183 protein-coding genes, 1 tRNA gene, 15 pseudogenes and 1 riboswitch (1 of these 200 cut by a window edge) are annotated in these 230686 nt (G+C 71.2%); of the genes and pseudogenes, 92 read left to right on the top strand and 107 right to left on the bottom strand.

Annotated elements, in window-relative coordinates; all coding sequences use genetic code 11:
- Positions 1–334, bottom strand: a 334-nt coding sequence (locus tag SSP29_RS30870) for a DUF3885 domain-containing protein (RefSeq protein WP_438363820.1), incomplete at its 3' end; no start/stop codon positions are given.
- Between the two features lie 8 nt (positions 335–342).
- Positions 343–512: pseudogene (locus SSP29_RS56685) on the bottom strand (peptide-methionine (S)-S-oxide reductase); the annotation flags it as partial.
- A gap of 205 nt (positions 513–717) precedes the next feature.
- On the opposite strand from SSP29_RS56685, the gene SSP29_RS52815 reads away from it, so the two are divergent.
- A tRNA-Met gene (locus SSP29_RS52815) sits at positions 718–824 on the top strand.
- 103 nt (positions 825–927) lie between these two features.
- A complete protein-coding gene (locus tag SSP29_RS30880; RefSeq protein WP_089104152.1) occupies positions 928–1398 on the top strand; it encodes a GNAT family N-acetyltransferase in 471 nt (156 codons plus the stop codon).
- A 23-nt stretch (positions 1399–1421) separates the two neighbouring features.
- Here the strand turns inward: SSP29_RS30880 and SSP29_RS30885 are convergent, their stop codons facing one another.
- A complete protein-coding gene (locus SSP29_RS30885; RefSeq protein ID WP_089104153.1) occupies positions 1422–2189 on the bottom strand; it encodes a transposase in 768 nt (255 codons plus the stop codon).
- A 104-nt stretch (positions 2190–2293) separates the two neighbouring features.
- Here SSP29_RS30885 and SSP29_RS30890 point away from each other — a divergent pair, with 104 nt between their 5' ends.
- The 3 genes from SSP29_RS30890 (at position 2294) to SSP29_RS30900 (ending at position 4046) form a co-directional block, all read left to right on the top strand.
- Entirely contained in the window at positions 2294–2809 is a 516-nt protein-coding gene (locus SSP29_RS30890; protein WP_089104154.1) for a winged helix-turn-helix domain-containing protein, read from the top strand.
- On the top strand, positions 2806–3396 hold the full coding sequence (locus tag SSP29_RS30895; protein WP_089104155.1) for a transposase: 591 nt from the start codon (positions 2806–2808) through the stop codon (positions 3394–3396). The genes SSP29_RS30890 and SSP29_RS30895 overlap by 4 nt, the downstream gene beginning before the upstream one ends.
- Before the next feature lie 113 nt (positions 3397–3509).
- The gene (locus SSP29_RS30900) at positions 3510–4046 is read left to right on the top strand and encodes a hypothetical protein (protein WP_150135228.1); all 537 of its coding nucleotides are present in this window, start codon (positions 3510–3512) and stop codon (positions 4044–4046) included.
- A gap of 6 nt (positions 4047–4052) precedes the next feature.
- Here SSP29_RS30900 and SSP29_RS30905 read toward each other — a convergent pair whose 3' ends face one another.
- The 3 genes and pseudogenes from SSP29_RS30905 to SSP29_RS30915 form a co-directional block, all read right to left on the bottom strand.
- Complete coding sequence (locus SSP29_RS30905; RefSeq protein WP_089104157.1) at positions 4053–4334, bottom strand: hypothetical protein; 282 nt, start codon at positions 4332–4334, stop codon at positions 4053–4055.
- Positions 4324–6027, bottom strand: a pseudogene (locus SSP29_RS60130) (DUF4158 domain-containing protein); the annotation flags it as partial. The gene SSP29_RS30905 and the pseudogene SSP29_RS60130, both read right to left, overlap by 11 nt.
- 121 nt (positions 6028–6148) lie before the next feature.
- The gene (locus SSP29_RS30915) at positions 6149–6592 is read right to left on the bottom strand and encodes a nuclear transport factor 2 family protein (RefSeq protein WP_150135230.1); all 444 of its coding nucleotides are present in this window, start codon (positions 6590–6592) and stop codon (positions 6149–6151) included.
- A 416-nt stretch (positions 6593–7008) separates the two neighbouring features.
- Here SSP29_RS30915 and SSP29_RS30920 point away from each other — a divergent pair, with 416 nt between their 5' ends.
- Positions 7009–7587 (top strand): TIGR03086 family metal-binding protein, encoded by a 579-nt coding sequence (locus SSP29_RS30920; protein WP_089104160.1) that lies wholly within the window; start codon positions 7009–7011, stop codon positions 7585–7587.
- Positions 7588–7675: 88 nt separating this feature from the next.
- On the opposite strand, the gene SSP29_RS30925 is transcribed toward SSP29_RS30920, so the two are convergent.
- From SSP29_RS30925 to acnA, 4 genes are all read right to left on the bottom strand, one after another.
- Positions 7676–8710, bottom strand: a complete 1035-nt coding sequence (locus tag SSP29_RS30925) for a site-specific integrase (protein WP_150135231.1) — start codon at positions 8708–8710, stop codon at positions 7676–7678.
- Positions 8711–8947: 237 nt separating this feature from the next.
- On the bottom strand, positions 8948–9271 hold the full coding sequence (locus SSP29_RS30930) for a helix-turn-helix domain-containing protein (RefSeq protein ID WP_089104162.1): 324 nt from the start codon (positions 9269–9271) through the stop codon (positions 8948–8950).
- Positions 9268–10299 carry a tyrosine-type recombinase/integrase gene (locus tag SSP29_RS30935; RefSeq protein WP_150135233.1) on the bottom strand — a complete coding sequence of 344 codons (1032 nt, stop codon included), beginning with the start codon at positions 10297–10299 and terminating at the stop codon, positions 9268–9270. The genes SSP29_RS30930 and SSP29_RS30935 overlap by 4 nt, the downstream gene beginning before the upstream one ends.
- 412 nt (positions 10300–10711) lie before the next feature.
- The gene (gene acnA / locus SSP29_RS30940; RefSeq protein WP_089104164.1) at positions 10712–13426 is read right to left on the bottom strand and encodes an aconitate hydratase AcnA; all 2715 of its coding nucleotides are present in this window, start codon (positions 13424–13426) and stop codon (positions 10712–10714) included.
- Positions 13427–13784: 358 nt separating this feature from the next.
- On the opposite strand from acnA, the gene SSP29_RS30945 reads away from it, so the two are divergent.
- The 9 genes and pseudogenes from SSP29_RS30945 to SSP29_RS56700 all read left to right on the top strand — a co-directional run.
- Entirely contained in the window at positions 13785–14555 is a 771-nt protein-coding gene (locus SSP29_RS30945) for a TnsA-like heteromeric transposase endonuclease subunit (RefSeq protein WP_089104441.1), read from the top strand.
- Positions 14521–14823, top strand: a complete 303-nt coding sequence (locus tag SSP29_RS61310; protein ID WP_150135236.1) for a hypothetical protein — start codon at positions 14521–14523, stop codon at positions 14821–14823. Before SSP29_RS30945 ends, SSP29_RS61310 begins: the two co-directional genes overlap by 35 nt.
- 100 nt (positions 14824–14923) lie before the next feature.
- Entirely contained in the window at positions 14924–15286 is a 363-nt protein-coding gene (locus SSP29_RS61315; protein WP_368669268.1) for a helix-turn-helix domain-containing protein, read from the top strand.
- Entirely contained in the window at positions 15271–16611 is a 1341-nt protein-coding gene (locus SSP29_RS61320) for a TnsB C-terminal domain-containing protein (protein ID WP_150135237.1), read from the top strand. Before SSP29_RS61315 ends, SSP29_RS61320 begins: the two co-directional genes overlap by 16 nt.
- Positions 16608–17657, top strand: a complete 1050-nt coding sequence (locus tag SSP29_RS30955) for a TniB family NTP-binding protein (RefSeq protein WP_089104165.1) — start codon at positions 16608–16610, stop codon at positions 17655–17657. The genes SSP29_RS61320 and SSP29_RS30955 overlap by 4 nt, the downstream gene beginning before the upstream one ends.
- Before the next feature lie 337 nt (positions 17658–17994).
- Positions 17995–18240, top strand: a complete 246-nt coding sequence (locus SSP29_RS56695; RefSeq protein WP_089104166.1) for a hypothetical protein — start codon at positions 17995–17997, stop codon at positions 18238–18240.
- A complete protein-coding gene (locus SSP29_RS30965; RefSeq protein WP_107436277.1) occupies positions 18240–19223 on the top strand; it encodes a TniQ family protein in 984 nt (327 codons plus the stop codon). The genes SSP29_RS56695 and SSP29_RS30965 overlap by 1 nt, the downstream gene beginning before the upstream one ends.
- 237 nt (positions 19224–19460) lie before the next feature.
- Positions 19461–20384, top strand: a complete 924-nt coding sequence (locus tag SSP29_RS30970; RefSeq protein WP_174856028.1) for a GNAT family N-acetyltransferase — start codon at positions 19461–19463, stop codon at positions 20382–20384.
- A 189-nt stretch (positions 20385–20573) separates the two neighbouring features.
- A pseudogene (locus SSP29_RS56700) lies at positions 20574–20693 on the top strand (CGNR zinc finger domain-containing protein); the annotation flags it as partial.
- Positions 20694–20775: 82 nt separating this feature from the next.
- Here the strand turns inward: SSP29_RS56700 and SSP29_RS30980 are convergent.
- Positions 20776–21684, bottom strand: a complete 909-nt coding sequence (locus tag SSP29_RS30980; protein WP_089104169.1) for a hypothetical protein — start codon at positions 21682–21684, stop codon at positions 20776–20778.
- Positions 21681–22844, bottom strand: a complete 1164-nt coding sequence (locus tag SSP29_RS30985; RefSeq protein WP_089104170.1) for a hypothetical protein — start codon at positions 22842–22844, stop codon at positions 21681–21683. Before SSP29_RS30985 ends, SSP29_RS30980 begins: the two co-directional genes overlap by 4 nt.
- A gap of 148 nt (positions 22845–22992) precedes the next feature.
- On the opposite strand from SSP29_RS30985, the gene SSP29_RS30990 reads away from it, so the two are divergent.
- Positions 22993–24285: a helix-turn-helix domain-containing protein gene (locus SSP29_RS30990; protein WP_145968972.1), complete on the top strand. Its 1293-nt coding sequence runs from the start codon at positions 22993–22995 to the stop codon at positions 24283–24285.
- A 138-nt stretch (positions 24286–24423) separates the two neighbouring features.
- Here the strand turns inward: SSP29_RS30990 and SSP29_RS61700 are convergent.
- Positions 24424–24654, bottom strand: a pseudogene (locus SSP29_RS61700) (CgnE/CgnB domain-containing protein); the annotation flags it as partial.
- A gap of 1230 nt (positions 24655–25884) precedes the next feature.
- Here SSP29_RS61700 and SSP29_RS30995 point away from each other — a divergent pair.
- The 4 genes and pseudogenes from SSP29_RS30995 to SSP29_RS31010 all read left to right on the top strand — a co-directional run bounded on the left by SSP29_RS30995 (position 25885) and on the right by SSP29_RS31010 (position 29577).
- Positions 25885–27414, top strand: coding sequence for a helix-turn-helix domain-containing protein (locus tag SSP29_RS30995; protein ID WP_089104172.1), 1530 nt, complete (start codon positions 25885–25887; stop codon positions 27412–27414).
- A gap of 375 nt (positions 27415–27789) precedes the next feature.
- Entirely contained in the window at positions 27790–28335 is a 546-nt protein-coding gene (locus SSP29_RS56705; RefSeq protein WP_089104173.1) for a hypothetical protein, read from the top strand.
- 44 nt (positions 28336–28379) lie between these two features.
- Positions 28380–28751 (top strand): annotated as a pseudogene (locus SSP29_RS56710) (transposase family protein); the annotation flags it as partial.
- Between the two features lie 97 nt (positions 28752–28848).
- Positions 28849–29577 (top strand): SMI1/KNR4 family protein, encoded by a 729-nt coding sequence (locus tag SSP29_RS31010; protein WP_089104442.1) that lies wholly within the window; start codon positions 28849–28851, stop codon positions 29575–29577.
- A gap of 56 nt (positions 29578–29633) precedes the next feature.
- Here the strand turns inward: SSP29_RS31010 and SSP29_RS60135 are convergent.
- Positions 29634–29786, bottom strand: a pseudogene (locus tag SSP29_RS60135) (IS110 family transposase); the annotation flags it as partial.
- A gap of 444 nt (positions 29787–30230) precedes the next feature.
- Here SSP29_RS60135 and SSP29_RS31025 point away from each other — a divergent pair.
- The 8 genes from SSP29_RS31025 (at position 30231) to SSP29_RS31060 (ending at position 44743) form a co-directional block, all read left to right on the top strand.
- The gene (locus SSP29_RS31025) at positions 30231–31094 is read left to right on the top strand and encodes a hypothetical protein (protein WP_150135241.1); all 864 of its coding nucleotides are present in this window, start codon (positions 30231–30233) and stop codon (positions 31092–31094) included.
- Positions 31095–31098: 4 nt separating this feature from the next.
- Positions 31099–36279, top strand: a complete 5181-nt coding sequence (locus SSP29_RS31030) for a caspase family protein (RefSeq protein ID WP_089104175.1) — start codon at positions 31099–31101, stop codon at positions 36277–36279.
- Positions 36272–37111 carry a PHP domain-containing protein gene (locus SSP29_RS60140; protein ID WP_107436279.1) on the top strand — a complete coding sequence of 280 codons (840 nt, stop codon included), beginning with the start codon at positions 36272–36274 and terminating at the stop codon, positions 37109–37111. Before SSP29_RS31030 ends, SSP29_RS60140 begins: the two co-directional genes overlap by 8 nt.
- A gap of 16 nt (positions 37112–37127) precedes the next feature.
- Positions 37128–37505: a dihydroneopterin aldolase gene (gene folB, locus SSP29_RS31035; RefSeq protein ID WP_167450040.1), complete on the top strand. Its 378-nt coding sequence runs from the start codon at positions 37128–37130 to the stop codon at positions 37503–37505.
- A 1484-nt stretch (positions 37506–38989) separates the two neighbouring features.
- On the top strand, positions 38990–39835 hold the full coding sequence (locus SSP29_RS31045; protein WP_089104178.1) for a fumarylacetoacetate hydrolase family protein: 846 nt from the start codon (positions 38990–38992) through the stop codon (positions 39833–39835).
- Positions 39836–39934: 99 nt separating this feature from the next.
- On the top strand, positions 39935–40726 hold the full coding sequence (locus tag SSP29_RS31050; RefSeq protein WP_218036936.1) for an enoyl-CoA hydratase/isomerase family protein: 792 nt from the start codon (positions 39935–39937) through the stop codon (positions 40724–40726).
- A 71-nt stretch (positions 40727–40797) separates the two neighbouring features.
- Positions 40798–43722 (top strand): FAD-binding and (Fe-S)-binding domain-containing protein, encoded by a 2925-nt coding sequence (locus SSP29_RS31055; protein ID WP_089104180.1) that lies wholly within the window; start codon positions 40798–40800, stop codon positions 43720–43722.
- Positions 43723–43780: 58 nt separating this feature from the next.
- The gene (locus SSP29_RS31060; RefSeq protein WP_089104181.1) at positions 43781–44743 is read left to right on the top strand and encodes a phosphotriesterase family protein; all 963 of its coding nucleotides are present in this window, start codon (positions 43781–43783) and stop codon (positions 44741–44743) included.
- Between the two features lie 102 nt (positions 44744–44845).
- On the opposite strand, the gene SSP29_RS31065 is transcribed toward SSP29_RS31060, so the two are convergent.
- Positions 44846–45856 carry a LacI family DNA-binding transcriptional regulator gene (locus SSP29_RS31065; RefSeq protein ID WP_089104182.1) on the bottom strand — a complete coding sequence of 337 codons (1011 nt, stop codon included), beginning with the start codon at positions 45854–45856 and terminating at the stop codon, positions 44846–44848.
- Between the two features lie 214 nt (positions 45857–46070).
- Here SSP29_RS31065 and SSP29_RS31070 point away from each other — a divergent pair.
- Positions 46071–46517: pseudogene (locus tag SSP29_RS31070) on the top strand (Gfo/Idh/MocA family protein); the annotation flags it as partial.
- 884 nt (positions 46518–47401) lie between these two features.
- Here the strand turns inward: SSP29_RS31070 and SSP29_RS61325 are convergent.
- Positions 47402–48943 (bottom strand): annotated as a pseudogene (locus SSP29_RS61325) (AfsR/SARP family transcriptional regulator); the annotation flags it as partial.
- A gap of 63 nt (positions 48944–49006) precedes the next feature.
- On the opposite strand from SSP29_RS61325, the gene SSP29_RS31080 reads away from it, so the two are divergent.
- Positions 49007–49879, top strand: a complete 873-nt coding sequence (locus SSP29_RS31080; RefSeq protein ID WP_089104183.1) for an alpha/beta fold hydrolase — start codon at positions 49007–49009, stop codon at positions 49877–49879.
- A gap of 57 nt (positions 49880–49936) precedes the next feature.
- Here the strand turns inward: SSP29_RS31080 and SSP29_RS31085 are convergent, their stop codons facing one another.
- The gene (locus tag SSP29_RS31085; protein WP_150135247.1) at positions 49937–50182 is read right to left on the bottom strand and encodes a DUF6299 family protein; all 246 of its coding nucleotides are present in this window, start codon (positions 50180–50182) and stop codon (positions 49937–49939) included.
- Between the two features lie 222 nt (positions 50183–50404).
- Positions 50405–50560, bottom strand: coding sequence for a hypothetical protein (locus tag SSP29_RS58695; RefSeq protein WP_167450038.1), 156 nt, complete (start codon positions 50558–50560; stop codon positions 50405–50407).
- A gap of 256 nt (positions 50561–50816) precedes the next feature.
- On the opposite strand from SSP29_RS58695, the gene SSP29_RS31095 reads away from it, so the two are divergent.
- The 6 genes from SSP29_RS31095 to SSP29_RS31120 all read left to right on the top strand — a co-directional run bounded on the left by SSP29_RS31095 (position 50817) and on the right by SSP29_RS31120 (position 55520).
- Positions 50817–51017 (top strand): DUF5999 family protein, encoded by a 201-nt coding sequence (locus SSP29_RS31095; RefSeq protein ID WP_089104184.1) that lies wholly within the window; start codon positions 50817–50819, stop codon positions 51015–51017.
- A gap of 114 nt (positions 51018–51131) precedes the next feature.
- Positions 51132–51944, top strand: coding sequence for a PaaX family transcriptional regulator (locus SSP29_RS31100; RefSeq protein ID WP_089104185.1), 813 nt, complete (start codon positions 51132–51134; stop codon positions 51942–51944).
- A gap of 209 nt (positions 51945–52153) precedes the next feature.
- Positions 52154–52705 (top strand): adenylyl-sulfate kinase, encoded by a 552-nt coding sequence (gene cysC, locus SSP29_RS31105; protein WP_089104186.1) that lies wholly within the window; start codon positions 52154–52156, stop codon positions 52703–52705.
- The gene (cysD, locus tag SSP29_RS31110; protein WP_089104187.1) at positions 52702–53604 is read left to right on the top strand and encodes a sulfate adenylyltransferase subunit CysD; all 903 of its coding nucleotides are present in this window, start codon (positions 52702–52704) and stop codon (positions 53602–53604) included. The genes cysC and cysD overlap by 4 nt, the downstream gene beginning before the upstream one ends.
- A 2-nt stretch (positions 53605–53606) precedes the next feature.
- Entirely contained in the window at positions 53607–54815 is a 1209-nt protein-coding gene (locus tag SSP29_RS31115) for a sulfate adenylyltransferase subunit 1 (RefSeq protein WP_089104188.1), read from the top strand.
- A gap of 252 nt (positions 54816–55067) precedes the next feature.
- Positions 55068–55520 (top strand): ATP-binding protein, encoded by a 453-nt coding sequence (locus SSP29_RS31120; RefSeq protein ID WP_089104445.1) that lies wholly within the window; start codon positions 55068–55070, stop codon positions 55518–55520.
- Here SSP29_RS31120 and SSP29_RS31125 read toward each other — a convergent pair.
- From SSP29_RS31125 to SSP29_RS31135, 3 genes are all read right to left on the bottom strand, one after another.
- Positions 55480–56922, bottom strand: a complete 1443-nt coding sequence (locus tag SSP29_RS31125; RefSeq protein WP_089104189.1) for an amino acid permease — start codon at positions 56920–56922, stop codon at positions 55480–55482. The two genes, SSP29_RS31120 and SSP29_RS31125, sit on opposite strands and share 41 nt — an antisense overlap.
- 103 nt (positions 56923–57025) lie before the next feature.
- Positions 57026–58033, bottom strand: a complete 1008-nt coding sequence (gene argF / locus SSP29_RS31130) for an ornithine carbamoyltransferase (RefSeq protein ID WP_089104190.1) — start codon at positions 58031–58033, stop codon at positions 57026–57028.
- A 130-nt stretch (positions 58034–58163) separates the two neighbouring features.
- Positions 58164–59387 carry an arginine deiminase gene (locus SSP29_RS31135; RefSeq protein ID WP_089104191.1) on the bottom strand — a complete coding sequence of 408 codons (1224 nt, stop codon included), beginning with the start codon at positions 59385–59387 and terminating at the stop codon, positions 58164–58166.
- Positions 59388–59538: 151 nt separating this feature from the next.
- On the opposite strand from SSP29_RS31135, the gene SSP29_RS31140 reads away from it, so the two are divergent.
- The gene (locus tag SSP29_RS31140) at positions 59539–60639 is read left to right on the top strand and encodes an SPFH domain-containing protein (RefSeq protein WP_089104192.1); all 1101 of its coding nucleotides are present in this window, start codon (positions 59539–59541) and stop codon (positions 60637–60639) included.
- Positions 60636–61547 carry an NAD(+)/NADH kinase gene (locus tag SSP29_RS31145; RefSeq protein WP_089104193.1) on the top strand — a complete coding sequence of 304 codons (912 nt, stop codon included), beginning with the start codon at positions 60636–60638 and terminating at the stop codon, positions 61545–61547. The genes SSP29_RS31140 and SSP29_RS31145 overlap by 4 nt, the downstream gene beginning before the upstream one ends.
- Before the next feature lie 24 nt (positions 61548–61571).
- Here the strand turns inward: SSP29_RS31145 and SSP29_RS31150 are convergent, their stop codons facing one another.
- Both SSP29_RS31150 and SSP29_RS31155 read right to left on the bottom strand, forming a co-directional pair.
- On the bottom strand, positions 61572–64118 hold the full coding sequence (locus tag SSP29_RS31150; RefSeq protein WP_089104194.1) for a polynucleotide kinase-phosphatase: 2547 nt from the start codon (positions 64116–64118) through the stop codon (positions 61572–61574).
- Positions 64115–65593: a 3' terminal RNA ribose 2'-O-methyltransferase Hen1 gene (locus SSP29_RS31155; RefSeq protein WP_089104195.1), complete on the bottom strand. Its 1479-nt coding sequence runs from the start codon at positions 65591–65593 to the stop codon at positions 64115–64117. The genes SSP29_RS31150 and SSP29_RS31155 overlap by 4 nt, the downstream gene beginning before the upstream one ends.
- A gap of 140 nt (positions 65594–65733) precedes the next feature.
- Between SSP29_RS31155 and SSP29_RS31160 the strand changes: the two genes are divergently transcribed.
- Together SSP29_RS31160 and SSP29_RS31165 are read left to right on the top strand one after the other, a co-directional pair.
- Positions 65734–66405 (top strand): TetR/AcrR family transcriptional regulator, encoded by a 672-nt coding sequence (locus SSP29_RS31160; RefSeq protein WP_089104446.1) that lies wholly within the window; start codon positions 65734–65736, stop codon positions 66403–66405.
- Positions 66402–67721: an FAD-binding oxidoreductase gene (locus SSP29_RS31165; RefSeq protein ID WP_089104196.1), complete on the top strand. Its 1320-nt coding sequence runs from the start codon at positions 66402–66404 to the stop codon at positions 67719–67721. Before SSP29_RS31160 ends, SSP29_RS31165 begins: the two co-directional genes overlap by 4 nt.
- Before the next feature lie 6 nt (positions 67722–67727).
- Here the strand turns inward: SSP29_RS31165 and SSP29_RS31170 are convergent, their stop codons facing one another.
- Positions 67728–68399: an FMN-dependent NADH-azoreductase gene (locus tag SSP29_RS31170; RefSeq protein WP_089104197.1), complete on the bottom strand. Its 672-nt coding sequence runs from the start codon at positions 68397–68399 to the stop codon at positions 67728–67730.
- A gap of 119 nt (positions 68400–68518) precedes the next feature.
- Between SSP29_RS31170 and SSP29_RS31175 the strand changes: the two genes are divergently transcribed.
- Entirely contained in the window at positions 68519–69466 is a 948-nt protein-coding gene (locus SSP29_RS31175) for a LysR family transcriptional regulator (RefSeq protein ID WP_150135251.1), read from the top strand.
- On the opposite strand, the gene SSP29_RS31180 is transcribed toward SSP29_RS31175, so the two are convergent.
- The 4 genes from SSP29_RS31180 to SSP29_RS31195 all read right to left on the bottom strand — a co-directional run bounded on the left by SSP29_RS31180 (position 69453) and on the right by SSP29_RS31195 (position 75163).
- Positions 69453–69872, bottom strand: a complete 420-nt coding sequence (locus SSP29_RS31180) for a nuclear transport factor 2 family protein (protein WP_089104198.1) — start codon at positions 69870–69872, stop codon at positions 69453–69455. The two genes, SSP29_RS31175 and SSP29_RS31180, sit on opposite strands and share 14 nt — an antisense overlap.
- 47 nt (positions 69873–69919) lie before the next feature.
- Entirely contained in the window at positions 69920–70843 is a 924-nt protein-coding gene (locus SSP29_RS31185; RefSeq protein WP_089104199.1) for an NAD-dependent epimerase/dehydratase family protein, read from the bottom strand.
- A 17-nt stretch (positions 70844–70860) separates the two neighbouring features.
- Positions 70861–73617, bottom strand: coding sequence for a non-ribosomal peptide synthetase (locus SSP29_RS31190; RefSeq protein ID WP_089104200.1), 2757 nt, complete (start codon positions 73615–73617; stop codon positions 70861–70863).
- A 622-nt stretch (positions 73618–74239) separates the two neighbouring features.
- A complete protein-coding gene (locus SSP29_RS31195) occupies positions 74240–75163 on the bottom strand; it encodes an LLM class F420-dependent oxidoreductase (protein WP_089104201.1) in 924 nt (307 codons plus the stop codon).
- A 245-nt stretch (positions 75164–75408) separates the two neighbouring features.
- On the opposite strand from SSP29_RS31195, the gene SSP29_RS58700 reads away from it, so the two are divergent.
- The gene (locus SSP29_RS58700) at positions 75409–75570 is read left to right on the top strand and encodes a hypothetical protein (protein WP_167450041.1); all 162 of its coding nucleotides are present in this window, start codon (positions 75409–75411) and stop codon (positions 75568–75570) included.
- Positions 75571–75755: 185 nt separating this feature from the next.
- On the opposite strand, the gene SSP29_RS31205 is transcribed toward SSP29_RS58700, so the two are convergent.
- From SSP29_RS31205 to SSP29_RS31225, 4 genes are all read right to left on the bottom strand, one after another.
- Positions 75756–76214, bottom strand: coding sequence for a DUF6099 family protein (locus SSP29_RS31205; protein WP_089104203.1), 459 nt, complete (start codon positions 76212–76214; stop codon positions 75756–75758).
- Positions 76215–76408: 194 nt separating this feature from the next.
- Positions 76409–76738 carry a nucleotide pyrophosphohydrolase gene (locus tag SSP29_RS56730; protein ID WP_089104204.1) on the bottom strand — a complete coding sequence of 110 codons (330 nt, stop codon included), beginning with the start codon at positions 76736–76738 and terminating at the stop codon, positions 76409–76411.
- Positions 76735–77901 carry an AAA family ATPase gene (locus SSP29_RS56735; RefSeq protein ID WP_089104205.1) on the bottom strand — a complete coding sequence of 389 codons (1167 nt, stop codon included), beginning with the start codon at positions 77899–77901 and terminating at the stop codon, positions 76735–76737. The genes SSP29_RS56730 and SSP29_RS56735 overlap by 4 nt, the downstream gene beginning before the upstream one ends.
- A 411-nt stretch (positions 77902–78312) precedes the next feature.
- On the bottom strand, positions 78313–78702 hold the full coding sequence (locus SSP29_RS31225) for a cell division protein SepF (RefSeq protein WP_089104207.1): 390 nt from the start codon (positions 78700–78702) through the stop codon (positions 78313–78315).
- A 293-nt stretch (positions 78703–78995) separates the two neighbouring features.
- Between SSP29_RS31225 and SSP29_RS31230 the strand changes: the two genes are divergently transcribed.
- Complete coding sequence (locus SSP29_RS31230; protein WP_089104208.1) at positions 78996–80693, top strand: hypothetical protein; 1698 nt, start codon at positions 78996–78998, stop codon at positions 80691–80693.
- A 38-nt stretch (positions 80694–80731) separates the two neighbouring features.
- Here the strand turns inward: SSP29_RS31230 and SSP29_RS31235 are convergent, their stop codons facing one another.
- Entirely contained in the window at positions 80732–81247 is a 516-nt protein-coding gene (locus SSP29_RS31235; RefSeq protein WP_089104209.1) for a YceI family protein, read from the bottom strand.
- A 100-nt stretch (positions 81248–81347) separates the two neighbouring features.
- On the opposite strand from SSP29_RS31235, the gene SSP29_RS31240 reads away from it, so the two are divergent.
- The 4 genes from SSP29_RS31240 to meaB all read left to right on the top strand — a co-directional run bounded on the left by SSP29_RS31240 (position 81348) and on the right by meaB (position 86933).
- Positions 81348–81845, top strand: coding sequence for a MarR family winged helix-turn-helix transcriptional regulator (locus tag SSP29_RS31240; protein ID WP_089104210.1), 498 nt, complete (start codon positions 81348–81350; stop codon positions 81843–81845).
- A gap of 113 nt (positions 81846–81958) precedes the next feature.
- Positions 81959–83764, top strand: a complete 1806-nt coding sequence (locus SSP29_RS31245; RefSeq protein WP_089104211.1) for a methylmalonyl-CoA mutase family protein — start codon at positions 81959–81961, stop codon at positions 83762–83764.
- On the top strand, positions 83764–85938 hold the full coding sequence (scpA, locus tag SSP29_RS31250; RefSeq protein WP_089104212.1) for a methylmalonyl-CoA mutase: 2175 nt from the start codon (positions 83764–83766) through the stop codon (positions 85936–85938). Before SSP29_RS31245 ends, scpA begins: the two co-directional genes overlap by 1 nt.
- The gene (meaB, locus tag SSP29_RS31255) at positions 85935–86933 is read left to right on the top strand and encodes a methylmalonyl Co-A mutase-associated GTPase MeaB (RefSeq protein ID WP_089104213.1); all 999 of its coding nucleotides are present in this window, start codon (positions 85935–85937) and stop codon (positions 86931–86933) included. The genes scpA and meaB overlap by 4 nt, the downstream gene beginning before the upstream one ends.
- Here meaB and SSP29_RS56740 read toward each other — a convergent pair.
- From SSP29_RS56740 to SSP29_RS31290, 7 genes are all read right to left on the bottom strand, one after another.
- On the bottom strand, positions 86921–87496 hold the full coding sequence (locus tag SSP29_RS56740; RefSeq protein WP_089104214.1) for a sigma-70 family RNA polymerase sigma factor: 576 nt from the start codon (positions 87494–87496) through the stop codon (positions 86921–86923). The two genes, meaB and SSP29_RS56740, sit on opposite strands and share 13 nt — an antisense overlap.
- A gap of 133 nt (positions 87497–87629) precedes the next feature.
- Positions 87630–88313, bottom strand: a complete 684-nt coding sequence (locus SSP29_RS56745; protein ID WP_089104215.1) for a hypothetical protein — start codon at positions 88311–88313, stop codon at positions 87630–87632.
- 354 nt (positions 88314–88667) lie between these two features.
- Positions 88668–89423 (bottom strand): hypothetical protein, encoded by a 756-nt coding sequence (locus tag SSP29_RS31270; RefSeq protein WP_089104216.1) that lies wholly within the window; start codon positions 89421–89423, stop codon positions 88668–88670.
- Positions 89424–89519: 96 nt separating this feature from the next.
- Positions 89520–90401, bottom strand: a complete 882-nt coding sequence (locus tag SSP29_RS31275) for an alpha/beta fold hydrolase (protein WP_089104217.1) — start codon at positions 90399–90401, stop codon at positions 89520–89522.
- Between the two features lie 18 nt (positions 90402–90419).
- Positions 90420–91142 (bottom strand): alpha/beta fold hydrolase, encoded by a 723-nt coding sequence (locus tag SSP29_RS31280; protein WP_089104218.1) that lies wholly within the window; start codon positions 91140–91142, stop codon positions 90420–90422.
- A 40-nt stretch (positions 91143–91182) separates the two neighbouring features.
- Positions 91183–91443: a hypothetical protein gene (locus tag SSP29_RS31285; protein ID WP_089104219.1), complete on the bottom strand. Its 261-nt coding sequence runs from the start codon at positions 91441–91443 to the stop codon at positions 91183–91185.
- Positions 91444–91456: 13 nt separating this feature from the next.
- Positions 91457–92428 carry an alpha/beta hydrolase gene (locus tag SSP29_RS31290; protein WP_089104220.1) on the bottom strand — a complete coding sequence of 324 codons (972 nt, stop codon included), beginning with the start codon at positions 92426–92428 and terminating at the stop codon, positions 91457–91459.
- Positions 92429–92749: 321 nt separating this feature from the next.
- Between SSP29_RS31290 and SSP29_RS31295 the strand changes: the two genes are divergently transcribed.
- The 5 genes from SSP29_RS31295 (at position 92750) to SSP29_RS31315 (ending at position 98369) form a co-directional block, all read left to right on the top strand.
- Positions 92750–94633 (top strand): amidohydrolase, encoded by a 1884-nt coding sequence (locus tag SSP29_RS31295; protein WP_245883324.1) that lies wholly within the window; start codon positions 92750–92752, stop codon positions 94631–94633.
- Between the two features lie 136 nt (positions 94634–94769).
- Positions 94770–95432 carry a hydrolase gene (locus tag SSP29_RS31300; protein WP_089104222.1) on the top strand — a complete coding sequence of 221 codons (663 nt, stop codon included), beginning with the start codon at positions 94770–94772 and terminating at the stop codon, positions 95430–95432.
- Between the two features lie 69 nt (positions 95433–95501).
- Positions 95502–96044, top strand: coding sequence for a DoxX family protein (locus SSP29_RS31305; RefSeq protein WP_089104448.1), 543 nt, complete (start codon positions 95502–95504; stop codon positions 96042–96044).
- Complete coding sequence (locus tag SSP29_RS31310; protein ID WP_089104223.1) at positions 96025–96765, top strand: YoaK family protein; 741 nt, start codon at positions 96025–96027, stop codon at positions 96763–96765. The genes SSP29_RS31305 and SSP29_RS31310 overlap by 20 nt, the downstream gene beginning before the upstream one ends.
- Complete coding sequence (locus tag SSP29_RS31315; RefSeq protein ID WP_089104224.1) at positions 96762–98369, top strand: MFS transporter; 1608 nt, start codon at positions 96762–96764, stop codon at positions 98367–98369. The genes SSP29_RS31310 and SSP29_RS31315 overlap by 4 nt, the downstream gene beginning before the upstream one ends.
- Before the next feature lie 90 nt (positions 98370–98459).
- Here the strand turns inward: SSP29_RS31315 and SSP29_RS31320 are convergent, their stop codons facing one another.
- Positions 98460–98798 (bottom strand): GNAT family N-acetyltransferase, encoded by a 339-nt coding sequence (locus SSP29_RS31320; protein ID WP_089104225.1) that lies wholly within the window; start codon positions 98796–98798, stop codon positions 98460–98462.
- 251 nt (positions 98799–99049) lie between these two features.
- Between SSP29_RS31320 and SSP29_RS31325 the strand changes: the two genes are divergently transcribed.
- A complete protein-coding gene (locus SSP29_RS31325; protein WP_438363822.1) occupies positions 99050–100216 on the top strand; it encodes an MFS transporter in 1167 nt (388 codons plus the stop codon).
- On the opposite strand, the gene SSP29_RS31330 is transcribed toward SSP29_RS31325, so the two are convergent.
- Positions 100208–101569 carry a dihydrolipoyl dehydrogenase family protein gene (locus SSP29_RS31330; RefSeq protein WP_089104227.1) on the bottom strand — a complete coding sequence of 454 codons (1362 nt, stop codon included), beginning with the start codon at positions 101567–101569 and terminating at the stop codon, positions 100208–100210. The two genes, SSP29_RS31325 and SSP29_RS31330, sit on opposite strands and share 9 nt — an antisense overlap.
- 211 nt (positions 101570–101780) lie before the next feature.
- Between SSP29_RS31330 and SSP29_RS31335 the strand changes: the two genes are divergently transcribed.
- Both SSP29_RS31335 and SSP29_RS31340 read left to right on the top strand, forming a co-directional pair.
- On the top strand, positions 101781–102368 hold the full coding sequence (locus SSP29_RS31335) for a Dps family protein (RefSeq protein ID WP_089104228.1): 588 nt from the start codon (positions 101781–101783) through the stop codon (positions 102366–102368).
- An 88-nt stretch (positions 102369–102456) separates the two neighbouring features.
- Positions 102457–103326, top strand: coding sequence for a LysR family transcriptional regulator (locus SSP29_RS31340; protein WP_089104229.1), 870 nt, complete (start codon positions 102457–102459; stop codon positions 103324–103326).
- A 30-nt stretch (positions 103327–103356) separates the two neighbouring features.
- Here SSP29_RS31340 and SSP29_RS31345 read toward each other — a convergent pair whose 3' ends face one another.
- Both SSP29_RS31345 and SSP29_RS31350 read right to left on the bottom strand, forming a co-directional pair.
- Positions 103357–104004 (bottom strand): FMN reductase, encoded by a 648-nt coding sequence (locus tag SSP29_RS31345; RefSeq protein WP_089104230.1) that lies wholly within the window; start codon positions 104002–104004, stop codon positions 103357–103359.
- The gene (locus SSP29_RS31350) at positions 104001–105089 is read right to left on the bottom strand and encodes an LLM class flavin-dependent oxidoreductase (protein ID WP_089104231.1); all 1089 of its coding nucleotides are present in this window, start codon (positions 105087–105089) and stop codon (positions 104001–104003) included. Before SSP29_RS31350 ends, SSP29_RS31345 begins: the two co-directional genes overlap by 4 nt.
- 206 nt (positions 105090–105295) lie before the next feature.
- Between SSP29_RS31350 and SSP29_RS31355 the strand changes: the two genes are divergently transcribed.
- Positions 105296–106267: an SMP-30/gluconolactonase/LRE family protein gene (locus SSP29_RS31355; RefSeq protein WP_089104232.1), complete on the top strand. Its 972-nt coding sequence runs from the start codon at positions 105296–105298 to the stop codon at positions 106265–106267.
- Positions 106268–106285: 18 nt separating this feature from the next.
- Entirely contained in the window at positions 106286–106783 is a 498-nt protein-coding gene (locus SSP29_RS31360) for a MaoC family dehydratase (protein WP_089104233.1), read from the top strand.
- Between the two features lie 186 nt (positions 106784–106969).
- Here the strand turns inward: SSP29_RS31360 and SSP29_RS31365 are convergent, their stop codons facing one another.
- The 10 genes from SSP29_RS31365 to SSP29_RS31410 all read right to left on the bottom strand — a co-directional run bounded on the left by SSP29_RS31365 (position 106970) and on the right by SSP29_RS31410 (position 120384).
- Positions 106970–107434, bottom strand: a complete 465-nt coding sequence (locus tag SSP29_RS31365; RefSeq protein ID WP_089104234.1) for a DUF5709 domain-containing protein — start codon at positions 107432–107434, stop codon at positions 106970–106972.
- Positions 107431–108927 (bottom strand): ATP-binding cassette domain-containing protein, encoded by a 1497-nt coding sequence (locus SSP29_RS31370; protein ID WP_089104235.1) that lies wholly within the window; start codon positions 108925–108927, stop codon positions 107431–107433. Before SSP29_RS31370 ends, SSP29_RS31365 begins: the two co-directional genes overlap by 4 nt.
- Positions 108924–110645, bottom strand: coding sequence for an ATP-binding cassette domain-containing protein (locus SSP29_RS31375; protein WP_089104236.1), 1722 nt, complete (start codon positions 110643–110645; stop codon positions 108924–108926). Before SSP29_RS31375 ends, SSP29_RS31370 begins: the two co-directional genes overlap by 4 nt.
- On the bottom strand, positions 110642–111916 hold the full coding sequence (locus SSP29_RS31380) for a cytochrome d ubiquinol oxidase subunit II (RefSeq protein WP_089104237.1): 1275 nt from the start codon (positions 111914–111916) through the stop codon (positions 110642–110644). Before SSP29_RS31380 ends, SSP29_RS31375 begins: the two co-directional genes overlap by 4 nt.
- Positions 111909–113270, bottom strand: coding sequence for a cytochrome ubiquinol oxidase subunit I (locus SSP29_RS31385; protein ID WP_089104238.1), 1362 nt, complete (start codon positions 113268–113270; stop codon positions 111909–111911). The genes SSP29_RS31380 and SSP29_RS31385 overlap by 8 nt, the downstream gene beginning before the upstream one ends.
- A gap of 20 nt (positions 113271–113290) precedes the next feature.
- Positions 113291–114205 (bottom strand): VOC family protein, encoded by a 915-nt coding sequence (locus tag SSP29_RS31390; RefSeq protein ID WP_150135259.1) that lies wholly within the window; start codon positions 114203–114205, stop codon positions 113291–113293.
- A 124-nt stretch (positions 114206–114329) separates the two neighbouring features.
- Positions 114330–115286 carry a helix-turn-helix domain-containing protein gene (locus tag SSP29_RS31395; RefSeq protein ID WP_245883305.1) on the bottom strand — a complete coding sequence of 319 codons (957 nt, stop codon included), beginning with the start codon at positions 115284–115286 and terminating at the stop codon, positions 114330–114332.
- Positions 115280–116308 (bottom strand): AraC-like ligand-binding domain-containing protein, encoded by a 1029-nt coding sequence (locus SSP29_RS31400; protein ID WP_089104450.1) that lies wholly within the window; start codon positions 116306–116308, stop codon positions 115280–115282. The genes SSP29_RS31395 and SSP29_RS31400 overlap by 7 nt, the downstream gene beginning before the upstream one ends.
- Before the next feature lie 73 nt (positions 116309–116381).
- Positions 116382–117347, bottom strand: coding sequence for an alpha/beta hydrolase (locus SSP29_RS31405; RefSeq protein ID WP_089104240.1), 966 nt, complete (start codon positions 117345–117347; stop codon positions 116382–116384).
- A 31-nt stretch (positions 117348–117378) separates the two neighbouring features.
- On the bottom strand, positions 117379–120384 hold the full coding sequence (locus SSP29_RS31410) for a helix-turn-helix transcriptional regulator (RefSeq protein ID WP_167450042.1): 3006 nt from the start codon (positions 120382–120384) through the stop codon (positions 117379–117381).
- A gap of 448 nt (positions 120385–120832) precedes the next feature.
- Between SSP29_RS31410 and SSP29_RS31415 the strand changes: the two genes are divergently transcribed.
- A complete protein-coding gene (locus tag SSP29_RS31415) occupies positions 120833–123616 on the top strand; it encodes a helix-turn-helix transcriptional regulator (RefSeq protein WP_089104242.1) in 2784 nt (927 codons plus the stop codon).
- On the opposite strand, the gene SSP29_RS31420 is transcribed toward SSP29_RS31415, so the two are convergent.
- From SSP29_RS31420 to SSP29_RS31430, 3 genes are all read right to left on the bottom strand, one after another.
- On the bottom strand, positions 123594–124862 hold the full coding sequence (locus SSP29_RS31420) for a serine hydrolase domain-containing protein (protein ID WP_089104243.1): 1269 nt from the start codon (positions 124860–124862) through the stop codon (positions 123594–123596). The genes SSP29_RS31415 and SSP29_RS31420 overlap by 23 nt on opposite strands.
- A 266-nt stretch (positions 124863–125128) precedes the next feature.
- On the bottom strand, positions 125129–126496 hold the full coding sequence (locus SSP29_RS31425; RefSeq protein WP_245883307.1) for an MFS transporter: 1368 nt from the start codon (positions 126494–126496) through the stop codon (positions 125129–125131).
- A gap of 191 nt (positions 126497–126687) precedes the next feature.
- A complete protein-coding gene (locus tag SSP29_RS31430) occupies positions 126688–127407 on the bottom strand; it encodes a TetR/AcrR family transcriptional regulator (protein ID WP_089104245.1) in 720 nt (239 codons plus the stop codon).
- Between the two features lie 211 nt (positions 127408–127618).
- Here SSP29_RS31430 and SSP29_RS31435 point away from each other — a divergent pair, with 211 nt between their 5' ends.
- The 4 genes from SSP29_RS31435 to SSP29_RS31450 all read left to right on the top strand — a co-directional run bounded on the left by SSP29_RS31435 (position 127619) and on the right by SSP29_RS31450 (position 133135).
- Entirely contained in the window at positions 127619–128893 is a 1275-nt protein-coding gene (locus tag SSP29_RS31435; RefSeq protein WP_150135263.1) for an alpha/beta hydrolase, read from the top strand.
- A gap of 248 nt (positions 128894–129141) precedes the next feature.
- Positions 129142–130476 (top strand): PP2C family protein-serine/threonine phosphatase, encoded by a 1335-nt coding sequence (locus SSP29_RS31440; protein WP_089104246.1) that lies wholly within the window; start codon positions 129142–129144, stop codon positions 130474–130476.
- A 102-nt stretch (positions 130477–130578) separates the two neighbouring features.
- Complete coding sequence (locus SSP29_RS31445; RefSeq protein WP_089104247.1) at positions 130579–131604, top strand: MASE1 domain-containing protein; 1026 nt, start codon at positions 130579–130581, stop codon at positions 131602–131604.
- A 286-nt stretch (positions 131605–131890) separates the two neighbouring features.
- Complete coding sequence (locus SSP29_RS31450) at positions 131891–133135, top strand: NADH:flavin oxidoreductase/NADH oxidase family protein (protein WP_089104248.1); 1245 nt, start codon at positions 131891–131893, stop codon at positions 133133–133135.
- Between the two features lie 146 nt (positions 133136–133281).
- Here SSP29_RS31450 and SSP29_RS31455 read toward each other — a convergent pair whose 3' ends face one another.
- The 5 genes from SSP29_RS31455 to SSP29_RS31475 form a co-directional block, all read right to left on the bottom strand.
- The gene (locus tag SSP29_RS31455) at positions 133282–135453 is read right to left on the bottom strand and encodes a TerD family protein (protein ID WP_089104452.1); all 2172 of its coding nucleotides are present in this window, start codon (positions 135451–135453) and stop codon (positions 133282–133284) included.
- 72 nt (positions 135454–135525) lie between these two features.
- The gene (locus SSP29_RS31460) at positions 135526–136899 is read right to left on the bottom strand and encodes an MFS transporter (protein WP_107436281.1); all 1374 of its coding nucleotides are present in this window, start codon (positions 136897–136899) and stop codon (positions 135526–135528) included.
- Positions 136896–138107, bottom strand: coding sequence for a type III PLP-dependent enzyme (locus SSP29_RS31465; RefSeq protein ID WP_089104249.1), 1212 nt, complete (start codon positions 138105–138107; stop codon positions 136896–136898). The genes SSP29_RS31460 and SSP29_RS31465 overlap by 4 nt, the downstream gene beginning before the upstream one ends.
- Positions 138104–139834, bottom strand: a complete 1731-nt coding sequence (locus tag SSP29_RS31470) for an IucA/IucC family protein (protein WP_089104250.1) — start codon at positions 139832–139834, stop codon at positions 138104–138106. Before SSP29_RS31470 ends, SSP29_RS31465 begins: the two co-directional genes overlap by 4 nt.
- 17 nt (positions 139835–139851) lie before the next feature.
- Positions 139852–141453, bottom strand: coding sequence for an IucA/IucC family protein (locus SSP29_RS31475; protein ID WP_089104251.1), 1602 nt, complete (start codon positions 141451–141453; stop codon positions 139852–139854).
- A 534-nt stretch (positions 141454–141987) separates the two neighbouring features.
- Here SSP29_RS31475 and SSP29_RS31480 point away from each other — a divergent pair.
- Together SSP29_RS31480 and SSP29_RS31485 are read left to right on the top strand one after the other, a co-directional pair.
- Complete coding sequence (locus tag SSP29_RS31480; protein ID WP_089104252.1) at positions 141988–142749, top strand: response regulator transcription factor; 762 nt, start codon at positions 141988–141990, stop codon at positions 142747–142749.
- Entirely contained in the window at positions 142746–144245 is a 1500-nt protein-coding gene (locus SSP29_RS31485) for a sensor histidine kinase (RefSeq protein ID WP_089104253.1), read from the top strand. The genes SSP29_RS31480 and SSP29_RS31485 overlap by 4 nt, the downstream gene beginning before the upstream one ends.
- 121 nt (positions 144246–144366) lie before the next feature.
- Here SSP29_RS31485 and SSP29_RS31490 read toward each other — a convergent pair whose 3' ends face one another.
- Both SSP29_RS31490 and SSP29_RS31495 read right to left on the bottom strand, forming a co-directional pair.
- Positions 144367–146118, bottom strand: a complete 1752-nt coding sequence (locus SSP29_RS31490) for a hypothetical protein (protein ID WP_438363823.1) — start codon at positions 146116–146118, stop codon at positions 144367–144369.
- A gap of 291 nt (positions 146119–146409) precedes the next feature.
- Positions 146410–147732, bottom strand: a complete 1323-nt coding sequence (locus SSP29_RS31495; protein ID WP_089104255.1) for a HAMP domain-containing sensor histidine kinase — start codon at positions 147730–147732, stop codon at positions 146410–146412.
- Positions 147733–147885: 153 nt separating this feature from the next.
- Here SSP29_RS31495 and SSP29_RS31500 point away from each other — a divergent pair, with 153 nt between their 5' ends.
- The 5 genes from SSP29_RS31500 to SSP29_RS31520 all read left to right on the top strand — a co-directional run bounded on the left by SSP29_RS31500 (position 147886) and on the right by SSP29_RS31520 (position 153540).
- A complete protein-coding gene (locus tag SSP29_RS31500) occupies positions 147886–148521 on the top strand; it encodes a hypothetical protein (protein WP_089104256.1) in 636 nt (211 codons plus the stop codon).
- A 7-nt stretch (positions 148522–148528) separates the two neighbouring features.
- Complete coding sequence (locus SSP29_RS31505; RefSeq protein WP_089104257.1) at positions 148529–149263, top strand: ABC transporter ATP-binding protein; 735 nt, start codon at positions 148529–148531, stop codon at positions 149261–149263.
- A complete protein-coding gene (locus SSP29_RS31510; RefSeq protein ID WP_089104258.1) occupies positions 149250–149912 on the top strand; it encodes an ABC transporter ATP-binding protein in 663 nt (220 codons plus the stop codon). The genes SSP29_RS31505 and SSP29_RS31510 overlap by 14 nt, the downstream gene beginning before the upstream one ends.
- A 67-nt stretch (positions 149913–149979) precedes the next feature.
- The gene (locus SSP29_RS31515; protein ID WP_089104259.1) at positions 149980–152631 is read left to right on the top strand and encodes an ABC transporter permease; all 2652 of its coding nucleotides are present in this window, start codon (positions 149980–149982) and stop codon (positions 152629–152631) included.
- Between the two features lie 162 nt (positions 152632–152793).
- Positions 152794–153540 carry a response regulator transcription factor gene (locus SSP29_RS31520; RefSeq protein ID WP_089104260.1) on the top strand — a complete coding sequence of 249 codons (747 nt, stop codon included), beginning with the start codon at positions 152794–152796 and terminating at the stop codon, positions 153538–153540.
- A gap of 87 nt (positions 153541–153627) precedes the next feature.
- On the opposite strand, the gene SSP29_RS31525 is transcribed toward SSP29_RS31520, so the two are convergent.
- The 3 genes and pseudogenes from SSP29_RS31525 to SSP29_RS31535 form a co-directional block, all read right to left on the bottom strand.
- Positions 153628–155118, bottom strand: coding sequence for a S53 family peptidase (locus tag SSP29_RS31525; RefSeq protein ID WP_150135269.1), 1491 nt, complete (start codon positions 155116–155118; stop codon positions 153628–153630).
- 254 nt (positions 155119–155372) lie between these two features.
- A pseudogene (locus tag SSP29_RS56750) lies at positions 155373–155570 on the bottom strand (NAD(P)H-binding protein); the annotation flags it as partial.
- A 262-nt stretch (positions 155571–155832) separates the two neighbouring features.
- Positions 155833–156759, bottom strand: coding sequence for a LacI family DNA-binding transcriptional regulator (locus SSP29_RS31535; RefSeq protein ID WP_089104262.1), 927 nt, complete (start codon positions 156757–156759; stop codon positions 155833–155835).
- 336 nt (positions 156760–157095) lie between these two features.
- Here SSP29_RS31535 and SSP29_RS31540 point away from each other — a divergent pair, with 336 nt between their 5' ends.
- The 4 genes from SSP29_RS31540 to SSP29_RS31555 all read left to right on the top strand — a co-directional run bounded on the left by SSP29_RS31540 (position 157096) and on the right by SSP29_RS31555 (position 161381).
- Positions 157096–158454: an aminomethyltransferase family protein gene (locus SSP29_RS31540; protein ID WP_089104263.1), complete on the top strand. Its 1359-nt coding sequence runs from the start codon at positions 157096–157098 to the stop codon at positions 158452–158454.
- A 110-nt stretch (positions 158455–158564) separates the two neighbouring features.
- A complete protein-coding gene (locus SSP29_RS31545; RefSeq protein WP_150135271.1) occupies positions 158565–159437 on the top strand; it encodes a methylenetetrahydrofolate reductase in 873 nt (290 codons plus the stop codon).
- On the top strand, positions 159434–160342 hold the full coding sequence (gene purU / locus SSP29_RS31550) for a formyltetrahydrofolate deformylase (protein ID WP_089104264.1): 909 nt from the start codon (positions 159434–159436) through the stop codon (positions 160340–160342). Before SSP29_RS31545 ends, purU begins: the two co-directional genes overlap by 4 nt.
- A gap of 175 nt (positions 160343–160517) precedes the next feature.
- On the top strand, positions 160518–161381 hold the full coding sequence (locus tag SSP29_RS31555; protein ID WP_089104265.1) for a bifunctional 5,10-methylenetetrahydrofolate dehydrogenase/5,10-methenyltetrahydrofolate cyclohydrolase: 864 nt from the start codon (positions 160518–160520) through the stop codon (positions 161379–161381).
- Between the two features lie 90 nt (positions 161382–161471).
- Here the strand turns inward: SSP29_RS31555 and SSP29_RS31560 are convergent, their stop codons facing one another.
- The 3 genes from SSP29_RS31560 to SSP29_RS31570 all read right to left on the bottom strand — a co-directional run bounded on the left by SSP29_RS31560 (position 161472) and on the right by SSP29_RS31570 (position 164808).
- Complete coding sequence (locus SSP29_RS31560; RefSeq protein ID WP_245883309.1) at positions 161472–162599, bottom strand: MBL fold metallo-hydrolase; 1128 nt, start codon at positions 162597–162599, stop codon at positions 161472–161474.
- 264 nt (positions 162600–162863) lie between these two features.
- Positions 162864–163883, bottom strand: coding sequence for an aldo/keto reductase (locus SSP29_RS31565; RefSeq protein ID WP_089104266.1), 1020 nt, complete (start codon positions 163881–163883; stop codon positions 162864–162866).
- 28 nt (positions 163884–163911) lie between these two features.
- Entirely contained in the window at positions 163912–164808 is an 897-nt protein-coding gene (locus tag SSP29_RS31570) for a helix-turn-helix transcriptional regulator (protein ID WP_089104267.1), read from the bottom strand.
- A gap of 348 nt (positions 164809–165156) precedes the next feature.
- On the opposite strand from SSP29_RS31570, the gene SSP29_RS31575 reads away from it, so the two are divergent.
- Positions 165157–166041, top strand: a complete 885-nt coding sequence (locus SSP29_RS31575) for an aldo/keto reductase (protein ID WP_089104268.1) — start codon at positions 165157–165159, stop codon at positions 166039–166041.
- Entirely contained in the window at positions 166022–166288 is a 267-nt protein-coding gene (locus SSP29_RS31580; protein WP_089104269.1) for a hypothetical protein, read from the top strand. The genes SSP29_RS31575 and SSP29_RS31580 overlap by 20 nt, the downstream gene beginning before the upstream one ends.
- Before the next feature lie 368 nt (positions 166289–166656).
- On the opposite strand, the gene SSP29_RS61330 is transcribed toward SSP29_RS31580, so the two are convergent.
- Complete coding sequence (locus SSP29_RS61330) at positions 166657–166977, bottom strand: hypothetical protein (RefSeq protein WP_368669269.1); 321 nt, start codon at positions 166975–166977, stop codon at positions 166657–166659.
- A 25-nt stretch (positions 166978–167002) separates the two neighbouring features.
- On the opposite strand from SSP29_RS61330, the gene SSP29_RS61335 reads away from it, so the two are divergent.
- The 5 genes from SSP29_RS61335 (at position 167003) to SSP29_RS31605 (ending at position 173758) form a co-directional block, all read left to right on the top strand.
- Positions 167003–167545 carry a CAP domain-containing protein gene (locus SSP29_RS61335; RefSeq protein WP_368669270.1) on the top strand — a complete coding sequence of 181 codons (543 nt, stop codon included), beginning with the start codon at positions 167003–167005 and terminating at the stop codon, positions 167543–167545.
- A 1107-nt stretch (positions 167546–168652) separates the two neighbouring features.
- Positions 168653–170971 carry a SpoIIE family protein phosphatase gene (locus SSP29_RS31590; protein ID WP_150135275.1) on the top strand — a complete coding sequence of 773 codons (2319 nt, stop codon included), beginning with the start codon at positions 168653–168655 and terminating at the stop codon, positions 170969–170971.
- 625 nt (positions 170972–171596) lie between these two features.
- Positions 171597–171989, top strand: coding sequence for a hypothetical protein (locus tag SSP29_RS31595; RefSeq protein ID WP_089104272.1), 393 nt, complete (start codon positions 171597–171599; stop codon positions 171987–171989).
- A gap of 5 nt (positions 171990–171994) precedes the next feature.
- On the top strand, positions 171995–172663 hold the full coding sequence (locus SSP29_RS31600) for a nucleotidyl transferase AbiEii/AbiGii toxin family protein (protein WP_174856026.1): 669 nt from the start codon (positions 171995–171997) through the stop codon (positions 172661–172663).
- A 477-nt stretch (positions 172664–173140) separates the two neighbouring features.
- On the top strand, positions 173141–173758 hold the full coding sequence (locus SSP29_RS31605) for a LamG domain-containing protein (RefSeq protein WP_167450043.1): 618 nt from the start codon (positions 173141–173143) through the stop codon (positions 173756–173758).
- Positions 173759–174272: 514 nt separating this feature from the next.
- Here the strand turns inward: SSP29_RS31605 and SSP29_RS56755 are convergent.
- From SSP29_RS56755 to SSP29_RS31620, 3 genes and pseudogenes are all read right to left on the bottom strand, one after another.
- A pseudogene (locus SSP29_RS56755) lies at positions 174273–174430 on the bottom strand (IS5/IS1182 family transposase); the annotation flags it as partial.
- A 397-nt stretch (positions 174431–174827) separates the two neighbouring features.
- Positions 174828–175835 carry a hypothetical protein gene (locus SSP29_RS31615; protein ID WP_145968973.1) on the bottom strand — a complete coding sequence of 336 codons (1008 nt, stop codon included), beginning with the start codon at positions 175833–175835 and terminating at the stop codon, positions 174828–174830.
- Positions 175836–177067: 1232 nt separating this feature from the next.
- The gene (locus SSP29_RS31620; RefSeq protein ID WP_145968974.1) at positions 177068–178084 is read right to left on the bottom strand and encodes a hypothetical protein; all 1017 of its coding nucleotides are present in this window, start codon (positions 178082–178084) and stop codon (positions 177068–177070) included.
- Positions 178085–178403: 319 nt separating this feature from the next.
- Here SSP29_RS31620 and SSP29_RS61595 point away from each other — a divergent pair.
- Positions 178404–179470 (top strand): annotated as a pseudogene (locus SSP29_RS61595) (IS630 family transposase).
- A gap of 340 nt (positions 179471–179810) precedes the next feature.
- On the opposite strand, the pseudogene SSP29_RS31635 reads toward SSP29_RS61595, so the two are convergent.
- Positions 179811–180729, bottom strand: a pseudogene (locus tag SSP29_RS31635) (ISAzo13 family transposase); the annotation flags it as partial.
- Here SSP29_RS31635 and SSP29_RS60160 point away from each other — a divergent pair.
- Positions 180723–181032 (top strand): annotated as a pseudogene (locus SSP29_RS60160) (transposase family protein); the annotation flags it as partial. The pseudogenes SSP29_RS31635 and SSP29_RS60160 overlap by 7 nt on opposite strands.
- 633 nt (positions 181033–181665) lie before the next feature.
- Here the strand turns inward: SSP29_RS60160 and SSP29_RS61340 are convergent.
- The 3 genes and pseudogenes from SSP29_RS61340 to SSP29_RS31655 form a co-directional block, all read right to left on the bottom strand.
- Positions 181666–181858, bottom strand: a pseudogene (locus SSP29_RS61340) (ribbon-helix-helix protein, CopG family); the annotation flags it as partial.
- 292 nt (positions 181859–182150) lie between these two features.
- The gene (locus SSP29_RS31650) at positions 182151–183479 is read right to left on the bottom strand and encodes a class I SAM-dependent RNA methyltransferase (protein ID WP_089104278.1); all 1329 of its coding nucleotides are present in this window, start codon (positions 183477–183479) and stop codon (positions 182151–182153) included.
- A 203-nt stretch (positions 183480–183682) separates the two neighbouring features.
- Complete coding sequence (locus tag SSP29_RS31655; RefSeq protein WP_089104279.1) at positions 183683–185728, bottom strand: APC family permease; 2046 nt, start codon at positions 185726–185728, stop codon at positions 183683–183685.
- 363 nt (positions 185729–186091) lie between these two features.
- Between SSP29_RS31655 and SSP29_RS31660 the strand changes: the two genes are divergently transcribed.
- Positions 186092–186763 carry a potassium channel family protein gene (locus SSP29_RS31660; protein ID WP_089104280.1) on the top strand — a complete coding sequence of 224 codons (672 nt, stop codon included), beginning with the start codon at positions 186092–186094 and terminating at the stop codon, positions 186761–186763.
- Positions 186763–187434: a potassium channel family protein gene (locus tag SSP29_RS31665; protein WP_089104281.1), complete on the top strand. Its 672-nt coding sequence runs from the start codon at positions 186763–186765 to the stop codon at positions 187432–187434. The genes SSP29_RS31660 and SSP29_RS31665 overlap by 1 nt, the downstream gene beginning before the upstream one ends.
- Positions 187435–187492: 58 nt before the next feature.
- Here the strand turns inward: SSP29_RS31665 and SSP29_RS31670 are convergent, their stop codons facing one another.
- The 8 genes from SSP29_RS31670 to SSP29_RS31705 all read right to left on the bottom strand — a co-directional run bounded on the left by SSP29_RS31670 (position 187493) and on the right by SSP29_RS31705 (position 195625).
- On the bottom strand, positions 187493–188263 hold the full coding sequence (locus SSP29_RS31670; protein WP_089104282.1) for a DUF3159 domain-containing protein: 771 nt from the start codon (positions 188261–188263) through the stop codon (positions 187493–187495).
- 3 nt (positions 188264–188266) lie between these two features.
- On the bottom strand, positions 188267–188665 hold the full coding sequence (locus SSP29_RS31675; RefSeq protein ID WP_089104283.1) for an OB-fold nucleic acid binding domain-containing protein: 399 nt from the start codon (positions 188663–188665) through the stop codon (positions 188267–188269).
- Positions 188666–188899: 234 nt separating this feature from the next.
- On the bottom strand, positions 188900–189619 hold the full coding sequence (locus tag SSP29_RS31680; RefSeq protein WP_089104284.1) for a response regulator: 720 nt from the start codon (positions 189617–189619) through the stop codon (positions 188900–188902).
- Complete coding sequence (locus tag SSP29_RS31685; protein ID WP_089104285.1) at positions 189613–192162, bottom strand: ATP-binding protein; 2550 nt, start codon at positions 192160–192162, stop codon at positions 189613–189615. Before SSP29_RS31685 ends, SSP29_RS31680 begins: the two co-directional genes overlap by 7 nt.
- A 152-nt stretch (positions 192163–192314) precedes the next feature.
- Positions 192315–193484 carry an alginate lyase family protein gene (locus tag SSP29_RS31690; RefSeq protein ID WP_245883312.1) on the bottom strand — a complete coding sequence of 390 codons (1170 nt, stop codon included), beginning with the start codon at positions 193482–193484 and terminating at the stop codon, positions 192315–192317.
- 197 nt (positions 193485–193681) lie between these two features.
- On the bottom strand, positions 193682–194443 hold the full coding sequence (locus SSP29_RS31695) for a DUF3710 domain-containing protein (protein ID WP_089104287.1): 762 nt from the start codon (positions 194441–194443) through the stop codon (positions 193682–193684).
- 1 nt (position 194444) lies between these two features.
- Positions 194445–195035 (bottom strand): dUTP diphosphatase, encoded by a 591-nt coding sequence (gene dut / locus SSP29_RS31700; RefSeq protein ID WP_438363824.1) that lies wholly within the window; start codon positions 195033–195035, stop codon positions 194445–194447.
- A gap of 5 nt (positions 195036–195040) precedes the next feature.
- On the bottom strand, positions 195041–195625 hold the full coding sequence (locus tag SSP29_RS31705) for a PaaI family thioesterase (RefSeq protein WP_089104288.1): 585 nt from the start codon (positions 195623–195625) through the stop codon (positions 195041–195043).
- Positions 195626–195683: 58 nt separating this feature from the next.
- Between SSP29_RS31705 and SSP29_RS31710 the strand changes: the two genes are divergently transcribed.
- Positions 195684–196148, top strand: a complete 465-nt coding sequence (locus tag SSP29_RS31710; protein ID WP_089104289.1) for a DUF3093 domain-containing protein — start codon at positions 195684–195686, stop codon at positions 196146–196148.
- Positions 196149–196393: 245 nt separating this feature from the next.
- Here the strand turns inward: SSP29_RS31710 and SSP29_RS31715 are convergent, their stop codons facing one another.
- From SSP29_RS31715 to SSP29_RS56775, 4 genes are all read right to left on the bottom strand, one after another.
- Entirely contained in the window at positions 196394–197311 is a 918-nt protein-coding gene (locus tag SSP29_RS31715; protein WP_089104290.1) for a hypothetical protein, read from the bottom strand.
- A gap of 13 nt (positions 197312–197324) precedes the next feature.
- The gene (locus SSP29_RS31720; protein ID WP_003997302.1) at positions 197325–197621 is read right to left on the bottom strand and encodes a DUF4193 domain-containing protein; all 297 of its coding nucleotides are present in this window, start codon (positions 197619–197621) and stop codon (positions 197325–197327) included.
- 401 nt (positions 197622–198022) lie between these two features.
- The gene (locus tag SSP29_RS31725; RefSeq protein WP_089104456.1) at positions 198023–199282 is read right to left on the bottom strand and encodes a sensor histidine kinase; all 1260 of its coding nucleotides are present in this window, start codon (positions 199280–199282) and stop codon (positions 198023–198025) included.
- A 5-nt stretch (positions 199283–199287) separates the two neighbouring features.
- On the bottom strand, positions 199288–199941 hold the full coding sequence (locus tag SSP29_RS56775) for a response regulator transcription factor (RefSeq protein WP_003993508.1): 654 nt from the start codon (positions 199939–199941) through the stop codon (positions 199288–199290).
- Between the two features lie 419 nt (positions 199942–200360).
- Here SSP29_RS56775 and SSP29_RS58710 point away from each other — a divergent pair, with 419 nt between their 5' ends.
- On the top strand, positions 200361–200534 hold the full coding sequence (locus SSP29_RS58710; RefSeq protein ID WP_167450044.1) for a hypothetical protein: 174 nt from the start codon (positions 200361–200363) through the stop codon (positions 200532–200534).
- A 409-nt stretch (positions 200535–200943) separates the two neighbouring features.
- Here SSP29_RS58710 and SSP29_RS31740 read toward each other — a convergent pair whose 3' ends face one another.
- Together SSP29_RS31740 and SSP29_RS31745 are read right to left on the bottom strand one after the other, a co-directional pair.
- Complete coding sequence (locus SSP29_RS31740) at positions 200944–201759, bottom strand: inositol monophosphatase family protein (protein WP_089104291.1); 816 nt, start codon at positions 201757–201759, stop codon at positions 200944–200946.
- 8 nt (positions 201760–201767) lie between these two features.
- Entirely contained in the window at positions 201768–202895 is a 1128-nt protein-coding gene (locus SSP29_RS31745; protein ID WP_089104292.1) for a ferrochelatase, read from the bottom strand.
- Between the two features lie 164 nt (positions 202896–203059).
- Between SSP29_RS31745 and SSP29_RS31750 the strand changes: the two genes are divergently transcribed.
- From SSP29_RS31750 to sepH, 3 genes are all read left to right on the top strand, one after another.
- The gene (locus SSP29_RS31750; RefSeq protein WP_089104293.1) at positions 203060–204298 is read left to right on the top strand and encodes an MFS transporter; all 1239 of its coding nucleotides are present in this window, start codon (positions 203060–203062) and stop codon (positions 204296–204298) included.
- The gene (locus SSP29_RS31755; RefSeq protein WP_089104294.1) at positions 204258–205577 is read left to right on the top strand and encodes a D-arabinono-1,4-lactone oxidase; all 1320 of its coding nucleotides are present in this window, start codon (positions 204258–204260) and stop codon (positions 205575–205577) included. Before SSP29_RS31750 ends, SSP29_RS31755 begins: the two co-directional genes overlap by 41 nt.
- Before the next feature lie 552 nt (positions 205578–206129).
- A complete protein-coding gene (gene sepH / locus SSP29_RS31760) occupies positions 206130–207167 on the top strand; it encodes a septation protein SepH (RefSeq protein ID WP_089104295.1) in 1038 nt (345 codons plus the stop codon).
- Positions 207168–207237: 70 nt separating this feature from the next.
- Here the strand turns inward: sepH and SSP29_RS31765 are convergent, their stop codons facing one another.
- Complete coding sequence (locus SSP29_RS31765) at positions 207238–208080, bottom strand: sulfurtransferase (protein ID WP_089104296.1); 843 nt, start codon at positions 208078–208080, stop codon at positions 207238–207240.
- Positions 208081–208390: 310 nt separating this feature from the next.
- On the opposite strand from SSP29_RS31765, the gene SSP29_RS31770 reads away from it, so the two are divergent.
- Positions 208391–209194, top strand: a complete 804-nt coding sequence (locus SSP29_RS31770; protein WP_089104297.1) for a VOC family protein — start codon at positions 208391–208393, stop codon at positions 209192–209194.
- 57 nt (positions 209195–209251) lie between these two features.
- Here the strand turns inward: SSP29_RS31770 and SSP29_RS31775 are convergent, their stop codons facing one another.
- The 5 genes from SSP29_RS31775 to SSP29_RS31795 form a co-directional block, all read right to left on the bottom strand.
- A complete protein-coding gene (locus tag SSP29_RS31775; protein ID WP_089104298.1) occupies positions 209252–211663 on the bottom strand; it encodes a DUF8508 domain-containing protein in 2412 nt (803 codons plus the stop codon).
- A 221-nt stretch (positions 211664–211884) separates the two neighbouring features.
- Entirely contained in the window at positions 211885–212529 is a 645-nt protein-coding gene (locus SSP29_RS31780) for a thymidine kinase (RefSeq protein WP_089104299.1), read from the bottom strand.
- 41 nt (positions 212530–212570) lie between these two features.
- The gene (locus SSP29_RS31785) at positions 212571–213764 is read right to left on the bottom strand and encodes an alkaline phosphatase family protein (protein WP_150135291.1); all 1194 of its coding nucleotides are present in this window, start codon (positions 213762–213764) and stop codon (positions 212571–212573) included.
- Complete coding sequence (locus SSP29_RS31790; protein WP_089104457.1) at positions 213764–214351, bottom strand: DUF5998 family protein; 588 nt, start codon at positions 214349–214351, stop codon at positions 213764–213766. The genes SSP29_RS31785 and SSP29_RS31790 overlap by 1 nt, the downstream gene beginning before the upstream one ends.
- 133 nt (positions 214352–214484) lie before the next feature.
- Positions 214485–217376, bottom strand: coding sequence for a bifunctional acetate--CoA ligase family protein/GNAT family N-acetyltransferase (locus SSP29_RS31795; protein ID WP_089104301.1), 2892 nt, complete (start codon positions 217374–217376; stop codon positions 214485–214487).
- A gap of 177 nt (positions 217377–217553) precedes the next feature.
- Here SSP29_RS31795 and SSP29_RS31805 point away from each other — a divergent pair, with 177 nt between their 5' ends.
- The gene (locus tag SSP29_RS31805; protein WP_089104302.1) at positions 217554–217835 is read left to right on the top strand and encodes an HPr family phosphocarrier protein; all 282 of its coding nucleotides are present in this window, start codon (positions 217554–217556) and stop codon (positions 217833–217835) included.
- A 314-nt stretch (positions 217836–218149) separates the two neighbouring features.
- Here the strand turns inward: SSP29_RS31805 and SSP29_RS31810 are convergent, their stop codons facing one another.
- The 4 genes from SSP29_RS31810 to SSP29_RS31825 form a co-directional block, all read right to left on the bottom strand.
- Positions 218150–218845, bottom strand: coding sequence for a GntR family transcriptional regulator (locus SSP29_RS31810; RefSeq protein WP_089104303.1), 696 nt, complete (start codon positions 218843–218845; stop codon positions 218150–218152).
- A 384-nt stretch (positions 218846–219229) separates the two neighbouring features.
- Positions 219230–219985 carry a M23 family metallopeptidase gene (locus tag SSP29_RS31815; RefSeq protein WP_089104304.1) on the bottom strand — a complete coding sequence of 252 codons (756 nt, stop codon included), beginning with the start codon at positions 219983–219985 and terminating at the stop codon, positions 219230–219232.
- A gap of 12 nt (positions 219986–219997) precedes the next feature.
- A riboswitch (cyclic di-AMP (ydaO/yuaA leader) is annotated at positions 219998–220161 on the bottom strand.
- Positions 220162–220352: 191 nt separating this feature from the next.
- The gene (locus SSP29_RS31820; RefSeq protein WP_089104305.1) at positions 220353–221741 is read right to left on the bottom strand and encodes a M16 family metallopeptidase; all 1389 of its coding nucleotides are present in this window, start codon (positions 221739–221741) and stop codon (positions 220353–220355) included.
- Entirely contained in the window at positions 221738–223141 is a 1404-nt protein-coding gene (locus tag SSP29_RS31825; protein WP_089104306.1) for a M16 family metallopeptidase, read from the bottom strand. Before SSP29_RS31825 ends, SSP29_RS31820 begins: the two co-directional genes overlap by 4 nt.
- A gap of 278 nt (positions 223142–223419) precedes the next feature.
- On the opposite strand from SSP29_RS31825, the gene SSP29_RS31830 reads away from it, so the two are divergent.
- Positions 223420–225876, top strand: coding sequence for a DNA gyrase/topoisomerase IV subunit A (locus tag SSP29_RS31830; protein ID WP_089104307.1), 2457 nt, complete (start codon positions 223420–223422; stop codon positions 225874–225876).
- Here SSP29_RS31830 and SSP29_RS31835 read toward each other — a convergent pair.
- The 5 genes and pseudogenes from SSP29_RS31835 to SSP29_RS31850 form a co-directional block, all read right to left on the bottom strand.
- Entirely contained in the window at positions 225873–226943 is a 1071-nt protein-coding gene (locus SSP29_RS31835; protein WP_089104308.1) for a CobW family GTP-binding protein, read from the bottom strand. The genes SSP29_RS31830 and SSP29_RS31835 overlap by 4 nt on opposite strands.
- A 361-nt stretch (positions 226944–227304) precedes the next feature.
- Positions 227305–227595 (bottom strand): annotated as a pseudogene (locus tag SSP29_RS31840) (sulfate adenylyltransferase subunit CysD); the annotation flags it as partial.
- A 31-nt stretch (positions 227596–227626) separates the two neighbouring features.
- Positions 227627–228340, bottom strand: coding sequence for a response regulator (locus SSP29_RS31845; protein ID WP_089104309.1), 714 nt, complete (start codon positions 228338–228340; stop codon positions 227627–227629).
- A gap of 98 nt (positions 228341–228438) precedes the next feature.
- Positions 228439–228609 carry a hypothetical protein gene (locus tag SSP29_RS58715; RefSeq protein ID WP_167450045.1) on the bottom strand — a complete coding sequence of 57 codons (171 nt, stop codon included), beginning with the start codon at positions 228607–228609 and terminating at the stop codon, positions 228439–228441.
- A 124-nt stretch (positions 228610–228733) separates the two neighbouring features.
- Positions 228734–230686 carry the 3' portion of an AfsR/SARP family transcriptional regulator gene (locus SSP29_RS31850; RefSeq protein WP_245883314.1) on the bottom strand. Its footprint extends 1005 nt past the window's final position, so the window shows 1953 of its 2958 coding nt (coding positions 1006–2958); its start codon lies beyond the right edge, outside the window; it ends in the stop codon at positions 228734–228736.

The following is a 230686-nucleotide window of genomic DNA, read 5'->3' on the forward strand; positions in this document are numbered from 1 at the left end:
GGTCGGGATCGTCGTCGTACGCGAGCGTTGTCCATCGGGTGCCCTGGGGGTGCACCTCGTGCCGCTCTGAAGGGAGTTCCGGTCCGCCCGGTTCCCAGGACCAGGCCACGGTGATGACGTAGATGTCGGCGCCCTCGAAGAGTTCGTCCAGGACCGTGTTGTACCGGTGGAGGGCGATGGCGTATTCGTCCTCCGTCTCCGGGTAGCGCTTAGAGTCCGGCAGGCTGTGGAAGCGCACCCAGCGGTCGCCGTAGGCAGTGCGCAGTTCGTGGGCGATGGGAGGCCCATTCGGGAACTGGCGCTGGCACAGTACGGACAGGCGGTCTCTGTCCAACTCGTCGCTCATCCCTCAGCCGACGCCACACCGGTCGGGCACGGCACGCCCGTGCCGCCCAACCTGCAGTGTCCGCCCGGGTTTTGCTGCTCGAAAGGTACTGCTGGTGGTAGGCCTCGGCCGGGTAGAAGGGGCGGTCGGCGGCGGGGAGGATCTCGGTGGTGATGGTGCCGTAGCCGACCGGCCAGCACGGCCGCGTGCAGCAGCCCCAGCCATCGACCACCGTGGATCTCTCACCATGAAGCGTGCTGTTCCAATTCTGCGTAGTAGTCGGCCTGCAGGACGGCGTGACTTCGGCACCACCCCGTGGCAGACACGAGGGACGGCCCGACGACATAAACCCCTGCCGGCGCCGCGCGGATGCCGTGCGGTTGGGACACCGACGCGGGGTGGAGCAGCTCGGTAGCTCGCTGGGCTCATAACCCAGAGGTCTTCTCTGAACTACACAAACGGCGGAGGGCCCGGCCGCTGTGCCGACCAGGCCCTGGGTCTCAGTGGGGGCGGTGCGCTAAAGGTTGTCCCGTAAGTGGGAGCTGGTCCTAGGCTGAGCCGACCACTTTCGTGACGATCTTGCGGAGGCTGACACCTCACTCATGGAGATATCCCTGCGCGAACTTCAGGACAGCGACCTGCCTGTCTTCTGGGAGCAGTTGACGGACCCCGAACTGCAGCAGATGGCAGCCGTGACCAGGAAGTACCACTACGACCGCGGCCACTTCGACCAGCACTGGGCCAAGGTGCGATCCGATCCGGCGGTGATCGTGCGAACCGTTGTCGCCGACGGCGTAGTGGTCGGGCATGCCGCGGTGTTCGGTTCATCCTCCGAGCGTGAGGTCACCTATGTCGTCGGGCGAACTCAATGGGGTCGAGGCATCGCCTCCCGGGCGCTCGCCGAGCTGATCAAGCTGGAGGGCAGCCGCCCACTGCACGCCGACGCCGCTGCCGACAACGCCGGATCCATTCGTGTACTGGAAAAGTGCGGCTTCGTCATAACCGGGCGCAGCCGGTGCTTTGCCCGTGCCCGGGGGCACGAGATTGATCTCGTGCACCTGACGCTGAGTTGAGCCAGACAGCCGGTGCAGGCTGCTCACCTGGCCAACGCGAGGTTGTGGAGGCGAGCGATTCCGAGCATGGCGTGATGGACTCCGTCGCCCTTGAGGCGGCAGTCCCGAAGGATTTTCCAGTTCTTGAGCCGCGACAGGGCGTGTTCCACACGCGCTCGCGCCCGGCGGTGGACGGCGTTCTCCGCTTCCTGTTGCGGGCTGAGGTGCGTCTGACCTCGTCGTTTGCGGTGCGGGATGAGCAGTCCGGTGCCCTGGTAGCCGCCGTCGGCGATAACCGGGGTACCGCGGCAGACCCGGTCGACGCCGGACTCCGTGAACGCCCGGCAGTCGTTGCGGCTGCCGGGCAACGGCAGGCCGATCGCCACCACCAGGCGACTGTTGGCATCGATCACGACCTGCAGGTTGGTCGAGTACCGATAGTTCTTGCTGGAGGCGGCCACGCTGCGGTCGCGGGTGGGCACCAGGGTGCCGTCCACGATGTAGACCGTGTCCTTGCGCGGCCTGCGGGCCGGCGAGATGGCCAGCAAGGGCGCCAGGTGATCGAGGATGCGGTCGGCCGCGGACTTCGAGACCCCGAACAACGGCGCCACCTGCCGCAACGTGAGGTTTGTGCGCCAGTACGTCGCCACCAGCAACACCCTGTCCTTCAGCGACAGCCGCCAGGGACGACCGCGCTGCACATCACCGCCCCGACGCCGCACCAACGCCACCAGCCTTGCGAACTGCACCTCGGACAGCCCGGAGAACGGCCCGATCCACTTCGGATCACCAGCTGAGATCACCACACCCATGCACAGCCAACGCACCAACCGCTCCACCAGTTACGGGACAACCTCTACTGATCTTTTCGTAAGTTCGGTGGGGGTGGTGGCGGTGTGGGTGGGAGGCTGTCGGGGTGGCATATCAACCTTCCCCTTCGGTTGCCGGTTCCTCCCTTCCTCCCTTGTCGCGGCCTCAGTTGGCGGAGGCGCGTCGTGTTCGGGCAGTCGAGTTGTTCGAGGGCGGCGTCTCGAATGCGGAGATCGCGAGGGCGGTGGGGGTGTGTGCCGAGAGTGTGCGGCGGTGGCGGCGGGTGTGGGAGCAAGACGGTGCTTCGGGCCTGCGGAGGCGGGCAGCCACCGGACGCCCGCCGAAGCTGGACGACAGCCAGGTCGAGATGGTCCGGGCCGCGTTGGAGAAGGGTGCCCAGGTTCATGGTTTCGAGGCCGACCTGTGGACCCTGGAACGCGTCGGCGTGGTCGTCACCCGGGCAACGGGGGTGGTGTTGTCGAGGGCGTCGGTGTGGCGGCTGCTGACGGGCCGGCTCGGATGGAGCCTGCAACGGCCTGAGCGGCGGGCGGTCGAGCGGGACGAGTCGGAGATTGCCCGCTGGATCGCGCACGAGTGGCCGCGCATCAAAAAGGGGCCGTGAACACATGTGCCTGGATCGTCTTCCTCGACGAATCAGGCGTCTCCCTGCTTCCCCAGATCCGCCGTACCTACTCGCCCCGAGGGCGGACTCCGCTCCTGCGGCACCGCCTGAACTGGAAGCGCGCGTCGATGGCCGGAGCCTTGGGCTACCACTCCACCGACCGCGGTCGCGGGGCCCGCCTGTGCTTCCACCTCAAGCCCGGCAGCTACGACAGCGCCGGACTCATCGAGGTCCTGGAGCAGATGAAGGTGTTCTACCGCGGCGAGCGGGTGGTCCTGGTCTGGGACGGCCTGTCCGCCCACTGGAGCCGAGCAATGCGGGCCTGGGTCACCGAACAGGACTGGCTCACCCTGGAGCGATTACCCGCCTACGCTCCCGAGCTGAACCCGGTGGAACTGCTGTGGTCCTCACTCAAGAAACGCGAACTCGCCAACCTCGCCGGCGACCACCTCGCCGATGTCGCCGACGCCACCGAGCAAGGCATCCGCCGCATCAATGCCAACCCCCGACTGCCATGGTCATTCCTCGCCCATACCGGCCTGACCATCCACCCACCACCCCCACCGAACTTACGAAAAGATCAGTAGGTACCAATCTCACCAAGCCCGAGCGGGGGCGGATTGTTGACCTGCCCCCCGCTCGGCTGCGGTATGACACCTACCGCCGAGGACTGTCAGATGCGCCTGGCACGATGCCCGGCATGAGCCCGACACCAGAGCTGACGCAGAAGACCCTGACCGAACGCGGCTTCCGTGGCTTCGTGCCGTTCCGTGAACTGCACGACAGCAACGTCCCCACCGAGCACGGAATCTACGTGGTGATCCGCACGGACACCTCGCCCCCGTCGTTCCTCCCCGCCAGCCCCGCCGGACACCTCAAAGGCCGCGACCCATCCGTAACCGCCGACAAGCTCAGCGATGCCTGGGTGGACGGGGCGACGGTCGTGTACATCGGCAAGGCCGCGGGCCAGGACGGACTGAATCAGCGGCTTGCCGACTACCGCCGCCACGGCACCGGTCTGCTGGCCGGCCACTGGGGCGGACGCTACATCTGGCAGTTGGCCGACTCGGACGCACTGCTCGTCGCCTGGCGGCCGACGACCGAGGACGACGGCGCGGGTGAGGCTGAGCAGGACCTGATCGACGAGTTCAAAGAACTCCACGGAGGAGCTCTGCCCTTCGCCAACCTCAGGAACAACGCCCGAAAGACTCCGGAGACAGACGCCAGCCTCAACTAATCCCGGTCACCCTGTACCGCCCGGGGGCTGCGCGCCAGCGGCCGCTGCATCGCCGAGTCGCCGTTGGACCTCCTCGATGAAGAACAGAGGCGCGGTCGCGCCCTGGTAGGGATGGGAGTAGTGGCAGTGGCCTGTCTCCTCATCAAACTCGAAGTACGCCGTCCACGTTCCCCTGCCGGAGTTGGATCGGATCTTTGCTTCCACGGTATAGCCGCTCGTGGAGACACTCATGATCTTCCCCACGCTTTCTGCGGCAGCACGCACGATGGCGGCGAACTCAAGCTCCACGGGGGTCGGAACCCTCGCACCGAGTGACTCGTCGGTCTCGACGTCCTCGGTGGCGTAGTTCCTCCGGGCGAGCTTGATGAGCAGGCCGCCGACCGCGACGACGGCCACGGCGCCGATGCAGGTTGCGCGGCTCGGGCTGGGCCTCCGCCGGAGTCAGCCGGATCGCCCCGGACTTCCGCTCGGCGATGTCCAGCCACGACAGCTTGGGCATCCCGTCGTTCAGCAGCGTCAGCTCGGTGGTCATCTGCTCGCGCAGTTCGTCGACGAACACGGCGGAATCCAGGGGCTTGCGCAGCTCGCGGTAGTTCTCCTCGCGCCGCTCGGCGAAGTCCTGCGGCAGGTCCTCATCAGGGTTGCGCCACTTGTCGGCGCCGACGACCCAGAGCTCCTTGCACCTGAGCTGGTCGCGCAGGGTCTGGAAGGCGACGATCTCGTAGACGATGCGCACCACCCGGCGCCGGCCCCGCTTGTCGGCACGGTGCACGACCTCCGCCCAGTCCCCGCCCATCGCCTTGTGCACCGGCACCGTCTCGCCCAGCGGGTAGTACGTGGTGTTGCCCGCCGCTGCGTACCGGGCCACCAGCGCCAGGGCCTCGACCACCGGCCGGTGGGTGTGGTTGGACGAACGGAACTCCAGCGCGTCCAGCCGCTTGATCAGCCCGCGCCGGTAGTGGTTGGCGTACGACGCCTTCAACGTCGTCTGCACCGTGCGCCGGTACACCGGGCCGCGGCTCTTGAACTCGTGCACAAGCTCCCGCAGCGTCGCCTCACCCCCGGACACCGCCGGGAACACGACCTGCCGCACGGTCCCCTCCGGGGCGCCGAGCGACGCCTCGGCGAGCCTGAAGAGGATGTTCTCCTTGCCCGACACCTTCTTGAACGCGTTGACCAGCTGCTCGGTGACCTTCTTCTCCGCCCGCGCCCCGATCCGGTGCACCGTGGAGATCAGCAGCTCCACCAACGTGTCCGTGATCTCACACTCCCGCTCGTGCAGCAGGGCGGCCAGCAGCGTCACCCGCAACGGCAGCGGGTGCGTGCGCAGATGGGAAGGGGACTCCACCGCGGCCCGCGCCCGCCACCCGGCCACCACCTTCGGCGCGACGTCGACGAACAGGTCCGGCGGGAGCCAGACCGCGCGGACCGCGAGCAGCTTGTCGATCTCGGTGAGCATCGTCTCCAGGCTGACGTTGCCCGGCGCTTCCTTGATCTTCCCGAGGACAGGCGGCCCGTCCTCGCCCTCACCGGTACCGGCGTCACCGGGTTCGGCGTCGTTCTCCTGGTCGGCGCCGGCGACCAGGGCCACGATCCGCTCGGTGCTCTCCACCGTGAGCCGCGCCGAGATCCGCGCCGTCAGCGTCTCCTCGGCGACCCGCAGCGCCGCCCCCACGATCCGGTCACACCGCCCCGCCGCCGGCGGCTCGATGCACTCCGTACGACAACGGGCCAGCAGCTCAACCCGCACCTGCTCCGGCCGCCGCTCCTTGCAGGCGACGTGCTCGACGAGCCAGGCCGTCAGCTTGTCCGCATCCGCGACACTGCACTCCCGGAAACCCAGGTGCCCTCGGATCTGCGCCCGGTGGTACTCGACCGTCCGGCCGCTCCACTCGTATCCGTCCAGCTCGGACGCGGGCACCGGAACCTGCCGGGCGACGAACTCCACCGCCTCGCCCGACAGCTCGAACCGGCCCCGGGGAAACCGGCCGTACTGCGTGTAGTCAGCCGTGGGTTCAGCGTGACTGAGGGACTTTCACCGGGAACCCACGGTGTCTTCTGCAGGCGTGCTCGGAAGTGCGGTGGGTTCTTCGTCACTGAGTTCAGGAAACATCCTTCCGCAACGACGCGATGAGGAGGTCAAGGTCCCCGCGTGCCGTGTACGTACGGATCGGGTCGATGTAGTCGCGTGACTCGATGATCTGACCGTCCCGCACACGCATGACGAAGATGCAGGGCACCTTGGCCATGGAGTCGTCCGGCAATGTGAACTCGTAGGCGAACTCGGCGACGATCACTTCAGGATCGGCGGTCTCGTGAACGACGACATCGACGACACTTCTCTTCGGCAAGGACTCCCGAACTTCCGGCGGCACCGTGAAGTGCTCCCGAAGCGCACGCCGACTCGTCAACGGCTCGGACTCCGGCGTCGCCATCGGATGCCGGACATCGGTGACCTCGCCATACAGGTCAGGCAACTCGCTTGAGTTCCCGTCGGCGACCCCATGAACAAGCCGGAGAAACACCTCGCGCGGACTCAGACTCACAAGACCCCCCAAGGAATACGCACAGGCAGCCAACGATCATTATCGCCTGATGCGGGCCGGTACTGCGGACTGTTTCGACCAGCAGCACCCCACCCGTCCGACCCCACCCGTGGCGCTGGACGCGGACATGCGGATATAGGTCAGTACTCTTCACCTAGAAGTGCTCCTTCAACAGCAACGGCCAGGACCCTCCACAGGTCTCATCGTTGCAGGTCAGGAGCACTTCTCGCGCCTCTGAGCAAGCGGTAGACGGCACCGCTCGTGAAAGCCCGAGGTTTATAGTGAGCGGGCAGGTACCTGCGGCAGCTGCCACTCATCGACGCTGAGCGATCGCGCGGTCGCCCGATCCGGCGGGGCTGTTCGCACCGATGCAAATCCCGTGGGCAGCCTCACAGTTGACGCCGTAGTCTCCCCGGATGACCACCGTTTCCGTCGAAGACCTCGCACGTGCATGCAAATCTGTCGGCGACCTGCTCGCCAAGGTCCGCCCCGAGCAGTGGAAGGAGCCGACGCCGTGCACAGAATGGAACGTGCGCGAGGTGGTGGCCCACTTGGTCGGCATGGACCTGGTGTTCGCAGCCATGATCGAGGGCGGCCCGATGCCCGAACGCGGAGTAGACCGCCTCGGTGACGACCCGGTCGGCGCCTACCGGTCTTCCAGTGCTTCGCTGCTGGCAGCTTTCTCCGGCCCTGGGGTGCTCGAGCGGAGTTATCGCGGACCCTTGGGGAGTGCCACGGGCGCCGAGCGCTTGCAGATCCGCCTGTACGATCTGCTCGCTCACGGTTGGGACCTCGCCCAGGCCACCGGAATCCCTGCCCAGCTGCCCGAAGACCTTGCCGAGCAGGCTCTGGCGTTCACTCAGGCTCAGCTCTCCACCCAGTCCCGAACGGGACGATTCGCCGAGCCGCGCCCCGTCGAGGAGACCGCTCCGGCCATTGATCGCCTCGCCGCGTTTCTCGGCCGGCCGGTCCCACCGCAGTGTGAGACCGATTGAGTACAACTGACCGCCCCGAAGCCACGCCCGCTGATGATCTCCGGGCATTGATGAAATGCAGGCCGTGAGCGCCTGATGGGCAGGGGACTCATTCGTTCCTGGCGGTCTGCTCGATCTGCTCGTCGAGCAGATTCTGGGCGATGGCCGCGTAGCGGCTCGCGGTGGTGTGGGACAGGTTGAAGACCAGGGCGAGATGCAGTGGGTCGGCGCCGGCGGTCAGTGCCTCGTGAAGTACCCGGTCGCCGCGGATGCGTTCGAGGTATACGCCCTGGTGCAGCAGGTGCCGTTTAAGGTATTCGGGGCTGACGGGCCCGGTTCCCAGGGCTGTCTTCGCGTTGATCAGGACGTGCCGGTTGGGGGTCTTTGGCCAGGTGGCCCGGCGCTGGTCGAGCCAGGCCAGCAGGGTCTGGTGGGGCAGTTCGCCGAGCCGTTGGCCATGTCCGGCGATGGTGATCCGGCGGTTGGGCAGGTCGAGGTCGTCCAAGGTGAGGCGGCGGATGGCCGTGGCGCGGGCGGCGTGGACGGCGGCCAGGGCGACGATCAGCCGTTGCGCCGGGGTGACGGCGATCCGTTGGACGGCGAGCACTTCGGCGTCGGTCGTCGGCAGCAGACTGCGTGGGATGTCTTCAGCCCTGAGCCGGGTGGTGGGGTTGGCGAAGATCAGGCCGCGCTTCTTGGCGAAGCGGAACAGTGAGCGCAGCGCGGCGATCGCGTTGCGCCGCTGCCATCCGCGCAGGGGTGACAGCGCGGCCGTGACGTCGGCGACGGTGATTTCGCGCAGGTGCCCACGGGTCGTCGCCCAGTTCTCCAGCAGGGGGCGGACGCAGCCCAAGTAGACGTAGAGACAAGTGCGGGACCGGGGTCTGGCGCGCCTGTCACCGTCGAGGAGGACCAGCAGCCAGGCGCGGACGTCGCTGGCGAATCCGGCGGGCAGTTCGCCGGTGCGGTCGTCGATCCAGGAGCGGATCGACGAGGTGCTGTCATCTTCCAGAAGGTCCAGGTCGGCGAGGACTTCGGCGACCCGGAAACCGGAAGCGTGTCGAGGCATTCGCGAGCGGATTTCGGTGAGCTTCACGGGCTTGCCGGGCGGGCGGTGCTCCAGCACCGCCGTCAGGCCGTCCATCGCGCACCGCACGAGCGACGGCGGCCATCCGTTGGCCTCGCCGAGCTGTTTGGCGCGGGCCGAGGCCGACCGGAGCGCAAGGTTGTCCGAGGTCAGGGCGGGGTGCTGCCAGCGTGGCGGGGGGTGGGACGTCCGCCTTGCGCCGGTAGTGGGAGGCCAGGCCCCGGCACTTGTTGTCGCAGTAAGCCCGGTCCCGTCGCGAGCCCTCGGGCAGCAGTTTGTCGCAGTGCACGCAGTTCATCGAGGGGGCAGAGACCTGCCTGTGCGAGGACGTGGGGCGACGGCGCGCGGCTGACCCGCCGCGGTGGCCTGCGAGTCGGTCGCCAGCGTCGGCTCCGGCACCCGCTCCGGCTCGGGCAGCAGCAGTTCCTCGACGCCGCAGCCGAGCACCGCGCAGATGACGTCGAGCTCGTCGAGCTTGACGGTGTTCGGCTGACCGGACCACAGCCCCGACATCTTCCCCGCGCTGATCACGACGCCACGCTCGGCGAGCATCCGCTGGAGTTCGCTGGCCTTCCAGATGCCGCGGTTGGCGGCCGCCAGTCGAAGGTTCCACTTCACTGGGCCAGTCCCTTCCATCGGTCGGTGGCGCGCTGCTGTCCGGCGACCCAGGCGTCTTCGACATGGGTGCCGTGGACGTGGATATACCGGGCCGTGGTGCCGGTCCAGGTATGCCCGAGTAGCTCCTGGATCGCGAACAAGGTCATGCCGGCGAGATAGAGCTGGGAGGCGCAGAAATGCCGCAGCACGTGCGGGGTGAGCTTCCCGGCCCACGTCGGCAGGTGCTGGGCGGCGGCATCGGCCAGCGACCGGCGGAAGACATCTGCGGTCGCCCGCGAGCAGGAACCGTCCCGGTTCTTGCGCTCGGAGGGGAACAGCGGGGCGGCCGGCCGGGTGTGGTCGGCGTCGAAGTGGCCCCACACGTCTTCGATGAACCACCGCAGGTTCCGGTCGGCGCCGTTGATCAGCGGAACCAGCCGCGGCTTCGGCCCGCGTCTGCGGGAACCCTTGCCGTGCCGGACGTTGAGCTTGCCGAACCGCCCCAGCTCCCACCGGACATCGTCCAGGTCGAGCATCCGTGCCTCGTTGATCCTCAGCCCCACGTCCGCCGCCAGCCGGGCCACCGCGTAATTACGGACGGCCGGGCCGAACTTGCGGCAGGTCACCAGCTCCTCGCGCCACCCGGCGAACACCGCCTCGATCCCCGCTTCGCTGGGCGGGATCCGCAGCTGCGGTTCCACCGAGGCCCGCGGCCGGTTCATCTCATCCAGCGGGCACTCGACCACACGGCCGGTGAGGTTGTGCAGCTCGACCTTGTGCCGCAGCTCAAGGAACTGGAAGAACACCGCCAGAGCGCCCGCCCGGCAAGTGCGGGTCGACGGTTCGGCGTCGCGCAGTACCTTGCCGAAATAGACATCGGCGTCGGACGGCTCCATCTCCCACAGCGGACGGCCGAACCAGTCCCGGATCAGCTCCAGGTGGTTGGTGTCGCTGCGAATCGTGCCGTCGACCAGACCGGCCGAAGCCCTGGCGAGAACGAAACCTGACAGCACATCAGTCCCGAACTCGGCGAGCTCCTCCTCGCTCACCGGCGCCCGGTACTCGCGCAGATCGCGTACTACGGCCAGAGCCGACCCACGCCTCCACGACTTCACCCAGACTGAAGGAATCCCGACAGGGATGAGGGTTGCGTACTACGGGCGAGGTTGGGTCAGAACGGGCTTCGGTCACCCGGACGAGGTACCAGGCCCAGGTCCTGGCACTCTCAGTGGTGCCAGGACCTGGGGGACGAACGCGGAACTCGGGGACTATTGCTCACCCAGCTCAGGGCAAAGGGCGGATCAGCGTCGGCGGGACACGTACCGGCCACTACTCGATCAGTAGGAAACGGCAAGCGCCCCGCCAGGCCGAAGCCTGACGGGGCGCTTGTGCGAGACTCTGGTGTGACCGCCGGTAGCAGCGAGTCAGCGACCAGATCCTCTGGTATCCGAGCCGATCAGCTCAAGAACCGACCAGTTGGCGAAGCACGTACTGCATGATGCCGCCGTTGCGGTAGTAGTCGGCCTCACCGGGGGTGTCGATCCGGACGACCGCGTCGAACTCGACGCCCGTGTCGGTGGTGACCTTGACGGTGCGCGGGGTGGTGCCGTTGTTGAGCTCCTCGACACCGGTGAAGGAGAAGGTCTCCTCGCCGGTCAGGCCGAGGGACTCGGCGGTGGCGCCCTCCGGGAACTGCAGCGGCAGCACGCCCATGCCGATCAGGTTCGAGCGGTGGATGCGCTCGTACGACTCGGCGATGACGGCCTTGACGCCGAGCAGCGCGGTGCCCTTGGCGGCCCAGTCGCGGGACGAGCCGGAGCCGTACTCCTTGCCGGCCAGGACGACCAGCGGGATGCCCTGCTCGATGTAGTTGCGGGAGGCGTCGTAGATGAACGCCACCGGAGCGTCCGCCTGGGTGAAGTCGCGGGTGTAGCCGCCCTCGGTGCCCGGCGCGATCTGGTTGCGCAGGCGGATGTTGGCGAACGTGCCGCGGATCATGACCTCGTGGTTGCCTCGGCGGGAGCCGTAGCTGTTGAAGTCACGACGCTCCACACCGTGCTCGGTGAGGTACTTGCCGGCCGGGGTGTCGGCCTTGATGGCACCGGCGGGCGAGATGTGGTCGGTGGTGACCGAGTCGCCGAGCTTGGCGAGGACGCGGGCACCGGCGATGTCGGTGACCGGCGACGGCTCGTGCTGCATGCCCTCGAAGTACGGGGGCTTGCGGACGTAGGTCGACTGCGGGTCCCAGTCGAAGGTGTTGCCGGTCGGGATCGGCAGCGACTGCCACTGGGCGTCACCGGCGAAGACGTCGGCGTAGGACTTGTTGAACATGTCCTCGCCGATCGCGTTGGCGACGACCTCGTTGACCTCGGCCTCGGTCGGCCAGATGTCGGCCAGGTAGACCGGCTTGCCGTCCTGGTCGGTGCCGAGCGCGTCCTTGGTGATGTCCACCTTCATGGAGCCCGCGAGCGCGTAGGCGACCACCAGCGGCGGGGAGGCCAGGTAGTTCATCTTGACGTCGGGGTTGATCCGGCCCTCGAAGTTCCGGTTGCCGGAGAGGACCGAGGTGACCGCGAGGTCGTGGTCGTTGACGGCCTTGGAGACCTCCTCCGGCAGCGGGCCGGAGTTGCCGATGCAGGTGGTGCAGCCGTAACCGACCAGGTTGAAGCCGACCTTGTCGAGGTAGGGGGTCAGGCCCGCCTTCTCGAAGTAGTCGGTGACGACCTTGGAGCCCGGGGCGAGGGTGGTCTTGACCCAGGGCTTGCGGGTCAGGCCCTTCTCGACCGCCTTCTTGGCCACCAGGGCGGCGGCGACCATGACGTACGGGTTCGAGGTGTTGGTGCAGGAGGTGATGGCCGCGACGGTGACCGCGCCGTGGTCGATCTCGTACGTGGTGCCGTCGGGGGCGGTGACGGGGACCGGGTTGGTCGGCACGCCGTTGGCGGTGGCCGGGGAGTCGGAGGCCGGGAAGGACTCCTTGCCCGCCTCGTCGTCGTCGGCGACGTAGTTGCGGACGTCGCTCTTGAACTGCTCGGCGGCGTTGGCGAGGACGATACGGTCCTGCGGGCGCTTCGGGCCGGCGATCGACGGGACGACCGTCGACAGGTCCAGCTCCAGCTTCTCGGAGAAGTCGGGCTCGGCCTTCGGGTCCAGCCAGAGGCCCTGCTCCTTGGCGTACGCCTCGACGAGCGCGACCTGCTGGGCGTCACGGCCGGTCAGGCGCAGGTAGTTCAGGGTCTCGTCGTCGATCGGGAAGATCGCGGCGGTGGAGCCGAACTCCGGCGACATGTTGCCGATGGTGGCGCGGTTGGCGAGCGAGGTGGCGGCCACGCCCTCGCCGTAGAACTCGACGAACTTGCCGACGACGCCGTGCTTGCGCAGCATCTCGGTGATGGTGAGGACGAGGTCCGTGGCGGTCGTGCCCGGCTTCAGCTCACCGGTCAGCTTGAAGCCGACGACGCGCGGGATGAGCATGGAGACCGGCTGGCCGAGCATGGCGGCCTCGGCCTCGATGCCGCCGACGCCCCAGCCGAGGACGCCGAGGCCGTTGACCATGGTGGTGTGCGAGTCGGTGCCGACCAGGGTGTCGGGGTAGGCCTGCCCGCCCCGGACCATGACCGTGCGGGCCAGGTGCTCGATGTTCACCTGGTGGACGATGCCGGTGCCCGGGGGTACGACCTTGAACTCGTCGAACGCGGTCTGGCCCCAGCGCAGGAACTGGTAGCGCTCCTTGTTGCGGCCGTACTCCAGCTCGACGTTCTGCGCGAAGGCCTCGTGGGTGCCGAACTTGTCGGCGATGACGGAGTGGTCGATGACCAGCTCGGCCGGGGCCAGCGGGTTGATCTTCGCCGGGTCGCCGCCGAGCTCCTTCACGGCCTCACGCATGGTGGCGAGGTCCACGACACAGGGGACGCCGGTGAAGTCCTGCATGATCACGCGGGCCGGCGTGAACTGGATCTCCTGGCTGGGCTGGGCCTGCGAGTCCCAGCCGCCGAGGGCACGGATGTGGTCGGCGGTGATGTTCGCGCCGTCCTCCGTGCGGAGCAGGTTCTCCAGCAGCACCTTCAGGCTGTACGGAAGGCGAGCCGAGCCTTCCACCTTGTCCAGCCGGAAGATCTCGTACGACTCGTCGCCCACCTGCAGCGTGCTGCGGGCGTCGAAGCTGTTCGCCGACACGACAGTCTCCTTCATTGATGTGCGCGTACCACCGTCAATCGTGCCGCCACGCCGACTTGGCCGATCCAGTAAGGTCAGGCTAAGTTAGGCATGCCTTACTAGAGTGGCGGCTACGGTGCGCCTGGGCAGATATCTCGATGTCGAGATAACTCTAGTACACGGGCGCCGGTTGGTCATGCCCGGACCCGATGTGGCGTCTCGGCGGACCTGGGGCAGTCTCGGTCTTTCTGTGGCATCGGTGGCTGCGTCTCAGTCTTTCTCGGGCAAGTAGGGCGGTGTCTCAGTCTTTCCAAGGTGCCGCTGACGCGCTTTGCCCACGGTCGCTGTACCGCGTCGGTGCTGGGTCATGGGGGCCGGCATGGATGCAGCGGACTTCTGGGTGCGGCTGGTCGGGCCGGATGGTGTCCGGCGTGAGGGGCCGCTGTCTGTGATGTGGCCGGTGCGGTTCGAGTCGGGGATGCCGGCGCGGTCCTTTCCGTCGTATCGCGGGCAGCGGAACTTCACGGGCTGGTACTGGTCGGCGACGGGTGGAGGGCATGTTCCGTACGAGTCCTGGCTGGAGCGGGATCACCTCATGCGGCTCGATTTCGATCCCGAGGTGCTCGGCGTGGGTGCCCAGCCGTTCGGGTTGTCCTGGCGGGACGGTGAGCTGGGTCCGCTGACGCACACGCCGGACTTCTTCGCTCGGCGGGCGGATGGCACAAGTCTGGTGGTAGACGTCAGGCCGGATGACCGTATCGGCGAGCGCGACGCGGTGAAGTTCGCCGGGACCCGGGATGCGTGCGCTCTGGTCGGCTGGGAGTACGAGCGGGTCGGCGAGTTGGATCCCGTGTTCGCGGCGAATCTGCGTTGGCTGGCGGGGTTCCGGCATACGCGGGTGATGTGGAAGGACACCGCGGTGGCTCTGCGGAAGGTGTTCGCGGGTGGAGCCGGTCTGCTGGCCGGTGCTCGGGCGTGCGGTGATCCGGTTCAGGTGCTTCCGGTGGTCTACCACCTGCTGTGGTGCCGGCAGCTGGCGGTCGACCTGGAGTCGTCGCCGTTGTCGGCGTCCGCATGGGTGACGCCTGGCCGGGTGGCTCGGGAAGGGGGCGGGGATGGTGATGCGTCCGCGGCTGCTGTCGGTAGGTGACCGGGTCCGGTTCGCCGGCCGGGAGCAGACTGTGGTGGCCTTGTCCGGGCTGCGGGTGCGGTTGGTCGACGACGACCAGGAAGCCGCTGTGGTGCTGCTGACGCATCTGGTGGGGTCGGAAGGCTTCGAGGTCCTCAGTGCTGTGTCCGCCCGATCGCTGGTGCCGGCCTCGGGGGTGTTGGACGGGCTGTCCCAGGAGGCGGTGGAGCGTGCGGAGTGGTGGCAGCGGCATCTGGTGGAGGTGCTGACCGGCCGGGCCGCTGGATGATCCTGGAGGCCCGGTCCGTGAGGAGTACGACCCGGCGACTCGGTCTCTGCGGCAGCGGGAGCTCGCCAAGGTTGCCGAGTTGCGGGAGTGCGGAACGCCGGTGTCGCTGTCCCGGCTCCAGCGCTTCCGGGCCCGGTTCGAGTCCGAGGGCATTGCCGGGCTGGTTGACCGGCGCTCACGGGCGGTGAGCCGACCGACGGGCCGGGTGGACCCCCGGGTGGTGGCCGCGCTGGAGCAGGTGGTGGCGGCTCAGACCGAGCGTTCGACGGTTTCGGGTGAGGTCTTGCGGCACCGGATGGAACGTGTCCTGGAGGCCGATCACGGTCGGGACGCGGTGTCTCTGCTTTCACGGGCGACGTTCTACCGGCTGCTGTCCGCGGTCAGCGGGGCCGTCACACTTTGGGTTCGGCCCACACGCGCCGATCGCTGGCCAAGCGTCCTGAGGGCATGTTCGGGATGCTGACGGCGGTTCGCCCCGGCGAGGTCATGGAGATCGATTCGACGCCGCTGGATGTGCTCGTGGTCCACGACGACGGCTCGACGGATTCCTGCGAGCTGACCGGTGTGGTGGATCTGGCGACGCGGACCCTGGCGGCGGCGGTGCTGCGCCCGACGACGAAGGCGGTGGACGCCGCACTGCTGCTGGCTCGGGCCATGACGCCCGAGCCGATGCGGCCCGGCCGGCCGGAGGCACTGCGCATGACCCGGTCGGTGCTGCCCCACGTCTCGCTGCTGGATCTCGACGCGCGGCTGGCCCAGGCCGCAGGGGTGCCGGTGATCACACCTGAGACGATCGTGTGCGATCGCGGCAAGGTGTTCGTGTCCGAGACGTTCCGCCGGGCCTGTCACACGCTGGAGATTTCTCCGCAGCCTGCGCATCCGGACACTCCGACGGACAAGCCGCATGTCGAGCGGACGCTTCGGTCGGTGGCGTCGATGTTCGTCCAGTTCCTGCCGGGCCATACGGGCCGCAGCACCGAGCATCGCGGCAGGGCTCCGGAGGAGGAGGTCTGGTCGATCCACCAGTTGCAGGCGGTCTTGGAGGAGTGGACCGTGGCGCGGTGGCAGAACCGGCCGCATGACGGACTACGTGATCCGTTGACGGCAGGGCGGCCGCTGAGCCCGAACGAGAAGTACGCAGTGCTGGTCACCACGGCCGGCCACGTCCCCATCACGCTGTCGCCGGACGAGTACGTCGGGCTGCTGCCTTGCCGGCAGCGGACCCTCAACTCCTACGGCTTCAGGATCAATCACCGGATCTATGACGGCCCGGAATTGGCTGATCTGCGCCGGGGGCGCATGGGCAGCAGCCGTGATGGACACCGTTGGGCTGTCCACCACGATCCCTACGACATCTCCCGTGTCTGGGTACGCCACCCCGAGACCCGCGAATGGATCACTGTGTTCTGGCGGCATCTGCGCACAGCACCGGTTCCCATGGGAGAGCTGGCCTGGGACCACGCCCGCAAGATCGTCGCCGAAGGTGGCCCTGACCGCGACAACGAGACAGCGATCAGCCAGGCTGCGGCGGATCTGCTGAACGTCATGGCCGCCGGGCCCGAATCTCCGGAGCAGGAGAAGCCCAGGCAGGGCAAGGGAGCCCGGCGGCGCAACCGTCGGGTTGCCGCCCGCACTCGCGCCACCGCCGAGCCCGCCTATCCCCGACCCGCGATCCCACCGCAAGCCGAGCGGGCCACACCGGCCGAGCCGGAAGCGGAGGAGAACACGGCGGATGTGATCCCCCTTGGCCTGTTCGATCCGCGCGAGGATCCCTGGAGGCGTTCATGACGACCAGCGATCAGCCCGCGTCACGCTCTCTTGCGGAGCGGGACGCCGAGACACAGCTGCAGCTCACCACCCTGGAGGGATGGCGGGACTTCGTCACCGACACTCCGCCGCCGCCCCCGCTGCTGACCGAGCTGGAACACCAGGCGCTGTCGAAGAGCGCACAGGTGCTGGACGACGAAAATCGCATCGCCTACCACGCGCACACACTCGTGGTGGCCACTCCGGCGATCCGGCACATCGTGACCTGTGGACATCGCCAGGTGCTGATGAACCGCCACGAGCGGGGCGCCCGACGGGGCTTGCTCCTGTCCGGCCCGGCCGGCACCGGCAAATCCATCGCCATCACTCAGCTCGGCCTTTCGCACGAGCTGGCCGACCGGGCACGACACCCCGGCGTGGTCGACCGCATTCCGGCGATCTACGTGACGGTGCCGCCTGCCGCGACGGCCCGGATGATCGCGGCTGAGTTCGCCCGTTTTCTCGGCCTGCCGGTTCGTGCCCGGCTGAACATGACGGACATCATCGAGGCCGTGGTCGGCGTGCTCATCGACGCCCGCTGCAGCCTGGTCCTGGTTGACGAGGTGCACAACATCTCGCTGGCCACCCGCAACGGCGCCGAAGTCTCCGACACGCTCAAGTGCTTCTCCGAGCGCATCCCGGCCACGTTCGTCTATGCCGGGCTCGACCTGGACAGCAAAGGCCTGCGGGAGGGCACCCGCGGCGCGCAGATCGCGGGACGATTCACCTTGATCCGAACCGCACCCTTCCCGCAGGGACCGGAATGGAGCCGCCTGGTCGCCACCTTGGAGGACACCCTCCGGCTGCGCCGCCACCGGCCGGGCAGTCTGCGTCGGCTCGACGGCTGGCTGCATGCGCACACCGGCGGAATGATCGGCGCCCTGTCCCACGCCGTCCGAGGCGCGGCCATCGACGCGATCCTCACCAACACCGAGAAGATCACCAAAGCGGGGATCGAGGCCGTCCCGCTGGACTTCGCCGCCGAGTCCGACCGCCGCGCGAAGCTCGCCAGGGCGAAGCAGCCATGACCGCGGAACTGGTCCGACTGCCGATGAGAGTGCGGCCGAATCTGGGAGAGAGCACGGATTCGTACATCCGGCGGCTGGCTCGCGCCAACCATCTCAGGCCCAGCTACCTCCATGGGTTCCTCTGCGGCCGCCGAACTGGTTCGGAAAGCCTCACCTGGCACGTCTCGCCGCCCTGACCGGCCACAGCAGCGACGCACTACAGCACGCTCTGGCAGATGCGAGTTCCCCACGCAGACGCCGCAAGCCCGCCCCTGTCCGCGCCGGCTGGCCCGACGTCCTCGCCGACCAGCTCCGGGCCGTCCGGGACGATGCCGCCCTCCGTCCCCTGCCGCTACCGGTGCTGGCCCGCAGGCACGGCATCAGCCGACGCACCCTGCGGCATGCCCTCACGCTCGACCTTCCGCCGACACGCTCCGCCGGCCATCGCGGGCCTTCGGCACTGTCATCGCTGCAGCCGGTGATCGACACCATGGCAGCGCACGGCTGCCGGGCCCGGGAGATCTGGACACGATTGATGAACGAGTACGACACGTCCGTGAGCCTGTCCACGATCATCATCTACCTGCGGACACGGGGCAATTGATGCCTCCCACCCGTCGGCTCCCCAGACTCGTGCCCCTTTTCCGGGACGAATCAGTCGACTCGTTCCTCGCCCGGCCGGCCGCAGCCAACCACGTGGACACCGAGGAACTCCGGGCGCTTCTCGAAGTCCGCATGCTGAAGAAGACTCCCATCACGGCGCTGCGCGAACCACTCGCCACCGTGTCCGGCTACACCGAGCACCAACTGCCACTGGCCCTGCCTGAGTTCATCACGGTGAAGAACACCGACACCCCGGGCCTCGTCGACCGGCCTCTGATCAACGACCGCACACCCCAGCGACCTGCCTGCCGTCTCTGCACCCTCCGGGCGGGCATCGCCGAGCCGGTCATCTGCTGGATGACCCATGACCGCTATGTCTGTCTCCGTCACTGGCTCTGGATCGGTGACGGCTGCCAGAACCCCGATGGCCAAGTCGACATCTCCCCACTGCCCGCCACCGTTCTCGCCCATCGGCAGCACCGCAACCTCATCGCCCGCCACGGGCGCCGCTGGGTCAACCTCGCTTTCCACGACGCGAAGAAGATCTTCCTGGCCTGGAAGGAGCGCTACGAGTTCGGCCCCGAGGAAGCCATCGTCCGGCGCCTGACAGCCCTGACCTACCCCTCCGGCAAATCCGTGGCCGACGGACTTGCCCTCGCCGCCGGCTTCCACCCCGAGATCGTCGCGCGCTCCGGCCTGCTCGCCTCCGACCACTGGGAGAGAACCGCCCTGCGGGACGGCGGCCTCGCCCCGTTCATCGGCGAAGTCAGCTCCCGCGGCATCGTCGTCGGCTACGAACCCGACGACATCGACGACCCCCTCATCAAGTGGGTCCGCGACCGCCTCACCCACTACAAATTCGCCCTTCACCACGCCGGATGGGACACGCTCTCCCTCATCCTGCGCAACGAGACAACCCGCAGAGCCACCAACCAGCCGACCAAGGACTTCCGGACCTGTCCCCTGACATTCCCCCGTTACTGACACGGCCATACGCGGGGTGATCGAAAACCGTTTGCGCACAAGGGCTGCGGTTGGATAGACGTTGCGACCGAGGCCCTGCCACGAGGGTGAGGGCACGACAGCGAGAGGAGGGATAAGCCGATGATCCCCATGATCACCGCGCTTGCGTCCTCCCGGGGCGCGGACCGCGTCTGACCCCGGAGCGGACGGGCGCCTTCACCGGAGCGTGCCTGAACCGTGAAACAGAACGACCTGACCATGCGTCCCATCAACGGGCGCGACGAACTCGACCTCTTCTCCCAACTGCCCTATGTCCTCAACGAGGAACTGGCAGACGACCTTGCCGTCGGCCGCCGACGCCCGGAATGGATGTGGGTCGCCCTGCACGGTGACCGCCTACTGGCCAGAGCTGCCTGGTGGAGTCGAGCCGGCAGCGACACACCCCTCATCCTGGATGTCCTCGACATCGACGACAACGCCCCGACTCCCGATCACAGGGACATCGGCGTGCGACTCCTGCACACCGCGATGGCCGCCACCCTTCCGAACGGATCGCGTCCCCCTGAGTACAGCCGTTTCGTCCCGCCGGACTGGCGCGAGAACACGGTGACCAGACAAGCCGTCGAGGACCGCATGACGGTACTGGAACGGACCGGTGCCCGGCTCTTCGTCGAACGACTGCGTCTGGAATGGCGCCCGGAATCACCAGTCCCCAAGCCCACAGAGCGCCTTGCGTTCCGGCCGATCCGCGATGCCACAGAACTCGTGGCCTTGATGACCTTGGTTCTGGACGGCACGCTGGACGCACACGGCCGTGACGACCTGACCCGGATGTCCGCCCAGGAAACTGCCGTCAAGCACTACGAGGACGAGCTCGCGCGCTACACGAGCCCGCGAGACTGGTGGCGGATCGCAACGCTGCCCCACGGAGAACCAGTGGGGTTCGTCCTCCCGGCCCACAACGGCTACAACGCGATCATCGCCTACATCGCGGTCATACCCGCACACCGCGGCAATGGCTACATCGACGACCTCCTCGCCGAGGGCACCCGCATCCTTGCCGAGCAAGACGTCCCCCGCATCCGCGCGTCCACAGACCTGGGCAACGTCCCGATGGCGAACGCCTTCCAACGCGCTGGATACGTCAATTTCGGGCGTGAGATCAATATGACCTGGAACTGATTGAGCACCTGGCGGGGGCGCCACAGACGGCGCCCCCGCAAACACCCAGGCTGCCTCAGATCGATTGAGACGGGACACCCGATGTGGCGTTTCGGCGGACCCGGTCCTTCCGAGCGCCGGCACCTGCGCCCCGGTCCTTCCCAAGCCGTCGCTTTGTCATCCGCAGGACAGCGCCCCGACCCGATCGACTTCGTCACCCAGGGCGGCGGTCCCGAACGCCGCTACTGCTCCCGCCGATGCGCCACCCGCGAACGGGTCGCAGCCCATCGGCGCTCCCACTCCGCCGAACCGTCGAGCGAGGCCGGGTAAGGCGCCTGCCGGGGAACTCCCCCTGCGGTTCCCCGGCCCGCCCCTGACGCCCCCCGTTTCCGCGGCTCCTGCCCGGTCCGTGTCAGACCGAGCTCAGCAGAACCACCAGCAGGGCCACGGACAAGATCAGTACGGTGGCCGTCAGCGCGCAGACGATGCCCCACGGCCGTGCGAGGAGCCGTCCGCCGGCCGGCTCGGACCGCCCGCCGCCGACGTCCCCATGGTCTCCATAGTCTCCAGGGCCTCCAGAGCTTCCAGCGCTTCGAGGGCCGCCGCTGCCGAGTGGGCCCGGGCGCCCAGGGTCTGGGCTCCCCTGCCGGCCCGCTCCGGCGTGGTGCCCGCCAGACGCGGCATCCCGGCCGCGGTCCGGCGGTACGGAAACGGCCGCGGGCCCACCGCCCGGTCCGGCCAGGACGCGCCGGTCGCCCGACGGCCGGCGGCGGCCCGAAAGGGCCGTCTCGATACTCCGCTGCGAGTGGTAGGTGTCCTGGGTGACGCAGCGCAGCGGCGCTCCCTCCTCCGGCACCTCGATCTCGTCGGCGGGGCGTACCCCGAAGGTGTCGGAGTCGGCGTCGTAGAAGTCCTTGACGACGTCCGCGCACAGGCCGTGCACGAGGTGGAAGAGTTCCCGCGTGGCCTCGCCGGTCCGCGGCCTGTCCCGGCGGACGACGCCTTCCATCAGCGGCGTCCGGCGCCCGTGGTTGCGGACGTACTCGACGTCCCGGCCGACGTCGGCTCCCGTCAGGTAGACCACGCGGTACAGCAGCCACAGGGAGCGCCCGGCACGGTCGCGGTACTCGCGCAGATAGGCGCCGTCGTCGGAGACCTCGCCGCGCGCCATGCTCGCGAGCAGTCCGTGGGTCCGGGTCTCGGCGAGGAACCTGGGGGCGACCACCACCTGGAAGTCGTGACTGGCGGTACGGGTGATGACGAAGGGCCAGGCCTCCGGCCGGTCCGCTCCGGCCGGCGGCTCGGCCGGTCCATGGGTCATGAGGCCTCCTTCAGCACGAGCGACCCCGGGTGCACGGCCTCGAACTCGGCCAGCACGGCGTCGAACACCTCGGCCATGCGCGTCAGCGCCTCGCCCGCCGAACGCGCCTGCAGCATCTGCCCGCGCACCTGGGCGATCTCACGCTCGACCTGCTGCCTGCGCTCGGCGATCCGGCTCTTCCCGTACGACTCTGCGGCTCCGAGAACATCCTGCTGGACCGCCCGCAGCAGGGGCGAGCGGGCGGGCCGGGCGCCCAGGACGCTGCGCAGCAGGGACAGTTTGCCGTCCCACCCGTCCATCCGTTCGAGCCGTTGCCTGTGCTGCTCCAGCAGCGGCCCCGCGGTCTCCGCCCGCCGCGCCGAGGCCTTCAGCTCGTCGCGGACCAGGTCCACCAGGACGGCCATGAACGGTATCTCGACGTTGTACGGCCTCGGGTACGTACCGGGCTTGACCTGCTTGACCATGGTCCGGGACACGGGGTCCAGGACCGCGTATCCCTGGCCGAGCGCGCTCACCGGGATGAAGCGGAACGTCCCCACCGACTTCCGGTTCAGCCGGCCCAGGTAGAAGGCCTCGAAGTCAGGATGCTCCAGCAGACCGTCGAGCACGCTGCGCAGGGTGTGGCCGGCCGCCTGCAGCAGATCCCACTTGGTGACCACGACGTGCACGGCGGCGTTGCTCTGCTGGATCTCGTTGAAGATCGCGAAGAGTTCGTCGGTCAGGCCCGGCTCACCGTCGAGCTGGCGGAGCACCTTCTCCCCGTCCAGGAGGAGCAGCAGGAACCTGGAAGCCCTGACCCGGTCCCAGACCGCCTGCCCCTCCTCGGTCTCCCAGGCGTCCGCGATCTGCAGGAACGCGCCCGAGTAGTCCAGGTAGGAAAGGGCGAACGGGCTGAAGACCGCGTCGTCCTCCGTCCGGAGCGAACACGTGAACGTCCATTCCGTGGTGTCCGCCTGCAGGTTGGGGTCGGGCCACACGTCAGGCGCCCCGGCGGCCACATCGCGGAAGATGTTGTTCAGCCTGATCTTGTCGGCGCCGGGGACGGTCACGAAGAACCCCGTGTCCGGCCGCTGGATGGCCAGCCGGCGGAAGAGGCTGGCCAGATAGAGGGTCTTGCCGGAGCCGGACGGTCCGAGCACGGTGACAGGAATCGTGTCCATGCAGTGCCTCGTTCGGTGACACAGAACAGCGTCGCGGAGGCACGAGGCCCCCGCGACACACCCCCCGTGTGGAGCGGTACGGCGACCGTAAGCGGCGGATCGCCCGGAACCCATCCCAACTATCCGGGATATCCGTACAGTTGCAGATATGCCTCGGTCCGCATCAGAGCCCCCGTCGGAGCCCGCCGCGGGCCGTTCCGGTTCGTTACGCGCCCGTTCCGGCGACCTGGTGGACGCCTTCGAGCGCCGCTCCCGCCGGCTGCTCGCCACCGCGCCCGCCGCCGGCGCCGCCCTGGAGGTGCTGGGCGCCGCCGCCCACTGTCTGCTCCGGCGGGTACCCGCGGACGTGTGGTGCGGGGTGCTGCTCGACCCTGCGACGCTGCTGGACACGGGCGGCCGCCATGAACAGGGATTCCCCGAGCGCGTGATGCCCCGGCTCTTCGAGATCGAACACGCCGAGCAGGCGGGCGTCGACAACATCCGGGCGCTGTCCCGCCGTACCGAGCCGGCCAGTCTGCTGAGCGTGTCCACGGGCCGGCGACTGGAGGACAGCGTCTACTACCGGGACATCCTGCACCCCGAGGGCCTCGCCGACGAACTGCGCGTGGCGCTGCGGGACCGGGGCCACTGCTGGGGCCTGCTGGTGCTGTGCCGGGCCCGGGGCACGCTGCCGTTCTCCCCCGCCGACGTGGCGGTCGCCGCCCGGCTCAGTACCCCGGCGGGGCGGGCGCTGCGCCAGGCGTTCCTGCTGGGCGGCACGGACCTGGGCGACACCCCGGACGCGCCGGGCCTCGTCATCCTCGACCGGAACGGCCGGATCCAGCAGGCCACGCCGACCGCGCGGCACTGGCTGGGCCAGATCCAGGAGAGCCGTCCGTCCGACGAGCAGACGGGTCCACTCGCCTTGCAGGCCGTGGCCGCCAGGGTCCGCACCACCGCCCACGAGAACCCCGGCGAGTCACCGGTCCACTCGACGCGCTCCCGGGTCCGGACCCACAGCGGCCACTGGGTCACCCTGCACGCCACGCACATGTCCGCCCCGGGGCATGGCGGGGGAAACGGCGGGGGAACAGGACTCGGTGAAGAGACCGGGGCCGGGCACACCTATGTCTCGGTCGGCCTCAGCCAGCCCGGTGACCTCGCCGCGATCGTGCTCGACGCGTACGGCCTGTCGGCCCGCGAACGCCAGGTCGCCCAGCGGGTGCTCGTGGGCCGGTCCACCACCGAGATCGTGGACGAACTGGCGATCACCGAGGACACCGTCCAGGACCATCTCAAGAAGATCTTCCGCAAGGCGGACGTGCACAGCCGCCGTGAACTCATGGAAGAGGTCTTCTTCCACCACTATCTGCCCGGCCTCGTCCAGCCTCCGCTGACCACGGACGGCAGGAGGCGTCCACGGGACCGCGGCGCCGGGAGAGGGGCCTCCGGGCCGGGCTGAGAGGGAGCACACTGCGCCGGTGACCGCCGCCGGGGCGCCGGGGCGCCGCCGTCCGGCTCCGGACGGCGACACAGGGAGCCCATACGACGGATCCTCGGCGTGTCGTAAATCCACGCAGAGTGTGTCAAGTCGGGCCTCTCGCGAGATGAGGTCGAAGTACATACCGGTCAGGCCGTTGCCCACCCCCGGACGGACGTCGGCGGCACCCTCGTTGAGCAGGCAGTTCAGGCTCCGGTCCACCCGGTCGGCGGACAGCACGCCGGTGCCGGTGGCGGCCTCGGTGACGGCGCCCCGGCACCCGGGGCCGCTCGTCGCGTGGATGCCGCCGCCGAAGGGGCCGAACCCGTCGCCGAACCGGTTGTCCCGGATCCCCGCCTCACAGCGGACGGGATTCCCGCGCCCCTTCCCTCATTTCAGCAGCGGCCCTGAATCGGCCTGCCCGGATGCTCGTCAATTCAGGGCGCCTGGCCACGAGTACGGAATCGATCCGCGGCATTCTGGAAATCGTGAGCTCGATGTCGACGCGGTCGGCCATATCGGTCGGCGACATGGCCGCCTCGAAGTGGTTCCCGGTGACGGAGTGCCCGTCCGGAAGAATCCCGTGACGGGTACGGCTGGCGAGCCGGAGTTGTTCCGGAAAGTCGGATGACGAGATCCGTTCCGGGTCCGGTCATACGTACTGCTTCGCGGGCCGGCAGAAGTTGGGAGAGGATCCGGTGGTTCACCGCGGCACAGCCCGGGATGCCGATCTCGGAGAACCCTTCCAGAGCGTATCTGGCGACCTGTGGATCTGCGGATCTACGGAGAAGGAGGCCAGCCGAATCCATAGCACACTGAACCTGGAAAAGATGTCGCGCAGGGCCCGGCGGAACGGCGGCCGACCGCAGTCGAGCGGTACCGCGACCGCTCGCCGAGGCGCCGGCTCACGGCCGCTCAGCATGCCGCCGCACACCCCCTACGGCAGCCGCGCCGGGCTCAGGTCTCCCGTCCGGAGTCCTCAGAGCGCGACCATATATACCGCCGTCGCCCGCCACGCCCTCCACCGCCCAAATCCTTCGAGATGTGCGCGATCACCATCATGCACGATGAGAGTGCGGGAATTCCCGATGGCCGTCGCCGGCACGCCTTCCGACAGGGCACCTGCGGCGACCTCGGGCGCAACGAACCGTGAATCAGATTCCGTTGTAGATGATCGCGATGAACGGCTTGGGGTTCCCACCTTTCGGGTGTCAGGGTGGCCGTTCTCTGACCGGCGTCGAGAGATCCGAACGGGATGATCTTCGGGGCTTCCGGATTTCCGGCGGACAGGGCGGCCTCAATAACCGTCCGGGGCATTTCTCGTACCTCCGAATCGAGCCCTGTGACGCATGCCGACGGGGGGCGCCGGGCACCCCTCCAACGCACGGAGGAAAAGCCTCCGGACAACAGCCGGCGGAATTCCTGACCGAACGTCGGGAGCCGTCTCGCCGTGTTCTCGCCCTGCCCCTGCGCGCATCGGAACGACGGTCGACGGGCCGAACAACCAGGCCCGCTGACAGGGCATCACCCGAACGGACCCCCCAACGGGCGCCATCTCATATCTGAGATAACCTCGGCCTCATGGCAGACGACTACCTCGTACGCATCGGCAAGCTCATCCGTGATGCCCGGCAACACCGCGGCTGGACACAGACACAGCTCGCGGAGGCGCTCGGCACCAGTCAGAGCGCTGTCAACCGCATCGAGCGCGGCAACCAAAACATCAGCCTTGAGATGATCGCTCGAATCGGTGAAGCCCTGGACAGCGAGATCGTCTCACTGGGCTACGCGGGCCCGATGCATCTGCGGGTGGTGGGCGGCCGCCGGCTGTCCGGCGCGATCGACGTGAAGACCAGCAAGAACGCGTGCGTGGCCCTGCTGTGCGCCTCGCTGCTCAACAAGGGGCGCACGGTGCTGCGCCGGGTGGCCCGGATCGAGGAGGTGTACCGCCTGCTGGAGGTGCTCAACTCCATCGGCGTGCGCACCCGCTGGATCAACGACGGCGTCGACCTGGAGCTGGTCCCCCCGGCCGACCTCGACATGGCGTCGATCGACGCCGAGGCCGCCGTACGCACCCGCTCGATCATCATGTTCTTCGGTCCGCTGCTGCACCGCATGGACCACTTCAAGCTGCCGTACGCCGGCGGCTGCGACCTCGGGACGCGGACCATCGAGCCGCACATGATCGCGCTGCGCCGGTTCGGCCTGGACATCGCGGCGACCGAAGGGCAGTACCACGCGCAGGTCGACCGCGCGATCCGCCCGGACCGTCCGATCGTGCTGACCGAGCGCGGCGACACGGTGACCGAGAACGCGCTGCTGGCCGCGGCCCGCCACGACGGCGTGACGGTCATCCGCAACGCGTCCTCCAACTACATGGTCCAGGACCTCTGCTTCTTCCTGGAGGCGCTCGGCGTCAAGGTCGAGGGCATCGGCACCACGACCCTGACCGTGCACGGCGTCCCGAACATCGACGCGGACGTGGACTACTCACCCTCCGAGGACCCGGTCGAGGCGATGAGCCTGCTGGCCGCGGCCGTCGTCACCGAGTCCGAACTGACGGTCCGCCGCGTCCCCATCGAGTTCCTGGAGATCGAACTCGCCGTCCTGGAGGAGATGGGCCTCGACCACGACCGCAGCCCCGAGTACTTCGCGGACAACGGCCGTACCCGCCTGATCGACCTCACGGTCCGCCCCTCCAAGCTGGAGGCGCCGATCGACAAGATCCACCCGATGCCCTTCCCCGGCCTGAACATCGACAACGTCCCGTTCTTCGCCGCCATCGCAGCGGTCGCCCAGGGCAAGACCCTCATCCACGACTGGGTCTACGACAACCGGGCGATCTACCTCACCGACCTGAACCGCCTCGGCGGCCGCCTCCAACTCCTCGACCCGCACCGCGTCCTGGTGGAGGGCCCGACCCGCTGGCGCGCCGCCGAGATGATGTGCCCGCCGGCACTGCGCCCCGCCGTGGTGGTCCTGCTGGCCATGATGGCGGCCGAGGGCACGTCCGTCCTGCGCAACGTGTACGTCATCAACCGCGGCTACGAGGACCTCGCCGAACGCCTCAACACGATCGGGGCGCAGATCGAGATCTTCCGGGATATTTGATAGCAGGATGCCGCCGCACCCCTCCCTGACCTGCGATGCAACGGGTCAGGGAGGGGTGCGGCGGCATCTCTGGGACTTCTCTGGGACTTTGGGCCCGCGGTGGGCTACGAGCCATGCTCCACAGGCTCTGCCGACCGGCCGCGGCTACGCGAAGATCGCGTACCGTCGCCCTTGAGCCCCACGTCTAAGGGCTGTCCCGCAATGATCAGGAAGCCCCGCTCGCGGACACACGAGCTGTGAGAGGAGCTCGTGCGCCGCACCGAGCCGGCATGAGGTTCGTTCGCTGAGTCCGGGAAAATTCGTTGGACCCATTGACGGGGGCGCGTCATAGGGTTCGGGGCGCGGAGACGCAGTCGGTCGGTGAGGGAACGGTGGATGGCGGGACTGTACGAGATCTGGCAGCGGGCGGAGGTGTCGCGCAGGCTCGACGTGTTGTCGGGTTTCGTCGCGATGTGCGTGGCGGGGGACGACGACGCGCGACGCCGTCTCGCCCAGCTGGTTGCAGGCTCGGACGCGGCCCTCTCCTCCTCGCCCCCGGATTTGGGGATCGCCTCAGAGCACCTGGACGAACTCGTCCGGTGGGCTGACACGGAGTGGACCGATCACCCCTATCGTCCCGTGGAAGCCCGGCCAGACGAGGCCGACCGCCAGACGCGCGACTACGCCAAGGACCTTCGGCACGCCGCACTCTCGGCCGGCGTCCGGGACGAGATGGGCCGCATCGAACTCAGTCTTGAGGTCCGGTTCCTGGCCTTGTGCCGCCAACCGGGGTTGGACTGTCGGATCCGCCAGGATGTCTTCTACGTCGCCGGGCGTGCCGCGATGGCCCTCGACCTCGGGCACTTGGAAGCGGCAGAGCGGGAGATCCGGCGTATGGAACAGGTGGGTTCCGTGGAGCCACGGGAGATCCGCTGCGGCTGAAACGCAGCTCTCCGAGGTCCACAGGTGTGGAACGATCTCTTCACGTGGCTGGTGTGATCGCGGCGTCGGAACCGCATTGGATAGCCCCGTTCAGCGGGCTGCAACCACGCGACTTCCGCAGGCTGATCGCTACGTTGCGCCGAGAAGGTGCTGAGCTGACTCGTCGAGGGCGTCCCTGGTCACTGACGCTGGAAGACCGGGTGCTGCTGGTCACCGCGTACTGGCGGACCAACCTGACACTGCGCCAGCTTGCCCCGCTGTTCGGCATCTCCAAGTCAGCTGCCGACCGCATCGTCGACCACGTCGGGCCGTTGCTGGCGCTCAAACAGAGGCAGCGCTTCCGCGCCGGCACCGTGCTCATCGTCGACGGCACGCTCGTGCCCACCCGCGACCACAGCGTCGCCGAGCAGTCCAAGACATCTCATGTCGTCGGTGGGTCAAGTTGGTTGCTGGCGATCCCGTGGAGCTGTGCTTGTGCTCTGCCACAGACTCGAAGGCGGTAGCGTCCTCGGCATGCTGGACGGTCCTGATATCTCGGTGGCACTGCGAGGCGGGGTGCGCACTCGCACGCAAGCCTGGGACTTCGTGCGCTGGTTCGCCGACGAGTGGATGGGCCGCCCACTGGAGCCAGCAGACGGCTACAGCGAGAGCGAGTTGGCGGCCATCGAAGCCGAGCTGGGCTTCGAACTCCCGGCTGCCCTGCGCGAGGGGTACGCACTGTTCGGGTGCCGGCAAGATCTGACCCAGCAACAGGACCCCCTGGTCCCGGCGACGGGGCTCTACGTCACCGACGATTTGGGCGGCATCCTGGTCTTCCGCCATGAGAATCAGGACTGTGCCTTCTGGGCAATCCCCCTGGCAGAGATCGAACAGGCCGATCCGCCGGTGGTGGTGGAGTCACGCGACGGCTGGATCCCGTTCCTCGATCGGATGTCCCTCGCATGGGTCGAACTCGTGCTGAGCGAGTCCCTCTTCGGAGCGGACGACCTCGGTCTCTACGACGCCTGCGAGCTGCCCGACCCGCTGCTGCCGAACCTCCACGAGCGCTATGCCCGAGTGAACCTGCCTGACCATCCCATGTGGGCCAGCAAAGACGACTCGCCCGTGGGCTGGTACTCGGCACCTGGCCGGCTGGTACGCAGAGACGGGATCCAGGACCAGTCCTGGATCCATGCACGCGGACGCACGACTGCTGATCTCGAGATCGTGCGCAAGGACCTTCCCGGCCCCTGGGTCCGCTGAAGTTGCCTCACCCGCCAAGTCGCCGGACCAGCCCATCACCCGGTTCGGTCCGGCGGTTACGCGGCCAATGCGAGGGAGGGCCCGAACGCGCGTTGTGAGTCGTAGAGCGTCCGCGTCTGCAAGCAGTGGTAGAGGCAACCCAGGAGCTTGTTGAACAGGTTCCGCAGAGCAGATGTGTGACGTTCCCCGGCCTCTCGCCGACGTGAGACAGTCCCGCGGCGAGTCGCAGTCGGCGTACGTCGCGGGCAGGCGGGGGCCGGAGGCGTCGAGGATCTGTTCGGTGATGCCCCAGGATCCGGGAGAGTCATGTCCACCTGGGAGACGGAGTCGAGCCGAGGTTGGCCATGGTGTCCGCCGTGAACACCACGGTGATACTGGAAGGCTTCGCCAGGTGGGGTCGGACCGGAACGGGACCATCCCCGGCTGGAACGTCATCACTCGTCCGCCCCTTAGGCCTGGCTGTTCGGCTACCGCCGTCTCTCCATCCGATACGAGCGGCACGGCCACCTGTTTACCGCCTTCCTCATCCTCGCAGCCGTACTGACCAGCTAGGAGGAGTTCGTAAAAATCACCACATGGGACACGTTCCAATCTATGCCGATATGGGTAGCGTTGGCCGTGAGCCCTGACGAGCGGATCGGAGCATCGACGCTATGTCGCGAATCCTCGCAGTGCACGGCATTGCGCAGCAGCTCAAGGGTGAGGCCATGCAGCACGGACTGTGGTTTCCGGCCATGCGCGACGGGGTGGTACTCGCGGGCGGAGATGTCGCGCCTGAGGATCTTCGCTGCGTCTCGTATGGCCATCTGTTTCGGCGTCCCGGCCGAGGACTGTCCTCGGATCTCCCACCGCTAGGGCCTGCCGATGTCGACTCCGAATTTGATCTCCCGCTGCTCCTCGCGTGGTGGGAGGAGGCTGCTCGGGTCGACGACGAAGTGGTCGCACCGGACGCGCGCTCTCTGGCGCGGACCGGGGGTTCGGCTCAAGCGGCGCTGCGGGCACTCTCCGGCTCCAAGTTCTTCGCCAACTTGGCCATGCGCTCGATGATCTTTGATCTGCACCAGGTGCGCCGATACTTCACAGAGTTGACAGTCCGGGCGCAGATTCAGGCGCGCCTGGAGGAATGTGTCACAGACGACACGCAGGTCATGGTGGCTCACTCACTCGGTTCCGCTGTGGCCTATGAGGCACTGGTTGCGCACCCGGAGTGGCCGGTCACCGACTTAATAACCATAGGCTCCCCGCTGGGAATCCGTAACCTGATCTTTGACCGGCTGGAACCTCGTCCGGTACCAGCCGGCGGCCTTCCGCGCGGCTCATGGCCGCGCGGAATAGCGCGCTGGACGAACTTGGCCGACTCCGGAGACATTGTCGCGCTGGTCAAGGACCTGCGACCGCTGTTCGGCGACGACGTGCGTAGTTTCCTGGTGCATAACGGTACCCGAGCCCACAACGTGGCTCCCTACCTGACCGCTCCGGAAACCGGCGCCGCGATCGTCGCCGGTCTGACAGGCTGATCTGATGACCCGTCGCTTGATGCTGCTCACGGCCATTTCCCGGTATGCGCTCGCACCCGACTTGGACCGGCCGGAACTGCATGAGGACGTCCTGCGCATGCGGCAGCTGCTCGGCGAACGGTTCGGCTACAAGCAGGTCGACGCCCTGCCCGGCAACCCCGCCGCCCACGAACTACAGATCAATCTTCGGCGTTTCGCCCGGCAGCATTGCCAGCCAGACGACTACGTCATCGTCTACCTGGCCGGACATGGCGAGATTCTGGAGAACGGCGAGCACGTGCTGCTGCCGGCCGATTCGAACCCGGACGACGTCCATGAACGGTCGATCCGGACAGCCCACCTCGCGGAATGGATGCTGGTCGACACCCCACTGCGCCGTCTCATGGTGATTTTGGACAGTTGCTATTCGGGCCGCGGCGGCGCGGCGGTGATGGGCCGGGCGATGGACGCCCTCGGCGGCGACGGCTCCCTGGTGGTCATCACCGCGACCCGGCCACACCAGGAGGCCCTTCCCGGCGTGCTGACCCAGGCTTTCGTGCGGGCCGCAAGCAATCCCGGCCACACCGCGGGCGGGTACAGCGCACCGGCCCTGTCCTGTGCCGGCATCGTCGAAATGATCCGCGCCGACCCGCAGGTCCCCCGCACACAGACCGCCACCTGCGTCCAGACCGGAAGCGGTGAGGATCTGTGGTTCCTGCCGAACCCGGAGTACAACCGGCTGCTGGTTGACTTCGACATAGACACACAGGAGCGGATCCGGCGTACCCACGCCGCGCATCTGGATGGCAGGTTCCGGCCATCCGCACAATGGTTCACCGGGCGGCACCGGCTGTTAGCCGAGGTCGCTGCCTGGTTGGTGACGCCGACCGGTGACGACACCCGGATACGCCTGGTAACTGGTGACCCGGGGTCAGGGAAAACCGCAGTTCTCGGACTTCTGGCGACGCTGTCCGACATCGACCGGAACCCGGACGTACCCCGCGACGGGCTCCCCAACCTTCCTCCGTTACCCGGCACAATCGACCTGACGATCTACGCGCAGGGCATGCCGACGCTCTCCATCGCACGCGCCATCGCCGGCGTTGCCGGGCTGCGGACCGACGTCACCGTCGATCGCTCGACCCGGATCCGCCGTCTGGTCGAGGTTCTGCGGGGGCGGGACCGGCCGTTGACAGTGCTGATAGACGCGCTGGACGAGGCGTCGGCCCCGGAGGAACTGATCCAGTCACTCATTCTTCCGTTGAACGACCTGGCTGGTGGATGGCTGCGGCTGCTGCTCAGCGGTCGGCGTGGCATCGTGCCATTGCTCGACACGCGCGCGGTGGTGTTGGATCTCGACGAAGCGTACGCCGAGCCAGACAGCATACGGGCGTACGCGAGAAAGTTGCTCCTTGAGTCGCAGCCGCACAGCCCCTACCGAACCGTGTCCGTCACACAACTCGACTCCGTCACCGAAGCCGTGGGACGCGCCGCGGGCAACTCCTTCCTCATCACCCGCATCATTGCCATGGCCCTGGCCGCCGAACGCCATCCGGCCGACCCGTCAGATCCATCGTGGCGTGACGCCCTGCCACGTTCCGCGTCCGCCGCCATCGAGGTAGATCTGCAACGACGCCTCGGACCGGACGCGGACAAGGCCCGCGCGCTGCTTCTCCCGCTCGCGTACGCGGAGGGCGCGGGAATACCAGCGGAGGGTGTCTGGCCGAGACTCGCCAGCGCACTGCAGCGGGATCACACGTACACGAACGTCGACATCAGTTGGCTGCGCCAGGTGGCTGGTGCCTACTTCCGGGAGGGGCTGGAGGCGGACCGGTCCGTCTACCGGCTATTTCACCAATCCTTGGCCGAGTATCTGCGCGACGGCCGTGATCAAGCCGCGGACCAGGCAGCACTGGCCCAGGCCCTGACAGCCTGCGCTCCGCCGGGCGGCGCCGGACGGACGAATTGGACGTCGGCTCACCCCTACATTCGCCGGCACCTCGCGACCCACGCTGCCCGGGGGCAACAGGCCAGCCAGGGTGCGGTCGACGACAACCTGCTCGACGGTCTGTTGGTCGATCCCGGATTCCTGCTCGCAGCCGACCCGGTACGCCTGCTGTCCGCCATCCCAGAGGCGGTCTCCGACGACGCTCGCCGGGCGGCGGCAGCCTTCGAGTTCGCTCTTCCTCACCTGCGGACCAAGCCAACACCATTGAGCATTTCGTATCTGGGCCTGGCGGCGAACTACTTCGAGGCGTCGGCCCTGTCCTCTGCTGTTGACAGCGCCGGATTCACACGGCCGTGGCACTCGCTCTGGGCCTCATGGCAGGCACCCCATCCGCATCAGATCATTGGCCGACATGATGGCCGGATCACCGCCATCGCGGTCGGGCGCCTCGATCGGCGGACGGTCGCGATCAGTGCTGGCGAGGATCGGACGCTGCGGACATGGGACCTGGTCAGCGGACGGCCGATGAACCTGGTGATCAGGCAACCAGCCGCCACCGTCCAGGCCATCGCCATGATCGAGCTGGACAACCGGCCCCTGCTGGTGACTGGTGGTGATGATGCAACCGTCCGGGTCTGGGATCTCACCACCGGCCAACCCGTCGGCGCACCATGGCTCGGACACACCGGCGCCATCACCGCCGCTACCATCACACACCTCGACGACACACCCTTCCTCATCACCGCCGGCGAAGACGGCCACCTCCGCGCCTGGCATCTGCACACCGGCGCACCACTCGGCAAACCCTGGCCCGCCGGCATCGGCTGGATCCGCGCTCTCACCACCATCACCCTCGAAGGAACCCCCCTCGTCATCGCCGCTGGCGACCACGCCCAAATCACCGCCTGGAACCCCGCCACCAACCTCCGCCACGGCACCCCCTGGCACGGCCACACCGGACCCATCCGAGCCCTCACCGCCGCCTACATCAACGACGAACCCATCGTCCTCAGCGGCAGCGACGACACCACCATCCGCGCATGGAACCCCACCACCGGACAACCCCGCGACCACCCCTGGCGGGGACACACCGAACCCGTACTGTCGCTGGCCGTGGCCTCTGTAACGGGTGGTGTCGTTGCCGTCAGCGCGAGCGGGAACGACCAGGCCGCCCGGGTGTGGGAACTACCATCGGGCAGACCGGTGGGTGAGCCCTGGCGTGGCCACACGGGCTCGGTCCCCGCCCTGGTAGCGACCCGCCTAGGCGAGCGGAAGACGGTGGTCACCGGCGGCGGGGACGGCACCGTCCGGCTGTGGGAACTGGAGACCGGGCACGCCATCGGCCGTCCCGGCACCAGCTACACGAACTGGATCCGTGCCGTTGCGGTGACCTCGCTCGACGGCCGGGAGTGCGCGGTGACAGGCGGCGACGACGGAACCATCCGGGTCTTCGATCTGCTGTCAGGCGCGATGGTGCGCGGCCCGTGGAGCGCACACCGTGACTGGATCCGTGCCATCGTCCTGGCCGAGATCGACGGTCGGACGGTCGTCATCACCGGCAGCAGCGACACCACCATCCGCGTCTGGGACCTCAACACCGGCGCGCCGATCGGTGACGCCTGGCACGGCCACGATGACAAGGTGCGGGCGCTGGCCGTCTCCCCGACCGATCCGGTGCGGATCGTGAGTTGCGGCAGCGACGGCACGGTCCGGATTTGGGACCTGATGTCCGGCTCACCGCTCGCGGTGATACAGCAAGCTCATGCTGGCTGGGTGAGGTCGGTGGCGGTGGGGAGTCGCTCCGGTCGACCGGTGATCGTGAGCGGTGGGGACGATGGCGCCGTTCGGTTGTGGGACCTCGCCACTGGCGCACAGATCCGGCCGGATTTGCGTGGGCACACCGACGTCGTCAATGTGGTGGCCGTTCAATGCCGAGGCGACCGCCAGATCATCGTGTCCGGCAGCAACGACCGCTCCATCCGACTCTGGGATCTGGAGACCGGTGAGCCGATCGGCCGTCCGCTGGAGGGCCACGAAGGGTGGATACGGACCCTGTCTGGGATCGATCTCCCTGATCGGCAACTGATCATCAGCGGTGCGAGCGACAGTCTCATCGGCGTCTGGGACGCGCTGTCCGGTACTCTGCGACACAAGTGGCGTGGCCACACCGGCTGGGTGTGGTCGATACAAGCCGCACGCCTCGCCGGCGGGCCAGTCCTGGTGACCGGTGGTGATGATGCAACCGTCCGGGTCTGGGATCTCACCACCGGCCAACCCGTCGGCGCACCATGGCTCGGACACACCGGCGCCATCACCGCCGCTACCATCACACACCTCGACGACACACCCTTCCTCATCACCGCCGGCGAAGACGGCCACCTCCGCGCCTGGCATCTGCACACCGGCGCACCACTCGGCAAACCCTGGCCCGCCGGCATCGGCTGGATCCGCGCTCTCACCACCATCACCCTCGAAGGAACCCCCCTCGTCATCGCCGCTGGCGACCACGCCCAAATCACCGCCTGGAACCCCGCCACCAACCTCCGCCACGGCACCCCCTGGCACGGCCACACCGGACCCATCCGAGCCCTCACCGCCGCCTACATCAACGACGAACCCATCGTCCTCAGCGGCAGCGACGACACCACCATCCGCGCATGGAACCCCACCACCGGACAACCCCGCGACCACCCCTGGCGGGGACACACCGCGGCGGTCCGGGCGGTGGCCGTCTGCATGGCCGACGGGGTACCCGTCGTCGTCACCGGCAGCGACGACGCGACGGTACGCGTGTGGCGGCGGCTGACCCGCAACTCGGAGAACCTCAGGCCCGTCCGGTGGCCGGTGAGCGGTGGACCGATTGTCGCAATCACCGAGCACGACGGCGTCGTCCATCTCGCAACCAGAGGCGCGGTGATGACGGCCGGAATCCGGGACCTGATGCACCGAAGGTTCCGCTTCCGGGCGCGACCGTGGCACACCTATCCGCTGAGCCCGGGCGGCGGGTTGGCGGTTTCTGTGGCCGCGTTCGACTATGGCCCCGCATCGGGCCGCATCGTCGTGGCCTCCCAAGAGCACCTCTACTTCTTCTCGGAGGCGGCAGACATGCTTGCAGACATTGAGGTGGGCGCTCCGGTAACCGGCGTGGTCGCCGGCCCCCGAACGGAGATTGTGGTGCTAAGCACCGTTGGTGCAGTCGTCCTCGACACCGGTGACGGCCGCATCGGCGGACGCCACTGGAAGAGGCAGAATGCCTGAGCCGATACTGGGGGACAACCACGTCCACACCGAATGGTCTTGGGACGCGATTGGTGGGTCCATGGTGGGAACCCGCGAGGAGGCGGTACGGATCGGGCTTCCGGCTGTCGCTTTCACCGACCACGCTGACTTCACCGCGTGGACGCTCCCGGACGTTCAGGAGTCGTCACCGGAGGTTCGCACCATCGGGCGACACGCGACTGGCGGATTTCTCGACGAGCATGGTTATCCAGAGACACTGCACCGGTGCCGATCTATGTTCCCCGAGCTGACCATCCTAAGCGGCGTCGAGTTGGGCGAACCGCATCTGTTCCCAGCCAAGGTCCACGAGCTGCTACGGGCAGTCGAGTTCCAGCGGATCCTGGGCTCACCGCATGCCCTGCCTGTGGGCGGAGCACCCGCCTTCGTGTTGGACCTGTTCAAGTCGACTGATCCCGTACGTGTTATGCGGGATTACCTGGCAGAAACCCTGACCATGATCCGGCTCGAGAACCGGTTCGAGGTTCTGGCTCATGGCGACTACCCTCTTCGGGGCTGGCCCGCCTGCGGTCCCTCGTATGCCGACGAGGACTACGAAGAGGAATACCGGAGCATCTTTCGTGAGCTGGCGTCGTCCGAACGAGTACTGGAGATCAATACCGGCGGACCGTCACCGCGGCCGAAACCCATTCGTAGGTGGCATGAGTCCGGAGGAAGCGCCGTGTTCTTCGGAAGCGACGCGCATCGCCCCGCCGCCATCACCCGCGAGGTCCGTGAGGCCGTCGCACTCGCAGAGGCATGCGGCTTCAGTCCTGGCAATCACCCTGCAGGACCGTGGCCGCGCCGACACTGACCACAGAGGAATCACATTGACCGACAGCATCAGCCTTCGCTCACTCAAGGTTCGTGGCAACCATGGATGGTTTGACTTCGAACGCGTCGAGGGACAGGAGTTCGTCATCGACGCAGTCCTGGAAATGGATCTGGCTCTAGCAGCGGCCACCGATGATCTGGCCGACACCTTCAGTTACATCGATCTCGGCGAGAAGCTTCAGGAGATCGTCGCGGGCGAGCCGGTGAAGCTGATCGAGACGTTGGCCGAACGCCTGGTTGCCGCGTGCCTCTCCGATCAGCGAGTGTCTGCGGCAACCATTACGGTACACAAACCACAAGCCCAGCTTCCCTTCCAGTTCGAGGATGTCGCAGTCACGATTCGCCGGGAACAGCAACCCCAACAGTCAGCCTGAACATTCCTTTGAGCCCACGGCGGACTTGTCCGGCTTTCCGTTAGCGAGAGCGCTTCCCTGCTCCCTGTCATCGACCACTGGTGGGCTCCCAGACTCGGCAGACCGGGCCGGTCGCCACCACGGGGACCGCGCCGGTCGGCGAATCCGGGATCCGTTCGTCCACATACAGGTAGCGCATCAGCGAATGGACCGCGGGTACGAGGGCTTTCGCCGACCACACGCCGTCGGATCCGACGGCGTGCCGCACCATGACCACAGTCGCGCGCGCGACATCCAACCGGGTTAGCGACTCCTTCACCGGTAGCACAGAGAGGAGTTGGCATGTCTGGCCTCAGTAGCAGCAGATCGACTCGGCTGCCAGACCGCGTTCCTGGTGCAGCTAGCCGCCGTAATCGGGTAGCTCTTCCACCGCACCAGTGGCAGCCGCAGCGGGCACCTCGTAGGCCTTACGGAGCGTCTTGACCACCATACTCAGTGACCGCCTCCACCGGCTCCGAGCTGCACCCCGCTCGCTGGCAGACCAGGAACTCCTCCACCTGCGACGGCATCAGTTCGGCCGAAGTGAGCTCCCGCCGAAATTGCCAACGGTGTCCCAAGCGGAACATGACCCGCTCTCCTCCGGGACAACTACGCAGGCTCCCGCATGTTGCAGCCAGCCAAGTCTCCTCGGCAGTGCATCGGTATCTTCCGTTCTGCCATCCGTCACGAGCGAGACCGGTACGCCCAATCGGCGGGCACTCTAGATCACGTTCAACGGCTGTCCTCCGACATCCTCCCTGGGGAGAATCTGGGGAGTACGGGCCGCGCTGGGGAGCGTGTGGGGAGAATCGACTGCGCAATACGGCGCGATCCGGAAAGAGCCCGAAAGGGCTATCCGCGCAGGCCAGAGGCGGTGAACACGGAGGTGCTCGACGGGCCGCCATCGGCGTATAAAGTCGAAAGGGCGTCTGTCAGCAGTGGGAGTCCTCTGGGACTTTGCTGGGACTTCCGGCCCCATCAACCGGCACGAACGCGAAACAGTTGAAAGGCCGTTCGCGCAGGTCAGCGGTCATCAGCCATAGCGGCAGGTCACGGCGCCCGCTGGCCTCCTCCGCGACATCTGAACGCCCTGCGAATTGCTGTCGTCACACCCCTTCTGACCTGTATGAACGCGGGGCGGGAGGGGATGTGACGGCGCCTCGGGCCGGGAACGACGCAGCAGGGTCGCACCTGACCTGGCTGGAGTAGGTATTCGGCAGACGCAGGGCTGTGTGGCTGCCTCCAGTGATCCGCTTTAGCATGGATTGCGTGGAAACGGCTGGTCCTGTGGGACTGCCCCGTCGTGTTGTCGATCACGCCGACCGCGGGCGTCAGTGCGCTCTTCTGGCGGTTCGGGTCAATGCGCGGGTGCACAGCCGCTGGGGGGACTGCCCTCAACCCTCCAGCCCTAGTCATCTGTTCGGGCGCTCGCCCGGGTCCGCATCGTCGATGTCCAGGGAGCGACAGTGCGCATCGGAAACCTTTCCGGCCGACTGACCCTGTTCACCGAGCAGGGTGCGGTGGACGTCGAGAAGGCCAGCGGCGGCAGGTTCGGACCCGAGCCGCAGGCGGTGTACCAGGTTTGGGAAGACTTCCTGGACTGGGGCAAGGACGCCGAGTCGAGCGGCGCGTCCGCGTTCGATCCCGCTGATCTCGGGTCGCCGGCCCCGGCGCCGCCCCAGTTGTTCGGCGTCGGCGTGAACTACCGCGAGCACGCCGAAGAGACCAAGCTGGACACCCCGGACAAGTTCCCACCGGTGTTCACCAAGTTCCGCACATCGATCAGCGGACCGGTCACCACGGTGACGCTGCCCGAGGGCGGGCACACCGACTGGGAGGTGGAGCTGGTCGTGGTGATCGGCCGACGCGCCGAGCGGGTGTCCGCCGCCGACGCCTGGTCCTACGTGGCCGGGCTGACCGTGGGCCAGGACATCTCCGAACGGATCCGGCAGATCGAGGGCCCCGCTCCGCAGTTCAGCCTGGGGAAGTCGCTCCCCGGGTTCACCCCGATCGGCCCGTGGGTGGTCACCGTCGACGAGTTTGAGAACCCGGACGACCTTGAGCTCGGCTGCGCCATCGACGGTGAGACCGTGCAGCACTCCCGCACCGGCAACCTGATCTTCTCGGTTCCCCGGCTGATCGAGGGCCTGTCCGCGACCCTGGCACTGCTGCCCGGTGACGTGATCTTCACCGGCACGCCGGCCGGCGTCGGCATCGGCCGCAACCCGCCGCGGTGGCTGCGGCCGGGCGAGGAGCTGGTCAGTCACATCGCCGGCATCGGCGAGCTTCGCCAGCGTTTCGTGAGCGCCTGAACCGGGAGCGGCGATCCGCTATCGGCCATCATCCCGAAAGGGGCAGGGCCCATGGCATACTCGGATTACAGATACTTCCGGTTCGAGTTTGATTCCGGGGTGGCATTCGTCACCCTCGACTACCCGCCGATAAATCTCCTCGACGAATTCCTGTCGCCGGAGTTCGACAGGCTCGGCAGGGAACTCGAGGCGGATGAAAGCGTCCGGGTCATAGTCCTGCAGAGTGCGATTCCCGAGTTCTTCATGGCGCACTCCGGCCTGGGCCGGGTCGGGGCGGCTCCGTCAACGGTTTCCCATACGCCCAGCTTTCGTCTCACGCAGCTGATCGGCGAGCGCTTCAGGAACATGCCCAAGGTGAGCATCGCAAAGATCGAGGGCCGGGCCAGGGGCGGAGGCAGTGAGATCGCGCTGGCCATGGACATGCGTTTCGCAGCGCTCGGCAAGGCGATCTTCGGCCAGCCGGAAGTGGCGATCGGCCTGGTTCCGGGCGGTGGTTCCACGCAGAGACTGCCCCTGCTCATGGGCCGGGGGCGCGCCCTGGAGGTACTCCTGGGGTGCGATGACATCCCGGCCGACGTGGCAGAACGCTACGGCTACATCAATCGGGCACTGCCGCCGGACGAGCTGACGCCTTTTGTCGAGAGGCTGGCTCGCCGCATCGCGACCTTTCCTCCGCATGCGATCGCGCACGCCAAGGCGGCCGTGGATTCCGGAGTATACGGTTCGCTGCCGGAGGGGCTTCTGGTGGAGGCTCACGAGTCCGATCTGAGTTTCGCCAGCGATGTTGCAAAGGCGCGTATCAAGGATGCGATGAAGGCCGGCGCCGAAACTTTTGAAGGCGAGTTGGACATGCGTTTCCTGACGAATCTCTCCGGTCCTTCGTCCGCCTGAACAACAAGGGGATCCTGCGCTGGTCCGCCACGGACACCGCAATGCCCCGCCGGGCCTTTGGAGGCCGTCGCATGAGAAAGCCCTTCACTCCCCAGGCCGGCCGCATCGGACGTCCGGACGGGCCGGTGCAGCCGGATGCGGTCGGCGTCGAACACCTCGGCGGCTCACCGGCCGGCCTCGCCCGCGACCTCACCGACCTGCTGGGCTCCGAGCAGGTCCTGCACCGGCTCTCGGACCTGGTGCGCTATGCCTCCGACGCGAGCCCCTACCGGCTTCTTCCGCAGGTCGTCGTGCAACCACGAGATGCGGACGACGTCACCGCCGTGTTCGACTACTGCCGCCGGACCGGGCGCCATGCCACCTTCCGGTCCGGAGGCACCAGTGTCAACGGCCAGTCGCAGTCCGACGACATACTGATCGACGTCCGGCGCCACTGGGCCGGAATGACCGTGGAGAACGGCGGCGCCCGCCTGCGGACGGGCCCGGGCACGATTCTGTCTCACGCGAACGCCGTCCTGGCACCGTACGGGCGCCGACTGGGTCCCGATCCGGCCAGCGCCGACGTCGCCACCATCGGCGGGGTTGTCGCCAACAACGCAGGAGGCATGCGGTGCTCGCTGCCCAGGAACGCGTACCACTGCGTGGCCGGGATCACCTTCGTGCTCCCCTCCGGGACCACGATGGACACCGAGTCCCCCGACGCCGAGTCCGCGTTCCGCGAAGCCGAGCCGGAACTGGCCGACGGTCTGCTGGCCCTGCGCGCGGAAATACTCGCCGATGAGAAACTCGTCGAGCGGATCAGGCACAAGTACACCATCCGCAACACCACCGGATACGCCCTCAACGCCTTTCTCGACGCAGAGACGCCGCTGGAGATCTTCCGTCGGTTGCTCGTCGGTTCGGAAGGAACACTGGCCTTCATGGCCGAGGTCGTGTTCGACACTCTCCCCGACCCCGGGCTGACCACGGTGACGTGGATCGCCACCGAATCCATCGATGCGGCGGCACGCCTGGTACCCGCGCTGGTCGGCCTGGGCGCGGAGGCGGTGGAGCTGATGATGGCGCCCGCGTTGACCGTGGCGGCGCAGGCATACCCGGGCGCCCCCGCCTACTGGCGCACGCTCGATCCCAAGGCCGCTGCTCTCCTCGTGGAGTTCCGCGGCGAAGCCGACGCACTCGATGACGCCGAGCGGCGGGTCCGAGAGGTCGTCGCGGACACCGCCCTGCTGGATCCGATCGAATTCACCCGGGACGAGGAGCTCATCGAGTGCAACTGGCGGATACGCGAGGGCCTGCTGGGCATCGTCGGTCACCTGCGACCGGAAGGAAGCGCAGTCATCAACGAAGACGTGTGCTTCCCTCCCGCACGTATCGCCGAGGGCGCCCACGACCTGCAACAGCTGCTCAGCAAGCACGGGTTCCTCCCCGGGGTCGCCGGCCACGCCGCCTATGGCAACCTGCACTTCACGTTGACTCCCGTATTCACCGAGGAAGCCGACAAGGAGCGCTACGGGGCGTTCATGTCCGACCTGGTCGGCCTGGTCATCGGAAAGTACGACGGCTCGCTCAAGGCCGAACACGGCACCGGGCGCAACATGGCGCCCTTCGTCGAACACGAGTGGGGCGCCAAGGCGACCGACATCATGTGGCGGCTGAAGCGCCTCGCCGATCCGCACGGAATCCTCGGACCGGACGTCATCCTGACGGCCGACGAGGAAATCCACCTCAAGGGTTTCAAATCCACACCCAAGATCGAACAAACAGCGAACCTGTGCATCGAGTGCGGGTTCTGCGAGGCCGTGTGCCCGAGTCGCAATGTGACGACGACCCCCCGGCAGCGAATCGCCCTTCGCCGGGAGATGGCCCGGCAACCCGAGGATTCTCCCGTGCTTGCACAACTGCAGGCAGAGTACGAGTACGACGGCATCGAGACGTGCGCCGCCGACGGAACCTGTGCCATCCCATGCCCTGTGCAGATCAACACGGGGGCCCTGATGAAGGGATTCCGCCGTGCCGAATCCACTGCTTCCCGTGAGCGTGCCGGGCTGGCGGCGGCCGAGCACTGGGGCAAGATCGAGAGACTCGCACGCGCAGGGATGTCAGCGGTGGACGGCGTCCAGTCGCACATGGACGTGAAGGTCCTCACGGAGCTGACCAACGCGGCGCGGTTCGTCGCCAGCAACGATCTCGTCCCCTCGGTTCCGGGCCCCATGCCCCACCCGGCACCCGGCCACCTCCCGCACACCGAGCGGAAATCCGCGCGTGCGGTGTACTTCCCGGCCTGTATCAACCGCATCTTCGGACGCGACCCCGACAAACCGAGAACGCCGTCGCTCCCGGAGGCGTTCGTCACGCTCTCCGCCCGCGCCGGCATGCCCCTGTGGATACCGGATGACGTGCGCGGACTGTGCTGCTCGACGCCCTGGGCGAGCAAGGGTCTCACCGGCGGGCACCTGTGGATGGCGGAGGCGATCTGCGACGCCCTGTGGAGGTGGAGCGACCACGGCTCGCTTCCGGTTGTGATCGATGCCGCGTCCTGCACCCACGGGCTGCTCGACGACGTCGCCGAGCACGTCGACGACACGCGGCGCGCTCACATGGAGGCCATGAGCATCCAGGACTCGATCACCTGGTGCCGGGCCCTGCTTCCGCGTCTCACGGTGAACCGGAAGCTCAAGACGGTCGCAGTGCATCCGACGTGTTCCACGACGCACCTCAGACTCAACCGCGACCTCAGGGCCATCGCGTCCTTCCTGGCCGACACGGCCATGGTGCCCGTCGGCACCACCTGTTGCGGTACCGCGGGAGACCGCGGCCTGCTCCACCCGGAGTTGGTGGTCTCCGCGACACGGGACGAGAAGGCTGGACTCGACGCCTCTCCGGCCCAGGCATACCTCTCGGCGAACCGCACGTGCGAAATGGGTCTGCGACACGCTACCGGGCGGCCGTACGAGTCCTTCGTCTTCCTCCTCGAAGAACTCACCAGACCATCCTGATCGATGACGTTCCGGACGGCGATCTACCCGAACTCGGAGTTCCAAGGAGTGACTCGCGATGAGCGTGGTGCCCACGGTGCGCGGCCCGGTGGATTCCTCACGGTTGGGCAGGGTGCTCATGCACGAGCACGTCTTCGTACTCAGCGAGGAGTTGCGATGCAACTACCCGCGGCGGTGGGACGAGGAAGCGCGCGTGGCGGATGCGGTCGCCAAGCTGCGTGCCCTCAGATCCCGGGGGATCGACACGATCGTGGACCCCACCGTGCTCGGACTCGGCCGCTTCCTCCCCCGCGTGGCCCGGGTCAACGAGCAGGTCGACCTCCACATCGTCCCCGCCACCGGCTACTACACCTACACCGAGCTGCCGTTCTTCTTCCAGTACAACGGCCCCGGACGGTGGGTCGACGGTGCCGAGCCGCTGCTGGAGATGTTCCGCACCGACCTGGAGGAAGGCATCGGCGGAACCGGCATCCGCGCGGGCCTCCTCAAGTGCGCCATCGACCAGCCGGGGCTGACCCCCGACGTGGAGCGCGTCCTGAAGGCCATTGCCGCCACCCACCGGGTCACCGGCGCGCCGGTCACCGTACACACCAGCGCGGCGAACCGGTCGGGTCTGGTGGCGCAGAGGCTCCTCGCCGAGGAGGGCGTGGACCTGACCAAGGTGGTGATCGGGCACGCCGGCGACAGCACGGACCTGGACTACCTCACCACCCTCGCCGACGCCGGCTCGCTCCTCGGCATGGACCGGTTCGGCCTGGACGACGCCCTGCCGTTCGAGCAGCGGGTGGAGACGATGGTTGCGCTGGTGGCCCGCGGATACACCGACCACCTGGTGCTCTCCCACGACGCCGCCTGCCACCTGGACTGGATGCCCGAGGACCGTATCCAGGCCACCAACCCGCGCTGGGTCTTCACGCACATCAGTGACGACGTGCTGCCGGCACTGCGCGCACGCGGGATCACCGAGGAACAGATCGACACCATGCTGATCCACAACCCCCGCCGCTACTTCGAACGCTGACGACTCCCGACATGGCGAGCGGAGTTGCCGGTGGGGGACGCCGACAGCATCGCCGGGTTCGCGGCCAACGGCACCCGCTGATGCTCGGTCAGCGGTCAGCGGTCACCGGGCGGGCCGTCCTCCGCCGGGGGGCGGCCCGCTCGTGCCGCGTACCACCAGTTTCGGGTCCAGCACCGCCTCCCGCGGCTCCAGTTCGGGCTCCCCCAGCCGCTGCACGGCGAACCGCACCGCGTACTCGGCCATCAGCCGGGCGTCCTGACGGACAGTGGTGAGGCCGATCGGCATGAGGTGGGAGAGATGGCTGTCGTCGAAGCCGACCACGGAGACGTCTGACGGGACCTCGACACCGCCCCGCGTCATCGTCATCAACACGCCCATCGCGCAACGGTCGTTGCCCGCCAGCACCGCCGTCGGCAGCTCCAGCCCGCGGTCGCGTTCCGCGAGCAGCAGCCGTCCGGCCTCGATGCCCGACTGCTCGGTGTGCGCACCGGGTATCACCCGGGTCTCCGGCTCCAGTCCGTGCCTGCGCATCGCGGCCCGGTAGGAGCGCCGCCGCTCGGCCGAGCCGGGACCCCGGCCGCCGTCGATGTGCACGATCCTGCGGTGCCCGAGCTCCACCAGGTGGTCCATGGCCTGCCGGACGCCCTTGCTCTCCGCGCTGTGCACGAAGTCCACCCGGGCCCGCGGCACCCGGCGGCTGACCGACACGGTCACGGCACGCCGGCCCAGGCCGTCCAGGTAGGCGGGGTCCGCGTCCGGGCCGAGCAGGATCAGCGCCTCGCAGCGGTGGCCGAGCAGCGCCTCGACGGCCTTCTCCTCGCTGCGGCCCTGGGCGGCGGCGGAGAGCAGCACGTCGTAGCCGAGCCGCTCGGCCTCCGGGTAGATGCCCTCGATGAGATCGGTGTGGAAGGTCTGGTGGACGGTGAACATCACGCCGAGGGTGCGGCTGCGACCCCGGGCCAGCAACCGGGCCGCGCTGTCGGGGCGGTAGCCGATCTCGTCGGCGACCCGGAGCACCCGCTCGCGCGTCTCCTGGCTCGCACCGGGCTGGTTGCGGAACACGATCGACACCAGCGCCCGGGAGACACCCGCCTTGTCGGCGACGTCGGCCATCGTCGGCCGGCGCCGGCCCGCTGCATCCACCTGTGCACCCACCCTTCGACGGGGCCCACCCTAGGGCCTGTCCCCGGAAGCTCCCGGAAATCCCCCGGCAACCAGGTATTGACATGACATTCGGACAGGGATCATCGTACTCGCGCTAGAGCGCGCTAGTAGAGCGCGACAAAGACCCGCGCGTGCTTCTCCTGAACCCCCTGAAGGGACGACCATGACCGTACGTGTAGGAGTCATCGGCGCCGGCTGGATCGGCAAAGAGCACATCCGGCGCCTCGCCCACACCGTCACCGGCGCCCGCGTCACCGCGGTCACCGACATCGATCCGGCCCGTGCAGAAGAGGCAGCAGCGCCGGTCGGCGCCCGGGTGCTGCCAGACGGGGCGGCCGTGGTCGCGGCGGACGACGTCGACGCCGTACTCGTCACCTCCTGGGGCCCCACCCACGCCGGACACGTCCTCGCCGCGATCGCCGCCGGGAAGCCCGTGTTCTGCGAGAAGCCGCTCGCCACCACCGCCGAGGACTGCCTGCGGATCGTCGAGGCGGAGCAGGCGCACGGCCGCCGCCTGGTGCAGGTCGGCTTCATGCGCCACTACGACGCCGGCTACCGGCAGATGAAGGAGGTCATCGACTCCGGCCGCATCGGCACGCCGCTGATCGTGCGCACACACGGCGTACAACCGCATCAGGAAGGAGCCGGCGGCCGAAGCCCTGTCCGGCCGAGGGCCTCATCGATCGCCGCCAGCCAGCCGTCGACCGGTCCGGCCGTCACCAACCCGCTGCCCGCACCGGCGAGTTGACCGGCGGCCGGGCTCAGTGCGGCCCGGCAGCGGCGCAGGGCCGCGCGGTCGCCGAGTTCCAGGGCGGCGGCCGCCACGACACACCACAGCGCCTCCTGCACGAGGTCGGCAGGCGGTTCGGGCAGCCCGCGAAGCGCATCGCGGGCTGCCCTTTCGTCGTCGGCGGCGAGGGCGAGCGCAGGCCGGATCCAGGGGAGATACGGCCCCCAGTCGGCGCCCGGGTCGACGGCGTCCCGGATTCCGTGCGGCCGCCCCGCCAGGCGGAGGCAGAGCAGCGCGAAGGGAAGCAGCCCGTCGCGCACCCCGGGCATACCGGGCCCGTCGAGGAGCCTGCCGACCTCACGGTAAGCGGCCTCGACGGCACCGGCAGGGGCGACCCGCGTTCCGGTCCCGCGGGCCGCGAGGGCGCCGACGACGACGGGCACGGGCCCGCCGCTTCGGCGAGCCGTGGCGGAGCCGGTGTCGGGCACGGGCCCGCCGATCCGGCGAGCCGTGGCGGAGCCGGTGTCGGGCACCGGACGGCCGATCCGGCGAGCCGTGGCGGAGCCGGTGTCGGGCACCGGCCCGCCGATCCGGCGAGCCGTGGCGGAGCCGGTGTCGGGCACCGGCCCGCCGATCCGGCGAGCCGTGGCGGAGCCGGTGTCGGGCACCGGACGGCCGCTCCGCTCGGCTGCTCCGGACCGGCCTGAATCCGGCCCATCACCCTGCTCGGCCTGCCTGCCGGAGACCGGTGCGCCCCTGCCCCGCGCGCTGTCGGCCCCTCCCCCGGCGTGCCCCGTCTCACCCGTCGCCGCCAGGCGCAGCGCCCGATAACCCTCCGTGAACACCCGCACCAGCGGCAGTTCATGGCGGTCGGCCAGCCGGTCGGCCGCCGCCGCGTGTTCGTCGGCCGTGGTGAAGTCGGCGAGCGCGGCCCGCGCCTGTACCCGGATCAGGTGGCCGAGCACCTCGTAGGTGACCAGGCCGTGCCTGGCCGCCAGGGCGACCAGTTCGCTGCCGACGGCGTCGCGGCGCGGGGCGAGGCCGGCCCGGGTGCAGGACTGCATGAAGACGCCGTTGAGGGCGAAGGCGAGCAGCCCCGGGTCGTCCAGGCGGCGGGCGAGGAGCTCCGCCTCGGCGGCGGCCTGCACGGCGCGGCCGGACCTGGTGCCGCGGGACTCCAGGGCGACGGTGGCGAGCAGCCGGCAGCGGGCCGCGTCCTGGGCCGGGGTGGCCGGGAGGCGGACGAGCGCCCGTTCGGCGGCCCGGACGATGCGGTCGGCGCCCTTCTCGTCGTCGGACCGGGGCCAGATCGCGGGGACGTCGTAGGCGCCGATGACCCGGGCGGTGAGTTCCGGGTCGCCGGACTCCTCGGCCGCGGTGATCGCCGCGAGCCGGTGTTCGCGGGCGGCGGCCAGCCCGCCGGAGCCGGTCACCGCGAGGGTGCGCAGCAGTCCGACGGTCGATTCGAGCCGGGCCCGGGAACCGGCGGCGACGGTACGGTCGTACGCCTCGGCCGCCCGGGACCAGACCCGGGCCGCCGTAGCCCCGCGTTCCGCGTCCAGGCCGGGGTCCTGGGCGAGCACGTCGGCCTCCAGCCGGCGCAGCGCCCGGCCCGGGTCGACGCCCAGCTGTCCGGCGAGGGTCGCACGGGCCCGGCGCAGCACCGCGAGGGCGTCGCCCTGGCGGCCGGTCCGGTAGAGGGCGAGCGCCAGCAGCCGCCAGGCCTCCTCGCGCCACGGGTGCCCGCTGAGGTGGGCGTCCAGATCGGGCACCGCCTCCGCCGCCCGGCCCGCCGCCAGCAGCGCCTCGGCCCGCTGCTCCACGGCCCGCAGCCGCAGCTCGGCGAGCCGGGCCCGCTCGCCCCGGCACCACTCCTCGTCCGCGAACTCGGCGTAGGCGGGCCCCCGCCACAGCTCCAGCGCCTCCCGCAGCAGGTGTGCGGCCCGCGCGGGCTCCTCCTGCGCGGCGGTCTGCACGGCCTGCTCGAACCGCCAGGCGTCGACCGTTTCCGCGCGCAGGGCGTAGCCGGGGCCGTCGGTGACCAGCAGCCGGGCCGGGGCACGGGACGGCCGGCCGGGTTCGAGGGCCCGCCGCAGATCGCCCACGAAGGTGCGGACGGCGCCGACGGCGGCGGACGGCGGCTCCTCCCAGAGGTCGGCGACCAGCCGGGCCACGGGCACCACACGCCTGCGGGCGACGATCAGCCGGGCCAGTACGGCACGGTGCCGGGGGCCCTTCAGGGCGAGCGGGAGACCGGCCCGCTCGGCCGTCACGGATCCGAGCACCCCGAAGGCGACCTGGTCGATCCTCACCCGCCCACCGTACGTGGCGCTGATCCGCTGCTGATCCGGGCAGGGGAGCCTCGGCGCATGAACATCCCCGGTTTTCAGCAGCACCGTGTCCCGGTCGCGGACGGCGTCGCCCTGCACACGGCAGTCGGCGGCACCGGCAGCCCGGTCGTCCTGCTGCACGGTTTCCCCCAGACCCACCTGATGTGGCGGCACGTGGCCGCAGGACTGGCGGACGGACACACCGTGATCTGTCCCGACCTGCGCGGCTACGGCGCCAGCGACAAGCCGGCCGACGCGGACGGGACGTCGTACGCGAAGCGGACCATGGCCGCCGACGTCGTGGCGCTCGCGCGGGCGCTCGGCCACGAGCGCTTCGCGCTGGCCGGGCACGACCGGGGTGCGCTGGTCGCCTTCCGGGCCGGGCTCGACCACCCGGACGCGGTCACGCACCTGGCGCTGCTGGACGTGCTGCCCACCCTGGACATGTGGGAGGTGCTGCACGGCGCCACGGCCGCCGTCGCCTTCCATCTGTATCTGATGGCCCAACCGCCGGGCCTGCCGGAGGAGTTGATCGGCGCGGCCCCGGATCTGTTCTTCGGCCACTTCCTCGACCTGTGGACCCGCGACCCCGCGGCGATCCCCGGCGACGTCCGCGACGCCTATCTCGCGGCCTGCCGGGACGCGGTGCCCTCCATCGTGGCCGACTACCGGGCCTCGGCCGGTGTCGATGCCGGCCACGACCTGGACGACCGGACCGCCGGGAACGTCCTGTCCATGCCGGTCACCGTGCTCCAGCAGGACTGGGGTGCCGCCCTCGGCTACGACGCGGCAGCGGTATGGCGGGCCTGGGCCCCGGACCTGGAGCACCGGACGGTGACGTGCGGGCACTTCATGGCGGAGGAGGCGCCGGACAAGGTCACCGCGGCGCTGCGCAAGCTGCTGGCACGCTGACCGGGCTCCGGCGGCACCGGGCCCCGGCGGCACCGGAGCCCGGTTCCCGCGCCCGGGTCAGGCCTTGGTGAGGTTGATGTCCTGCTGGCCGGTGGCGTGGAAGGACGGCAGCGGCAGGCCGCCCGTGGAGCGCAGCTCCATGATCGTGGCCTCGACGTGGGCCGCGCCGGGCTTCAGCTTCTCCGAGGTGACCTTGCCGGTGTTCTCCCTGCGGTGCTCGGCGTCGTCGCAGACGGCCCGGGTGCCGCCGATGCCGTGCTTGTAGTTCGGGGAGTCCTGGCTGACCGAGGAGCTGATGAACACCGGTCCGGTGGCACCGGTGCAGGTCTAGTGCCCCGGCAGGCAACGTTCGCCCCGTCGCGACGCCCGGCACGCTCCCCCACTGCCCGAAAGGCGTGGGAGGTGCCCCCACTCGCCGCACCGGGCACAAGCCCAAGTACATCCAGTACGAGGGCCTGCACCCGGCACGCCGAGAGCACGCACCGGACGCCGCTCCTTGACGGGCAAACGTTGCCTGCCGGGGCACTAGGTACCCGAGAGGGTGACGGTGCCGTCGGAGGCGAGACGGCCGGTGCGGGCGACGGTGCCGGACTCGCCGGGGGCGGCGGTCACGGGGGCGGCGGCGGCGCACAGCAGGGCGACGGAACCGAGGGCCGCGGCGAGGAGGGGGCGTACGGGCATGGTTTCCTTCCCGGATCGTGAGGATGCCGGGCGGCCGGGCCCGGGAGCGTGATCGTCACCCCTTCGGTGGCGCGTCCCGCCGTACCCGGGACGCCGGTCGTGTCCCGGAGCCGCGGCGACCGTCGTGGCCGCGTCCGGGAGTTGTCCGCGTGTTGTCACAGGTCGCGGCAGGAGGTTCCCCGGCGTTCACGGCAGGAGCATGGTCTGGTCATGCCGGTCGGCGACCGTGCCGGAGGCAGCCCCGTGGAGGTGCGCCATGTGTTCCCACCAGTCCCCGAGCGCGACGGCCGACCGCGGCCTGGCGCACATCGTCGCCGCCCACCCCGAGCAGGGCTGGACCCTGTTGTGCGACGGGGCGATCGTCTTCGACGACACGGGCGAGCTGCACGCCGACGGCAGCGTGGTCCCGCCGCACCGCGGCCCGGCCGACCGCCGCGCCGTCGCCATCGCCGCCTGACCCGGCACCGGGCACCGGGCACAGGTCGGCGGCCACCCGGGACGGGCCCCGGGAATCCTGACTCACGTTCAGCCGTGCACCGAAGGTGACCAGCAGCGATGCCGGGGACCTAAAATGATCAACGTGCCCGAGCAACACGCCCCGAGGTCCCTCATCGTCACGCTCTACGGCGCGTACGGCCGCTTCCTGCCCGGCCCGGTGCCCGTCGCCGAGCTGATCCGGCTGCTGGCCGCCGTGGGCGTGGACGCCCCCTCCGTACGTTCGTCGGTGTCCCGGCTGAAACGGCGCGGGCTGCTGGCCCCTGCCCGTACCGCGCAGGGCACCGCCGGATACGCGCTCTCCGCGGAGGCACGGCAGTTGCTCGAAGACGGCGACCGCCGGGTGTACGCCGACGCACCGCCGCAGGACGAGGGCTGGGTGCTCGCGGTGTTCTCGGTGCCCGAGTCGGAGCGGCAGAAGCGGCACGTGCTGCGCTCCCGGCTGGCCGGACTCGGCTTCGGCACCGCCGCGCCGGGCGTGTGGATCGCCCCGGCCCGGCTGTTCGAGGAGACCCGGCACACCCTGCGCCGGCTGGGCCTCGACCCGTACGTGGACTTCTTCCGGGGTGACCACCTCGGCTTCGCACCCACCACCGAGGCGGTCGCCCGCTGGTGGGACCTGACCGCGATCGCCAAGGCGCACGAGCAGTTCCTCGACGCCCACGAGCCGGTGCTGCGCGGCTGGGAACACCGGTCGGACACCCCGCCGGAGGACGCCTACCGCGACTATCTCCGCGCCCTCGACTCCTGGCGCCACCTGCCGTACACCGACCCCGGACTGCCGACGGGCCTGCTGCCCGCCGACTGGCCCGGCACCCGCTCGGCGGCCGTCTTCCGCGCACTGCACGAGCGGCTGCGGGAGGCCGGGGGCGCCTTCGTCGGCCTGTGACCCGGCTCCGTGGGCCCGGGTGACCGGCTCTGTGAACAGCCGGACGGCCCTCTGTGAAATGTTCATTGCAGGAGTCTGTGACCTCTTGCGTACCAGGAGTCACTCAGTTAAACCTCAGCTTCCTTAACCACTCCTCTCAGACTTCTTACCTACTCTTCGACGGGTCGTACGCGGGTTTGACGAGTAGGTAAGGAAGAGGTCTGTTGCGCATGACCACCACGCCAAGGGCTCAGGGAGCCACGGTCTGGCTGACGGGACTGCCGAGCGCGGGGAAGACGACGATCGCCCGCCTCCTCGGCGACCGGCTCAAGGCCGAAGGACATCGCGTGGAGGTTCTCGACGGCGACGAGATACGCCGCTTCCTCTCGGCCGGCCTCGGCTTCTCCCGGGCGGACCGCAACACCAACGTGCAGCGCATCGGCCTGGTCGCCGAGGTGCTCGCGCGCAACGGCGTGCTCTGCGTCGTCCCGGTCATCGCCCCCTACGCCGACAGCCGCGAGGCGGTGCGGGGCCGGCACGAGAAGAGCGGGACGCCGTACCTGGAGGTGCATGTGGCGACCCCGGTCGAGGTGTGCAGCGAGCGGGACGTGAAGGGCCTGTACGCCAAGCAGGCCGCGGGCGAGCTGACCGGGCTGACCGGTGTCGACGACCCGTACGAGCCGCCCGCCGATCCGGCGCTGGTGCTGCGCACCCAGGAGCAGGCCCCGCAGGAGTCGGCGGACGCGGTGCACGCGCTGCTGGTGGAGCGGGGGCTGGCATGAGCACCTTCACGCTGTCCCATCTGGACGCGCTGGAGTCCGAGGCGGTCCACATCTTCCGTGAGGTGGCGGGCGAGTTCGAGCGGCCGGTGATCCTGTTCTCCGGCGGCAAGGACTCCATCGTCATGCTGCACCTGGCGCTGAAGGCGTTCGCCCCGGCGGCGGTCCCGTTCTCGCTGCTGCATGTGGACACCGGGCACAACTTCCCCGAGGTCCTTGAGTACCGGGACCGTGTGGTGGCCGCACATGGGCTGCGCCTCCATGTGGCCTCCGTACAGGACTACATCGACCGCGGTGTGCTGCGCGAGCGTCCCGACGGCACCCGCAACCCGCTGCAGACCGTGCCGCTGACGGAGAAGATCCAGAGCGAGAGGTTCGACGCGGTCTTCGGCGGCGGCCGCCGGGACGAGGAGAAGGCCCGCGCCAAGGAGCGCGTCTTCTCCCTGCGCGACGAGTTCTCCCAGTGGGACCCGCGCCGCCAGCGCCCCGAACTGTGGAACCTGTACAACGGCCGGCACGCCCCCGGCGAGCACGTCCGCGTGTTTCCCCTGAGCAACTGGACCGAACTGGACGTCTGGCAGTACATCGCCCGAGAGGAGATCGAACTGCCGGAGATCTACTACGCCCACCGCCGCGAGGTCTTCATGCGCGGCGGGATGTGGCTGACGGCCGGTGAGTGGGGCGGGCCGCGGGAGAACGAGACGGTCGAGAAGCGGCAGGTGCGCTACCGGACCGTCGGTGACATGTCCTGCACGGGCGCGGTGGACTCCGGCGCCGACAGCATCGAGAAGGTGATCGCCGAGATCGCCGCCTCCCGTCTCACCGAGCGCGGCGCGACGCGTGCCGACGACAAGCTCTCCGAGGCCGCGATGGAAGACCGCAAGCGCGAGGGGTACTTCTAAGCATGAGCACGACCATCGACACCCTGCGGTTCGCGACCGCGGGCTCCGTCGACGACGGCAAGTCCACCCTCGTCGGACGGCTCCTGCACGACTCCAAGTCGGTCCTCACCGACCAGCTGGAAGCCGTCGAGCGCGCCTCCGCCAGCCGCGGCCAGGACACCCCCGACCTCGCCCTCCTCACCGACGGCCTGCGCGCCGAACGCGAACAGGGCATCACCATCGACGTGGCCTACCGCTACTTCGCCACCCCCAAGCGCCGCTTCATCCTCGCCGACACCCCGGGCCATGTGCAGTACACCCGCAACATGGTCACCGGCGCCTCCACCGCCGAGCTGGCGATCATCCTGGTCGACGCCCGCAACGGGGTCGTCGAGCAGACCCGCCGGCACGCCGCCGTGGCCGCGCTGCTGCGCGTCCCGCACGTCGTCCTCGCCGTCAACAAGATGGACCTGGTCGGCTACGAGCGGGCCGAGTTCGAGCGGATCGTCGCCGACTTCACCGCCCAGACCGCCGAGCTGGGGCTCCCCGAGGTCACCCCGATCCCGGTCTCGGCGCTGGTGGGCGACAACGTCGTCGACCGTTCCGCGCACATGGACTGGTACGGCGGCCCGGCGCTCCTGGAGTTCCTGGAGAACGTCCCGGTGGCCGCGGACCCGGCCGACGCCCCGGTCCGCTTCCCGGTCCAGTACGTCATCCGGCACGGTGACATCCGTCACTACGCCGGCCAGCTGGTCTCCGGCTCGGTACGGGTCGGCGACCGGGTCACCGTGCACCCCTCCGGCGAGACCTCCGAGATCGCGGCGATCGACGTGCTCGGCACCGAGGTCGAAGCGGCGCACGCCCCGCAGTCCATCGGGGTGCGCCTGGCGGACCAGCGGGACGTCTCGCGCGGCGACATGATCACCGCCGGACCGGAGGCGCCCGCGCTCACCCAGGACGTCACGGCCGCCGTCTGCCATCTGGCCGACCGGCCGCTCAGGGTCGGCGACCGGGTGCTGCTCAAGCACACCACCCGGACCGTCAAGGCGATCGTCCGCGACCTGGCGGGCGCCACCGAGCTGACCGCCAACGACCTGGGCCGGATCACCCTGCGCAGCGCCGAGCCGCTGCCGCTGGACGCCTACGCGGCCTCCCGCCGCACCGGTGCGTTCATCCTGATCGACCCGGCGGACGGCGCGACGCTGACCGCGGGGATGGTCGAGTTCGGCTGATCCCCGCACGCACGTGAAGGAGCCCCCGGCAGCTGCCGGGGGCTCCTTCACGTTCCGGACGGACGGTCACAAGGTCACGGCGCGTCAATAACGCGGTAACAGTGCGGGCGCGGGTGCGAGACGGCCCGTCGGCCGGGGTAAGCAGCCCGTTACCGGGACGAAGGTCCGGTCCGGGGCCCGCCGTCGGGTTCCGGAACGGGACCCGTACCATTCCTACAGTTGAAAGCAGGACAAGCAGTGATCGCCTGCGCCATGAACGGAATCGCCGTGTACGAACCACCTTCCGCAGCCGCCTCCTGGCGTATCGCGCTGCCGCACACCGTCGCGGCCGTGCCGGTCGCCCGTGCCCTGGTGCGCTCGGCGATGGAGGAGACGGACCACGCGGCGGACACCGACACCGCCGAACTGCTCACGGCGGAACTGGTCGCCAACGCGGTGGAGCACACCGCAGGCCGGGGGCCGATAGAGCTGGTCGTCGAGCTGCTGCCGGGGGGCTGCAAGGTCGAGGTGCACGACCCGGACCCGGCGCCGCCCGGCCATCTCACCCGTCCGGTGATCGAGGAGCCCGACCCCATGCAGGAGGGCGGGCGCGGCCTGCTGCTGATCCGCGCCCTGAGCTCGTCCTGCGGGCACCGCCCCACCGAGTCCGGCAAGGCGGTGTGGTTCAGGCTTCCTGCAGTACCGCGTCAGTGGCGTCGGGCGTGACGGTGTCGCTCTTCACCAGGGCCAGCGTGGAGTTCCGGCGGCCGTAGCCGAGGTAGACCAGCAGGCCCACGGCCAGGAAGACGGCGAACTGGATCCAGGTCGTCCACCCGGTCTCGTACATGAGGTACAGACAGAAGCCGACGCCCAGCAGGGGCACGACCGGGTAGAGCGGTACCCGGAAAGTGCGGGCGAGGGCCGGTTCGCGGCGGCGCAGGGCGATCACGGCGATGTTCACCACGGCCATGATCGCGAGGGTGCCGATGGTGCACAGGTTCATCACCGCGTCCAGCGAGGCGAAGGCCGCAGGGAGTGCGAAGACGGCCGCGACGATCAGGGTGCCCGCGACCGGGGTGGCGGTCTTCGGGGAGACCTTCTCGAAGACGCGCGGGATCAGGCCGTCCCGGGACATGGACATGAGGATGCGGGTCTGGCCGTACATCACCGCGAGAACGACCGAGGCGATGGCGACGACCGCGCCGAAGGCGATCACTCCGCCGCCGATCGTGGATCCGGTGACCTGGTTGACGACGTAGGAGAGGGCGGCGGGACGGCCCGCGACCTGGTCGCCGCCGATGGCGCCGATGGCGGCCAGCGCGACCGCGCAGTACAGCAGGGTGACGACGCCCATGCAGACGAGGACGGCGACCGGGATGTCCCGGCGCGGGTTCTTGGCCTCCTCGCCGGCCGTGGTGATCGCGTCGAAGCCGATGTAGGAGAAGAACGCGGCGGTGGTGCCCGCGCCGATGCCGCCGAGGCCGGCCGGGGAGAACGGCACGAGGTTGCCGTCCTTGAAGGCGCTGAAGCCGATCGCGCAGAAGGCGACCAGGATGATCAGCTTCACGGCCGCCATCGCGGCGGTGGCCCGGGCGCTCTCCCGCACCCCGCGCACCAGCAGCACGGCGGCCATCGCGATGACGATCACGGCGGGGAGGTTCACGACCCCGCCGTCACCGGGGCCCGCCGACAGGGCGTGCGGGAGCTGGAGGCCGGTGAGGCTGTGCAGCAGTTCGTTGACGTACTGGCTCCAGCCGACCGCGACGGCCGAGATCGAGATGCCGTATTCGAGGAGCAGGCACCAGCCGACCAGGAAGGCCGTGGACTCGCCGAGCCCGGCGTAGGCGAAGGAGTACGACGACCCGGAGACCGGGATCGCGCCGCCCAGCTCGGCGAAGGCGAGGGCGGTGAAGACGCAGGTGATCGCGGCGAGCACGAAGGAGACGACGACGGCCGGGCCGGCCTGGGCGACCGAGTCGGAGAGGCCGACGAAGATGCCGGTGCCGACGATCGCGCCGATACCGAAGCAGATCAGCTGGAAGAGGCCCATGGTGCGGCGGAGGCCGTGGCCCGCGCGGTCGGCGCCGGATTCGGCGACCAGCAGGTGCGGGGACTTGATGCGGGGCATGCGGGTGGTGCTCGTTTCTGGTGGTGCGGGTGCGATCCGGGTTCGGTCGCGGTGGCGGCCCGGGCGTGGGGTGGTGCCGGGCCGCCGGAAAGGACAGGGCCGGTCAGGCGAGGGTGGCCACCAGGACCGCCTTGATGGTGTGCATCCGGTTCTCGGCCTCGTCGAAGACGACCGAGTGCTCGGACTCGAACACCTCGTCGGTGACCTCCAGCTCGGTCAGTCCGTGCCGCTCGTGGATCTCGCGGCCGACGACGGTGCCGAGGTCGTGGAAGGCCGGCAGGCAGTGCAGGAACTTGACGTCGGCGTTGCCGGTGGCGCGCAGCACGTCCATGGTGACGGCGTAGGGGCCGAGCAGCGCGATGCGCTCGTCCCAGACCTCCTTGGGCTCGCCCATCGACACCCAGACGTCGGTGGCGACGAAGTCGGCGCCGCGCACCCCGTCCTTCACGTCCTCGGTGAGCGTGATCCGGGCGCCCGACGCGCCGGCGAGCTGCTGGGCCAGCTCGACGATGGTGTCGTCCGGCCACAGCAGCCGGGGCGCGACGATCCGGACGTCCATGCCGAGCAGGGCGCCGGTGACGAGGTAGGAGTTGCCCATGTTGTAGCGGGCGTCGCCGAGGTAGGCGAAGGCGATCCCGTCGAGCGGCTTGTCGCTGTGCTCGGTCATGGTGAGCACGTCGGCGAGCATCTGGGTGGGGTGCCACTCGTCGGTGAGGCCGTTGTAGACGGGCACCCCGGCGAACGCGGCCAGCTCCTCGACGACGCCCTGGCCGTGCCCGCGGTACTCGATCGCGTCGTACATCCGGCCGAGGACCCGGGCGGTGTCCTTCACCGACTCCTTGTGCCCGAGCTGCGAGCCGGCCGGGTCGAGGTAGGTCGTGGAAGCGCCCTGGTCCGCGGCGGCGACCTCGAAGGCGCAGCGGGTGCGGGTGGAGGTCTTCTCGAAGACCAGCGCGATGTTCCTGCCCCGCAGGTACTGCGTCTCGGCCCCGGCCTTCTTGGCCGCCTTCAGCTCGGCGGCCAGCTCGACCAGCCCGCGGAACTCCTCCTGGGTGAAGTCCAGCTCCTTGAGGAAGTGGCGGCCGGCGAGGGCGGTCGGGACAGTCGCCATGGGGGCGCTCCAGCGGTTGGGGTCGACTTCGGGACATTGGAAGTCTATACGATGTTCCACATTTCTATACAGGTCTCTTGGGGTGGGGGCGCCAGTGGTATGTCACATGTCATGCGTGACGCGCGACATGTCATACGGCATCCCGCTCCACCGGGCAGCTCATGCACCGCGGCCCACCCCTCCCCCGCCCCAGCTCACTCCCCGGGATCTCGATCACCTCGATGCCCTGCTTGCGCAGATGGGTGTTGGTGGTGGAGTTGCGTTCGTAGGCGACGACGACACCGGGTTCGACGGCGAGGACGTTGCAGCCGTCGTCCCACTGTTCGCGCTCGGCCGCGTGCACGTCCTGGGTGGCGGTCAGGACCCGGATCTCGCTGAGGCCGAGGGCGGCGGCGATCGCCCGGTGCATGTGCTCCGGCGGATGGTCGGTGACCTTGAGCTCCTTCTCGCCGGTGCCGGGTTCGATGGTGTACGAGCGGAGCATGCCGAGTCCGGCGTACTGGGTGAAGGTGTCGCCGTCGACCATCGTCATCACGGTGTCGAGGTGCATGAAGGCGCGCCGTTTCGGCATGTCCAGGGCGACGATGGTCTGCGCCGAGCCGGCCGCGAACAGCTTGTGCGCGAGCATCTCGACGGCCTGCGGGGTGGTGCGCTCGCTCATGCCGATCAGGACCGCGCCGTTGCCGATCACCAGGACGTCACCGCCCTCGATGGTGGAGGGGTAGGCGGCCTGCCCCTCCGACCAGACGTGGAACGTTTCGCCACGGAAGAGGGGGTGGTGCCGGTAGATCGCCTCGAAGTGCACGGTCTCGCGCTGCCGGGCGGGCCAGCGCATGGCGTTGATGGAGACGCCGTCGTAGACCCAGGCGGAGGTGTCGCGGGTGAAGAGGTGGTTGGGGAGCGGTTCGAGGAGGAAGTCGTCGAGGTCCATGGCGTGGAAGCGGACCGAGGTGGGCTCCGCGTGGGCGGCCAGGAACTCCCGCTTGGTCATGCCGCCGACCAGCGCCTCGGCCAGCGCGCCCGCCGGCAGTTCCTCGAAGGCGGTGCGCAGGTGGTCGGTGGCGAGGGGGCCGTACTCCTTCTCGTCGAAGACCCGGTCCAGGACGAGGGTGCGGGCGGCCGGGATCCCCAGCGCCTCTTCGAGCAGGTCGCCGAAGAGATGGACGGCGACCCCGCGGTCGCGCAGCACGTCGGCGAACCCGTCGTGCTCGGCCCGGGCCCGGCGGACCCAGAGGACGTCGTCGAAGAGGAGGGCGTCCTTGTTGCTCGGGGTGAGCCTTTTGAGCTCCAGATCCGGCCGGTGCAGGATGACGCGGCGCAGCCGCCCGGCCTCGGAGTCGACGTGGAATCCCATGCCTCCATCCTGACCATCGCGGACCGTCTTCACCCCCTGCCCGACCGTTTCTTGTCACGGCCGGCCGCCCGTCACTTCTTCTCGTCCTCTTGACGACAAACGGCGCGGGCGCGATTATTGTCATGCTGACTCTAAATCGCGAGGGGGTTCCATGGCCGACATCACCCGGCGCCTGGGCTGGCGGCATCTGCGCGGCGCGCCGACGGCGCACGTCAGACACCACCGGGGCGAGAAGCTGCTGCACGACGGCCCGGGGCTCAGCTTCTGGTTCCGCGCCCTGACCGCGGCCATCTCCGAGGTCCCGGTCGACGACCGCGAGCTGGCGATGACCTTCCACGCCCGTACGGCCGACTTCCAGGACGTGTCGGTCCAGGCGACGGTCACCTACCGCGTCGGCGACCCGGCCGTCGCGGCCGCCCGCCTCGACTTCTCCATCGACCCGGACACCGGTGTCTGGCGCGGCACCCCCCTCGAACAGCTCGGCACCCTGCTCACGGAGACGGCCCAGCAGCACGCGCTGGACACACTGGCCCGCACCCCGCTGGCGGAGGCGCTGGTCGACGGGGTGGCGGTGGCCCGGGACCGGATCGCGGCCGGCCTCGGAGCGGAGCCCCGCCTCCCCGCCACCGGCATCGAGGTGGTGGCCGTCCGGGTGATGGCGCTGCGGCCGGAGCCCGAGGTGGAGCGGGCGCTGCGCACCCCGGCCCGCGAGCGGATCCAGCAGGAGGCCGACCGGGCGACCTACGAGCGGCGCGCGGTGGCCGTCGAGCGGGAGCGGGCGATCGCCGAGAACGAGCTGGCGAGCCAGATCGAACTGGCCCGCCGCGAGGAGCAGTTGGTCGACCAACGGGGCACCAACGCCCGCCGGGAGGCCGAGGAACACGCGGCGGCGGACGCGGTACGCGCGGCGGCGGAGGCGACCCGGACGGTGAAGCTGGCGGACGCCGAGGCGGCGCGCACGGTACGGCTGGCGGAGGCGGAGGCGGCCCGGTCCGTGAAGCTGGGCGAGGCCGAGGCGGCCCGGGCGGTCACGCTCGCGCGGGCCGAGGCCGCGGGGGCGCGGGAGGTCGGCGAGGCGCGGGCCGCGGCACAGGAGGCCTGGCTGCGGGTGCACGGCGAGGCGGACGTGGCCACGCTGCACGCCCTCACCGGCACCCGGCTCGCCGAGAACCTGCCGCGCATAGACAGCGTGACCGTGTCGCCCGACGTGCTGACCGGGCTGCTCGCCAGGCTGGGAGGGGAGCGGGAGTGAGCCTCGCGCCGCGGGCCGTGCTCGTCCACCGGACCACGGAGTACGAGGAGCTGGTGGCCCGGCACGGCACGCACGGCCAGGCCGCCTTCTTCCTCGCCTCCCGGGGCCGGGACATGGCCGAGGTCGCCGAACGGCACCGGCGCAGCCGGCGGGCGCTCGCGGAGGTGACCTCGGCGGTGCCGCTGGCCTGGCGCCAGGCCCGGGTGGAGCGGGCCGACCTGGACCGCTTCCTGTTCGCGCCCGAGGACGTGGTCGTGGTGGTCGGCCAGGACGGGCTGGTGGCGAACGTGGCCAAGTACCTGGACGGCCAGCCGGTGATCGGGATCGACACCGACCCGGGCCGCAATCCGGGGGTCCTGGTTCGGCACCGGCCGGAGCAGGCGGCCGTACTGCTGGCCTCGGTCACGGCAACGGCCGCGGCCGCGGCCACGGGGGCCGACGAGCTGACGATGGTCGAGGCGGTCGCCGACGACACGCAGCGGCTCGTGGCGCTCAACGAGATCTATCTGGGTACCGCCGGTCATCAGACCGCCCGATACCGCCTGGGCCTCGAGGACGACGGGGGTGTCGTCGAGGCCCAGGCCTCCTCCGGGGTGCTGGTGGGCACCGGCACGGGGGCCACCGGCTGGCTGCGCTCGGTGTGGCAGGAGCGTGGCGCCCGGCTGCCGTTGCCCGCCCCCACGGAGGACCGCCTCCTCTGGTTCGTCCGGGAGGCCTGGCCGTCGCCGGCGACCGGGACCTCCCTGGTCGCCGGCGAGCTGACGGCCGCGGCGGCCCTGACCCTCACGGTCGAGTCGGACCGCCTGATCGCCTTCGGCGACGGCATCGAGACCGACGCCCTGGAACTGACCTGGGGGCAGACGGTCCGGGTGGGGGCGTGCGGGCGGCGGCTCCGACTGGTCGGCTGACCGGCCTGCCGGAGCCGGCGTCGTTCACAGCCGCGGGTCCACCGGCTCCGACTCCAGGGCCAGGACCCCGAAGACCGCCTCGTGCACGCGCCACAGCGGTTCGCCGTCCGCGAGGCGGTCCAGGGCCTCCAGGCCGAGGGCGTACTCGCGGATCGCCAGGGACCGCTTGTGGTTGAGGAAGCGGCCCCGCAGGCGGGTGAGGTTGTCGGGGCGGGTGTACTCGGGGCCGTAGATGATCCGCAGGTACTCCCGGCCCCGGCACTTGATGCCGGGCTGGACCAGCCGGCCCTGCGGGTCGCGGACCACCGCGCCGGCCGGCTTGACGACCATGCCCTCGCCGCCCCGGCCGGTCATCTCCAGCCACCAGTCGACGCCGGCCCGCACCGACTCCGGGTCGCCGGTGTCGACGTGCAGGCGGCGGGTGGTCTGCAGGAGACCCGTCGGGTCATGCTCCACCAGCCGGTCCAGGAGGGCGAGTTGCTCGTCGTGCGGGAGCGCGGCGAGGCTGCGGCCCTGGACCGCGAGGATCTGGAAGGGGGCCAGGCGCACCCCGTCCAGGCCCTCGGTGGGCCAGCAGTAGCGGCGGTAGGCGTCGGTGAACGCGGCCGCGTCGGCGGCGCGTTCGCGCTGCCGGGCCAGCAGACCGGTGACGTCGACGCCGCGGGCCGCCGCGCCCTCCAGGGCGGCCAGCGCGCCCGGGAAGACCGCGCCGGAGGCGGCGCCCACGGCCGCGTACTGGGTGCGCAGCAGGCCGGAGGCCTTGAGCGACCAGGGCAGCAGCTCGGCGTCCAACAGGAGCCAGTCGGTGGCGAGTTCGTCCCAGAGGCCGGCCGCGTCGACCGAGGCGCGGATCCGGCCGAGGATCTCCTCGGTCACCGACTCGTCGTCGAAGAACGGGCGTCCGGTGCGGGTGTAGAGGGAGCCGGTCGGGCCGGGCGGGACGCCGAAGCGCTTGTGCGCGACCTCCGTGTCCCGGCACACCAGTGCCACCGCCCGCGAGCCCATGTGCTTCTCCTCGCACACCACCCGGGCGACCCCGTCCGCGGCGTACTGGGCGAAGGCCTCCGCCGGGTGCTCCAGATAGCCCTCGACGTGCGAAGTGGCCGTCGGGGCCATGGTCGGCGGCAGGTACGGCAGCAGGCGCGGGTCGATCGCGAAGCGGCTCATCACCTCCAGGGCGGCCGCCGCGTTCGCCTCGCGGACCGCGATCCGGCCCTGGTGACGCGTCTCGACGACCCGTCGGCCGTGGACGTCCGCCAGGTCCAGCGGGCGTCCGTCCTGGCCGCCGGGCGCCTCGGTGTGCAGCGGGCGGGCCGGCTCGTACCAGACCTGCTCGGCCGGTACGTCGACCAGCTCCCGCTCCGGCCAGCGCAGCGCGGTGAGCTTGCCGCCGAAGACGGCGCCGGTGTCCAGGCAGATGGTGTTGTTCAGCCAGGTGGCCTCCGGGACCGGGGTGTGGCCGTAGACGACGGCGGCGCGGCCCCGGTAGTCCTCGGCCCACGGGTAGCGCACGGGCAGGCCGAACTCGTCGGTCTCGCCGGTGGTCTCGCCGTACAGCGCGTGCGAGCGGACCCGGCCGGAGGTGCGGCCGTGGTACTTCTCGGGCAGCCCGGCGTGGCAGACGACCAGCTTCCCGCCGTCGAGGACGTAGTGGCTGACCAGTCCGTCGATGAACTCCCGTACCTGTGCCCGGAACTCCTCGCTCTCGCCGTCCATCTGGTCGATGGTCTCGGCGAGTCCGTGGGTGTGCTGGACCTTGCGGCCCTTGAGGTATCGGCCGTACTTGTTCTCGTGGTTGCCGGGCACGCACAGGGCGTTGCCCGACCCGACCATCGACATCACGCGGCGCAGCACGCCGGGGCTGTCGGGGCCGCGGTCGACGAGGTCGCCGACGAAGACCGCGGTACGGCCCTGCGGGTGGACGCCGTCCCGGTAGCCCAGCTTGGCGAGCAGGGAATCCAGTTCGCTCGCGCAGCCGTGGATGTCGCCGACGATGTCGAAGGGGCCGGTGAGGTGGGTCAGGTCGTTGAACCGCTTCTCGGTGACGACGGTCGCCGACTCGGCCTCCTCGACGCCGCGCAGGATGTGCACCTTGCGGAAGCCCTCGCGTTCCAGGTGCCTGACCGAGCGGCGCAGTTCGCGGATGTGGCGCTGGATGACCCGGCGCGGCATGTCGGCCCGGTCGGTGCGGGCCGCGTTGCGTTCGGCGCACACCTCCTCGGGCACGTCGAGGACGATGGCGATGGGCAGCACGTCGTACTGCTTGGCCAGGTCGATCAGCTGGCGCCGGGACTCCTGCTGCACGCTGGTCGCGTCGACGACCGTGCGGCGGCCGGCGGCGAGCCGCTTGCCGGCGATGTAGTGCAGGACGTCGAATGCGTCCTTGGTCGCGCTCTGGTCGTTCTCGTCGTCGGAGACCAGGCCCCGGCAGAAGTCGGAGGAGATGATCTCGGTCGGCTTGAAGTGGCGCCGGGCGAAGGTGGACTTGCCGGAGCCGGAGGCGCCGACGAGGACGACCAGGGAGAGGTCGGTGACGGGCAGGACCCGTCCGGTGTGCTGTGTCTCGGTCATGCCGCCTTCGCCTCCTTCGCGGTGCATACGGTGGCCGTGCTTATGTCAAAAATGGCCATCTGGGTGGGCGGTCCGACCTCGGGGTCGTCCGGGCCCACGGGGGTGAACTCGACGTCGTAGCCGTGCAGTTCGGCGACCCGGTGGGCCCAGGCGCGGAACTCCTCGCGGGTCCACTCGAAGCGGTGGTCGCCGTGCCGGGTGTGGCCGGCGGGGAGGGTCTCCCAGCGGACGTTGTACTCCACGTTCGGGGTGGTCACCAGGACCGTGCGGGGGCGGGCGGCGCCGAACACGGCGTACTCCAGGGCGGGCAGCCTCGGCAGGTCGAGGTGTTCGATCACCTCGCTGAGCACGGCCGCGTCGTACCCCTTGAGCCGCTTGTCGGTGTAGGCCAGCGAGCCCTGGAAGAGCTTGACGCGGGCGGCCTGCCGCTCCCCCATGCGGTCCAGCTTGAGCCGCCGGGAGGCGATGGTGAGCGCCCGCATGGACACGTCGACACCGACGATCTCGGTGAAGGACGGGTCGTTCAGCAGCGCCTGCACCAGCTGGCCCTGGCCGCAGCCGAGGTCGAGGACCCGGGCGGCGCCGGAGCGCTTGAGCGCGTCGAGGATCGCCTCGCGGCGCTGCACGGCGAGCGGGGTCGGCTTCTCCTCCGCCTCGGTCTCCTCCGCGACGGCGTTGTCGATCTCCTCGACCTCGCTGTCGTCGGCCTCGGCGAGCCGCACCAGCTCCAGCCGCTCCATCGCCTGCCGGGTCAGCGACCAGCGCCGGGAGAGGTAGCGGCTGGTGATGAGCTTGTGCTCGGGGTGGCCGGGGAGCCAGCCCTCGCCCGCGCGCAGCAGCTTGTCGACCTCCTCGGAGGACACCCAGTAGTGCTTGGCGTCGTCGAGGACGGGGAGCAGGACGTAGAGGTGGCGCAGCGCCTCGGAGAGGGTCAGCGCCTCGGACTCCAGGGCCAGGCCGACGTACCGCGAGTCGCCCCACTCCGGGAACTCGGTGTCCAGCGCGACCGGTTCGGCGGTCACCGTCCAGCCGAGCGGCTCGAAGAGGTGCCGTACGAGGTCGGGGCCGCCGCGGGCGGGCAGCGCGGGCACCTCGATCCGCAACGACCTCGGCTGCGCCGGGGCTTCGGGGCGGGCCCTGCAGACGCCGCGCATGGCGCTGGAGAAGACGTTGCCGATCGCCACGGCGAGCAGCGAGGAGGCCGCGTACGGGCGGTCGTTGACGTACTGCGCGAGCGCTGCGTCGGGGGCTCCGCCGCGTCCCTTGCCCTTGCCGCGTCGGACCAGCGCCACCGCGTCCACCTCCAGGAGCAGCGCCGCCGTGCAGCGCTCGGGATCCGCCTCCGGGTAGAAGACGTGCGCGATGCCGTGCGAGGTGGTGAAGGTCTGCGCGTTGCCGGGGTGCTTGTGCAGCAGGAACCCGAGGTCGGTGGCCGGGGAGGCGGCGGTGCCGCTCGTGGAGATCGTCAGGAACACATGTCCGAGTCTCCCTGGTCCGGCGCCGCCTTGACCACTGGTTTTGTCCGTGCGGTGGTCCGTGGCGCCATCGGTTCGGAAGCGGGCCGGGCAGCCGCCCCAGGCCGCTAATGACCAGATGTACATTAGGGCCCGTGACCATGACGTCCAGCAGCAGGCCGCCTGCCCGGAAGCGGGTGCGGGCACCTCAGGCGCATCGCGAGGCGATCCTCGACGCGGCCCGCGCCGCCTTCGCCGAGCGGGGATACGCGCGGGCCACCATCCGGGAGATCGCCGGCCGCGCCGGAGTCACCCACGGCCTGGTGATGCGGCACTTCGGCTCCAAGGAGCGGCTGTTCCTGGCCGCCGTGCCCGGCACCCGTGACCTGCCGGAACTGGTGCCCGGGCCGCCCGGGACCCTGCCGGACAGGATCGCGCGGGCCTTCGTCGAGCGCATGGAGCGCGCCGACAGCGGCGATCCGTTCCTCGCGCTGATCCGCAGCGCGGCCTCCGACGAGAGCGCCGCGACCGCCCTGTACACGGCGATGCGGCAGAGCAGCACGGAGGCCTACCGCACGGTGCTGACCGGGCCCGACGCCGACGAGCGCATCGACCTGCTCGGCGCGCATCTCATCGGGGTCGCCTTCAGCCGGTACGTGCTGCGCAGCGGGCCGGTGGCGGAGATGGAGCCGGAGCGGCTGGTGCGCTACCTGGCACGGACCCTGCGGTGCGCCCTGGAGCCGCTCGGTGCGGCCGACACCGAGGACGAAGCCGGAACCGAAGCCGGAACCGGAACCGGAACCGGAGCCGAGGAAGGGAACTCCCCGTCATGACGTTCACGCTGCCGCCGGTCCCGCCGTCCCTGGCCGGGCGGATCGTCGTACCGGACGACACCCGGTACGAGCGGTTACGGCACGGCTATGTGCACCGCGGCTCGCCCGCCGCCGTGCTGCTGCCAGAGGACGCCGGGCAGACCGCCGAGGCGCTGGGGTACGCGCGCTCGCTGGGCTCGGCGGTCTCGGTGCGCAGCGGCGGGCACGGCATCAGCGGCCGTTCCACCAACGACGGCGGTGCCGTCGTCGACGTGTCCCGTCTCGACGAGGTGCGGGTGCTGGACCGGGCCCGGCGGCGGATCCGGGTCGGGGCGGGCGCCCGCTGGGGACGGGTGGCGCAGGCCCTCGCTCCGCACGGGCTGGCCGTCAGCTCCGGGGACACCGGTGACGTGGGGGTGGGCGGCCTGGTCACGGCGGGCGGCATGGGCTGGCTGGCGCGGCTGCACGGGCTGACCGTCGACCATGTGACGGCGGTCGAACTCGTCCTGGCCGACGGCACGTTCGTGCGGACGGACGCCGAGCGGGAGCCCGACCTGTTCTGGGCGGTGCGCGGGGCCGGCGGGAACTTCGGGGTGGTCACCGCCGTGGAACTGGAGGCCTGCGAGACCGGCGACGTGGTCTTCGCCAACCTGGTCTTCGACGCGGGGGACGCAGCGGCGCTGATCGAGGCGTGGGGTGCGGTGCTGGAGTCGGCGCCGCGCGAGCTGACCAGTTTTCTGACGTTCATGCCGGGCGGGCCGGGCCGCCCGCACCTGGCGCATGTCGCCGCGGTGTACGCGGGGAGCGCGGAACACGGCGCGGCCGAGCGGGCGCTGACGCCGCTGCTCGGCGTCGGCCCGCCGGTCCAGCAGCGGGCGGTGCTCGCACCGTACTCGGCGCTGGTGCCGGTGAGCGGCGTCGCGCACCACGGGCAGCAGCAGCTCGGCGCCACCCGGTCCGGCCTGCTCGACCGTCTCACCGCGGCCGCGGCACGGGCGGTCGCGGACGCGCTGGAGTCGGGGCAGGTGCCGATGCAGCAGTTCCGTTCGGTGGGCGGGGCGGTCAACGACGTGGACCCCGCGGCCACCGCCTACGCCCACCGCACCCAGAACTTCTCGCTGATGTCCGCGACCGTCCCGGAGCTGGAGAGCGGCCTCGACACGCACTGGGCACGGCTCGCCCCGCACCTGAACGGCATGTACCTCAGCTTCGACACCCGCCGTACCTCACAGGTGCTGACGGAGGCGTTCCCCGAGCCGGCCCTGTCCCGGCTCCGCGCCCTGAAGGAGCGGTACGACCCGGAGAACGTCTTCGACCGCAACTTCCCCCTGAAGTGAGGGAGTTCAGGAGGCGCCCTGGGTGCGGGCACCCTCCAGCGCCTTCTGGTACGACGCCGCGGCCAGCTCCTGGAACTGGGCGAGCCGGGGCACGTGTGCCGACTTGGTCAGCTCGGCGTGCAGGAAGGTGAGGTCGGTCGCGAGGCCGACCATGCCGAGGGCCGCCCTCAGGTACGGCTCCTGGTGGTCGGAGTCGTGGCGCGGCGTGCCGGGGCCGTAGGCGCCGCCGCGCGCCGAGGCCACCACGACCTTCTTGCCGGACAGCGGGCCCTCGCCGGTGGCCGGGTCGGCGATGAGCGGGGCGATCAGCACCCGGTCGAACCACGCCTTGAAGGTCGAGGGCACCGAGAAGTTGTACATCGGCACACCGAGCAGAATGGTGTCGGCGGCGAGGAGTTCCTCGATCAGCGGCCAGGTGATCGCCCAACTGGCCTGCTCCTCGGGCGTGGTGGCCGCGTCGCGGGCCGCTGCGAGGTCGCGTGTGCCCTCCTTCTCCAGGCGGTGCATCACCTCGATCTGCGCGTGGTCGACGTGCGGCACCGGGCCGGCGGCCAGGTCGCGGTAGATGTAGCTGCCGTCGGGGTTGGCCTTGCGCCAGGCTTCGGCGAACTCGCCCGAGATCTGGCGGGAGACGGAGCCCACGCGCGGGCTGGAGTCGAGGTGGAGCAGTGTGGCCATGGCGGAAAACCCCTGTCTGATCAGGTCGTTCGTATCGGTCCGTGATCCATTGAAAGTCCGGGCGGGCGGGTTGTCCCGTAATCTGGCGTGGCAGTTCGTAACCGGAAGCGTTAGCGAGGATGACGGTGCTGGACGTACGGAAACTGGTTCTGCTGCGTGAGGTCGGCGCCCGGGGATCCATCGCCGCGGCGGCGCAGGCCCTGAACTACACCCGTTCCGCGGTCTCCCAGCAGCTCTCCGCCCTTGAGTCGGAGACCGGTACCGCACTGCTGGACCGGGGCAGCAAGCGCGCCGAGCTCACCCCGGCCGGGCGGCTGCTGGTCGCGCACACCGACCGGATCGTGAACCAACTGGAGGCAGCCGAGGCGCAGTTGCTGGCCGGAGACGGCGAGGTCGGCGGCGAACTGCGGGTGGGTGTCCCGCTGCACGAGGGGCCCGCACTGCTGGTGCCGGCGCTGAACCGGCTGCGCGAGGAGCATCCGCAGCTGCGTATCACCCTGCACGGGGTGGCCCCGGACCAGGGGCGGCAGACGGTGCGGCTGGGCCGCCTCGACGCCGTCCTGGCCACCGGCTACCCGCGGGTGCCCGAGCCCCGGGTGCCCGGGCTGTACGAGGAGGAGGTGCTCAGCGACCGCGTCCGGCTGATCACCGCCCCGGGGCACCCGCTGGCCCGGGGCGAACGCCCCTGCCGGCTGGAGGAGTTCGCCGGGGAGCCGTGGCTGCTCGACCGGACCTCGCAACTCGGCCGGCTGGCCCTGCACGCCTGCGCAGGGGCCGGATTCGTGCCCGACATAGTCTCCGACATCGGGGACATGCAGGCCGTGTTCGGGCTGGTCTCCCTGGGCTGGGGCGTGGCGCTGGTGCCCGACCTGGTGCCGACCCGGCCGGGGCTTCCGGTCGCCCGGATCACCCCGGCCGGCCCCGAACTGACCCGCCGTATCACCCTCGTGGTGCGCGAGGGCGCCGTGCACAGCCCGCAGGTGGCCGTACTGCTGCCGGCCGTGCGGGAGGCCGCGGCCGAGCTGACCGGGCATCAGGACGCGGCCGGCCCGCTCAGCTCTCGATGACGCGATGGAAGGCGACGGTGTCGAAGATGTCCTCCATCCGGACCGCACGTCCGTCGCGCAGCACCCAGGAGTGCGTGAACGGCAGTGTCTCGGTGTGGCCGGAGAGGGAGACGACGTCCCGGTGGCCGAAGACGACAACCCGGTTCCCCTCCCGGACGAACTCCTCGGGGTGCAGCCGCATCCCGCCCAGCACGGTCGGCACGTGGGCCAGGAACTCCTTGACACCGGCGTGCCCGTGCTTGGTACCGCCGAGGCCGTACTCGGCCATGCCGTCGGGGTGCACCCACTCGATGTCCGGGTGGAAGGCGTCGAGCAGCGCGCCCACGTCCCGGGTGGCGAAGGCCGCGTAGGCGGCGTGGATCGGGGCCAGTGGATCGGTCGTGTTCTCGGTCACGTTCTCGGTCATGTCCCTCTCAGTCCTTCTCGGTTCTTCTCGGTTCTTCTCGGTTCTTCTCAGTCCTTGAGGTGCTCGGGATACAGCGCGGCCACGGTCCGGCGGATGCCCTCGCGCCAGGGCACCTTGCACGGGCCGGTGAGGGAGCGGCGCAGGGCGGGGTCGAACTGGTAGGTCTCCCGGGTGACCTCGCTCGGCACGAGGTTCGCCTCGACCCCGGTCAGCTCCTCCAGGTACCGGACGCAGTCGGTGATGCCGACCGGTTCGTCGCCGCCCCAGTTGGTCAGGGTCACCGGCACGGCGGCCGCGTTCCACAGGTGTGGGACCTGCTCGACGAGGTCGTCGGTGTAGAGCAGGGAGCACCAGTTCTGGCCCTCGACGGGGACCGGGATGGGCTCGCAGGCGAGCATCCGCTTGAAGTAGAGCATCGGGACCCCGCCGTAACCACCGGGCCCGTAGGCGATGTTGAGGCGGGCGATGACCGTGGGCAGGGCGAGGGTGCGGGCGAAGGCCCGGACGGTGCCCTCGGCGGCGATCTTGGCCACGGGGTAGGCGGGCAGCCAGTCGGCCTTGCCGTCCAGCGGGTCGGTCTCGGTGTACTTGTGGTCGAGGGTCTGCCGGGCGTAGAGGGCGCCCGTCGACACGTACAGGAAGGCCTCGGCGGTACGGCAGTGGGTCATCAGGCGCCCGGCGGCGACCGAGTTGACCTCGACGGCGGCGTTGAAGTCGCCGTCCTCGCCGCGCCGCACCGCCGAGTGGAAGACGTGCGTGAAGTCCTCAGGCAGGCCCTTGAGGGAGCCGTCGCCGGTGTCGTCCATGTCCCAGCGGAAGGTGCGGATGCCGTGCCGGGTGAGGTCGTCCTCGGCGCCGGGGGTGCCGAAGCGGCCGAGCGCCCAGACCTCGTTGTCCTGGGCCAGGGCCTTGGCCACCGGTCCGGCGACCTGTCCGGTGGCGCCGGTGACCAGGATCTTCTTGCCGTTCACTGATTCTCTCCCTGTGATCAGGCGTCGCCGAGGGCGCGGTCGAGTTCCTTGCGGAGGATGGACTGGAAGGCGGCCACGTGCTGCGGGCCCATCAGGGTGTAGTGCTCGCCGGGCACGTCGATGTAGCGGTTGGCCTCGGTGGTGTGCTCGTCCCAGCGGCGCAGTTCGTTGTTCAGCCAGTCCTCCTTGGTGCCGCGCAGCGGGATGGCGTAGAAGACGCTCATCGAGCGGACCTCGCCGCCGGGAGCGTAGCTGCGGCCGAGATCGGTGAGCCCGTCGGCGAGTTCGGCCCAGGCCTTGAACTTCTCGAAGGTCAGGTCTAGTTCGGCGAGCCGGCCCTCGGGCGCGTGGTCGACGAAGTACGCCAGCTGCTCGTCCTTCTCCAGGTGGCGCAGCTGCGCCGGGAGTTCGAGGGACTGCCTCTTGTCGATCAGCTCCAGGAAGAAGGCGAGGTTGGCGGCGGTCTCGACGAAGTCCAGTTCGTTCATGCGGTACTTGATGTGCGGGGGCAGGTTGAAGCTGCCGACGAAGTCGACGCGTTCGCCCTGCTCCTGGAGGACCTTGGCGATCTCGAAGGCGACGGCACCGCCGTAGGAGTACCCGGCGACCGCGTAGGGACCGTGCGGCTGCCGGGCCCGGATGGCCTTCACATAGGTGTCGACCATCTCGGCGAAGCTCCCGAAGGGCGTCTCGCCGGGGTTGAAACCGCGGGCGCGCAGGGCGTAGAAGGGCCGGTCGCCGACGAAGTACTTGGCGAGGTTGACGAAGACGAGGACCTCGCCGACGCCCGGGTGGACGCAGAACAGCGGGGTCTTGTCGCCGCCCGCCTGCATGGGCACGATCGGGTCGTACTCCTGCTCGCCGTGCGCGGTGCCGTCGAGGTGGGCGGCGAGGGCGCGGACGGTGGGGGCCCGCAGCACGGTGATGATCTGCAGGCCGGCGGCGCCGAGGCGCTGGGCGACCAGGGAGCGCAGCCGCAGGATGTCCAGCGAGGTGCCGCCGAGGTCGAAGAAGTTGGCGGTGGCGCTCAGCTTCTCCGGGTCGGTGTCGAACATCTCGGCGTAGATGCCCGCGAGGACCGTCTCGGTTTCGCCCTCGGGCGCGTTGTAGCCGCCGAGCCGGCGCAGCACCAGGTCGTCGACGGCGGCCCGGACCCCGTCGTAGGCGCCCGCCTCCAGGCGCCTGCGCATGAGGGAGCGCTGGATCTTGCCGAGGCTGGTCTTGGGGAAGGCGTCCGCGGGCAGCGGCAGGATGAGGGCGGGCCGGAAGCCCCAGTGCATGACGACGCTGCTGCGGACGGCGGTCAGCACCCGGTACAGGGCGAGTTCGTCGCCGTCGGCGCACTCCGGGTGGAAGGCGATCACCAGTTGCTCGGTGTCGCTGCCGGGGGCGCGGGTCGGGAAGGCGGCGACGTAGGAGCGGGCCACGTCGTCGAGGCCTTCGAGGACCGACTCGATGTCGTGGCTGAAGTAGTTGACGCCGTTGACGATGACGCTGTCCTTGCTGCGTCCGACGAGGGTGAGCCGGCCCTCGTCGAGGCGGCCGAGGTCGCCGCTGCGGAACCAGCCGTCGGGGGTGAAGGCGTCCTGGGTGGCCCGCTCGTTGTTGTAGTAACCGGAGGTGATCATCGGGCCGTTGAGCTGGAGCTCGCCCACCTCGCCGGAGGCCAGCTCGTGGTGGTCCTCCTCGTCGGCGATCCGGATCCGCAGTCCCTCGACGGGCCGGCCCAGGTTGGCGAACTCCTGGCCCTGGTCGGCGGCCGGGAACTCGACGGAGTAGATGCTGCCGGCGCAGGTCTCGGACATGCCGAAGGCGGGCCAGAGGGCGTCGGGGCGCAGGCCGTAGCGGGCGAAGCGGCCGAGGAAGGTCTCGCCGGTGGTGCGGACGACGGCCTCGCCGCCGCTGATGATGTGCCGCAGCCGGGACAGGTCGAGGCCCGGGCCGTCCTCCTCGACGAGCCGGTCGGCCTGCGGATTGATCAGCCCCAGCAGGAAGTTGGGGGTGAAGGTCATGGTGACGCCGAAGCCGGATATCAGCCGCAGGAAGTTGAGCGGCTCCTGGAGGACGACCGGTGCCTCGACGTGCAGCTGGGTGCTGCCCGCGTACAGCGGCAGCATGTGGCACTCCAGCAGGGCGGCGACATGGTCGAAGGAGACCCAGTTGAGGGTGGTGTCGGCGGCGGTCAGCCGGTGGTAGCCGTTCTTGCCGGCCATGGAGGCGAGCAGGTTGCCGTGCGAGAGCATCACCGCCTTGGAGTTGCCGGTGGAGCCGGAGGTCAGCACCAGGACGGCGGTGTCCTTCGGGTCGGCCTCGTGGAAGGCGTCGGCGGGCGCCGCGTACAGCTCCTCCAGGGCGACGACCGACAGGCCCTCGGTGCGCGGGAGTTCGGCGGCGAGGGTCTCGCTGGTGACGATCAGCGGGTGGTCGAGGAGGGTGTCGGCATGGGTGAGCTGGGCGGCCCAGCGCTCCGGGTCGCCGCCGAGCGCGGCCATCGGGCAGGGCACGAAGCCGCCCAGCTGACAGGCCCAGAACGCGGCGAGGAACTCCTTCGGCCGCTCAAGGAGCAGGACGGCCTTGTCACCGGCGGCGAGCCCGCGCTCGCGCAGGCCGCCGAGCACCGAGCGGGCCGCGTCGAGGAGTTCGGGATAGCTCTGGAAGGGTGCGTCGGGGTCGGTCGCGGTCCGGGGGTAGCGCAGTCCGGACGCGGCGTGGTTCCGGGCGGCGTCGCGCAGCAGGTCCACGATGGTGCGGGTGGTGGATACGGCTGTGGTCATGACGGTGCCTTCTCTTCCTGTCGCGTCGACGGCCGGGTGTGGTGGCCGTATACGGGTGGCGGCCGGGGCTCGGGCCACGGGTGGCGGCCCTCGCGCCGCGGCGGTACGGCGGATCGAATGGCATACGGCGTGCCGGGCAGGGCCGTACGGCACACCGTTCAGCCGGGAAACCGGGCAGGTCGGCCGGAGCGGCCGGGCGGATCGGCCGGGGTAGCCGGGCAGGGTGAAATCCGGGAAACCACACCGGAAGTGCGCATGCCCGGGCTCAGAGGCTTCTGCGGGGCATCAGGAAGGGACGCCGGAAACAGAAATCGAGCGTTCCGGAACACCGATGGAACACATACCTGTACATCGTTCCCCACCGACCAGGTCAGTACCGAGAGCCACGGCGCCGGGGCCCTGAATACCCGCCGAGAATAGAAACCGGCGCACCCGATTGTCAAAGGACCCGAGAAAGCAGAAAGTAAAAACCGGTTGGCGCGGGAAAGTACGGTACCGGCCACTCGCTCCCGCAATTCCACCGCAATTTTTTCTTACACCCGGCGTCAGAAATCACGACGTCCTCGGAAACAACCGCCCCCGGCCCTTTCGGGTCGGGGGCGGACGTCGTGCGGGGCGAAGGTCACGACAGCTGCGACTGGACCTGCGCGGAGATCAGCTCCAGGTGGTCCAGGTCGGAGAGGTCGAGGATCTGGAGGTAGAGGCGCCGGGAGCCGATCTCGGCGTAGCGGCCGATCTTCTCGACGACCTCGGCGGGGGTGCCGGCCAGGCCGTTGGCCTTCAGCTCGTCGACCTCGCGGCCGATCGCGGCGGCGCGGCGGGCGACCTCCTGGTCGTCCTTGCCGACGCATACCACGAGGGCGTTGGAGTACGTCAGTTCGTCCGCCCCGCGGCCGGCCGCCTCGACGGCGGCCCGCACCCGGCCGAACTGCCGCTCGCTGTCCTCGACCGAGGCGAACGGCATGTTGAACTCGTCGGCGTACCGCGCGGTCAGCTTCGGGGTCCGGGTGGCGCCGTGGCCGCCGATCAGCACCGGGATCCGGGCCTGGGCGGGCTTGGGCAGGGCGGGCGAGTCGGTGAGGTCGTAGTAGGTGCCGTGGAAGTCGAAGGTGTCGCCGAGCTTGGTCTCCCAGAGCCCGGTGACGATCGCCAGCTGCTCTTCCAGGCGGCCGAACTTCTCCTTGGGGAAGGGGATGCCGTACGCCTTGTGCTCCTGCTCGAACCAGCCCGCGCCGAGGCCCAGTTCGACCCGGCCGCCGGACATCTGGTCGACCTGGGCGACCTGGATGGCGAGCACACCGGGCAGCCGGAAGGTTCCTGCGGTCATGAGGGTGCCGAGGCGGATCCGCTTGGTCTCGCGGGCGAGTCCGGCGAGGGTGATCCAGGCGTCGGTGGGGCCGGGCAGGCCGTCCACGTCGCCCATCTTCAGATAGTGGTCGGACCGGAAGAAGGCGTCGAAGCCGAGGTCCTCGGTGGCCTTGGCGACAGCGAGAAGGGTGTCGTAGCTCGCGCCCTGCTGGGGCTCGGTGAAGATACGAAGGTCCATACACCCATCCTGCACGGACCCCGCCCCGTCAACCGCACCGGCACCACCCGTCACGTGCATCCACCCCAGGGTGAATATCGTCAACGGCGGGGCCGCGGGGCGGGGCGGGCCAGTGACCGGCCCCTGCGGTGATCGTTGGGTGGGGGGTGCCGGGCCGTCCGGCACCGCGCGCCGGACGGTCGCCGTCGCCGCGCGTCGTGCGTGGCCCGCCGCCGACGGCGGGCCGGGGGGCCGAGGAGGCCGTCTTGTCCGAAGAGTCCGTTCCACAGCAGGGTGGCCCCTGGTCCGGTCAGCCGAAGGGGCTGCTCCAGCAGATGGAGGAACTCATGGCGGCGTTGAACGCGGACATCTCCGCACTGGACGCGGACCTGCAACGCTCCCCGCGGGAAGAGGCCGACTTCGGCTAGGAGCCGTCTCCCAGGGCCTGTCTGACAATTCCCGTCGTCGCCCGGAGGGCGGCCTCGCGGCGTCAGGTGCGTGCTCTCGGCGTGCCGGGCGTAGGCCCTCGTACTGGACGTACTTGGGTCTGCGCCCGGTGCGGCGAGAGTGCGTGCATGGCGTCGCGAGGCAGACGGGAATTGTCAGACAGGCCCTAGCCGTCGTGGACCTCCTCCCTGGCCGCCAGTTTGCGGAGCATCTCCAGCACCCTGTCCCGGGACTCGTCGGCCGCGTCGATGGCCTCCATGCACTGCCAGTACGTCGCCTCGTCGGCCGCGGCGCTGGCCATGCCGACCAGTGCGATGCCGACCTCGCCCAGGAGGCCGCCGAGGCTCAGCAGGGTCAGGCGCGCGTCGTCCAGTTCGGTGAGCTGGGCGGCGCGCAGGGTGCCGGGGTCCAGGTCCGGGGTGTCCAGCACGCCGCAGCCCCGGCCCGCCAGCTCGGTCAGGCCGAGTGCCTCGCCCCGCAGCTCGGGCGGGCCGGAGACGGCCAGCCGGCTGCCGATCGCCTGGGCCAGGGCCTGGGCCTGCCACACCTCGGTCATCATCTCCGGAACGCCCGCGCCGTGCGCCAGCGCCCGTCTGCTCGCCACGATGAGCCGCATCGCGTCCATCCGTCGCCCCGTCCCCGTCGGTCCGAACTGCCTTGCCGCACTCAGTAGTTCACTACCCAGAGTGAGGGTTCCCCAGACGCGGAGCCAGAGGAAGACGGAAATCTGTGGACAACAATTCGGATTCGGGCGGGCTTTTGGCTACTGAGTGTTAAATCGGAGTGCCGTGATCCGCGGATAGGCCTCCCGACAGTCCGTCAGGCGGGCGGGAACCGCTTCTCGTTGCGCTCGATCTTCGCGGCCAGCGCGGCCAGCGGATCGACGTCCAGGACGTCACAGAGCTGGAGGAGATAGGACAGGACGTCGGCCACCTCGTCCGTGACCCGGTGGGCGGTGCCGGGGTCCGCCATCACCCGGGACGACTCCTCCGGGGTCAACCACTGGAAGATCTCGACCAGTTCGGACGCCTCCACGCTCAGGGCGGCCACCAGGTTCTTGGGGGTGTGGTACTGCCGCCAGTCGCGGGCGGCGGCGAACTCGGCCAGCCGGCGCTGGAGTCCCGCCACATCGAGAGGTTCGTCTGTCACGCGTCCAGGTGTACCACCGTGATCGCCCCCGCCCCGCCGGCCCAGGAGGCGTCGCTCACCGCGCCGACGAACCGGATGTGGCCGCGCTCGCCCATCAGGACGGCCGTGCGCAGGAGTTCGGCGCGCTGGCCCGGGTCGAGGCAGCGGTCGAAGCCGTCGGCGAGGACGGTGAGGCCGCGCATGGCGTCGGGGACCTCGCCGGGTGCGTCGACCGCCAGGACGCCGGGGCCGGTGAAGAGGACCAGGGCGAGGGCGAGGTAGCGCAGTTCGCCGTCGCCGAGCCGCTCCAGCTCGGTGCGGTGGCCGTCGCCGCGGTCGAGCAGCGCCCGTACCGTGCCGTCGCCGAGCAGTTCGGCGAGCACGTCGACGACGGGACCGGCGCACCCGGTGCGCACCGCGTCGACGAGCTGGGCGTGCCGGCGGCCGCATTCGAAGCGGGTGCGCCACAGGACGTCGGCGAGGTTGTCGCAGCCGCGCAGCAGCCGGCCGGAGCCGGTGAGGACGGGTGTGCGCATGCCCTCGGGCCGCGGATCGCAGGGGAACACCGACCGCAGGGCGACGACCATCTGCTCGGCGGCGGCGAGGACCTGCCGCTGGCCGTCCGTCTTCCCGGCGACGCGCAGCGGCAGCAGGGCGGTGCCGAGACGGTCGTCGGGGAGCGGGGCCCGGGTCACCGGCGCGGTGCCCGCGGTGTGCCAGGCGGCCTGCACGGCCGGCCGGCCCGGGTCGCGCAGGGCGGTCTCCAGGAGGACGAGCCCGCCCGCGGTCAGCCGCTCGCCGACGATGCGCAGTTCGGGCTCGGCCTGCACGGCGACGTCGAGCCGCACCGGCCCCTCGGTGCCGTCGGCCGTACACCCGATGCGGAACCCCCGCCGCCGTTGCGCGTCGGGCCGGGCCCGCTCCGGCACCAGCGCGCCCGGGTCCGGAAACACGTCGGCGAGCGCGGCCCCGCCCCCGAGCCGCGCGAGCGCCTCATAGGCCGCGAGCACCGCACTCTTCCCGCTCCCGCTGGGCCCGGCGAGCAACGTGACCTGCCCGACGGGAAAGCTCGCCCCACGATGCCGGGCGAAGGCGGAGAGCCGCAGCTCGGTGACGCGGGGGCGGGGGTCACGGCGGGGGGTGTGGACGGGGGGTGCGGGGGCGGACCGGGGTGCGGGCGGCAACGGGGCGTCCGGACGGCCCGAGCGGGCGCGCGGGACGGTCTGCGATGACCGGGTGGGCGTGCCGGAACGCGACGGGCGGGAGGGTTCGGGCGACGGCCCGCCGGGTTCTGGCGGCCCGTTCGGTGTCACGGACGGCACCGCGTCCCCGGGTGACGGCGACGACGGCGGCGGCGACGGGTCCGGGGTGTCGCCCGGGGCGGAACGGGCGGAAGGAGCAGGGCGGGACGCGGACGAGGCGGAGGGCACGGCCATATGCGGACCGTAAGGCTCCGGCCGCCCGGCGAACCGTTCCGCCGTCGGGACCTTCCTACGATCGAGGGACAGCCGCCGAACCACACCCGACCGCCCCACGACCGCCGAGCCGCCAAGCCGCCAAGCCGCCGAGGGCGGCCCGCCCCTCCGGGCAGGCTCTCAGCCCCCCGAGACCCCCGCCCCCTCCATCAGCCCGCTGACCTCCGTGCCGGGCGGGGTGAGGAGGAAGACGTTGCGGTCGACCCGGTGCATGCCGCTGGCGAGGCCGAAGACCACGCCCGTGCTGAAGTCGAGGACGCGCTTGGCGACCTCCGTCTCGGCGCTGGTCAGGTCGAGCAGGACCGGTATGCCGGCCATCAGCGTCTCGGCGACGTCGCGGGCGTCGGCGAAGACATTGACCCGCAGGACGACGAAACGGCGGCGCGTCTCGGTCTCCGCGTCCGGCAGCGCGCGGTGGCCCACCGCCGACGGCCAGGCGTCGCGGCCCCGCAGCGGCACGACCTGGGCGAGCCCCTCCCACTGTTCATCGGTGACGTCGTAACGGCTCACCGGCTCCCCCCGACCTGACTCGCACTCGATGCCTGCACCAGCCAATTCTTACGCCAAGTCATCCGTTCGGCCCAACAGCGACACGAAGGGCGAGCGTGTCCGGGCCCTTGCGCACGAAAAGAAGCGATCTTTTCACTTTTCATGCGATTGCCGCGCATTAGGGGCTTCTTACCGCCCTCACACCGGACTCTTCTCCTCCAGCGACGCCCCGCTCACCGCCCGCGATTACCGTCCGGTTCGTGCACTTGGCAGAAACACAACAGGTGACACCCGGCCGGCGGACACAGTCGGCGGTGTCCGCCGCTCCGGGCGATGCCGGAGCCCCCGTTCCCTGGCACCGCGTCCTGACCCTCCTCGCCGACATCGGGCTGTTCATCGGCACCCGGTCGGTGTGGACGCAGGCGGTGACGCATCACCTGGTCCTGGCGGCCCTGATCTCCGTCTGCTACGTCTCGATCCTGGTGACCGGCGTACTGACGCTGACGGTCCGCAGCACCCGCTCGCTGGCCCGCCTCGACCTGGTGGTCCTGGTCACGGCGGTGACGCTCGCGCTGTGCACCTGGGCCCTGAACCACAACGGCGGCGACGAGGGCGCCCTCACCACCCAGGCCGCCAGGGAACTGCTCGCCGGCCACCCCGTCTACGGGCAGGCCTGGCCGTGGCTGTTCCACAACACGGGCATCGCGCTCACGCCGACGATAGGCGGCGGCTACGACTACACGTACGGCTATCCCCCGCTGGCGCCGCTGCTGACGGTCCCGCTGCTGTGGCTCGGCCACCACGGTGCCCCGGCGACGGCGGTGTGCGCGGGCGCCCTGATCGCCGGCACGGTCGCGCTGTGGCGGATGCTCCCGGTGCCGTGGCGGTCGGCGGCGACGCTGTCCTGCCTGGGCTTCGGCTTCCTGTCGACGTACGCCCGGGTCGGCTACCCGGCGGTGATCGCCCTGGCGCTGCTGATCCCGGTGGTGGTGCGCTGGCCGCGGATCGGGCAGGGCGGCCGCCTCGGCGCGGCCGGGATCGCACGGGCCGCGTCCCTCGGGGCCGCGTGTGCGGCGCAGCAACTGCCGTGGTTCGTCACGCCGTTCCTGCTGGCCGGGATCTACGCGGTGCGGCGCGGGGAGCTCGGCGGCCGGGCCGCCGCCGCGGTGGTCCTGCGGGTCGCCGGCGTGGCCGTCACGGTGTGGCTGCTGATCAACACGTACTTCATCGTGTCCGAGCCCGGCCGCTGGCTGCGCGGGATCGCGCTGCCGCTGATCCAGGGTGCCGTGGTGCACGGCCAGGGCCTGGTGGACATCACGCTGTACTACACGAACGGCAGCGACCGCATCGACTGGTACTCGCACGCGAGCATGCTCCTCGCGGCGGCCCTGCTGGCCCTGTTCGTGCTGTTCGTACGGCGTCTGGGCCCGGCCGCGACCGTGCTGCCGTGGCTCGCCTTCTTCCTGGCGACCCGCTCCCAGGACGGCTACTACCTGCTGATGACCCCGCTGTGGCTGGCGGCGGCCGTCACCGCTCCGCTGTCGGAGTTCGAGCACGCCTGGCAGCCGCGCCCGGCCCTGCTGACCGGGCCGCGCCGCCGCCCCGCCCTGATCGCGACGGTCGTCCTGCTGCTCACTCCGGCGCTGGCGAGCGCGGCGCTCGCGGTGTCCGGCAGACCGCCGCTGCACATGGAGATCACCGCCCTGCGGCGCGCCAAGCACCAGGCCTCGGTGGTCAGGGCGATGACGCTGAAGGTGGTCAACACGGGGAGCGTCCCGCTCACCCCGCACTACACGCTGACCACCGGGCAGGGCATGAGCATGTACTGGCTGCTGGTGCGGGGCCCGGCGACGATTCCCGCGCACGGCACGGCGAGTGTCGAACTCAGGCCGGCCAACGGCCGGTTCGGCATCCCCGCCAAGCCGAGCACCCGGATCCGGCTGCGCGCCTTCACGGCGGATCCGCAGACGCTGTCCAGCCAGGACGTGCGGATCAGCCGGACGGTCCGTTAGGTCCGCGGAACAGTCCGCCGGGGTGGCCCGGCAGTCCGTCAGGCCGCCGCGCGGGTGAAGCGCAGGGTGGCGGTCACGGTGGTCGGGCCGCCCATCATGCCCATCTGGTTGAACGTGACGCCGAACTCCTCGCGCACCACGGTGAACTCCACCTCCAGCGTCAGCCCGTCGGCGTCCGCCGAGACCAGCTTCGCGGTGGCCTGCTGCGGCCTGCTGATGCCCCGGACGGTCAGCTGACCGTCGACGTGCACCGCGTCGCCCGGGCCCCGCTCGGCACCGCGCACCGCGAAGGTGATCTCCGGGTGGTTCGCGGCGTCGAAGAAGTCGGCCGAGCGCAGGTGCTCGTCGCGCTTCTTGTTCTTGGTGTCCAGGGAGGCCGCGTCGATCGTCACGCTGCCGGTGGCGGCGCCGTCGGCGGTGACCTCGCCCCGGCCGGTGACGCCCGCGAAGGTGCCCTTGACGGCGACCAGGCCCCAGAAGGTCTTGTGCCGGACGGCGACGGCGGAGGCGGTCGGGTCGAGCTGCCAGAGGCCGGTTTCCACGGTGACGGTCATGGCCGTGCTCCGATCAATCGATGGTTCAAATTTGGATGACTGCGCTATGACTGCACGCTAGCCCAATATCCAAATTTGGACAACAGGTAGACTCGGTGCCATGGCCGCCTCCCAGGAAGACCCCGCAGAGCTGCCCGAATGCCCCTCCTTCAAGGGCGGCGGGCTGCTCCCGGCCGAGCTGCACGCCTGGATGCTGCTGCTGGCCGCGACAGGTGCGGTGGAGCAGCGGCTGCGGTCGGTCGTGAAGGAGACGCTGGACGTCTCGCACGACGAGTTCCTGATCCTGTGCCTGCTGGCCGAACAGCCGCGCGAGGGCCTGCGCATGACCCGGATGGCCGAGCTCCTGGGCCGCCCCAAGACCCGCCTCACCTATCAGATCGCCTGCCTCCAGCACGCCGGTCTCGTCACCCGCAAGGCCGCCTGCGGAGACAAGCGGGGCATCGAGGTCGCCCTCACCGACAAGGCCCGCCGCCAGATCCAGGACGCCTCCGCCGCCCTCGCCGAGACGGTCGGGCAGGCGGTCGGCCACGTCATCGGACCGGAGCAGCGCGAGGCGCTGTGCGCACTGATCCCGGAGCTCGCCGACGACACGCCCTGACCGTACGAATCAGGCCACTTCACCCCCGGGAGGCGCAGGTCACAGCCACGGGGAGGGCAAGGTCACAGCCCTGCCAACGGTGCGGTTCCAGCGGTCTGCCCTAGCATCCGAGCATGACGGTCCTGCCTGACGACGGGCTCTCACTGGCCGCCGAGTTCCCTGACGCGACGCAAGAGCAGTGGCAACGCCTGGTCGAGGGTGTGCTGCGCAAGTCGGGCAAGGAAGTTTCGGGCGAGGCCGCCGAGGACGCCCTGTCCACGACGCTGGAGGACGGGCTGCGCACCCGTCCCCTCTACACCGCGCGCGACACCGCGCCCGACCCCGGCCTGCCCGGCTTCGCGCCCTATGTGCGCGGCGGCCGCCCGGAGGGCGGCATCGCGGGCGGCTGGGACGTACGGCAGCGGCACGCGGCGGCTCCCGACGGCGCGGTCCTGACCGACCTGGAGAACGGCGTCACCTCGCTCTGGCTGCTGGTGGGCCGGGGCGGCATCCCGGTGTCCGGCCTAGCCCGCGCTCTCGACGGCGTCTACCTGGACCTGGCCCCGGTGGTCCTGGACGCGGGCCGGGACACCGAGGCGGCGGCGGCCGGACTGTTCCGGCTGTACGACGAGAAGGGCATCGACCCCAAGGCGGTGCGCGGCAACCTGGGCGCCGACCCGCTGGGGTACGAGGCGCGCACGGGTGAGGCCCTGGACCTCGCCCCGGTCGCCGCGCTCGCCCGGCGCGTGACCGAGGAGTTCCCCGGCCTGCGCACGCTGACCGTGGACGCGCTGCCGTACCACGAGGCGGGCGGCTCGGCCGCGCAGGAGCTGGGCGCCTCGCTGGCCACCGGCGTGGCCTACCTGCGGGAGCTCACCGAGGCCGGTCTCGGCGTCGAACAGGCCCTCGGGCAGCTGGAGTTCCGGTACGCGGCGACCGCGGACCAGTTCCTGACCATCGCCAAGCTGCGCGCGGCCCGCCGGCTGTGGGCGCGGGTCGCGGAGGTCAGCGGGGCGGCCGACGCGGGCGCCCAGGTGCAGCACGCCGTCACGTCGCCGGTGATGATGAGCCGCCGCGACCCGTGGGTGAACATGCTCCGCACGACGGTCGCGACGCTGGCCGCCGGGGTGGGCGGCGCCGACTCGGTGACCGTGCTGCCGTTCGACCACGCGATCGGCCTGCCGGACGCGTTCGCCCGCCGGATCGCCCGCAACACCTCGACGATCCTCATCGAGGAGTCGCACCTGGCCCGGGTCGTCGACCCGGCCGGCGGTTCCTGGTACGTCGAGAAGCTGACCGACGAACTCGCCCACGCGGCCTGGGAGGTCTTCCGGACCGTCGAGCGGGACGGCGGCCAGGCGGCCGTGCTCCGCTCCGGCCGCCTGCGTACGGACCTCGCGACCACCTGGGCCGAGCGCTCCAAGAAGCTCGCCAAGCGCCGCGAACCCATCACGGGCGTCAGCGAGTTCCCGTTCCTCGCCGAGAAGCCGGTGGAGCGCGAGCCCGCACCCGAGTTGCCCTCCGGCGGCCTCCCCCGGGTCCGCCGCGACGAGGCCTACGAGGAGCTGCGCGCCCGCTCGGACGCCCACCTCGCGGCGACGGGCAGCCGCCCCCGGATCTACCTGGCGACGCTCGGCCCGGCCGCCGCGTACACCGCCCGCGCCGGCTTCGCCGCCAACCTCTTCCAGGCCGGCGGCATCGAACCCGTCACCGAGGGCGGTTTCGAGGAGAGCGGCGCCACCGAGGCGGTGCTCTGCTCCAGCGACGCGCTCTACGCCGAACAGGCCGAGCAGACCGCCGGGTCGCTGAAGGCGGCCGGTGCCCGGCACGTGGTCCTCGCGGGCCGGGGCGAGTTCGCCGGTGTCGACTCCTACGTCTTCGCGGGCTGCGACGCCGTGGCCGTGCTGTCCGCGACCCTCGACCGCATGGGAGTGTCCTGATGGGAATCCCCGACTTCTCCGGCATCGAACTGGGGACCCCCGTCACCGAGGGCGGTGACACCGAGTGGCGTTCGGCCGTCAAGCACGCCACGGGCAGCGAGGCCCCGGTGTGGGAGACCCCGGAGGGCATCGGGGTCAAGCCGCTGTACACCGGCCGTGACCTGGAGGGCCTGGACTTCCTGGGCACCTACCCGGGCATCGCGCCGTATCTGCGCGGCCCCTACCCGACGATGTACGTCAACCAGCCCTGGACCATCCGGCAGTACGCGGGCTTCTCCACCGCCGAGGAGTCCAACGCGTTCTACCGGCGCAACCTGGCCGCCGGCCAGAAGGGCCTGTCGGTCGCCTTCGACCTGCCCACGCACCGGGGTTACGACAGCGACCACCCGCGGGTGACCGGTGACGTCGGCATGGCGGGCGTGGCGATCGACTCGATCTACGACATGCGGCAACTGTTCGACGGCATCCCGCTGGACAGGATGACCGTGTCGATGACGATGAACGGCGCGGTGCTGCCCGTGCTGGCGCTGTACATCGTGGCGGCGGAGGAACAGGGCGTACCGCCCGAGAAGCTGGCCGGGACCATCCAGAACGACATCCTCAAGGAGTTCATGGTCCGCAACACCTACATCTATCCGCCGAAGCCGTCGATGCGGATCATCTCCGACATCTTCGCGTACACCTCGCAGCGGATGCCCCGCTACAACTCGATCTCCATCTCCGGCTACCACATCCAGGAGGCCGGAGCCACGGCCGACCTGGAGCTGGCCTACACACTCGCGGACGGCGTCGAGTACATCCGGGCGGGCCGGGAGGCGGGCCTGGACGTGGACGCGTTCGCGCCCCGGCTCTCCTTCTTCTGGGCGATCGGCATGAACTTCTTCATGGAGATCGCCAAGATGCGGGCGGCCCGGCTCCTGTGGGCCAAGCTGGTCTCGCAGTTCGAGCCGAAGAACACCAAGTCCCTCTCCCTGCGCACCCATTCGCAGACCTCGGGCTGGTCGCTGACCGCGCAGGACGTCTTCAACAACGTCACCCGTACGGCCGTGGAGGCGATGGCGGCGACCCAGGGCCACACCCAGTCGCTGCACACCAACGCCCTCGACGAGGCCCTCGCCCTGCCCACCGACTTCTCGGCGCGCATCGCCCGCAACACCCAGCTGCTCATCCAGCAGGAGTCGGGCACGACCCGGGTCATCGACCCGTGGGGCGGCAGCGCCTACGTGGAGCGGCTGACGTACGACCTGGCCCGCAAGGCCTGGGCGCACATCCAGGAGGTCGAGCAGGCGGGCGGGATGGCGCAGGCCATCGACGCCGGCATCCCGAAGCTGCGGGTGGAGGAGGCCGCGGCCCGCACCCAGGCCCGGATCGACTCCGGGCGGCAGCCGGTGATCGGCGTCAACAAGTACCGGGTCGAGAGCGACGAGGCGATCGAGGTCCTCAAGGTCGACAACTCCTCGGTACGCGCCCAGCAGATCGAGAAGCTGCGGCGGCTGCGCGCGGAGCGGGACGAGACGGCGTGCCGGGACGCGCTCGACGCGCTGACCCGGGCGGCGGACGGCGACGGCAACCTGCTGGAGCTGGCCGTGCACGCGGCCCGCGCCAAGGCGACCGTCGGCGAGATCTCGGACGCCCTGGAGAAGGTGTACGGCCGGCACGCGAGCCAGATCCGTACGATCTCCGGTGTGTACCGCAACGAAGCAGGCGAGTCCCCGAACGTGGACCGCACCCGGGCCCTGGTCGACGCGTTCGACGAGGCCGAGGGGCGCCGCCCGCGCATCCTGGTCGCCAAGATGGGCCAGGACGGTCACGACCGCGGCCAGAAGGTGATCGCGACCGCCTTCGCCGACCTCGGCTTCGACGTCGACGTCGGCCCGCTGTTCCAGACCCCGGAGGAGGTCGCCCGGCAGGCGGTGGAGGCGGACGTCCACGTGGTCGGCGTCTCCTCGCTGGCGGCCGGCCACCTCACCCTCGTACCGGCGCTGCGCGAGAAGCTCGCCGAGGAGGGCCGGGCGGACATCATGATCGTGGTCGGCGGGGTCATCCCGCCGCAGGACGTGCCGACCCTCCTTGAGATGGGCGCCACGGCCGTGTTCCCGCCCGGGACGGTGATTCCGGACGCGGCCTACGACCTGGTCGAGCGGCTGTCGGCCGAACTCGGGCACGACCTGTGATCGATGTCGACGTCTATGTGAAGGGTGTGCTCGACGGGAAGCGTGCGGTCATCGCCCGCGCCATCACCCTCGTCGAGTCCACCCGTCCACAACACCGGGCGCTGGCACAGGAGTTGCTCACCGAGCTACTCCCGCACAGCGGCCGGGCCCGGCGGATCGGCATCAGCGGGGTGCCGGGCGTGGGCAAGTCGACGTTCATCGACGCGTTCGGCACGCTGCTGACGGGCCTCGGGCACCGGGTGGCCGTACTGGCCGTGGACCCGTCGTCCACGCGGACGGGCGGCTCGATCCTGGGCGACAAGACACGGATGGAACGGCTGGCGGTCGACCCCGCCGCCTTCGTCCGGCCCTCCCCCAGCGCCGGCACGCTCGGCGGAGTCACCAAGGCGACCCGCGAGTCGATGGTGGTCATGGAGGCCGCCGGTTACGACGTGATCCTCGTCGAGACGGTCGGCGTCGGGCAGTCGGAGACCGCGGTCGCCGACATGGTCGACTCCTTCCTGCTGCTCAGCCTGGCCCGCACCGGCGACCAGCTCCAGGGCATCAAGAAGGGCGTCCTGGAGCTCGCCGACGTGATCGCCGTCAACAAGGCGGACGGCCCGCACGAGCGCGACGCCCGGTCCGCGGCACGGGAGTTGGCGGGCGCGCTGCGCCTGATGCACGGCAAGGACGCCTTCTGGACTCCCCCGGTGCTCAGTTGCAGCGCGCGTGAGTCGACCGGCCTGGAGCTGGTCTGGGAGCGCCTGGAGCAGCACCGGGCGCTGCTCGACTCCACCGGGCGGCTCGCCGAGAAGCGCCGTGACCAGCAGGTCGGCTGGACCTGGTCGATGGTCCGGGACGAACTGCTCGGCCGCCTCGCCGCCCACCCGGCGGTGCGCGCGGCCGCCCCTGGCCTCGAACAGCAGGTCCGAGACGGCACGTTGACGGCGACACTGGCCGCCGAGCACATCCTGAAGGCGTTCGGCGAATCCCCGGACGGCCCTCAGGCCAGCTGATCGCGGAGCGCCTCGCGGGCCCGGGCCACGCGGGAGCGGACCGTGCCGACGGGGCAGTCGCTGACCTCGGCGGCCTCCGCGTACGGCAGTCCGACGAGCTGGGTGAGGACGAACGCCTCGCGCCGCTCCTCGGGCAACGCTTCCAGGAGGTCGAGGAGCGCGACGCCGTCGTCGAACCCGGGCAGCCCGTACGGCTGGGCCCGCTCGACGGCCTGTTGCCAGTCGGGGACGTCCGCCGGGCGGGGCCGGGCGGCGGCGTACCGATGGCTGTCCACGACGGCCCGGCGGGCGATCGACAGCAGCCAGGTACGGGCCGACGAGCGGCCCTCGAAGCGGTGCAGGCTGCCCAGCGCGCGCAGGAACGTGTCCTGCGCGAGGTCGTCGACCGCCTGCGGGTCGGCGCAGAGATGGGCGACGTATCGGAGGACGTCGCGGTGCAGAGCCCGTACGAACGCGTCCACGGCGGCCGTGTCCCCGGACCGGGCGGCGAGAGCCCAGGCCGTGATCGACGCGTCGCGTTTCTCGTCCGGCGCAGGGCGTGCGGGCAGGACGGAAGTGATCACTCGGTGTCCTTGCGAGAAAGGTGAGCGGGGGAGACGGCCCTGCGGCGCCTGTCTCGGCGCGGTGCTCAAGCGGGCGTGCGGCCGTCGTGTTCGTCCGGGGCGCGCGGGAGCGGCCCCGGAACACCGGCTGTCGTCAGGCGACAGCCGTCCGCACCGGCGGACCCCGGGAAGTGATCGCGTGGACGAGGAGAAGCAGCCGCGGCGCCCGGTCCGAACGGCGGCGGCGCAGCCGGGGACGGGGTCGCTCGGGGGTGGCCGGCAGGGCGAGCAGCAGCCGGAGCAGCAGCTGGAGCGGCGCGACGAGCCGGCCGGCGACGGCCCGGACGATACGGAACGCCGCGCGTTCGCCGTGGCCGAGCCAGAGTCCGCACAGCAGCGCGGCGAGGAGGTGGGCGGCGAACATGCCGGTGGAGGCGGTGCCGCCGGTGCCGAAGCCCAGGTATGCGACGGGGTCGGTATGGACGGGGCCCATGTGCACCGACCCCATGTTCATGGCGGCCATGTCCCCGGCCATGTCCATATGCACGGGCCCCATGGACGTCATGGGTGCCGTGCCGTTCGTCCACACCTGGGCCGCGGAGAAGCCGGAGTGCAGTGCCGTCTGGGCGCCGACCGCGGCGGACACCACCAGCGACAGCCCGCGTTCGCGTCCGGACAGGGCCCAGCCCAGGGCGCCGGTGAGCGCCAGGGCGGCGGCCAGTGCCCAGCCGGGCACCCGGTTCCCGGACATCATGACGTGGCCGAGGGCGGCGAGCAGCACGCAGACGGCCGCGAACACCGCGGACCGTATCGTGCGTGCACACCACCCTGCCGTCATGGCGCATCATCCTCGCATCCGGTGCCGACCTGTCGGGGAGTGGTACGGCGATCCACAGCCGGCGCGCTCAACTCACAGGCGGGGTGGGGTGGTTCACAGAGTCCTCTGGGCGCGGGCCGGTGGGGGCTGGTCGCGCAGTTCCCCGCGCCCCTTACGGGGCGCTGTAGCCGCCGCTTCTTCCCAGCCGCGGGCGCTCGTGACAGCTCATCCAGCCGCGGGCAGTCGTGCCTCCCCCAGTGCCTTAAGGGCCTGGGAGGTGCCCCCAGGCGGCACGGGTGGGCGCTGGGGGTCCCCCCTCTGGGGGAGGCACCCGGCAAGCGCCGGTAAGCGTCCCACCCCCCGCCCCCACCCCGCTCAGCCCCTCGCCCACGGCCCCTCCGGCACCGCCGTCCGTACCCTCGACCTCGTCACGTCGACCACGATCGTCCGGTCGTCGTCCAGGTCCTCCCTGACCCGGCGCAGCCGCCCCGCCCCGTCGATCCAGTACCGCAGCGGCACATCACCGGCGGAGATGACGTCGTACCGACGGCCGTCGATGCGGTCCGTCCCCAGATGGCGCCGGCCCGACCGGGCGATCCGCCGCGCGTCGTCCGGGCGGTCGGCGGCGAGGGACAGCGTCAGCCGCAGCGCCGTGTCCAGCGAGGCCGGCCCGTAGCGGCGGCGGATCCACGCCGCCGGCTTCAGCCGCGCAGCGTCCCGTACCGCCTCCGCCGTCGACGCCGGTCTCGCCAGCGGGCCCGCGCTGCCGTCGGCCTTCGGGCGGGCGACCGCCAGCCCGGCACCGTCCCAGGCCAGCAGCCCCCGCTCCGCCGCGTCCCCCGTGTCGAACCAGCCCACCGCCCGGTGCCGGTGCTCGTCGACCACCGCGCGGACCACGGCCGTACCGCCGGGCAGCGGCGCCCGTACCGTCACCTCGGCCGGGCTGTCCCGGTACACGCGGACCGGTGTGAGGGCCAGTCGCCGGGCCTCGTCCGGCGAAAGGGGGCGGGGACCGTCGCCGCCCGCGACGAGGAACGGCAGCGCCGCGCACGTTCCCGTCACGGCGGCGAGGGCCGCCCAGGTCCAGGGGGATCGCAGCCGTGCTCGTACGCGCGCCGGTGTCATCCGCATGGCACGTACCTACACGCGGACGGGCCGCACCCGGTCGACACCGGTGCGCGGCCCGCTCGGCATCACCCTTGCGGGGTGCGCCGTTTGCCCCACGGGTCAGCCGACCGAGCCGGCCGCCTCCTTGATGACGCGGGTGACCACGTCGGGGCGGGTGACCAGGGACAGGTGGCCCGCCTCCACCTCGGTGACGTGCGCGCCCGCGCGCCGGGCCATCGCCAGCTGCTCGGCCGGGACGATGACATGGTCGGTGGTGCCGACCACGGCCCACGACGGGAGGGACTTCCACGCGGGGGCGCCGGAGGGCTCCGAACCCGCGCTGACCGCGAAGGGGCGCTGGCCGGCCGCGAGAAGGCGGGCCTCGGCGGTGGGCACACCGTTGGCGAAGCAGCCCTGGAAGCCCTGGTAGCTGCCGTTCGCGTCCCACTTGAGGTACGCGTCGACGTCGCCGGCGGGTCCGCCCGGGTAGGGCACCAGGTTCAGGAACGTCGACGGATCGGCCGTGACGCACGAGCCGGGCTCGGCCGCGTTGATCTGGAAGACGGTCTCGCCCTCGGCGGGGATGTACGCGTCGTCGTAGACGAGCGCCTTCACGTTGGGGCTCTTCGTCGCCGCGTCGGTGATGACGAACCCGCCGTAGGAGTGGCCGACCAGGACCACCGGGCCGGGGACGGTCGCCAGGAACGACGTCAGGGTCTGGGCGTCGGAGGCGACACCGCGCAGCGGGTTCGGCGGGGCGTAGACGGTGTAACCGGCGCGCTGGAGGCGGCCCATGACCGCGTTCCAGCTGGAGGCGTCGGCCCAGGCGCCGTGCACCAGCACGATCGTCGGCTTCGGGCCGCCGTCCCGGTGGCCCGCGGCCGCCGCCGGGGCCGCGGTGACCTGCGAGGTCGAGGCGAACAACGCGGCGGCCGCGGCGAGCACGCAGGACGCGCCGAGCAGCCGGGCCCGTCTTCTCGCCGGCCGAGAGGTCGGTCTCATGGGGTTCTCCTTCGCCGGTCAGGCGGTGACGTTGCGGACGGCCTCGCGGATCAGGTCCGCGACCTTCTTGGGGTGCGCGAGCATGACCAGGTGGGACGAGTCGACCTCGACCGTGGTCATACCGGCGCGCTCGTAGCCGTAGCGCTCGACGTCGGGGTTGATGGTGTGGTCCGAGGACGACACCAGGCCCCAGGACGGCTTGGTCTTCCAGGCCGCGACCGGGGCCGCCTCGGCGAAGGCCGCGCCGGCCAGCGGGCGCTGGGAGACGGCGAGCACCCGGGCGAGGTCCGGGTCCACGTCGGCCGCGAAGATCGCCGGGAACCTGTCGACGTCGACGGTGACATCGGTGCCGGGCTCGTCCGAGCCCTCGACCGGGAACGGCGTGTACACCAGGGCCGAGGCGAGCTCGGAGTCCGGGAACCGGCCTTGGAGCTCGCCGAGGCTCTCGCCCTCCTCCAGGGCGTAGCCGGCCAGGTAGACCAGGGCCTGCACGTTCTCCTCGGCGCCCGCGACGGTGATGACGGCACCGCCGTAGGAGTGGCCCACCAGGACGACGGGACCGGGAATCGCGCGGACCACCGAGGCGATGTAGGCGGAGTCGCCGGTGAGGCTGCGGTTGGGCACGGCCGGGACTAGCACCTTCAGGCCGTCGGCCAGCAACTCGGGGACGACGCGGGCGAAGCTGGACGCGTCGGCGAAGGCACCGTGCACGAGGACGACGGTGGGTGTGGAGTCGGTCATGGGAGTTCCTTGTAGTGCGGTGCGAGGTCTGGGCGGGCGGCTAGCGCGGGTCGACGCCGATGTCGGTGTCGACGTCGTAGGCGGCTTCCGCGTGGTCGGGGGCGGGGTGCGCGATGTCGGTCCCCATGTCGAAGGCCGCCGTCTCGATGGCCTCCTCCAGCTCGGCTTCCTCGCGCTCCGCCTTGGCCCGGCGGTGGTGCTCGGTCAGCTGGTCCTTGAGGTGCCTCAGGCGCGGATGGCCGTCGTGGGCGGACGGCTCCGACGGCTCCGACGACGGTTCCGACGGCTCGTTCGTGGTCACGCCGGCTCCCGGATCAGCCGTTGTGGAGGGCCGCGTGCAGCGTGCGCACGGCCAGGGAGATCGCGGCCTCGGCGGCATGGGTCTCGCGCAGGGCGTTGAGCATGACGAAGTCGTGGATGATGCCCTGGTAGCGGACGGCGGTGACGGGGACGCCGGCGGTGCGGAGTTTGTTGGCGTAGGCCTCGCCCTCGTCGCGCAGGACGTCGGCCTCGCCGGTGATGACGAGGGCCGGGGGCAGGCCGGTGAGCTGTTCGGTGGTGGCGCGCAGCGGGGAGGCGGTGATCTGGGCGCGTTCGGTCTCGTCGGTCGTGTACTGGTCCCAGAACCACTGCATGCCGTCGCGGCGCAGGAAGTAGCCGGTGGCGAACTGGTGGTAGGAGGCGGTGTCGAAGCTCGCGTCGGTGACCGGGTAGAACAGCACCTGCTGGAGCAGCGGGAGGCCGCCGCGTTCCTTGGCCATCAGGGTGAGGGCGGCGCTCATGTTGCCGCCGACCGAGTCGCCGGCGACCGCGATCCGGCCGGCGTCCAGGCCCTTGGTCGCGCCCTGGGCCACGATCCACTGGGCGACGGCCCAGTTCTGCTCGATGGCGACCGGGTAGCGGGCCTCGGGTGAGAGGTCGTACTCGGGGAAGACGACGGCGGCGTCGGCGCCGACGGCGAGTTCGCGGACCAGGCGGTCGTGGGTGTGGGCGTTGCCGAAGACCCAGCCCGCGCCGTGGATGTAGATGATCACGGGGAGCGGGCCGGTGGCGCCGGCCGGCTTGACGATGCGGGCCCGGACGCTTCCGGTGGGGCCGCCCTCGACGGTGATCCACTCCTCGTCGACCGCGGGCAGGGCGATCTCGCCGGACTGCACCTCGTCGACGGCCTTGCGGCCCTCGGCGGGGGCGAGGTCGAACAGGTAGGGCGGGTTCGCGGTGGCCTCGACGAAGGCCTGGGCGGCGGGCTCCAGCACCGGCGTGACGGGCGTGAAGGCTTCGGACATGCGAGTCTCCTGGGATTGCGTGAGGCACACCGGGCGATCCGGCGCCGTCGCGGTTCACCGTAGGAGCGGTGTCCGCCGGGCAGTTGCCCCCGAGCGCACGCCCACCGGCCCCCCAGCGCACGCGCGGACCGGTGCACTGCGGGGCAGGTGCGGACCGGTGCGCTGCGGGGCAGGTGCGAGTGCGCGCACGGGACACACCGCGGCCGGGAGCCGACCTAGCGTGACGGCTCGGCGGTCGCGGTTCAGCTCTGGTTCGACGGCGAGCACGGACCCCGGCACCGCACTTCCCATCCCGGAGGGGGTCCAGCAAGCGTGTCCTCAATGCCGGTCGGCGGTCTGGTTCCCCAGGCCGTCGACGATCCCGCGGAGCTCGTCGTCCGCAACGCGAAAATCCACACCGGAGACCCGAACCGGCCGCATGCGGGGGCGATCGCCGTCCGGGACGGTGTGGTCACGGTCGTCGGCGACGACAAGGACGTGGCCCCGCACATCGGCCCGGCCACCAAGGTCGTGGACGCGCTCGGGCGGCGGGTGATCCCGGGCCTCAACGACGCCCATCTGCACGTGATCCGCGGCGGGCTCAACTACGTGCTGGAGCTGCGCTGGGACGGGGTGCCCACGCTCCGCCAGGGCCTCGCGATGCTCCGCGAGCAGGCCGCCCGGACGCCGAAGGGCCAGTGGGTGCGGGTGGTGGGCGGCTGGTCGGCGGAGCAGTTCGCCGAACGGCGGCTGCCGACCGTCGCCGAGCTGAACGCGGCCGCCCCGGACACCCCCGTGTTCGTCCTGCACCTGTACCAGTCGGCCGTCCTCAACCGGGCGGCGCTGAAGGCCGCCGGATTCGACAAGGACACCCCCGACCCGAGGGGCGGCCAGATCGTGCGCGGCCGGGACGGCGAGCCGACGGGCATGCTGCTCGCCGCGCCCAGCGCCCTCATCCTCTACTCGACGCTGGCCAAGGCGCCGGTCCTGGACGAGGCACACCGCAAGACCTCGACCCGGCATTTCCTGCGCGAGCTGAACCGGTTCGGGCTGACCTCGGCGATCGACGCGGCCGGCGGCTTCCAGAACTTCCCGGAGAACTACAGCACCGTCGTCGAGCTGGCCGAGGCCGGTGAGCTGTCGCTGCGCATCGCCTATCACCTCTTCCCGCAGACCGCGGGCCAGGAGGTCGCCGACCTCACCCGCTGGATCGAGATGGCGGACTACGGCGACGGCGACGAGTGGCTGCGCCTCAACGGCGCGGGCGAGAACCTCACCTGGGCGGCGGCCGACTTCGAGAACTTCAACCAGCCGCGCCCCGAACACGAGGACTTCGAGCCGGAGTTCGAGAAGGCGGTGCGTCTTCTCATGGAGAACGGCTGGGGGTTCCGGCTGCACGCCACGTACGACGAGACCATCCGCCGGGATCTCGCGGTGTTCGAGAAGCTGGCCGCCGAGGGTCTCTTCCCGGCCGGGAACCGGTGGTTGTTCGACCACGCGGAGACCGTGTCGGCCGAGAGCCTCGACCGCGTGGCCGCGCTCGGCGGCGCGATGTCCGTGCAGAACCGGCTGTCCTTCCAGGGCGAGGCCTTCCTGCGCCGCTACGGCCCCGGTGCCGCGGCCGACGCCCCGCCGATCCGGGAGATGCTGGACCGCGGCCTGACCGTGGCCGCCGGTACCGACGCCACCCGGGTCTCCACCTACAACCCGTGGGTCGCCCTGCACTGGCTGATCAGCGGCCGCAACGTCGGCGACCTCGTGCTCCGCCCCCCGTCCAACCGGGTCGACCGGCAGACCGCCCTGCGCATGTTCACCCGGGCCGGCGCCGAACTGACGGGCGAGGAGGGGGTCAAGGGCGTCCTGCGCCCGGGTTTCTACGCGGACCTCGCGATCCTCTCCGACGACTACTTCACCGTGCCCGAACCGGAGATCGCCCACATCGAGTCGCTGCTCACGGTCACCGGCGGCCGGATCGTCTACGCCGCCGGCGAGTACGAGGGCCTCGACGAGGAGCTGCCTGCCATCGCCCCCGCCTGGAGCCCGGTGGCCCACTTCGACGGCTACCAGGCGGCCCCGCGCGGCCTGGCGGGCGTACGCCAGGCGCAGGCCCTGGGCGAGGCGGCAGCGGAGTCCGACCTGCACCGCGAGTGGCGCATACGGCGCGGCCTGCTGCCGGTTGCCGACGGCCCCTTCCCAACAGACCCCTGCTTCGGAGCGCCCCTTTAGGGGCGCGGGGCCGTATCGACGTGCGGCTCCGCCGCGTGGGCGCGACCAGCCACAACGATCCCGCACCCGCCCAACAACCCTTCCCGGCACCCCATTGGGCAATTTCACCCCCGTAACCACAAGGGAAAGGCACCCCATGCCCGACATCACCACCGTCACCGCCACCCCCGGCCCCGGCCTCCTCACCCCCGACAACTGCGCGGTCCTGTTCGTCGACCACCAGCCGCAGATGTTCTTCGGCACCGGCAGCGGCGACCGCACCGCGATCGTCAACTCCACCCTGGGCCTGGCCAAGGCCGCCAAGGCGTTCGGCGTACCGGTCGTGCTCAGCACGGTCGCCGCCGAGTCGTTCTCCGGCCCGATCATGCCGCAGCTCGCGGACGTCTTCCCGGGCCAGAAGATCATCGACCGCACCACGATGAACGCCTGGGAGGACGAGGCGTTCGTCGAGGCCGTCAAGGCGACCGGCCGTAAGAAGCTCGTCATAGCCGGTCTGTGGACCGAGGTGTGCGTGGTCCTGCCGGTGCTCTCCGCGATCGCCCAGGGGTACGAGGTGTACGTGGTCGCCGACGCGTCCGGCGGTGTCACCCCGCAGGCCCACGAGCACGCCGTGCAGCGCATGGTCCAGGGCGGCGCCGCGCCGGTCACCTGGGTCCAGGTGCTCCTGGAGCTCCAGCGCGACTGGGCCCGCGCGGAGACGTACGAGGCGGTCACGAACGTGGTCAAGGAGCACGGCGGCGCCTACGGCCTCGGCCTGGTCTATGCCCAGACCATGATCGGCGCCCACGCGGCCGGCTGACCGGACGTCACCTACCGAGTCAGGAACAGGCAGGAACAGGCAGGAACAGGCAGGAACAGGCAGGAAGACATGGATGCTGGACTGCTGGTCCTCCGGCTGCTGGCGGGACTCCTCATCGCCGGCCACGGAGTGCAGAAGGTGAGCTTCCACCTCGGAGGCAAGGGCTTGGCGGGCGGAACGGAGGAGTTCCGGCACGACGGTTTCCGCGGCGGCCGGCTGACCGCCGTCGTCGCGGGCGGCAGCCAGATCGGCGCCGGCCTGTTCCTGGCCGCCGGGCTGCTCACCCCGCTGGCCGCGATGGGCGCGATGGGCGTGATGACGGTCGCCGGGACGGTCAAGTGGCCCAAGGGCCTGTGGGTGCAGAACGACGGGTACGAGTATCCGCTGGTCCTCGTCGTCCTCTCGGTGGCCCTGTCCCTCACCGGGCCCGGCCGGTGGTCCGTCGACCACACGCTGGGCCTCACCCCGTGGCCGCTGTGGCTCGTCCTCGCGGCGATCGTGACCGGCCCCACGAGCGGCCTGCTCACCCGTGCGGTGCTGCACCGCACCGCCACCGCGCCCCCCGCACCGTCCGCACCGGAAGGAGCCCCTCGTGCGCAGGCTGCTGACTGACGCGCTCCACACCCTGGTACCGCCCCGGGACGACCGGCACGGCCCGCTGCCTCCCCTGCTGCTGACGCTGACGGTGGTCACCGGGCTGGTCGACGCGGTGAGTTATCTGTCCCTCGGGCATGTCTTCGTCGCCAACATGACCGGCAACGTGGTGTTCCTCGGCTTCGCGCTGGCGGGCGCCCCGAACCTGTCCGCGCTCGCCTCCGTCGCCGCCCTGGCCGCGTTCCTCGTCGGGGCGCTGGCCGGCGGACGGCTGGGCACGCGGTTCGCCGCCCACCGCGGGGATCTGCTGAAGACGGCGGCGGCGGTGCAGACCGTGCTGGTCGCCGTCGCGGTGGCCGCCGCCGCGGTCGGCGACGGCCGGGTCGGCACGGGGGTGCAGTACACGCTGATCGTGTTCCTCGGGCTCGCCATGGGTCTGCAGAACGCGGTCGCCCGGCGCCTCGGCGTCCCCGACATGACCACGACCGTGCTGACGCTGACCCTGACGGGCCTGGCCGCGGACTCCGCCCCGGCGGGCGGCGCCGCACCCCGGCCCGGCCGCCGGATCCTGTCCGTCCTGGCCATGCTGCTCGGCGCGTTCGCGGGGACCGGACTCCTGCTCCACGGCCATCTGGTGCTCACCCTGGGCCTGGCCCTGCTGCTCCTGCTCGTCACCTCCCTGGCCACGCACCGTCTGGCAGGCGGCGACCCCGCCTGGACCCGGTCGGCAGCGGCATGAGCGACACCGCCGCCGACTCCCCGTGGGCGCCCCTCGCGGCCCGTGTCTTCCGGGCGCTGTGGATCGCCCAGCTGGTCTCCAACATAGGCAGCTGGATGCAGACGGTCGGCGCCCAGTGGCTGCTGGTCGGGGACAGTGCCGCGCTGGTGACGCTGGTGCAGACCGCGTCCAGCCTGCCCGTCGTCCTCCTCGCGCTGCCCTCCGGGGTGGTCGCCGACCGGTTCGACCGGCGTGCGGTGCTGGTCACCGCGCAGTTCGCGATGCTCGCGGTGTCCGGGGCACTGGCCGCGCTCGCGTTCCTGGACGCGCTCTCCCCGACGGCGCTGCTGCTCCTGACCTTCCTGCTGGGCTGCGGCACCGCGCTGATGGGCCCGGCCTGGCAGGCGATCCAGCCGGAGCTGGTGGAGCGGGAGCGGCTCGGTCAGGCGGCGGCGCTCGGCGCGGTGAACATGAACCTGGCCCGTGCCGTCGGTCCGGCGCTCGGCGGGGCGGTGGTCGCGGCGGCGGGCGCGGGCTGGGTCTTCGCCTTCAACGCGGCGTCCTATCTGGGCATCGCGGCCGTCCTGCTGCTGTGGCGGCGCCCCGCCGCGGCCGCCGTCCCGCCCGCCGCCGACGAGGGGCTGCCGGCCGCCCTGTACGCCGGCCGCCGCTACGTCTGGAACGCGCCCGGCGTCCGCCGGATCCTGCTGCGCACGCTCCTGTTCATCCCCGGCGGCGCCGCCCTGTGGGCCCTGCTGCCGCTGACCGCGAGCCGCTCCCTCGGCCTCGGCTCGGGCGGCTACGGACTGCTCCTCGGGGCGGTGGGCATCGGCGCGGTCGGCGGCGCCTTCCTGCTGCCCCGCGCCCGTCGCCTTCTCGGCGCCAACGGCACCCTCGCGGCCGGCGCCCTGGTGTTCGCCGGGGTGCTCGCGGTGCTGGCCACGGTCCACGTCCCGTGGCTGGTCGCGCTCGCCCTGCTGCCCGCGGGCCTCGCCTGGATCGCCGTCCTGTCCACGCTGAACGCGGCCGTGCAGACCCGGCTCCCCGGCTGGGTCAGGGCCCGCGGACTCGCCGTCTATCTCCTGGTCTTCCAGGGTGGACAGGCGCTGGCCGCGCCCCTGTGGGGTGCGGTGGCCGACCGGCTCGGGCTGAGCGCCTGTCTGCTGATCGCCGGCGGCGCCATGCTGCTGAGCGCGGCCAGCGTACGGCGCTGGCCGCTGCGCGATGCCGAGGGCATCAACCCCACGCTCTCGGACCACTGGCCGGCGCCTCCCCTGGTGTTCGAACCCGGGGAGGCCGACGGCCCGGTCCTGGTCTCGGTCGTCTACCGCGTCCCGACGGACCGGCAGGCCGAGTTCACGGACCGCATGCACCGCGTGGCGCGCTCCCGGCGCCGTACCGGAGCCCTGTCCTGGGGCCTCTACCAGGACGGCCACGACCCCGAACGCTTCGTCGAGAACTACCTGGTCTCCTCCTGGGCGGAGCACCAGGCCCAGCACCACGTCCGGCTGACGGCCACCGACCGCCGGTTCGAGGAGGAGGCCCGCGCACTGCTCACCCCGGGCACCGCGCCCGAGGTGACGCACGCCTTCGACACGACGGCGGGACCGGCGGTACGGCCCTGAGCCACGGAGGTCGGCCCGCGCCGGACACCCCGTGCTCCGGCCGCGGTCCGGGAACTGCGCGCCGATCGCCTGGGGCAGCGCATGTCACGCTCAGTCGAGTTCGCCGCGCAGCCACTTCAGGACGTCGGGGGTCACCGGGTCGGCGATGTCGGCGAACTCCTCGTGTTTCTGGAGGAACTTGGCGACGTACGTGCACACGGGTACGACGCGTTTCCCGCCGGCGCGGACGTCGGTGAGCGCCTCCTCGACCAGCCGGCCGGCCAGGCCCTGTCCGGCGAAGGCGTCGTCGACCTCGGTGTGGTAGAAGACCCGCTGGTCACCGTGGTCGCGGTAGGCGGTGAGGCCGGCGCGTACGCCGTCGACCAGGATCTCGTAGCGGTCGTGGGCGTCGTTGTGCACGACGACCGGGGCGGCCTGGGGCTGGCTCATCGGGTTCCTTTCGGTGGGACATGACGATGTCGGTGGGGCATGACGATGTCGGTGGAGCATGGCGACGGCGATCTCCCGCCGAGATGACTGACATCCTGAACCATCGCCGTGAAGAGGGAAGCACGGCGGGCGGCAGAGCGCTGGTGAATGACGAGAGCAACGCCTCGTGTGAGGAAGGTCCCGTGTCCCAGTCGTCGTCGTCCGAAATCCGCTCCCCGCGCCGGGAGGCAGCCGCCGAGGCCGCCCACGGGGTGCCTGGCTGGCTGATCGCGCTGTTCGCCGTCGCCTCCGGCATGACGGTCGCGAACCTGTACTACGCCCAGCCCCTGCTGTCCGAGCTGCGCGGTGTCTTCCACATCGGCGAGGCCACCGCGGGTCTGCTGATCACGCTCACCCAGGTCGGCTACGTGATCGGCATGATCTTCCTGGTGCCGCTCGGCGACCGGCTGGAGAAGCGGAGCCTGGTCACCGCCCTGCTGACGGTCACCACGCTCGCCCTGGTGGCGGCCGGTCTGGCGACCGGGTTCCCGATGCTGCTGATCGCCTCGCTGATCAGCGGGGCCACGTCCGTGGTGGCGCAGATACTCGTCCCCTTCGCCGCGAGCCTGGCGCCCGACCACGCCCGGGGACGGGTGGTGGGCCGGGTGATGAGCGGCCTGCTCACCGGCATCCTGCTGTCCCGCACGCTCAGCAGCCTGGTCTCCAGCGTGGCCGGCTGGCGGGTGGTCTACCTCGGCTCGGCCGTCCTGATGGCCCTGCTGGGCGTGGCCCTGCGGCTGGCCCTCCCCAAGCATGCGCCGACCACCTCCGTGCCGTACCACCACGTGCTGCGCTCCACGGCGGCGCTGGTGCGCACGCATCCCGCGCTGGTGCGCCGGGGCCTCTACCAGGCGGCGATGTTCGGTGCCTTCAGCGCCTTCTGGACAACTGTCTCGTACGTCCTGACGGGACCGCACTTCCACTACTCCGCCGTCGGTGTCGGGGTGTTCGCGCTGGTCGGCGCGGCCGGCGCGGCCGTCGCCCCGTTCGCCGGGCACTGGGCCGACCGCGGACTGACCCGCCGGATGACCGGTGTCGCGTTCGGCGTCGCCGCGCTGGCCTTCGCCATAGCCGGGTTCGGCCAGCACAGCGTCATCCTGATCGGGCTGGCGGCCGTCGCCCTCGACATGGCCGTACAGACCAGCCTGATCCTCGGCCAGCACACCGTCTACCAACTCGATCCCCTCGCCCGGGCCCGCCTCAACAGCGCCTTCATCGCGATCTTCTTCATCGGCGGCGCCCTCGGCTCCCAGCTCGGCTCGATCGCCTACCGGTCCGGCGGCTGGAGCGCGGTCAGCCTCTTCGGAGCCGCCCTGCCGGCGCTGGGGCTGCTGTACTGGCTCACCGAGCGCCGGACCGGCGCGAAGCGCTCAGCGTAGGGCGCCGAGGGCCGCTTCCATCGCACGGTGGAAGGTCGGGTACGTGTAGATCATGTGGCGCAGCCGCTCGACCGGGACCTCGGCGTGGACGGCGACGTTCAGCCCGTACAGCAGCTCGCCGCCGGCCGGTCCCGCCGAGGTCGCGCCGACCAGGACACCCCGGTCGGCGTCCTCGACCAGCTTGAGGAAACCCTCGCCTCCCGGCCCGTGGATCCAGCCACGGGTCGAGGAGGCGTTCGGCAGTACGGCGGTCCGCACCCGCAGCCCCCGGTCGCGGGCCTGCCGCTCGGTCAGCCCGACGGCCGCGATCTCGGGGTCGGTGAAGGTGACCCGGGGCAGTGCCCGGTAGTCGGCGTCGGGGCCGGGCCTGCCGAGGATGTCCTGGACGGCGATCTGCGCCTGGTACATGGACACGTGGGTGAAGGCGCCCCGGCCGGTGATGTCGCCGACCGCCCAGAGACCGTCCGCCGCCCGCAGCTGTCCGTCGGTGGGGACGGCGCGGGCGGTGGGGTCGAGCCCGGCCGCCTCGACGCCCAGCCCGGCGAGGTCGCTGTACCGTCCGGTGGCGACGAGCAGCTGCTCGGCCCGGCGCGGCTCGGCCTCGCCGTCGAGCCACACGGTGAACCCGGCACCGTCATGGGCGACCTGGCCGGCCCGCGCCCCGGTCAGGACGGTCACCCCGTCGGCGCGCAGAGCCCCGACCGCGAGTTCTCCGGCCTCGGGTTCCTCCTGGGCCAGCAGCCGCTCCTGCCCCTCGACCACGGTGACCCGGCAGCTGAACCGGGCGAAGACCTGGGCGACCTCGGCGCCGATGGCACCGCCGCCGAGCACCAGCATCGACGCCGGGAGCTCCTTGGCGGACATGGCGTCGCGGTTGGTCCAGTAGGGCGTGCCCGCGAGACCCGGCACGGAGGGTATGCGGGGGCGGCTGCCGGTGGCCAGGACGACACCCCGGCGGGCCTCGAACACCCGTCCGTCGACGGTCACCCGGCGCGGTCCGGTGAGACGGCCCCGGCCGCGGACCAGGCGGCCGCCCTTGGCCGCCAGCCGGTCGGCCGCGACCCGGTCGTTCCAGTCGTCGGTGGCCTCGGTGCGAATGCGCCCGGCGACCGGGCTCCAGTCCGCGGTCACCTCCGCCCGTCCGGCCAGACCGGGGACCCGGCGGGCCTCGGCCAGCGCGTTCCCGGCCCGGATCATCATCTTGCTGGGGACGCACCCCCAGTACGGGCACTCGCCCCCGACCAGCTCCGCCTCGACGCCGACCACGTCGAGCCCCGCCTCGGCGAGCGTGCCCGCCAGGTACTCCCCGCCCGGCCCGAGGCCGACGACGACCACGTCCACCTGCTCGTTCATATGCCCCTCGCTCCCTACGACTGCCGGTCACCGACGGTAGGGCGCCGCGGCGGCCGGCCCGCGTCCGTGCGTGCACCGCGGCCGGTCCCAGAGCGAACCAGGTGCGCTCAGAGGCCTCGGTCCGGGCGCTCCCGGGCAACGCCTCCCCCGCCGCCGCGCCTAGCGTCACTCGCGTACCCAGCCGCATCGGACATCCGCCAGGAGGCGCACCGTGACCACCAGCTCCGAGCCCGGAAAGGCCCTGCAGCACAGCCAGCCGTGGCTGCACCAGAAGGGCGAGGTCATCCAGGAGTTCGGGACCGTCAAGCAGTTCCCCCTCGGCCTCTCGTACGAGACGCGCATGTACTCCTGCCAGCGTCTGAACCGGGTCCTGGCGGACACGCAGATCCTGTACGGCCTCTACAAGAAGCACCACTGGCTGCTGCGCGGCGCGACCTTCTACCAGCTGCACCTGCTGCTGGACAAGCACGCGGACGACCAGCTGGCCCTCGTCGACACGCTCGCCGAGCGGGTCCAGACCCTGGGCGGGGTCGCGGTGGGCGACCCGCGGCACGTCGCCGAGATCACCTCGATCCCGCGTCCGCCGGACGGCGTCGAGGAGGTCCCGGCGATGCTCTCGCGGCTTCTGGAGGCCCACGAGACGATCCTGGTCGACGCGCACGACGCGGCCGCCCGGGCCGCCGAAATGGGCGACGACGGCACCAACGACCTGCTGGTCTCGCAGGTCATCCGCACCGGGGAGCTGCAGGCCTGGTTCCTGGCCGAGCACCTGGTCGACACTCCCCTGGTCCGCGCCTGAGAGAACCCGGGAGCAGCGGATGCCTGCCTAGGATGCGGCGGAGATCCCCGCCGTACCGAGGCGGGCGCCGTGCCACCGGGAGCAGATCATGGACCTGCGGCAGATGGAAGTCGTGGTCGCCGTGGCGGACGCGGGCGGGTTCACGGCGGCCGCGCGGCGGCTGCACGTGGTCCAGTCCGCCGTCTCCGGCACGGTCCGCGCCCTGGAGCGCGAGCTGGGCACCGCGCTGTTCACCCGGACCACGCACCGGGTCGGGCTCACCCCGGCCGGTGAGGCGTTCGTCCCGGCGGCCCGGCAGGCCCTGCGCGCCGCCGAGCTGGCCCGCGAGGCGGTCGACGCGGCGAAGGGCGAGCTGCGCGGCCGGGTGACGGTCGGCACCATGCAGGGGGTCTGGGCGAACCTGCACCGCGCGCTGGCCGCGCTGCGGGCGGAACATCCGCGGGTGGTGGTCCAGTTGCGGCAGGCGGCGGTCATCGACATCCGGCAGGCGCTGCGCGAGGGCACGGTGGACCTGGCGGTGGTGGCGCTGGACCGCCAGCAGCAGCGCGGTCTGGTGACCAGGCTGCTGGCCCGTGAGGAGATGGTCCTGGTGGCCTCGCCCCGCCGGAGCCTCGCCACGAACGGTGCCGGGGGCACGGTCGACCTGGCCGACATCGCCGAGCTGCCGCAGGTGGAGTTCACGCCCGGCTGGGCGATCCGGGACGCGGCCGACCGCGCGTTCCGGGCGGCCGGCGTCGAACGCGCCACGACCTTCGAGGTCAACGACATCGTGGCCGCGTCCGAACTGGTCCGCGCCGACCTCGGCGTCTGCATCATGCCGCCGACCATCGCCCATCGCTTCCCGGACCTGACGCTCCACCGGTTCGCCCGGCACGCGCCGAGCTGGAAGGTGATGGTGGTACGGCCGCCGGGGGAGCCCCCGGCGGCCGTCGCGGCGCTCCTGCGCCACATCACCTGAAGCGTGCTCTTCTCAGTCGAATCAGCCGAATCAGTCGAACCGCAGGTCGGACAGCTGCCGTTCGAGGGCGCCGATCTCGTCCCCGGGCTCCGGATCGGCCGGCCGGGCGGCCATCAGGGCGCCCAGTTCGCCGCCCGCCCGGCGGATGCGCGCGGGCAGCCCCTCGGCGTACGCGTCGCCGCCGGTCCCCCAGTCCTCGGACGCCGCGTACACGCCGGTCGGTACGACGACGGCGCGCAGGTGGGCGAAGAGCGGCCGCAACCCGTGCTCCAGGACCAGGGAGTGCCGGGCCGTCCCGCCCGTCGCGGCGACCAGGACCGGCCTGCCGGTGAGGGCACCGGGGTCGATCAGGTCGAAGAACGACTTGAACAACCCGCTGTAGGACGCGCTGAACACGGGGGTCACGGCGATCAGGCCGTCGGCGCCCGTCACCGCGTCGATGGCGGCGGCCAGCGGGGGCGGCGGGAAGCCGGTGACGAGGTGGTTGGCGATGGCGACGGCCAGTTCGCGCAGTTCGACGACGCGGCTCTCCACCTCGTAGCCCCGCGGCCCGAGTTCGCCGTGGACGGCCTCGGCGAGCCGGTCCGCGAGCAGGCGGGTGCCGGACGGGGTGCTCAGGCCCGCCGAGACGGCGACGAGCTTCACCGGGCGGCCTCCGGCCGGGGCGGTGGCACTCATACGGCGGCCTCCTGTCGGGCGGCGGCGACCAGGGAGGTGTGGGTCGGTGCCGCGGGCACGTCCGCCGGCCGCCCGGCCGCGAACTCCTTGCGCAGGACGGGTACGACCTCCTCGCCCAGGATGTCGAGCTGCTCCAGGACGGTCTTCAGCGGCAGCCCGGCGTGGTCCATCAGGAACAGCTGCCGCTGGTAGTCGCCGACCGACTCGCGGAAGGACAGCGTCCGTTCGACGACCTGCTGGGGGGAGCCCACGGTCAGCGGGGTCTGCTCGGTGAAGTCCTCCAGGGACGGCCCGTGCCCGTAGACCGGCGCGTTGTCGAAGTACGGCCGGAACTCGCGCACCGCGTCCTGCGAGTTCTTCCGCATGAACACCTGGCCGCCGAGCCCGACGATCGCCTCCTCGGGCCGGCCGTGGCCGTGGAAGGCGTACCGCCGCCGGTACAGCTGGACCATGCGCCGGGTGTGGTCGGCCGGCCAGAAGATGTTGTTGTGGAAGAAGCCGTCGCCGTAGAAGGCGGCCTGCTCGGCTATCTCGGGCGAGCGGATCGACCCGTGCCAGACGAACGGCGGTACGCCGTCCAGCGGGCGGGGCGTGGCGGTGAACCCCTGGAGCGGGGTGCGGAACGTCCCCTCCCAGTCGACGACGTCCTCGCGCCACAGGCGGCGCAGCAGGGCGTAGTTCTCCTTGGCGAGGTCGAGGCCCCGCCGGATGTCCTGCCCGAACCACGGGTAGACGGGGCCGGTGTTGCCGCGGCCCAGCATCAGGTCGACCCGGCCGTCGGCCAGGTGCTGGAGCATCGCGTAGTCCTCGGCGATCTTCACCGGGTCGTTGGTGGTGATCAGCGTCGTGGCGGTGGACAGGATCAGCTTCTCGGTGCGGGCGGCGATGTGGCCGAGCATCGTGGTCGGGGAGGACGGCACGAACGGCGGGTTGTGGTGCTCGCCGGTCGCGAAGACGTCCAGGCCGACCTCCTCCGCCTTGAGCGCGATGGCGACCATCGCCTTGATGCGTTCGTGCTCCGAGGGAGTACGTCCCGTGGTCGGGTCGGTCGTCACGTCACCGACCGTGAAGATGCCGAATTGCATGGGTTTATCGTCTTCCGGTTCCGGCGAGTTGCGTCGCGCATGCGTGGGATGCGCCGAACGCTAGCCGTCGCCCTCCCGGCCGCCATGACCGTGCGCGCACCGCGACGGACCCTCCAGTGCCCTGCCGCCGGGCCCTGGCGCTCTGCGGCAGGGCGACGTGCGCGACGAGGCATGTCACCGGGCCGTGGGTGCCTACGGTCGGGACCATGCAGCTTCGCAGAGTTCTTGCCGCCGCCGTGGTGGGCGCCACGGCGCTCGCCACCACGATCACGAGCGCGGACGCGGCCCTCGCGGCCCAGCCGCCGCTCACGCCGACGTCCTTCGTCGCGCACCTCGACCTCGCCGCGGGACAGCAGCCCGAGAACCTCACCCTCCTTCCGGGCGGTGCCGCCGCGGTCACCTTCGCCTTCTCCCGCCAGGTCGCGGTGATCGAGCGGACCGGTACCGTCCGCGTCCTTGCGACGCTTCCCGCGCCGCCCGCGGACGCCCGGACCCCGGTGCTCGGGTCACCGTTCCTCGGCGGCATCGTCCAAGGCCCCGACCACACGCTCTACTTCCTCTACGCCACCGGCACCGCCGACCTCACCGGCGTCTGGCAGCTGCGTCCCGGCGGCAGCCCGGAGCGCATCGCGGCGCTGCCCGCCGACGCGCTGCCCAACGGCCTGGCCCTCGACAGGTCGACCGGTCAGCTGTACGCCGCCGACTCGGTGCTCGGCAGGATCTGGCGGATACCCGCGACCGGCGGCGCCCCCGAGGTGTGGGCGACCGGCGCCGCCCTCGCCCCGACCGGCTTCCTCGGGGCCAACGGCGTGAAGGTGCACGACGGAGCCGTGTGGGTGAGCAACCTCGACCACGGGACCCTGCTGCGCATCCCGGTCCGCCACGACGGCACCCCGGGCGCGGTCCGCACGACGGCGACGGGCCTGACCGGCGTCGACGACTTCGCGTTCACGGGCCACGGCGACCAGCTCCTCGCGGCACTCAACGCCGGCAGCGAGGTGGCCCTGGTGTCCGGGAACGGCGGCCATTCCGTCGTCCTCGACCACACCGATGGGCTAGAGAATCCCACTTCCATCGCCGTCCGGGGAAACACGGTGTACGTCGCCGACGCCGCCTACGTCACGCGGCAGGACCCCAACCTCCTCACCACCCGCCTCCGCTGCCCGTCGTCCCGCTGACCCGATCGAGGACATCCCATGAGCTCCCCCCAGACGCCTTCCGGCGAGGCCGCCTTCGACCCCGAGCAGTTCCTCGTCGTCCCCGCCCGGACCTTCGACGACCTGGAGGTCGGCGAGGTGTTCCGCGCCCCCAGCCGGACCCTGACCGACGCGCACGCGGCGGCGTTCCAGACCGTGTCCGCCGACAACCACCCGGTCCACTACGACGCCGAGTGGGCCCGCCGGCACGGGCACAGCGCCCCCGTGGTGCACGGCCTCCAGGTCCTGGCCTTCACCGCACCGGGCGCGACCCTGTTCCCGCACGTCATCGGTGAGGTCTTCGTCAGGTTCACGGAGCTGTCCTGCACCTTCACCGGCGAGGTGCACTCGGGCGACACCCTGTACCCCGCGCTGACCGTCACCGCCCTCGAACCCGCCGAGGACGGCACCGGGGTCGTCACCACCGCGGCCACCGTGCACAACCAGCGGGGCGAACTCGTCCTGTCGGGGCAGCACAAGTACCTGCTGCGCCGCTAGGGCCTGTCTGACAATTCCCGTCTGCCTCGCGACGCCATGCACGCACTCTCGCCGCACCGGACGCCGCGAGGCCGCCCTCCGGGCGACGACGGGAATTGTCAGACAGGCCCTAGGCGGGGTCCGGGAGACGGCGCGGGCGCGGGGACGGAAACCGTCGCCGCGCCCGCGTGTGTCACCCGTGTCGCCTCAGAAGTCCTCGGCCTCGGGGATCACGTGCATCGCGGCCTCCTCCGCCGACGCCCCGGCGCCGTCCAGGCCCCGGTCGGAGGCGAACAGGTCGGAGTCGGTCACCTCGTGCGCGCCCTCGTCCGGTGCGAGGAGCCGTCCGGCGCGGTCGTCGCCGACCTCGTCGTCGAGGAGCTCGCCGTCCGTGTCCCAGGCGTCGCCGAGGTCGTCGCCGTCCGGGACGCCGATGTCCGGCACCTCCTCGGCGAGGCGCTCGTCCAGGGTCTCCCCGCGCAGGGCCTCCGCCGCCGTCACGCCCGTGTGCTCCACGGCCCAGGGCCGCTCCGGCGGCGAGTAGCCCTCGTCCAGGGCCTCCTCGCCGGCCCGGTAGTCCAGGGTGTCCGAGGCGTCCAGCAGACCCGCGTCGTCCTGCACCTCCGAACCGTCCGGCTGGTAGACCTCGTCACCCATCGCCTCGTCGGTCATACGCGCTCCATCGTCACTCGGGCCGTCAGTTCGATCCGGCCGTCAACCGGAAAGGGTAGGAGGTCGTGGTCGCGGTCGGGCAGTGCGATCACGAAAGCGGTGGTGGGAAGGGCCGAGCGGACGGCGCCCAGGACCCGACGGGCGGTGGCCCGGTCGAGTCCGGCGGTCGGCTCGTCCAGCAGCAGGAGCGGCGGATCCCGCAGCACGGCCCGCGCGAGGGCGAGCCGGCGGCGCTGGCCCTGGGAGAGCCTGCCGCCGTTCGGGCCCACCGGGAAGTCCGGCGGGATGTCGTCCAGGGCGACCAGGGCCAGTACCTCGGCGAGCCGTTCCGGGGCCGCGTCCGGGGCGGCCAGCCGCAGGTTCTCGGCGACGGTCGCGTCCGCGAGCCAGTCCTCGGCCTCGACGAGGGTCAGGTCCCCCGGGGTCGCGCGACCTGCCAACCGGCTCAACAGCGTGCTCTTTCCACTGCCGTTGGGTCCGGTCACCAGGGTGGTGGTGCCCGGCTCGGCCTCGAAGGCCGCTGCTGTCCCGTCGGCCGGCCGATCGGGCACGGCGTCCAGCGGGGCCAGCCGCTGCGCCGCGGCACGCGCCCGGCCGTACGCCGGCAGAATCCTCGGCAGTTGCTCGACAAGCTCGTATCCGGCGGCGATCAGCAGGACCTCGCCGATGGCGGCGGACACGGACTGCACCGTCGCCGCGAGGTTCAGGGCGAGGGCCAGGACGAGACACTGGCCGAGCGCGCCCAGCAGGCGGAGCGCCGACCGACCGGCCCGCAGAACCCGTCGGGTGTCCTCGTCGGCGCGATGCGCCCGCTCCAGCGCCGCCGCGATCCGGGACCGGGCCGGCCGCACCGCGTCCAGGCAGATCAGTTCGGGCAACGCGTCCCGGGCGCCGAGGAGTTCGGTCCGTACGACCGCCTGCTCCCGCGCCGACCGCCGTACCGCGTCCTGCGTGCGCCGGTGCGTCGCCACGGCGGTCGCGGCGGCGAGCAGGAACACCAGCAGCTCCGCCGCGCCCAGCCGGGCGTCCGCGTGCCACAGCAGCCCGGTCACGACCGCCGCCGTCACCGCGGTGCTCGCCAGGGGGGCCAGGACGTCTGCCGGGAGGGCACCGACGGTCGTGACGTCGTCCGTGAGCCGGCTCAGCAGGGCCCCGTCCCGCAGGGCGCGCAACCGCCGCGGCGGCAGGGCGGCGGCGCCGCGCACCAGCCGGGCCCGGAGCGCCGCCGTGGCGTCGAGCAGGACACGGTGGCTGACCAGGCGCTCCGCGTAACGCAGCCCGGTGCGGGACAGGGCGAGGGCGCGGACGGCGCCGGACGGGTACAGCCACGACCACGTGGTGTCGGCCCGTACCGTGACCAGGGCACACGCCGTGAGGAACCAGCCGGACACGCCGAGCAGGGTCGCGGCGGACAGTTCGGCCGCCGCGGCGAGGAGCAGGCCGTGGAGCAGATCGCGTCGTCGGACCGCCGTTCTCAGCAGTCGCAGGGTCATACGAACCTTCCCTGGTCCAGGGGGAGCACGCGGTCCCCGAGGGGAAGGAGGGCCGGACTGTGGGTGGCCAGCAGGACGGTCCGGTGCCGGGCCAGGCGGCTCAGCGCGTCCGCGACGGCCCCCTCCGCGTCGGGGTCGAGATGAGCCGTCGGCTCGTCCAGGCAGAGCAGCGGCGCGTCCCGCAACAGGGCGCGTACGAAGACCAGTTGCTGCGCCTGGCCGGAGGAGAGCCCGAAGCCGCGTTCGCCGACGGGTGTGCCGAGTCCGTCGGGCAGTGCGGCCAGGAGACCGCTGAAGCCCAACTCGTCAAAGGCGGCGAGGAGTTCCACGTCATCGGCCTCCGGCCGGGCGAGCCGGAGGTTCTCGCGCACGCTCCCGGGGAGCAGGAAGCCCGGCTGGCCGACCCAGGCCACGTGCGCGGGAGTTGCCCGCTCGCGCCCGTGCAGGGCACTGCCCCGGTCGGGCACCAGCAGGCCCGCCGCCACGGACAGCAGCGTGGACTTCCCAGCGCCGCTGGGGCCGGTCACCACGACGAACTCCCCGGCCCGGACGTCGAGTTCGACCCGGTCCAGCGCGGGCCGCGCACGTCCGGCATGGACGACGGACGCCTCGCGCAGGCGGACGGACAGCGGCGCGGCACCGCGGGCGGCCGGGCGGAGACGGCGCTCGGGGACCGCACCCCGCATCGCCCCGGCGAGCAGGTCGGCCGCGGCCGCCGCCCGGGCGCGGGCGTGGTAGCCGCGGGCCAGTTCGCGGGCGGGCGCGAAGTAGGCGGGGGTGAGGGTGAGGACGAACAGGGCCGTGGCCAGGCTCATGTGGTCGGGAACGCCGGGCAGCCGCAGGTAGTCCAGGAGCACCAGGCCGCAGTAGGTGGCGACGACCGCGAGGGTGCCCGTGATGAGCAGCTCCACCCAGGCGGTGGAGAGGAACGCCACCCGCAGGACGAGGGTGGTACGGCGGGCGAGTTCCTCGTCGTCCCGGCGCAGCGCCCGCGCCGCCTCCTCCTGCGCGCCGAGTCCGACCAGGGTGGGCAGTCCGCGCAGCTGGTCCAGGAGCCGGCCGTGCAGGGTCCGGACGGCACCGAGCTGGGCCTGTACGGCCGCCTTCGTGCCCATCCCGATGACCTTGAGGTTGGCCGGCAGCAGCGGGGTCGCGAGCACCAGCAGGAGGGCCACGAACCAGCTGCGCAGGGCGATGGCGGCGAGAACGACACCGCTGCCGAGCAGCATGGCGCGGCGGGCGGGGAGGTAGTCGGTGAGCCAGTCGTCGAGGCCGGCGACCTCGGCGTCGAGGGCCTCGGCGTAGGCGACGTCCGTCAGTCCCCCGCGCGGGGGACGCCCCGGCAGTGCCGCGCGCAGGACGCGGGCGCGCAGCGCGGACCGTACCCGGGCGGCGCCCGTCGCCGCCGCCCGGTCGGCCGCGGCCAGCAGCACGGCGCGCAGCGCCAGGCCGGCGGCCACGACCCCGGCGGCCGGCGCGACGTCCGCCGGGGCGGTGTGCAGGTGCTGGGCGGCGAGCCCCCGCCCGGCGGCCCAGCCGAGGCCCGCCGCCCAGATCACGGTGCCGAGCTGGGCGAGTCCGCGCAGGGTGCCCGCCCGGCGCAGCTCCGGTTCGCCGATCCGCGCCCAGGCCCGCAGCCGGCGCGTCGAGGCCCGCTCGTCCGTGCCGTGGCCGCTCTCGTCGGCGAGCTCCGCCACCAGGGCCGCGGTGTCGGTCACGGGCGTTCGCCGCCGGGCAGGTCGTACTCCCCGAGCCGCCCGTCCCGGCGGTCCCCGAGGATCCAGGCGACGAGCGCGGTACCGGACAGCAGGGCGATGCCGAGCGGGTCGACCCACGTGGACTCGCCGCCGAAGATGTCCTGGGAGACGGCCGCCAGCAGGATGCCGAGCAGGGTCAGCAGCGTCCGGCGGACGATGACGACGACCCGGGACTCCGGCCGGGGTGTGAAGGGCTCGGCCGTTCCGTCGGTCGACCGGTCGTCCGGTGCCGTCGCGGTCGGCGGCTGCCGCGCGGGCTCCCGGAACTTCCCCCGGAAGACCCACCAGGCGTAGATGTTGTAGGCCAGCACGAACGGCATGCACAGCCCGACCCCGACCACCAGGAACACCTGCGAGCCGTGCGGGCTGGACGCCTCGTGCAGGGTCAGGGACGGCGGTACGACGACCGGTGCCGTCGCCGCCACCAGCGCCAGCAGTCCTGCCGCCTCCGCGCCCAGCACCGCCGCGAACGGCCGCCAGTCCGGTCGCCGTCCGAAGCCGTACCAGGCGACGGCGCCGCAGACCGCGGCGGCGGCCACGGCGAGGCCGAAGAGCGTGGCGCGCAGGGGCTGTTCGAAGTGGAAGTGCTGCGGGTCGGCGACCTCCAGGCCGAAGCCGAGGACCAGCGCGGCCACGACGGTCGCGCCGAGCAGCGGACGCCCGAGCCGGCCCGCCCACGCGTGGGCGGTGCCCTCCGTCTTGTCCTGGAGCCAGGCGGCGCCCGCCAGCAGGTACACGCAGACCAGGCCGAGCGCGCACAGCACGCTGTAGGGGGTGAGCCAGGCCAGAGCGCCGCCGGTGAAGTGGCCGTCCTGCTGCGGGAGTCCGGACAGGACCGCGCCGATCACCAGGCCCTGGCAGAGGGTCACGGCGAGAGAGGCCCCGCCGAAGAGGAGTCCCCAGCCGCGCCGGTACGTGCCGGACGCGCTCTGGAACTCCAGGCCCATGCCGCGCAGGATCACCGCGAACAGCATGGCGACCAGCGGCGGGTACACCCCGGGCAGGACGGTCGCGTACGCCCCGGGCAGCCCGGCCCACAGGGCCACGCCGGCCAGGATGATCCAGCTCTCGTTGGCGTCCCAGGCGGTGGCGATGAGTTCGTTGTACTCGCGGCGGCGCCGCTCGTCGCGGTCGACGAGGCTCAGCATGCCGACGCCGAGGTCGTAGCCGTCCAGGACGACGTAGGCCCCGAGCGAGAGCAGGACCAGGGCGTAGGTCAGGTACTCAGGCAACGGAGGCCTCCGGAGCGGGAGTTCGAAGGTCCGTGACCGGTTCCGGACCGGCCTTGACGGTGCGGACGATGTAGCGGATCCAGAGGGTGAGCAGGGTCGCGTAGAGGAGGACGAACCCGGTGAGGCTGAGGGCCGCCTCGGTGAGGCTCAGGTGGGAGACGGCGTCGGCGGTGCGCAGTCTGCCGTAGACCACCCAGGGCTGGCGGCCGGTCTCGGCGGTGATCCAGCCGCCGGTGATGGCGATGATCCCGGCGGGGGTCATCCACACCAGCCAGCGCAGGAACCGCGGGGAGGTGAACAGGCGGCCGCGCAGCCGCAGGACGAGTCCGGCGAAGGCGGTGGCGAACATGGCGAGGGCGGTGAAGTACATGGCCCGGAAGCCGTAGAAGGCGCTCCACATGTTGGGGCGTTCGTCCGGCGGGGTCTGGAGCAGGCCCGGGACCTCGGCCCGGCCGGTCAGGTCGTGGCCGATGACGGCGCCGAGGTGGGGTATCTCGATGCGGACGTCGTTCTCGCCCTTGTCGGTGTCGGGGATGACGACGAGGTTGTAGCCGTTGTTGTCGGTCTTCCAGTTGCCCTCGAAGGCCTGGAGTTTGGCGGGCTGGTGGCCGCCCATGAAGACGGCGGTGGCGTCTCCGGCGTAGAGCTGAACGGGCATCAGGATCGCGAGCACGCCCAGGGCCACGGACAGGGTGCGGCGGGCGAACGGCAGGGCGGACGCCCGGCGTTTGACCAGGTACCAGGCGCTGATGCCGGCGACGAACCAGGACGCGGAGATCAGGACGGCGAGCAGCATGTGCGGGAAGCGGTAGCCGAAGGCCGGGTTGAGGAGCACCTTCCCCCAGTCGGTGGCCTGGAACTGGCCGTCGACCTCCGTGTAGCCCGCCGGGTCCTGCATCCAGCTGTTGGCGGAGAGGATCCAGGTGGTGGAGAGCAGGGTGCCCGCGGCCACCATCCAGGAGGCCAGGGCCATGGTGCGGGGCTTCACCCGGCCGTCGCCGTACAGCATGATCCCGATGAAACCGGCCTCAAGGAAGAAGGCGGTGATCACCTCCATGCCGATGGTGACGCCGATGACCGGGCCGACGGCGTGCGCGTAGATGCCCCAGTTGAGGCCGAACTCGAAGGTCATCACGGTGCCGGCGACCACGCCGAGGCCGAAGCCGACGGCGAAGATCTTCTTCCAGAAGCGGAAGATCTGCAGGTAGAGCGGGTTGCCGGTGCGGACGTACACCGTGTACGCGACCGCGAGCAGCAGGGACAGCCCGACGGTGAGCGCCGGGAACGTCATGTGGAAGATCGCCGTGATCGCGAACTGCCAGCGCGACAGCTCCACGACGGAGGACGAGGCCATGAGGGGTCTCCAGGGATCGGTCAGCGGGTGCTGCTGCCCTGGTGCAGCTCGGCGACGTAGCCGCCGGGGAACTGCACCATCGCGGTGCCACGGCCGTTGCCGTCGCCGTCGTACGGGCCCCACAGGACCCGGGCGCCCGCCGCCTCGGCCTTGTGCAGGGTGGCCGTGAGGTCCTCGACCGGGTAGCCGGTGGTCTCCCGTCCGAACGGGTAGGGCAGGTGGCCGTCGGTGACGCTGACGACCGTGTTGCCGAACGGGGAGCTCAGGGCGATGCGGCGGTAGGTCCTCCCGGGCAGGCCGAGGTCGCCGCCGTCCGCCCTGCGGTCGTCGGAGACGGTCCGGCCGCCGGTGAACCGCAGGTAGGAGCGGAGGAAGGCGGACACCGAGTCCGGCGTGAGATAGACGCGGTTGTCGGGCACGGACTTCAGGGGCGGGTACGACGGGGCCTTGGTGTGCCAGTACAGCTGGGCGTCGATCCCGCCCGGGAACTGGACGACCGCGTCCTTCCCGATCGGGTCGTCGAACGGCGCCACGACGACGTCGGCGCCGCTCTGCCGGGCCAGCCGGACGCCCCGGTCGAAGTCGCTCATGAGCCAGCCGGTGCGTTCGCCGCCGAACGGATAGGGCACGGGGGTCCTGAAGTCGAAGACGGACAGCGTGCCGACGGGCGAGAGCACCAGTTCCGACTCGGTCTCGCTGGGCGTCGGGGTGACGTCCGTGACGACCTTCGTGGTGTGGGTGCCGCCGAAGGTGGCCACCCAGCTGTCGGCGAAGGCGTCCTCCTGGCCGGAGGTGACGTACACGTGGGTGGTGTCGTACTGGGGGCCGACCGCGGTGGTCGAGGCCCGGACGGCGTTACCGCTTTGGGCCGAGGACGGGGCACCGGAGCCCACCACGCTCAGCGCCAGCAGCAGCGCCGGGAGAGTCCATGCCATCGCTTTGCGCTTCACGCGTGTCCCTTTCTGCCGAAACCCGGTGATCCGGACGGTAGGCGGGGAGGACGGGGGCGATCGTTCCGAGAGCGCCCGGGGTGCGGTCCCTCAGGGAACAGCCGCGGTGTCAGTCCGCCTGGACGGCACCCGCCGCCCGCCGCCACTGCGCCGGCGACATGCCGTACGTCTCGCGGAACGCCCGGCTGAAGTGGGAGGGGCTGGTGAAGCCCCAGCGGGCGGCCACCGCGGCGATCGACCGGTGGGCGGCGCCGGGCAGGGCCAGCTCCTCGTGGGCCGCCTCAAGGCGGCGCGCCCGGACCCAGGCGCCCACGGTGGTGCCCTGGCGCTGGAAGAGCCGGTGCAGATAGCGCAGCGAGATGGCGTGCTGGTCGGCGATGTCCTGCGGGGCGAGTCCGGGTTCGCCGAGCCGGGCCCGGACGGACGCGGTGATCCGCTCCCACAGGGCCGACTCGGGCGGTCCGCCGATCCGCTCCAGGGCCACGGTCGCGAGGATGTCCACGACGGTACGGGCGAGCTGTTCGCGCCCGGCCGCGGTGACCCGGGTGACCTCGTCGACGAGTCCGTCGAGCAGCGGCAGCAGCAGGGCCGCCGCGCCCCCTTCGGCCTCGTCCACCGCCGTGGCCGTGAGGGCGTACAACTGCCGTTCCTCCAGGCGCAGCAGGGCGCGGGGCACCATGAGGATCCGGGCCCGCTGCCGCGCGGGGAGCACGATCCGGAACGGGCGCCGCGCGTCGTGGAAGGCCAGGCCGCCGGGGTGGAGCTCGGCGGTGCGGCCGTCCTGGAGCAGCAGGGCGGTGCCGGTCAGCTGGCGGCGGACCAGGATGTGGGTGCGGGGATCGGCGGCGGCCGTGCGGCTGCCGCGCAGGATCGTGCCGGGGCCGAAGTCCTCGGTGGCGATCTGGAGGGCGCCGAGCCGCCGGGCGGCCAGTTCGCCGGTCCACGGGCGGTCGCGGTCCACGGTGACCTCGACGTCCACGAAGGTCCGGGAGAGGACGCGCTGCCAGGCGTCGAGCCGGTCGCCGGGTGCCAGGTCCCGGGTGGCGCAGGACACCGCGGTCAGCACGGCGGGCCGTCCGTCCGCACCCGGTCCAGCCAGTCCGTCGGGGACAGCCCGAAGGAGCTGCGGAAGGCCTTGCCGAACCCGGCCGCGCCGGTGAACCCCCAGCGCCGGGCGACCTGGCCCAGGCTGACCGAGCCCGGGGGCCGCGCGGCGAGTTCCCGGCGGCACTCGCGCAGCCGCAGGTCGCGGATCCACTGGCACACGGTGGTGCCCTCGGCCTGGAACAGCCGGTGCAGATAGCGCACCGAGATGCCGTGCACCCGGGCGATGGCGGTCGGGGTCAGCCCGGGGTCCGACAGGTGCCAGCGGATGTACGTCCTGATGCGCAGCAGCAGCACGCCGTCGGCGCCCGGCAGGTCGGCGGGGTCCGCCCCGAGCTGGTCCGCCGCCGTGGCCGCCACCAGGTCGATGACGCTCTCGGCCAGCCGCTCGGCCGTCGGTGTGGTGTACGACGCGGAGGTGTCCGCCAGCCGTTCCAGCAGCGGCCCGAGCAGGGCGGGGAGCCCGTCGCGCGGGTGTATCGCGCGGCCGGTGAGCTGCCGTACGTCGGCCTCCGGGAGCTCCAGCAGCGGGCGCGGGACGGCGAAGATCTTCATCCGGAAGCGGTCAGGGAAGGTGGTGCGGAAGGGCCGGAGAGTCTCGAAGAACCCGATGTCGCCGGTCCGCAACTCGGTGCTGCGGCCGTCCTGTTCGACCCGGGCGCGGCCGGTGCTCTGGACGGCCACGAAGATCTCCCGGCCGTCGCCGCGGGCGATGAACCTCGGCGCCCGGTGGACCCGGCCGGGGTCCGCCTCCACCGTGGTGATCCGCAGGTCCCCGAGGCGGTCGGTGCGCAGGGTGGCGTCGTAGGTGCGGCCCTCGGCGGCGATGTCCATCCCCACCAGGGTGTCGAACACGGCGTCGTGCCAGTACTCCAGGCTCTCGTCCGGCGGAACCGAGCGCGTGGTCAGCACCCTGGTCCGTTCACTCGCCGTGCCGGTCGGAGGCCGGCGTCTCTCCTCGTAGGAGCCGATCGCGGTTGCCATGCCGTCAGCCTCGCCGGGCGACCGGTACCGGCGCATCAGTCGGCCGACTGGTCCTCGGCCGGTGCCGTGCCCGTCACCGCAGGCGGGCCCGGAGAAAGGCACAACCGGTCAGCAGCGCCGCCCGGGTGGGCGCGCTGTCGGCGAGGGCGTGCAGCGCCACGAAGTCGTGGATGGTCCCGAGGAACCGCACAGACAGCGCGTCGACGCCGGCCTCGGACAGCCGCCGCGCGTACTGCTCGCCCTCGTCGCGGGCCACGTCCGCCTCGGCGGTGACGACCAGGGCCGGCGGCAGCCCCGCCAGCTCCTCCGGGCGGGCCCGCAGCGGAGCCGCGGTGGGCTCACTGCGGCGGGCCGGGTCGGCGACGTACCGCTGCCAGTAGGCGCGCAGCGCCCGGCGGGTGAGCAGGTAGCCGGTGGCGAACTGGTGTTGCGAGGGGCTGTCGCAGCGGGCGTCGGTGAGCGGGTAGTAGAGCAGTTGCGCGCTGATCCGCGGCCCGTGCCGTGTCTTCGCCAGCATGGTCACGGCGGCCGCCAGCGTGGCACCGGCGCAGTCGCCGGCCACCGCCAGCCGGCCGGGGTCCAGCGCGAGCGCGTCGGCCTGGGTGACCGCCCAGGCCAGCAGGGCGTAGCACTCCTCCAGCGCCACCGGGTAGCGGGCCTCGGGGGCGCGGCTGTACTCGGGGACGACGGCGCACACGCCGGCGCCGGTGACGAGTTCGCTGATGAGCCGGGCGTGGGTCTGGGCGTCGCCGAACGCCCACCGGCCGCCGTGCAGGTACAGCAGGGCCGGAAGCGGGCCCCGCGCCCCGGCCGGGCGTACGGTCCAGAAGCCGAGCAGCCGCGCCGGGCCGACCGGTGCCACGCGGAAGACCGCGTCCACGTCGAAGTCCTCGAAGCGGTCGGCCTGGGTCTCCCGCAGCGCCTGCCGCGCCGCGTCCGGGCCGAGGTCGTCGAGGGCGGGGGGCACGGCGGCGGCGCTGACCAGGCGCTGCACCACGGGGTCGAGGACGACGGCCGCCCCCGGTCCTGCGGATGTCATGGGCGCTCCTCCGGCCGACCCTCGGGCGCCCTCACCGGCCCTGTACCAGGTCACGGAGCTGATGGCGGCTGCTGATGCCGAGCTTGGGATACACGTTGTACAGGTGCGAGCCGACAGTGCGCGGCGAGAGGAAGAGCCGCTCGCCGATCTCCCGGTTGGACAGGCCGCGCGCGGCCAGCTGGACGATCTGTCGCTGCTGCGCGGTCAGTTGCTCCAGGGGAGCCGTGCCCGCCGGGGCGGGGGCCGCGCCGCTCGCGCGCAGTTCGCTGCCGGCGGCGGCCGCGAGGGTACCGGCACCGAGGCGTTCGGCGGTCTCCAGGACCGTGGTCAGCTGCTGGCGCGCCTCCAGGGTACGGCGGCAACGGCGCAGCCAGATGGCGTAGTTGAGGCGGACGTGCGCGCACTCCCAGGGCCAGCGGTTCGCCCCGTGGTTGACGAGCGCGAGCTGGAAGTGCTGCTCGGCCTCGCCGTCCGGGCCGACCAGGGCGGTGGCGTGGTGCAGCAGCAGCGTCATCCGGGTGCTCGGGCGGTCCCCCTGCTCCGCCGCGACCCGTTCCAGGATCGGCAGCGCCTCGGCCGACCGGCCGGTGCGCTGGGCGGTGACGGCGAGTTCGGCGACCGCCCGCGCGGACAGGAAGGGGTGCAGGGGCGAGCCGTCGGCGGTGAACAGGCCGCTCAGCTGCCGCCAGGCGTCCTCGATGTCCCCGCGGGTGAAGGAGGCGAGTCCGCGGGCGCGCAGCAGCCGGGCATGGGTGGCCCGGTTCTCGTCCAGGCAGACGGCCCGCCACACGGAGGGGGTGAACCAGGGCTCCGGCGGCAGGGTGCCGCGCAGCGCCCGTACGGTCAGCGCCTGCGTCTCCAGATCGGCCCGCAGGCGCGGCAGGCGCAGCACCTCGGCCTCCGTCAGGGCGTCCTCGATCACGCTGCCGGCCTCGGCGAACCGCCCGGTGGCCAGAAGGGTGTCCACGAGCGGAAGCACCGACCAGCCGCGCAGCCCGAAGGCACGGGCGCCGCGCAGCCGCTCGTCGGCCGTCCGCGACTGCCCCAGATCCACGTCCGCCTCGTCCGCCTGGTGAGCGACCGCGGCAAGAACCGCGCGGGCGGCGGGGTCGCCGGGCGGGGCGTTGTGGGGGTGACCGGGAGCGGGGGGAATGCCGGGCGGGTCGTTGTGGAGGTGACCGGGTGCAGGGGGAATGCCGGGCGGGTCGTTGTGGAGGTGACCGGGAGCGGGGGGAATGCCGGGCGGGGCGTTGTGGAGGTGACCGGGAGCGGGGGGAATGCCGGGCAGGGCGTTGTACTGGCGGCCGGGGCCGGGCGGGGGGCCGGGGAGCCGATCGGGGGCGGGCGGCGCGCTGTGCGGGGCGCCGCGGCCGAGGCCGGGCGGGGCGCCGGTGGCGGAGTGTGGCCGGGTGACCGCGGTGACCAGTGCGGCCAGGGCTCGCCGGGTGTGGGGGGTGTCCAGGCGGGCCAGTGGTCCGGTCGTGGCGGGCCGCCACTGTCCGGACGCGTCGGCCTGCCGGGCCCGGTCGAGCAGCGCGGGCAGGGCCGCCGTGTGCTCCGGCAGCCCGGACTGGGCGGCGATGCCCGCCGCCAGGCCGGCGAGGGCGAGCGCGAGAGACCGGTCGACGACGGGAAAGTGCTCCGAGGCGTCCGCCACCAGCTCGAAGGCCTCGCGCTGGGCGGACTCGTGGGAGAGCGCGGAGGCCAGTGCGCCGGCCGCGGCGCAGACGTACTCCGGCTCGGTCCCTTCCCGGACGAGCCGTTCGTACAGCTCGCGGACCCAGCCGGGGTCGCCCGCAGCGTGGGCCGCGGTCAGCGCCTCGGCCAGCCGGCGGGCGCGTTCCGGCGGCCCCGGGCTGAGCCGGGCCGCCTGTTCCAGGGCGCGTGCGGCCTCCACCGCGTCCCCGCGCCGCCAGGCGGAGGCCTCCAGGGCGGCGGCGACGAACGCGTTGGCGCCCACGGTGGCGGCGGCCAGGTGCCGGGCCCTGGCCTCGGGCTGCACGGCGACCCTGGCGAGCTCCCGGTGGGCCTGCTGGCGCTCGCCGGCCGGGCGCCCGAGGTAGGCGGCCGAGCGGGCCAGCGGATGCCGGAAGTCGAACCGGTCCTCGGCCAGCGCGATCAGCCCGGCCGCCTCCGCCGGCGCCCACACCGCCAGGTCGCCGGTGCCGAGGGCGGCCATGACCGCGGCGACGGTCCCGCCGGGTCCCGCGGCCGCCGCGTACAGCAGGGCCCGGCGGGTCTCGGCGGGAAGCGCGTCGACCCGTACGCCGAAGACGTGCGCCACGGGCGTGTGCCGCACCGCTTTGGCGGGGCCCGGTGCGCCGCGACCCAGTTCCACGAGGGCCAGCGGGTTGCCCTCGGCCTCGGCCAGGATCTCCAGCCGGTGCCGGCCGGTGGGCGCCGCCGGCTGCCGGTCGAGGAGGGCCGCGGCCGCGGTGCCGCTCAGCGGGCCCAGCCGCAGGGTCTCGGTACCGGGCGGCGGACCGGGCAGGGCCGCCTCGTGGCGTGCGGCGAGCAGCACCGTCACCGCACGGCCGGCCAGCTGCCGGACCGCGGCGAACAGCGCCTCCGGGAAGGCCCGCCCGCACAGGTCGGCGTCGTCCACGCACACCAGCACCGGGCCGGACCCGGCGAGCCGGTCCAGCAGCGCCGTCAGCGCCGCGTGCAGCTCGGCCTCGTCCGCCGGGCCGTCCGCTCCCGGTACGGCGGTCAGCGCCCGTTGCGGGGCGGCGGGCAGGGCGGCCGGTTCGTCCCGTACCAGTGGCGTCAGCAGCTGGTGCAGACAGGCGTGCGCGTCCCGCGGGTCCTCGGCCCAGCCCTGCGCGGCCAGCACCAGCACGCCGTCGGCGGCGGCCCGGTCCCGGACGTGCCGGAGCAGTGTCGTACGCCCGATCCCCTCCTCGCCCAGGAGCAGCAGGGTCTGGGGAGTGCCGGGCTCGCGCGTCACGCACCGCAGAATCCGCTCGATCTCGCCGTCCCGGCCCAGGACGGTGGCCTCGTCGCCGATCGTGGACTGCTGGGATGGGTGGACCGTCATGCACATACTCCCCGGGCGGTGCGCGTCTTCCCTGGCCGGGGCCATCATCGCGGCGACCGGGGAGACGCGCTTCTGTCACCTGACCAGTCACGACCAGCCACCCGCGCCTGCGGCCCGGTCGGTCCGCGCGGGGTGCTGTCCCGTCGGTGCGCGCCGGGTGCTGTCCCGTCGGTGCGCGTGCGCTGCGGTCCCGTCGCTCCACCGCGGTTCCGGTCCCGTCGGTGCGCGTGCGCTGCGGTCCCGGCGGTCCGCCGCGGCCCCGGTCCCGTCGGTCCACCGCGGCCCCGATCCCGTCGCTCCACCGCGGCCCCGATCCCGTCGCTCCACCGCGGCCCCGATCCCGTCGCTCCACCGCGGCCCCGATCCCGTCGGCGGGCCGGTGGTTCCCGTTCTGTCGTCGGCCGCTGGCAGGATTGCCGTATCAGCGGCTCGACGACAAGGACGGTTCATGCACGCCGGCACCACCGACCACCCCTCGGACGCGGGCATCCTGGGCCGGGCCGCCGAGCTGGGCCGCATCGACCGGCTGCTCGGGGCGGTGGACGGCAGCGGCCCGCAGGTGCTGGTGCTGACCGGGGAGCCGGGGGCGGGCAAGAGCACCCTCGTCGACCGGGCGGCCGAGCGGGGCCGGGACCGGGGCCTCGGGATTCTGCGGGTGCGCGGCAGCGAGGGCGAGGCGGGCCTCGGTCTGTCGGGCGTGCACCAGCTGCTGCATCCGCTGCTGCCCGGAGAGGGCCTGCCCGCGGCGCAACGGGAGGTGCTGGACCGCGCCTTCGGGCCGGAGGCGGCCCAGTACGAGCTGAAACTCGATCAGCTGTCCCTGTGCGTCGGCGTGCTCGGGCTCATCACCGAGGCCGCCGCACGCCGGCCGCTGCTCCTGCTGGTGGACGACGCCCAGTGGCTGGACCTCGGTTCGGTGGACGTCCTGGCCTTCCTCGCCCGGCGCCTTGAGGGCAGGCCGGTGGTGCTGCTGCTCGCCGCCCGCGAGGACGGCGTACCGGCCCGCTTCGACCGGGCCTTCCCGCAGGTCACCGTCGGCCCGCTGAGCCGTACCGCGGCCGGGCAGCTCCTGGACGCGCAGCCGGATCCGCCGCGCGGCAAGGCACGGGCCGAGATCCTCCAGCAGGCGGCCGGCAATCCACTGGCCCTGATCGAGCTGTCCCGTGCCCTGGCCCGCGGCCGGACCGGGGACATGGGGGCCGGCGGGGCCGGGGGCGCCACGCTGCCGCTCACCGCGCGTCTGGAGAACCTGTTCGCCGCGGACCTGCCCGGCCTGCCCGCGCCCACCCGGGCGGCCCTGCTCCTGGTGGCCGCAGCCGGCCCGGCCCGGCTGACGGACCTCATGCGGGCCGCCCCCGAGCTGGACGTCATAGCGGCACTGGACCCCGCCGAGCGTGCCGGCCTGGTGCGGGTGGCGGACGGCGGGGTGCTGCTGCGTCACCCGCTGGTGCGCTCGGCCGTCTACCACGCGGCCTCCTTCCACGAGCGCCGGCAGGCCCATCTCGCCCTGGCGGCCGCGCTGGCCGGGGAGCCGGACCGCCGGGCCTGGCATCTGGCCGCGGCGGCGACCGGCCAGGACGCGGAGGTCGCCGACGCCCTGGCGGCGAGCGCCGAACGGGCCCGGGGCCGGGGCGGCTACGCGGCGGCCGCGACCGCGATGGAACGCGCCGCCGAGCTGACCCCGGCGCCGGACCTGCGTGCCCGGCGCCTGCTGACGGCCGCGCAGGCGGCGATGTTCGCCGGTCATCCGCAGTGGGTCGGCGAGCTGAGCGGCCGCGTCGGCGGGCTGACCGAGGATCCCCGGCTGCGTGCCGAGGCCTCGCTGCTGGGCGGCTGGGCCCTCGGGGTGACGCTCCGTCACGAGGAGGCGCTGGCCCTTCTGTTGGGCGTCGCCGAAGCCACCGCCACGTCGGCTCCGGACCTCGCCCTCGGCGCCCTGAGCACCGCCGCCACGTCCGCCTACAACTCCGGCGCACCCTACTACCGCGCCGAACTCGACCGGATCAGCGGCCTGATCGACGGGGACGGCGACCCCGCCGGCCGTGCCTGGGTCCAGGTGGTCATCGATCCCGTTCACGAACGTCCGCGTCTGACACGGCAGTTGACGGAGGGACTGGCCGCTCTGGCGCAGGAGGAGTCCCTGGGCAACCTCACGGCGCTGGGCGGCGCGACCTGGATCCTGGACGAGACCGAGCAGGCCGTGCGCGTCCTCGGGACGACCATGGACCTCCTGCGGCGCGCCGGCAGCGCGGGCACGAACGCGACCGTGACCCAGGCGCTCGCCCTCGCCCTGTTCGAGAACGGCTCGTGGACGGCGGCCGAGGACGCGGCGCACGAGGCGTTCTGGATGGCCACGGAGGCGGGGGCGGACAACGTGACCGTGGGCGCCGGCATCCTGCGGGCCACCCTGCGCGCGCTCCAGGGCGACCCCGCGACGGCGCGGACCGAGGCGATGCAGGCCGTACGGCGTGTGGACCTGCGCAGGTCGCTGAGTCTTCAGGTCCGCCACCGGCACGCCATGGGCATGGCCGCGTTCGTCGTCGGCGACCACGCGGACGCCTATGAGCAGTTGCGTGCGGCCTTCACCCGGGACTTCCGGCCGGCGCCCGTCCATTACCACGCCTCGCTCTACTATCTGGGCGACCTGGCGGCCGCGGCGGTGCGCGCCGGGCGGGCGGACGACGCGCGCACGGTGGTCGACGCCGTGCAGCAGGACCTGCAGCCCGACCCCTCCCCGCGCCTGGCCGCCGTACTCCACCGGGCCACCGCCCTGCTGACCGACACCGACGACGCCGAGCAGCACTTCCGCGCCGCCCTCGACGACCCGGCCACCGACTGCTGGCCGTTCGAGAAGGCCCTCGCCCGCCTCGACTTCGGCGAGTGGCTGCGCCGGCGCCGCCGCAGTGCCGAGGCCCGCCCGCACCTGAACGCGGCCCTGGAGTGTTTCCAGCGCCTGGACGCCCGCCCCTGGACCGAGCGCACGACGGCGGAGCTGCGGGCCGCCGGGTCGGCGACGGCCCCTGCCCCCTCCGGCGAACTGGGCGAACTGACCCCGCAGCAACGCCAGATCGCCGAACTGGCCGCGCAGGGCCTGACCAACCGCGACATCGCGGCCCGCCTCTACCTCTCCCCCCGTACCGTCGGATACCACCTGCACAAGATCTTTCCCAAGCTCGGCATCACGGCCAGAGCCCAGCTCCGGGACGCCCTCACGCAGGAGAACCAGGGCTGACCCGACCCTGCGGTGTGCCCGTGGCCGACCGGTCGCACAGGGCGTGGTCGACGAGGGTGCCTGTCGCGCGGTTGAGGGCGGCGAGGTCCGGTGGGGCGGTGGTGGTCGTGAGGGAGATCGTCACCGCGCGGCTGCCGTCCGCGCTCACCGCCGGGCGGGTGTTGACGCCTGCCCCGTCGCCCTCGTGGGTGTAGTAGTAACCGCCGCAGGAGAGCGGGATCCTGCGCAGCCCGAGCCCGTAGGTGCCCTCGGGCATCTCGGCGACGTCCTCCGGGTCGTCGGTCCGCTCGACGGTCTGCCGCATCTCGCGCCACTGCTCGGCGGGGAGCAGCCGGCCGCCGGCCAGGGCGCGGAAGAAGGTGTTCAGGTCGGCGGTGGTGCTCACCACGCCGGAGTCCGCGGTGTGCTGGAAGCTGTGCTCGGTGACGTCGAGGCGCTTGCCGTCGGCGGTCGTCAGGTACGCGTTCACATACGGGTCGGGCAGGTAGGGGTCGAGCCCGGGGACGGTGGTGTTCCGCAGTCCCAGTTTCGCGATCACCCGGTGCTCGACCAGGTCCTGCCAGCTCGCGCCGCCGGCCTTCTCGGCGATCATCCCGGCGAGGAGGTAGTTGGTGTTGGAGTACGCCCACCGGGTGGCCGCGCCGGGCTTCGGTACGAACAGCGGCCGGTGCTTCATGGCCACCGCGACCAGGTCGGCCGCGGGGGTGGTGTCGTAGCGGTTCTCGTCGAAGTGGTTGATCAGCCGGTCCTGGATCTCCGGGTCGTCGATGTAGTCGTACAGGCCGCTGGTCTGGCGGAGCAGGTCGCGGACGGTGACACGGCTGCCGTCGTTGCCGTTGCCGGAGGCGACCCCCGGCAGCCAGTGCTCGACGGTGTCGTCCAGCGACAGCCGCCTCTCCGCGGCGAGTTGGAGGACCACGGTCGCCGTGAACGTCTTCGTCGTGCTCGCCACGCGGAAGTGCGCGTTCCACGGGACCGGGTCCGGGGAGTCGGCGGTCCGGGTGCCGATACGTGCCATGGGCGGCGTCCTGTTCGCCCGGTCGACCCTGGCCAGCACGTTCACATCGCCTCCCCCGGCCTGCCGTACGGCCGCCAGGTCCTGGCGGAGCGTGTCCTCGCCGTAGGAGTGCCGTGCGGCCGGACGGTGCCCGGCGGTGACGGCGGTCGCGGTCAGGGGCGAGGCCAGCGCGAGCAGCGCTGCGGCCAGCACGGCGGCCCCGGCCCTCTTCGACGACGGCATCAGCATGTTCGAATCCCCCGTTGCTCTGGGTGTCGGTCGGTGACGACCACCAGCCAACCGGAACCGGAGGCACGTGAGGATGGGACTTCCCTCCGGATACGGGGTGTACGTAACCCCCCTTGTGCCGAAGACCCGGTCCGGCCCCGCGGGTTCTGCACCGATGGTCGAGCCCGCGGCAGGCCGAGCACGCGGACGCGGGGCGGCGGCGAGCAACGGCTCGCCGCCGCACCGAAGTTCGTACGGCCGCCGGTGCGGTCCGCATCGGCGAAGGATCAGGCCTGGCCGTCGGCTTCCGTCACCGGTCCGCGCACCGGGCCGGTGGCCGGCGGAGCGGGGTCGGGGCCGGTTCCCCGTTCCGCTCGTCGGGCGAGCGGTACGAGGGCGATGGCGATCGCGCCGCCCAGCCCGGCGAGGGCGAAGACGGTGAAGCCCCAGCTGTCGTGACCGCCGTCGGCCAGTGCGCCGACCAGCCAGGGACCGAGCACCGCGCCGCTGCGGCCGACCCCGGTCACCCAGCCGAGCCCGGTGGCCCGTGCGCTTTCCGGGTAGACGGTGCTGGTGGCGGCGTAGACCATGACCTGTGCGCTGAAGAGCCAGATCCCGGTGACGGCGACCACGGCGTAGGTGGCGGCCAGCGACAGGTGCGCCTGGAGCAGCAGGGCGCCGGCCGCCGTGAGGACGAACCACACCGCCGAGACGCGCACCGCGCCGTAGCGGTCGGCCGTGCGGCCGGCGATCAGCATGCCGACGATGCCGCCCGCGTTGATCACGAGGAGGAAGCTGACCGAGGAGGTCATGCCGTAGCCGGAGGCCAGCATCATCTGCGGCAGCCAGGTGCTCACGCCGTAGACCAGGAGCAGGCCGCAGAAGGACGCGAGCCACAGGAGCGGCGTGGCGAAGCGGGACTCGGGGGCGAACAGGGCGCGTACCGCGTCCAGGCGGCCCTTCGCCCCCGCGGCCGGGGCCGCGACCCGGGTGATGCGCGGCAGTCCGTACCGGTCGGCCGTCGCGTCGGCCCGGTCCCGCCGTCCCTGCGCGAGCAGGACGCCCGGCGACTCGGGCATCAGCCTGAGCAGCAGCGGTACGGCGATCACGGCGGGGATCACGCCGGCCCAGAACACCCAGCGCCAGCCCGCCGCCGGGGCGAGGGTCAGGCCGAGGCCGGTGGCGGCCATTCCGCCCACGTGGTAACTGGTCATCAGCAGGCCGGTCGCCAGGGCGAGTCGGCGGGGCGGGGCGAATTCCATGACGATGGCGAGGCACAGCGGCATCAGCCCGCCGAGCCCGAGGCCGGCGAGGAACCGGCCGGTGCCGAACAGCGCGGGGTTCGCGGCCGAGGCGCACACGGCCGAGCCGGCGGAGAAGAGGCTCACGCTGGCGACGAGCACGGGCCTGCGTCCGACCCAGTCGGTGATGTTTCCGGCGGTGAGCGCTCCGACGAGCATGCCGAAGGTGGTCCAGCTGCCGATGGTTCCGGCGGTGGCCTTGCCGAGTCCGAGGCCGCCGTCCTCCAGCATGTGCGGCAGGACGGCGCCGTAGATGTTGACGTCCATGCCGTCGAAGAAGACCGCGAGCCAGCACAGGGCGAGGACCGGGGCGACGGTGCGCAGGGTGTGACGAGGTGTGTCGGGCGGAGACATGGATGTGCCGTGGAAGGTCATGGGGGCTCCAGGAGTGCGGTTCGTACGCGACTCGGTCGCAGCACGGGGGCGGATCTGCCACGGCTGCCGGCGCGCTTGTTCGTCAAGTGAAGGTTTCTTCGTTGACCGCGGCCATGAGTGTGTGGGGGGCGCGGGAGCCCAGTCAAGAGTGAAGCCGGAGGTTTTTTCCCTCAGGCGGGCGACGAACCCGGGGCGTCCGGACCCGGCGACGGCGGGCCGGCCCAGTCCGGTCCCGGCGCGTCCGGACCTCGGCCGAAGTGCCCGCCGGGCAGCGGTTCCGCCTGGTCAGGGGCGGCTCGCAGGCCGTCGAGCAGCAGCCTCAGATAGCGCCGCCACAGGTCGGGCCGGCCGCTCCGCTCGGTGACCGCGGCCAGCATCTGCTGGATCACGACCAGGTCCCAGGGCTCCGCGTCGGCACGCAGCACGCCCTGCTCCTTGGCCCGTTCGACCGTGAGGTCGACGTTGCGCCTGATCTGCTCCTGGTGCCGCAGCCCCGCCGTCGCCGCGCGTTCGCTGTGGAACACGACCTCGCGCAGACCCCGGTCGAGGGCCTGCAGTTCGGCCACCCGCTCCAGGCCGACCGCCAGCCCGCGCCAGGCGTCGGGGTCCTCCGCGCCGGCCCGCGTGGCCTCCTCCACCCGCGCGAACATGTCGTCGACGAGCTCGTCGATCAGCGCCTGCTTGTTGGGGAAGTGGCGATACGCCGTGCCCACGCCGACCCCGGCATGGCGGGCCACGTCGTCCAGCGTCGCCTTGAGGCCGCGGTCGCGGAACACCTCCCGGGCGGCGGCGAGGAGCTTGCGGCGGTTCAGCTCGCGATCACGCCGCGGCCTGGGCGCACGCACCCCGTCGGGGCCGCCGGCCGCACCGGATGCGGAGGGTCCCGCCATGCAGAGGTCTCACTTTCCAGGGGCGCGCGATCGTCCGGCACATCGTACGACCGCGCCCTCCGCAGGTCGGGGCACGGGGAAGGACGTCGCCCGAACCGCCACCGATCAAACCGGAGATTGAATCTCCGGTTCGTGTTACGGTGACCGCACGACGAAACGGAGATTCAATCTCCGGATCCGTCTCCATTCGACACCGGCGGGAGAAGACGCGATGCATGGACACGATGTGGCCGCAGACCACGGCGAGGGGAAGCAGCGGCGGCGGCCCCGGCACCCGATGCGGATCGCCGCCGTGGCGACGGTCGCCCTCATGACCGCTGCCGGCCTGGCCGGCTGCGGGGACGACGGCCCCTCGGCCGCATCGGCCACCTCGTCGGCGTCGCCCTCCTCGTGCCCGACGTCCACGTCGGGAGCGGGAGCGGCGGCGGGCCAGGGACAGGGCGGCGGCATGCCCAGCGGTGTGCCGTCCGGAAAGCCGGGCGGTGGCACCACGAGCCTCGTACAGGCAAAGACGATCAAGAAGACCGACAACAGCACCAGCACGGTCATCGACCCGGCGGGCCCGGCGATCACCTGTGACACGTCGGCGATCACCACCACCGACGACATCACCTACTCCTCACCCACCACACACGGCACCAAGACCGACCTGAAACTCGACATCCAGGTGCCGAAGAGCTCGGGCAAGAAGCCCCTGGTCGTCTACGTCACCGGTGGCGGCTGGGTGCTGGCGGACCGCACCGGCAACCTGGACCAGCGCACCTACGTCGCCGACCAGGGCTACGCGGTCGCCAGCGTCCAGTACCGCACCACGACCGGCGGCGCCACCTACAAGGACGCCCTCGCCGACGTGAAGTCCGCGATCCGCTACCTGCGCGCCAACGCCGACACCTACGGCATCGACACCGACCACGTCTTCGTCTGGGGCCAGTCGGCGGGCGGATACCTGGCCGCCATGACCGGCGTCACCAGCGGCGACCCGAAGTACGACGTCGGCGACCACCTCGACCAGAGCAGCAAGGTCCAGGGAGTGGTGGACGAGTTCGGCCCTGCCGACCTGTCCCAGCTCGCCGCCGACTACGACCAGGCCGCCAAGGACTTCAACTACGCCGCGGGCAACTCCGCCGCGCAGTGGGTCTACGGCCCCGGGACCACCAAGTCCGTAGCGCAGTACACCGGCCAGGTGGCCGCCGCCGACCCGGCCACCCACATCACCTCCTCGACGCCGCCCTTCCTCCTGATGCACGGCAGCGCCGACCCCCTGGTCTCCCCCAGCCAGACGCTGAACCTGTTCACCGCCCTGAAGGACAAGGGCGTCGACGCCCAGCGCGTGGTGCTCACCGGGGCAGGCCATGGCGACCTCAGCGTGGCGGCCCTCACCGGCACCTCGCCGAGCGCCTCCGCGGCCGGCAGCGGCGCAACGCCCTGGTCCACCGAGAAGACGATGAGCCACATCACGGACTTCCTGGCGGGCCACGCTTCCTGACCGGACAGGCGGGAGGCGGCCGGGGCAGGCGCCATCGCCTGAACATGCCGTTCCAGGATCCGATAAATAACCTTATAGACTGTTTATTCGTTCTTGCTGTGGCCACGGTGGAACGGTGGCGCAGGGACGCGCCAGGAGGCCGGAATGCACCGCTCGATCGCATGGGCGGACCCGACGACGTCGATGCCGAGTGACGATCGTCGGCCGAAGGTGACCGCGGCCGGACCTTCCGCCACCGGACACCCGTGATGTCGGGAACCGGGGAAGGGAGACCCGAGAGGGAGCCTCACCTCCCCGACCTGCATCTGCGCCTGCGCTCCGAGCTGGGCCGGATCGACGAGCAGCTGCACGCCCTGCTGACCGCCATGGACCGGCTGCAGGGTCTGCTGGACGCGGTGGTGGCCATCAGCCGGGAGGTCGAACTGCCCGCGGTGCTGGACCGTATCGTGACCACCGCCATGGACCTGGTGGGCGCCCGCTACGGGGCACTGGGAGTACTCGCCGAGTCGGGAGACCATCTGGAGCAGTTCATCTCCGCGGGTCTGTCCGCCAAGGAACACGCCGACCTGGCCGGGACCGAGTTCCCGCGCGGTCTTGGGGTCCTCGGGCACCTGATCCGGCACCCCGAGCCCCTGCGGGTCGAACGCATCACGGCCCATCCGTCGTCCGTCGGGTTCCCGCCCGGCCACCCGCGTCTGCACACCCTGCTCGGCGTCGCCATCAGCGTCCGCGGCGAGGTCTACGGCGACCTCTACCTCTCCGAGCGGCGTGACGGACGGCCCTTCGACGCCCACGACGAGAGCGTCGTCGTCGCCCTGGCCGGCGCGGCCGGCATCGCGATCGAGAACGTCCGCCTGTTCGAACGGGTGCGTATCGGAGCCGAGCAGTTCCAGCGCCTGCTGCTGCCCAGGCTGCCCGACCTCCGGCCGTTCACCGCCGCCGCCGTCTACCGGCCCGCCGCCGAGCCCAGCCGGCTCGGCGGGGACTGGTACGACGCGATCCCCCTGCCCGGCAACGTCGTCGCGGTCGTCATCGGCGACGTGGTCGGTCACGATCTCAGGGCCGCGGCCGCCATGGCCTCCATCCGCAACATGCTGCGCGCGCTGCTGTTCGAAGGGGGCGGGCCGCCCGGTGCGGTGCTCGCCCAGCTCGACCGCACTCTGCAGGCCATCACGGACAACCCCGTCACCACCACGACCCTGGCACGCATCGAGCCGGACGGGCCGGGCTGGCGACTGAGGTGGAGCAGCGCGGGGCACGTCCCGCCCCTGCTCATCACCCCCGGGCGCCGGGCGGAGTACCTGTTCGTCGAGCCGGGGCTGCCCCTCGGGGTCGACTCCGAGCAACCCCGTCCCGACCACTCCCGCTTCGTGCCGCCGGGCGCCACGCTGGTCTTCTTCACGGACGGGCTGATCGAGCGCCCGGACCGGCCCATCGACGCGAGCCTCGACGACCTCACCGGTCTGGCCACCGCGTACGCCGATCTGCCGCTGCCGGAGTTCGTCCGGGCACTGGCCGACCACCATCCGAGCGACGGCCACGACGACATGGCCGTGCTCGCCCTGCGCACCCCGTGCGCCTGACCCGGCGGCGCCGCCGAACGTCCAGCTCAGCGGTGCCGTGGAGGATCGGAGGGATCCGGCGGATGATGGATCTCGGGGCGATGTCGATGCGGAGGTCGCCCGATGACTGTCGCGCGGCGTGAACGGCTCCGGCGCGGCGGTGCGGCCGCCCTGGACATCCTCGTCGTCGCGGCGCTGTACTACGGCTCGGCGAAGCTGGGGCTCCGCCAGCAACTGGTGCGCGGCCAGGTCACGCCGCTGTGGCCGCCGACCGGCATCGCCCTGGCGGGCCTGCTCCTGCGCGGCCCGCGGGTCTGGCCGGGGATCGCGCTCGGCGCGCTCCTGGTCAACGCCTCCCTCGGACCGTCGGTCTGGGCCGTACTCGGGATCGCGGCGGGAAACACCCTGGCGCCCGTCTGCTCGTACGTACTGCTCCGCCGTACGGGATTCCGTATCGAACTGGACCGGCTGCGGGACGCGCTCGCCCTGATCTTCCTCGGTGCGTTCACCGGGATGCTGGTCAGCTCGACGACGGGCAGCGCGACCCTGGCCCTCGCCGGTGCACTGACCGGCGACCGGTTCTGGCCCACCTGGTCGGTCTGGTGGACCGGCGATGCGATGGGCGTACTGGTGGTGACGCCGGTCCTGCTCGTGCTGCGCTCGGCACGCCGGCCGAAGGGCGTTCCGGCTTCCCGTTGGGCGGAGGCGCTGCTGCTCCTCGCGGCCACGTACGGCGTCGGCCTTCTCGAGACCGGCAGCACCCCCCTCATGTTCCTCGGCTTCCCGTTGCTGATCTGGGCGGCCTTCCGCTTCCAGCTGGCCGGGGCGGCGCCCTGCGCCCTGGCCGTGTCGGTCTTCGCGGTCGTCGCGGCCGCCCGGAGCGCCGGCCCGTTCGCCGGTCACGACCTGCTCACCGACATGATCACCCTGCAGGCGTTCAACGGTTCCTCCGCACTCACCGCACTGCTCGTCGCGGCGGCCGTCAGCGAGCGCAACGAGACGCAGCGGGAGATCGCGCGAGCCTGCGGGCAGCTCGCCGCGATGTTGGCCAGGATCGCCGCGGGCGGCTACCCGGCGCCGCCCCCCGACGACGCCGAGACGGAGGACGACGGGGAAGAGCCCGGCGGACGCCCGGGAAGACCGCCCTGACCCCGCGCCCGGCAACCGATACGACCGCGCGCCGGCCGCGCCGCTCCGTCACACCGACGTGCCGATCACGTGCACCGGTCTGGCGCGGCGCCCTTGCGGCTGCCTGCCGTGCAGGGCGGAGTGCCCCGGGCCGACTCCGCCCTGTAGCAGCGTCTGATGCACCATCGCGCCGCCGCTCGCCTGCGGCACAGGTCACACTCCTCCATGTTTACATCGCTTACATCGTCGCTCTAATGTGAGTGGTGCATACATCGTAGGTGATCGATAGCGAGAGAGGGGTACTCGGATGACCAGCGAGCTGTTCTCGCCCTTGTCCCTGCGCTCCGGGCAGGTGCTGAACAACCGGATCGCGAAGGCGGCCATGGAGGAGAACATGGCCGGCGACGGCCAGCTCCCGGACAAGGTGCTGTTCGGGCTGTACCGGAGGTGGGCCGCCGGCGGCACCGGGCTGCTGATCACCGGCAACGTCATGGTCCACGCCGAGGCGCTGACCGGTCCGGCCGGCGTGGTACTCGACGAGGCCGCGCCGCTGGAGCCCTTCATCGAGTGGGCCAGGGCCGGCAAGGCCGGCGGCGGGGCGATCTGGATGCAGATCAACCACCCCGGCCGCCAGATCGGGTCCGACATGCCCGGCGTCGTGTGGGGCCCGTCCGCGGTCGCCGTCGACCTCGGCAAGCACAGCGGCCGCTTCGGCCGCCCCGTGGCCATGACGCCCGAGCAGATCCAGGCCACCGTGACCCGGTACGCGGTCACGGCCCGGCGCGCCGAGCAGGCGGGCTTCGACGGGGTGGAGATCCACGCCGCGCACGGCTACCTGCTGTCGCAGTTCCTGTCCCCCCTGGTCAACAAGCGCACCGACCAGTGGGGCGGATCGCTGGAGAACCGGGCCCGGATGCTGCTGGACGTCGTCCGCGCGGTCCGCGCCGCCGTCTCCCCGGCCTTCGCGGTCGCGGTGAAGCTCAACTCCGCCGACTTCCAGCGTGGCGGGTTCGACGCCGACGACGCCCGCCAGGTGATCGAGATGCTCGCACCGCTCGGCGTCGACCTGGTCGAACTGTCCGGCGGCAGCTACGAGAGCCCGGCGATGGCGGGACGCGCCGCCGACACACGTACCCAGGCCCGCGAGGCGTACTTCCTCGATCTGGCGAAGGACCTGGTCAGGACCAGCCCGCTGCCGCTGATGCTCACCGGAGGCATCACCCGGCGCGCCACCGCCGAGAAGGTTCTCGACAGCGGCGTGGCGATCACCGGGATGGGCACGGCCCTCGCGGTCACCCCGGACCTGCCCGACCGCTGGCGCCAGGGGCGCGAGGCGGACGCGCAGCTTCGGCAGGTGACGTGGTCCGACAAGGCCCTCGCCTCGGCCGCCGGCATGGCACAGGTCCGCCACCAGATGCGCCGCCTCGCCCGCGGAAGCCGCACCACGCCCGGGACCCACCCGGCGCTCGCCCTCGTCTCCGAGCAGCGCAGGCAGCGCCGGGCCCTGCGCCGCTACCGCGCCTGGCTCGCCACGTCACAGGGCGCCGCGTAGGCGTGCCGCGGCGGACACGAAAACTGGGAGGCGCCGGTGGGCGCCTCCCAGTCGAGGTCGACGGCGAGGAAAGCGAAGGGACTTGTTTCTGTACAGGAAGTGAGAAGGAAGCCCCTTCATGGCCTCGCCGCGGGCAACGCTAGCACTCAGCCCGGGATCAGGTCGCGCAGATTTCCGGGGGTGATGATCCGCGAGTCCGGATGCAGTCCCTCGGGACGTTCGAGGCCGATGTACGTCACGGGCTCGTCCGGGACCGGCCCGCCGTCCCACAGGTCCACGGTCGTGGTGTCGCCGGACATCAGGTCGATCAGGTACCCCACCGTCAGCTGCTCGCGCTCCACGACGGCGCGCACCACCGTCGACACGGACGCCTGGTTCTCCTCGACCCGGTTGGCCGACGAGATGCCCCTCAGATACAGGTGCAGCCACTTCGCGCGCCACCGGCCGTCGTCCCCCCGCCGGAACACCAGCGGCAGCGCCACCCGGCCCACCCCGCGCAGCTCCGACTTCATCCGCACGGTGCGCGGCTCGAACGGGCGGCCCTTCTGCTCGCCGTCGCGCAGCATGAAGCCGAAGAACGACTCCTCGACCTCCTCGAAGCCTTCACCGGCGTAGATGTTGACCTGCGGAACGATGAACGTGCTGGGCACCCGGTCCAGGGACAGGCTGATGAACTCCGAGGCCCCGTCGGGCGCCTCGGTGATGTCGCCCGAGTGCTCGCCCCCGACGGCCTTGAGGGACGTGTAGGAGAGCCAGGAATCGGTGCTGTAGTCGGCGTGGAGAAGCAGCGCCGACAGGTCGTAGTCGGTCCGGCGCCCGGTCTCCTTCCAGTACACGAAGAAGCGCAGCTGTTCGCCGTCGACTTCGGAGACCGACCCTCGCGGCAGTACGCCGAGCCCGGCCGCGGTCGCCCGGCCGCTGAGCGGAAGCGCCACGTCGAGGACTTCGGGGTCGAGCAGCAGCCGGTCCGGCACCGGGAGCCGACGACGTATCTCGGCGTCGAGGGCGGCGATCAGGCGGTCCCGGTCGGCGGCCGGTACCGGCGGCCGGAAGTCGGGGGTCACCCAGGCGCGGCCCCGGCGGTTGACGAAGACCCGGGGTTCGCCGCTCTCACGCGCCCGGTTGTGGAGATGCTCGCGCACCGAGAGCACGACCCGGCCGGAGACGTCGGGAGCGACCTGCACCGCGGCGGCCACCACCGCGTCCCGTTCCTCCTGGTCGGCCGCGATGCGCAGCAGGAGGTCCAGGGCGCGGAACAGCTTGCCGGGGGCGGACTTCAGCAGCCTCACCGCACCGAGGACGTCGAACGCGTCGAGCAGCTGCTCGATCCGGCTGTCGAAGGACCGTGCCTCCTTCTCGCCCCGCGCGACCGCGAACACATCGGCGGCGTGCGGCCAGCGCGGGTACTCGTGCGGGTGGAGACGCTCGCCGAGCCGCTTGAAGGGCTCCCGGTGCGCGTGCACGTCGGCGAGCTTCGCGGGGTTGGCCGCGACCACGGCGTCGAGACCCGCGAGCAGTCCCCGGCGCAGCGGCCGCGACAGCGCCCGGAACCGGGTCGGCTCCTGCAGCGTCACATCGCCGCCCGACAGCGCGCAGGCCAGCCGCAGCACGTCGATGACGGTGTCGAGGAGGAGGTCCGCCCCGACGCCGAGCCGGGCCTCGTTGACGACCGCCCGGTTCTCCCGGACCGGGATCGCCTCCGGCTGGGGGCCGAGCGCGCACCTCTCGGCGAGGGCCTTGAGGTCGCGCAGGTCGTCCTCGCCCAGCGGGGTCGTGCTGCCGGCCAGGGCCAGGTACAGGTCGGCGAGTTCGTCGTCCAGGTCCCGGCCGAGATGCAGGACGGTGACCCGGTCGCCCGCCGAGGCGATCAGTTCGTCCTGCGCCGCGAGCATGTCCTCGTAGGTGTGCTGGTACCGGCCGTACGCGGGGAGGCTGAGCAGGTTCAGCACCCCGTGTCTCAGCTGCGTCAGCACGTTCTCGCGCGACTTCTCGTCGCCGAGCGCCTTCGCCACGCACTGCATCCAGAACTCTTCGGTGTCCGGCACGTTCGCCGGGAAGTCGATGAAGTACGAGTTGTGCCGGACGTGGTCGCCCGCCATCTCGCTCACGGTGCGCAGCGTCCGCCTGGCGGTGTCCACGACCGCGGCCTCGGACAGCCCCGACAGCCGCTCCAGCAGCTCCGCCGAGAGCTTGAAGCCCACGGATGCCAGCGCCGCGTCGAACTGCCGTGCGGCGATGGCTCCTTCTCCTGCAGGGCCCTTGGGGGTGGAAAGGCGGTGGGTGTGCCGGATGACCAGCGATTCGAGACTGTGCGCCATCCGGGGATGATCGCAGAGGTGCGCGAGCCGGTGCACAGGAGTTTTCGTACGCGGTCGATCCCGCCGTGGCCCTCACCCTGGCCACGGCCCGCCGCTGCTTCGGCCCCGGGACGGGCTGGTCAGGGTCTCGCCCGCGGTGCCGGCCCCTGTGTCGCGAGCCTCGGCGAGGGGGGCGCCGGCCGGGCCTGCCGCCTTTCGCCGCCGATTCGGTCCGGGCCGTCTGGCGGTCCGGGCCCTGAGGGCGAGCGCGGGCGCCGCTGAGATCACACCGCCGAGGACCAGCGCGGAGCGGGGACCGAAGGCGTCGGAGACGACGCCGACGAGGGGGGCGCCGACGGGGGTGCCGCCCAGGAGCACGAGGAAGTAGACGGACAGCACACGCCCGCGCAGGTGCGGGTCGACGTGCAGCTGCGTCAGGGCGTTGGCGGTCGTGGTGACGATCACCGCGGCGAAGCCGACGGGGACCAGCAGGGCCATGAACGTGCCGTAGCCGGGCATCAGGCCCAGCGCGGCCTCCAGTACGCCGAAGACGACCGTGGCCGTGATCAGACGTCGGGGGGTGGGCGGTTGCCTCCCGTTGGCCGCGAGGAGCGCGCCCACGAGGCTGCCCGCCGCATAGGCGGCGCAGAGGCAGCCGAAGGCCGCCGCGCCGGAGTGGAACACGGTGATGGCCACGAGGGAGATGGTGACCTGGAAGTTGAGTCCGAAGGTGCCGACGAAGGCGACGAGCGTGACCGGCAGGAGCAGTTCCGGTGTGGTGGCGATGTGGCGGAAGGCGTCGGTCAGGCACTTGTCGCCGGGTCGGTTTCGGCCGGGGTGGCGGAGTTCACCGGACGGGATCGTGATCAACCCGTACAGGACCGCCAGATAGGAGACCGAGTTGATCAGGAACACCGGGCCGATGCCGACGGCGCCCGCGGTCAGGCCCGCGGCGGCGGGCCCGAGGATGCGGGCGACGTTGAACTGGGCGGAGTTCAGGCTGACCGCGGCGGCCATCTGCTCGCGGGCGACCAGTTCCGATATGAGGGCGTTGCGGGCGGGACCGTCCACGGCGGTGGCGGTGCCGAGGGCCGCGGCCAGGACGTAGACGGACGGCAGGCTCACCGTGCCGGTGACGGTCAGGACGCCGAGCAGCAGTGACTGCGCCGCCATGGCGGTCTGGGTGATCAGCAGCAGCCGGCGTCTGGGGTAGCGGTCGGCGAGGGCTCCCCCGGTGAGGCCGAACAGGGTCTGGGGCAGGAACTGCAGTGCGGTCACGATGCCGACCGCCCTGCCGCTGTCGCCGGTCAGCTGCAGGACCAGCAGATCCTGGGCGGCTCGCTGCATCCAGGTGCCGACGTTGGAGGTCAGCTGGCCGAGCAGGTAACGGCGGAAGGCCCGGACGGTGAGGGCGGCGAGCGCCGAACCGTGCTCTTTTCCGCGCGGCGGGCGGCACTGCAGGCTCATGCCGGCCGGCCCGCGTACGCGTCCGCGACGGGCCTGTCCAGGTCGTCGATGTGGTGGAAGGTCGGGTGGGGGTGCATGAGGAACGCGTGGTGGGAGATGTTCCACGCGTAGGCACCGGCCATGGCGAACGCGATCCGGTCGCCGATCCGCAGCCGGTCGACCATGACGCGGCGGGCCAGCACGTCCTTGGGTGTGCAGAGCTGGCCGACCAGTGTCACCGGCTCGCCGCGGACCTCCGGGCGGGGCCAGGAGTGGTGCCAGGACTGGTCGGGGATGACCTCGAAGGGCTGGTCGTGCTGTTTCGCGGCCGGTGTGCGCAGGTGGTGGGTTCCGCCGCGCAGGACGGCGAACGCCTGGCTGCGGCTGCGTTTGACGTCCAGGACCTGGGTGACGTACCAGCCGCAGTAGGCCGTGAGCGAGCGACCCGGTTCGATCCGCAGCGTGACACGGGGGTGGCGTTCCAGCGTCCGGCACAGCCCGACACCGAACGCGGCCCAGTCGAAGACCTCGTCGGGACGGGTGTAGTCGACGCCCATCCCGCCGCCGATGTTGACCTCGGCGAGTGCGATCCCCTGTTGGTGCGCCCAGCGGTCCGCCCAGGCCATGACCTGTGCGACGAGGGCCAGGTGAGCACGTGCGTCGAGGCCGCTGGCCACGTGGAAGTGCAGCCCGCGCAGCCGGATACGGCCGTCTTCCGTGATGATCTGCAGGCATCGGTCCAGGTGAGCGGGGTCCAGACCGAAAGGGCTGGGACAGCCGCCCATGACCAGGGAGACCGAACGGAGCATCACGGGTACGTTCACGCGCAGCAGCACGTCGGCCGTGCGGTCGCCCAGCACGGTCGTCAGCGTGCGCAGCTCGTGTTCGCTCTCGACGTGCAGGCGCTCCACGCCCGCGTCCAGGGCCCCGGCCAGTTCCGCCGGGGTCTTGCCGGGGCCCCCGAAGGCGATCCGGGCTTCGGGAAGGAGGCCGCGGATGTGGCGGATCTCGCCGCCGGACGCGACCTCGAACCCGTCGACGTGCCCGGCCAGGGTCTGCAGCAGGCGGGGGTCGGAGTTGGCCTTCGCCGCATACAGCAGTTCGACGCGGCGGGGCAGCGCGGCCCGGACGGCGCGGACGTGCTCGCGCAGGCCCGGCAGGTCGTAGAGGTAGGCGGGCAGGTCGTCGTCGGCCAACTGGCCGACGTGGTGCACAAGTGCGGGCCTCACAGCATCACCTCGCGGGGGAAGTCCGCGCCGAGGGGGCTGGGCAGGGGAATGTAGTGGGCGTGCCGGTCGGCCTGGCGGGCCCAGCGCAGCAGGAGGTTGGCCTTGGCGGGCAGCGGAACGCCGGAGAGCAGGGCCCGCAGGCGGGGCGGTTCGCCGGCGGTGCGGGCGTACGCGCCGACGCGGTCGCGGACCAGGCCCCACAGCGCGGGTTCCAGCTCCGGCCGAAGGTCGGCCAGGGCGCCGAGCACCTCGGCGACGTGGTTGACCAGCAGGCAGTACGCGACCCGGTTCCAGCCGCGTTCGGCGTCGTAGGTCAACGGCCCGCGGACGTCCTCCGGAAGGGTGGACAGAAACCGCTCGTGATGCCGGGGCAGGAGCTTGGTGCCCTCCAGGTCGCGGAACAGCATCTGCGCGGGCATGCCGTCCGCCGCCACGCCGACGACGACGTTCTGCAGGTGGGGTTCCAGGACGATGCCGTGTTCGAAGTACGCGGCCAGCACGGGTGGCAGCAGCAACCCGAGATACGCCTCCCACCAGGCCAGGAGGTCTCCGTCACCTCGGGCCAGCAGGTGGGAGACGTGGGCCTGGCTGGTGGGGTACTCGTCCGCGACCGCGGCGGCGAGCAGCGGCGTCACGCCCGGTCGGAGGTGGGGTCGCAGGCCGGAGCGCACGATGACGCCGAAACCCTCGATCAGGTCGGTGTCGCCGTCGGCGGCGACCGTCCGGTAGCCGGGCTCGGCGAGCAGCCCGCAGCCGGGGAAGCGGTCGGCGAGCCGGGTCATGACGGGCTGGACCAGCCGGTTCAGGGCAACGGCACCCGACAGTTCGTAACTGGCGTTCTTGCGCAGACAGTTGGTGATACGGACGTTCAGGCTGAACTTCAGGAAGGTGTCCGCGTCCGGCTGGTAGAGCGTACGCACCGACGCGGTGGGCACCCATGCGGGCCCGCTGACGCCCGCGTCCACGACGGCGCCGTCCGCCATCGCCGCGCGCAGCCCCTCGTGACCGCGCAGCAACCGGAACTGCCAGGGGTGCACCGGGAGCGTCACGTAGTCCGGGTCCGCCGACGGAAACAGCCTGTCCAGCTCGCCCGACTCGCCTTCTTCCCGCACCAGTTCGCGGCGTACGGCCAGGTGGTGCAGGCGGATGCGGGCTCCGGTCTCCGGTCCGTACGCCAGCCAGTCCGCGGGGTCCCCGGTGCGGGCCTTGGGGGTGGGGTGGAAGCGGTGTCCGAACACCAGCGCCTGCTCCGAAGCCAGATAGAGGTCCGGACAGAGGTCCGGTCGCGGTGCCGGACGGGCGCGGTGTCGGGGGGTGGCGCGGTGTTCCAGGGTGGTGCGGATGGTCTCGTGGCTGTCGGCGACCTGGTCCAGGAACTCGTCGTTGGCCGTGCCGGTGCGCAGTTCCAGTTCCTCCTGGACGTAGCCGGCCAGTTCCCGCCAGCCGACGGTGGCCCATGCGTCGTCGTGGAGTCTTTGGACGGGGCCCTGGAAACGGTGGGCGCCGATCATCGAGACCCGGCGGAGCCGGGCCCGCAGCAGCAGGTCCCGGCGCGGCAGGCGCAGCAGGAGGTGGTCGTGGTCGACGGTCACCTGGTGCTCGGGGGCGGACACCTCGCGGACCAGGCAGTTGAGCAGGGTGTGGGCGGTGACGGCGTCGGCGGTCTCGTTCGGCTGATCGGTGTGTGCCGCGGTCGTGGTGCCGGGCGCGATGGCGGAGGCGGTCATGGGGTGGCTCCCGTGCGTCAGAGGTGGCGGTACCGGGTGAGGGGATTGGGGATGGGAATCCATTGGGCCTTGCCGGGGTCGTCGGCCAGACGCATCGCGATGGTGGCCTTCAACGGCAGGGTGTCCCCGAAGAAGACGGCCTCGTCCCCGTGGTCCGGCAGTTCGGCGTACGCCCGGCGGCCGGCCTCGGCCACCGTCTCCCACAGCGTCCCGGGGTCGATGGCACGGGTGCGGGCGAGGACGTCGACCAGTTCGCTGAAGACCCCGCTGAGCAGCGCGCCGAACAGCTTGGTGCGCAGCGCGTCCATGTCGTCGCCCGCCCGGGTGCCGGCGAGGGGTGGCAGGGTGAATCCCCAGGCGGCCAGCCTGCGCGGGCTGACCCGGACCCCGTCCAGGTCCCGGTAGAGCACGCGTACCGGCTTCCCGTCCCGAAGGACGACCAGGGTGTTCTGGCCATGGGCCTCCAGCGCGACGCCCATGGACAGCAGGGTCAACGCGGGCGGCAGCACCAGCGCGGCGAAGTCCCGCAGCCAGCGCACCGGATCACCCGCCACGACGGCGCCGCCGGTCGCGTGCACCGCCGTCAGCGGGACGGCGATCTCACCGTCGCCGAGGTGGGAGTCGGTGGACTCCCTGAGCATCGCGGACAAGCTGTCGGAGGCTCGCCCGCCCACCCGGACCGCGCCGCCGCCCAGCTCACGCAGCGCCCGCAGGCTCTCGCCGAACCCGGCTTTGTCGACGACGGCCGAGACCAGATCCGACAGGGCCGGGCCGTCGGCCACCTCCGCCGGCGAGATGGTCCTGCGGTAGTTGGTGACCTGCACGTCGAGGGCGGTCTTGATGTGACAGCCGGGCAGCTCGGCCACCGGTGCGAGCGTACGCAGCGACAGCAGCGGCCGGGCCGGGATCGTCCGCCCTGTCACGGCGAGGTCGCGGTGGCGCGCCAGTACGTGGTCCCGCTGCCAGGGGTGGACCGGAACCAGGAACGTGTCGCCGTCCCGCAGCTCGGCCGGCCAGGTGCCCGCGCGCTGCCAGCGGTCGGCCGGGACGGGCAGCAGGGCCAGTTCGACCACCGGGTGGTGCTCGGGCCCGTAGGCCAGGACCTCGGCGACGGACATGCCGGTACGGGTACGGCAGCACGGGTGCTGCGGGTGACCGTCGACCACCGCCTGCTCGGCATCGGCCGAGTCGCGCAACGTGCCGGGCCCTTCGGGATTCGCGGCGCGGGCCAGCGCGAGGTTGACGACGCTGTTGTCCAGCTCGGCGGCGAGCCGGCCCACGGCCGATCCGGACAGTCCCAGCCGGGCGAGGAGTTGCGCAGGCCCGCGAACCGGCCCCGCGGGCCCCGACACGGTGAAGTCCTCGGGCGCCCGGGCGAACCGCCGGGCACACCCGTCGGGTGCCGTGAGCCGGTCACCGTTGCGCAGCGTCACGACGAGTGTGTCCGCCACGCGCTGCCGGAGGGTCACGCCGGGCAGCGGCTCCCGGGCGAGGGCGCCCCACAGCCGCCCCAGGACGGTGGCCCGCGCTCCGGGGAAGGCCGCCGCGAACGGCTCCGCCAGATCCGGGCGCACCCGCCGCAGTTCGTCGATCGTCGTGTCGGGGGATTCTGAGGGCATGGCGGATTCCCGGAAGTCGAGTGGTTTTTCCAGCACGCGGCGGACCTGAACCGGACCGCACATCGGACACTACGGGAAGGCATGTAAGCGCCGATCAAGCGGAAATACAGGTGGTTTCCCGAAAACCGGCGAGGAAAATCCGGAAACGCCAGAAAACCGGGTCGTGCACGAGTGCTGCCGCGGCCTTGTGACAGCCGCACAACCAGAGCCCACAGCACGGAGCGGTCATGCCTGCCGGGCGGCAAGTCACAGGTCATGGGCATCTTCCGGCTGCCCGCACCACACGCTTCCGCGGAATCACGGCGAGCCGGATGTCCTGTTTCTTAACCATCTCCTAACCAGGAGCTGGCAACACACTGGATGTCCTGGCACAGCCCTCGTCCGCGGGTGCGCCATCCGGCTGAATTCCGCGCGCGCCGATCGACGACCTCCTGTGTGCCGCCGTCACATGAGAAACCCGCGGGGTCACTGATACGAGGGAATAGTGCGGCGGTTGTACAACGCGGCAGGGCTGCTGTTTGTGAGCCTGTCGGCATGCATCTGCTGCTGATCGAGGACGACGACCGGGTGGCCGAGCCCCTGCTGGAGGGACTGGGCCGTTTCGGGTTCACCGTGGAACACGCGCGAACCGGTGCCGACGGCCTGTCCGCCGCGGAGCCGGCGATGGTGCTCCTGGACCTGGGGCTCCCCGACATGGACGGCATCGACGTCTGCCGGGAGCTGCGAGCCCGCTCCGCGGTCCCGATCATCATGATCACCGCGCGGGATTCCGAGGCCGACCGGGTGCTCGGTCTGGAACTGGGCGCGGACGACTACGTGTCGAAGCCGTTCGGTGTCCGGGAGCTGGTGGCGCGGATCCGGGCCGTGGCCCGCCGGACCCGGGCCGTGCCCGGCGACGCGGGTGATCCGGTCACCGGAGCCTCCGGCAGCCGGGACCCGGCCGGTGAGGCCGGCGCCCAGCAGATCGGTCCCCTCAGCGTCGACCGCCGGACCCGTCAGGTGCGCGTGGGCCGGGTGCCGATCGCCCTGGCTCCCAAGGAGTTCTCGCTGCTCGTCTGCCTCGCCGAGGATCCCGGAGCCGTCTTCTCCCGCCAGCAGATCCTCGACACGGTGTGGGAGCCGGACTATTTCGGCCCCACGAAGACCCTCGATGTGCACATCGCCGCCCTGCGCCGCAAACTGGGTGACCCCTCCTGGATCGAGAACATCCGCGGCATCGGGTTCCGTCTTGTTCCGCCCGCAGGTCCCGGCCCGGCACCGGCCGCACCGGATCAGCCCCGCAGCGGCGTCCGATGACGCGCCGTCTGCTGCTCAGCTACCTCAGCCTCATGGCGCTCGTCCTGCTGGCCCTGGAAGTTCCCTTCGGCTTCGTCTACGCCCGCAACGAGCTGAACCGCTTCTCCCACACCGCGGAGCTGGGCGCGGTCACGCTCGCCTCGGTGTGCGAGGAGAAACTCGAACACGGGCGGGCGTCGGACCTGCCGGAATTCGCCCGCGACTTCGCCCGGCGCACCGGCAGCAGTGTGGTCATCACCGACCGGGGCGGCACGGTCCTCACCGACTCCGCCGACGCCACCGCCGTGGGCACGAACCTCTTCTCCCAGCCGGACATCGCCACCGCCCTCCACGACCGGCCCGCCACCGGGATCCGCGACGATCTCGTCCCGGGCGTCAAGGTCCTGTTCGCAACCGTGCCGGGCGGGTCCGGCGACACCGTCCCGTGCGTCGTCCGGACCCTCTACCCGCTCACCCCGATCGCCCAGAAGGTCCATGCCACCTGGGTCGCGCTCGGCGTCGTCGGCCTGGGCGTGCTGGCGGCGGTCGCGCTGATCGGTTCCGCGCTCGCCCGCTGGATCACCCGCCCGCTGCGGGCTCTGGAACGCGCCACGACGCAACTCGCCGACGGCCGCCTGACCGACCCTCCGGCCACCGACCGCGGACCACCCGAACTACGCCGGGTGACGGCCGCGTTCACCCGCACGGCAACCCGGCTCCAGCACCTGCTGCACGCCCAGCAGGCCTTCGCCTCCGAGGCGTCGCACCAGCTCAAGACCCCGTTGACCTCCCTGCGCCTGCGTCTGGAGAACTTCGAGCCCCACCTCGCCGCCTGCGCCCAGGACAGTCTCGGCGACGCGATCGACGAAGTCGCCCGCCTCAGCCGCATGGTCCAGGGGCTGCTCGCCCTCGCCCGGCTGGAGAACTCGGCGATCACCCCGGAGATCGTGGACCTCGACGCCGTCGTCGCCGACCGCGCGGCCATCTGGACGGCGTTCGCCGGCGATCAGCGCGTCGGTATCGCGGTGGCCGGCACGAAGGTCGGCCAGGTGTGGGCGGTCGCGGGCGCACTGGAACAGATCCTCGACAACCTGCTGTCCAACGCGCTGAGCGTCTCCCCGCCCGGCACCACGATCACCCTGGCGACCGCCACCGCCACCGCGACGGCGGACGACGGCTGCACGGTCGAACTGCATGTGATCGACCAGGGCCCGGGCATGACCGAAACCGACCGGCAACGGGCCTTCGACCGGTTCTGGCGTGCCGCTGACGCCCGCCATGACGGCACCGGCCTGGGCCTTTCCATGGTTCAGCGGCTCACCCAGGCCGGCGGCGGGGACGTCGCCCTGAACGCGGCGCCGGGTGGCGGCCTGGACGCCGTCGTCAGGCTGCGGCCCGTGCCGGCGGCCCGCGCCCGGCCCCACTCGGCGGCCCACCGCAGGACGCCACCACCGCGCGACAACAGCGCGCCGGACGACCGGCCGGTCACCGAGACCGTCTCGGGCGCAGACCCATGACCGCCGTTGCCGCGGTCGAAGTCAGGCTCCTGGAGGGCGCGTCCGGCACGTCCCCGGCACCCGCCCCGAGCGCGCCGCCCGAACCGCATGGCGCCATGCACAGGCGCGGAAGAGGACCGCCTTACCGGACGGCGGAAGCGGCGGCCGGGATGGGGGCGGAGGTGATCGTCATCGGCGTGCCGGTGACGGCGATGAGGTAGCTCCCCGGACCGTGGCCGCCGGGCATCGCGCGGAAACCCCCCTCGGGTTCCACCCGGTACTCCGCGGAGGCGTGCGGGGCCAGCACGGTGGGACCCGAGGCGATCGTCCACCAGTTGGAGGCGCCCTGGCCGGTACGGCTCGCGAAGTGCGGCTCAAGCGCCGTACCGGTGGTGTTGACGGCCCGGACGTCGATGGTGGTGACACCGACACGGGACCCGTGCCTGGCGAAGTGCGGCGCGAGGCTCATGCGCAGCGGCGGCGGGCTCGCGGCGGCGATCACGACGCACACGAGGGCGGGAGCGAGCAGCCCGGCCGCGACGACGGCCTTGGCGCGGCGGCCGCCGAGGCGGGGCAGGCGCGGCTGCCAGGCGGTGGCGAAGGCGGCGGCCGGGACGGTGGCGGCGGCCGCCAGCCACAGCGGGGTCATCATGAGGAAGTAGCCGTCCTGGGAACGCGTGGCCAGGTAGAAGACGCCCCACGGGAGGACGGTGAGGGCCGGGCCCAGCCGTCGGACGAACAGCAGCGTGGCCGCGAGCAGGCCGAGCAGGAGCAACTGGCTGCCGTAGGAGTAGTAGTCGAGGCGGCTGCTGCCGTCGGTGAAGTAGTAGGAGATGCCCATCACGCCCTGACCGTGCAGGATCGCCTTCTGCTCCAGGGGCAGCAGGATCCCGTTCAGCCAGGTCGGGAAGTCCTGGACGGCGAAGTACGCGTTGACCGCGGACCAGGTGAGGGCGGCTGTGGCCGTGTAGCGGGCGGTGGCCGCCAGGGCGCGCCGGGGGCCGAGTTCGCCGCGCCGGACGGCGTACAGGCCGATCAGGAGGAACGGGGCGAGGAACCAGGCGAGTTGCTGGGCGGCGCAGGCGGCGCCCAGACAGGCCGCCCGCAGTACGCCCCCGGGGTCGAGGCGGCCGCCCTCGCCGGTGCTGGGCCAGCGCACCACGACGGGGATGAGCAGGGCGAGGGCCGTGATGGCCGGGTAGCCGGCGTAGGCGTAGTGGGGCAGGAGACCGAAGCCGAGGCAGACGGCCGTGCCGGCGGATCGCCAGGGTGCCGGCAGCAGGAACCACAGCAGGACCGAGGAGGCCAGCAGCGCGACGGTGGGGACCAGGGTGGCGGCCGCCGTCGAGTGGAGGACGGCGTGCACCGGTGCGGCGAGCAGGGCGGTCAGCGGCGGATAGCCGTACGTGTAGTCGGCGCCGCCGGACATGGTCTTGGTGATCCCGACACCGTGCGTGGCGAACAGCCAGGGCCACGGTTGGCCGTAGACCGGACGGCCGTGCAGGATCTGGTCCGCGGCCTGGGAGGTCAGTGCGGCTTCGTCCGTGCCCGCGTGGTCGAGCAGGTAGCCGCAGATCACCAGGGCGACGGCGGTGACCAGTACGGCCGCGTCGACCCTGATCAGCGCCCGCCGGCCGCGTACGAGGAGGCTGAGGACGGCGCAGACGAGGATGGCGGCGTAGCAGACGGAGATGACGGCGGCGACCGGCGGGCTCGACGCCATCGCGGTGGTCCAGGCGGCGCGCGTGCCGATGAACAGGCTGATGGTGGCCACCAGGGTCATACCCCGGTGCCACTGCTGGGGCCCGGCATCCGGAGCAGCGAGGGCCGGGACCCGGGTCGGGGGCGGTGCCGCCAGGTGCGTCGCGGTACGACGGCGGATCTCGACGCCCATTCCGCCACGATGGGTGTCAGTCAAGGACTGCCTCCTCTGTCTCGCCTCCGTCGGGCGGCACCCGCATGTGCCGGGTCGGAGGTCCGTCCGACCGCCCCGGACACGGGATGCACGCATCCGCCGTTCAGGGCGGGGACGAATGGACGCCCCTGCTCGATCATCTACAGTTCATCTGACGTCTACAAGGCTGTAGTCGGTAAGCGGTTTGCGTGAAATCGTTGAGCGGGCGGACGGCGCAGTCGATGCTCGCCTCGGTCACCGGGGCCCGGCCCGGCGGTGACGCGGCCCGTCTCACCCAGGCGTCCCTGTCCCCGATGTCTCGTCCTGGTCGACGGGAAGGAGCAGGGTGAACGTCGCCGGGTGCCGGCTGCTCAGGGAGAGCCGGCCGCCGAGCGAGACGGCCAGGTCACGGGCGAGGGCCAGGCCGATGCCCGTTCCCTCCCCGTCGCCGGTGCGGCCGCGGTCGAAGAGCCGGGACGGCTCGCCCGTCACGGCGCCCTCGTCGCGCACGTCGAAGGCGAGGGCGTCCTCCAGGTCCCGCACCGCCACGCGGACCGTGCCGCGCCCGTGCACCCGGGCGTTGTCCAGCAGGATGCCCAGCACTTCCGACACGGACCCGCCCGGAACCCGGACGTCGGCCGGCACCTCCTGGCCGGCGCACTCCAGCCGCCTGCCGTCCTGGGCGAAGAGACCGTGCCACCGTTCCTCCGTCTCCCGCAGCAGCTGTCCTACGGCGATCGTCCCGGCGGCGGGGCGAGCCCTCTCTCCGGAGCGGGACAGGCGCAGCACCTCCTCCACCGTGCGGTGCAGGCGTTGGGCGGTGGCCAGCGCCTCGGCCAGCACGGGCCGCAGCCGGGCGTCGTCGTCCTGGGCGAGGCCCGCTTCCAGGGCGAGCTGCAGCCCGGTGAGCGGGGTGCGCAGCTGGTGGGAGGCGTTGGCGGTGAAGTCACGTTCACGGCGCAGGAGTTCGGAGAGACTGTGCAGCATCTCGTTGTGCGTGCGGGCGACCTGGTCGATCTCGGCGACGCTGCTCGGTGCGGCCCGTGCGGTCAGGTCGCCCTCGGTCACCGCCCGGCAGTGGCGGGAGAGGTCCTCCAGCGGCGCGGCCAGCGCGCGGGCCTGACGGCGGGCGACGAGGACGGCGACGGTCAGCGCGAGCGCGGCCACCCCGAGCAGCAGCGTCCAGGCCGCGAAGACCCGGTCGCGTACGGCGGCTGCGGGGGTCGAGGCCCGTACGACGCCGATCACCTTCTCGGCGTGCGAGACGGGCACGGCCACCACCAGGTCGGCGCCCGCCCGGCCCCGTACCGCCGCACCGCCCAGGGCCTGGCCGACCGGGGTGTCGCCGGGCCGTGGGCCGCTGCCCGCGCGCAGTCGCAGGTGAGGGTCGTACAGGCCAAGACGCCCGCCGGCCGGGGGCGCGGGCAGTTCCACCGGGTCGCCGGTCACGAAGTCCGGACTCACGCGTACGGCCGCGGCCAGCGCCGACCGTTCCAGCGTGTCGCGCTGGTCGGCGTACAGGGACGACCTGATCGCCAGGGCCAGCGGGACGGCGAGGAGGACGACGGCGACCAGAGCGGCGGTCAGGGCGACTCGCACCACGCGCTGTCTCATGCCCTCATCATGCGCGCCGCTCACCTGGGCGGATGCGCCGCGCCACACGCTTTTGCCGTCGTCTAACCCTCGGCGGGCGGGGCGTTAACCGGTCGTTTCCTAGCGTCGGTGCCATGACCGTCCGGTCCGAGGCTCCCCTGGAGGGCAGTGGCCATGGCAGCACACCCAAGGACGTACGCGGTCGTCGGGCTGACCCTCGTGGCGGCGGTGACGGCCGGCTGTTCCGGCTCCGGGTCGCACGCCGGCTCCGGTGGCCCCGCGTCCGGTCCGACCACCGTCAGCGGACAGAACCAGCCGGCGCCCACCGAGTCCAACCCGCCCGGCGACATCCCCGACAACCAGGTGTACGTCTCCTACCGGCCGGCCGGCGGTTCCTTCACCGGCTTCACCCTGAAGGTGCCCGAGGGCTGGGCCCGCACCGGCCAGGGCGGCACCACCGCCTTCACCGACAAGCTCAACACCGTGAGGATCACCGCGGTTTCCGCCTCCGGCGCGCCCACGGTCGGCTCGGTCACCAACACGGTCGTACCCCAACTCCACTCCCAGGTCACGAAGTTCGCCTCGCCCAAGGTGAGTGAGGTGACCCGGCACGCCGGCCGCGTGGTCCTGCTGACCTATCAGGGCGACTCGGCGAAGGACCCGGTCACCGGCAAGGTGGTGCGGGACGCCTTCGAGCGGTACGCGTTCTACCGCGCGGGGCACGAGGTGGACCTGACCCTGTCGGGGCCGGTCAAGGCCGACAACGTCGACCCGTGGCGCATCGTCAGCGACTCCTTCGCCTGGCGGTGAGCGCACCATGCCCGACGGAACACACACGGACGGCGTCGCCCCTGACGTCCTCACGGCCCGCGAGCTGTACCGCTTCTACCGGGCCGGGGAGGAGGAGACACTCGCACTGCGCGGGGTGTCGCTGAGGGTGCGGCGCGGGGAGACGGTCGCGGTCGTGGGCCCGTCCGGGGCCGGCAAGTCGACCCTGCTGGCGTGCCTGGCCGGACTCGACGAGCCCTCCGGCGGCGAGGTCCGCGTCGACGGCGTACGGATCAGCCACCGGCCCGAGACCGAGCGGGCCCGGTTGCGGGCCCGGCACATCGGCGTCCTGCTGCAGTCCCGCAACCTGCTGCCCCACCTGAGCGTGCGGGACAACGTCCGCCTGCCACAGCGGGCGCGGGGCCGCCGGGCCCCCGTCCCGGCCGGGGAACTGCTGGCCCGGGTGGGGCTGGCCGGCCGGGCGCACGCCCTGCCGCGCCAGCTGTCCGGCGGAGAGCTGGCCCGGGCCGGGCTCGCCGTCGCGCTGGCCAACGCGCCCGCCGTCCTGCTCGCCGACGAACCGACCGGTGAACTGGACGGCGAGACCGAGCAGTTGGTCCTGTCGATGCTGCGGGAGCGGGCCGCGGAGGGGTGCGCGGTGCTGATCGTCACGCACAGCCGGGAAGCCGTCCGTATCGCGGACCGGGTGATCACCCTGACGGACGGGAAGGCCACCGAGGCCCGGCGGCAGGACCGCGAGGAGGCGCCCGATGCCGTCGGATGAGGTTCTTGTCGGCTGCGCGGACGCGGCCCTGACCTTCGGCCGGGGGCCTCAGGCGGTCGTGGCCGTGCACGGCGCCGACCTGGAGATCCGGGCCGGGGACCGGCTCGCGGTCGTCGGCCCCTCGGGGTCGGGCAAGAGCTCGCTGCTGCACCTGCTCGCCGGGCTCGAACAGCCCACCAGCGGCACCGTCACCCGGGCCGCCGCGCTGGGGCCGTACGACATCGGCCTGGTGTTCCAGGGCGACAGCCTGATCCCGGCCCTGGACGTGGTGGAGAACACCGCCCTGCCCCTGGTCCTCACCGATCGTCCGGAGGGCGAGGCCCGACTGTGCGCGCTCGCGGCACTCGCCCTGGTGGACGCCGCCGACCTGGCCGACCGGCTCCCCGAGGAGATCTCCGGCGGCCAGGCCCAGCGGGTGGCCGCCGCCCGGGTCCTGGCCCAGGCGCCCCGCCTGATCCTGGCCGACGAACCCACCGGCCGCCTCGACCACGCCACCGGCGCCCGCGTCCTGGACGCCCTGCTGACGGCCGCCGACCACACCGGCGCGGCCCTCGTCGTCACCACCCACGACCCGGCCGTCGCCGCCCGGCTCACCGTCCGCCGCGGCATGCGCGACGGACGGCTGCTCGCACCCGAGGAGGTTCCGTGACCACCGCCCGGGCGCAGGAACCGCACCGGCACCGCACCGGAACCCCGCCGGCCTCCGAGGAGATGCCATGATCGTCACCTGGGCCCGTGGCCTGGCCCGCCACCGCGCCGGACGGCTCCTGGCCGCCCTGACCGGCATCGCGCTCGCGGTCGCCCTGGTCGCCTCGCTCGGCTCCTTCCTCACCGCGTCGAAGGCGACCATGACCCAGCGCGCGGTGCGCTCGGTCGCCGTGGACTGGCAGGTCCAGGTGCAGCCCGGGGCCGACCCGCACACGGTCCTGTCCCTGGTGGCCGGGACCCCCGGCACCCGTACCGCCCTGCCCGTCGGCTTCGCGCACACCAGCGGCTTCACCGCCCGCGTGCAGGGCAGCACCCAGACCACCGGCCCCGGCATGGCGCTCGGCCTGCCCGACGGCTACCGCGCCCGCTTCCCCGACGCCGTCCGCACACTCTCCGGCGCGTCCACCGGTGTCCTGCTGGCCCAGCAGACCGCCTCCAACCTGCACGCGGCCCCCGGCGACACCGTCGGCATCCAGCTGCCCGGTGCCGGTCTGCGCCAGGTGAAGGTGGACGGCGTGGTCGACCTGCCCCAGGCCGACTCGCTCTTCCAGACCGTCGGCGCCCCCAGCCAGTCCCAGCCGACCGCGCCCCCTGACAACGTCGTCCTGCTGCCCGCCGCCGGCTTCGCCGCCCTCACCCGCGGCGCCACCGGTGTCACCACCCAGATCCACGCCGCCCGCGACACCACCCGGCTGCCCTCCGACCCGGCCTCCGCGTACTCCGCCGTCACCGGCGCCGCCCACCACCTCGAAGCCCGCGCCTCGGGCACCGCCCTGGTCGGCAACAACGTCGGCGCGGCTCTCGACTCGGCCCGCCAGGACGCCCTGTACGCCCAGATCCTCTTCCTCTTCCTCGGTGTGCCGGGCGCGGTGCTGGCCGCCGCGCTGACGGCGGCGGTCGCCTCGGCCGGCGGCGAACGGCGCCGCCAGGAACAGGGACTGCTGCGGCTGCGTGGCCTCAGGCCCCGTCAGATCACCGCACTCGCCGGTCTGGAGGCCGCCCTGATCGGCCTCGCAGGAGGTCTGGCCGGGCTGGGCATCGCCGCCCTCACCGGCCGTCTCGCCTTCGGCACGGCCTCCTTCGGGGCGAGCGCGGCGACCTGGTCCGTCTGGTACGCCGTCGCCTTCGTCCTCGGAGCCGCGGTGGCCGCGGGCGCCGTCCTCGTCCCCGCCCTGCGGGACCTGCGCACGGTCACCGTGGCCGACACCCGCAGGCAGGAGGACGTACGCCCCTCCCGGTCGCCCTGGTGGATGCGGTACGGCCTGGACTTCGCCCTCCTCATCGCCTCGTGGCTCGTCTTCCGGGCCTCCTCCGGCAACCAGTACGCGCTCGTCCTCGCGCCCGAGGGCGTCCCCAGCATCTCCGTGTCGTACTGGGCCTTCCTCGGCCCCGCCCTGCTGTGGATCGGCGCGGCCCTGCTGCTGTGGCGCCTCACCCTGCTCGCCCTCACCCACGGCCGCCCCGCCCTGACCCGGCTGGTCCGGCCGCTGACCGCGACCCTGGCCGGGACCACCGCGGCCACGCTCTCCCGGCGGCGCCGCCCGGTCGCCCGGTCGGTGGTGCTGCTCGCCCTCGCCGTCTCCTTCGCGGTCTCCACCGCCGTCTTCAACGCCACCTACCACCAGCAGGCCGAGGTAGACGCCCGGCTGACCAACGGCGCCGACGTCACCGTCACCGAACCACCCGGCGCCCAGGTCCCGCCCACCGCCGGGGCAGCGCTGAAGATCTCCGGCGTACGGCACGTCGAACCCCTCCAGCACCGCTTCGCCTACGTCGGCTCCGACCTCCAGGACCTCTACGGCGTCCGCCCCGGCACCATCGCGCGGGCCACCTCGCTCCAGGACGCCTACTTCGCGGGCGGCACCGCCGGCCAGTTGATGCGCCGCCTCGCCGAGCGCCCGGACAACCTCCTCGTCAGCGTCGAGACCGTGAACGACTTCCAGCTCTCCCCCGGCGACACCGTCAACCTGCGCATCCAGGACGCCCGCACCAAGTCCCTGCGCACGGTCCCCTTCCACTACGCCGGCATCGCCAAGGAGTTCCCCACCGCCCCCAAGGACAGCTTCTTCGTCGCCAACGCCTCCTACATCGCCAGGGCCACCGGCGACGACTCGGCCGGCGCCTTCCTCCTCGACACCGGCGGCACGAACCAGCAGCAGGTCGCCGCACAGCTGCGCCGGCAGCTCGGTACCCGGGCCACCGTCACCGACCTCACCCAGACCCGCGGCACCGTCGGCACCAGCCTGACCTCCGTCGACCTGGCCGGCCTCACCCGCATCGAGCTCGCCTACGCCGTGCTGCTCGCCGCCGGGGCCGGCGGCCTGGTCCTCGCCCTCGGACTCGCCGAACGCCGCCGCACCTTCGCCATCGCCACCGTCCTCGGCGCACAACCGCGCCACCTGCGCGGCATGGTCCTCTCCGAGGCCCTGTTGCTGGCCGTCGGCGGCCTGGCCGGCGGCGCCCTCATCGGCTGGGCCCTTTCGGAGATGCTGGTCAAGGTCCTGACCGGCGTCTTCGATCCGCCACCCGCGGTCCTGTCGGTCCCCGGCGCCTACCTGGCCCTCACCGGGGCAGCCGCCGTCGCCGCCGTCCTGGCCGCGGCCCTCAACGGCATCCGCGGCAGCCACCGCCCCGCCGTGGAGGAGCTCCGCGACCTGTGAACACGGCGTACACCGATGCCGAGCCGCTCCAAAGGCAGCGCCCCAAAGGGGCGCTGGGGGTACCCCCGGCCGAAGGCTGGGGGAGGAACTGCGCGACCAGCCACGACGGCGCCGCAGCCGGAAGATCGCGGCCCTTCCAGCGGAGCGCCTAGGCTGTCGGCCATGCGCACGCCTGCCGCAGCGGACCGCAGCCGACTGCGCGTCCTCGTCGTCGAGGACGACGACACCATCGGCCGCCACCTGGAGACCGGCCTGCGCGGCCACGACTACGCGCCGACGTGGTGCCGCACCGGAGCGGGCGCACTGGCGGAGGCCGGGCGGGCACCGTACGAGGTACTGCTGCTGGACCTGGGGCTGCCGGACATGGACGGCCTGGACGTCGCCCGGCAGCTGCGTGGCCGCCTCCCCGACCTGCTGATCGTCGTCCTGACGGCACGGACCGACGACATCGACATCATCGCCGGGCTGGACGCCGGCGCCGACGACTACCTGGTCAAGCCGTTCAGCCTGACCGTGCTGCTCGCCCGGCTGCGGGCCCATCTCAGGCGGCACGCGGTGGCCGTGCCGGCCCGGGAGCCGGTGCGGCTGGGCGATCTGGTCGTCGACGTGACGGCCCGGCGCTGCGCCCTGCTCGGTGTCGAGGTCCCGCTGCGGGCCAAGGAGTTCGACCTGCTGGCGGTGCTGGCCGAGCGGGCCGGCGAGGCGGTCTCGCGCGAGACGCTGATGGCCGAGGTGTGGGACGAGAACTGGTTCGGCTCCACCAAGACCCTCGACGTCACGTTGGCGGGCCTGCGCCGCAGACTGACCGAGGCGGCACAGGCGGACGGGCGGCAGGCCCGGCTGCCCCGGATCACCACGTTGCGGGGGCACGGGTACCGGCTGGAACGGCAACCGGATCCGCCGAATTGAGAAGGCGCGCACGACGCCCCCGGTACGGCGCACTCCGTGCCGCCCACCAGAGGCTTCCTGGTGGGCGGCACATCCGGCGTGGGGCTGTCAGGCCGGGACGAGGCGGGCCAGCAGTGCCTGGCCGTCCGGGACACCGAGCCCTGTGCAGGCGTCCCAGCCGGGCGTGGCCGTGAAGTCGCCGATGTCTCCCAGGGTGATGTCACGGAAACCGGCCGGGCTCACGCCCGGTGCCGCGCCGTCGTACAGTGCGGGCTGGAGCATGCCGAGCGGGTGGCCGACCGCCTCGGCGAGACGGACGGTCAGCGCGGCCCAGAGCGGCGCCACGGCGCTGGTGCCGCCGATGATCTCGTCGTGGCCGTGGATGAGCACCTTGTATCCGGTCCGCGGGTCGGCGTCGGCGGACACATCGGGCACGCCGCGTCGGCGGGCCTGGCCGGTGCCGTTGGGCACGCCGACGTTCGCCTGCCAACTGGGCTGCCTGAACTTGCGGCTGACGCCGCCGCCGGAGGCGGACCCGTGGCCGTCGTTCCACACGGTCTCGGACGTGATGGTGCCGCTGACCGGGTCGGCGTCCAGGCGCGTGCCGCCGCAGGCGAGAGCGCGAGGGCTCGAAGCGGGGAAGTCGGTGTGCTGCTTTCCCGTCGAATCGCCGTCGCTGCAGCCGTTGTCGCCGGCGGCCACGCAAACGGTGACGCCCATGGCGGCGGCGTCGGCCAGCGTGGCGTCGAGGATCGCGCGGCCCTGGGCGGTCCACAGGTCCTCACGCTGGCCCCAACTGATGCTCACCGCCGTGGGGGTGGGATCGGCGAACACCGCGGTGCTGATGGCGTCGGCGAAGCCCTGCGCGCTGTTCTCCGCGAAGTACACGACCTGGCGCGCACCGGGTGCCAGCGCGCCGATCACCTCCATGTCGAGCATCACCTCCCCGTCGGCGGGGTCACCCGGGCTGTTGCTGCCGTTGCCCACCTCGACAACGTCCACGAGCGGCGTGGGGATGCCCAGCTCGGCGAAGTACGCGTCCATGTCGCCTTCCGGTATCCCGCCGCCGAGTTCGACGATGCCGATCGTGTGACCGCTGCCGTCCGTGCCCGGCGGGAAGCGGTAGATCCTGCCGAGGTCGACGGGCGAGTACGACGAGAGGGCGGCGTGGGCCTCCAGGCGCTGGATGTGCGGGCGGGCCTGCGGCCGGTTGTCCAGACCCGTCACGCCGATCACCACGCCGTCCCACTCGGGCAGGATGCGCAGCTCGCCGGCCCGCTGCCGGTGCTCTACCATCCGTCCTTCGTCCGCCGGGTCGGGGGTGGTGACCATGGTCAGCGAGTCGGCCTTCACCACGGACCGCAGCTGACCGAGCGTTCCGGATATCTTGATCCGGCGTGAGGCCGGATCCACCAGCGTCACCGTCAGCCCGTGCTGCTCCGCCGACCGCTTCACCCTGTCGATGTCGGCCGGGTCGGCGCCGTAACGCGCCGCCAGTTCCTCACGCGTGATCGTCTCAGGTCCTTCGACCAGACCGTCAGGGATCTCGGCGCGACGGCGCAGGACCAGAGTGACCTCGATGCGTTCTGAATCGCTCACCGCTCCGGTCGAGCGCGCATGCGCGTGAGCGGTGCGCTTGCTGCCTCGGAGGGGGACCAGTCGCGTTTTGTCCATGATTTCGAGCGTTCCACCGATACGGATGGTTCGCATCCTGTGCCTTTACCAGGCGGAGCCCTGACCGGCTACGGCAACTCGCGAGGAGCCGAGGGTGCGGCCGGGGCGGGTTCGGATGGGCCGCCGGGTCCGCCCGCATCGCTCGGCCGGGAGGCGGTGCCCCGCTTCTGCGCGCGTTCGGCGGCGCGGACGCCCTCCATCGCCGCGGCCACCGAGCCCGCGTCGGCGACATCGCCCGGTACGACCTCCACCCGCCCGGCCCACGGCTGGTCGCGCAGCTTCCGGGGCGTGCGCACCAGGCAGCGCACCCGGTACCCGGCGTCCAGCAGCTCCGGCACCAGCCGCCCGCCGATGTAGCCGCTGCCACCGGTCACCAGACAGGTCCTCGGGTCCGTGGCAGCGGTTCCGTTCCCGTTCGTCGTCGTCCCGGCCGTCTCGTCCGCCACGCGAACCGCCTCAGTCGTCGTCCGTGCGCCCTCGCGCCCCTCGCCCCCGATGCCTCTACGGTGCCGCCCGCCCGTCCGGACCCGCCGGGCGACCGCGGCATCCGGGTGACGTGGAGCTGTCGACTGCACCGAAGGGCTGCCTCGATCGGCTCGGTGGACGATGTCCCTTTCCCCGGCGGCGGCCACCCGGCCGTCAGACCGACTCGCGCACCACAACCCGTCCCGGCACCGGCGCCAGGCCCTCGGTGTCGATGCCGAGGACCGCTCGGGCGGCGATGCGTCCGAGGATCTCCGCGTCGATGTGCACGGTGGTGAGCGCGGGCGTGGTCAGGGAGCCGTACTCGGTCTCGTCGAAGCCGATCACGGCCACGTCGTCGGGCACGCGCCGCCCGAGGTCCCGCAGGGCCGTGATGCTCCGCAGCGCGATGTCGTCGTCGAACGCCGCCAGGGCCGTCACATCTCCGTGGGCCGCCAGGAACGCCTCGACGGCGGCGGCGCCGGCCTCTCGCGGCCGGGGGACGACGAAGCGTTCCAAGGGTGGAATTCCCAGCTGCCGAGCGGTCTCCTGGGCGAAACCCAACCGGGCGCCGGTCAGCGGGAAGTCGTGGTCCGGCAGGGCCATCGCGATGCGCGTGTGCCCCCGTTCGGCGAGGTGGCGGATCTGCAGTGCGGCGTTGGCTGCGAACCCGCGTTCCCAGTCCTCGTCGGTGGGTTCCTCCCCACGCAGGTACACCTCCCCGAGCCGCAGCACCGCTCGCGGCACGATGGTGTCGAGGACCTTCTGCGTGGCTTCCGGATTCGCGTGCCCGTGCCGGACCAGCAGGATGTGGTCGTGCTCGGCGAGTTCCTCGTCCAGGCCACGGACGTAGCTCCGGGAGAAGTTGCCCTCCATGCCCCAGTCGACATTGAGCACCACGACACGGGAGGAGCCCTCGCGCAGGGCCCGGGCGATCCCGTGCGGGACGTACCCCAGGTCCTGGGCGGCTTCCAGGACCCGCTCGCGGGTCGCCGCGGAGATCGTCTGCCGTGGGTCGTCATTCAGTACGAAGCTCACCGTGGCCCGCGACACTCCGGACGCCTTGGCCACGTCGCTCAACGTCACCCGGCCGGAACGGCCCATCCCGGATCCCCTCTCCTCATCGGACCACGGCTCCGGCCCTCCAGCGGTGCCACCAGGCGTGCCGCCCCGACCCTAGAACGATTAAGTTCAGGCTAGCCCACGTACCTGGGGTACTTCCGCAATCAGATCCTGCACGAGGTTCCTTACGCCGTACGCAACTAAAGAGTGCGGCGCACGCGCCTCCTCAACCCGGGAGTGCCCCTGTTAGCGTCCTACTAGATCGATTAAGTACCCCATGCCCAACCCCTCCGTCCACACTCACCAACTCGCGCCGAAGCAGACGTGGACGCTTCGCTAGATCGATCTAGCGAAGCGTCTGCCCCAGGAAGGAGCCGCATGACACCCCCCAGCCTTCAGGACGGCATCGACAAGGCGGGCTCGCCCGTCGACCTGCTGTGGAAGCCCGGTGCCGAGCCCTGGACCCCCGAGGTCGTCGAGCGGGAGTTCGCCGGATGGCGGCAGGAGCAGGCGGCCTGGCACGAGGGCGTGGCGCTGCTCAACCTGTCGCATCACATGTACGACATGTGGATCGAGGGGCCGGACGCCACGCGGGTGCTGGCCGACCACGGCGTCAACAACTTCGAGAAGTTCGCGGTCGGACAGGCCAAGCAGTACGTGCCGGTCACTCGCGACGGCCACATCGTCACCGACGGGATCCTCGCCCGCGAGGGCGAGAACCGCTACCTGCTCAGCGGGATCCCGGCCGCGCAGCACTGGGTGCAGTACCACGCGGAGAAGGGCGGCTACGACGTCTCGTTCGTCACCGATCCCTCCTCCGCCTTCCGGCCCGGCGGGCGCGCTCCGAAGCTCTTCCGCTATCAGATCCAGGGGCCGCGGGCCCTGGACGTGGTGCAAAGCGCCTTCGGCGGACCGCTGCCGGAGACGAAGTTCTTCCACTCCACGCCGGTCGCCCTCGACGGACGCGCGTTCCGGGCCCTGCGCCACGGGATGGCCGGCCAGGCCGGCTACGAGTTCATCGGCCCCTGGGAGCACGGGGCCTACGTCCACGAGGCGTTCCTCAAGGCGGGCGAGCCGCTCGGACTGGTCCAGGTCGGTGCCCTCGCCTACACCACACCCAGCGTGGAGAGCGGCTGGATCCCCTCGCCGGTCCCCGGCATCTACACCGACCCCGAACTGCTCGAATACCGCAGGTACTTGCCCCTGTTCGGCATCGAGGGCCAACGCCCGCTCAGCGGCAGCCACTTCTCGCGGAACATCGAGGACCACTACGTCTCCCCGTACGAGCTCGGCTACGGCAAGTTGATCCACTTCGGCCATGACTTCCAGGGCCGGGACGCCCTGTTGAAGGCCAAGGACAAGGCCGAGGACAACGAGCTCCGCAAGAAGGTCACCCTGGTACTCGACCCGGACGACGTGCACCGGGTGCTGGGCGACGGCCGGGACCCCGGATTCGTGCTCAGCTACGCACGGCACCGGGTGGAGAGCGGCGAGGGCGGCCTGGCCGGCGTGACGATGCAGATCGCGTCGGTCGACCCGGTCGGCACCGTGCTGGCCCAGACCCTGATCGCGCCCGCGCACTCCGCGCCCGGCACCGCGGTGAGCGTGGTGTGGGGCGAGCACCCCGGCGGCGGCACCGCCCCCGAGGCCGACCTCGGCTTCCCGCGCATCCGCGCCACCGTGCAGCCGAGCCCCTTCGACCAGCACGCCCGCACCCGGTACCGCCGCGACGCCTGACCGGTCCGGCACCGCCCGGCACCCCTCTCGGGCCGGGCGAGCCGCTCACCTCTCCCGAGCGGTCTCGTCCGGCGGTGCCGCGCGCCCGCACACGTTCGACAAGGAGCACCATGAACCCCTTCGACACGGCTCCGGCGGCGGTGAGCACATCGCTGCTGGAGGACTTCTCGCTGGAGATGACCGGCAAGGACGTACCCGGGCTGCAAGAGACCGGGGACACGATCCCCCGGGACACGCGCGTCAACATCACCTTCCTCGCCAACGAGAACCTGGAGATGCGGCTGGCCGCCGCCCGGGCCGTGAAGCGGCTCGGCTTCGTACCGGTGCCGCACCTCTCGGCCCGCCGCCTCGGCTCCAAGGCCGACTTCGAGGGTTTTCTGGCCGGACTGCGAGCCGACGGAACCTGCGACAACGTGTTCACCGTCGGAGGCGACCCCGCCCGCCCGGAGGGCCCGTACGAGGACTCGCTCTCCCTGATCGAATCGGGTCTGCTGAACGAGTTCGGCGTCCGGCACGTCGGCATCAGCGGCTACCCGGAGGGCCATCCCGCCATCGCCGAGGACGTCCTGTGGTCGGCGCTGCGGGACAAGAGCGCGGCGCTGGCGGCGCGGGGCCTGGACGGCAGTGTCATCACCCAGTTCGGCTTCGACGTGGATCCCGTACTCGCCTGGATCGAGCGGGTGCGCGGCATGGACATCGCGCTCCCGGTCCGGATCGGTGTTCCCGGACCGGCCGGGGTGCGGCGCCTGCTGTCCTACGCGGCCCGCTTCGGCGTCGGCACCAGCGCCACCATCGCCAGGAAGTACGGCCTGTCCCTGACCAACCTCATGGGCACCGCCGGCCCGGACCGGTTCCTGCGGGCGCTCGCCGAGGGCTACGACCCCGCCCGCCATGGCGAGGTGAAGGTCCACTTCTACACGTTCGGCGGACTGCGGGCCACCGCCGAATGGGCCGCCCGGTTCAGGAAGGAGATCGAGGCATGACGCTCGCCCAGGACAAAGCTGTCCCCTCGGCAAGGAATGCCAGGACGCCCGGTCACCAGGCCTCCCTGATCGTCCAGGGCGCCGACGCCACCGGCATCGTCTCCGCTCTGACCTCGGTCCTCAGCGGCCACAACGCCAACATCGTGTCCCTGGACCAGTATTCCGACAACCCGCAGGGCGGCGCCTTCTTCCAGCGCACCGTCTTCACCCTCGACGCCCTCCAGGCGGCCCTGCCCGCTCTGCGAGCCGACCTCGACGAACACCTCGTCAAGCGGTACGGCCTCACCTGCACGCTGCGCGACCTGTCCGTCCCGAAGCGGATGGCGGTCTTCGCCAGCAAGTCCGACCACTGCCTCCTCGACCTGCTGTGGCGCCACCGGCGGGGCCAGCTCCCGGTCGGCATACCGATGGTGATCTCCAATCACCCCGATGTCGCCGAGGAGGTCCGCTCGTTCGGAATCCCCTTCTTCCACGTGCCGTCGACGGGCCCGGACAAGTCGGCGGCCGAGGCCGAACACCTGCGCCTGCTCAAGGACAACGTCGACTTCGTCGTCCTCGCCCGCTACATGCAGATCCTCTCCGGTGACTTCATCGAGAAGGCCGGAGTGCCGATCATCAACATCCACCACTCCTTCCTCCCCGCCTTCATCGGCGCCGGGCCGTACGCCAAGGCCAAGGAGCGGGGCGTGAAGCTGGTCGGGGCCACCGCCCACTACGTCACCGAGGACCTCGACGAGGGCCCGATCATCGAGCAGGACGTCGTTCGCGTCAGCCACGCGGACACGGCCGCGGACCTCGCCCGTCGCGGTGCCGACGTCGAACGGGCCGTCCTCTCCCGCGCCGTGCTCTGGCACGCGGAGGACAGGGTCGTCCGCAACGGCAACCACACCATCGTCTTCGCCTAGCAACTCCCTTGTTCCGGCAGGCAAACCGCCCGGCACGGGGACAGGTGGTCCTGTCGCGCGCCGGAGGACACCAACAGGTTCCGGCGGCCGTACGGCCGCGGCCGCCCGGGCCGTATCCGGCCCGCAGTCCTCTCCACCGGGCGAATCGTTCACCAGCGGAAGGCTGTTCGCCACCATGACAAGCAGGATCGACGGTTCGAGGATCGCCCGGCGGATCCGGGCCTCGGTCGCCGACCGGGTCGCCGAGGCCGCACGCTCGGGACGCGTGCCCGGGCTCGCCACCGTCCTCGTCGGCGACGACCCGGCGAGCGCCGTCTACGTCGCCGCCAAACGCCGGGCCGTCCGAGAGGCGGGTATGCGTGACTTCCACCGGCAGCTGCCCGAGCGGGCCACACAGCTCGAAGTCGCCACCGTCATCGATGAGTTGGCCCACAACCCGGACGTGTCCGGGATCCTCCTGCAGCTGCCTCTGCCGGCCCACCTGACGGCCGCAACCCTGATCGACCGCATCCCCGTCGCCAAGGACGTGGACGGCCTCACCACCGCGAGCGCCGGCCGGCTGGCCCGTGGTGAGCGCGGACTGCGCCCCTGCACACCGAGCGGTGTGATCGAACTCCTCGACGCCGAGGGCATCGAGCTCAGGGGCGCGTGCGTCGCGATGGTCGGCTGGGGCGAGTTGGTGGGACGCCCGCTGACGCAGCTGCTGCTGCGGCGGGGCGCCACCGTGTCGGTCGCCCACGAGTTCACCGCGGACCTCGCGGCCGTCACCCGGCCCGCCGACATCGTGGTGGTGGCCACAGGAGTGCGCGGCCTCGTCGGCCCCGAACACGTCAAACCCGGCGCCACCGTCATCGACGCCGGCATCCACCGCACCCCCGCCGGACTCACGGGAGACGTCCGTGCCGCCGAACTGGACGGCATCGCCGGGCGCATCACGCCCGTGCCCGGCGGGGTCGGGCCGATGACCATCGCGATGCTCGTGGTCAACACCCTGCGCGCCGCCGAGTGGGGCGCCGAACGGCAGGCCGTGCCGGCATGACCCGGGGCCGGGTGGTTGTCCGCAGGGAAATCGTCGGGGACCGCATACGGCCCCGCGCCTGCGTGTGTTCCTCGTCGCGGGCGACACCGGTCAGGGGGTCGCCCCCCGTCGGCGCACGGCGAAGTGCGTCAGGTCCGAACCCAGCAGCATGCGGCCGCCGTAGTCGGCGTCGCGCGCGCTGTCGGACAGCAGACGACGCCAGGTGGTGTCGCTGACCGCGGTCTGCTGTCCGGGGCTGAGGTGGGTGGCCACGAGCGTACGGGCGTCCGCCTCGGCTGCGACGCGGCCGAGTCGGGCCACGTCGGTGTGGCCGGCCAGGATGTGGTCGATCAGGGTCTGCGGCAGCCCGAGGCCGGCCAGCCCGTCGGGGTGGAGCGCCTCGTGCACCAGCACGTCCGCGCCACGGGCGAGCGTCACGACGTTCGGCGTGGGAGTGGTGTCGCCGGAGAAGACGACGCTGCCGTGGTCGGTGTCGAAGCGGTAGGCGTACGCGGGGAACACAGCACCGTGCGGGACCAGGACCGCGGAGACCTTGAGGTCGTCGTTCTCCATGACGGTGAAGGGCCGCATGGCCGGTGCCGTGCGGGCCGCCGAGGCCTGGGTGCCGGCGGGAGGCAGTACGTCGTGGACGTTCAGCAGGGCACCCGGGTCGGTACCCGTGTGCTCGGCCATGAAGAAGGTGGGGGAAGCCGCGTACGCCTGCCCCGCCAGCCGGGTCATCCCGACCGTTCCCGGCAGTGGCCCGGGAGCACCCGTGACGGTGGAGGACATGCCGGCCGGACCGGGGCCGTACACGTCGATGGGCTCCTGGAAGCCCTGCGAGCCCGAGGCGCCGGCCGCCAGCATGGGGAAGGCGTAGTAGTCGACGATGTGGTCGGCGTGCAGATGGGTGAGGAAGATGCCGGCCAGCGAGGGCATCGAGAGCCCTGCACGCAGGTACTGGGTGACCGCTCCGCGTCCGCAGTCGACCACGTAGGTGCGGCCGTTGACGACGACCGCGGAGGAAATGCCGTACCGGGTCGCGAGCGGCGGGGGCCCGCCGTTGGTCCCCAGCAAGGTCAGCGAGAGACCGCTTCCGGAACTGCTCGGCGCTGTCACCTGCGTGGCGGCCGAAGCCCGTTCAGCGCTCAGCAGCGGTACCGCGACGGCGGAGGCCGATGCGGCCACCGCGCCCAGCAGCCTTCGGCGGGACGGGTACGCGTCCGGGGAATCGCTCATCGACTCACACATGGCGGAACATTCCTTCGTGCGGCTCGAATGGTGCGCTGCCACAGTCGCCACCGGGAGCTGTACGGTCCAGAGTCCGATGCGCAGCATGAGGTTGCGCAGCACGACGGCTGCTCCGCTTGCCCCGAGCCGCCACGGGGTCCGGCGCAGTCCGTGCCGGCCCCGGCCGCCCTCAGATGAACGCCTGATCGCTGTCCTTGCGCACGCCCCAGCCGTACCGGCCTCGACCGCCCGTGACCTGCCGTGCTGCGCGCCTCACCGCCGCCGCTGGTCGGCGCGCAGCTCGAAGTCGCCGTAGCTGTTGTCGACCGGGTTGACCGTGACGCCGGGTGCGACGATCTCGTCGATGGCGTCGAGCACGTCGGCCGACAGCGTGACATCGGCGGCGGGCAGGAACGCCTCCAGCTGTTCCATGGTGCGGGGCCCGATGATCGCCGAGGTGACGCCGGGGTGGTTGACGACGAAGGCGACGGCGAGCTCGATGAGCGTGAGACCGGCCTTCTCCGCCAGGACGGCGAGTTGTTCGACGGCGTCGAGCTTGCGCTGGTTGGCGGGGGTACTCATGTCGAAGCGGGCCTGGGGGCGGGCCGCGGAGGCGGGCCCCTCGGTGGCGTGCTTGCGGTAGCGGCCGGAGAGCCAGCCTCCGGAGAGCGGACTGTACGTGAGGGTGCCCATGCCGTGGCGGCGCACGGTGGGAAGCACGTCCTCCTCGATACCGCGGACCAGGATCGAGTACGGCGGCTGTTCGGTCACGAACCGCTCCAGGTTCCGCTCGCGCGAGACCCACTGGGCCTCGACGATCTGGGAGCCGGAGTAGGACGAGGATCCGATGTAACGGACCTTGCCCTGGTGGACGAGGTCGGAGAGGGCGCCGAGGGTCTCCGAGACGTCGGTGTCCGGGCTGGGGCGGTGGACCTGGTAGAGGTCGATGTGGTCGGTGCCGAGCCGGCGCAGGGAGTTCTCGACCTCGCGGATGATCCAACGCCGCGAGCCGCCCCGCTGGTTGGGGTCGTCCCGGTCCATCGGCATGAAGAACTTGGTCGCCAGGAACACGTCCTCGCGGCGGCCCTTGAGGGCCTTGCCGACGATCTCCTCCGAGACACCGGCGGAGTACACGTCCGCGGTGTCGACGAAGTTGATCCCCGCGTCGAGGGCGCGGTGGATGATCCGGATCGAGTCGGCTTCGTCCTCGTTGCCCCAGGGGCCGAACATCATCGCGCCCAGGCAGAGCGGGCTGACCTGGACACCGGTGCGGCCGAGCGGTCGGTACTGCATGAAACGGTTCTCCTCGATCGTGTGGCGGTCAGTCGTGCACAGTGGGGGCGACGGTGCCGGAACCGGCCCAGCTGGCGAGCAGGCCCAGGGCCTCCCGCTCCCGGGAGTCCGGTTCCGGGGTGTAGAAGTTGAGGCGCAGGCCGGGATCGGCCGGCAGGTCCATCGCCTCGTAGGGCAACGCGAGATCACCGACCAGCGGGTGGTGGAGGTTCTTGACGCCGGAGCGGTGGAACTTCACGTCATGGCGGGCCCACCTGCGGACGAAGTCGTCGCTCTTGGTCGTCAGTTCTCCGATCAGATCGGTGAGCGCCTTGTCGTGGGGCGCCCGGCCCGTCTCGGTGCGCAGGAAGGCGACCGCGTCGTCGGCGCCCTTTTCCCAGTCCGTCCAGAACTCCCGGCTGGCGGGGTCGAGGAACATGAAGCGGGCGCTGTTGACCGGACCGCGCCGGGCGAACAGCGGCGAGTCGAAGACGGGTGCGTACAGCGCCCGTCCCAGCGTGTTGGCGGCCAGGATGTCGAAGCGCGCGTTGCGTACGTACGCCGGCACGTCGGTCATCGAGTCGAGCAGCCGCAGGATCGTGGGGCGCACGCGGGACGCGGTCACCGTGGGCCGTCGCCCCGACGGCGTCGCCGCGCGGGCGAGGTCGTAGAGGTGGGTGCGTTCGGCCTCGTCCAGCTGGAGCGCTTGCGCGAGGGAGTCGAGCACCGAGTCCGAAGCGCCGGTGAGATTCCCGCGCTCCAGCCGGATGTAGTAGTCCACGCTCATGCCCGCGAGCAGGGCGACCTCCTCGCGGCGGAGGCCGGCGACACGGCGGTTCCCGCCGTAGACCGGCAGCCCGGCCTGCTCGGGGGTGATCCGGGCCCGCCGGGTGCTCAGGAACTCGCGGACCTCGGCCGCCGGAGTCTTCCTGCCGGTGTCAGCCATGCTCGGGCCCCGGAGTTTCTGCGGTGGCAGCGAGGGCGGACATGCGGTGGCTCCTTCTGGTCGTCGTGTCCTGATCGTCGTGCTTCCTGTGCCGGTCTCCTCACGGTAGATCCGTCGGCAGGTGCCTGCGAGGTACTGCCATTACCTGGAAGAGCAGTGACTCCCACCTGCGGGCCGAGGCGCGGTTCCCTGGAGAGGGCGGAGGTCCCGGCCGACCGCGACCGGGCCCGCACCGGAGACCGATCTGTCCGAAGGAGCACCGTGCGCACAGCGCCTCTGCCGGGCACCGGCGACGTCCGCACCGGGCGTACAGCCGGCCCGGGCCGGCCATACCGAAAGGTTCGTGTGATGCAGACCCTCACCCTCAACAACGGCGTCGAGATGCCCGCCCTCGGACTCGGCGTCTTCCAGACCCCGCCGGACGAGACCCGGGCCGCCGTCACGGCCGCGCTCGACCTCGGCTACCGGCACATCGACACCGCCGCCGCGTACGGCAACGAACGCGAGGTCGGCCGGGCCATCCGCGAATCCGCCGTACCCCGCGAGGAGATCTTCGTCGAGACGAAGATCTGGATCAGCGACTACGGGTACGACGAGACCCTGCACGGCTTCGACAAGAGCGCCGCCAAGCTGGGCGTCGACCGCATCGACCTGCTCATCCTGCACCAGGCCCTCCCGTCGGACTTCGACAGGACCCTCGCCGCCTACCGCGCCCTGGAGAAGCTCCTGGCCGACGGCAGGGTCCGGGCCATCGGCGTCAGCAATTTCATGGTCGACCACCTGACCGCGCTGCTCGACGCCACCGCCGTCGTCCCCGCTGTCAACCAGCTGGAGATCCACCCCTACTTCCAGCAGGCCGCCGTCCTCGGCTTCGACGACCAGCACGGCATCCTCAACCAGGCGTGGTCCCCCATCGGCGGCATCACCTTCTACCCGGGCTACGGCGAGAACCGCAGCAGTGTCCTGGAGGACTCCGTCGTCACCGGCATCGCCGAGGCGCACGGCAAGAGTCCCGCCCAGGTGCTGCTCCGCTGGGGCCTGCAGCACGGCCGCTCCGTGATCCCCAAGTCGACCAAGCGCCGGCGCATCGCCGAGAACATCGACGTCTTCGACTTCGAGCTGACCGCAGACGAGCTGAAGGCCCTCGACGCCCTGGAGACCGGCCGCCGCGGCGGCCCCGAGCCGGAGAACGTCACCCTCGCCGCCTACGGCCGTGCCATCCCCGAAGCCTGACACCACCTTCAGCCCGCTCGTCCCCGGCCACGAGATCGTCGGCCGGGTGATCGTGTTCGGCTCCGAGGTCACCCGCCGCCAGGTCGACGACTGCCTCAAGGGCCACACCCTGGTCTTCGGCAGCCCCGACCCCGTCGAACCGGGCGCCCACACTCAGGGCGGCCACTCCGAGGCGATCGTCGCCCCCCTCCGCACTCCGACCCGCGGCATCCAGGTCAGGAAAGAACCGGAATGCATGATTCCGTGACAACTATCACAGCAGATCCGGCACCTAGGCGTGCCGGATAGTAGAGGCCGCTCTCACGACATATGGGATTTGTCCGTCCTGGGGCGCGCATGCGCCACGCCTGGATTCACGGCTCTCCGCCCGCGAGCCATCTTCATCCGTTCCGCGCGCACGCAGGGATCCTGACGGGGCGACAGAATTCCGCACAGACCCCGGGAAACGAACCAGCGCGCCCCACTCCCATGGCAAGGGCCGCCCGAGCCTACGAAGCGAGCTAGTACCGAGGCCCTTTGCGCTCCATGTGAAGACGTCCTAAGAATGACGACCCGCAGGACGACGCCGCAGCTCAGGAGCGGGTTACGCATGGGTAGACATCGTAAGAACACGCATTACCGGCGGATAGTCATCGCTGCCGTCGCCGTGGGCACCGTGGGCATACCGTCCGCCGCCATGGCCTGTACCAACTGGCCCGGCAGCGGCGGACAGCGGTCCGACAGCGCCGAGAGCAGCGCAGCGAAGGACTCGTGGACCACGACGGGCTGGTGGAACAACGCGAACTGGGGCCGCCCCTGGGACGCCGGCCAGACCGCCGAGCCCTCGCGGACGACATCGGCGACGCCGAGCGCCACGAAGACGCCGAGCGCCTCCGCGAGCGCCACGAAGACGCCGAGCGCCTCCGCGAGCGCCACGAAGGCACCGAGCGCCCCCAAGGCTTCTCACTCCCCTGCGAGCGCCGTGAAGACCACCGCGCCGAGGCCGAAGGCCACAGCGCCCTGGCACACCGTACGGACCACCGCTCCCAAGCCCAGCATCACCGCGTCGCCCAGCACCCCGAAGGCCACCACCACCGCTTCCGCGGCCCCCAAGCCGTCGAGCACCCCGAAGGCCACCGCCACGGCGTCCGGAGTCGTCGCTCGCATCCTGGAACTCGTCAATGCCGAGCGCAGCAAGGTCGGCTGTTCGGCCCTGACCCTGAACACGACCCTGTCCAAGGTCGCGCAGGCACACAGCGAGGACATGGCGCTTCACCAGAACATGTCGCACGTCGGGTCCGACGGCTCCTCCCCCGGAGACCGGCTCACCAGTGCCGGGTACACCTGGAGCGCCTACGGCGAGAACGTGGCCTACGGTTACGCCTCCCCCGAGCAGGTCATGGCAGGCTGGATGGCCAGCCCCGGCCACAAGGCCAACATCCTCAACTGCACGTTCAAGGAGATCGGCGTCGGTCTCGCACAGCCCAACAGCTACTGGACCCAGGACTTCGGCACCGCCCGTTGAGCGGGTGCCGCCTGCCGTCACCGCAGTTCTCCGCCGAGTCGCCTCCGACAGGCCCATGACCTGTCAGCGGCACGAGACGGCGTCCTCCCACGCCGAGGCGCGGGGGACGCCCCATGGCGAGAATCGCCGGCTCCTTGCCGGAGGGGACGCGGTCGAAGCGGGAGCGACGCTGGGCACGACAGGTGAACGCCGTGTCGTACACGAGCGCGCGGGAGTACACCGGGCGTTCGCCGAGCTGCCGGGAAGGAGCGACTTCGGCATCCGGCCGCACCTCGCCGCCCACCGACTCGACGCTCGGCATGCCGATCCACGCAACCTCGGCCAGGACCAGCTCGCGGATGCGCGGACGTAACGGTCCGCCAGATCGAGGAGACGAGTCGGCGTATCAACGGGGCTATAGGCTCGGCACGGAGACACCGAACACACTCCTCGTGCCGCCCCCGGGCGTCCCCGCCGGGCCGCTCCGCTTCACCGATCCTCAGTCACTGGCCGGCTCCCGGCGGGCATCCGCCACCGGCCGTGCACGCGGCGGGCGTTACGGCGGCAGCACGGCCCACAACGCCCGCAACGCACATCATGCGCACGCGCAAAATCGCAGGTCAGGAGCCCTTACCGACCGGCTCAAGGATCGCGACACACTCAACATGGTGCGTCATCGGAAAGATGTCACGTGGCCGACCGTTAGAAAAACATCCAGGTCAGGGCCCATTTTCCCGCACCGAAGACGGACTCCGAAACGGCTGGAGCGTCAAACGAGCGTCACGGTCGATCGAGCGCGTCACCTATGCATTTCAGGCCACCAGCCGCTGCCCGACCCGAAGGCGCTACGCAGAAGCCGGCAGGTGCGACCCAGCATTTGGCAGCAAGCCGGTGCGCCTTCCGCCACTGGGCGTTGACGCGTACGGCCAGGCTCGCGGGGCCCGACGATATGCCGCCGAAGACCTATCGCATTGCCCCCCTCGATTCCGCCAGACAGCAACGACGTCCGGTCGCAAACAGGCGAGTACGGCCCTATCGGGGCCAGTAAGCGGCAGGCCGAGGCGGGCGTGACCGGGATGCGCTGGGATGGACCGATTCACCGCAACCTGACAGTCAGTTGGGGCCGCCATGAGCGACACGGTCACGTCAGAGCCGACAGACGGGGCAGGAGCTGCCCAGCGGGCCCACCGCCGACGCGGTACCCCGAGCCGAACGAGCGAGCCCGGAGCGGCCGAGGACCGGTTCCGGGGACTGCTGGAAGCGGCTCCCGACGCGATGGTCATCGTGGACGACACCGGAACCATCAAGCTCGTCAACGCCCAGACCGAGACCCTCTTCGGCTACCACCGCGACGAACTCCTCGACCGTCCCGTCGAGATCCTCATCCCCGGCCGGTTCCGCGACCAGCACGCCACCCACCGCGACGACTACGCCACCACCCGTCAGGTGCGTCCCATGGGCGCCGGACTGGAACTGCACGGACTGCGCAAGGACGGCACCGAGTTCCCCGTCGAGATCAGCCTCAGCCCACTGGAAACCACCGACGGCCTCCTCGTCTCCGCCGCCGTACGCGACGTCAGCGAACGAAAGGCCGCCGAAGAAAGGTTCCGGGCGCTGCTGGAAGCGGCCCCCGACGCGATGGTCATCGTGGACGACACCGGAACCATCACCCTCGTCAACGCCCAGACCGAAGCCCTCTTCGGCTACCGGCGCGACGAACTCCTCGGCCGCCAGGTCGAGTTGCTGGTGCCCCAACGGTTCCAGGTCAACCACACCCGGCATCGCGACGGATACACCACCAACCGTCAGGTGCGTCCCATGGGCGCCGGACTGGAACTGCACGGACTGCGCAAGGACGGCACCGAGTTCCCCGTCGAGATCAGCCTCAGCCCACTGGAAACCACCGACGGCCTCCTCGTCTCCGCCGCCGTACGCGACGTCAGCGAACGAAAAGCCGCCGAGGCGCGGATCACCGAGCTCGCCGCGCTGGTGGAGTCCTCCCAGGACGCGATCCTCGCCAAGACCCTCGACGGCCGCATCACCTACTGGAACACCGCCGCCCAGCGCCTGTACGGCTACTCGGCCGAGGAAGCCATCGGGCAGCACGTGTCCATGCTGGCACCGCCGGAACGCAAGGACGAGATCACCCACTTGCTGGAGCGGCTGAGACAGGACGAGAAGATCGAGCATTTCGAAACCCTCCGGGTCACCAGTACCGGCGCCCTGCTCGATGTCGATGTCACCCTGTGGCCGACCCGGGACACCTCCGGAACCGTCATCGGCGCCTGCGCCATCGTCCGCGACATCAGCGACCGAAAGCGCGCGGAGGCCGAACTCACCGAGTTGTACCGGCAGCAGCAGCACATCGCCCTCACCCTGCAGCGCAGCCTCATGGGCACCCCGCCCGCCATCCCCGGCCTGGCCGCCGCCAGCCGCTACCGGCCCGCCACCCAGGGCGCCGGCGTGGGCGGCGACTGGTTCGACCTCATCCCGCTCGGCGCCGGCCGGGTCGGGGTCCTCATCGGCGACGTGATGGGCCGCGGTCTGGAGGCGGCGTCCGTCATGGGCCAGCTGCGCTCCGCCGCCCACGCCCTGGCCAAGACCGCCATGCAGCCCCGCCAGCTGATGCAGGCCCTGGACGCGGTCGTCGCCGACCTCGACGTCCCCGACCAGCTCGTCACCTGCTGCTACCTCGTCATCGCTCCGGACTCCGGATCCGTCACCGTGTGCTCCGCCGGTCATCTGCCCACCCTCGTCACCGATCCCGAAGGCGGCTGCCGCAGACTTCCCGCGCCGGTGAACGCGCCTCTCGGCGTCGGCGACATCCTCTACCAGCAGTCCAGCTCGGCCATCCCGCCCGGCGCCACGCTCGTGCTGTACACCGACGGAATGGTCGAGACTCCCGGCAGTGACATCGAGCACCAGATCGACAAACTCACCGCAGCCCTCGACGACGCCTTCACCCACACCAGCAGCCTCGACGCCGCTGCCGACCACGTCCTCACCGCGCTGCTGCCCGATGCCGAGGGCCACGACGACGACGTCACCCTGCTACTGACCCAGATCCCCGCCGCCCCGCTGGACACCGCCCGTACAGAACTGCCGGCCACCGCCTCCGCGGTGTCCGCGGGCCGTTCCTTCGTGGTCGAGACCCTTGCCACCTGGGACTGCACCGAACGGACCGACGACGCGCGACTGCTGGTCTCCGAGATCCTCACCAACGCCGTCCAACACGCGGAAGGTCCTGTCGTCCTCCGCCTCCGCCGCAGCGCCTCCGAGTTCGCCGTCGAGATCAGCGACCTCAGCCCACACCTGCCCCAACCGCGTCTGGCCGCCCACGACGACGAATCCGGGCGCGGTCTCGTCCTCGTCGACACCCTCGCCGACACCTGGGGCGTCCGCCCCGACGAACGCGGGAAGACCACCTGGTTCACCCTCAGGCTGTGACCGGCAGGACCCCCAGCGTCTGGCGCCTGCACGGCCGGCTTCGGCAGCGGGCTACAGCATCTGGGCGGCCGCTGCGGCCAGGCGCGCGAGCACAGGACGCGGCTCGTCCGTCCACGGCACCCGGTTCATGCCGGTGGATGGAGACGAAACCGGCGCTCTGCGTCCTCTGGCCTGTCTACGACGGCACGCCGATACCCGCCGCCTCGGGAGGACCCAGTGGGCGTCGCCCTCGCATCCGCGACAGATTCAAGCACTACACCGCACTCCACACGGTGTACCCGCCCAGCACTCCGAAGGAGGTCGAACAGACCTATCAGATCCACGAAGGCGCAGGTCAGAGGCCCCTCGCTACAGGTTCCAGGATCGCCACGCACTCCACATGATGCGTCATCGGAAAGATGTCGGCCTGAGCGGATCCCAGAAAAGCCCTGTTCAGAGCCATTTTCTCGACTCATCACCCTTCATGCAGACACCCGGAGCGTCAAACGAGCGTCAAGGCCGAGAGTCCGTCCTGCCCAGGGCTGAGCAGACTGCAGCAACCAGTTCACCGGGGATCCGCCCCCGCTCCGGACGTCAGCTCGCACATCATGCCCCTCGCAACGTCTCCGGCCGCCATAATGGAGTCATGCCCTCCAGCACACAGCACCCCGCACCCGCCCCGAGGGACATCTCGGGCGCGGACGCCGAGGACCTCGCGCTGTACCGGGAGAAGTTCCGCCGCCGTCTGCCGGAGTCGCTGGACGAGCTGCACGGGCCGACCCGCGGTGTCGTGGATCTGCCGCTGCACATGGCCTGGTCCGGGATGACCTCATACGACCTGGGCAAGCCGCGCCAGCGTATGGGCTTGTACCGCACCGTCCTGCACGAGGGCCTGCACGACGACCTGCCCCGCTACCTCAACCAGGACCTGCTCCTCCAGCTGTGGCCGGTGCTGCGCACCCTCGTCGGCCGCACCGTGCGCGCCGTATGGGAAGACGCTTTCCCCCAGCTCGCCTCCCGCACCCGGGCAGCCGCGTGACGGACATGCCGGAGCTGCACACGCGGCTCCTGGCGGATGTGATCGCGCTCGGCTCCCCGTATCCCCTGGTCCTCACCGGTGGATATGCCGTGCGGGCGCACCGCCTCGTGAACCGCCCCAGCCAGGACCTCGACGTCGCCACCGAGAACCCGGCGCCCATGGCCGACATCGCGACCACGCTCCGCGCCGGCCTGGAAGCCCGCGGCTGGAAGGTGCACGCGCTGGAGACCGCCCCGCTGTCCGCCCGCTTCACCGTGACCGACCCGGCCACCGGGCAGGAATGCGAAGTCGACATCCTCAAGGAGATCTTCTGGCGGCCGATCGCCCAGAGCCCGTACGGGCCCGTCCTCGCGGAGGAGGACGTGATCGGGACCAAGGTCCGCGCGCTCGCCGACCGCGGAGCGCCCCGCGATCTGATCGACGTGTTCGCGGCCTCCCGCCACTGGACCAATGCCGAGCTTGAGGAGTTCGGCCGCCGCCACGCCCGCGGTCGCTTCGAGCGCGAGGATCTGCAGTCGAACCTCACGGGCGCCGAATGGACAGACGACGAAGCCTTCGCCGCCTATGGGCTCGATGACGCCACCATCACCGCTCTCCGCTCCTGGGCCGTGGAGTGGGCCGACGACCTCGCGACCCGTCTCCTCGAAGAGGCCGATAATCCGGACATCGACTGATCACGCCGGACTGGGGCATCTCCACCACTCTGACCTCCCTCACCCCCTGCGACGGCTTCACCGGCGGCGGCGCCGCACCCAACGACCCCTGCACCAGCACCGTCGACGGCAACCGCACCGACGTCAACGGCTGGCTCGACGACATGGACCTCGGCAGCCCCTGGTCCCCCCACCGGTCTACTACGCCGACTTCGACACCACCCTCGCCGTACCCGACACCAGCAAGGGCGAGGACAAACTTTCCACGGCCGCGGACACCGGCGACCACGTCAACCTCACCAACTCCGGATACGCCGCCGAAACCCTCGCCATCCTCTCCCCCACGACACCTGGGCCCTCAACGACGGCGACGGATTCACCATCGCCAACGACACCGCCCCCACCGACACCCCCTACACCGTCAACGACACCACCGGCGTCGGCAGCAACACCGTCGCCCTCAACGGCACCACCACCTGGACCAACGACCCCACGCCCGTGGGGAAACCCTCGCCTTCGACAGCACCACCGGCTACGCCGCCGGCAGCGGCCAGGCGCTCAACACCACCGGCAGCTACTCCGTCGCCGCGTGGGTGCAACTCTCCTCACTGCCCAACCGCAGCGCCACCGTCGCCGCCCAGGACGGCACCGAGAGCAGCCCCCTACTACCTCCCATACGACTGCACAGACACCAGTAGCCCACAGTGGGCCTTCACCTTTGCCAACACCGACACAGCCAACCCGGACCTCACAGCCGGCGACTCGACAACAGCAGCCACCGCCAACACCTGGACCCACCTGGTCGGCACCTACGACGCCACCACGAAAACCGCCCAGCTCTACCTCAACGGCAGCCTCGCCGCCACCGCCACAGGTGTCACCTCCTGGAACGCCGCCAACGCCTTCACCATCGGCCGCAGCCTCCACAACGGCACCAACAACGACTTCTTCCCCGGCCTGATTAGCACCGTCCAGGCATGGAACTACGCACTCACCCCCAAACCAGGTCACCGCCCTCTACCATCAAATCCCCTGGCCCCTCCCGCCACGGGTGCCCCGAGCCGACAGCCAGGAGCACCCACGGCAACGAGCCACATGGGCCACAAGTCCTGCTGAGCCCGCTGCTCGTCCTGCCCGACCTGGAGGCCGCCATCCGGAGTCGGCATCTCCGGAAGCCGGTTCAAGAGGCCGATCGCCCGCACGTCGCCACCAGCGAGCTGCCACCAGCTCACTTCATCCGAAATGCCACGTAAACCTGCAAGACGGCGTTCCAGAGCATCCGGCGAGAGGTCACGAGATTGTCACGCACTTCAGGTGATGCCTCATCACCCTCGCGTCGGCGACAGGTTCAAGCAGTACATCGCACTCCACAGTCCACCCGCTCGGCGGTCCAAGGAGGACGAGGAAACCTATCGAATCCCTGAACGCACCGGTCAGACGGTTTTCGCCACAGGCTCCAGGATCACGACGCTCTCCACGTGCGAGGTTATCGGAACCGTGTACGACTCCATGCCGCCAAAGAAGCCGCAGGTCAAACGATACTTATGGCCTCTCCACCGTGAAATTTCGGGGCTGGAGCGTTAAATGAGCGTCACGCGAGCCTGCCACACCACCCACAAAGTGAGGCTCTTCAGCACTGACGCTCCAGGGTGAGGACGGCGGCAGTGATTGACGTATTCAATTCGGGCTGTACCGGGCTTTGCGGAAGATGCGCCAGGACTTCAGGCCGGCCACGCCTCGCTCCACCGGTGCCAGTGCTGCGGAGAGTGCGCGGTTGACCGGGAGCTCTGGGTTCGCGGCCGGGTGGGCGCCTGACCGGTGGTAATCGATGACCCGACGGCCGTCGTGTAGGCGGGGGCAGTACCAAGGGCGATGCCAAAGCCGGCCGCGATCTGCGCGCCGGGGCAGGTACATCATCGTCGGCGGGCGACCAGGATCCTTCGGGCATGACCACTTCGTGGGAATCGAAATCGGCTGACCTCCAGCCGCTTTTGAAGGCCAGCGACGGCGGGATGCCGGCTGCCCTGCGTTCAGAGGTCGTCGCCAGTGGCGGCCTGGCGGAGCCTCCGGGGTGTCGGAACGGCCAAGGGCCACGGCGAGGAAGCGCCCGATGGTTGGTGGCGACTGCCGCCTTGTGGCCCTGACGCTGTCCCAACTCGGTTCCGAGGAAGCCAGCACGGATTATTCAGGAGCGTACCTGAACCGTGTTGGTGTTCTGGTCGGGCACACGGACCTGGCGTGCAGTGCGACGCGGCGACAAGGGCATTTTATTACTGTCCGGGTCGGCTGATTCGTGCTGCACCTCGGTGAATCTGCGGGCCGAGCCAGCGCGGACGACTTCGGGCATACGCTCGTTGGGTCGGAAGTACGCCATCTCCCAGACCCCGTCAGAGATCCATAGATTCCAGGTCTTGAGCAGCAGCCCCAACTGAAGTGAGCTGACAGTGTTGCCGCGCCGTGGGCGAGCCGGATGCTGAAAGTATCGGCGGACGACCCATCTGGGGTCGGCTGTGTCCAGGTGGGCTCCGGACACCAGTCCTCGGAAGAAGTCGTCTGCCTGCGAGGTGCTCCCGCCGTCCCGGTGGACCAGGTACGCGCATGCCAGTGATGCTGCGGGGGCGGAGTACACGCCGCTCTTCAGGGCGGTCATCAGTGGCAGGAAGTCCGGAAGGTCGAGGTACTCCGACTGGAAGAACCGTACGATCTCGGCATTGGTGTAGACGACCGACCGCCACGCGGGCCAGGCAACGTTCTTGCGTTCGGCGTCGTAGAGTCGCAGCAGCCGGACGGTCGAGGAGATGTCCTTGCGGTGCCGCTCGACGCCCACCAGGGACAGTGCGGTGGCGGCGGAGCGCGCCTTGCCGCAGTCCATAGTGGTGGCCGTCTGGTGTGGAAGGTCTCGGGCGATAAGGAAGCTGCGGGGCGTCTTGCTGATGATTACCGCTTCAAGGCGGTGCTGTCCCTGGATTGCGGCTCCATGACCGCACAGAGAGAGGACGTCGGGGTTGTAGTCGTCCCAGCGTCCGTTGCACATGTCACGAGCAAGTCGCCGGGCGTGAGAGGAATCCAGCTTGCGCGGATTGCAGCCGTGCAAGCGGGTCTTCTCAAGGATTTCGGCCGCCGCAGCAGGGGTGATGATCTCACGCACCGGCAAGGGGAGCGGTGCAGAGGAAGACATGCTCTCGTCGTTCATGTCAGACTCCGATGGATACGAGACAGGGGCGATTGAGTGGCGTTTCCGTAGCGATGGTTCGTGTCTGCGTCATCAGGAGCGGGCTCACGTCGCCGGAGCAGGTGACCTTGCTTTGCCGGAGGTGAGCCCAGCACGGTGAGTAATGCCCGCCATCGCCGACGGCTCGGCTTCCTTTTCTGGATCGAAAATAGGGCACGGTTGACGGCGAGGTGGGCGGTGCACCGTCAACTCGGCACGGTGTTCAGTGGCCCGTGACGTCAATCCGTATGTTCGTGGAAGAATCCGATGGCTGCACCGAACGCGAAGACTCCTGCGGTCAGCCCGGCCATTTGATCGCTACTTGCGGACGCCGCGATGTAGCCCACACTGTTGGCAAGGGTGACCGCTGCGCACAATACGAGGAGGGTGCGCTGTCTGAACAATGAATCGTTCCGGCCTGCTCTGGGAGGAGCGCTCTCGGGAGGCTGAACGTGCGAAGAGACATCACAGAGCGGTGAAATTGCGTCCGGTTGAGGGACGGCATCACCGGGGGGCCTGCGCCAGCGTGAAGTGGCTCTGATTCTGGGAGAGTGACTCATGACCGTGTTTCTCCTTCATTGGGCACACGGGATTGTGGTGGGAGCCCTCTCGCGAAGGGCTCCCACCTTTATATGATCAGTCACACCATCGAAGATCAATGTCTGTCGCGCGAATCGATGTCGTGGCGCGACCACGTGAAACCGGGTGGCGCAACGGGGCGCGTTGGATGTGACCATTCGCTCAATGATTCGGATCTACGACGGAGACGCGTGACCGCGGCTTGTCGACAGCCCTGTCAAAAGACGTTCTGCTTGGACCAGCGCGTTCCTGCCCGGTTCGACGAGCATTGGGCTCCACCGACGTCCCGCCGTCCTCGGCATGGAGCAGCGTCACCGCGAATCCACTCCTCGCTGCGCGGTCCGCTGCACGGGTGACGCCGTGACAGCAGTCCGTTGCGCCTGCTGGTCGCAGCGGCACTCCGCGGTGGCTTCGCCTCAGGAGGCGCCCAAGCATGCCGACCGGCTCTAGGGGGCAGAGCCAAAGGCTCCTGACGCTCGTCCACGTCGATGTCCGAGCCGGCATACACGTCCGAAGCTCGGCGGGGCATGGCATTGCGTGACCGCCCGCCAAAGCCTTGGGCTCCAGCGGTGCTCGTTGAAGAGGTCGGGCAGGGCAAGCGGCCCAACGCCATCGCCTTGTCCGGGATGCGCCTCTCATACGGGGAAACCCTCTTCTAGGGGCAGGTGCATCATCCCCATCGTCTGTCCAGGAACGCTGACTCGGTCTGCAGCTCGGCGGCGTGGAACGACGGGTCCGTCCTCGCTCGGATTCCTGAAGGCTTGCTGCGCTTGTACAGCACATGACGCATTGACGATGTCAGGCATGCGCTGTGTCGCGCGAAAGTTGGCGATCTCCCAGGTCTCACCGGTGACCCAGAAGTTCCACGTCTTCAGGAGCAGTCCCAGGTGAAGGGCGCTGGTGATGTTGCCGCGTCGTGGCCGGGCCGGGCTGTGGAAGTACCGGCGAGTGATCCACCTAGGATCGGCTGTGTCCAGGTGGGCTCCGGAGATCAGGCCCTGGAAGAAGTCGTCCGCGTGCGAGATGCTCCCGCCGTCCCGATGGACCAGGTACGCGCATGCCAGTGATGCTGCGGGGGCGGAGTACACGCCGTTCTTCACTGCGGTCATTAGCGGCAGAAAGACCGGCAGGTCGGAATACTTGAATTGGAAGAACCGTACGATCTCTGCATTGGTATAGACGACCGACCGCCACGCGGGCCAGGCAACGTTCTTGCGTTCGACGTCGTAGTTCTGCAGCAGCCGGATGGTCGAAGAGATGTCCTTGCGATGCCCATCGACGCCCACTAGGGACAACGCGGTCGCAGCCGATCGAGCCTTGCCACAGTCCATCGTTGTCGCCGCACCATGTGGCACGTCTCGGGCGACAAGGAAGCTGCGGGGCGCCTTGCTGATGATTACCGCTTCAAGGCGGTGCTGTCCCTGGATTGCGGCTCCATGACCGCACAGAGAGAGGACGTCGGGGTTGTAGTCGTCCCAGCGTCCGTTGCACATGTCACGAGCAAGTCGCCGGGCGTGAGAGGAATCCAGCTTGCGCGGATTGCAGCCGTGCAAGCGGGTCTTCTCAAGGATTTCGGCCGCCGCAGCAGGGGTGACGACCTCGCGTACGAGATCAGGCAGCGCTACGGTAGCGGGCGCGGCGTCTTCGATCACGGTCAACTCCGGTTGCGTGCTGAATGCGGGGCGAGCCGGAGTGGTTCACCGTGCGGACTTCTATGAGCGTTCGGGTGACCGTTCTCCGAATTAGCGTCACTTGGCGCGGTGACCTGAAGCGCGGGCAGTGACGCGGCGGCGATTTATCACATCGGGCAGCTTCATCGCCCGTAAATGCCTAGTTCATCGGGTAGGCGATACGTTGTCGCAATAGTGGCGGATGACGCACTGTCAGTCGCTGATGACACGCATACTCAGGTTGAACTCGTAGAGCCTGCTGGGTCGTGACGGTTCATGGTCCCTGCGATACGACGGGATCATGCGGTACGCACGGAGGGGCGGGTATACGCCCGTCGAGGAGGAGAAGCGGAAGTTGCTGAGGCTGGAGGCGGCCGAGCGGTTCGAGCACGGCGATGAGGCCACCGTGATCGCGGCCGATCTGCGGGTCACGGAGCGGACGGTGCGGCGGTGGCGCAAGGCGTGGCGCGAGGGCGGGATCGCGGCGCTGACGTCGACGGGGCCGGTGTCACGCGAGCGGCAGTCGGTGCGAGAGTGGGACCGGCTGGAGGCGGAGCTGAAGCGGGGGCCGCTGACACACGGTTTCAGTGACGACCAGCGGTGGACGCTGGGCCGGATCAAGACCTTGACCGGCAGGCTGTTCCACAAGGGCTATACGTTCAGGAGGTGGCCAAGCTGCTGAAGCGGCATGGCTGGTCCTGCCAGGCCCCGGTGCGTCATGCGGTCGAGTTTGACGAGGAGGCCATCGAGATGTGGAAGGACGAGGTGTGGCCGCGGTTAAAAGGACAGCGGCTGACCTGGGCGCCTACATCTGCTCCGAGGACGAGGCGGGCCAGGGACTGAGGCCGCCGAAAGGCCGCACCTGGGCACTGCGCGGAGCACGCCCGGTGGTGCGGGTGCGAGGCCGGGGAAACGGCTGTGTCAACATCGCCGGCGCCGTCTGATACCGGCCCGGCAGCCGCCCGCACTTCCTTCTACCGGCTGCACGTCGGCCACGGCCGCGGGGGCGAGCCGAAGACGTTCGCTCGGCACGAGTACCGCGATCTGATCATCACCGCACACCAGCAGCTCAACGCCCCGCTCGTGTGGTGCTGGGACAACCTCAACGCCCATCTCGCCAAGGAAGTCATCGCCTTCGCCGAAGAGCACGTGGACTGGTTACGGATCTTCCAAATGCCGTCATACGCACCAGAGCTGAACCCCTCGGAAGGTGTGTGGTCACTCCTCAACCACGCTATCGCCAACTTCGTGGCCACCGATCCCAGCGGCCTCGTCCGTCTCGTCAAAAGCAAGCTGAAGAAGATCCAGTTCAGAGCCCACCTGATCGACGGCTGCCTCGCCGGGACCGGCCTGACCATCCAACCCTGACGATCGCTCGGGCAGGCTCTACGAGTTCCAGGGCACCGACGGCGCCGTCCGGGTGCCCCTCCGCAGCCAATGGGAGCGACTCTTCGCAGGTCAGCAGGCCGTCAACCGATGCCACGCGCGCATCTGAGTGCTGGGCGAGCATGCCATGGCACCTTGAAGGGCTGGCATCTTGCTGCGGAAACTCCGCTGCAGCTCGTCCCGCATCACCATGCCTCGTCCAAGCCGTCCTCACTCTGCACCTGACCTGCTCAAACTGAGGTTGGAAAAGTCTCAGGGTCTCGGCGCTGCACTGGGGTGCCGGTTGCTCGACGACGCCCGACGGCTCGGGGCTTGCCTGGAATCAACACGTCGATTTGTTCTTGCTTTTGTCGGGGCCGAGGAACCTGGCGATGTCTTCCCGCATGCGGAAACGGGCTGTTGATGCGGGTAGGTGAATACCGTGGGCTTCCAGGAGCGGGCGGACGTCTTTCACTGCGCGGCTGATGGTCATGGCGGTGGTGTTGAAGAGCTGGCCCAGGAGGTCCATGGTCGCGAGTTCTCGCAGGAGGAGCACGGTGACCAGGACCCGGTCGGCTGAGGTGAGCTTGGCTTTGGCACCTGTGCCAGGGGCCACCAGGCGCTCGTGGCCTCGACGTGTGCGGAGCACTTGCTCGCGTTGGACATCCATCGTTGGAGTCAACGGGTCGATGAGCTCGCTGAGCTGCCGGCGGGTCATCCCGGTCAGTTCCGGGTCCTGGAGCGAACGCCGCATGAGGCGAGTCGGCCTGTCCGCCAGGGCTTCGTCCGGTGTGCTGCCGGTGGTCGCATCGTCCATCGGACGCTGAGGGTGGAGAGTGTAGTTCCAGTCGCCGTGGAAGCGATGGCGGGTGATGGGCAGGGAGGCAATCTCGTCGTCGCTGACGCGGATGCCGGTGGGGTACTCACCGCTGTCGAGTTCGGCATGCACGGTGAGGCCGGTGCGGCTGGTGGTCGCGGCGGTGGTCTGGAGCATGACTTCACGGCTGGTCAGGGGCCTGCCGAGCCAGTTCATGGTGATGTGGAAGAACAGCCGGTGCTCGATCTTGTTCCACTTCGATGTGCCGGGCGGCAGGTGACACACCGTAATCTCGAGGCCGGTCTCGGCAGCGAGATCGGCGAGTTGGGTCTTCCAGCCGCGGGGTGCGGTAGCCGTTGGATCCCCCGCCGTCGGCAGTGATCGGCAGTCGGCGGGCGCGGGGCTAGTCGTGTCGGCCGCGGGCCTGCCACCAGCGACGGAGTGAACGTGCAGGTAGTGGCCGATCCGGCGGAAAGCTGCTGCAGCTCTCGCCCGCACTGCCCGGCCGCACCCACCGGATCATCTGCATCTGCGAGCGCCAGGGCGCGCCCGTGCTCGCCTACCGCGCCTGCCTGGGCGCCGGTCCATGAGTGACCACCGGTCAGGCGCCCACCCGGCCGCGAACCCAGCGTTCTCGGTCAACCGCGCACTCTCCGCAGCACTCGCACCGGTGGAGCGAGGCGTGGCCAGCCTGAAGTCCTGGCGCATCTTTCGTAAAGCCCGGTACAGCCCGAACCAAATGTCGTAAATCACTGCCGCCGTCCTCACCCTGGAGCGTCAGCGCTGAAGAACCTCAGTGTTAGCACGGCGCCCAGGACCCGCTTTCGGGGGATTCTTAGGCCGGGGTCCAGTCGTATCGGCGGGGCGCCGGGGGGTGTCGGTCAGCTCTCCTTCGGGACGCAGTTTCGGCGCCGAGCGGACTCGCTGCTCCGCCTCTCGAAGGCATACAAATTAATCCGCTGAACGAACGGATCCCAAGCGAACGGGATCAGCCTGCCCGGCGGAATGCATGGAACCAGCACCGCTTACGGTGGCGATGACCGGTACATCGATGTTGTCCTGCGCAACTTCCTCGACGAACGGGCCGGCAATGGAGACGGGTGGCGGACGGTACTCGCGCTGACGCGTTGAACCGCAGGAAGAGGCGCACGGCGAGCCAGGTGGTGCGTTTGTTGCTGTCGATCAACGCACGATTTCGGGCGACAGCGTGCAGCCGTCTGCTCGTGCAGCGTGGGATACAACTCGACTCCGAATGTGTTCGTCCGGGGTCGCTCGATCGCCGACACCAGAAGGCTCATGCCACGAACGCTGTACTCGGTACCGTTGACCGTGCGCGCGATGGCCAGGATCTCGTCGATCTGGACGTAAGGCACGTCGACAATTTCAGGTAGTCCAGGGTCTCCGCATCGCTGTCCATGAGTTCGGCCAAGACGTCCTCAACCTTCAACTCGGCCCGGTTCGGAGCGTCACGTGATGGCCTCAACGACAAGTCCCTGCCTGCTGCGGCCCTCACGACGAGCCCGCTCGGTGAGCTTCGTATCAAGGTCGTCGGAGAGCCGGAGTGTCATCGCCATGCAGGAGCGATACGAGGTCGGTATCAGAGTGGCGCGGTCGAGCCACGTTCTCAGCTCCAAGGAACGTGGGCCGGGTGGTCGCTCGCACCGCCACTGCAGAGCATCAGAGACGTCCGCTTCGAGCGTCAGCCGAGCGTCAAGAATCTCCGAAAGAACCTCCGAAGGCGTCGCCGATACAAACGCATCGCTCACGAATCCGCAGTTCAGGGGTCTCAAAAATCGATCCGCCCGCTCGAACCGCTCCCAGGAGGGAAACAGGTCCAGCAACCCACCCGCACAGTAAAATCGCAGGTCAGACGCCCTTGGCCGCTGGCTCCAGAATCGCCACGCACTCCACATGATGCGTCATCGGAAACAGGTCGAACGCCCGCAGTGTCCGTACCCGGTACCCCCCGTCCCGGAAGTACGCCAGGTCGCGGGCCAGGGCCGCCGGGTCGCAGGCCACGTAGGCGATGCGGCGGGCGCCCAGGGATGACAGGTGCTCGACCGTCCTGCGGCCCGCTCCCGCGCGCGGGGGGTCGAGGACGATGAGGTCCACCTCCGTGATGCCGGTGCGCGGGAGGACCGACTCGACCTTGCCCTGCTCGACGCGGACCCGGGGGAAGTCGGCGAGGTTGTGGCGGGCGTCCTCCACCGCGCGCTTGCCGGACTCGATACCGAGGACCGCGCCCTTCTCGCCGAGGCGGTCGGCGAGGGCGCCGGCGAAGAGACCCACTCCGCAGTAGAGGTCCAGCGCCATCTCGCCCTTGCGCGGGAGGAGGCCCTGCATGACCGCCGTGACCAAGGTGTCCGCCGCCTTCGGGTGGACCTGCCAGAAGCCGCCGCTGCCGACCCGGTGGGTGCGGCCGTCGGCGCGTTCGCGGACGAAGGCGCGGCCGTGGACGCGGTGGATGCCCCCGTCGTGCTCGTCGACGCGCATCACCGAGACGGGCTTGTCGAGTTCGACCAGGGGGAGACGGGCGCCCGGGCGCGGCTCCAGGATGACCATGCGGTCCTGGGAGCCCGTCGCGGCGATCGCCTCCACCGCGGCCATGCCCGACCAGTCCCGCTCCTCGATGCCCAGTTCGCTGACGCCGGGCGCCGCGATCATGCAGTGCTCGATTGGCTCCACCTCGTGCGAGCGGTGCCGGCGCAGTCCCGCGTTGCCGTCGGCGTCGACGGCGTACTGCACCCGGGTCCGCCACTGCGGCACCTCGCCCGCCGGCAGCTTGTCGCCCTCGGCGGGCATCACCGTGCCGTCCCAGCCGACGTCCTCCGGCGTGAGACCGGCCAGCCGCTGCAGCTGTTCGGCGATCACCTCGCCCTTCATCCTGCGCTGGGCTCCCGGCTTCGCGTGCTGCCAGTCGCAGCCGCCGCAGCGACCGGGGCCGGCGTAGGGACAAGGGGCCGGCACGCGGTCCTTGGACGCGTCCAGGATGTCCACCGCGTCCGCGCGCAGGAAGCGGGCCCCCTCCTCGCCCTCGGTCACCCGGGCCACGACCCGCTCACCGGGCAGCGTGTGCCGGACGAACAGCACCTGGCCCTCGGCGGTCCTGGCGATGCAGTGCCCGCCGTGCGCGACCGGGCCGACCTCGACCTCGTACTCCGTCCCCACCAGCGACTTCTTCGGTTCTGCCTGCATGGCGGGGTGACTCCAGATCAAGGGGGAGGGAAACGGCCCGGGCGAGGGCCGACGACAGCCCACCAGTCTACGTGGTCGCCGAGCCGCCGCCTGCCGCGTCTGTACGGGGAGGGAGAGCCGTCTGCGGGGAGGGACGGCCGCCTCCGCCCCCGCCCGTCCCCCACGACCACGCCCACGCGGCCACCGGTGCTCCCCCGCCCCGGTCAGCCCCCGCTGTGCTCCTTGGGCCGGTGCTCCGCCGGACCGCGCCGGACCGCGCCGGGCGCGTTCCACTCCTGGCGCTTGCGGGCCCGGTTCCTGGCCACCTCCGAGGAGGCCAGCTGGTAGGGCACGGACGTCACCATCACGCCGGGCGTGAACAGCAGCCGGCCCTTGAGCCGCAGCGCGCTCTGGTTGTGCAGCAGGTGCTCGTACCAGTGGCCGACGACGTACTCCGGGATGATCACGGAGACCGCGTCCCGCGGCGACTGGGCGCGCAGGCCCTTGACGTACTCGATGATCGGCCGGGTGATCTCGCGGTACGGCGAGTCGAGGACCTTCAGCGGTACGTCTATCCCGCGCCGCTCCCACTCCTCGCGCAGCGCCTTCGTCTCGGCCGGGTCGACGTTGACGGTGAGCGCCTCCAGGGTGTCCGAGCGCATCAGCTTGGCGTAGGCCAGGGCGCGCAGGGTGGGGCGGTGGATCTTGGAGATGAGGACGAGCGAGTGGACGCGGGACGGGCGGACCAGGTCGTCGTCCGGCTCCTCGGGGGCCGAGATCTCCTCGGAGACGCGGTCGTAGTGCTTACGGATCGCGGTCATCGTGGCGTAGAAGATGCACATGCCGAGCAGCGCCACCCAGGCGCCGTGGGTGAACTTCGTGACCAGGACGACGACCAGCACCAGACCGGTGAAGAACGCGCCGAACGCGTTGATCGCGCGGGAGCGGATCATGTGGCTGCGCTTGGCCGGGTCGTTCTCGGTGGCCAGGTGGCGGTTCCAGTGCCGGACCATGCCGGTCTGGCTGAGCGTGAAGGACACGAACACGCCGACGATGTACAGCTGGATGAGGCGGGTCGAGTCGGCGCCGTAGATGACCGTCAGCAGGGCGGCGGCGCCGGCAAGCAGCACGATGCCGTTGGAGAAGGCCAGCCGGTCGCCGCGGGTGTGCAGCTGGCGCGGCAGGTAGCGGTCCTGGGCGAGGATCGAGCCGAGCAGCGGGAAGCCGTTGTACGCGGTGTTCGCGGCCAGGAAGAGGACGAGGGCGGTGGCCGCGGCGAGCACGATGAACAGGAAGCTGCCCTTGCCGAAGACCGCCTCGGCGACCTGGGAGATCACCGGGTTCTGGACGTAGCCGGAGCCGATCGCGACGCCGTTGTGGAGCAGGTCGGTGGCCGGGTTCTCGGCCATGCGGACCTTGGTGACCATGGCCAGCGCGATGATGCCGCAGAACATGGTGACCGCCAGCAGACCCATCGCGGCCAGCGTGCTCGCCGCGTTCTTCGACTTGGGCTTGCGGAAGGCCGGGACGCCGTTGGAGATCGCCTCGACACCGGTGAGCGCCGCACAGCCGGAGGAGAAGGCGCGCAGCAGGAGGAAGACCAGGGCGAAGCCCGCCAGACCCTGGTGTTCGGCCTTGATGTGGTAGCCGGCGGTCGGGGCGCGCATCGTGTCGCCGAGGACCAGGCCCCGGAACGCACCCCACGCGATCATGATGAAGACGCCGCCGACGAACACGTACGTCGGGATCGCGAAGAGCTTGCCGGACTCCTTCACGCCGCGCAGGTTCATCAGCGTCAGCAGCACTATCACGGTGACCGCGCACAGCACCTTGTGCTCGACGACGAAGGGGACCGCGGAGCCGAGGTTCTCGATGCCGGAGGCGATGGAGACGGCGACGGTCAGGACGTAGTCGACGAGCAGCGCGCTGGCGACGGTCAGGCCGGCCTTGGGGCCGAGGTTGGTGGTGGCGACCTCGTAGTCGCCGCCGCCGCTCGGGTAGGCGTGGACGTTCTGCCGGTAGGAGGCGACCACCGTGAACATCAGCACGACGACCGCGACGGCGATCCAGGGGCTGAAGTGGTACGCCGACACGCCCGCGATGGACAGGACCAGCAGGACCTCCCCCGGCGCGTAGGCGACGGAGGACAGCGGGTCGGAGGCGAAGACGGGGAGCGCGATGCGCTTCGGCAGGAGCGTTTCACCCAGTCTGTCGCTGCGCAGTGCGCGCCCGATCAGGATCCGTTTGGGCACGTCGGTCAGTTTGGACACGAGAGAGGATCGTAGGCCTTCCACCTGGCAGGTCTCCAGCCGCAGTACCGGATCTGCCTCCCGAGTGAAAAAGGAGACGGCTGGAACTGCGGATTCCGCAGCCTACGTCCGATCCGTGCCTAGATGACAGATCCCGGCTGTCTTCGCACTTCGGAGGTCCCATGCCCGCGACCGCAGAGCTGATCGGTGCCACGCTCGCCCTCGTCGGCCTCGGAATCCTCACCGCCTGGAGCGTGCGCAGCATCACTCGACGATGAGCCTCGCACAGGGGTGCCCGGCCGGGACGGTGCGTGTGTAGCTTGGGCCACGGTCTGAGACCCTGATGGGGCTGAGCAGTAACTTTGGGACACCGGAAGGACGGTCGTGCACATCGTCATCATGGGCTGCGGCAGAGTGGGTTCCGCTCTCGCCCAGACCCTGGAGCAACAGGGGCACACGGTCGCCGTGATCGACCAGGACCCCACCGCCTTCCGCAGGCTGGGCCCGGGATTCGGCGGCCGCCGGGTCACCGGAGTCGGCTTCGACCAGGACACCCTGCGCGAGGCGGGCATCGAGGAGGCCGGCGCCTTCGCGGCCGTCTCCAGCGGCGACAACTCGAACATCATCTCCGCGCGCGTCGCCCGCGAGATGTTCGGGGTGGAGAACGTCGCGGCCCGGATCTACGACCCCCGGCGCGCCGAGGTCTACCAGCGCCTGGGCATCCCGACCGTCGCCACGGTCCGCTGGACCGCCGACCAGATGCTGCGCCGGCTGCTGCCCTCGGGCGCCGAGCCGCTGTGGCGCGACCCCACCGGCGGGGTCCAGCTCGCCGAGGTGCACGCCTCCCCCAAGTGGGTCGGCCACAAGATCAGCAAGCTCCAGGAGGAGACCGGTGTCCGGGTCGCGTTCCTGACCCGGCTCGGCGAGGCGATGCTGCCCACCTCGCAGACGGTCCTGCAGGAGGGCGATCTGGTGCACGTGATGATGCGGACGGACGACGTCGACAAGGTCGAGGCCGCCTTCGCCGGGGGTCCGGAAGAGGAGGGCGGTCACTGATGAGGGTCGCCATTGCCGGGGCCGGTGCCGTCGGCCGCTCGATCGCGGGCGAGCTGCTGGAGAACGGCCACGAGGTCCTGCTGATCGACAAGGCCCCGACCGCCATCTCGGTCGAGCGGGTGCCGCAGGCGGAGTGGCTGCTGGCCGACGCCTGTGAGATCACCTCCCTCGACGAGGCGGCGCTGCAGCGCTGCAACGTCGTGATCGCCGCGACCGGCGACGACAAGGTGAACCTGGTCGTCTCGCTGCTCGCGAAGACGGAGTACGGCGTTCCGCGCGTCGTCGCCCGGGTCAACAACCCCAAGAACGAGTGGCTGTTCAACGAGTCCTGGGGCGTGGACGTCGCCGTCTCGACGCCGCGCCTGATGTCGGCCCTGGTGGAGGAGGCGGTGTCGGTCGGCGACCTGGTCAGGCTGCTGCGCTTCAGCCACGGCGACGCGAACCTGGTGGAGCTGACGCTGCCCGAGGAGTCGGCGCTGGCCGGTACCCAGGTCGGCGATGTGGAGTGGCCCGAGGACACCTCCCTGGTCACGATCATCCGCGGCACCCGGGTCCTCACCCCCTCCCGCGAGGACTCCCTGGAGGCGGGCGACGAACTCCTCTTCGTGGCGGCCCAGGCCCGCGAGGAGCAGCTGGAGGACCTGCTGTCGGTCCGGCGGGAAGACAGCTGACGGTACGCATGCAGAAGGGCGCCCTCCGCTGTGGAGGGCGCCCTTCTGCCGTACCGGTCTACTTGCGGTGGCGTCCGCCCGAGGCCGCCTCACCGCTCTCCGCGGCCTGCGCCGCCTTGCGCTCCTCCTCGGCCTTCTCCGCCGCCTCCATCTCCGCGAACACGTCGATCGGCGCCGGCGCCTTCGCCAGGAAGACCCAGGTGAGCCAGACGGCGAGCAGGAACGGCGGGATCTTCAACGCGACGAGCACCCAGCCGAGTTGGGCCGTGTTCGCCCACCAGTACAGCGGGAAGAGGATCGCGCACTTGGCGAGCAGGATCAGACCCCATGCCCAGCTGGCCTTGGCGTACGCCTTCTTGCGGCCGGGGTTGCGGGTGCGCCAGGAGAGGTTCTCCTTGAAGACCGGGCCGAGGATCAGGCCGATCAGCGGGACCCCGCACAGGGTCGTGATGATGTACGCCAGCGCCAGGCCCAGCGTGTAGAGCATGCCGGGGAGGTAGAAGTCCTTGGCGTTGCCCGTCATCATCGCGAAGACGACACCGAAGGCGACGCCGAAGACACCGCTGAAGGCGTGCTTGACGGTGTCCCTCATGGCGAGGCGGACCACGACCAGCACCACGGAGACCGCGAGGGCGGCGATCGCCGACCAGTGCAGGTCCTTGTTGATGGTGAAGATCGTGACGAAGAGCAGTCCGGGCAGGACCGTCTCGACCATGCCCCGGACACCGCCGAACGCCTCGAAGAGCGCTGCCTCGGTCACCGCCCGCGCGTCTTCCGCCCGGGCGTCCTCCGCCTGCGTGTCTTCGGTCGGCTTGTCGAGCGACGTCACCGGCTACTCCCTACCGAGGGGTCTCAGTTCGTACTTGGGATTGAACAGCACCCGGCGGCCCCGGCTCAGCGAGATCCGGCCCGATGCGATCAGCCTGCGCCCCGGTTCTATGCCCACGATGGAACGCCTGCCGAGCCACACCACGTCCAGCGCGGCGGAGCCGTCGAACAGCTCGGCCTCCAGGGCCGGGACTCCGGCGCGCGGCCGCAGGGTGACCGTGCGCAAGGTACCAGTAACCGTGACGATCTGCCGGTCGTGGCAGTCGCCGATCCGGATGCAGCCCGTGGTGTCGGCGTCCTCCCGCAGCTCCTCCGACTCCAGGTCCTCCTGCGACGAGGAGAGCCGGTCGAGCATGCGCCGGAACCGGCCGGCCGGCTTTTCGGAACGAGGAACAGCACTCATGTCTGAAGCGTACCGGGGCCCACCGACACCGCCGTAGCCCAGCTCACTTCGCGACCCGGCTCACCTCTCGAACCGGTAGCCCATCCCCGGCTCCGTGATCCTGCATCCCCCGGGGAGCGACCCCCGGACCCCCGGCCGACCCGCGGCTCACCTCTCGAACCGGTAGCCCATCCCCGGCTCCGTGATGCCGCATCCCCCGGGGAGCGACCCCCGGACCCCCGGCCGACCCGCGGCTCACCTCTCGAACCGGTAACCCATCCCCGGCTCCGTGATGAAGTGCTTCGGGTGTGAGGGATCCGCCTCCAGCTTGCGGCGCAGTTGTGCCATGTACACGCGCAGATAGTTGGTCTCCGTCCCGTACGACGGCCCCCACACCTCCTGGAGCAGCTGTTTCTGGCTGACCAGCCGCCCGGTGTTGCGCACCAGTACCTCCAGCAGGTGCCACTCGGTCGGGGTGAGCCGGACGTCCCGGCCGGCCCGGTTGACCTTCTTCGCGGCCAGGTCGACGGTGAAGCCCTCGGTCTCCACCAGGACGTCGTCCTCGCCGCCCCCGGCGAGGGGCTCGGCGCGGCGTACGGCGGCCCGCAGCCGGGCCAGCAGCTCGTCCATGCCGAAGGGCTTGGTGACGTAGTCGTCGGCGCCGGCGTCGAGCGCCTCGACCTTCTCGTCGGAGGAGTGGCGGGCGGAGAGGACCAGGATCGGCACCCGGGTCCAGCCGCGCAGTCCCCTGATCACCTCGACGCCGTCCATGTCGGGCAGGCCGAGGTCGAGGACGACCACGTCGGGGTGGCGGGAGGCGGCCAGTTCGAGGGCGGTTCGGCCGTCGGGGGCCGCGTCGACCTCGTACTTGCGCGCCTTGAGGTTGATCACGAGGGCGCGCACGATCTGCGGCTCGTCGTCGACCACGAGCACACGCGTGGGGGTCTGGGGGGCACCCCCAGTCGGGCTCAGCATGAGGCCTGCCTTTCCGGTTCTGCCAGTGCTGCTGCCGCTGCGGTGACCGATCCTGCCGCGCGGAGGCTGAGGACCATGGTGAGCCCGCCGCCGGGCGTGTCCTCGGCGTTCAGGGTGCCGCCCATCGCCTCCGCGAAGCCCCGGGCGACCGCGAGCCCGAGTCCGACCCCGGCACCGCGCGGAGCGTCACCGTAGCGCTGGAAGGGCTCGAATATGCGTTCCTTGGCCTCGTCGGGCACGCCGGGACCGCGGTCCACGATCCGTACCTCCACCCGGTCCGCGATGGCGCTGGCGGAGACCAGCACCGGCCGGTCGGGCGGGCTGTACTTGACGGCGTTCTCGACCAGGTTGGCCACCGACCGCTCCAGGAGTCCGGCGTCGGCCTCGACCATCGGCAGGGTCTCGGGGACGTCCAGGTCCACACTGCCGTCCGGTACCCCGACCAGGGCCATCGGGACCACCTCGTCGAGGTCGGTCTCGTGGACGATCGGGGTGACGGTGCCGGTCTGCAGCCGGGACATGTCGAGCAGGTTGCCGACGAGGTGGTCCAGCCGGTCGGCGCCCTCCTCGATGCCTTCGAGGAGCTCCGCCCGGTCCTCCTCGGACCAGTCCACGTCGTCCGAGCGCAGCGACGACACCGCCGCCTTGATACCGGCCAGCGGGGTGCGCAGATCGTGGCTGACGGCGGCCAGCAGGGCGGTACGGATCCGGTTGCCCTCGGCGAGCGCGCGGGCCTGCTCGGCCTCCTCCTGGAGGCGCCTGCGGTCCAGGACGACGGCTGCCTGGGCGGCGAAGGCGGCGAGCACCCGGCGGTCCTCGGCGGGCAGCACCCGGCCGGTCAGCGCGAGGGCCATGTGGTCGCCCACCGGCATGTCGACGTCGGCGTCCTCGGGCCGCTGCAGGGCGGGCCCGAACCCGGCGCGGCCCGCGCAGCTCCACGGCTCGACGTCGCCCGCCCGCTCCAGGAGGGCGGCGGACTCCATGCCGAAGGTCTCCCGGACGCGTTCGAGCAGCTCCTCCAGGCTGGTCTCACCGCGCAGCACGTTGCCGGCCAGGAAGGAGAGGATCTCCGACTCGGCGCGCAGCCGGGCCGCCTGGTGGGTGCGGCGGGCCGCGAGGTCCACGACCGAGGCGACGGACAGCGCGACCCCGAAGAAGATCACGATGGCCACGATGTTCTTCGGGTCGGCGATGGTCAGCCGGTGCAGGGGCGGGGTGTAGAAGTAGTTCAGCAGCAGCGACCCGAAGGCCGCCGAGGCCAGCGCGGGGAAGAGCCCGCCGAGCAGCGCGGCCGCGACCGTGAGGGTCAGGAAGAGCAGCATGTCGTTGGCGAGGCCGAGGTCGACGGTGTTCAGCAGCACCGCCATGACGACGGGGCCGGCCAGCCCGACCAGCCAGCCCGCGATGATCCGGCCGCGGCCCAGCCGCGCGCCCCGGGCCACCGGCAGTCCGCGGCCCTTGCCGGCCTCGCCGTGGGTGACGATGTGGACGTCCAGGTCGGGTCCCGACTCGCGGGCGACGGTGGCGCCGACGCCGGGTCCGAGGACGTACTGCCAGGCCTTGCGGCGCGAGGAGCCGAGCACGATCTGGGTGGCGTTGACCCCGCGTGCGAAGTCGAGCAGGGCCGCGGGGATGTCCTCGCCGACGACGTGGTGGAAGGTGCCGCCGAGGTCCTCGACCAGGGTGCGCTGGACGGCGAGTTCCTTCGGGGAGGCCGAGGTCAGGCCGTCGCTGCGGGAGATGTAGACGGCGAGCACCTCGCCGCCGGCGCCCTTCTCGGCCAGCCGGGCGGCCCGCCGGATCAGCGTCCGGCCCTCCGGCCCGCCGGTGAGCCCCACGACGATCCGCTCGCGCGAGCCCCAGATCTTCGAGACCCGGTGCTCGCTGCGGTACTGCTTCAGGTACTCGTCGGCCCGGTCGGCCACCCACAGCAGCGCCAGCTCGCGCAGGGCGGTGAGGTTGCCCGGCCGGAAGTAGTTGGACAAGGCCGCGTCGACCTTGTCCGACTTGTAGATGTTGCCGTGCGCCATGCGCCGGCGCAGCGCCTGGGGCGACATGTCGACCAGCTCGATCTGGTCCGCGCGCCGTACCACCTCGTCGGGCACGGTCTCGCGCTGGCGCACGCCCGTGATGGACTCGACCACGTCGCCGAGCGACTCCAGGTGCTGGATGTTGACGGTCGAGATCACGTCGATCCCGGCCGCCAGCAGCTCTTCCACGTCCTGCCAGCGCTTGGCGTTGCGGGAGCCGGGGATGTTGGTGTGGGCGAGTTCGTCCACCAGCGCGACGGCGGGGGCCCGGCGCAGTACGGCGTCCACGTCCATCTCCGTGAACACGGCGCCCCGGTACTCCAGCTCCTTGCGCTGGATCTGCTCCAGGCCGTGCAGCATCACCTCGGTGCGCTGCCGGTCGTGGTGCTCGACGAAGGCGACCACACAGTCGGTGCCCCGCTCCACCCGCCGGTGTGCCTCGGAGAGCATGGCGTAGGTCTTGCCCACGCCCGGTGCCGCACCGAGATAGATCCGAAGCTTGCCGCGTGCCATGGTCCTATTGTCTTCCTGCAACTGCCGCCTACGCAGCGTCGACCTTACGGCCAACAATCCGGGCGAACGGGGCAGGGACCCCGGCAGCGGGCATCTTTGACGCAACCCTGATGGACGCCGGTGCCGCGGCTCCGGCGCCCATCACCTTGCACTCAGTTGGGGTTGTCACCGTGGGTGAGGGTCTCCCAGGCGACGAAGAGGTTGTTGCTGCCCGCGGGGCGGTTGTTCAGGGTGAGCGTCTGGGTGTTGGTCATGGCGATGCCCAGGCGGTTGTGGAGGGCGTTGTAGCCGACCTCGGTGACGGGCCCGAGCCCGAGGTTGAGGGAGCCGCCGCAGAGCCAGCTGGGGACGGCGGTGCCCAGCTGGTACTTGGCCTGGAAGCCGAGCGCCTGCCGCAGCCGCTCGCCGACGTCCGTGCCGTACAGGTCCTCGCCCTGGATCCGGCCGGTCTCGGCGACGTGCGAGATCGCGGAGATGCCGTACCCGGTGTGCGTGAAGTCCCGGCAGGTCTCCTGGGTGAGGCCGGTGACGAAGGTGGACTGGCCCTGCCAGTAGGAGACGATCTTGGCGGTGGTGTCCAGGTTCTGGCTGGGCACGGTCTTGGGCACCGACCCGTCGGAGGCCAGGTAGACGTAGGCGGCCGTGCGGGTGCGGAACTTCGCCATGGCCGTGTCGTACGAGGTCTTGTCCTCCAGGAAGACGGAGATGCCGACGGCGGCCTCCATCATCGACAGCTCCCAGTTGCCGTTGGAGTTGGAGCCCTTGATGACGGTGGGGAGGTAGACGTTGCGCAGCATGGTGGCGAAGCGGGCCTCGTTCGCCCAGGTGCCGGTGTAGGTGTATCTGATGATCTCGGCGGCCTTGGGCCAGGAGGAGCCCGCCCAGCCCGTCTGGAGGGGCGCGTTGCTGTTGGTGTGGCCGGTGATGGTTGCCGACCAGGCGTCCATGATCTGGATGGCCTTCTGGGCGTAGCGCGCGTCCTTGGTGATGTACCAGGCGAGGGCGTCGGTGTAGGCGGCGATCGCGTCCTCGCGCTCGTCGGTGCAGCCGTAGTTGGGGTTCGAGTACGAGCCGCACTCGACCGTCGCCCAGGGGGTGGGGGTGCGGTTCAGGTCGGCGTACTTGCTCGCCATCATCTGGTCGTAGGCCGACTTCCAGGGCTGGGCGCCGGCCAGCACCTCGGTGCGGGCGAAGTCCAGCTGGGCCTTGGAGACGGTGACTCCGGGGTGCACGAAGGTGCTGGGGGCGGAGTGGGCGGCGGGGGCCGTGAAGGCCCCCACGAGCAGGGCTCCCACGGCCGCGAGCAGGGGGATGCGACGCACAGCGACTCCGTTCTCACGTTCTTGTATGTGAACATGGAGCGCCTCTGTGAACATAGGCGTTGAACGGAGACCGTAGGTACGGACCAGACTTCCGTCAAGGTGTGAAGTAAGCCGGAGTCATTCACACCGCACCGCCCGCGCAATGTGAAAGGGCCGCACCCCGGGTGCGGGGTACGGCCCTGTCGCTCTCGGTTCCGCTACCGGACCTCGGTGATCTCCGGTCCGCGCTGGAGCTGGCCCATGCCGCCGGAGAAGCGCGAGGACTCCTCCTGCTGGACGCCCTCGGGGACCATCTGGGCGTCGTTGGGCAGCTTCAGGACGATCGGGTCGCGGGGCGCCATCGGGCCCTCGCCACGGACCACGACGGTGTCCCGGAAGATCTGCTCAAGGAGCCCGGCCGCCTGCGGCTGCACCGCGCCCTGCCCGGAGATCACACCGCGCAGGAACCAGCGCGGGCCGTCCACACCGACGAACCGCACGACCTGGAAGCCGCCCGTGCCGTCCGGCAGCTGCACCGGCACCTGGGCGCGCAGCTCCCAGCCCAGCGGACCCTCGACCTCGTCGACGATGCCGCCCTGCTGGGTGATGCCGGTCGCGATCTCCTCGCGGACCTCGCCCCAGATGCCCTCGCGCTTGGGCGCGGCGAAGGCCTGCAGCTGGACGGCGCTGTCGCGGAGCACGACGGTCGCCGCGACGATCGCGTCGCCCGCGACCTCGACCCGGAGCTCCATGCCGTCCACGCCGGGCACGAACAGACCGCCCAGGTCCACCCGGCCCTCGCCGGGCTCGCGCACCTCGGTGTCGTCCCACGGCCCGTCGGGCCGGGGCTCCGGCTCCAGACGGACGCGCTCGCGCCCGCCCTCTTCCTCGTCCGCCTCGGTGTCGACGCTGTCGACGACCTGCTCGGCCTCGCCGGCCGCGTCCTCGGCGGCACCCTTCTTGTTGCGACGTCCGAACACGTCACTGTCCTTCCCGGTCGGATACGACCGAAGCGTATCGATTCCCACCCGTCCGACCGCCCTCGGCGGCCTGACCGCTTGTGCCGCTCACGTCGCCCACCGCGGCATGACCGCCGGTGGACCCGAAGCCCCCCTCGGCCCGCGCCGAATCGGGAAGTTCCGCCACCTCCTGGAAGCGGACCCTCTCGACCTGCTGGACGACCAGTTGGGCGATCCGGTCGAAGCGCTCGAACCGCACCGCCTGGCGCGGATCGAGATTCACCACGATCACCTTGATCTCCCCACGGTACCCGGCATCAATCGTCCCCGGGGCATTCACGAGGGCCACACCGCATCGGGCGGCGAGCCCCGAACGGGGGTGCACGAAGGCCGCGTACCCCTCCGGGAGGGCGATCGACACTCCCGTGGGCAGTACGGCCCGTTCTCCCGGCTCCAGCTCGCACGCCTCGGTGGTGCGCAGATCGGCTCCCGCGTCACCGGGGTGCTCGTACGCCGGAAGCGGAACGTCGGGGTCGACGCGGCGGACGAGGACGCCGAGCGGGCTCGCCGGACGGGCCGGGGCCAAGGGGTTCGCGGAGTTCACGGGGTTCACGGGGTTCACGGATTCACCTCGAAGGCGCGGGCGCGCCGGGCCCGGTCAGGGTCCTTCATGGCGGCCTGGATCTCTTCCTGGCGGCCGTTGTCGACGAAGTGCTCGACCGGGACCTCGACGAAGAGGGCGTCGGCGCGGACGGCGACGGGCCCGGTGGGGCCGTCCATGCGTCCGGTGGCGGTCGAGTAGATCTTCCGGCCGGCCACGGCGACCACCTCGGCCGCCAGGTGGAGCGTGGTGCCGACGGGCACGGGCCGCACGAAGTCGGTCTCCAGCCGTCCCGTCACGGCGATCTTCCGCAGCAGCCAGTTGAGCGAGCCCAGCGTCTCGTCGAGGGCGGTGGCGAGCACCCCGCCGTGCGCGAGACCCGGGGCGCCCTGGTGCGCGGGGCGTACGGTGAACTCGGCGGTGAGGGAGACGCCCTCGCCGGCCCGTGCCTCCAGATGCAGCCCGTGGGACTGCCCATGGCCACACCCGAAACAGTGTTCGTAGTGTGCACCGATGAGCTCACCGGGCGCGGGCGCGTCGGGGTGCCGCTCCGGTTTCCGGGCACTGGCGGGGGGCTGAAGAGCTGCGGAACTACCACTCACAGCCGCAGACCTTACCCGCGCGTCCGGTGAATCCGGACACCGTGCCAAGCTTGGCTCCATGCAGCTCTCCGCGACCCCGTACGAAGAACGCCTGACCGCCCCCCGGTCGTGGTGGTTCATCAGCTTCCTGGTCGGCGTCTCGTTCGCCCTGATCCTGCTGCCGTTCGGCACCCTGCCGATGCTCGGCGGCCTGGTCGGCGGCACCGCGGCCGCGGCGGTGGTGGCCAGCTCGTACGGCTCCCCGCGCATCCGGGTCGTCGGCGACTCGCTGATCGCGGGCGAGGCGAGGATCCCGGTGTCGGCCCTGGGCTCGTCGGAGATCCTGGACCCGGACGAGGCGCGCGCCTGGCGCACGTACAAGGCCGACGTGCGCGCCTTCCTCCTGCTGCGCTCCTACATCCCGAGGGCCCTGCGCGTGGAGGTCACGGACCCGGAGGACCCGACGCCGTACCTGTACCTGTCGACACGGGAGCCGGAGGCCCTGGCGGCGGCGATCGAGGCGGCGAAGACCCCGCAGGGGTAAGCGCCCCGCCGGAAGTGCCGCGAGCCGCAGGACCCGCTCAGCGCCCCGGCAGCCGTCTGCGGGCCCCCTCCGGGGCCTGCTGAGCCGTCGGCCGGCTCTCGCCGCGGTTCCGCCGTGGGCTGCCCTCGCCGCTGAGGCCGGCCGGCCCGGTTCTCCACCGCTCGGTCTTCTCCCGCCGCAACGGCGCTCCGTCGCGACGGCACGGTCCGGCGGTGCCGGCCCCACGCGCGGTGGCGGCGTCGGCCTCAGCCTCCGAAGTCCTCCGGCAACTCGGCGATCGGCAGCGGCTCCGCCGGCTTCTCCAGCGGCGGCAGCTCCGGCAGTTCCTCCCACGGCACCTGGATCTTTCTCAGGTCCGCCCGGATCCGCGCCGCGAGTCTTCTGGTGTCCCGGCGGTTCATGACCGCTCCCACCGCGGCGCCCACCATGAACGGCATCAGGTTGGGCAGGTCCCGCACCACCCGCTTCATGATCTGCTGGCGCAGCTCGCGCTTCATCTGGCCCCCGAGGGCCGTGTTGATCGTCGACGGCTTCATCACGTCGATCCCGCGCTCCCCCGACCAGGAGGACAGATACGCGGTACTGCGGGCTTTCAGGTTCCCCGGCGGCCGCACCCCGTACACCTCGTGGAGCTCGGCGATCAGCTTCAGCTCGATCGCCGCGACCCCGGTGATCTCCGCGGCCAGCTCGGTCGGCATGGCCGGCGGCACCGGCAGCATCGCGGCCGCCCCGACACCGGCCCCGACCGCCGAGGTCGCGCCCGCCGCGCCGGCCACCAGCTTGTCGGCGAGCTGCTCGGGCCCGAGGCCCGGGAACTGCCGGCGCAAAGCCGCGAGGTCGCGTACGGGGACACGCGGGGCGATCTCGATGATCCGGTCCGCGAGGTACGCCAGCCCCGCTTTCGCGCGGCTGCCGCCCCTACGGGCCCCTTCCCGGGCCATGTCCACGGCCTTGTCACGGATGACCGCGGCCCGTCGCCGGGCGACGGGCGCGGGCTGGTCCGCCGGCGCCGGGAGGTCACCCCGGCCGGCCGCCGGTTCGAGCGAGGCTCCCGGTTCGGGTGAGCCCCGCTCGTCGTCACGCGCACGTGGGCCGTCGGACGGCCCCGAGTCCGCTCCCGGGAGCGGGAAGCGGCGCTTCCGAGGTGGGGTCGAGCCAGTCATGCCCGACCCGTCCTCAGTCGCAGTCGCGGCAGATCGGCTGACCGTTCTTCTCCCGGGCCAGCTGGCTGCGGTGGTGCACCAGGAAGCAGCTCATGCAGGTGAACTCGTCCTGCTGCTTGGGCAGCACCCGGACGGCCAGCTCCTCGTTCGAGAGGTCCGCGCCGGGCAGCTCCAGGCCTTCGGCGGCCTCGAATTCGTCGACGTCCACCGAGGACGTGGACTTGTCGTTCCTCCTGGCCTTCAGCTCTTCAAGGCTGTCCGAGTCGACGTCGTCGTCGGTCTTGCGTGGAGTGTCGTAGTCGGTTGCCATGTCGCTCTCCCCCTCTGGGTGTCTGCGGTGTCTCCAGCGCACGTAACGCGTGAGAGGCCGGACTTGTGCCCGACCCGAGGCGGAGATTTTGCCTCACATCAAGGTCTGTTACTCAATCGACACCCAACCGGACCCCTCGAGAGTGATCAGGTTGAATGGCGATGGGGACCGTACACGGTCCTGTCGAGGCACTTCAAAGGCGCCTCACCCTGTACTTCCCGTGATCAAGACCCCTGAAAACAGGGATTTTCCCGGCTTTATTCCCCTAGCCATGATCACAGAGAGTAGATGGCCGGAAATCCGCCCTTGTGATCGATCACACACGGGGGAAGGTGCCGCGCCGCTGGAAAATTCAGCGCAAAGCGAACATCCCCCGCGTGTGTCGCGATCTTGTAACGGCATCAGACCGGGAGCGTGACCCGCATCACGAGACCGCCGCCCTCGCGGGGCTGGGCCGCGATGTACCCGCCGTGCGCCCGGGCCACCGACCGCACGATGGAAAGGCCGAGGCCGACACCCTTGTCGCTGCCCGTGCGCTCGGTACGCAGCCGTCTGAAGGGCTCGAAGAGGTTGTCGATCTCGTACGCCGGCACCACCGGCCCGGTGTTCGCAACGTACAGCACCGCCTGTCCGTGCTGGATCTCCGTGTTGACCTCGACCCAGCCGTCCTCGATCACGTTGTAGCGCACCGCGTTCTGCAGCAGGTTCAGGGCGATCCGCTCCAGGAGCACGCCGTTGCCCTGCACCACCGCCGGTTTCCGCACGCCCCGGATCGTCACGCCCTTGGCCTCCGCCTCGGCGTGCACCTGGTCGACGGCCTGGGAGGCCACCTCGGCCAGGTCGACCGGTTTGCGCTCGACGATCTGGTTGTCGCTGCGGGCGAGCAGCAGCAGGCCCTCCACGAGCTGCTCGCTGCGCTCGTTGGTGGCCAGCAGCGTCTTGCCGAGCTGCTGCAGCTCCACGGGCGCGCCCGGGTCCGAGAGGTGCACCTCCAGGAGCGTGCGGTTGATCGCCAGGGGCGTGCGCAGCTCGTGGGAGGCGTTGCCGACGAAGCGCTGCTGGGCGGTGAAGGCCCGCTGCAGCCGTTCCAGCATGTCGTCGAAGGTGTCCGCGAGCTCCTTGAGCTCGTCGTCCGGGCCGTCCAGCTCGATCCGGCGGGACAGGTCCGAGCCGGCCACCGCGCGGGCGGTGCGGGTGATCCGGCCGAGCGGGGACAGCACCCGGCCGGCCATCGCGTAGCCGAACGCGAAGGCGATCACGGCCAGGCCCAGCAGGGCCAGCAGCGAGCGGCTCAGCAGGTCGTCCAGGGCCGCCTGGCGCTGGTGGTCCACGCACTCGGCGATCGCGGCGTTGAAGTCCGAGATCTTGATCTGGGCGCTGGTGCCGGCGCTGGTGATCGCCGGACAGTTGTCGCTGGAGACCTTGATGTTCACGCCCTCGATGATCTTGAACAGCGGCTGGTTGCCGGTGCTGATCGCCTGGGCGGCAAGCAGGTAGATGATCGACAGCAGCAGAATGCCCGCGATCAGGAACATGCCGCCGTACAGCAGGGTGAGCCGTATGCGGATGGTCGGGCGCAGCCACGGCAGGACCGGCTGCGGCCTTCTGGGGTCCCAGGTGGGCTTGGGGGGTGCCTGTGGGGGTGCGGGAGTGGTCGCCACGGTCATCAGATCCGGTAACCCGAGCCGGGGACGGTGACGATCACCGGGGGCTCGCCCAGCTTGCGGCGGAGCGTCATCACGGTCACGCGCACGACGTTGGTGAAGGGGTCGGTGTTCTCGTCCCACGCCTTCTCCAGGAGCTGCTCGGCGCTGACCACCGCCCCCTCGCTGCGCATCAGCACCTCCAGGACGGCGAACTCCTTCGGCGCGAGCTGGACCTCCTTGCCGTCGCGGAAGACCTCGCGGCGGTTCGGGTCGAGCTTGATGCCGGCGCGCTCCAGGACGGGCGGCAGCGGCACGCTGGTACGGCGGCCGAGGGCCCGCACGCGCGCGATGAGCTCGCTGAACGCGAAGGGTTTGGGGAGGTAGTCGTCAGCGCCGATCTCCAGGCCCTCGACGCGGTCGCTGACGTCGCCGGACGCGGTCAGCATCAGCACGCGGGTGGGCATGCCGAGCTCGACGATCTTGCGGCAGACGTCGTCGCCGTGCACGAGGGGGAGGTCGCGGTCGAGGACGACCACGTCGTAGTCGTTGACGCCGATGCGCTCCAGGGCGGCCGCACCGTCGTACACGACGTCGACGGCCATGGCCTCCCGGCGCAGTCCGGTGGCCACCGCATCGGCGAGCAGTTGCTCGTCCTCGACGACGAGTACGCGCACGTCGCTTGTCCTTCCTCTGTCCACTCGCGTAGCGCGCACCGGCGCACGCGGGCAGGGGGCTCCATGGGGTGTGTGACCTCCATCCTGCCCTTTTCGGCCATAAGTCGGCAGTAAGACGGGGGCCGTCGCAGCGGGATCGGAGGCCGCCGGGCGGGAATGCGAGATTTTCTCCTGCGGTTGAGGTTTCCACGGAGGGGAGCGGGGGGAGGACGGCATGTACACCCCGCGATCACGCTCTGCATGTGCCGCAGCACCATGCGGTACGTACACCGCCGCTACAGCAGAGTGGACGATGGGGGTGTCCGGCACCGTCGCCGCCCAGCAGGGCAGCGCTGGGCACCCGCAAGAGACGTGATCGCCCCTTCTGAACGGCACACCCCCGTGCCACCGACCCACGACCCAGGACGAGGGGGCGCAGCATGGACGCATTCACCGCAGGACTTCTGCAGCGCATAAAGGCGACCGAGTCCGACATCACGAGGGCTCGTGACGAGGGTGACGACTTCCTCGTCGAAGTGGAACAGGCCGAGCTCGACGACCTGCGCCGCCTCGCAGCCGAACACGGTGTGGAAGTCGGCGCGACCAGCGTCTGACAGTCCCGCAGCACGACACCACGAGAACAGGGCCCCGGCGAATCCAGCGCCGGGGCCCTGCTCGTACCTGATCCATTCCCACCGCGACGGCGTTCGATTCCTGCCGACCGGCAAGGCGCGAGATCTTTTTCGCGAGACCGGCTGCGGGCGCCGGGAGCGACGGCGCCAGGAGTTCTCGCGAGGCCGACGCCCGGAGATCTTTTCCCGCCGCCGCGGTGCCAAGCCACGACGGCGGTCTCCGGCGGTGCCCGGCCGACCGTTCGCCGCTGCCGACTCCCCCCACAGCCGGATCGGGCTCGCCGACCGCCGGCCTTCCGCCGCGACGGCGCCCGGCCGCCGCGACGGCGCCCGGCCGTCACGACGGCCTCCGGCGCTGCCGCTGCCCCTCAGACCACGCGGGCGCCGTTCCTCAGTCGTGCCATGCTCCGAAGTCCTCCAGGAGGCGCTGGAGGGGCTCGAAGACGCCCGGGGTGCCGGCGATCGTCAGGTCGCGGGACAGGGGCTCTCCAGGGCGTCCACCGGTGCGGGCGCCGGCCTCGCGGGCGATCAGGTCCCCCGCTCCCCAGTCCCACGCGTTCAGCCCGCGCTCGTAGTACCCGTCCAGCCGGCCGCAGGCCACGTCGCAGAGGTCGATCGCCGCCGACCCACTGCGCCGGATGTCGCGGAGCAGCGGGATCAGCCGGGCCGCGACCTCGGCCTGGTGGGTGCGGACGTCGGTGACGTAGTTGAAGCCGGTCGACACCAGTGCCTGGTCCAGCGGCGGTGCCGGGCGGCAGCGCAGCTCCCGCTCGCCCTCCCACGCCCCGGTCGCCCAGGCCCCGCCGCCGCGCACCGCGTGGTACGTCTCGCCGCGCATCGGGGCCGCCACGACGCCGACCACGGTCTCCCCGTCCTGCTCGGCCGCGATGGAGACCGCCCAGGTCGGCAGCCCGTACAGGTAGTTGACCGTGCCGTCGAGCGGGTCGATCACCCAGCGGACGCCGCTCGTGCCCTGCGTGGACGCGCCCTCCTCGCCGAGGAAGCCGTCGTCGGGACGGTGACCGGCGATCAGGTCGGTGATCAGTTTCTCCGCCGCGATGTCCATCTCGGTCACGACGTCGATCGGGCTGGACTTGGTCCGGGCCACGGCGAGGTCGGCCGGGCGGCCGTCCCGCAGCAGCTCGCCCGCGCGGGCGGCCGCCTCCCGGGCGAGCTTCAGGAGGTCGGTGTGCAGGGTGTCGGTCACGGGGCTCCTCACGCGTAGGGGCTGTCGGCGCCGGCCGCGGCGGGGCGGAGTGCGCGGGCCGGGCAGCAGCCGACCGGGCAGAGGTTGTGGCTCGCGCCGAGTGCGCCCAGGGCGCACGGCGTGACCTCCCGCCCGTTCTCCACGGCCGCGCGCTCCAGCACCAGCTCGCGGATGGCGGCGGCGAACCTGGGGTCGTCCCCCACCGTCGCGGACCGCCGTACCGGCAGACCCAGCTCCCCGGCCTTGGCCCTGGCTTCCGTGTCGAGGTCGTAGAGGACCTCCATGTGGTCGGAGACGAAGCCGATGGGGGCCATGACGACGGCCGGGACCCCGGCGCCGTGCAGCGTCTCCAGGTGGTCGCAGATGTCGGGCTCCAGCCACGGGATGTGCGGGGCGCCGGAGCGGGACTGGTAGACGAGCCGCCAGGGGTGGTCGATGCCGGTGCGCTCGCGGACCGCGTCGGCGATCAGCTGGGCCACGTCCAGATGCTCCTCGACGTACGCGCCGCCCTCGCCGTGTGTCTCGACCGGCCCCGAGGTGTCGGCGCTCGCGGTCGGGATGGAGTGGGTGGTGAACGCGATGTGGGCGCCCGCGCGGACGTCCTCGGGGAGGTCGGCGAGGGACTGGAGGACCCCGTCGATCATCGGGTCGAGGAAGCCGGGGTGGTTGAAGTAGTGCCGCAGCTTGTCGATCTTCGGGAGTTCGAGGCCCTCGGCCGCCAGCGCGGCCAGCGAGTCCGCGAGGTTCTCGCGGTACTGGCGGCAGCCCGAATAAGAGGCGTAGGCGCTGGTGGCGAGCACCAGGATGCGGCGGCGGCCGTCGGCGACCATCTCGCGCAGGGTGTCCGTCAGGTACGGCGCCCAGTTGCGGTTGCCCCAGTAGACCGGCAGGTCCAGGCCGTGCTCGGCGAAGTCCTTGCGCAGGGCGTCCAGCAGGGCGCGGTTGTGGCCGTTGATCGGGCTGACCCCGCCGAACAGGAAGTAGTGCTGCCCGACCTCCTTGAGACGTTCGGTCGGGATACCGCGCCCGCGTGTCACGTTCTCCAGGAACGGAACCACGTCGTCCGGGCCTTCCGGGCCGCCGAAGGAGAGCAGGAGCAGGGCGTCGTAGGGGGTGGCATCGAGCGCGTCTGACATGTGCCGATCCTGCCACCCGGCGCTGACAGCCCGGAAACAGGAGCATGAAGAGTCGGATTCGGGAGGTTTATCCCCGGTGCCGAGCGGGTGCAACACGGCGACCTCACTCGTAAGCTGTATCAGCCGCAATCGCGCCTTACCCAGTACAGCCGTCGGAGACCCCCGTGCCCAGCCCCTATCGCGCCCTGTTCGCCGCCCCCGGCAGCAAGGGCTTCTCCGCCGCGGGCTTCGTCGGCCGGATGCCGCTGTCCATGATGGGCATCGGCGTGGTCACGATGATCTCCCAGCTCAGCGGGCGGTACGGGCTCGCGGGCGCGCTGTCGGCCACCATGGCGCTGTCCGCCGCGGCGATCGGGCCGCAGGTGTCCCGGCTGGTCGACCGGCACGGCCAGCGCCGCGTCCTGCGCCCCGCGACCCTGCTCGCACTCGCCGCGGCGGCCGGGCTGCTGCTGGCCGCGCACTTCGGGGGGCCGGACTGGGTGCTGTTCGGGTGCGCCGCCGGGATCGGCGCGGTGCCGAGCCTGGGCGCGATGATCCGGGCCCGCTGGGCCGCCCTCTACCGGGGTACCCCGCAGCTGCACACGGCCTACTCGTTCGAGTCCGTCGTCGACGAGGTGTGCTTCATCTTCGGGCCGATCCTCTCCATCGGCCTGTCCACGACCTGGTTCCCGGAGGCGGGCCCGCTGCTGGCCGCCGGTTTCCTCGCCGCCGGCGTCTTCTGGCTGACCGCCCAGCGGGCCACCGAGCCCGAGCCGCATCCGCGCGGGCACCACGGCGGCGGTTCGGCGCTGCGCGCCCCCGGCCTCCAGGTGCTGGTGGCGACCTTCGTGGCCACCGGAGCCATCTTCGGGGCCGTCGACGTGGTGACCGTCGCCTTCGCCGACGAACAGGGCCACAAGGCCGCCTCCAGCGTCGTTCTGGCGCTGTACGCGGCGGGTTCCTGCGTCGCCGGAGCGGTCTTCGGGCTCATGCGGTTCGGGGGGAAGCCGGAACGCAGGTGGCTGCTGGGCATATGCGCGATGGCCGTGAGTATGATCCCCCTCCTACTGGTCGGAAACTTGCCGCTTCTGGCCGTGGCGCTGTTCGTTGCGGGCCTGTCCATCGCGCCGACGATGATCACGACGATGTCCCTCATCGAAAAGCACGTACCTCGCGCGAAACTCACCGAGGGCATGACCTGGGTGAGCACCGGCCTCGCGGTCGGGGTGGCGCTCGGCTCCTCGGTCGCCGGCTGGGTGATCGACGCGGCCGGCGCCCGTGCGGGGTACGGGGTTCCGGCCGTTGCCGGGGCCGTCGCGGTCGCGGTCGGTTTCCTCGGGTACCGCCGGCTCAGCAGGCCGGTCACGGGTCGGGGAGGCACCGTTGAGCAGTACAGCGAGCGGGAAGAGCGGCACGTGGCGTAACTGGGGAGGGAATGTCACCGTCCGCCCCGCGCGGGAGGTCACGCCCGCCTCCGTGGACGAGCTGGCCGCGGCCGTGCGGCAGGCGGCGGAGGACGGCCTGAAGGTGAAGGCGGTCGGCAGCGGCCACTCCTTCACGGCGATCGCCGCGACCGACGGCGTCTCGGTCCGCCCTCAGCTGCTGACCGGCATACGCAACATCGACCGCAAGGCCATGACCGTCACGGTCGAGGCCGGCACCCCGCTCAAGAGACTCAATGTGGCCCTGGCCCGCGAGGGCCTGTCGCTGACCAACATGGGCGACATCATGGAGCAGACGGTCTCCGGGGCCACCAGCACCGGCACCCACGGCACCGGCCGGGAGTCGGCCTCACTCGCCGCGCAGATCAGGGAACTCGAACTGGTCACCGCCGACGGCTCGGTGCTCACCTGCTCGGAGAAGGAGAATCCGGAGGTCTTCGCGGCGGCACGGGTCGGTCTCGGCGCCCTGGGCATCGTCACCGCGATCACCTTCGCGGTGGAGCCGGTCTTCCTGCTCACGGCCCGCGAGGAACCGATGTCCTTCGACCGGGTGCTGTCCGAGTTCGACCAACACAGCACGGAGAACGAGCACTTCGAGTTCTACTGGTTCCCGCACACCGCGTCGGCCAACACCAAGCGCAACAACCGCAGCGCCGGACCGGCACAGCCGGTGGGGCAGCTGGCCGGCTGGTTCGACGACGAGTTCGTCGCCAACGGCCTCTGGCAGGCGGTGAACATGGTCGGCCGCGCGGCGCCCGCGACCATTCCCTCCATCGCGCGGATCTCCACCCGCGCCTGGTCCGCACGGACCTACACCGACATCCCTTACAAAGTCTTCACCTCGCCCCGCCGGGTGCGCTTCGTCGAGATGGAGTACGCCGTTCCGCGCGCGGCCCTGGTGGACACGCTGCGGGAACTGAAGGCCATGGTCGACCGTTCGGATCTCAGGATCAGCTACCCGGTCGAGGTCCGCACCGCCCCCGCCGACGACATCGCCCTGTCCACCGCGTCCGCCCGGGACAGCGCGTACATCGCCGTGCACATGTTCCGGGGCACGCCGTACCAGGCGTACTTCACCGCCGCCGAGCGCATCTTCACCGCGCACGAGGGCCGCCCGCACTGGGGCAAGGTGCACACCCGGGACGCCGAGTACTTCGCCGAGGTCTACCCGCGCTTCGGTGAGTTCACGGCGCTGCGGGACCGGCTCGATCCGGACCGGCTGTTCCAGAACGACTACCTGCGCAGGGTTCTGGGCCAGTAGCCGAGGAGCCGCCCGGCTCCGAACTCCCCTTCGCCTCCCGCCCCGCACCGGCCCGGTCACCAGGACCGGGCCTTTCGCGCATTCCCAACCCCGCCCGCCCTTCCCGCACTTGTTCGATCGACCACGCAGGAAAGGGACGTACGGACGAAACCATTGGTTCCATTTCTGAGGATTGCGTGAAGTACGCCACGTTCAAGATCGCCCGAGATGGGCAAACAACGGCCGGGGAGCGGTTGTTGCCAGAAGTTGGGCGGCGCGCCAATCCACGCACGTGGCCCGAATGGAGTACTGTTGCGAGCCCTGGGTCCGGTCTCCCGCCGGGGCGTCCGAGGCCTTGCAGGACCGCCGGGAGGGGGCTAGTTGCACAGGGTGACAGCTTTGGTCACTTAGCGTTGCGAATAGGTAACCGTGCCATAACGGCGGCCCAGGGCTGATGCCCGACACGCCGGGCAACTCGGCAAGGTTGTGGCAGGCTGCACCCGGGCAGGCCACACTCGACTAGCGGAAGCAGCGACGCACGTGACGTCGGCAGGCACCACCCGGGAGGTCCCCATGCCCGAACTGCGTGTCGTGGCCGTCTCCAATGACGGCACACGGCTGGTGCTCAAGGCTGCCGACTCTACGGAGTACACCCTTCCGATCGACGAACGGCTCCGTGCCGCCGTGCGCGGCGACCGGCCCCGGCTCGGCCAGATCGAGATCGAGGTCGAGAGCCATCTCCGGCCGCGAGACATCCAGGCGCGGATACGGGCGGGCGCGACCGCGGAAGAGGTCGCCCAGCTCGCCGGGATCCCCGTCGACCGGGTGCGGCGCTTCGAGGGTCCGGTACTGGCCGAGCGCGCCTTCATGGCCGAGCGGGCTCGCAAGACGCCCGTCCGCCGGCCCGGCGAGAACTCCGGTCCGCTGCTCGGCGAGGCCGTGCAGGAGCGGCTGGTGCTGCGCGGTGCCGAGAAGGACACCGTCCAGTGGGACTCCTGGCGCCGCGACGACGGCACCTGGGAAGTCCTGCTCGTCTACCGGGTCGCGGGCGAACCGCACTCGGCGAGCTGGACCTACGACCCGCCCCGGCGGCTGGTCCAGGCGGTCGACGACGAGGCGCGCTCGCTGATCGGCGAGTCCGACGACCTCGCCGTACCGGAGCCCAGCTTTCCGTTCGTGCCGCGCATCGCGCGGCTGCCGCGCGACCGCCCGCTGGACCGTCCCGGCGACCGGGACCGCGAGCGGCCGAGCCTGCCCGCGCAGTCGTCCGAACCGGCCGAGGAGAGCACCGGCGAACGGGACTCGCTGACCAGCCTGCTGGAGGCGGTGCCGAGCTTCCGGGGCGACATGGTGGTCCCGGAGCGCCCCGTGGAGATCCCGGAGGAGCCCGCCCCGGAACCGGCGGCGGAGGAGCCCCCGGCCCCGGCGGCCTCGGCCGGCTCCGCCTACGCGGACGTCCTCATGCCCCGCTCCGTCGGCAGCCACCGCGACCGGCTGATCGGCGCCACCGACCGCCAGGCCGAGGCCGACGGCGTCCGCCCCGGCCGCCGCGCCGCCGTACCGAGCTGGGACGAGATCGTCTTCGGGACGCGGCGCAAGAAGCAGGAGTAGGCGGCCGAAGCAGGCATCGGACAGAGGGGGCACGCACGCGTGCCCCCTCTGTCCGATGGTTTCTGCCGGGCTACTGCGGGTCCGGGCCGACCGCCACCGGACGGGACGGGTCGGCGGACCACTCCGACCACGAACCGACGTACAGCGCCGCCGGAATACCCGCGACGGCCAGCGCCAGCACCTCGTGAGCACCGGAGACGCCCGAACCGCAGTACACGCCCACCTCGGCCCCCTCGGAGGCGCCCAGGCCCTTGAAGCGGTCGCGGAGTTCGGCGCCGGACAGGAAGCGGCCGTCCGGGCCGACGTTCTCGGTGGTCGGCGCCGACACGGCGCCCGGGATGTGGCCGCCGACCCGGTCGATCGGCTCCACGTCGCCCCGGTACCGCTCCCCCGCGCGGGCGTCGAACAGCACACCTGAGCGGGCCAGCGCCGCCGCCCCGTCCGCGTCGAGCAACTGCCCCGCACCCGCGGCCGGTTCGAAGTCGCCCTCGGCCGGTTCGGTCACGTCAGTCGAAAGAGCGCCTTCCCAGGACGGCAACCCGCCGTCGAGGACCCGCACGTCCGGGTGACCCGTCCAGCGCAGCAGCCACCAGGCACGCGCCGCCGCCCAGCCCTGCCCGCCGTCGTACACGACGACCGGCCGGCCCGCCGACACCCCCGCGCGGCGCATCGCCGCACCGAAGACGGCCAGGTCGGGCAGCGGATGCCGGCCGTTCTCGCCGGGCGGCGAGGCCAGTTCCCCGTCCAGGTGCACATAGACGGCGCCCGGCAGATGCCCGGCCGCGTAGGCCGCCCGGCCGTCGAAGGGCGGTGTGCCGGGCGGGGTCAGCTGCCAGCGGACGTCCAGCAGGACGGGCGGGGTCGGCCCGGTCAGGTCGTCGGCGAGTTCGGTTGCGGTGATGATGGCTTCCATGGCCCCATCCTTACGCCAGGGGTGGCCGCATCGTCCAGGTACGACTACTCTGCTCGGCCGGGCAGCCTCGATCACCGGGCGTACGGGATCGGGCACATGCTGTACAGCTGATGGACACCCGACGGCAATCGACCGGAAACGGGCCAGAAACGGCAGACCAGGCATCCTCGCGAAGCCGCCCCACGGCCGTGGACACAAGGCGACACGGAGGGTGCGAGCATCGGCACGGGGTGTGTCCGCGGCTGCGGCACAACCGGTCCGGAGAGCGGAAGCGACACGGCCACCGCGAGGGGCCGAGGAGAGAGTGACGATGACCGAGGTACGGGGAGCGGCCGGCCCGAACGGCGACACGCACGCTCGGCGCGCGCCCGGCACCCCCTGCTGGGTGAGTCTGATGGTGCACGGCTTGACCACGACCGAGGAGTTCTACGGAGCGCTGTTCGGCTGGGAGTTCCAGCCCGGACCCCAGCAGCTCGGCCCCTGCGTCCGGGCCCTGCTCGACGGGCGGGAGGTCGCGGGCATCGGGCAGCTGCCGCCGGACCTGCAGCTGCCGATCGCCTGGACGCCGTACTTCGCCTCGGACGACGTGGACCTGACGGCCGAGACGGCCCGGCTGTGCGGCGGCACGGTGGGCGTGGGCCCGCTGGACGCGGCGGAGGCCGGGCGGATGGCCATCGCCTCCGACCCCTCGGGCGCGGTGTTCGGGATCTGGCAGGGATCGGCCCACCTCGGCACGGCCCTGACCGGTGTCCCCGGCACGCCCGTCTGGGACGAGCTGCTCACCTTCGAGACGTCGAGCGTCGCCAAGTTCTACGAAACGGTGTTCGGTTACGAGGAGGAGCCGGTGGTGTCCGCCGACTTCGACTACGTGACCCTGCACGTCGGGGGCCGCCCGGTGGCCGGCATCCACGGCGTCGGCCTCTCGATGCCCCGGGACCGGGGGCCGCACTGGCTGACGTACTTCGAGGTGGCCGACGCGGACGCGACCCTGCGGGAGGTCGCCGAGCTGGGCGGGCAGGTACTGAAGCCGCCCCGGGACAGCGCACACGGCCGGGTCGCGACGGTGGCCGACCCGGAGGGCGCGGTCTTCTCGGTGATCCAGAGCCCGCACTGAGCCGTCGCCGGCGTGGGACGGTACGAGTCCGCCCGTCCCACGCCACGGTGACGCCGGTCAGTGCTTACCGCACCTGCTGACGTCGATCCGTACGATCTGCGGGTCGTGGTCGCTGGCCTGGTCGGCGAACTCGGCGTTGATGTGCACCACGTCGTAGTCGACGTGGGTCACGGCCGGGCTGGTCAGGATGTGGTCCAGGGTCTGCGAGTTGCCGTCGTACACGTAGGTGTAGCGCTCGGCGGCCGGCAGGGTGGTGATCAGCGGGGTCAGGACGCCGCCGTCCGTCAGCGTGGTCACCGTCCGCGAGAACTCGTAGTCGTTCAGGTCGCCGAGGACGACGGCCTTGGCGTCCTTGTCCGCCGCGAGCAGCGACTTGACGAAGGTGTTGACCTCGGCGGCCTGGGCCGCGCGCTGGGTCTCCGAGCTGCGGGCCGGCGGCTGGTAGCGGCCGTGCAGGGGCTGGTCGCCGCCCTTGGAGACGAAGTGGTTGGCGATGACGAAGACGGTCCGGCCCTGGAAGACGAACTCGCCCACCAGCGGCTTGCGGCTGTCGTCCCAGGCGTCGCCGGCCGGGTCGATCCGGCCCGGGGAGTAGGTGAGTTGGGCGCCCCTGCGGGTCTTGACGACACCGGTGCCCGTGGTGGCGTCGCCGCCGGGCCGGTCGGTGAAGGAGACCCGCTTGGGGTTGAAGAGGAAGACCTGGCGGATGTTGCCGCCGGGCTCGCCGCCGTCCTGGTCGTTCCCGGGCGCGATGTAGCGCCAGGAGTAACGCGGGCCGCCGGCCGCGCGGATGGCGTCGGTGAACCGCTTCAGGGTCGCCTCGGAGGTGACGGTGCCGTCGTCCGTCGCGCCGTTGTCGTCCTGGATCTCCTCCAGGGCGACGATGTCGGGCGAGTTGAGGTTGACCGCGACGCCCTCGGCGAGCCGGTCGAACTTCTCCTGGTCGTCCAGGGCGTCCAGGTTCTCCACGTTGTACGTGGCGACCGCGAGCTCGTCGCCCTTCTGCCGACGGGTCACCTCCCGCTTCAGGCCGCCCGCGACCAGGGTGCCGAGCTGGGTGACCTGGACGTTGTAGCCGCCGTAGGTGGAGTAGTCGAGCGGGCCGGTGGTGGTGCCGGAGAGCTCGTCGCCGACGTTCGCCGCGGGGAAGGCGGTGCTGGTGTCGAGGGACATCACCTCGATACGGCCGGTGTTGGGCTGGTCGTAGGAGGAGTAGAGGGTGCCGCCGCGGGGGGTCGGGTTCTCGTCGGGCTTGACGGTGACCCAGAGTTCGCCGTAGGCGTCGGTCGCGCCGACCACGCGGGCGTCGGCGAACGTCGTCCGCATGCCCTCCAGGGACTCGTAGAAGTCCTGGGCGTAGACGGCCGGCTGGAGTGCGAGCGACTCGATGCTGCCGCCGTCGGCGGTGGGGATGTACGCGTCCGGTACGGAGGCCGCGTCCAGGGTGACAGGGGCGGGCAGCGCGTTGCCGCTGGAGAGCACGGTCGCGGTCGGGCCGTCGAGCTCGGTGACCGACTGGCTGGTGCTGCTCGGGTAGTACTCGCTGACCTTGCCGCTGACCAGTACCGAGTCGCCGACCGCCACGGTGGGGGCGGCCGAGCCGGTGTAGACGAAGACGCCCTCGCTGGTGCGCGGGTCGGCATCGGGCGTCGGGTCCTGGATCCAGTAGCCCTTGGAGCCGGTCGTACGGACGCCGGTGACGATGCCCGGCACCTTGGCGACGGTCTGCCCGGCGAGCGGGGACCTGCGGGTGGTGCCCTGGATGTCGTGGACGCGGACGGTGCCCGGCTGGGTCGGGTCGTCACCGCCCCCGCCGCCCCCGTCGCCCGAACCCGGGGTCTGCCCGGCCGAGTTGACCGGGGAGGGGGTACCGGCGGTGAGGTCCGCCGCGTTGTCGTCGGTGTCGGCCAGGGTGCCGGCCCGTGCCACGGAGGCGGTGTTGGAGGCGCCGGTGACCGGGCCGCTGCCCTCGCGGACCACCGCGGTGCCGTAGCCGACCAGGTCGACGATGCGGCTGTCGGCCGCGCAGTCGGCGGCGGTCTTGCAGGTCAGCGCGGTGCTGCCGGAGACCAGGGCGACGGTGCCGGTGGTGGCGCTCATCGCGATCGTGCCGGTGGCGTCCGGGGCCGGCAGGGCCGTGGTGCCGCCGCTGCCCTGCGACTCGGCGACGAGGAACCGGCCGCCGGGGGCGACCGAGCCGCTGAGCGCGGTCACCTGCCACTGCGAGGACGAGGACGGCGAACCGGGCAGGTACTGCACGCTGTAGCCGGCCAGGTCGTAGGCCGCGGACCCGGCGTTGCCGAGCTCGACGAAGTCCCGGGTCAGGGTCGCGCCGGAGTTGCCGCCACCGCCGTACACCTCGGCGATCACCGCCGTGGCGGACGGCGTGGCGTACGCGGCGGGAAGGGCGGTCATCGCGAAGGCGCTCGCCACGCTCACGGAAATCAGCGGGTAGGCGGCGCGGCGCATACGGGATCTGCTCGCTGCGGGTCTGGGCACGCTGGCGGTCTCCTCGGACGTCGGATGCTTCAACACACCGCGGGCGGGCGGTGCTTGAACCGGGCGTGTGGGGGGAGGCGGGCTCAAGTTACGCGTGTAGACGCCGGGGCGCCAAGATGCCGTGGGTTAATTCCAGGGAACGCAGAGGTGGTTGGCGGTGCGCGATGCAGTCGGCGGCCGGCGGGCCTGCCCTACGTGACCGGCAGAACGTCGGGCGACAGGGCGGCCGCCCGCGTCGTGGCGCTCGTCATGCGCCTGCGGTGGTGGCGTCGGCACAGCACCTCGTAACCGACCTTTCCGGCCGATCCGTTGACGTCTCCCACGACCACCTGCGCGCCCTCGACGACCATCGCGCCGTCCACCGTGCGGGCGTTGTGGGTGGCGCGGGCGCCGCACCAGCACAGGGCCTCGACCTGGAGCACCTCGACCCGGTCGGCCAGCTCCACCAGCCGCTGGGAACCGGGGAACAGCTTGGAGCGGAAGTCGGTGGTGATGCCGAACGCGTAGACGTCCAGGCCCAGGTCGTCGACCACGCGCGCGAGCTGGTCGATCTGCTCCGGCGCCAGGAACTGCGCCTCGTCGGCGATGACGTAGTCCGCGCGGCCGCCCTGCGAGAGGTGGTCGACCAGGTAGGCGTACAGGTCCTGGCCGTCCTCGACCTCCACGGCGTCCGTGACCAGGCCGAGGCGGGAGGAGAGCTTGCCGTGGCCCGCCCGGTCGTCGCGGCTGAAGATCATGCCGACGAGACCGCGCGCCGACCGGTTGTGCTCGATCTGCAGAGCCAGCGTCGACTTCCCGCAGTCCATCGTTCCGGAGAAGAACACCAGCTCGGGCATGGGGAGTTGAGCACCTTTCGGGGGTGGTGGGATCGGGGGTGTCAGGAGCGTACTTCGAGCAGCGGGACGAGCTGCTCGGCGGGGGTCATCGAGCCGTGGTTGCCGACCATCGCCGACTCCTTGGGCTCCCGCTCGGAGGCGATGATCAGGACGTCGTCGTGCGCGGCCGCGACGACGTCGCCGATCCGGTCGTACACCCGCTCGTCGAACCGGTCCGGCGGGCCGAACCAGCCCGCCGTGATCGCCTCGTCCCGCGAGGCCACCCAGAACTGTTCGCCGAGCACCTCGCGCCAGCAGGTCAGGACGTCGTTCTGGGCGCCGGGCACCGCGTAGACGTGCCGGGCCCGGCCCTCGCCGCCGAGCAGGGCGACGCCGGCCCGCAGCTCCCAGTCCTCGTCGAAGTCGATGCGGTGCTGCTCGTCGAACGGGATGTCGACCATGCCGTGGTCGGCGGTGACGTACAGGGCGCTGCGCGACGGCAGCTGCTCGGCGAGGCGCTGGACGAGCCGGTCGACGTGCATCAGCTGGCCGCGCCAGGTGTCGGACTCCACGCCGTAGCGGTGCCCGGCGCCGTCCAGCTCGGCGTAGTAGGTGTAGACCAGGGAGCGGTCCGCTGCGGCGAGTTGCTCCGCCGCCAGGTCCATGCGCTCCTCGCCGGTCAGCCGCCCGTGAAACGTTCCGCCGCTGAGCGCGACCTTGGTGAGCGGGGTGTGCTCGAAGTGCGGGGAGGACACCTGCGCGGAGTGCACCCCCGCGTCCTGGGCCAGCTGGAAGACGGTGGGGTACGGCTGCCAGGCGGCCGGGTCGGTCCAGGGCTGCCAGCGCAGCTGGTTCATCAGCGCGCGGGTCTGCGGGTTGCGGACCGTGTAGCCGGGCAGGCCGTGCGCGCCGGGCGGCAGGCCGGTGCCGACGGAGGCGAGGGAGGTCGCGGTGGTGGCCGGGTAGCCGGCGGTGATCGGCCGTCCGGTGCCGCCGCGCGAGCTGCCGAGCAGGGAGGTGAGGAAGGGGGCCTCGTCGGGATGGGCCTTGATCTGCTCCCAGCCGAGCCCGTCGATCAGGAAGACGCAGTTGCGGTCGGCGGGCGTCAGCTCCGTGATCGACGCGGACATTCCGGGTACGGCCATGCCCGCGGCCAGGGTGGGCAGCAGGTCGGCGAGGGAGCCGCTGCCGTACTCGGGGAGCGGCGCGGAGTCGAGGGCGAGGGGTTCCGGATGGTCCCAGGTGGCGTACGCCATCAGCGGGTGACGTCCGCGGTCGCTTCGGAGATGGCCTGGGCGAAGACGAGCGCCTGGCGCACCGTCTCCGGGCCGTCCCCGGCCTCGCTGACCCGCAGGCTGAGGTCGTCCGCCGTGGAGTTGCCGGTGTAGCCGTGGTCGGCCTCGCAGTTGGGGTCGCCGCAGGCGGCGGGCTCCAGGTCGATGCGGGAGACGGCGCCCCAGCCGATGGTCAGCACGATCTCGCGGGGCAGGGTGCCCGGCGTGTACTGCTCCGGGTTGGCCACAACCCGGCTGACCACGACGGACGAGATCCGGCCGAGCTTGACCGACTCGGTCGAGGTGGTGGCGTACGGCGTCGGGGAGGTGCTGTCGGCGGCCTGCTCGTCGGTGTGGCTGACGATGAAGCGGTTGCCGGTGAGGACGAGCACGGTCACATGCCGCCGCACCTCGTTCTGGTCGAACGTCGTCTCCTGGTGGACCAGGTACGACCGGATCGGCTCACCACCGATGGCGGCCTCCACCGCCTCGGCCACGAGGGCCGGGTAGTAGCCGCTGCGCTCGATCGCGACGCGCAGCCCCTGGGTCGTCGTACTGGTCTTGGCCATGGCGTCCATCCTAATCCGTGGGCAAGGGGACCCGGGCCAGTCGCGCGCGGCCGCGTCCGACGCCGCCGCCGTCGCGCGCGGCCGCGTCGAACGCCGCCGACGGGTGCGGACGTTCGTCTCGGCCGGCCGGCGGTCAGTAGGCGGGCAGGGTGCGCGGGCCCAGATCGTCACGGGCCGGAGGTGGCGCGAGGCGGACGGTGGCCCCCAGGACGCTCACGCCCTGCCGGGCGACCACGACGGGTTCCAGGGTGACCGCGACGACCTCGGGGTGGTCGTCGACCAGCCGGGACACCCTGAGCAGCAGCTCCTCCAGGGCGGGCGTGTCGACGGGGGCCGAACCGCGCCAGCCGAACAGCAGGGGCGCGGTCCGGACCGAACGCACCAGTGAGGTGGCGTCCCGGTCGGTGACCGGAACCAGCCGGTGCGCCATGTCCCCGAGCAGCTGCGAGGCGGCCCCCGCGAGGCCGAAGGACACCACGGCCCCGGCGGCCGGGTCGATCACGGCCCGTACGACGGTGTCCACGCCCCGGGGTGCCATCCGCTGCACCACCGGCCGCAGCTCCTCGGGCGTCCCGTACAGCTCGCTCAACTCGGCGTACGCCCGGCGCAGTTGCTCTTCGTCCGCCAGGTCGAGCCGCACTCCGCCCAGGTCGGCGCGGTGGCGCAGATGGGGAGCGGTGGCCTTGAGGGCGACGGGATAGCCGAGGGCGCGGGCGGCTCCGACGGCGGCGTCGGGGGCGGGAGCGGGCAGGGCGCGGTGCACGTCGATGCCGTACCTGCCGAGGAGCCGGCAGGTCTCCTCGACCCCGATGGTGAGTCCCTCCCCGCGTTCGAGGAGCGCGCCGATCAGCTCGGCGGCGCCCCTCTCGTCGATGTCCTCGTACTCGGGCACCTTCCCGGGTTCGGCGGCCTCCCGCCGCCACTGCCCGTACTTCACGGCCTCGGCGAGGGCCCGCACGGCCCGCTCGGCAGCGGGGTAGGCGGGGATGAGACGGGAGTAGGGGTGGGGGGCAGGGGAGGCAGGGGGCTTCGGGGGTTGGGGCAGCGCGGCGGAGGGCGCCTTCGTCTCGGCCGCCACCGCGGTGGGCAGGCGTTCCGCAGGGCGGAACGGGTGGGCACCGCCTGCAGCGCCGGGTGCCATCGCACCCGCCGTAGGTGCGGTACGGCCCGCAGCCGAAAGCGCCTCCGCAAGCCCCCCGAGCTCCACGTGCACCACAAGCACCGGCTTCCCCGGAACCTCTTCGGCCGCCGACCTGAGCGCCTCCGCCAGCTCCGCGTCCCCCACGGCCCCCTCACCGATCGTCGGGATCGCCGTGACGACCACCGCGTCGCACGACTCGTCCGCCAGCGCCTGCGACAGCGCCCGGTGGAAGTCCCCGGCGGTCGCCCGCGTCGTCAGGTCCAGCGGCCGGGCCGGCCGCAGCCCCTCGGCCAGGCACCGGTCGTACGTCAGCAGCCCCAGCGACTCCGAGTTGCCGAGGATCGCCACCCGCGGCCCGGCCGGCAGCGGCTGCCGCGCGAGCAGCAGCCCCGCGTCGACCAGCTCGGTGATGGTGTCGACGCGGATCACCCCGGCCTGCCTCAGCAGCGCGGACACCGTGGCGTGCGGCAGCCGCGTCGCCCGTACCGCGTGGCCCGGCGGCGCCCCCGCGCCCTGCACCACGACCAGCGGCTTCGCCGCCCCCGTCCGCCGGGCGAGGCGGGTGAACTTGCGCGGGTTGCCGATGGACTCCAGGTACATGAGGACGACGTCGGTCTCGGGGTCGTCGTACCAGTACTGGAGGACGTCGTTGCCGGAGACGTCCGCGCGGTTGCCGGAGGACACGAAGGTGGAGACGCCCGTGGTGCCGGTGACGCCGCCGCCGCGCCGGTGCAGCCGGGACAGCAGGGCGATGCCGATGGCGCCGGACTGGGCGAACAGGCCGATCCGGCCGGGGCGGGGCATCTCGGGTGCGAGGGAGGCGTTCAGCCGGACGTCGTCCGCGGTGTTGATGATCCCGAAGGCGTTGGGGCCGATGATGCGCATGCCGTACGTGCGCGCCTGCCGGACGAGGGCGCGCTGGCGCTCACGGCCGTCGGGGCCGCTCTCCGCGTACCCGGCGGCGAGGACGACGAGCCCCTGGACGCCGTGTTCGCCGCACTCGGTGACGGCCTCGGGCACGTGCTCGGCGGGTACGGCGACCACCGCGAGGTCGACAGGGCCGTCGATGTCCCTCACCGAGCGGTGCGCCGGCACCCCGTCGATCTCCTTGAGGTCGTCGGGGAAGGCCTGGTTCACGGCGTGCAGGCGGCCGGTGAAGCCGGCGCCCCGGAGGTTGCCGAGGACGCTGCGGCCGACCCCGCCGGGCGCGCGGCCGACGCCGATCACGGCCACGGAACCGGGCGCGAGCAGCCGCCGTACCGAACGGGCCTCCGCGCGCTGCTCCCGCGCGCGCTGGACGGCGACCGAGCGGTCCGTGGGCTCCAGGTCGAACTCCAGGCGGACCACGCCGTCCTCGAAGCTGCGCTGCTGGGTGTAGCCGGCGTCCGTGAACACCTTGATCATCTTGCTGTTCGCGGGCAGCACCTCGGCGGCGAAGCGGCGGATCCCGCGCTCGCGCGCGACGGCCGCGATGTGCTCAAGGAGGGCGGAGGCGACGCCGCGCCCCTGGTGGGCGTCCTGGACGAGGAAGGCGACCTCGGCCTCGTCGGCGGGCGCCGAGGCGGGCGTCCCGTCGGCGCCAATGCGGTCATAGCGTACGGTTGCGATGAACTCGCCGCCGATGGTGGCCGCGAGTCCCACCCTGTCCACAAAGTCGTGGTGCGTGAAGCGGTGGACGTCCTTGGCGGAGAGCCTCGGGTAGGGCGCGAAGAAGCGGTAGTACTTCGACTCGTCCGAGACCTGCTCGTAGAAGCTGACCAGGCGATCGGCGTCATCAACGGTGATGGGCCGGATGCGCGCGGTACCCCCGTCGCGCAGCACCACGTCAGCCTCCCAGTGGGACGGGTACTCATGCCGGTCCTGCGGGTCCGCCGGGGTCTGCATGGGCCCCAGAGTACGGCTCGCGTCCGACAACGGCGCGAGGCAGTCTGTGGAGGACAAAAGTCGGGCCGAGGCCGCGGTCCGACGACACACCCGGAGAGGACTCACGCCCACTCCGGGCATGCTTCACGATATGGGAAACTGGTCTAGACAACCCTGAACACCGAAGGGCAGCATCACATGGCTGAGCGCCGCGTCAACGTCGGCTGGGCCGAGGGCCTCCACGCCCGCCCCGCTTCCATCTTCGTCCGAGCCGCCACGGCCGCAGGCGTCCCGATGACGATCGCCAAGGCCGGGGGCAACCCCGTCAACGCGGCCTCCATGCTGGCTGTCCTGGGGCTGGGCGCCCAGGGCGGCGAGGAGATCGTCCTCGCCTCCGAGGCCGAGGGCGCTGACGCCGCCCTCGACCGCCTGGCCAAGCTGGTCGCCGAGGGTCTCGAGGAACTTCCCGAGACCGTCTGAGCGCCCGGCGCCCGCACGTCCGGGGCCGCGCCACTCCCCGGGGAGCGGCGCGGCCCCGCCGTCTCCCCCTCGGCCCCGGAGCCCGTACCGGGTCACCCGTCATGTGCCGCAATTCCTTGACGGGCGCACATGACTTCACAACAGGGCCGCACACGGCTTTACGACGGCCCCGTCCCGGAGTTTGTGAAGACCCCGGCGCCCGGCTTTACCGCGGGCACACGAAAGAAGCGCGACCGTGAATTCCCGGCGCGCGTGAATTCGGGCAGCGAAAACAGACCCCGCCGAATAACATCTCTTTGTATACGGTGCGCGTGTTAATGCCGCAGGCCCGACATGTTTACGGGGTGTTGCGAAGTCCTCACACCGTTCGCCCGTTCGGTGGTGCCGGAAAAGCGCAGCCGGTGGGAGACCGTCGAGCGCTCGGTGTGCAGTGCCGTGACAGCCCGGGCCCGCTCGGCGTCGCCGCGCGCCACCGCGTCCACGATGGCGCCGTGCTCCGTCCAGGACTCCGCGGGGTTGGCGGGCGTCTCCACGGTGTACATCCAGGCGATCTTGTGCCGGAGCTGGGTGAGCGTGGAGGTCAGGGCATGGCTGCCGGAGGCCTGCGCCAGGGTCTCGTGGAACCAGCCGCCCAGGGAGCGCAGATCCTCGCTGTTTCCCCGCCTGGCCCGCTCCTGCCCCAGCCGGACCAGTCCGCGCAGCACCTTGAGGTGGGCCTCGGTGCGGCGCTGGGCGGCCCGGGAGGCGCCGAGCGGCTCCAGGAGCATGCGCATCTCCAGCAGGTCGGCGGCCTCCTGCTCGGTGGGTTCGGCGACGCACGCGCCCGCGTGCCGGCGCGTCACGACGAAGCCCTCGGCCTCCAGGGTGCGCAGGGCCTCGCGGACGGGGACGCGCGAGACCCCGTAGCGGCGGGCCAGGAGTTCCTCGGTGAGCCGGCTGCCGCGCTCGTAGACACCCGCGACGATGTCGTCCCGGATCGCCGTGCATACCGAGTGCGCCGGAATACGCATGACCGACCTCCGCCTTAATCCCCGTGAAACGCCGCCGAGTGGCGTCCGTTCCGTGACTCTATTGCAATGAGCCGGAATTTCCGACGGCGGGCCGGAATCCAGGGATATATTTTGGACACCGGGTGCACGAAAACGACGAAAGCCCCGGCACAGGGGCCGGGGCTCCGGAGGATCTCACGGGTTGTTGCCGCAGTGTCCTGCCGGGTTCACCTTGGTGGTCGGGTGCGGGTGCGTGGGGGTTGCTCGCGCCCCTTTCAGGGGCGTCACGCGCAGCGCCCCTTCAGGGGCGCGGGGAACTGCGCGACCAGCCACGGCGCACCCGCGCCCGGCGCACGCATCGCAACCTTCACGTCGGTCTCGGCGCCGGGCCCGCGTCCAGCTCCCTCAGACGTTCACGCCGTGCTTGCGGAGGTAGGCGACCGGGTCGATGTCGGAGCCGTAGTCCGGGGTGGTGCGCGCCTCGAAGTGGAGGTGGGGGCCGGTGGTGTTGCCGGTCGCGCCGGAGAGGCCGATCTGCTGGCCCGGGGTGACCTTCTGGCCCACCGAGACGCCGATGGACGAGAGGTGGCCGTACTGGGTGTACATGCCGTCGGCCATCTTGATGACGATCTCGTTGCCGTACGCCCCGCCCCAGCCGGTGGAGACGACCGTGCCGGTGCCGACCGCGTGCACGACCGTGCCGCTGGCGGCGTGGAAGTCGATGCCGGTGTGGGCGCCGGAGGACCACAGGGAGCCGCCGGTCTTGTAGCCGGTGGAGACGTAGGAGTCGCTGATCGGCGCGACGAAGGTGTTCAGGCGCTTGCGCTCGGCCGCGCGGGCCGCTCGCACCTTGGCCTCGTGCTCCTTCTTGGCCTGCTCGGCAGCCTTCTTGCGGGCGGCCTCCTCGGCCGCCTTGCGCTCGGCGGCGGCCTTCTGCGTGGCGGCCTGGGCGTCGATCTGCTCGACGACCGAGTCGCTGAGCGTGATGACCGGGGTGAGGCCGGTCTGCTCGACGGAGTTCTCGGCGGCGAGCGCCGGGGCGGCCGAGACGGTGCCGATGACACCCGTGGTGGTGAGGGCCGCGATACCGGCGGCCTGCGCGGTGGTGCGCTTCACCCGGCCGGGACGACGGTGCTTCCCGGAGGCGCACATGAACGCCATGTAGAGGCTGGTCCTTTCCTTCCCTCTCGCCTACCGGGTTAGCTGACGGGTTCGGAGCAGGAAGGTCTCCTACGGGCCCCCTCGCGACACGCGCGGGCGCCCGATTCACCCCAGGGACTGCGTGGGTCCCCGGCTCCCCTGGCTCGCGCCGTACGGGGACTCGGCGATGGCTGTCCGGTGCCGCGGATGCGGCGCACTGCCTGACGGACAGCCCGGAAGAACCTACGAGGCCGCTCTTCCCCCGCCCAAACGGAACGCGGTTTTTGTAGCGCATCCCACAGGGCAGACAGGCAGCCTCCACCTCAATTCGGACATGCGAGAGCCCTGATGACCCGAGGGTCACCAGGGCTCCGCACCCGCGTGTGCCCTACTCCGCGGCGACGACCGTGACTTCGCCGATCCCGAGGGCCTCGACGGGCTCCTTGATCTGCGCCGCGTCCCCGACGAGGACGGTCACCAGGCGGTCCACCGGGAAGGCGTTCACGACCGCCGCGGTGGCCTCCACGGTGCCGGTGGCGGCCAGTTGGCGGTACAGCGTCGCCTGGAAGTCGTCGGGCAGGTACTGCTCGACCTGGTCGGCCAGGGTGCCCGCGACGGCCGCCGCCGTCTCGTACTTGAGCGGCGCCACCCCCACGAGGTTCTGCACGGCCACATCGCGCTCGGCGTCCGTGAGGCCGTCGGCGGCGAGCGTACGCAGCACCGTCCACAGGTCCGTCAGGGCCGGGCCGGTGTTCGGGGTGTCCACGGAGCCGCTGATGGCGAGCATCGAGACACCGGTGCCGTCGGGGGCGGACCGCAGGACCTGCCCGAACGAGCGGACGCCGTAGGTGTAGCCCTTCTCCTCGCGCAGCACGCGGTCCAGGCGGGAGGTGAGGGTGCCGCCCAGGCAGTAGGTGCCGAGCACCTGGGCGGGCCAGACACGGTCGTGCCGGTCGGAGCCGACGCGGCCGATGAGCAACTGGGTCTGGACGGCGCCGGGGCGGTCCACGATGACGACCCGGCCGGTGTCGTCGGCGGCCACGGACGGGACCGGGCGGGGCTGCCCGGTGGCGGCGCGCCAGGCGCCCAGGGTCTCGCCGAGCAGCTCGTCCAGGTCGATGCCGGTCAGGTCGCCGACGACGACCGCGGTGGCCGTGGCGGGGCGGACGTGCCGGTCGTAGAAGGCACGTACGGCGGCCGCGTCGATCTTCTCGACGGTGTCCTCGGTGCCCTGGCGCGGGCGGGACATCCGCGCGGTGGCCGGGAACAGCTGCTTGTAGAGCTCCTTGGCGGCCCGCCGGCTGGGGTTGGCCAGCTCGTGCGGGATCTCGTCGAGGCGGTTGCGGACCAGCCGCTCGACCTCGCTCTCGGCGAAGGCGGGCGCCCTGAGGGCGTCGGAGAGCAGCCCGAGGCCCTTGGCGAGCCGGGAGGCCGGGACCTCCAGGCTGATGCGGACGCCGGGGTGGTCGGCGTGCGCGTCCAGGGTGGCGCCAGCCCGCTCCAGTTCGGCGGCGTACTCCTCGGCGGAGTGCTTGTCGGTGCCCTCGGAGAAGGCGCGCGACATGATGGTGGCGACGCCGTCCAGGCCGGCCGGCTCGGCGTCCAGGGGCGCGTCAAGGAGCACCTCGACGGCGACGACCTGCTGGCCCGGGCGGTGGCAGCGCAGCACGGTCAGGCCGTTGTCCAGGGTGCCGCGCTCCGGGGCCGGGAAGGCCCAGGGCCTGGCCTCGCCCGGCTGCGGCTGAGGGTGGAAGTCCATGGTGGCGAGCTCGGTCACTTGGCCGTCTCCTCGTTCTCGTTGCCGGCCTCTACGGTGGCTTCCTGCTCCGGGTCCTCGCCGCGTCCCGCCTCCTGGGTGTGCTCCGCGGACTCCGCGGACAGCGGCTCGTAGACGAGCACCGCGCGGTTGTCGGGACGCAGCCGGGCCTTGGCGACCTCCTGGACCTCCTCGGAGGTGACCGTCAGGACCCGCTGGACGGCGGTCAGGGCGAGCTGCGGGTCGCCGAACAGGACGGCGAAGCGGCACAGTTCGTCCGCGCGGCCCGCGACGGTGCCGAGCCGGTCCAGCCACTCGCGCTCCAACTGGGCCTGGGCGCGCTCCATTTCCTCGGGCGTCGGGCCCTCCTCGGCGAACCGGGCGAGCTCCTCGTCGATGGCGGCCTCGATGACCGGCACCTCGACGTCACCGGAGGTCTTCACATCGAGCCAGCCCAGGGAGGGCGCCCCGGCGAGCCGCAGCAGACCGAAGCCGGCGGCGACGGCCGTACGGTCGCGCCGTACCAGGCGGTTGTACAGGCGGGAGGACTCGCCGCCGCCGAGGACGGTGAGGGCCAGGTCGGCCGCGTCGGACACGCGCGTGCCGTCCTCCGGGAGCCGGTAGGCGGCCATCAGCGCCCGCGCGGGGACCTCCTCCACGACGACCTCGCGCAGCTGCTCGCCCATGACGTCGGGCAGCGAGCCGTCACGCGGGGTCGGCTTGCCGTCGTGCGCCGGGATGGAACCGAAGTACTTCTCGACCCAGGCGAGGGTCTGCTCCGGGTCGATGTCGCCGACGACCGACAGGACGGCGTTGTTGGGCGCGTAGTAGGTGCGGAAGAACGCGCGCGCGTCCTCCAGGGTGGCCGCGTCCAAATCCGCCATCGACCCGATCGGCGTGTGGTGGTAGGGGTGGCCCTCCGGGTAGGCGAGCGCGGTCAGCTTCTCGAAGGCCGTGCCGTAGGGGACGTTGTCGTAGCGCTGGCGGCGCTCGTTCTTGACGACGTCCCGCTGGTTCTCCATCGACTCGTCGTCCAGGGCGGCGAGCAGCGAGCCCATGCGGTCGGCCTCCAGCCAGAGGGCGAGCTCCAGCTGGTGGGCGGGCATGGTCTCGAAGTAGTTGGTGCGCTCGAAGCTGGTGGTGCCGTTGAGCGAGCCGCCTGCGCCCTGGACGAGCTCGAAGTGGCCGTTGCCCTTCACCTGGGCGGAGCCCTGGAACATCAGGTGCTCGAAAAGGTGAGCCAGGCCGGTACGGCCCTTGACTTCGTGCCGGGAACCGACGTCGTACCAGAGGCAGACCGCCGCGACCGGGGTCAGGTGGTCCTCGGAGAGCACCACGCGCAGACCGTTGGCCAAGCGGTGCTCGGTCGCTGCCAGGCCTCCGGAGCCTGTCTCGGCCGTGGTCGTGTGACCCATGGGCATGTACGTCCCTTCGCTCGCGGAAGCGGTCTCGAACCGCGGTTTTTCTGCCGGTCCTGCCACTGTATGCAAGCGCGCGGGGACCCGGCGAAGTTCCCGCACGACGTACGCCCAGAGCGGATCGTGCGGGCGGATCGCGTAGCCTGCGTCCCACCCGCCCCGTGACGGCTACCGGCACCGGGGCGGGCCGCGGCGACCGGGGCCTGGCCCGGGTTGTCAGTGCCGCGGTCCACAATGGTCAGCGTCAGATCCGTTCACGCATGAGCAAGGAGCCGGCAGCGATGGCCCGCCGCAGCACGAAGACCCCGCCGCCCGACGACTCGTTCGAGGAGAGAATCCTCGACATCGACGTCGTGGACGAGATGCGCGGCTCCTACCTCGAGTACGCGTACTCGGTCATCTACTCGCGCGCCCTGCCGGACGCCCGCGACGGCCTCAAGCCGGTGCACCGCCGCATCGTCTACCAGATGAACGAGATGGGCGTACGCCCCGACCGCGCCTATGTGAAGTGCGCGCGCGTGGTCGGCGAGGTCATGGGCAAGCTGCACCCGCACGGCGACGCGTCGATCTACGACGCGCTGGTCCGCATGGCCCAGCCGTTCTCGATGCGCGTCCCGCTGGTCGACGGCCACGGCAACTTCGGCTCGCTGGGCAACGACGACCCGCCGGCCGCCATGCGGTACACCGAGTGCCGGATGGCCGAGGCGACGAGCCTGATGACCGAGTCGATCGACGAGGACACGGTCGACTTCTCGCCCAACTACGACGGCCAGGAGCAGGAACCGGTGGCGCTGCCCGCCGCGTTCCCGAACCTGCTGGTGAACGGCTCGTCGGGCATCGCCGTCGGCATGGCGACGAACATGCCGCCGCACAACCTCGGCGAGGTGATCTCGGCCGCCCGCCATCTGATCCGCTATCCGAACGCGGACCTGGACACGCTGATGAAGCACGTCCCGGGCCCCGACCTGCCCACCGGCGGCCGGATCGTCGGCCTGGAGGGCGTCCGGGACGCGTACGAGACGGGCCGCGGCACCTTCAAGATCCGGGCCACGGTGGCGGTGGAGACGGTGACGGCCCGCCGCAAGGGGCTGGTCATCACCGAACTGCCGTTCACGGTCGGCCCCGAGAAGGTCATCGCCAAGATCAAGGACCTGGTCAACGCCAAGAAGCTCCAGGGCATCGCCGACGTCAAGGACCTCACCGACCGCGAGCACGGGCTGCGTCTGGTCATCGAGATCAAGAACGGCTTCGTGCCCGAGGCGGTCCTGGAGCAGCTCTACAAGCTGACGCCGATGGAGGAGTCCTTCGGCATCAACAACGTGGCGCTGGTGGACGGCCAGCCGCTCACGCTGGGCCTGAAGGAGCTGCTGGAGGTCTACCTGGACCACCGCTTCGAGGTGGTCCGCCGGCGCAGCGAGTTCCGCCGCACCAAGCGCCGCGACCGTCTGCACCTGGTGGAGGGCCTGATCACGGCCCTCGTCGACATCGACGAGGTCATCCGGCTGATCCGCTCCAGCGAGAACAGCGCGGACGCCAAGCAGCGTCTGATGGAGCGCTTCTCGCTGTCGGAGATCCAGACCCAGTACATCCTGGACACCCCGCTCCGCCGCCTCACCAAGTACGACCGCATCGAGCTGGAGGCGGAGAAGGAGAAGCTCACCGCGGAGATCGCCGAGCTGACCCGGATCCTGGAGTCGGACGCGGAGCTGCGCAAGCTGGTCTCGGCCGAACTGGCCGCGGTCGCCAAGAAGTTCGGCACCGAGCGGCGTACGGTCCTGCTGGAGGCCTCCGGTGCCCAGGCCGCCGTGGTGCCGCTCCAGGTCGCCGACGACCCGTGCCGGGTGCTGCTGTCCTCCACGGGCCTGGTGGCGCGCACGATGAACGGCGAGCCGTTCCCGGCGGACACCGACGGCAGGCGCGCCAAGCACGACGTGATCGTCTCCGCGGTCCCCGCGACCGCGCGCGGCGAGGTCGGCGCGGTGACCTCGACGGGCCGCCTGCTGCGCATCAACGTCGTCGACCTCCCCCAGCTCCCCGACACGGCGACGGCTCCCACCCTCGCGGGCGGCGCGCCCCTCTCCGAGTTCCTCTCCCTGGAGGACGGCGAGTCGGTGGTCTGCCTGACCACGCTGGACGAGTCCTCGCCGGGTCTCGCCCTCGGTACCGAGCAGGGCGTGGTCAAGCGCGTGGTGCCCGACTACCCGTCCAACAAGGACGAGTTGGAGGTCATCACCCTCAAGGAGGGCGACCGGATCGTCGGCGCGGTGGAGCTGCGCACCGGCGAGGAGGACCTGGTCTTCATCACGGACGACGCGCAGCTGCTGCGCTATCAGGCCTCCCAGGTGCGTCCGCAGGGGCGTCCGGCGGGCGGTATGGCGGGCATCAAGCTCACGGAGGGCGCGAAGGTCATCTCCTTCACCGTGGTCGACCCGGCGGCCGACGCGGTGGTCTTCACGGTGGCGGGCTCGCGCGGCACGCTCGACGACTCGGTCCAGACGACGGCCAAGCTGACCCCGTTCGACCAGTACCCGCGCAAGGGCCGCGCCACCGGCGGCGTGCGCTGCCAGCGGTTCCTGAAGGGCGAGGACTGCCTGTCCTTCGCCTGGGCGGGCCCGGTCCCGGCGAAGGCGGCCCAGAAGGACGGCTCCCCGGCCGAACTCCCGGAGCTCGACCCGCGCCGCGACGGCTCCGGCGTGTCACTGCCGAAGACGGTGTCGGTGACGGCGGGCCCGGTCTAGTCCTCGTAGTCCCCCTCGGGGCCTTCCGCCAGGCCCTGTACGTACCGCAGGACGCCCCACAGGCCGTGCTCGTCGGCCTGTGGGGCGTCGTTCGTGCACGCCTCCAGCTCCTTGCGCAGCGCTGCCGTGTCGATGCCGGAGCCGATCAGCACGAGCTGCGTGAGCCGCTCCTCGCCCCGTCCCCAGGCTTCCGGGTAGAAGCGCAGGAACCGCCCCACGGCATGCACGACGTACCGGTTGCCCGTGTCGTAGGGCCCGAGGTCGACATGCCCCTTGATCCGGTAGAGCCCCTCGGGACGGCTGTCGAGGAAGGCCATCAGCCGACGGGGGTCCAGGGGCAGCGCGGAGGCGAAGGACAGGCTGTCGTAGGCGGTGTGCAGATGTCCTTCGTGCGCGCCGCCCTCATGGTGGTCGTGCAGGTCGTCGAAGGACAGCTGTCCGATGCGCTCCTCGCCGGGCCGGCAGTCGAACAGGAACTCGGGGTCGATACGGCCGTAGGTCGCCGGGACGACGGCGGCCCCCCGGTCGCTGAGTGACCGCACGAGCCCGAGGACGCGCTCGCCGCCCTCCGCGGCCCGGTCGAGCTTGTTGACGACGACCAGGTCGGCCAGGGCGAGATGCCGGTCGATCTCGGGGTGCTTCGCGCGCGTGCCGTCGAACTCGGCGGCGTCGACGACCTCGACGAGGCCGCCGTAGACGATCCCGGGATGCTCGCTGGCGAGCAGCATCCGGACGAGTTCCTGGGGTTCGGCGAGACCGCTGGCCTCGATCACGACGACGTCGACACCGGTGCCGGGGTGGGCGAGCCGTTCCAGGTAGACGTCCAGTTCGCTGGCGTCGACGGCGCAGCACAGGCATCCGTTGCCGAGCGAGACGGTCGAGTCGCCGAGGGCTCCGGCCACGGCCATCGCGTCGATCTCGATGGCCCCGAAGTCGTTGACGATCGCCCCGATCCGGCTGCCTCCGCTGCGGTGCAGCAGGTGGTTGAGGAGCGTGGTCTTCCCGGACCCCAGGAATCCGGCGAGGACGACTACCGGGATCGGCCGGGGGGTGGGGTGGTGCTCCAACAGGGGCCTCTTTCGCGCGGGCGGGGTGGCGGGCCGGTCCAGGATAGGAAACCGCCGGACCGGACACCGCGCCCGACGGCGAAGGAGCTCACGGCACGGGCGAGCGTACGAAGCCCCCGGCCGCCGCCGGAGCCGGTGCGGAGACGGCCGGGCCCGCTGTCTGTTCTTCGGTCCGGTGAGGACCACGGGCGCCGGCGTCCGCCCCGGCAGGTGGGTGCCGGTCTCCGGACCCGCTACGGCCGACCAAGGTGGACTTGCCGTCGTCGACCGACCCGCAGGTGGCCAGCCGCAACAGGCCCCCCCGGGATCGGGCCGGTGGAGCACGTCTGATCTGCCGCTGCCGCGACGCCTGTCGACATGTCTAGAAGTACCCTTCTCGCTTGCGGTCCTCCATGGCCGCCTCGGACAGCCGGTCGTCGGCCCTGCTCGCACCGCGCTCGGTCACGCGGCTGGCGGCGATCTCGGCGATCACTTCGCCCACCGTCGAGGCGGACGAGTCGATCGCGCCGGTGCAGGACATGTCACCCACCGTGCGGTACCGGACCCTGCGCTCGCACAGGGACTCGTCGTTGCGGGGACCGCCCCAGTCGCCGGGCGCCAGCCACATGCCGTTGCGCCGGAACACCTTGCGCCAGTGCGCGAAGTAGAGCTTCCGGTCGCGGCGTCGACCCTGCCGTAGCAGATCAACTGGCGCGCAGGCCCCCGGTCGACAGCACCCTCTCGTCGCCGAGGGACCGGCCGGCCGAGTGGATGAGTCCGGTCCGACAGGCCAGTGACACGAGCTCGGCCCGGTCGCGGACGCCGAGCTTGGTACGCACTCGGTAGAGATGGGTACGGACCGTGGCCTCACCGATGATCAGTTCGCGGGCCACCTCCTCGGTGGACATGCCCAGCGCCACCATCCTGGTCACTTCCCGTTCCCGCGGGGTCAGCTCGGTCATCTCCGGGCACGCCGCAGTCTCCTGGGGCTCCGGCTGCGCACGGAACCAGGTGACCAGGCGCTCCGCGATGTTGGGCGCGAGCATGGTCTGTCCGGCGGCGGCCGCCTGGATCGCGGTGATCAGCTCCTGCGGGCTCGCGTCCTTGCCGAGCAGGCAGCTCGCGCCGGCGTGCAGCACGTCGCTCACCGTCTTGTCGGCGTCGGACGCCGTGAACACGACCACGCTGGGCGGCTCGTCCTCCTTGTCGAGTCTGCGGATCATCTCGAGGCCGGAGATGGTCTGGAGGTTCAGATCCGTGACCACGACATCGGGCCGCATGGTGCGCACCAGAACGATGGCTTCCATGCCGTTGTGGGTCGTGCCGATCACATCGATGTCCGGCACCGCGTCGAGGAGGGTCTTGAGACCGTCCGCGATCACGGGCAGCTGATCACAGATGAGCACCCGAATGGCCATTATGTTCGTTCCCCCTCGATGCGGATTGGGTAGAAGCCTCGCTGTCACAGACGGTTCGCGGCGCCGCGCTACCGCGAGGCTCGCCCCGGAGCAGTGACTCAGCCGTTGCCGTTGTTGTCCGTGGTCCCGAAGAGGACCGTCTCCGTCGAAGAGGCGACGGTGCGCTGCTGGACCGTCCCCGGCGCGTGGGCGTCGGAGGAGGTCGTGAATCCCCCCAGAAGCGCCCCGAGAGCGATGCCGGAGGCGGCGGCCATGGGGGCGAAGCGCATGAGGAACTCCTTTGGAGAGGACGACCGTTTCGACTCCACTGATGTTCGCGATCTGCCTTCCCGGCCGGTTCCCCTCCGGACACCCGCCGGATCCCTCAGTCGTGGGCCGCCCGACCTGCGGGACTCAGCGTGCGTTCTCCGGCACCTTCATGAGGGAGAAGAGGTTGTCCGCCGCCGAGCGGTGCTGCCGGGCCAGCTGCGCGTCTCCCTGGGCCTCGGCGGTACGGCCGAGGCCCCACAGCGCGCAGGCCTCGTCGTAGCGCAACTCCATACGGCAGGCGATCTCGTGGGCCAGGAGCTGCTGAGCCTGCGCCGTTTCCAGGTCTCCCTGCGCGTACCGCACCCGCCCCACCGAGAGGTGCACGGTGGCACGGTGGATGTCGTCGGTGCTGCTGGTGGCCTTGGCGAGGGCATGGTCGGCGCTGTCCGCCGCCTCCTCCAGCTCTCCCATGCGCGCCAGCACGTCGGCCCTGCGGGCGAGGACGAGCGGCAGCACCGAGGGCATGCTCATGCGCTGGCACCGTTCCAGCGCCGCGTCGGCCCAGCCGAGCGCCTCCTCGAAGCGGCCGAGGCGCTCGATCGCCTGGGAGAGATTGCTCAGCGCGTCCACGGAGAGCTGTATCTCCTTGATCGAGTCGAAGATGGTCACCGCCCTCTCCGCCGATTCCGCCGCCTCGTCGAACAGCCCGAGCCGCACCTGGACCAGGCTGAGGGTGCTCAGCGACGAGCCGTCGAGCCGGGTGAAGCCGAGCTCCTGCGCACGCGCGTTGGCCTCCTGGCACAGCCGCAGCGCGCGTTCCAGCTGCCCCATGCTGTTGCAGGCCTGTCCCAGCCTGGCCCGGCACTCCGCCTCGCTGTGCAGGTCGTCCATCTGCCGGGACAGGTCCACGGCCTCCTCCAGCCGGGCGACGGCCTCGCTCAGCTGCCCCAGGCGCCACTTGCCCATGGCCAGATTCATCAGGTTCAGCCGGGTCAGCGACCGGTCCCCGAGCTGTCGGGACGCGCTGACCCCCTTCTCCAGCGCCGCGTTCGCGCTGGCGTCGTAGGCGCGGATGCTGGAATGGAAGCCCAACTCACGCGGCAGCCGCGCGGCGTGCCACAGCAGTCCCTCGTGGTATGCGGCGTCCACCGCTGCCAGCAGACTCTCGCGGTGCTGGTCGAGCCATTGGAGCGCCTTGTCCTTGTGGTCGAACTCCTCGCGCTCCCGGCCTATTTCGTCGCCGTGCCCGAAGTGGCGCCGTCCGGGAAACAGGGTGTCGCACGCGCGTTCCGCCGCGATCAGGTAGTGATCCAGCAGCCGCCGCACCGCCTGCCCGTCCTCCGGCGCCTTCTGGCTCTGCGCGACTCGTTGCACGAAGCTGCGCACCAGGTCGTGCAGCGCGTACACCCCCGGCTCCCTGGCCTCCAGCAGCCGTACGTCCACCAGTTCTTCCAGGACGTCCTCGGCCGCCAGGACATCGGTGTCCAGCAGTGCGGCGGCTTCTTCGGCATCCAGATAGCGTCCGGGGTGGTGTCCCAGAAGCCGGAAGGCCGTTCGCTGTTCCCGGGGCATGGACCGGTACGACAGCAGCAGCGCGCCGGCCACTCCCCTTCCCTCGCTGGTGAGTTCGTCCAGGCGCCGGTCGTGGTCCCGCAGCCGTTCGACGAGTCGCTGGACAGTCCATTGCGGACGGTTCGCGAGCCGGGCGGCGGCGATCCGGACCGCCAGCGGCAGTCCTCCGCACAGCCGCAGCAGCTCACGGGCCGCGGCCGGCTCTCGTTCGACGCGTTCGGCACCGAGGGTGTTCCGCAGGATCTGGTGGCTCTCCGGTTCCGGAAGGGCGCCCAGGGAGAGCCACTCGGCCCCGTCGAGTCCGGTCAGCCGCGGGCGGCTGGTGATCAGGACCAGGCTGTCGGACGACGCGGGGATCAGTTCCCGCACCTGCTCCGAGGCGGCCGCATTGTCCAGGACCAGGAGCATGCGACGGCCGCGCATGTAGGACTGCCACCGCGCGGCGCGGCCCGCGGGCACCGTGGGCAGTTCCTCGCTGGGGATGCCGGCGGCGGAGAGCAGGTCTCCCTGCGCCTGGAACGCGCT

This window comes from Streptomyces hyaluromycini (assembly GCF_002217755.1).
Taxonomy (GTDB): Bacteria; Actinomycetota; Actinomycetes; order Streptomycetales; family Streptomycetaceae; genus Streptomyces; species Streptomyces hyaluromycini.

Bases quoted from the DNA above. Each gene is read 5' to 3' on its own strand.
- SSP29_RS31545 (WP_150135271.1), top strand. From the start codon at position 158,565: ATGAACCCCTTCGACACGGCTCCGGCGGCGGTGAGCACATCGCTGCTG.
- SSP29_RS30880 (WP_089104152.1), top strand. From the start codon at position 928: ATGGAGATATCCCTGCGCGAACTTCAGGACAGCGACCTGCCTGTCTTC.
- SSP29_RS31450 (WP_089104248.1), top strand. From the start codon at position 131,891: ATGACCAGCGAGCTGTTCTCGCCCTTGTCCCTGCGCTCCGGGCAGGTG.
- SSP29_RS56745 (WP_089104215.1), bottom strand. From the start codon at position 88,313: ATGACGGCAGGGTGGTGTGCACGCACGATACGGTCCGCGGTGTTCGCG.
- SSP29_RS31410 (WP_167450042.1), bottom strand. From the start codon at position 120,384: ATGACGGTCCACCCATCCCAGCAGTCCACGATCGGCGACGAGGCCACC.
- SSP29_RS31080 (WP_089104183.1), top strand. From the start codon at position 49,007: ATGAACATCCCCGGTTTTCAGCAGCACCGTGTCCCGGTCGCGGACGGC.
- SSP29_RS58710 (WP_167450044.1), top strand. From the start codon at position 200,361: ATGGACGCATTCACCGCAGGACTTCTGCAGCGCATAAAGGCGACCGAG.
- SSP29_RS31445 (WP_089104247.1), top strand. From the start codon at position 130,579: ATGACTGTCGCGCGGCGTGAACGGCTCCGGCGCGGCGGTGCGGCCGCC.
- SSP29_RS30970 (WP_174856028.1), top strand. From the start codon at position 19,461: ATGCGTCCCATCAACGGGCGCGACGAACTCGACCTCTTCTCCCAACTG.
- SSP29_RS30945 (WP_089104441.1), top strand. From the start codon at position 13,785: ATGGATGCAGCGGACTTCTGGGTGCGGCTGGTCGGGCCGGATGGTGTC.
- argF (WP_089104190.1), bottom strand. From the start codon at position 58,033: ATGGCGACTGTCCCGACCGCCCTCGCCGGCCGCCACTTCCTCAAGGAG.
- SSP29_RS31575 (WP_089104268.1), top strand. From the start codon at position 165,157: ATGCAGACCCTCACCCTCAACAACGGCGTCGAGATGCCCGCCCTCGGA.
- SSP29_RS30990 (WP_145968972.1), top strand. From the start codon at position 22,993: ATGCCTCGGTCCGCATCAGAGCCCCCGTCGGAGCCCGCCGCGGGCCGT.
- SSP29_RS31025 (WP_150135241.1), top strand. From the start codon at position 30,231: ATGTCGCGAATCCTCGCAGTGCACGGCATTGCGCAGCAGCTCAAGGGT.
- SSP29_RS30955 (WP_089104165.1), top strand. From the start codon at position 16,608: ATGACGACCAGCGATCAGCCCGCGTCACGCTCTCTTGCGGAGCGGGAC.
- SSP29_RS31680 (WP_089104284.1), bottom strand. From the start codon at position 189,619: ATGCTGAGCCCGACTGGGGGTGCCCCCCAGACCCCCACGCGTGTGCTC.
- SSP29_RS31165 (WP_089104196.1), top strand. From the start codon at position 66,402: ATGACGTTCACGCTGCCGCCGGTCCCGCCGTCCCTGGCCGGGCGGATC.
- SSP29_RS30965 (WP_107436277.1), top strand. From the start codon at position 18,240: ATGCCTCCCACCCGTCGGCTCCCCAGACTCGTGCCCCTTTTCCGGGAC.
- SSP29_RS31675 (WP_089104283.1), bottom strand. From the start codon at position 188,665: ATGAGTGCTGTTCCTCGTTCCGAAAAGCCGGCCGGCCGGTTCCGGCGC.
- SSP29_RS31405 (WP_089104240.1), bottom strand. From the start codon at position 117,347: ATGACATCCGCAGGACCGGGGGCGGCCGTCGTCCTCGACCCCGTGGTG.
- cysD (WP_089104187.1), top strand. From the start codon at position 52,702: ATGAGCACCTTCACGCTGTCCCATCTGGACGCGCTGGAGTCCGAGGCG.
- SSP29_RS31125 (WP_089104189.1), bottom strand. From the start codon at position 56,922: ATGCCCCGCATCAAGTCCCCGCACCTGCTGGTCGCCGAATCCGGCGCC.
- SSP29_RS31345 (WP_089104230.1), bottom strand. From the start codon at position 104,004: ATGAGTGCCACCGCCCCGGCCGGAGGCCGCCCGGTGAAGCTCGTCGCC.
- SSP29_RS31805 (WP_089104302.1), top strand. From the start codon at position 217,554: ATGGCTGAGCGCCGCGTCAACGTCGGCTGGGCCGAGGGCCTCCACGCC.
- SSP29_RS30900 (WP_150135228.1), top strand. From the start codon at position 3,510: ATGAGCCCGACACCAGAGCTGACGCAGAAGACCCTGACCGAACGCGGC.
- SSP29_RS31305 (WP_089104448.1), top strand. From the start codon at position 95,502: ATGGATGCTGGACTGCTGGTCCTCCGGCTGCTGGCGGGACTCCTCATC.
- cysC (WP_089104186.1), top strand. From the start codon at position 52,154: ATGACCACCACGCCAAGGGCTCAGGGAGCCACGGTCTGGCTGACGGGA.
- SSP29_RS31560 (WP_245883309.1), bottom strand. From the start codon at position 162,599: ATGAGCGATTCCCCGGACGCGTACCCGTCCCGCCGAAGGCTGCTGGGC.
- SSP29_RS30995 (WP_089104172.1), top strand. From the start codon at position 25,885: ATGGCAGACGACTACCTCGTACGCATCGGCAAGCTCATCCGTGATGCC.
- SSP29_RS31570 (WP_089104267.1), bottom strand. From the start codon at position 164,808: ATGGCTGACACCGGCAGGAAGACTCCGGCGGCCGAGGTCCGCGAGTTC.
- SSP29_RS56705 (WP_089104173.1), top strand. From the start codon at position 27,790: ATGGCGGGACTGTACGAGATCTGGCAGCGGGCGGAGGTGTCGCGCAGG.
- SSP29_RS31425 (WP_245883307.1), bottom strand. From the start codon at position 126,496: ATGTCTCCGCCCGACACACCTCGTCACACCCTGCGCACCGTCGCCCCG.
- SSP29_RS31385 (WP_089104238.1), bottom strand. From the start codon at position 113,270: ATGGCCTCGTCCTCCGTCGTGGAGCTGTCGCGCTGGCAGTTCGCGATC.
- SSP29_RS31775 (WP_089104298.1), bottom strand. From the start codon at position 211,663: ATGCGCCGCGCCGCCTACCCGCTGATTTCCGTGAGCGTGGCGAGCGCC.
- SSP29_RS31600 (WP_174856026.1), top strand. From the start codon at position 171,995: ATGCCGGAGCTGCACACGCGGCTCCTGGCGGATGTGATCGCGCTCGGC.
- SSP29_RS31055 (WP_089104180.1), top strand. From the start codon at position 40,798: ATGAGAAAGCCCTTCACTCCCCAGGCCGGCCGCATCGGACGTCCGGAC.
- SSP29_RS31455 (WP_089104452.1), bottom strand. From the start codon at position 135,453: ATGGCGCACAGTCTCGAATCGCTGGTCATCCGGCACACCCACCGCCTT.
- purU (WP_089104264.1), top strand. From the start codon at position 159,434: ATGACGCTCGCCCAGGACAAAGCTGTCCCCTCGGCAAGGAATGCCAGG.
- SSP29_RS31475 (WP_089104251.1), bottom strand. From the start codon at position 141,453: ATGCCCTCAGAATCCCCCGACACGACGATCGACGAACTGCGGCGGGTG.
- SSP29_RS31315 (WP_089104224.1), top strand. From the start codon at position 96,762: ATGAGCGACACCGCCGCCGACTCCCCGTGGGCGCCCCTCGCGGCCCGT.
- SSP29_RS31275 (WP_089104217.1), bottom strand. From the start codon at position 90,401: ATGAGACCGACCTCTCGGCCGGCGAGAAGACGGGCCCGGCTGCTCGGC.
- SSP29_RS58695 (WP_167450038.1), bottom strand. From the start codon at position 50,560: ATGCCCGTACGCCCCCTCCTCGCCGCGGCCCTCGGTTCCGTCGCCCTG.
- SSP29_RS31355 (WP_089104232.1), top strand. From the start codon at position 105,296: ATGCAGCTTCGCAGAGTTCTTGCCGCCGCCGTGGTGGGCGCCACGGCG.
- SSP29_RS31520 (WP_089104260.1), top strand. From the start codon at position 152,794: ATGCGCACGCCTGCCGCAGCGGACCGCAGCCGACTGCGCGTCCTCGTC.
- SSP29_RS31685 (WP_089104285.1), bottom strand. From the start codon at position 192,162: ATGGCACGCGGCAAGCTTCGGATCTATCTCGGTGCGGCACCGGGCGTG.
- SSP29_RS31100 (WP_089104185.1), top strand. From the start codon at position 51,132: ATGATCAACGTGCCCGAGCAACACGCCCCGAGGTCCCTCATCGTCACG.
- SSP29_RS31845 (WP_089104309.1), bottom strand. From the start codon at position 228,340: ATGGCCATTCGGGTGCTCATCTGTGATCAGCTGCCCGTGATCGCGGAC.
- SSP29_RS31330 (WP_089104227.1), bottom strand. From the start codon at position 101,569: ATGAACGAGCAGGTGGACGTGGTCGTCGTCGGCCTCGGGCCGGGCGGG.
- SSP29_RS31370 (WP_089104235.1), bottom strand. From the start codon at position 108,927: ATGACCCTGCGACTGCTGAGAACGGCGGTCCGACGACGCGATCTGCTC.
- SSP29_RS31510 (WP_089104258.1), top strand. From the start codon at position 149,250: ATGCCGTCGGATGAGGTTCTTGTCGGCTGCGCGGACGCGGCCCTGACC.
- SSP29_RS31235 (WP_089104209.1), bottom strand. From the start codon at position 81,247: ATGACCGTCACCGTGGAAACCGGCCTCTGGCAGCTCGACCCGACCGCC.
- SSP29_RS31400 (WP_089104450.1), bottom strand. From the start codon at position 116,308: ATGGCAACCGCGATCGGCTCCTACGAGGAGAGACGCCGGCCTCCGACC.
- SSP29_RS31815 (WP_089104304.1), bottom strand. From the start codon at position 219,985: ATGGCGTTCATGTGCGCCTCCGGGAAGCACCGTCGTCCCGGCCGGGTG.
- SSP29_RS31710 (WP_089104289.1), top strand. From the start codon at position 195,684: ATGCAGCTCTCCGCGACCCCGTACGAAGAACGCCTGACCGCCCCCCGG.
- SSP29_RS31540 (WP_089104263.1), top strand. From the start codon at position 157,096: ATGACACCCCCCAGCCTTCAGGACGGCATCGACAAGGCGGGCTCGCCC.
- SSP29_RS31790 (WP_089104457.1), bottom strand. From the start codon at position 214,351: ATGGCCAAGACCAGTACGACGACCCAGGGGCTGCGCGTCGCGATCGAG.
- SSP29_RS31065 (WP_089104182.1), bottom strand. From the start codon at position 45,856: ATGGCCGACGTCGCCGACAAGGCGGGTGTCTCCCGGGCGCTGGTGTCG.
- SSP29_RS31765 (WP_089104296.1), bottom strand. From the start codon at position 208,080: ATGGAAGCCATCATCACCGCAACCGAACTCGCCGACGACCTGACCGGG.
- SSP29_RS60140 (WP_107436279.1), top strand. From the start codon at position 36,272: ATGCCTGAGCCGATACTGGGGGACAACCACGTCCACACCGAATGGTCT.
- SSP29_RS31205 (WP_089104203.1), bottom strand. From the start codon at position 76,214: ATGGACGCGATGCGGCTCATCGTGGCGAGCAGACGGGCGCTGGCGCAC.
- SSP29_RS31160 (WP_089104446.1), top strand. From the start codon at position 65,734: ATGACGTCCAGCAGCAGGCCGCCTGCCCGGAAGCGGGTGCGGGCACCT.
- sepH (WP_089104295.1), top strand. From the start codon at position 206,130: ATGCCCGAACTGCGTGTCGTGGCCGTCTCCAATGACGGCACACGGCTG.
- SSP29_RS31590 (WP_150135275.1), top strand. From the start codon at position 168,653: ATGAGCGACACGGTCACGTCAGAGCCGACAGACGGGGCAGGAGCTGCC.
- SSP29_RS31495 (WP_089104255.1), bottom strand. From the start codon at position 147,732: ATGAGACAGCGCGTGGTGCGAGTCGCCCTGACCGCCGCTCTGGTCGCC.
- SSP29_RS31170 (WP_089104197.1), bottom strand. From the start codon at position 68,399: ATGGCCACACTGCTCCACCTCGACTCCAGCCCGCGCGTGGGCTCCGTC.
- SSP29_RS31350 (WP_089104231.1), bottom strand. From the start codon at position 105,089: ATGCAATTCGGCATCTTCACGGTCGGTGACGTGACGACCGACCCGACC.
- SSP29_RS31195 (WP_089104201.1), bottom strand. From the start codon at position 75,163: ATGGACCTTCGTATCTTCACCGAGCCCCAGCAGGGCGCGAGCTACGAC.
- SSP29_RS61310 (WP_150135236.1), top strand. From the start codon at position 14,521: ATGGTGATGCGTCCGCGGCTGCTGTCGGTAGGTGACCGGGTCCGGTTC.
- SSP29_RS31360 (WP_089104233.1), top strand. From the start codon at position 106,286: ATGAGCTCCCCCCAGACGCCTTCCGGCGAGGCCGCCTTCGACCCCGAG.
- SSP29_RS31480 (WP_089104252.1), top strand. From the start codon at position 141,988: ATGCATCTGCTGCTGATCGAGGACGACGACCGGGTGGCCGAGCCCCTG.
- SSP29_RS31390 (WP_150135259.1), bottom strand. From the start codon at position 114,205: ATGGCATGGACTCTCCCGGCGCTGCTGCTGGCGCTGAGCGTGGTGGGC.
- SSP29_RS31095 (WP_089104184.1), top strand. From the start codon at position 50,817: ATGTGTTCCCACCAGTCCCCGAGCGCGACGGCCGACCGCGGCCTGGCG.
- SSP29_RS31280 (WP_089104218.1), bottom strand. From the start codon at position 91,142: ATGACCGACTCCACACCCACCGTCGTCCTCGTGCACGGTGCCTTCGCC.
- SSP29_RS31295 (WP_245883324.1), top strand. From the start codon at position 92,750: ATGCCGGTCGGCGGTCTGGTTCCCCAGGCCGTCGACGATCCCGCGGAG.
- SSP29_RS30985 (WP_089104170.1), bottom strand. From the start codon at position 22,844: ATGGACACGATTCCTGTCACCGTGCTCGGACCGTCCGGCTCCGGCAAG.
- SSP29_RS31535 (WP_089104262.1), bottom strand. From the start codon at position 156,759: ATGGGCCGTTCCGGCCGGGTGACGTTGAGCGACGTGGCCAAGGCGTCC.
- SSP29_RS31365 (WP_089104234.1), bottom strand. From the start codon at position 107,434: ATGACCGACGAGGCGATGGGTGACGAGGTCTACCAGCCGGACGGTTCG.
- SSP29_RS31595 (WP_089104272.1), top strand. From the start codon at position 171,597: ATGCCCTCCAGCACACAGCACCCCGCACCCGCCCCGAGGGACATCTCG.
- SSP29_RS31430 (WP_089104245.1), bottom strand. From the start codon at position 127,407: ATGGCGGGACCCTCCGCATCCGGTGCGGCCGGCGGCCCCGACGGGGTG.
- SSP29_RS61320 (WP_150135237.1), top strand. From the start codon at position 15,271: ATGTTCGGGATGCTGACGGCGGTTCGCCCCGGCGAGGTCATGGAGATC.
- SSP29_RS31420 (WP_089104243.1), bottom strand. From the start codon at position 124,862: ATGCTGATGCCGTCGTCGAAGAGGGCCGGGGCCGCCGTGCTGGCCGCA.
- SSP29_RS31770 (WP_089104297.1), top strand. From the start codon at position 208,391: ATGACCGAGGTACGGGGAGCGGCCGGCCCGAACGGCGACACGCACGCT.
- SSP29_RS31795 (WP_089104301.1), bottom strand. From the start codon at position 217,376: ATGCAGACCCCGGCGGACCCGCAGGACCGGCATGAGTACCCGTCCCAC.
- SSP29_RS31505 (WP_089104257.1), top strand. From the start codon at position 148,529: ATGCCCGACGGAACACACACGGACGGCGTCGCCCCTGACGTCCTCACG.
- SSP29_RS31785 (WP_150135291.1), bottom strand. From the start codon at position 213,764: ATGGCGTACGCCACCTGGGACCATCCGGAACCCCTCGCCCTCGACTCC.
- SSP29_RS31120 (WP_089104445.1), top strand. From the start codon at position 55,068: ATGAACGGAATCGCCGTGTACGAACCACCTTCCGCAGCCGCCTCCTGG.
- SSP29_RS31435 (WP_150135263.1), top strand. From the start codon at position 127,619: ATGCATGGACACGATGTGGCCGCAGACCACGGCGAGGGGAAGCAGCGG.
- SSP29_RS31485 (WP_089104253.1), top strand. From the start codon at position 142,746: ATGACGCGCCGTCTGCTGCTCAGCTACCTCAGCCTCATGGCGCTCGTC.
- SSP29_RS31615 (WP_145968973.1), bottom strand. From the start codon at position 175,835: ATGAACGACGAGAGCATGTCTTCCTCTGCACCGCTCCCCTTGCCGGTG.
- SSP29_RS31650 (WP_089104278.1), bottom strand. From the start codon at position 183,479: ATGCAGGCAGAACCGAAGAAGTCGCTGGTGGGGACGGAGTACGAGGTC.
- SSP29_RS31470 (WP_089104250.1), bottom strand. From the start codon at position 139,834: ATGACCGCCTCCGCCATCGCGCCCGGCACCACGACCGCGGCACACACC.
- SSP29_RS31810 (WP_089104303.1), bottom strand. From the start codon at position 218,845: ATGCGTATTCCGGCGCACTCGGTATGCACGGCGATCCGGGACGACATC.
- SSP29_RS31030 (WP_089104175.1), top strand. From the start codon at position 31,099: ATGACCCGTCGCTTGATGCTGCTCACGGCCATTTCCCGGTATGCGCTC.
- SSP29_RS31440 (WP_089104246.1), top strand. From the start codon at position 129,142: ATGTCGGGAACCGGGGAAGGGAGACCCGAGAGGGAGCCTCACCTCCCC.
- SSP29_RS31825 (WP_089104306.1), bottom strand. From the start codon at position 223,141: ATGCCCATGGGTCACACGACCACGGCCGAGACAGGCTCCGGAGGCCTG.
- SSP29_RS31415 (WP_089104242.1), top strand. From the start codon at position 120,833: ATGCACGCCGGCACCACCGACCACCCCTCGGACGCGGGCATCCTGGGC.
- SSP29_RS31290 (WP_089104220.1), bottom strand. From the start codon at position 92,428: ATGTCCGAAGCCTTCACGCCCGTCACGCCGGTGCTGGAGCCCGCCGCC.
- SSP29_RS31140 (WP_089104192.1), top strand. From the start codon at position 59,539: ATGGCCGACATCACCCGGCGCCTGGGCTGGCGGCATCTGCGCGGCGCG.
- SSP29_RS31320 (WP_089104225.1), bottom strand. From the start codon at position 98,798: ATGAGCCAGCCCCAGGCCGCCCCGGTCGTCGTGCACAACGACGCCCAC.
- SSP29_RS30925 (WP_150135231.1), bottom strand. From the start codon at position 8,710: ATGGACGGCCTGACGGCGGTGCTGGAGCACCGCCCGCCCGGCAAGCCC.
- SSP29_RS31135 (WP_089104191.1), bottom strand. From the start codon at position 59,387: ATGGGATTCCACGTCGACTCCGAGGCCGGGCGGCTGCGCCGCGTCATC.
- SSP29_RS30885 (WP_089104153.1), bottom strand. From the start codon at position 2,189: ATGGGTGTGGTGATCTCAGCTGGTGATCCGAAGTGGATCGGGCCGTTC.
- SSP29_RS58715 (WP_167450045.1), bottom strand. From the start codon at position 228,609: ATGCGCTTCGCCCCCATGGCCGCCGCCTCCGGCATCGCTCTCGGGGCG.
- SSP29_RS31555 (WP_089104265.1), top strand. From the start codon at position 160,518: ATGACAAGCAGGATCGACGGTTCGAGGATCGCCCGGCGGATCCGGGCC.
- SSP29_RS31240 (WP_089104210.1), top strand. From the start codon at position 81,348: ATGGCCGCCTCCCAGGAAGACCCCGCAGAGCTGCCCGAATGCCCCTCC.
- SSP29_RS31515 (WP_089104259.1), top strand. From the start codon at position 149,980: ATGATCGTCACCTGGGCCCGTGGCCTGGCCCGCCACCGCGCCGGACGG.
- SSP29_RS31115 (WP_089104188.1), top strand. From the start codon at position 53,607: ATGAGCACGACCATCGACACCCTGCGGTTCGCGACCGCGGGCTCCGTC.
- SSP29_RS31500 (WP_089104256.1), top strand. From the start codon at position 147,886: ATGGCAGCACACCCAAGGACGTACGCGGTCGTCGGGCTGACCCTCGTG.
- SSP29_RS31245 (WP_089104211.1), top strand. From the start codon at position 81,959: ATGACGGTCCTGCCTGACGACGGGCTCTCACTGGCCGCCGAGTTCCCT.
- SSP29_RS31830 (WP_089104307.1), top strand. From the start codon at position 223,420: ATGGCCCGCCGCAGCACGAAGACCCCGCCGCCCGACGACTCGTTCGAG.
- SSP29_RS31190 (WP_089104200.1), bottom strand. From the start codon at position 73,617: ATGACCACAGCCGTATCCACCACCCGCACCATCGTGGACCTGCTGCGC.
- SSP29_RS31665 (WP_089104281.1), top strand. From the start codon at position 186,763: ATGAGGGTCGCCATTGCCGGGGCCGGTGCCGTCGGCCGCTCGATCGCG.
- SSP29_RS31490 (WP_438363823.1), bottom strand. From the start codon at position 146,118: ATGGGCGTCGAGATCCGCCGTCGTACCGCGACGCACCTGGCGGCACCG.
- scpA (WP_089104212.1), top strand. From the start codon at position 83,764: ATGGGAATCCCCGACTTCTCCGGCATCGAACTGGGGACCCCCGTCACC.
- SSP29_RS31010 (WP_089104442.1), top strand. From the start codon at position 28,849: ATGCTGGACGGTCCTGATATCTCGGTGGCACTGCGAGGCGGGGTGCGC.
- SSP29_RS31720 (WP_003997302.1), bottom strand. From the start codon at position 197,621: ATGGCAACCGACTACGACACTCCACGCAAGACCGACGACGACGTCGAC.
- SSP29_RS31060 (WP_089104181.1), top strand. From the start codon at position 43,781: ATGAGCGTGGTGCCCACGGTGCGCGGCCCGGTGGATTCCTCACGGTTG.
- SSP29_RS31565 (WP_089104266.1), bottom strand. From the start codon at position 163,883: ATGCAGTACCGACCGCTCGGCCGCACCGGTGTCCAGGTCAGCCCGCTC.
- SSP29_RS31780 (WP_089104299.1), bottom strand. From the start codon at position 212,529: ATGCCCGAGCTGGTGTTCTTCTCCGGAACGATGGACTGCGGGAAGTCG.
- SSP29_RS31460 (WP_107436281.1), bottom strand. From the start codon at position 136,899: ATGAGCCTGCAGTGCCGCCCGCCGCGCGGAAAAGAGCACGGTTCGGCG.
- SSP29_RS31180 (WP_089104198.1), bottom strand. From the start codon at position 69,872: ATGACCGAGAACGTGACCGAGAACACGACCGATCCACTGGCCCCGATC.
- SSP29_RS31340 (WP_089104229.1), top strand. From the start codon at position 102,457: ATGGACCTGCGGCAGATGGAAGTCGTGGTCGCCGTGGCGGACGCGGGC.
- SSP29_RS30980 (WP_089104169.1), bottom strand. From the start codon at position 21,684: ATGACCCATGGACCGGCCGAGCCGCCGGCCGGAGCGGACCGGCCGGAG.
- SSP29_RS31150 (WP_089104194.1), bottom strand. From the start codon at position 64,118: ATGACCGAGACACAGCACACCGGACGGGTCCTGCCCGTCACCGACCTC.
- SSP29_RS31300 (WP_089104222.1), top strand. From the start codon at position 94,770: ATGCCCGACATCACCACCGTCACCGCCACCCCCGGCCCCGGCCTCCTC.
- SSP29_RS31270 (WP_089104216.1), bottom strand. From the start codon at position 89,423: ATGCGGATGACACCGGCGCGCGTACGAGCACGGCTGCGATCCCCCTGG.
- SSP29_RS31745 (WP_089104292.1), bottom strand. From the start codon at position 202,895: ATGTCAGACGCGCTCGATGCCACCCCCTACGACGCCCTGCTCCTGCTC.
- SSP29_RS30920 (WP_089104160.1), top strand. From the start codon at position 7,009: ATGACCACCGTTTCCGTCGAAGACCTCGCACGTGCATGCAAATCTGTC.
- SSP29_RS31175 (WP_150135251.1), top strand. From the start codon at position 68,519: ATGACGGTGCTGGACGTACGGAAACTGGTTCTGCTGCGTGAGGTCGGC.
- SSP29_RS31715 (WP_089104290.1), bottom strand. From the start codon at position 197,311: ATGACTGGCTCGACCCCACCTCGGAAGCGCCGCTTCCCGCTCCCGGGA.